Origin of the sequence: Pectobacterium aroidearum, assembly GCF_015689195.1 — a bacterium.
GTDB lineage: Bacteria > Pseudomonadota > Gammaproteobacteria > Enterobacterales > Enterobacteriaceae > Pectobacterium > Pectobacterium aroidearum.
The window spans coordinates 3,110,616-3,341,301 of sequence record NZ_CP065044.1; the positions used below are offsets into that span (position 1 = coordinate 3,110,616).

Here is a 230,686-nt window from a genome sequence, read left to right on the forward strand (position 1 = left end):
TGTTCGGCTGCTGTATTTGTCACCCAGTCATAGGTTGTCGTATTGGAAAAGTAGGTTGTAATTTTATGCTTGCTTGCCATGTTCGATGGACCTTTAACCGCTGGATACATCGTCATAGTAAGTCACTTTATTATATCAATCAAACAAAAAGTAGGTCACTAAAAAGTGACCTACTTTAAAACAAAACAAATTTATACAATGAGTTGTAAGTTATCATGCTGTGGATGGCTGATGATAAAAGATACCCAAGGAAATCAAGTATCCATCTTTACGATACTCACTCAATAGGCGATTCTGTGAAAAATTACGCCAGATACTATCAGGTGTAATCGCAGTAATACCGTTCTCACTGATGTATCAGACAAGGGAGCTGCGATACGATCGGTCAAGAAACCCAATTATTCGCAACGTCGGGAAACCATGCACGGAAAGGTGATGTGTTCGTTCTGCGCCTCCTTAAGCATTTGATGACTGGTCCAGAAGAGATAACTCCAGAGTAAAAATCAGTCTTAAAATGGCAAAATTCGGGTACAAAGGCCAGGTAGCACCACACTTCTTCGATTTTGAGAATCAGGAACATCTATCGGATTGGATAATATCTATTAAAGAAGGGATTAATATACATAACGCTATGATGATAAGCATTAGATCCTATTTTAATCATTATCAATGACAAGTAGACATCGTATATGCATATCTTATGCTGGAAGGTATAGGTACTTGAGTCATATGGGGTGGGATAACCTTGGAGGCATGGTGTACAGCACTCATTGATAGTAACAGAACGATGAGTGCTGACCATTACCACTAACCACGAGATTTTATTTTTCAAAGGAATGTGGATTGTCTGAAACCAACATTCATTGAGATAATGCCATGAAGAAAATCCCCCCTGAAAAATATAATAATTATTACCTTTATAAAATTAAAAAGACGCTGGAGTTAGCGGTGCTAGCTCACCATAGAACGTTTGTTGTTCGCGTTGATTTGCATTTCCCTGATAATGTTCATGTTGAAAATAATAAGGCCGTTAGCGCCTTTACACCGGCCCTAGAATCTCGACTCATAGCCAAATACAAACGACAGGTAAAGAAAAACCCCGGTAAACAGATTCACCAGTCAGACCTGCACTACGTCTGGGTCAGGGAGCAAAATCAATGTGGTACGAAAATCCATTACCACGCACTGCTCATGTTCAATAAAGATGCGTTCTATACGCTCGGTGATTACACACAAAGAGGCAATTTGGCTGATATGATCATTCAGGCATGGTGCAGCGCATTGAGTCTGGATGCAGAGCAACACCGCACACTTGTCACATTCCCCACAAATCCTTGCTATTACCTGTATTGGGCAGACGCAAGCAAAGGTACCAACTTTGACGACATAAATAGCCGCATTGAGTATATGGCGAAACACCGAGACAAGCAGTACAGCAGGAAAGTACGCACAATGGGATGCTCAGCCTAATGCTAAGCAATTCATAGGAACAATTCGTACCTTACTGATCACACTGGCTATTATCGAAAACGTAGCTAGTGGATCATCACATTTGGTATTTAGTTTTTTACGCAGTCTTCCATCCACTGAGGAGGACTGTATTTTACATCAATCATCAGTCATTCCTCCTTTAACTTACTGACTTAAAGGAGATTTATCATGAGCAATACCACATCCTTATTGAACGATCAGCTTGTCGACATGGCGTTTATCACAGAGTTTACACAGCTTACCGATAAGTGGTTTTACAAACTGATTCAGGAAGGCGCATTCCCAAAACCGATCAAACTCGGACGTAGCTCACGCTGGCTGAAAAGCGAAGTAGAAGCCTGGGTACAGCAGCGTATTGATGTTTCCCGCCAACCGTAATGAGATGATAGTGACAAAATGGCTCTGGTAACCGCTCCGATATTCATGGTGAGATAATCCTAATGGAACTTAAGAAATCCATATCAATCGAATAGAACCATACGCTATACATCTTGAATCCCACTGATTTTGCGAGCATTATCGCAATATATTCCCTTTTTGTTTGTATTGCGCATGCCATCTGTTCAGGAACTTCAAACCGCAATTTCCAATATGTCTATATGGCGTAAAGGTGATCAACGTGCGCCTCATAAGCCATTGTTGCTGCTTTATGTCCTATCGGCCTATCAGCAAGGACACCCGCGCCTGTTTCACTATGGCGACGAAATCCGTCCGCAACTCTTGGCACTTTTAAACAGTTTTGGGCCACAGCGACGCGCTCATTACCCTGAAATGCCATTCTGGCGACTGAAGGGAGATGGTTTTTGGCAGTTGCAGAACGACGAGCATTGTTCACCGCAGAAAGGGAGTAAAGAGCCGCCAAACCGCGAGCTGATTCAGCACGATGTCATGGGGGGATTTAATGAAGCCAGCTATCAACTATTATGCAAACAACCTCAACTTATCGATAAACTGGCTCAGCAGATTTTAAGCGAGCATTTTCCTGAAAGTGTTCAGGACGTAATTGCCAACCGCCTGGAGCTGTCGCTAGATGATGTACGCAAGTCTCGCGATCCTCATTTCCGTCAAACGGTACTACGTGCGTATCAATACCGCTGTGCGGTCTGCGGTTATGATTTACGACATGATACAACGCCTGTCGGCCTCGAGGCGGCGCACATCAAATGGAAGCAATACGGTGGCCCTTGCACCGTGACCAACGGATTGGCCTTGTGCTCAGTACATCACTCTGCGTTTGATATTGGCGTTATCGGTATTGATGACAGTATGAAGTTGATGGTTTCTGAAGGCGTGAATGGCAGCAAGATCGTCGAAAGGCTATTCTGGGATTTTGAGGAAAAACCGCTGTTTCTGCCTAAAAAGCGGGAGTATTACCCGCTTGAGCAGTTTGTGGAATGGCATCGAGGGCAGGTTTTTAGGGGGTGAATATCACTTCAAAAGCTCATTTAGATTTAAGCGCATACTTTAGGTTATGTGAATTGTTCAATCCCCCCTTCACCTTAATTTATTCATATTTAAGTATAAATATTGAAGCTAATATTTAATTTTTCCAGATTACTGAATTATAATTAGACTAATTGTGTACACCATAGAGTCAGGCCATGATTCGTTGCCATCTCGCTCGCCTTATGGGAAAGCGAAAAATGTAGATCTCCGATGTTTTGCGTGAAACAGACCTTAGCCGAAATACTGTGACGCTAATGTATAAGGAGATGGCGCAGAAGATCGACATCGAGGCTTTGGATAAACTTTGTCGCCTATTTGAATGTGAAGTGGCTGATACGCTGGAGTTTACGGATGAGCAAGGATAAGCCCCATACGCTGGTCAGTTGGATTGGAGGGAACGACCTCAAAGCCACCGGCAGTTCTGAAGCCCATGGCCAAGCGCTTGGTCCGATTGCTGCGACGCTTATAGCGCAACCATTTGATACCGTAGAGCTGCTTTACAACTACCCGGAACATCAGGTGAAACCCTACTTGGCCTGGTTGCAGGGGCTAATTTCCACACCGATCCGTGCTCATTCTATTTCGCTCTCTTCGCCGGTAAACTTCGGTGAAATCTATCTCCAGGTCGATCTGCAACTATCCAGGCTTACCGCAGAGGGAGCCGAGTTATTCCTCCTGTTAAGCCCTGGTACGCCAGCCATGCAGGCAGTGTGGATCTTACTGGGTAAGACCCGTTATCCCTGCCAGTTTTACCAATCATCCATTGAGCAGGGTGTCCAGCAAGTCGATATCCCCTTTGAGCTTTCCGCAGAATATCTGCCCGCCGCTAAAAATATCGGTAGTGAAAAGATTAGCCAACTAGCAAAAACCAGTCCCCCTATCAATGCGGCCTTTGACAATATTGTCACCCGAAATCCCCATATGCAGTATCTAAAAATGCAGGCACAAATACTGGCAGAACGTGAGGTGCCAGTACTGATTTATGGGGAGACTGGTACAGGTAAAGAGCTCTTTGCCCGTGCTATTCATAATGCAAGTCATAGGGCCAGCAAGCCATTTGTGCCGGTTAACTGCGGCGCCATTCCAACCGAGCTGGTTGATTCAATCCTCTTCGGTCATAAGAAAGGTGCCTTCACTGGTGCCTTAGCCGACAAGGTTGGTTTATTCGAGCAAGCAAATGGCGGGACGCTTTTTCTGGATGAATTTGGCGAGTTGGAACCCAGTATACAAGTGCGTTTATTGCGCGTGTTGCAGGAAGGAACATTCATCCCTGTCGGCGGCATAAAAGAACAAAATGTCGACGTTCGCCTGATTACGGCGACTCACCGTAACCTGATGAGCGAAGTCGTCAATGGTAACTTTAGGGAAGATCTGTTCTACCGCGTCGCGGTTGGCGTGCTACATTTGCCGCCCCTGAGAGAACGTGCCGGGGATGTGTCACTACTAGCAGATAGTCTTGTTAACGCGATGAGTATCCATGATCCAATGCTTAGGCATAAAAAAATTTCTCCTGACGCAAAGAATCTTATCCTGCAATACGCTTGGCGAGGAAATGTGCGTGAATTGCAATCCACATTGTTACGCGCGGCTCTTTGGTGCCAAGGTGATAATATTACCGCCACGGATATCCGTCAGGCGATGTTTCATATGCCAGAGCGAGAAACAAGACTGATGGAAAAAGATGTTTCACAAGGTGTTGATATACAGGAAATTATTGGAAATATTGCTGCAAATTATATCCGTAAAGCGTTGGAGCATAGCGGCCAGAACAAGACTAGGGCAGCAAAGCTACTGGGGTTGAAAAACTACCAAACACTGAATAATTGGATGGAAAAGTACGGTATTTCTTAGTGTCTGAATAAACTTGGCACAACCTTTGCTAAACATCATACATGTAGAGCGTGGGCCAGCAGGGGCATAAAAATTATTATGAAATCAACTAATTTTGAATTCTTACGACCTGAGAACGATGTGCTTGCCAACCTCGGGGGTCTGGCCGAGGCGGTACTACATATTGATCCCGGCAGTACCCTCACCCGCCTACGTAGTTTTGCTGAAGAGCTGACCAAAGTCATTTATAAGGAAGAACGGCTGCCGCGCATGCCGCAATCCAGCTTCTATGAACTGACCAAAAGCCCGGTTTTCAAAAGCTGTGTCAGTAAATCGCTGATTAACCAAATCAATTTTTTGCGTATTCAAGGTAATGATACCGCTCATGGCGCAGAAGGCAATGTGCATAATGCTCAAATGGCACTGGGTACTGCGTACCAGTTGGCCATGTATATGGGCGTTAAGTACTACAGTAAGAAAAAAGATCAGATTCCCGCGTTAGTCGAGGTAACAGACCCTACGGTAAGGCTAAATCAGCTACAAAAATCCGTTTCAAGCTACGAAAAAGAACTGCAAAAACAGCAGGAAGCACTCGAACGCGTGATGGAGCAATTGGAGCATGAGCGCACCAAAAATATCGATAAACTTGAGCTTCCTGCAACGTTGGACCGACAAAAACGCCAGCAGCAGAGTCAGCAAGTGGCCGACAGTCTGCAATGGAACGAAGCCAAAACCCGTGCGCTATTGGTCGATACCATGCTGTTGCAAGCCGGTTGGGATATCCACAACCCTGAACAGGTTGGTCAGGAATTTGAAGTGATCTTTCCCAACAATCCCTCAGGCAAAGGTCGGGTGGATTACGTGCTATGGGGCGACAACGGTCACCCGCTTGCCGTTATCGAAGCGAAAAAATCGGGTAATACCAATCTGCAAGCCGGTCGAGAGCAGGCTCGTCTCTATGCTGATGCTTTTGAGCACATGGGCTACCAACGGCCAGTAATTTTCTATTCTAACGGCTATGAAACCTTCATTTGGGACGATCATCAGTACAATACCTATCGCCCGGTGTATGGCTTCTACAGTAAGGACAGCTTGGACTATCTGATCTACCAACGCCATTACCGCACCGCTGAATTGGAAAAATTCAACCCGGAGCTTAGCATTGCTGACCGCCCTTATCAGATCGAAGCCATTAAAACGGTCGCGGCCCACTTCCAGAACCAGCGCCGCAAGGCGTTGATTATTCAGGCGACCGGTACAGGAAAAACCCGTGTTGCCATTGCACTGGCTGAATTACTGCTTCGCACTGGCTGGGCCAAACGTGTTCTGTTTTTGTGTGACCGTAAAGAACTGCGAGTTCAGGCCGACGACGCTTTTAAGCAAAATCTGCCTTCAGAGCCACGCTGTGTGATTGGTGAAATCAACAAGATTGATAAAAGTGCTCGTATCTATATTGCCACTTACCCCGGCATGATGAACCGCTTCGCTCAACTAGATGTGGGCTTCTTTGATCTGATCATTGCGGATGAATCCCATCGCAGTATCTACAACAAATACCGCGATCTGTTCGATTACTTCGATGCGCTACAAGTAGGCCTAACCGCGACCCCGGTGAAATTTATCAGTCGCAATACGTTCGATATATTCGATTGTGAAACCACTGACCCAACGTTTGAATTCGGGCTGGATGCAGCGATTAACAACGAACCACCCTATTTGGTACCGTTCCGGGTTAAAGACCTCACCACCGACTTCCTGCGTGATGGTATCCACTACAATGACCTCACCGAAGAGCAGAAGCGCCAACTAGAAGAAGATTTGGGCGATGAAGAAGCCCGTAATACCACGGTTGCAGGCAAAGATATTGGCCGTAAGATCTTCAGTGAAGATACGGACCGCATTATTCTGGAAAATCTGATCAACAATGGCATCAAAGATGAAACCGGCTCGCTAGTCGGTAAAACCATTATCTTTGCCCAAAGTCAAGATCATGCCGAGCATCTGGAAAGACGGTTCTGCAAGCTGTACCCACAGTATGGTACTAAAGTGTGTAAGGTCATCCATAATAAGATTCCTCATGTAGGAAGCCTGATCAAAGAGTTCAAAAAAGCGGATAATGCGTTTCGTATTGCGATATCGGTCGACATGCTCGATACGGGCATTGACGTGCCCGAAGTGGTCAATTTGGTGTTTGCTAAGCCTGTAAAAAGCTGGGTGAAATTTTGGCAGATGATTGGCAGAGGTACGCGCCTACGGCCCCATCTTTTCGGGCCTGACAAACACAAAACCGAATTCCTGATTTTTGACCATTACGGCAACTTCGATTTCTTTGAAGAGGAATATCAGGAGCCAGAAAACACTGGCGGCAAATCCTTGCTGCAAACCACCTTCGAAGCCCGATTTGAGCTGGCTCAAGCTGCCTTACAACAAAACCATGCAGTAGCCTTCGATGCAGCGATTGAATTACTGCGTGCCGATATTAACGACCTGCCAGACACCAGTATTGCAGTAAAACGCGAATTACGGGTCGTACACCAGCTACAACAAACCGATTTACTGAAGCGCTTTGACGCTAAAACTCAGTATCTACTGGTCAGTAATATCGCACCATTAATGTCAGCCCGAGTGTTGCGTGACAAACATGCGATACAGTTGGACAAGCTTATCGCCAACTTAGAGCGTAATCTGGTAATGCAAGCCAGTGGCTTCGATGATGGTCGAGATCAGCTGTTGGCTGAACTTGATACGCTGGCTGTCAACATCCAGGCTGTGCGCCAGAAAGATGCTATCATCGCGGAAGTACGTAGTGCCGATTTCTGGCAAGATCCCACGATTGATAAGCTGGAAAAAGCCCGTAAAGAACTGCGCGGCATTATGAAATACCGCCGCAGCGGCAGCGGTGGTGTATATGCTATGCCAGCAACAAAAACAGGTGACTCAGGTCTGCAAGTAAAAGAGCGCGAGGCAATCTTCTCAGGTGCTAATGAGGCCATGATCTATCGCCGCAGACTCAAAGATATTCTGGATAAAATGATCGCAGTTAACCCCACGTTGCAGAAAATTCATAAAGGTGAACCCATTGCCGAGTCAGAGCTGATAACGCTTACCTCGACCATCCTTACTAGCCATCCGAGTGTGAGTTTGGAGGTACTGAATGAATTCTATGGCCGCACTGCTGATCAACTGCACCTGACGGTACGTGAGATTATAGGGCTGGATCCGCAAGCCATTGAAGACCACTTCAAAGGTTTTCTGCACACCCATCCAGCACTCACCGCTAAGCAGGTACGCTTTATGAACTTGCTGAAGAACCATATCGCCCAGCACGGTTCTATCGTGATCGACACACTATACGAAAAACCTTTTATTTCCGTTTCGCATGAGGGTGTTGATGGAGTCTTCCCTCCCGGTGACGTCGACGAATTGATAGCTGTCTTAGAGCCATTTTTGAAGCAGGAAGATGCCCGTTGATAAAAAATCAATGGCAATGATTGAAGTACAAGAGAGACGCAGTCTCTCACATTCAGTAATCGTAGAGTGGATAAGCGCCGCAATAGCGTATCCAGCACATTTAAATATCAGAGAAAAAAATGCTAACAGGTCAAATACGTAACGATATCGACAAACTCTGGGAAAAATTCTGGACTGGCGGTATCACCAACCCCTTAACGGTTATTGAGCAAATCAGCTACCTGATGTTTGCCCGTATGCTCGACATGCAGGAAGACCTGGCCGAGCGTAAAGCAAGCCGTACCAGTAAAGACTTTGATCGCCTGTTCCCTAATACACCCGCGGGGCAGTTGCTGCGTTGGAAAAACTTTAAAAACCTCAGCGGTAAAGAACTGCACAAGCATCTTAAGGAAAACGTTTTCCCTTATTTTGCTAAACTTGGCAAGAAATCTGATGAGCAAGATGGTTTAGGCCACAGCGGCAGTGCCATCAAAGCCCTGGGACATATTGGCGAATATATGCAAGATGCCGATCTTGAAATTAAAAACGAATCGGTACTGGTCAGCGCGGTGGAGATGGTGGATGCATTACCACTGACTCAAAACGATATAAAAGGCGATATTTACGAATACCTGCTCAGCAAACTGACCACCGCCGGTATCAATGGCCAATTCCGTACTCCACGTCATATTATCGATGCCATGATCGAACTGGCAGCTCCTCAGCCCACTGAAACGATCTGTGACCCGGCCTGCGGTACCGCCGGATTTCTCGCCCGCACCATGGAATACCTAAACCGTGTACATTCCAGTAAGGCCGGTGTTTTTGCAGACGAAGAAGGCAACAAGTACTATTCTGGTGACCTGTTAGAGCCTTACCGAAACCATATCAACAAACAGATGTTCTGGGGCTTCGATTTCGACACCACGATGCTGCGCGTCAGCAGTATGAATATGGCGTTGCACGGGGTAAATGGGGCCAATATTCTCTATCAGGACAGTTTGAGTAAATCAATTAAAGAAAACTTTCCTCAGCAGGAAGAAAACTTCTTCGATGTGATACTTGCCAACCCGCCCTTCAAAGGTAGCCTGGACGAAACCAACACCAACCCCGATGTGCTGGGCCTGGTAAAAACCAAAAAAACTGAACTGCTATTTGTTGCCCATATTCTGCGAGCACTTAAGCTCGGTGGTCGCGCCGCCGTTATCGTGCCCGATGGCGTGTTATTCGGCTCTAGCAATGCCCACCAACAACTGCGCAAAGAACTAATCGAAAATAACCAGCTTGAAGGTATTGTTAGCCTGCCTAGTGGAGTGTTTAAACCCTATGCTGGTGTCAGCACCGCCATTCTGATGTTTACCAAAGGGGGGGCTACTGACCGGGTCTGGTTCTATGACCTGCAGGCTGACGGTTATTCATTAGACGATAAGCGCACACCGCTGAAAGGCAAAGATGGCAACGACCTACCCGATGCTATCGCTAAGTGGAAGCAATATTGTGCTTTGGTGCAGAAGAATGCCTCTGCCCAAGAGATCCACAGCACCTTTGGTGATAAAACGCAAAAGGCCTTCGTGGTGGATGTCAAAGATATTGCCACCAACAAATTTGATCTCTCTATCAACCGCTACAAAGAAGTGGTGTATGCAGAAGAAGCGTTTGAGGACCCAAAGAAGATTCTGCAAAAGCTGAAAGCGCTGGAAAGCGAGATTATGGCGGATCTGGATGAGTTGGAGGAGATGCTATGAGTTGGCCTACAGTGAGTCTTAAAGATATTGCTGTCGCTCATTACGGCAAAGCGCTTAAAAAAGAACATAGGGATGATACGGGCAATTACATCGTTTACGGTAGCTCGGGTGAAGTGGGCAAGCACTGCGATTATGTGGCAGATTTTCCGACATTAATCATCGGGCGTAAGGGCTCTGTCGGCGAGGTGGTTTGGGCACCAAAGGGGGGGTGGATCATTGATACTGCGTTTTATTTGGAGTTATTTGATTGTGAGACAGTTGATCTTCGCTATTTGTTCTATTCTTTGAAACGAGCAAACTTAGTTTCGAAGACAATTACTACATCAATTCCTGGACTGAACAGAGATGATTTGTACTGTACACAAATCCCCCTCCCTCCCTTAAACGAACAAAAACGCATCGCTGCCATTCTCGATAAAGTAGATGCTATCCGACGTAAGCGCAAGCAAGCCATCCAGCTTGCCAATGACTTTCTGCGTGCTGTTTTTCTGAATATGTTTGGTGATCCAAACAGCAACAGTAAGAATGCTCATGTTATACCAATGACGGAAGTCTTTAGCATCAGAACAGGTAGTCTGAATTCTAATGCTGCGGTAGTGGGAGGTAAGTATCCTTTCTTCACTTGCGCAAAAGAGGTGTTTGCAATTGATGACTATGCCTTCAATCAAGAAGCTCTGCTACTAGCTGGAAATAATGCTCAAGCTGATTATGACGTGAAACATTACAAAGGAAAATTCAATGCCTACCAACGGACATATGTGCTTACTCTTCGAAACCTAAACTGGAGTTATCCTTTCTATAAATTCGCACTGGAATACCAACTGTCGAACTTAAAAAGGATATCCAAAGGATCGAATACAAAATACATCACAATGGAGATAATGAGCAGAACAATGCTTCCTGTACCAAATGAGTTGGAGCAACGATCATTTGTTCAATATTTTAATAACATCAAAAAATTCCTTGCTTTTTCAGAGAAATATGAGGATGAAAGTGAAAACTTATTTACATCCTCAAACCAAAAAGCCTTTCGAGGTGAACTGTGAATAGTCAGCATCCCTTTCCTGATGAACTATAGGAGTGAGTCCAAATGGACTTATTTGACCCGCTAACAATTCAGCTAACCTTACCCACAAAGGCTGCACCTACTAGCAAAGTGGGTGGAAATTTTGTGCACAAACTGCTTTTCAGAGCAACGAAAGTTGAATCTCAAGTCAGACATGCAGATTTTCCAGGATATCTTGAGCTTGTTACGGGTTTACCTGCTCCTTTGGATTGCATTTATCTGAAAGATCCCAATACCAGGGGTAAATGTCCGGATGGTTTGGCTTCTCTCAAAGCTAAAGAACCGTTTACCTTTGAAGATTGGCAGGAAGGTATCCAACTAAGTTGGGAGCAATTCCCGGAGCAGGCATTTAGCAAGGAGCCAGAGGAAATTAACCGACTTTGGCATAATCAATTTCAGTTTAAAGAAGAAGATACTGAACACGACTTTCCAGGACTCCGAAAACCTCAACTAGGCGCGCTTCATGCCATCGCAGGCTATTTTGCTACTGATTTACAAGTAGAACCGGCAACTGTTGTTTTGCCTACAGGAACGGGGAAAACGGAAACAATGCTGGCCACTATGGTTTATCAGCGGTGTGGGAAAATTCTGGTTATCGTTCCATCTGATTCCCTGCGGTCGCAAATATCCAAAAAATTTATTGAATTTGGGTATTTACCAGAGCTCACTGTCGTTCCCTTCAATATTGCACTCCCTAACGTCGCTATTATTAAAAAGGGAATTCAAACGGTTGAAGAGGCTGAACAGTTAGTCGGCACGTCCAATGTTTTAGTTGCAACGACCAGCGTATTATCTGCCTGCTCCGAAGATGCGTTAAATACACTTTGTGGCTCGTGTACCCATCTTTTTATTGATGAAGCTCATCATATATCAGCATCATCCTGGCTGGCTATTCGTGAGCGATTTAGAGATAAGCATGTAATACAGTTTACCGCAACCCCGTTCAGAAATGATAAGAAGTCCCTTGGTGGGAAAATTATCTATAACTACACTATGGGGGAAGCTCAGCGAGCAGGTTATTTTACAAATGTGAATTTGTTGCCTGTAGAAGAGTACTACTCCGATCTTGTAGACCACGCAATCGCAGAGATGGCTATAGGTCAACTGCGTGCGGATTTGAATAATGGTCTAGACCACTTACTCATGGCTCGCACAAGCAATAAGCATCGGGCAGAAGAGCTTGTTATTACATATCAGAGAATTGCATCGGAATTTAACCCAATTATTGTTCATTCTGATTATTCTAAAACTGAGGTAAGAAACCGCCTTGATGCATTGCTGGTGAGACAATCCAGAATCGTTATTTGCGTAGATATGCTGGGTGAAGGCTACGATCTACCCAACTTAAAAATTGCCGCCTTACATGATCATCATAAGTCTCTTGCAGTAACTCTCCAGTTCATTGGCCGCTTTACACGCGTAAACCGAGCTCAAAATCTCGGGCAAGCGAGTGTCGTAATGAATGTTGCAGATCCTAATGTCGAAGGTGAGCTACAACACCTTTATTCAACAGACGCCGATTGGGATAGCGTACTGAGGCGACTCTCAGAAGGAAGAATTGCAAGGGAGATTCGACTGCAAGAGGTCGTGGATGCCTTAAAAAGAGAAGGGGATTTGCATGACCAGATTTCCCTTTGGAACCTTGAGCCAAGCTGTTCAGTTATGTTATTCAAGACCTCTTGCGACCAGTGGGAACCGAAAAGGTACGAAGAAAAACTTCCCAAATTCGATGAATCCTGGCACGCAATAGCAGATGATGAGAATTTGCTTGTAGTGTTAGCTGTTCAGACATCCGCCGTCCGATGGGGAAGCTACAAAGATCTCAAAGATACGAACTACAAGATTTTAATTGCGCATTGGGACCCCGATAGATCTGCCTTATTTGTATTTTCAAATGACTACAAAGCATTTCGAGTGGAAAATTTAGTCAGCGCTATATGCGACGATAATGTTGAACTCGTCAGTGGCGACAAGGTATTCAACGTGTTTAACGGTATTGAATACCCCTTGGCAAGAAATCTTGGGGCATCCCAGATCGGAGCTATCAGTTTTACTCAATACTTTGGCCCAAATGTTACCGAAGGGCTTTCATTGATTGAAGCATCACAATCCAGCCTGAGTAATATTGCCGCCCTCGGTTATGAATCAGGGAATCGCGTAATCTGGGGATGCTCACAGCGTAGAGGCAAAGTCTGGTCACCACAAAAAGGTGGCAGCATTACTGATTGGTGCGACTGGGTTAAGAAAGCCTGGGATAAGATCTTCAGCTCCGAACCTGACCCAAATAACCTGACGCGTAATTTTTTGCGTCCTGTCCCATTGCTTGCCCCTTATGAGTCGTATCCGATATCAGCGCAATGGGGCGAGTATTTGCTTACTGCGTTTGAGGATAAAGTCGATTTTCACTTTGGTGCTGTAGTAGCTCATCTGTACCTGGTGGAAGTCAGGGCTGCTGGCAAGTTTGATGATGGCAGTGTGAGACTCATATTCTCTACAGATACGGTTGAATCCGAATACAAGCTTTGTCTTTCAAAAAATACGACATCCAAAGGTTATGATTATCAGCTGATATCAGGCCCTGAAGTCTTCGTACAACGAGGTACATCTGATCCGTTGTCACTCGCCGAATACATGAAAATTGATCCAGTGATGATTCATTACGCTGATGGTTCATTTTCATACAATGCGCATATAGTCCATGTAAGCCAAAATATTGGCCTTTATGATAGAAAAGAGATTGTCGCTTTCGACTGGCATGGGACAGATATTAGAATCGAGTCCATGGGATATGGACGTGATCAAGCTTCGATCCAATGGCGTTGGTTCAATGAAATCCAAGAAGATTACGATGTCATTGTTAACGATGATGGAAAAGGTGAGTCAGCTGATTTAGTTGGTTTAAAAATCCTTGATGACGGTATTGTGCTAACCTTAATTCATTGCAAATACTCAGGCTCAGATGAGCCAGGGGCCAGACTTAAAGACCTCTACGAAGTATGTGGTCAGGCACAGAGGTGTATTCGTTGGAAACACCTTAATCTTACCTATTTATATCACCATATTAAGCGTCGTGAGGAACAATGGCGTTCGCGTGGCTATTCTCGTTTCTTAAAGGGTACTATTAAGGAGCTGGCTGCTATGAAAGAACGTGCTAGGACAACCCCTATTAGATTCAATGTCATAATTGTTCAGCCAGGCCTTGATGCTAATCAAATTAATGAAGAAGGTCTGAAATTACTTGGTAGTACCGCTCTTTTTATCAAGAAAACAACCATGGCTAATTTAGCAGTTATTGGTTCAGAATAACTTAGAGGCTAGATTATGAGAATAACTAAAATATCACTGACAAATTTCCGTTCCTTTAAAGAAACACAAACAATCGATATTGCACCAGTGACACTTTTGTTTGGTCCAAATAGTGTTGGTAAGAGCTCTATATTAATGGCACTCGCTTATGTACAGCAGATTCTGAAGCAAGGGCATTGCAACCCGCAAAAGCTAGATGCCCTAGGTAACAAAACAATAGGTGGTTTTCGTGCACTTGTTCACGGGCAGGACCTAACGAAAACTATTCGAATTCGGCTGGATTATTCGCCGGATAAAACGCCGTTTGTATACTATGGTTCGGATGTCGATGCGATGACAAACCATATTCAATACGCCCACTATGTTTTGATGAATGACTTCGGCGGCAGCATCGAATCTGGAACGGTTGAGTTCGAGATTGCATGGTCAGAGCGTTTCAAGCGGGCTTATGTAAAAAATTACCGAGTTTGGGCTAATGATGTATACGTGGGCTGTGTCAATTCTTCTGAGGATCTGAAAAACACTCTGGTTCAGGAGCTTAATACTCAGCATCCTCTACTTATCCCCTATAACAATGAAGACTGGCTTGAGAGCGAGTATGGAGAAGCTGAGGGTAGAGAACCTCTGGAGCTGGACGAATATCATACGGAATTTGAGCAGGTTCTGAACCAGTTGAACCCAAACCCAGCTTCAACTGCTACTGTAGCAGATAAAGACAATTCGGGAACTGACTTCGTAAACCGCATTGCTCCTATTGCATTAGCCTGTCGAAGTGGTGCAATCCCTTTACTTGGAACCCCTGTTGTTACCAATTTGTCTGGACAGGATTTTGATGAATTTGATGAGCACTTTAATTTTCTTGTAGTTCAGGAGATATTGAGTCAGGTTTTCGTATTACCCCTTGATATGCTAATGAAATATCTAAGCAAAAGTGTTCAGATTGGCCCAATTCGCTTAGTGCCAGATAACGATTATGTGCCTAACCCCCATCCAGAACAAAGGGACTGGGTAGATGGTTCAGCAGCTTGGGATTTACTGTACAAAGATCCCAACAGTGATAGCACTATCCGAAAGCTGCTCGGAAGCACTAGTGACTGGTTTGCATCAAGCAACAAACTTGATGCAGGCTACGAAATCATCAACCGCTCTATTGCTGAGAGTACAAATATCGATAGTACTGATGAGCATATGGGGCTACTCAATAAGCGGCATGTTTTCTTTAGAGAACTTCGTAGTAATATTCTACTGTCAGCAAACCAATTGGGTACTGGTATTTCTCAGGTTCTTCCGATAGTTGTTGCGGCAAATTATGATGACATTGCACTTATAAGCGTTGAACAGCCTGAATTACATATTCATCCCCGCATTCAAGTAGAAATTGCAGAAGTTTTTCTTCATGCGAAGGATAAACACTCCTTTCTAATCGAAACACACAGTGAGCATTTGATTCTTCGACTTTTAAAAAGAATAAGACAGACAACAGATAATGAACTCCCTGATGGTTCTAAGCCTATACGAGGAGAAGATGTATCAATCATTTACTTGGAACCTACAGAGAACGGTGTTTTGACAAAGAGAATTTGCGTGGATGAGGATGGAGAATTTGTTGAACGTTGGCCTCAAGGCTTCTTTGTTGAGCGTCGAGAGGAGCTTATATAATGATTTACGAATACGCACTTGATCCTAACGTTTTATATTCATGGGCAACGAATGAACGTGATTATGCCGAGTTCCTCAGAGAATATGGATTAGGTACACCTCGTATTATCAGCAGCTTCCCAAAGGAAAAAAAATCCAAACTTCGCAGCTACTTGCTCCAGTATAGCCCTGATGATACCCAATCGTTAACGGCCCAGAGATACACTGAAATGGTTATCAATATCTTGAATTCGATTGTAGTTCGGGAAGTTCAGGATCATGAAGTTACCAATTGGCAGGAGGCCGCTGTTATTGAAAATAGGAGGATTCCTTTCGGTGTGATTTTGTCATCAATGGAGATTGAAGAAAACAACAATATCACAATAAGTTCCATGTACTCCCAAAGCAGTATATGGAATCATCCAGGTCAATTAGTTATTTCACGCACGAATGCAGAGTTGTTCTCTATCGTTTCAAATTTAGTATGCCTAGCGGAGAATAAAATTGTCATTATTGATCCCTATGGTTGGACAACTGAGGCAGTGAGATTTATCCGATTTATGCTTCAATCTATTCCTCGCAATCGAGTTGTCAGTAACTTCCCGATAATAATGCTATTTTACAAGGAAAAGAGAGGCAGTGAGAATGGTGGTAGAGGAAGTCCATCTGCTGGCCACGTTAGGCTTCAGATTATACAAGGTTTGATAGATGATTTGCCGAATCTACAGGTTCAAGTTTTTGAGCTAAGGGAGAGAGGTGATGCTGATGTCTTTCATAATCGATGCATTTTGACCGAACATGGCGGGATAATTACTGGCCACGGCATTAGTGTATCTGGCGAAGAGTCTCATACCGATGAGGCTATTTTGATGAGTTCAGATATCTATCAGAAAAAATGGCAACAATTTGTAGAGCAAAATTGCTACGAAGTGGCCTCAGAAGCGTAAATGGCTATCACAATTATGATAGCCATCTTGGCACTCAGGTGTCTTCAGTAGGGTCTGGCGCTTTTTCCCAAAATCATCAGTTAAGAACGCCTAATTGAAAATTTTACAGCGTGGAATTTTAATTAAGCTGACTGAAGAGGTAGTTCGGCTTTTAATGATGTAGACGGTCTACAAGAGACTTAATTGAGTTAACTGAGCTGATATTTATCCATATCAGTTGAGTCTCCCAAAGTTTGGGTGTATGAGCTTCAGGTACTATGAACAAGCATCCAACGATCAAGTCTGACGGCTATTTGCTGCAGTCACTCTTCCAAAAAATATTCTGAATCTAGGGCTTTGATAGTCAGAGTCTGTCGGGTAGTTACACCAACGCCATATTCGATCATTAAGGCAGCGAGTCGAGCGCCGTCGATCAGCACGATGCGTTTCTCAATTAGCCCAACGTATTCCTGCGCATCACGGCTAAAAGTGGAGGTTGTGATAAATACACCCTTGCGCGCACGATGCAGATCGAGCGCACCAGCGAAGGCCTGAATTTCGGGACGGCCTACGGTTTTGTCGGTGTGTAAGTATCCCTGCAATACGGACCATTCACTTTTAGAGATCTTCCGACATACTAACTATGTCCCCTGAGGAGATCGCTATGCGCAAGATCCGATTCACTGAACACCAGATCATCGCCGTTCTGAAGTCCGTCGAAGCCGGACGAACCGTCAAAGATGTCTGCCGCGAAGCCGCTATATCCGAAGCCAGCTATTACAACTGGAAAGCAAAATACGGCGGGATGGAAGCGGCTGATATTAAAAAGATCAAAGATCTGGAAGACGAGAACCGGCGGCTCAAACAGATGTTTGCCGACCTCAGTCTGGAATGCCGGGCGCTAAAAGATGTTATTGAAAAAAAGCTTTAAAACCAGCGATAAAACGTGAGCTCGTCAGTTATCTGACCTCGCAGTTTGCGATGAGCATACGTCAGGCATGCAGGACGTTATCGTTGAGCAGGACGGTGTTTTTATACCAGCCAGATACCCGGCGTGATGAATCGGTGATCCAGGGGCTGCTAGTGATGGCTGAACGCTATCCACGATACGGATTTAAGAAGCTTTTTCAGGTATTGCGCAGGCAGGGGAATACCTGGAATCACAAGCGTGTTCACCGAATTTACTGTCTTCTGAAACTGAATTTTCGTCGCAAAGGAAAGCAACGTCTGCCGGTGCGTAATCCGGCTCCACTGGCGACCCCAGAGGCGCTGAACCAGAGCTGGTCCATCGATTTTATGCACGACGCGCTGGTCTGCGGCAGACGCTTCAGAACCTTCAATGTGGTGGATGATTTTAACCGGGAAGCCCTGGCCATTGAAATTGACCTGAATATCCCGGCCCAGCGTGTTGTCCGGGTACTGGATAGGATCGTGGCAAACCGTGGATATCCGCTGAAGATGAGGATGGATAATGGGCCAGAACTTATATCGCTGGCGCTGGCTCAATGGGCCGAAGAGCATGGCGTGATGCTGGACTTTATCAAGCCGGGTAAACCGACGCAAAACGCATTTATCGAACGCTTTAACCGGACGTACCGGACCGAAATACTGGATTTTTATCTGTTCAGAACACTGAATGAAGCACGGGAAATTACAGAGCGCTGGCTGGCTGAATATAACGGTGAGCGGCCCCATGAATCCCTGAATAACCTGACGCCGGAAGAGTACCGTCTGATGGCTGAAAACCCGGAAATCTCAAAAAGTGCGTGGAACTAAAACGGGTGTGCTTACAGGTGTAGCGTTTAGCCTGAAGGTAGATCGAGTCGAGGCCCAACCGGTCCTCCTTGATGATACCGTCTATTCCTCCATCGCTCTGATAGCGAGTCGTCTGGGCAGCATCCTGCTGACTTCCACCATACCCCATAGCTACCATTAGATCGACCACTAGCAGTTCGAAAAAGCGGGGTGATGTGGAGAGTATTTCGGCCAGCAAATCATCGGAAAGCGATTGATTGATGGCTGCAAGCGCCTGTTCTATCTGCTCTTGCGGAGTATTAGCTTGCTCGGTGACTGATTGGTATGTTTCACCAGTCACGGCTTGTGGGGTGTTTCCTGTGCTTTCACTGGAAGCCAAGGTAAAGGCGACGAATTCCTGAAACTGGCCAAGATAGTGGTTGTCAATAGTGTGGCCTGATGCTAGCGCTGTCTTACCCCGTTCAGTTATAAGACAGATGCCTCGTTTGGGCTGCTCGATCAACCCCGCCTTAACAAGATAGGTTTTAGCCCAGCCAACTCGTGAGCGGATCGTAGTTTGACGCCCGCTTGGCAAAGTTTCAGCGAGTTGCTCTGGGGTAAAGGCATAATGCTGGCAAACAAGCCCGAATACCTCTCTCAGAGCACGCATGGCCCCATCAGCCAATACTTTAAGTACTACTGGCATCATAGATTCATAGCTGGGTAGATTTTCTTTCATCGAGCGACCAAAGCTTGAAAAAACAGAGAGATATTATATTGCCATACGGTTCTAGCTGGAACCAGTTGGTTTTACGGATTCTGATATCATCAGAAGCAGAACAAAGGGAAGATAACAAATGCTCTTCCCCACAACCTACCACTAACCAAGAAAATATATAATCAGGAAGTTATCGTAACCGAATGTGCTTCCACCTATGATATATTAACCACTCGTCAACTTCCCAAAATCAAACGGACTAACTCCCCTCTCCCGGTTCGCATCGAGAAAGTCCGCCCACCACTGCAACATCAACCGACGCTCATCCAAATGCTCCGCCTTATGGATATACGCTGCCCGAACACCATTACGTTCCTGGTGGCTCATCTGCCGCTCTACCGCATCCCTAGACCACAAGCCCGACTCAATCAGTGAACTACAGGCCATGGTACGAAAGCCGTGACCACACACTTCCGTTTTAGTGTCATAGCCCATGGTTTGCAGTGCTTTATTTACTGTGCCCTCACTAACGGGTTTTCGTGAGGAATGATCGCCAATGAAAACCAACTCGCAATGCCCACTCACCTCTCTGATCTTTTTAAGGATCTCCAGTGCCTGACGGCTCAGCGGAACAAGATGTGGTGTGTGCATTTTTGAACCACGTTCGGAGAATTTCACACCGGGGATCGGTTCACGTTCAGGGGGAATCGTCCACAACGCTCGTTCAAAGTCGATTTCCGGCCAGCGGGCAAAACGGAGTTCGCTGGAACGAATGAAAATCAGTAGGGAGAGATTAATAACCCACTTGGTAAACTCACGGCCTTTGTAACCGTCAATGCGGCCAAGAAGTTCAGGCAAACGTTCAAGCGCTAATGCCGGACGATGTTCAACTTTGCCAGGCATTATCGCCCCTGCCATATCCTGCGCCGGATTATAGTCAATCAGGCCGTTTTGTACGGCATAGGTCATGATGGCGGTCACACGCTGTTTTAGACGCTTAGCAACTTCCAAGCGTCCTGAACGTTCAACGCTTTTGATCGGTGCCAGTAAGTCGCGTGTTTTCAGATCGGCGATATGTGTGTTGCCAATAGCGGGGAAAATATTGTCGCTCAGGCTTTTCTGGATACGTTCGCCATGGGATTCCGACCACTTCTTGTTGTCGGCGTGCCAGGCGCGAGCCACGACTTCGAAGGTCTTTTCATCCTCTTCCTGTTTCGCTTTTATCGCTTTCTTATGTTCGCGGGGATCGATGCCCGCAGCGACCTGTTTCCGAGCTTCATCCCGTTTCTGACGCGCTTCAGAAAGAGAGACTTCAGGATAAACGCCTAATGCCATGAGATGTTGCTTGCCACCAAAACGAAAGCGCAGCCGCCAGTATTTGGAACCATTGGGATGAACCAGCAGAAACATCCCATCACCGTCAGTCAGTGAATACTCTTTTTCTTCTGGTTTTGCCGAACGCACTTTGATATCGGTCAGAGCCATTATCAATATCCTCATTGGTGCTTACGGTGAGTATACAGAGCAAGATAGAACCAACATATATACTCAGATGTATACTCACAAGCAAGTTGATGTAGGTTGAATTGCGTTGACGTTGGGAGAGTATGGAATGAAGGGAAAGCCAGTAAAACCGTGGGTTTTAGGCAAAAAAATAGACGTCGGTTGACGTCTATTGATTTATCAATGGTGCCCGGGGCGGGACTTGAACCCGCACAGCGCGAACGCCGAGGGATTTTAAATCCCTTGTGTCTACCGATTTCACCACCCGGGCTTAAATATTGGAGGCGCGTTCCGGAGTCGAACCGGACTAGACGGATTTGCAATCCGCTACATAACCGCTTTGTTAACGCGCCAGAATATTTAGGTCTTAAGACCAACATCCGCTATTGCCGATGCTTTAAATTGGAGCGGGAAACGAGTCTTAAACCCACCCGTTATCTCTTTGTTTTAGAAAGAGTTTCCCGACGTCCCTAGATAGGATGGACAGCATTATGGACTAGAACTTAGATCTTGGCAAGTCGGAACCTAAATTTTTTTCCATACAGCGTCATACACGTCCAACAACATCCACCAGACATGGTCCAGAAAGACCTCACCAAGCCCTTTCAACAAGGCAAACCAACCATCAAGTGCCCCCCTCTGTAGCCAACATCAAACAAGTGCTACACCCTACCAGCCCGCCCCGTCATCCATATCTATAGGCAAAAAACGCACAAGCTGTGAACAAACACCTATAAGAGACAGCCTTAGCATGAGCGATGCTTCACAGCCGAGTTGCTTTGACACCTATCCCCTCTGAGAAAGACTCGGCTTAGCAAGCTATGAGATGCCCTACATCCTCATCACCAACTGAGGCTGCATTTCAGCATGGGGTGCCCGCAAATGTAGATCAATATCGCGAATGCATACCATTCGCGCAGCGGAGCCTTCCTCCATAAAAAGGAACCAATACCCAATGGAAAGAAAGGAGTATGTAAATATGAGGATACGCCACCTGCGATATTTCTTGATCGTAGCCGAAGAACAAAGCTTCACCCGCGCGGCTGCCAGAGTCCATATCGAACCATCCCCTCTGTCCCGAGCCATCAAGGAACTGGAGAACTATCTAGGGGTTCAACTGCTTCATCGGTCCAAAGGCCGCATCAGGCTAACCTGGCCGGGTGAAGTGTTTCGTGAAGAGGCTCAACGCATCATTGCCTTTATAGAGAACGCCCAAACACGAGTTAGCTCGGCCTCGCAAGGCTACCGTGGCCGATTGCGTATTGGGCTTGCAGACAGCCTGGCCCCACCAAGGCTCACGACACTGCTCGCGCGCTGTCGAGAAGAAGAACCGAGTACAGAAATCAGGATTACTGAAATGACCGTCAGCGAGATGTTATTGGCTCTCAGCCACGATCAAATTGATGTAGGTTTTACCGTCGATAATTCAATCATACCGGGATACCTCAAAGAGGTTGTATGGACAGATCGCCCAGCCATCGCGATACCGACTCACCATCCCCTGCTCTCTCAAGAAAAAATCTCTGACTCAGAGATACTTCGCTATCCGCTAGTGCTTTGCCACCCCGAGCAGTGTACTGGTGGATATAACCTGACTCGACATTTTTTCAGCAACCCGTCATTTCCAACACCAAATATTGCCGAATATGTTTCAGGACATGAGCCCATGATCATGCTGGTTGCAGCAGGCTATGGGATCGGTATCGGACTTGAATCCCAAATTGCTCTCTATAACCATCCAAATGTCATTATCCGAGAAGCAGCAGACAATATTCCCAGCACAGCCACGTTTGCCGTAACCACAGAGAGGGAACGATCAGCGGAGTTGGAGCGGTTCATCAGCCGGGCGGTCACGATCGGAGAAATGCCAAGCTTTCCGCACCTCTCACATACCAGAACCCCGTGACACACAAATGAAACAAAAGGACTGTTTTTGTCATTTTTATGACAGAAACAGTCCTTCAAATACATCAAAAACACTTGTCACACAAGTATGTTGGACGAGTACGCATAGCTCTCAAGGCTTGAAGAATAAGCCAGCCACCAACATAAATTCATCTCAGACATTTTTTGTCCGCAAATAAATAGAAAACAAAGTATTCCAACTTCTCATTTTTATAAATCAGGAATGTTGATCGTCTGCACGCTTTATCAGTTGGAAGTGATAACCAATATTGTCACCTTTCCGGAGCGAGCGAACATTGGCTTAAATCAAATCTCGCACCTGTTGCGGCAAGAAAGCGGTGACCAGCTCGTTCCTATTGTTTGATGAGGCCTATTGATGCTGCCGATTTAATGGCAATCACCCTCAATAAGCGCTACCAAGCATTAAGGAGTGACTATCATGTTCCAACAAAACACTCATCCCGTTCCTGAGCGTCGTATCCTGCGCCGGGCTGAAGTTGAAGCCAAAACAGGCTTTAAAAGGGCCCATATTTATAATTTGATGAAGGAAGGTAAGTTTCCCAAGGCTCTGCGCCTCGGCGTCCGCGCCGTCGGATGGGACTCTGCCGAAATCGATCAGTGGATCACTGATCGTCTCAAAGAACGCGCCTGACTGCTCCCAGTCACTCATTACCAGGAGCAGACCATGCAGGTGATTTCTGTTATTTCGACAAAAGGTGGCGTGGGTAAAACAACCATTGCAGCCAACCTAGGAAGTTTCGTTGCCGATGCAGGATTGCGCGTACTCCTACTCGATCTCGATATGCAGCCTACGCTGTCCTCTTACTATGAGATGCTGAGCCCCGCCCCTGGCGGCATCTATGAGCTACTGGCATTCAACGAGCAGGACTTGGGAAAGATTGTCTCTCGTACCACCATTGATCGTCTGGACCTTGTGCTATCCAACGATGAACACCGGCATTTGCACACGCTGCTGCTTCACGCTCCGGACGGCAGGCTGAGGCTGCACAACTTATTGCCTGTATTCCAGCCACACTACGACCTCGTTGTTATTGATACGCAGGGAGCACGCACCGTCTTGCTGGAGATGGCATTACTGGCATCGCAACAAGCCATTTCACCTGTCACGCCAGAAATACTCGCCGCTCGGGAGCTACGTCGGGGAACCTTGCAACTGATCGCGGACATCGCGCCTTATCGTAATCTGGGCATTACCCCCCCACCACTACACCTGCTGATCAATCGCGTGCCTGCCGTGTCGTCCAATGCCCGTATGATCCAAAAAACCTTGCGCCTGATTTTTCAGGAGCAAGCGGGCATTCACATTCTGGACACCGAGATACCCGCAATTGAAGCGTTTCCCCGTGCGGCGACTCGCGGTCTGCCAGCACATCGCGTTGAGCGTACCAGGCCTTATGGCCGCCAGACCCGCTCTGCGCGAGAAATCATGTGCAGCCTGGCAACCGAATTGCTGCCCCAGTGGCGTGAGCAGTTCGCGCTGGTCACAGGAAAAACCAGCGGAGGGCATGCCCATGTCAAATGCCCGTGAACTGGCTAAAGGCCACAAGCAACTACTACCGCTGATCGAATACGCACTGCAAGAAGGCTGGGAGGTTGTGCGTACCTCTGGTGGGCATTTGAAGTTCACCAAGCCTGGTATGCCACCGATCTTCACCAGTTCGACAGCTAGCGACTATCGTGCTGGGCGTAATGCGCGCGCCTTACTACGGCGAACACAACACCAGTTTGCTACTGACGAATCCTCTCCTGACAAGGGAGGCCACCATGCCTGATATTTCCGTACAAGACCTTGCCGGCAAACTTCTGAGCGAAGGCTTCACGAGCAAAGCACCCATTGCAGAGGTGTTGAGCGCACCTATTGCAGAAACGGCAATGGTTATCACGCTTGATGAGCTATCACCGTATGAACTTGATCCACGACTAACGCGCAACCCGCTCTACGACGAGATCAAAGCCTCAATACGCGAGCGCGGACTCGACTCTCCTCCCTCCATCACTCAGCGCCCAGGGGCAAAGGGCTATATCATTCGCAACGGAGGCAATACCAGACTCTCGATCCTGCGCGAACTCTGGACTGAGACCAGAGACGAACGCTTTTTCTGCATTCCATGCCTGTTCCGCCCATGGCCGGAACGCGGTGAAATCATCGCATTAACGGGGCATCTGGCTGAGAACGAGCTGCACGGTGGCCTGTCATTTATTGAACGTGCCCTAGGCGTCAATAAAGCACGGGAGCTTTATGAAGAAGAGACCGGGAAATCACTGTCACAGTCAGAGCTGGCCCGCCGACTCAAGGCCGATGGCTACCCTGTACCCCAGCCCCATATCAGTCGCATGCAAGAGGCCATTCAATACTTACTTCCGGCCATCCCTACTGTGCTTTATGCCGGGCTGGGAAGGCATCAGGTAGAGCAGTTGACCAGCCTGCGGCGTGCTGCTGAACGGGCCTGGTCCGCTCGCAGCACCAACACACACCACCACATCGACTTCACCACCTTGTTTCAGGATGTGTTGGTGATGTTCGACAGCACACCGGGCAATTTCAGTGTCCAGCGCATACAGGATGAGTTGATTGGACAAATGGCCAATCTGCTGGAGATGGAATACGACACGCTGGCATTCGAGATCACCGACACCGATCGGCGTTGGCAGTTACTCAGCAATGAAGCACCATCGGCTGAGCCTGGGGCATCGACGCTGCAAGAGAAGACGCCATTACTCGTCACGCCTCCCGGCGTTACATCGGAATCCACGTCGCCCAGGAACATCGAGCCATCAACGACCAGCAAGGCGTCTACACAACCGGCACCGCCCCCGTCTGAACCTGTTGGCCGCGCCTCACAAGACAAATCTGCGGCAGGAAACGATGAGCATGCCACGCTACTGCAACAGCATGTTGTTTCTCCTGCTGGCACAACCGAACGGCTGCAGTCGATTCAGCGGCTGGTCGCTGACCATACTGGCGAGACCCTGCCGGACTTCGAACGCAATGTCTTGCAATCCATCCCTATCCAGGCCGATAGCCTGTATCCGATCACTGATATCTGGCACATTGAAGCATCACTGGATGAACCTTCTCGACTACGCACCCATATTGCGCAGTTTGCCGCAGAAATCGCCCATGAAGTCGGTGCGCAAGATGCTATTGAGCCCTACGAAAATGGCATCGGATTCAGTTGCAAATGCGCCGATGACCGTGCCAACACAGATACGTCAGCATCCATGGTGCTGGCGCTGCTGCACGCTCTGAGCGCCCCCTATCTGCCCGCCACACATCCGTTTTCAGATACCACGTCTTCGATCCGGTTTGGGCTACTCGGGCATTTGTTGCAGGGGATACTGGACGCGAGCAATGACGCCAACGATGCACCACAGCGGCTCAATGACAGCGCACTGGTGAAGCTGTTTCGATTGCTACGGCTGACCCGCAGGCTGATCGACATTGAGAACGGCACACAAGATGACGGCGACGTCATTCCCGGATCATGAGGAGCACAGCCATGACCGGTCCACACCCTCTCAATCAGGCTGTCATCGCACAGGCACTGCATGATCTGCGCAATGGCCAATTGCGCAGAGCCAAGTCCATGGGATTCGATGACACCGACCTTGACGCACTGAAACATCCTGCCATGGCGAGCGTGCTGGCCAACGCCAACGTGTCCTGGTGCTCCGTCGTGGTCAACCGAGATGTGCTGCGTCGCCTCCTGCATCAGGTCGACGATGTAACCGAGGAAGTCGCCAGAATCGACCGGCTTTTGCGCCTGGGTGCCAGTACCGAACTTATCAGCAAGTTCTTCGGGCTCACCCATCAGGAAATCGCGTTGCGCCGCAGTGTGATCGGATTGCCAAAAAGGAAAGGTCGCCATCCGGTTCTGACCGAAGAGCAGGATACCAATCTGTGGCACCGCTGGTCTGCTGCAGTCAAGTCACAAAAAGTGGCACTCAATGACGATATGGCTATGCTGGATATCGCAGCGGAACTTGCCGAAGCCACGGATCTGCCGCTGTCCGTTATCTGGAGTGCCATACGCAGATGGATTGATGAAGGGCAGACCAGATGACGGGTGGCCAGCCACGCACAAACGGCCCCATCCGGCTGAATGAGTTGTTCGACCAGGCTTTCTCCCGTCTGCAACCGCAATCTGCGAAACCGGTTCAATCCGCCTCATCGCCTGCGGCAACGGATGGTTTCCTCTTTAGCGGCAACCACCACGACAGTGTGCCACGGGCACTACTGATGGACGGGCGACTCACCCCGCTTGAACGCAACGGCTGGCAAGTTTTCCGGTTGATGCTCGCAGAAGATGGTATCACCGCGATGCCAACGTACGATCAGCTCGCCCCCTGGCTCGCTTCCATGCCGTGTGCGGCCAAAGCGTCTCACGAAACAGTCGCACGCACCCTGACGATGCTGCGCCTGACCCGATGGATCAGCCTGGTCAGACGCAGACGTGATCCACGAACAGGCCGCATTCTGGGCAACCTCTATGTCCTGCATGATGAGCCACTCACACCCTATGAGGCAATCCAGCTTGACGCCGACTACCTGGCGCTGGTCAGCCAGTCTCTGGTTCATGCCAGCAAATCTGTCCAGCGTGTCGGCATGTATACGCTACAGGAGATGTCCCAGGACTCGATGCTCAGCGGCCAGGTACTGCCAACCCGATTGCAGGTGCTGACGCAGCGTCTGGCCGCACAGGGCTGGCGCATGGATTCACGTTACCCACAGGATATGAACGATCACAATTCCGAAGAAGGGATAACGCCCCCTCTTCGGAATAATGGCGACCTGACTTCGGATTCCAAATCAGGCCTGAGCGCCAGCAAAATCAGCCCACTTCGGAATCCGAAAAACATAAGTACAGTACATATAAAAGAAAATAATAAAAAAATACTTACAGTACCGCGTGCGCAAGAACTTGGAATGCTGAGTTTCCCGGAGCGTTTTATGGCACTCAAGGCTGAGCAGCAATCGGGTGCGCTGGCCGCATTACAGTCGGTTGAACCCAATTTGCACCAATCCGTCCTTGACGAATGGGATGCCCGTTGCACGACAACCAGCATTCGAAATCCTGCGGGCTATCTGTTTGGCATCATCCAGAAAGCCCTGCGTGGTGATTTCCGAGCCTGGGCTGGGCAGAAGGACAACACACAAACAACGCCTGCCACCACACCACGTGAAGCGCCTCCTCCACCGCAGCCGCCTGCGGCAAACAGAGATGTCGCACTGGCCCATCTGGCACGGCTGCGCAAATTGCTGGATACCCCCTGAATTCGGCATGTCCACAATCATCCATAGTCGTCTATACCCTGGGTATAGCTGCATACATAGCCTTCCAGGCGAGATGCACACGACTCATGCAGAAATAGCCATGCATCGTCCACTGACGTCCACCGTCGCCTATACCCCGGGTATAGCTGCACACACACCCTTCCAGCACGAGGCATCTGTTGCTTCGCAAAACAGGCTGACCAGCAGTGCGGTTTCATGACTGACGGCCTTCCCGTTGCAGCCGAAGCTGACGACTCGTTTCACTACAGAGAGTCATCACCATGGCCAACGAAAACAATGCCACTGAATCCTTGCAATTGAACCTGGGGTCATTGCGCAGTGCGATGTCACTGACCCTGCATACTCACCACGCATCGCGCATCTGGCACGGACGCGCAGCCGCAGAAGGCAAACCCGGTATCGTCGGCTTGAACGGATTTGTCTCCATCATGAACAAGCTCAAACGCGGGGCCGAGCAGGACGATCCCTACTCTGACTGGTGGATGTTGCGCATCGAAGACAAGCTGTCGCTCACCAAAGAACAGCTCCAGAGCTTGCGCCAACAAGTGGATCAGGCACTGGCAGACGTACCGTCCGCGCTAAGCCTTGGAGAAAACATGAATGTGCAACCCGTCAAGCTGCCACTGTTCGTCTCCTCGCAACTGGGCTTTATGGCGGTCTATTTACTGGCCGACTACGACGATCTTGCTCGCCGCCTGATCCTGGCCCACCACACCGCATTGATCGACCGATCAACTCTCGAACGCTGGCTTAACGACGGTGCCCATGCCCTGCGCAGTCTCTTCAGTTTGGCACAGCAATACCGCTACTCCGGCACCCAGCGTGACGACTTTGCCGCCAACAATGCCGCAGCCCGTGCCGCAGTGGAAAAGTTCGGAGAACTGCCGCAAGACGTACTCGAAGGCGCGCGCCGTTCACGCTTCGCACCACCCTTGATCCGGCGTGGACAAACGCATATGGCGCACTCAGGCACCACGAATCAAACATCCTCACACGAGGACGAGCCTGCGGATGCCCCTGCCAGCGCCAGCGAAAAGCCAACCGAAGGTGCACAAAATAGCGAGGATGACCACGCATGAGCGCATCGACACGTTTCACCATGCTGGAACAGACCGCCTTCCAGCAGTTGGAACATGCAGGCTACCTAAAAGGCCTTTTAAAACCTTTTAAAGGTAAAGGGGCACTCGAAGTCTGGGCCAGCCAATGCGAGGCACTGCGCGACGACCTGATCGTGCTGGCGCAACGGCAGATTCTGGCTCAGGCACGCAGCCATCCCTTCAACCTGCTACCGACGCAACTGGCCCAGCAAACCACTGGCGCAGGCACCACTTTTCTGCGCTGGCGCAACCTCGACCGCAGCAGCATGGGCGTGGCCCTATGGCAAGAGGTGATGGTCAACCCGGCCACGCCACCCGGACTCATCAGCGATTTACATGCAATGGAAGTCCAGCGAGCTGTGCTGAACATGCAGATTAGCCTGTTGCACACACTCACACGCCAGGCCAGGGACTGCGCCAGCAAACTGGTTCATGCCGACGAGGTTTATCTGCGCCGGACAGGCCATCAGGCAGATCTGAGCCAGCCACATCCAGGTGAAGACCGCATGAAATATCCGGCATCGGCACAACGCCGTTGACGGTTTCCGCCTGCATTGTCTTTCCAGTGCGGGCCTTTCACATCAAGCAGGAGTCATCAATATGAGTACACATTTCAGCGGCGAGGGAAATATAGGCTCTGCGCCAGAGTTCCACGAATATCCCAACGGTAACGAAGAACCACGTCGGGTGCTGCGCCTGAACGTCTACTTCGACAACCCCGTCCCCGGCAAGAGCGGTGCATTTGAAGATCGCGGCGGCTTCTGGCGGCCGGTTGACTGGTGGCATCGTGACGCGGAACAATTCGTCGAGCTGTTCCAGAAAGGCATGCGGGTCGTGGTCAGCGGACGTGTAGAGCGAGATGACTGGACCGATGAGAACAATAATCCGCGTACGACTTATCGAGTCAATGCACGCAGTGTTGGTATCCTCCCTTACCGGATCGAGGCTATCATCCTGAGCCCCAAGCCGGGGGCCACAGATCCGGTGTCTCAGGCCGAGTAACACATTGCACTTCAGGACGATCACCGACAGCGGTCGTCCCCTATTCCACTGATGTCTATTGCGTTTCGCGCGCTCCAGCACAAGAAGTTGGCTGCGTAAACGAGCCGTGCCCAGTGTAGGCCTTTCTCGACACCGAAGCCGCCGCAGGCGCACTCTTGATACACCATTCAGCCTGGATGCGAATGGTGTGCCATTCACCGATGATTGGCATCAAACTCGAAAATCAAATACGTTAGCTCGCAATCCGCATTCTTTATCATTTTAAACTCTCCAGCCGGGAATACTCGACAGCATGATCCACGTGCCGAGAGAATTCTATGAGGCTATTTCTGTGCGAGAAGCCCTCTCAGGGCAAAGATATCGGACGTGTACTGGGGGCCACCCAAAGAGGCAATGGCTGCCTCGCAGGTTCAGGTATCACCGTAACCTGGTGCATTGGTCATCTCGTTGAGGCCGCCCCCCCAGAAACCTATGGCGAGCAGTACAAACGCTGGTCTATCGAGCAGTTGCCCATTATCCCTGAGCGCTGGCGTGTCGAAGTCAAATCAAAGACCGCTTCGCAATTCAACGTCGTCAAAGACCTTCTGAGCAAGGCCACTGAGCTAGTCATCGCGACGGATGCTGACCGGGAGGGCGAGTTGATCGCACGCGAGATCATCGAACTGTGCGGTTATCGCGGCCCTATCCAGAGGCTCTGGTTATCGGCACTCAATGACGCGTCGATCCGCAAAGCACTGGCAGCGCTCAGACCATCAGGCGAAACTCTGCCGATGTACTTCTCGGCCCTGGCCCGTTCCCGCGCAGACTGGCTGATCGGCATGAACCTCAGTCGCCTGTTCACCGTCATGGGGCGGCGGGCCGGTTACGACGGCGTACTCTCCGTTGGCCGGGTACAAACCCCAACGCTGAAACTGGTTGTCGATCGCGACCGCGAGATCGCTCGCTTTGTCTCAGTGCCGTTCTGGGCAGTCGAGACCGTGCTATCAAGCGCAGGTCAATCTTTCACTGCAGTCTGGCTGGCACCAGATACAGCAACAGACGATGCCGGCCGCTGCCTGCAGGAGCCCATAGCCCGGCAGGCTGTGGAGCGCATGCGTATTGCTGGCAGCGCACAGGTCACGTCTGTCGAGACTGAACGCCTGCGTGAAGGCGCACCGTTACCCTTCGATCTGGGTACACTGCAGGAAATCTGTTCCAAGCAACTGGGCCTGGATGTGCAGGAAACCCTGGAAATCGCCCAGGCACTGTACGAGACTCACAAAGCCACGACGTACCCGCGCTCAGACTCCGGCTACCTGCCTGAAAGCATGTTCGCCGAGGTGCCGGTGGTACTCGACAGTCTTCTCAAGACCGATCCAGGCCTGAGGCCGATCGTTGACCAGCTAGACCGCAATCAACGATCGCGTGCCTGGAACGACAGCAAAGTCACGGCGCACCACGGCATCATCCCCACACTCGAACCCGCTAATCTCACGGCGATGAGCGACAAAGAGCAGGCAGTCTATAAACTGATCCGTGCCCACTATCTGGCGCAGTTTCTGCCGCAACATGAATTCGACCGTACCACCGCGCGCCTGTCATGCACGGGCGAAACACTGCAAGCGGTCGGCAAGCAGATCGTCGTCATCGGGTGGCGACAGGTGCTCACTGAACCCAGGCCAGATGAGGATGGCGAGACCACACTACGCAGCCAGGTTCTGCCAGCGCTGCATGAAGGATTGTCCTGCCAGATAACTGGCATCGACTGTAAAGCACTCAAGACATCGCCGCCACGTCCTTATACCCAGGGCGAACTGGTCAAGGCGATGAAGGGGGTAGCCAAACTGGTCTCAGATCCGCGCCTCAAACAAAAGCTGAAGGACACCACGGGTATCGGCACTGAGGCAACTCGCGCCAATATCATCAAAGGGTTACTTGACCGTGGCTACCTGCTGAAGAAAAGCCGTTCAGTACGCGCCTCCGATGCGGCCTTTACACTCATCGACGCCGTTCCCGGTGCCATTGCCGACCCAGGCATGACTGCTATCTGGGAACAGGCGCTGGACATGATCGAAGCCGGTCAGCTCACACTCGATGTCTTTATCGACAAGCAGTCAGCCTGGATCACGCAATTGGTGCAGCAGTATCGAGGAGCATCGCTGTCTATCAAGGTGCCACAGGGACCCGCATGCCCCGAATGCGGCACCGCTATGCGTCAACGCACCGGCAAGAGCGGGCCATTCTGGTCTTGTCCTCGTTACCCCGACTGCAAAGGCTCTCAGCCTATCGACAGTGGTAAACACAAACGCGCCATGCCGCGCAAGCGTAGCCGCAGTTCCCGGGAGCCCTGAGTCGCTCTGAACCCAAAGAGCCATGTCACGTCTTCTGTGATGACATGGCCTCACCCCCCGCGCCCGTGCGGGAATCCCGGCGCGCCAGTCTTCTGCTAAACCGTGCGCACCTCGCCATGCTCCGGCAGCGAGGCAAGAAGGCAACTCATCCATGGACGCACCAGACGCGTTCCCCCTTATCCGGTTCTTCCGCCCTCCATGAAGGGTTTCCTGATGCTTTGTTTGATAGGCCAGACATCAGGAAACCCTTCGGGGATGACGGTATTCATTGCCGCGCCCAACGGCGAAAAACTGGGTTCCCTTTGTGTGTGGATACATGCCAGAGGATTCCGGCCACAACCACGATAACGGCCGGGTGCGATTGCTGCGACAGCGAACGGTTTTGACGACGACTGCATCCTGAAACAGCCCACAGGTGGTTTCTTCCTACCGAGTCGGAGGCCAGCAGGTCCCCGACACTTTTTCTCCTGATTTACGACATATCCGGTTGGGCCTGTGGCCTTGAACCAAACAAACAGGAGACACAATGAGCACACAACCCCTACCCCATGCACTGCAGTTCGGCAGTGTTTGCAGCGGAATTGAAGCCGTCAGCCTGGCCTGGGAACCACTCGGTATGAAAGCCGCCTGGTTCTCGGAAATCGATCCCTTTCCGTGTGCCCTACTCGCACACCGCTACCCCCATGTCCCCAATCTCGGCGACATGACGCGCATCGCCAACCAGGTACGCGTTGGTGAGGTCATCGCCCCGGACATTCTTGTTGGCGGAACGCCTTGCCAGGCATTCAGCATCGCCGGCGCGCGACGGGGGCTGAACGACCCTCGCGGTGCCTTAACCCTCAGCTACGTGGAGCTTGCCAATGCCATCGACCAAACCCGTATCAAAAACCATCAGCCCCCCGCCACGCTCGTCTGGGAAAACGTCCCCGGCGTGCTCAGTGATCGATCTAACGCCTTTGGTTGCCTGCTGGGCGCACTGGCCGGAGAAAGCCATGCGCTCAAACCACCAGGGTCCAAATGGGCGCACGCAGGTCACGTGTCTGGACCCCACCGGCGCATTGCGTGGCGGGTTCTCGATGCCCAATATTTCGGTGTCGCCCAGCGTCGCAAGCGCGTGTTTCTTGTGGCAAGTGGTCGAGACGACCTCGATCCCTGCGAAGTACTTTTTGAGCGCGACAGCGTGCGCGGGAATTCTTCAGCGGGCAGCTCGCCGTGGCAAGAAGCTGCCCGCGCTGCTGGAGCAGGCCCTGCGACAGCAAGCGACTATGCCGGACTGAGCCCCTATGGCAAGGTGGTCACGACATTCAGCTTCGGCGGTGGTACAGGGCCAGTCAACGTGGCTGCCTGTCTGATGGCCGCTGGAGCCAAACACGATATCTGCACCGAAAACTTCCTGGTTCAGTCGGTAGCTGGCCCCCTCAGCCATACACCGAACACGGCAAATTATGGCAAAGACTATCGGGAAAATGGCAACGACAAATCTATCCCGATGATTGCCTTTACTGCCCAGGACTACGGTGCGGATGCCGTAAAAGGCGTGACGCCCACTTTGCGGACCCGGGCCTGGCCTGCCATCGCCTTTGCACAGAACGGGCGCGGCGAACTGCGCCTGGAATCGGGTCATGGCCAGATCGCTGGCACGCTGCTCGCCAGCGGCGGAAAACCCGGTCAAGGCATGCCAACCGTGTTCAGCGCCACGCGATGCGGCAACGACAAGGACCCTGTACTGACGCAGAACCTGGAAACACATCTTCATTACACGCCACGCAAACCAGACGAACAATGTTGGCCGCAATGGCGGGTCAGGCGGTTGATGCCGATCGAATGCGAACGTCTGCAGGGCATGCCCGATGACTGGACACAGGTGCCGTACCGTGGCAAACCGGCGGCCGACACGCCTCGCTACAAAGCCATTGGCAACTCAATGGCCGTGACCTGTGTGGCATGGTTGGGGCAGCGTCTGCTCGGAGCCATGCAACAGTCCAGGTAACACCGTTTCTATAAGACAGGAGCGTGTTGTTTGTTGTTCATCGCGCTCCCTGTAAAGCGTCTTTCTACCATACGCGACACCAATACGGACGAATCCTGATGCGTTTTGTTCCACGCATACGGACCGTTATCGCGCCATGCTGCATACATGTTCGCTGGCGTAGCCGGCAGCATCCCAGGCGGTCCAGGCCATCAAGACCGCGGCACGCTGATAGCGTGTTGGCTTTCGCCATCACCAGAGCGCTTAGCGTCCATTTATTCCACCCACAGGGCTCTCCTCCCTTGTGGCTGGGGAGCTCCTTTTTTTTGGAGACTTTCCCATGGATCATCAAACCATTCGCAATCAGATGCAGTCATTGGTGCGTGACCACGTTCCTTCCAATGCCCGCAGCTTCAAGTTCAACATTTTTGACGGCCAGCCCAAGGTTTCGACACTGGGCTTTCACATTGATCCCAAGCCTTTTGAAGGAAAGATCATCGCCAGGACTGAGGATGCCATTGTCGTCAAGACGGGCCGAATCGAGTTCGCCGTGCTTGACCGGACGCTCGTGACCGAAGATCCAGACGAAGGAGCCAAGGTGCAGGTCGAACCCTATGCCCGGCATCGCTTCGACGGTCTTCGCGCAGATACACCCGAAGAGCGCACCGAATACACCTCTGATGGCAAGCCCTACAAGCTTCAGACGTATGTACTCGGCTCCGCACCCGCCAGGCTTCCGATCCCGCAACCCCGCAGCCCGGAGTTACAGGAACTGATCAGGCAACTGGAGGAACTGCCGGCACCGGATGGTTTTCGTCGGATTACGCACCTGCTGGTTGATGCGGGTGCACGGGATTTCACCTGGGTCGATCCGCTGCCCAAGGACATCATCGCTACACCACCGGCTATCAGCTTCAACACCAACACGGCGAAATTCAATGGCCGCGTCACTGTGCAATACGAACGCGCCGATGACCTCTATGCCGTAGTGCTGAGCCACGATGGAGAGTTGGTTGAACGGGTTGACGGTGTGTTCTTCGATACCCTCGGAGACGTACTGTTCAGGCTGATCGACGATGGCAGTTGGCGTCGCATACGTGTGCGCACCATTCAAAAGCCGCTGCGACGCAAGTCATGACGCTACAGACAACCCGTCTATACGGTGGGTTATCTGACCAGCATCGTTTACTTATCGCACCTCGACTGGATACGCACCAATCCCCCGCCCCGGACAACGGTTCTTTACTGTGTTGCCCGGCATACCATCCTCTCAGGAGTAACGTGTATGACTTTACGCTTCAAAGGAGCCGAATTGCGGCCCATCATCGCAGAGGCTGTTGCCAATCAGTGCCGCATTATCCTGGTCAAGGACCACGGTGTTTACTGGCTTGCCGAGCATGGTGAACGCCATCCTGATGGGCGTCAAAAGTTAATCGCCTATGCGGTTGGCTGCAACCCTGATGTTGCGCCCTTTGACGACTGGTGGGAGCGTTCACGCGCCGAGTTCGGTGGCGATGATTTTGGTGAGTTTTTCGAACCTGGCGACAGGGTGTTTACCGGCATCCTGGATGGTGCTGGTGATCTCGAAGTGTCCGCTACCGCAACACAGATTTTCCTGCAAGTTGTCGCGACAAGCCCCGATAGCAACTGAGCCTCGTCCTCCATAGCCCCCTCATGGGGGCTTCTTTCCTCTCGCGCCAACACCTCCACCGCTGACACGCATTCGTCTCAGCCCACTACAGGCCATTCCACCAGCGATACCCTGGAGACGCCCACATGCGCGACCCGTTCAAGATTGACTCCCCGACCTGCATCAGTTTTTCCGGTGGCCGCACCAGTGCCTATATGCTGTGGCGCGTTTTACAGGCCAACGGCGGCCTGCCTGCCGATACCGTAGTCTGCTTCGCCAACACGGGCAAAGAAGTAGAAGCTACCCTGCGCTTCGTGCGTGACTGCGCCACGCATTGGAAAACCCCTATCCACTGGCTCGAATATCAGGACGCTGCACCAGGGTTCAAGCGGGTCGATTTCACGACTGCCAGCCGTCAGGGTGAGCCTTTCGAGGCGTTGATCCGTAAACGCCAATACCTGCCCAACCCTGTTGCTCGCGGCTGCACCACCAGCCTGAAAATTCGGCCGATGCATAAATACCTGCGCAGTCTCGGTTGGACAGAATGGGATCAATTCATTGGCATCCGCGCCGACGAGCAACGGCGTGTCGCCAAAATTCGGGCGCGCGGTCACTCTACGGAATCAAGCCATGAAATGATGTGCATGCCATTGGCCGATGCAAACATCAGCGTATACGAGGTCAGTGCGTTCTGGCAGGCGCAGCCTTTCGATCTGGAACTGTTGACCGTGAAAGGCCGCACACTCGAAGGCAACTGTGATTTGTGCTTCCTCAAGCCACAAGGACAGCGCCTGGCCCTCATCAAGGCCAGACCGGAAGCAGCCATATGGTGGATTCGTATGGAATCACTGAACCTGGCCAACAAGCCCAGTGGCACACGGTTTCGTGTTGATGGCCCCAGCTATGCCGATCTGGCACGATTTGCCGCAAACCAGGGTGATCTGTTCGATTCAACCGAAGATGCGGTGGCCTGTTTTTGCGGTGATTAAATCGCGCCGCAGGGAAACCTGATTGTCTTGGGTCTGTACTGATCAGGTGCCACTTTGGATAACGACTAGGGCAGCAACAACTGCTCCTGAGTTTTGCCCGCTGCAAGCGCCTCCTTGAACCAATTCGGCTGCTTGCCTCGACCACTCCAGGTCAGACTTGGGTTGTCGGGATGTGCATATTTGGGAGCCACAGGATTTTTTACCCGAGGACTTGGCTTTGAGTTCGGGAAGACCTGCTCCAGCTCCAGATTTTCACCTTCCAGCAACTGCAGAATTTTCTCGCGAACGGCCTTGACTCGTTCACGTTCTCCCTTGACCAGTTGATCCTGTGCGGATGCGATCAGGTCCTTCAATTCGGCTGCGGACAGCGCCTGCAAATCAATCGACATTATTTCTCCCTCCGTGGGTGATGCAGAAACTCGTTAAGTACGCGTTTGTACCACGACAGCCATTTCCAGAGGAATGGCATCTCGAAAATAGGGAACGACTCCGGTTCATATTTCTCGTCGCGCCGTCATTGAAGCGCGGGCAGTCTGTCGGCATGTTTTGCTGACGTTGTCAGCGACATGCCACGCAACCACGGTCTCCAAGGTTGCGGTGCGGCAAAAACCGCATGACCGAGCCAGTTCGCCCAGCATCCTCACGCGAACGACTACCGGTTTATACCGGTAGTGGATGCATCCGCCTTATCAACCCATCGCGGGGTGACACACCCTCGCCATAGGGCCTGGTGTGTCTCCGCTTCATTTTCAATGGAGATTTCACCATGAGCCATTCTACCTCAGGCGAAAAAGCCTATTTCGATCTGCACACCGAAGGGTACGGTCGTCTGCAGCGTGTGCGGGAAGTTCCCGTACGCGGTGGCCGACGTGCTCAGCCCTTTCTGGCTTGCACCATCGCCGCGTTGGTCGGCTCTGTCAAAGAACCGGTCACCCGCTATTTTGACGTCAAGGTCTCAGGTGCCGAGGCTAAAAAACTGGTCGAACACTACGTCGGCATGGATGATCCAAAGCAGCGCCCGATGGTCAAGTTCCGGCTGGGGGATCTGTGGAGTGATGCATTCATCCGCCCCAGCGGTGAACGCAAGGGTGAGCCAGCAGCCAGCCTCAAGGGGCGACTCCTGAAGGCTGAACTGATCGACCCTGCCACACTGGCGGCTATCGAACAGTACGAACTGATCACTCGGGGCATTGGCTACCTCAATCGACCCAAAGACGTTACACCGAAGGAGGGTGACCCATTCCTCGCGTGCACCATTGGTGCTCTGGCCGGGCCTGTTGAAGAGCCGGAATACCGGTACATCAACACCATCGTGACCGCGCCGGAGGCTCAACATCTGGTACGCCGTTGCGTGCAGGCCATCGAGGCTGAGCGCAAGGTATTGGTGGCCTTTCGTCTCAACGACATGAAAGCCGATCCGTACCTTCGCACGAAGGGCGAGCATGCCGGCGAGCCGGCTGCGAGTCTGGAGTCCAGATTGATCCATATTGGTCTGATCAAGATCGATGGCCAATTGGTCTATCCCACTGCCAACCAGCCCCCCTCTTCTGGGCACGCTACGGTGGCATCCACTGTGTCAGAAAGCCCTGATAACAGCGCGGATATGCCTTCTACGACGTCCGGTACAGCCGGGCCTGAAGCGCAATCCTCGGTAGAAGAAGAGCCCGCTCTCGTCACTTCACTCTAAGCCGATCGGCAAGACCTCACATTGGGGTCTTGTCTCTTTTTCCAAGGTTATCGGTAGTACAACGCATCCCAGGAGATTATCCATGGCTACAGCAGCCGTTCAATCCGCTCCCCCCATCATCGTTAGCGGCCAACTCGCAATCCGCACAATATCCGGTCGTAACGGCCGGTTCACAGTCGGTCGTCTCACCACACACCTTGGGTTGTTCCATGTCAAAGATCCCGAACTGGAGCAGTATCCCGAGGGGAAGTATGAGGGTGAATTTGCGATTCGATATATTTATCCGAAAGCCTATCCTGTCGGCGACGGCATGCGATTCGAGATCCGGGCCAACCTGGATGGCATGACCTTGTCTGGTATCGACAAACTCAGCAAAGCAGAGGCTCGCGCCTTCGCCACGCAAGATGTCGATCCGCTTGATGAGGAATCGGGTACTCAACCCGTACCCACGCCAACCGCAACGTCCAAATCCAAGGCCAGGCTTGCCCCTGTACAAGCCACCCAGGACCCACTGGTCGACACCACGCCATTCAGCGTCGATGCACCCTCCGCGACTGTAGCGGCCTCGGACAATCCCGATAGCGATGATGCAGCATTGTTCGGCATCCTCTGGCCGCTGGGTGAATCAGTGAAGCTGGACGCAACCATTGACCGCCGCACGTTGCGCCTGCAAGTCGCGCGGTTGAGCCAGTTGAGCTATGTGTTCGACACCACGGCCCAGCAGTGGAACCGCCAGTCTGAATCTCTGGCGACCTGATTCATACAGCTACCGCTATTGCGTTTTTCCCACCCGCCGGGGTCTTCCCCGCAGGGGAGGTTCCCGGTCCTTTCATTTCAGGAGCCTCACCATGAGTCGGCACTATTTCACGACCTTCTACAAGGGTCTTCCCACCCCCCTCTACCTCGGCTGGGATCGCCCAATGCAGTACTTCTTTCTCGTCATTGAGAAACCGGAAGAACAGATCGAGGAAGACACGTGTGACGAACACGACATCTATCTGTACAGCAACCTGCAAGAACGTGATCCATTTGGCCATGGCCTGGATTACTACCGTGCCGTGTTGCAGCGTTTTCAGATCACTGTGCCTGAGAGCATGTTCACCGAAGTTCTGCGTGATGCCGAAAACAATGTCGGCAACCGTGTAGTCATTCATCAAGCTGACGGTTCGTTCGCTGAGCGTGAAGGCTGAACGGCTCACGCACTTTCATCCCCTTGGGGCAACATTGCCCTACAGGCAGCGTTGCCCCTCAGTGTTATTGAGGACACCACCATGCCCGAATCTTCATTACCGCAACCGTTGTTCCGTATCGACGAATGCACTGACCTGATGGTCGATGCCTGCGTCTGCCGCGAGAATGGCGATCTGGTCTTTGTCTCAATCTGGGCGCGGGATACTGCCGTCCAGCAATTTATCGCCCGTCTCACACTCGGTCGCGATGAGGATGGATTGAACCAGTTTCACCTCATCACAGAACACGGCGGCTCCGTGCCTGTGTTCATCCCCTCGGTCGAGCGCCTTGAAAAACGCCTGACCCGCAACTATCGCCGCACGCTGTTTGGATCGCTCACCAATCTGTGGCTGTTCGACCAACGCTGCATCTGCCCTGACAAGAGCACAGCCAGCGCACTGGCGCTACTACCGCGATCTGCCGCTGAACCCACTGTTCGCTTGTGGCAACTCGTCAAAGACACATGTCCGCTGCCACTGCTCGACCACTGGCAAATGCCGGTGCTGGAGTTGCTGCGCAGCCGCGACATGCTCCATGAGCTACCAGTCGCCCTCGGGCCGCTGCGGGGCTTTCGCCTTGGACTGGACGTGCCAGCACTCACCGACGCGCTGGGCGGGCTTATTCGTAACGGCGCTCTCACAGCCTATCCCTATCCATCACAGATCTGCACCTCGCAAGCGGCGGTCTGACCATTCCACAGCAGGCGTACCTTACCAGGCACCTGCACTTTCTTTCATCATCGCCAGACAGGAGATTCCTATGGCACTCATGTTTCCCCGGCTCGCCAGAAATTTTGCCAAAAATGGCTATTACCCTACCGATGAGTCCACGCTCGAACGGACACTCGCCGCACTGGCTCCCAGCGATGAGCCCATGTGCATTATTGATCCTTGTGCCGGCGAAGGCGTTGCGATTGCCGAAGCCGCCCATGCCCTCGGGCTTGCTCACACCCGGTCGTACGCTGTCGAATACGATCAGGAGCGCGCCAGCCATGCACGGTTGTTGGTCGAACACTGTATCCATGCCGATTTGATGGACACCATCATTTCGCGTCAGGCATTCGGCTTGCTCTGGCTCAATCCACCGTACGGCGACTTATCCAGAGATGCCAACGGCAATATCGGCTACGACGGTAAAGGCCGGCCCCGACTGGAAAAGTTGTTCTACCAGCGGACGCTGCCCCTGCTGCAGTACCACGGCATTCTCGTTTTCATCATTCCGTCCTATGTGCTCGACCAGGAAATGGTGGGCTGGCTTACGCGCCACTTCGCCGACCTGCGTGTCTTCCGTGCGGTAGATACACAGTTCAAACAAGTGGTGCTGTTTGGTCGTCGCGTTCGCCAGCGCGATCTGGCGAGTGAAGACGTGAAGTCCACCCACACCCGATTGTTGCAAATCGGGCAGGGAGAACAGGAAGCAGCGGAATTGCCGTCCAAGTGGACATCATTGCCGTATGTCGTTCCAAGCGCCCAGGCTGAACCCGAGCATTTTTATCGCATCAGCATGGAGCCGATGCAGTTCGCCGAAGAAGTACAACGCCTGCGAGGTTTGTGGCCAGCGTTCGAGACTCACCTCGGTGCCGCGCAGCAGTCGCTGCGTGCGCCTGCTCGTGCGTTATCTGAATGGCACCTGGCATTAGCCCTGGCGGCGGGTGCTATCTCCGGTGTCGTGCAGTCCCCAAGCGGTCGCACGCTTGCAGTCAAGGGGGATACCTACAAGCAAAAAGCGACGAGCACCGAGTATTGCGAACGCGATGACGGCTCCATCGCCGAAACGCGCATCCTCACCGATAAGTTCGTGCCCGTCATCAGAGCATGGGACCTGTCTCCTGACTCAGCCACGCTGGGACAGATCCTTACCATCCATTAATCCCCGCAAGGGGAAGCAGCATCACCCACACACCGCTGGCCACTGAACCGAGTTCAACGCCAGTCCGTTTCTCTTACCCATCGGGGCATACATCGCCTCTGGGGTGGTGCATGCCTCATTTTTTGGAGCATCTCCATGAGCATACAAATCGAAGCGGCACCTGCCGTAACGCAATCACCCCAGACTGGAGATCTGTTCGCCCCTGCGAACGACGAACTCTCCATCAGCATGCAGGATTTTGTCAGCGAGTTCGGGGATGAATTGCTCGACTCTCTCAATCGGGCTAATCCACCGGTCTACAACGGTATGCCACGTGCAAACCGACAACGTATCCTGGCCAATCTCAAGCGACAGTTGTTCCCCGCCCAGGCAGAGGTCGTGCATGCAGCGGCAGAGTTGCTCGTCAATCAAGGCGAGCGTGCGGCCATCGTCAATGGTGAGATGGGGACGGGAAAAACCACCGTCGGCATCGCGCTGGCGGCGGTGCTCAATGCGGAAGGCTATCGCCGCACACTCGTCCTCAGCCCGCCACACCTGGTCTACAAATGGCGCAGGGAAATTCTCGAAACCGTCACGGGGGCCAAAGTCTGGGTGCTCAACGGCCCGGACACGCTGCTCAAACTGATCAAGCTGCGCGAGCAACTGAATGTGCCAGCCGATGGACAGGAATTTTTCATCATTGGCCGTGTGCGCATGCGCATGGGATTCCACTGGAAGCCCGCGTTCTTTCGCAAGCGCACCCGTCACGGCACAGTTGGGCTTTGTCCACACTGCGGCACCATGGTTCGCAATCTTGATGGCGAACCGGTCAGCGCACTGGAACTCGACGCGGAGGAAGTACGTCGCAAGTGTAGTTTTTGCGAGAGTGCCCTCTGGACACTGATGCGACCACGTAGTTTGTCAGGCAGCGATCAATCCGCAGCGGTACTGCGGGCGCTGAAACGTATTCCAACCATAGGTGAAGCCACTGCGGCCAAGCTGATGAAGACCTTCGGCGATTCATTCCTGGCATCGATGCTGGGGGATAACTTCCACCAGTTCATCAACCTGATGGACAACCGAGGGGAATTGGTCTTTTCAGACAGGCAGGCTCAGCGCATGGAACGCGCCATGTCGAGTATGGAGTTCGGCTTCGGTGAAGGCGGTTATCAACCCAGCGAATTTGTGAAGCGGTATCTGCCGCAAAGCACGTTCGATTTGCTCATCGCCGACGAAGCCCACGAGTACAAGACAGGCAGTTCCGCGCAAGGTCAGGCCATGGGTGTTATTGCGGCCAAAACCCGCAAAACGCTGCTGCTCACCGGCACGCTGATGGGAGGCTACGCTTCCGATTTGTTCTATCTGCTGTTCCGGGCGCTGCCCAGACGTATGATCGAAGACGGCTACCGACCAAGTGCCAGCGGCAGTATGAACGCTGCAGCCATGGCATTCATGCGGGAGCACGGCGTCCTCAAGGATATCTATTCCGAGAGCGATGGTCCGTCCCACAAGACCGCCAAAGGCTCGAAGGTTACCGTCAGGACAGTCAAAGCGCCGGGATTCGGCCCCAAAGGTGTACTGCGCTGCGTTCTGCCCTTCACGATTTTCCTCAAGCTCCGGGATATTGGTGGCGTACTGCCCCCGTATGACGAAGAGTTCAGGGAAGTCGAGATGGACGCTGAGCAAAGTGATACCTACAGCAAGCTCGCTGCCAGCCTGACGACTCAGCTCAAGGAAGCCCTGCGAAAGCGGGACACCACCTTACTGGGCGTGGTGCTCAATGTGCTGCTGGCCTGGTCTGACTGCTGCTTTCGTGCTGAAACCGTGCGCCATCCACGTACGCGAGAAATACTGGCTTTCACCCCGGCCCAGTTCAATGAGCTGCAGGTGATGCCCAAGGAGCGGGAACTGATCGACATCTGCAAACAGGAGAAAGCAGAAGGTCGCAAGACTCTGATCTATTCCGTTTACACCGGTACGCGGGACACCACCAGCAGGCTGAAGATGTTGCTGGAGCAAGAGGGCTTCAAAGTAGCGGTACTGCGTGCGAGCGTAGATGCCAGCCGACGCGAAGACTGGATTGCCGAACAACTCGACAGAGGGATTGATGTCCTCATCACCAACCCCGAGCTGGTCAAGACTGGGCTGGATCTTCTGGAATTCCCAACGATTGTGTTCATGCAATCTGGGTACAACGTGTACACGCTGCAGCAGGCCGCACGTCGTTCCTGGCGTATAGGACAAAAGCAGCCTGTGAAGGTGATCTACCTGGGGTATACGGCCACGTCGCAGATGACCTGCCTGGCTCTGATGGCGAAGAAAATTCTGGTCTCTCAGAGCACGTCGGGAGACGTGCCTGAATCAGGACTGGATGTGCTTAATCAAGATGGCGACTCTATTGAAGTCGCTCTGGCCCGACAGCTTGTCGCGGCCTGATGTTCCTGTCTGCCGGCGTCCCGCAAGGACGTCGGCTTTTTCACATGACACGCCGCTCTGTGGCGGTGAATACAGCCCAGAGACAGCAAGCTTTTCGTCATAGCAGCTCATTCCTTCGCCCACCATCCAAAATAAAAAAGGCACAACCCCAGATGCAAGGGAAGATGCCTGCTTTCGACCCAAAACGGTCCTTTGGTCGGCCAGACAGCAGACATTCGGCGCACATTGTTGGACAATCCCTCCCCGTCAAATGTAGGACTTGAATGGCAGCATCGGCTCATTGCTTCACGGCGTGGCGACTAGGATATCGCCAATCTCATCAGCAAAGCGGATGGTCACGGGCAAGCGGTTTGAAAAAGCATGTGTTGCAGTTGATTTTCGACAGTGTGAGGACATCCCGCATGATTGTCGAAAGCTAGGCCTCACCGCGTCGGATGCTCACCTCGCGCCATTCTCGAGCGCGTGCTCTCTGATGTCACCGTGCATGCTCATGCAAACACGCTCATGGCCCTCGCTGAACCAATGACGTAGAGCAACGACTTCGCCCTCGTGGCCCCCACATAGAGGTATTCCCACAGCTCTTCCTCGACGACCTCATCACCAACCCAAAGGACGACAACGGACGCCTCCAACCCCTTGAAACGGCCTACGGTGTCGACAAGCACGGAGTGGCGTTGTCCCGATGCCTCGACCGCCCACGAAGTTCCTCCTGGAAGTCGCTGCGCTTGAAGCAAGCCATACAGCCGCGCCTTGGGACGCTTCGCCACCAAGACTGCAATGTCTTCCGGCGTCACTGCGCCTGCGAGAAGCTCTCTGACAATATTACTAATGGCAATAGCTTGCTGCCCTTCATCCTCAACTAATGTTCGTGTGATGTCATTGCCGGGAAGGTCTGGGTCGTCAATTGGCGCGCCCGTGTAGAACCTATAGCCAGCGCGATGGATGGGGACGGTGTTGCGGCAGTTCGCGAGAAGACGGTAGGGCTCATTTGCTACTGGCAGGTTGGCATGCTTGCGGTAGAGAGACTGGTTTTCGTCGATGAAGATATACAACACCCCTTGCTCAGGGTCGCTGAGCAATTCCTCTATCGAGAACCAGTAGTCGTCGCTGAAATCTTGTGCTTCATCAACAAGCAGCGCATCGTACTTCGTGTCCAGGATTTCGTTGGAGCGAGCCAAGGCGAAGGGCATCTGGACTTCGAAGATGTGCGTCTCGCCAGTGCCGGGGAATGCTGCCTGCGCTTCGGCGAGCAGGTCCACACCGGCTGCTTGGCGAGCCTCGGCGATGCGTCTATCGCAGAGTTGATGGAAGCTGAGTACGGTGATGCGGGGCTGGTCGGAGACACTCACGGCCAACGCATCCGCGAGTCGCCGGTTGTAGCAAAGCAGCAGGACCGACTGTGCCGTCTCCGCGAGTTGCCGAGCCTTCTCGACCGCTATCAGAGTCTTGCCGGTGCCAGCTCCGCCAGCGATGATCGCGCGCTTGTGATTCCCTAGAATGCGGAGGATCTTCGCTTGGTTTGTGGTCAGACGGATGCGTGCCTGCTCGGCTGCGTCCAGTACCCCCCGCAGCGCTGGCAGAACCTCAACGGAACTACACAAGATGTCTTCCACCAACCGAACCCCTTGAGCGCCCAAGGGGTCTTCGTTTGCCTGCGTCCAGAAGGCTTGCAATCGGGCAAGCCAAGGCACAAGTGCGACGATGTCGGTGTCGATACCGATGATTGGCCGCTGACGGTCTGGCGCAACGAGCCGTTGTGCGTCGTGAATGTCCGGCAGCATCACCGCATGGCCCAGAGTCACCCGGGTGCCTCGCCACTGACGCCAGAGGGCGTGGCCAAGGAGTTGGTCCTTCAGCGCGTAGCGCTCACCAGCAGCTTGTCGGAAAGGGTCCTTGATGTCATGCACAGTGCTATTTCGGTCGATGGACTGCCAGCGCCCGGTGACTGCGTCAAACGAAACGCCTCCGCCCTTGACCTCGACGGCGAATACACCACTTTGCGGCATGACGATGGTGAAATCCGCCTCCCCCTCGAGCAGCCATCCCCGGTCGTTGCGAAATATCCAGTTGATGGAGTAGAGGACAAGAACATCGGCAGGCAGTTGTCGTCGGCACTCCTCGTAGAAGCGCGCCTCAGCCTGCGACTTTAGACCTCGAAGCTGCTCTCGGGTTAGCTCAGGAAGCATGCGTGCCATGGGGCTACTCGTAACTCAGCGTCATCGTTGCGGGATTGAAGACCTTGCTGAAGGATTGCCTGCCGCCTTCGAACTCGATGTGCAGCTTGGCCAGTTGGCCACCTCCCTTGACCTTGGTGATGCGCCCCTTACCTTCATTCACAATAGTGACGAACATGCCAACCTCCGGGCGCTGGGGCCTTGCGGCGACGGTCTTGGCTATCGCCTTCCATCCCTTATCGAAGCGGAACTGCGTGGTCAGCCCAAAAGGATCCTGCACCAAGAACAGCTGACGACGGTTGTCGTCGGTGGCGTACTCGACCACACAGAGCCAATACCGGCCTCTGGCTGAGTTAGCCTTCGCGAGCTCAGTAGGAGTCAGGGCCACCCCTGCCTCGGTCCAAGCGCCCCCCAGTCCCTTGACCTCGATGTATTCCTCGCGCCCATCCACGGTCAAGGCCTTGATGTCAAAGCCCGGGTTTCCGGGCGGCATCACTTCCACAAACTTCCACTGCGACGCAGCCTTCTCGAGGAAGTACTTGACCGCAGCTTGTTCGACAGTGCGGTTTCGTTTCGCGGCCTCTGGGTCCGGTTCCGCATCTGGCGATACCGATGGCTTCGTTTGATCCGAGGTGTCTGCGTAGCTAAGTAACCGTCCTCTCTTCATTTGCGCTGGTCTTGACTTACGCCCCCTGCGTCCTGCGTGTGAGCCGCCACTAGGAGTTCCCGTGCCGAGACGTACTGGTGCTAGTTCTCCGTAGGGTGCGTGGCTCGCGCTGCCGTCTGGCTTATGCGCAACTCCTGACGCGCCGCCATTTCCCCCCACAGCGCCAGCGGGTGGCGTCGGACTCGGTGCGGGCGCTGGAGAGGCAGTGGAGTCACTCCATGGCAGGTTACCACCCGTTGCTTCTGGTGATGGACTGCCGTCCAATGGACCTGCGGGTAAGCCTGCCCCTCCAGTCGCCGCATTAGGGGGTGGCGCAGAGTTCTTGTCTTGACCGCTGCCGCTTGGCGGACGAAGCGCAGCACTGGGGGAGGCTGGTGGTGCCGTCGTCTTAGCCTCGGCGTCCCAGCCCTCAGAAGCAGGCAGAGTTGCTGGTGCTGGAGGTTCAAGACCGAGTGCTCGGGCCAGCGCGAGCTCTTCCTCGGGCGGAAGTGCGCTGACGTTACGCAGCCGAAGGTACACTTCGGCGTCCTGCACTGTCGGCGAAATTAAAACCCGGCTGATGATATCGGTGAACACCACAGGAAGACGCAAAAGCTTGCGGACTTCCAATGCCACTTGGTCCAAGTGCGAAGGAGCTTCAGCGTTGAGCAAGAGTTCGGCACCTCGTCGGGCCACCGGACCGGTGGTCCTACGCACAGACGCACCAAGAGTTACGTCAAGCGCTAGGTCCTGAACAATGACAACCTCGAGGCCATGGAGCGCTTCAAACAGCTTGTCCCTGATAGCGGTCTCAAAACGCTCATGGCTCTGCGTGTAGACCACCCGGGCGAGGCACATGAACATGCTCCGCAGCTTCTGAGTGAGTTGCTCATCGGTCGTCCCCCTGATGCCGGGTACGACCGCCACCTTCAGTGAGGCCGAAAGTGTCTCGACTCCCAACCTGGTAAGAAGTTGCGTGACCGCGGAAAGCTGTTCTGGCGCAATGGCCAACAAGGAAACGTGCAGCAAGTCCTTGAAGAGCGCCGCGTACTCAGGCGCATCGTTGAAGTAAAGCGACGCAGAATTCGCAACAAGCTTGCCGCGGTGATTGAGGAAGAGCGGTTGTGTCTTCATCCGCTCCATCCAAGTAGGCTGTGGGCTCAGCGGATTGGTAGATGACAGCGCGGTAAGTTCGCGGCTTAGTCGCCTGTAGATAACAATGGCGATGTCTGCACGTTCGCTCTCCGACTCCACTGTCTCAAGTTCCGCTAGAGCGGCGACCCACTTAGCCAGTTCCAGTTCGAGCGGAACATGCAGCAGGCGGGTGAAGAAGTTCGTGTAGTCGACGTAATGCGTATTCAGGGGGGGATGCCGTGCATCGAGGAAGCGCACACCAGTTGGGCGCCAGCAGGCGTCGCCGAGTAGAACCCACGTAAGGCTCCCACCGCGTCCGATGGCGATGAGCGTTTCGTTTGTGAACGCAGCTTGAATCGTAGCTCCGTCGATGTTCCATAGCTTCTCGAGTTGCCTGTAGATACGTCGTATCTGCTCCCTGGTACTGCCACCATCGGTGCGAATTTGCCGAAGCCGCTTGATACACGCTTTAGCATCTATCTTATAGGTGATGCCGCACGCTGCGAGGAAGCACTCATCCCAGACGTCAGCGTCCACGTACGTGAGATTTCCGCCCAGGAGGTCTCGCACCTCGGAGCAGTCGTGATAGGTTTGCTCCAGCGGCACGGTCACTCGGCGTCTGGTTGGAGCGGTGGTTTCGCGCAGTGCTGTCCCGAACTGCGTCTGGGTGGTCGCCTTTCCGTAACGGGCCTGATGAATCGTCAGTCCGTCGTAGCGGACCCAGTGCTTGTTCAGGCACTCGAGCGTAACCCGCCGCACCATCTGGTCCTCGGCCTGGAGCAACGCAGAGAGTTCGTCACTGCATACAGCATCACCAGTGGTCTGGGAGACGACCATCGGAGTCTCGTGTACCCCGATTCGAATGAAAAACTCGCGCCACCGTTGAAGGTCGGTCGCGGTCTCATCCTTGTCGAGCTTGCCCGTCGGCTTGAGGATGTACTTCTCCGAAAGCAACTTCCCCGTTGGAAGCTTGTCTCCGAGCAAGCCCTCAATGTTGAAGTCCGGGTGATACTCCTTGCTCAGGTAAATCGAGCTGGGCCGCTCGAAGAACCATACGCCATCCTCTTCACGCTTGCTGCCCAGGTATAGACCCGTGCGGAGCGCCTCCAAGGCGGTCGCTTCTGGCTGACCTTCGCGAGCTTTGGCCAGATAGGCGTCGAGTTTGTCGCGAAGGTACCGGATGTGTCCAAGAAGTGCCGCCGGGTCCGCCTTCTTGAACCCGTCTGGTGTGTGGTGCGGTAAGACGTGACGCTGGATGAGTTCGTACGGCTTGTCGTGTTGAACCCCAAGGCTGTCCAAGAGAGCCAGTACATCCGGAGCCGTATCAGTAGCCCGAGCATAGAACTCGCTATCAACGACGGTAAGCATGTGCTCGAAGCCGTACGTCTCCGTTGAGTTCAGGGGGTAGAAAACTGCGTCGCCTTCGGGCGTGGCCATGCTTCCGCCAGCGGCAGGAATGCAAGGAAGCTTCAGCATCCCTTCTACGTAGTCGGCCCGCCTTGGTGACTTCGCGATGTATTCGTAGAACTGAACCTTCCACTCCAGGTCCTTATCCTTCAGCCATTCGCTGTGCTTGCCGAAGATCTCCAGTACCTCCGCGATGAGAAGCTTTCGGCAGGACAACCGCTCAAGCCCGCCTTCGGGAGCCACGAAGTCAGGCGTCGGGTAATCGGCTCCGAACAGAGCCACCGCATCGGCCCAACTAAAGAGCCTGCGGATTGCATCTGACGCCAACAGTACTTCCGCAGGTTTACGCCAACCACCGCCTTCAACGGGAATGCAGGCAACTTCCTTGAGCGCGTCAACAGTCTGCGCCACCACTGGGGCGAAGAACGGGTCAACGACATCGTTTTTTCCAGGTAGAAACCGCAGATAGCTGAGCGACAGCGCCGGATACGCCTTGAACTCCTCGACAGCTGCCACGAACGCTGGAGCGATTGAATCGCGCAGGCGCCGGTTCCAAGGCAGTTCCTCGTGTATGCCTTCGCGGCTGGAGGTGAGGACGAAGTCGGCTTGGATGTAGAAGGAAAAACCGAACTCACGGATTGGGAGAAAGGCGTAAGTTGGGCATCCTTCGACGGGAGCCGCAGCGCCATCGGCGGACAGGGGAAAGGCAAGGACGACGTTGACATGTTCAACCTTCTCCCGCTTTGGCTCAACGATGTCTGACATGTCGAGTGAGAACTTCGAACGGAGGTACATCGACAGCTCTCGGGACTCAGCCTGACCTGGACGCTCACTGACAACAGTCAGTGCGCTGAGGGACTCATCATCCGCTCGTTCATAGCGTACGCTGAAATCGTTCGTGTGAACCTTGAGCAGGCGAAGCTTCTCCAGGAACAGGAGCAACGTCGCGTTGATGTCAGTCAAAAGCGCTGGCGAGAAGTCGTTCCCTGCCCTCGCAGGGAGAACGACGGTCGTCTCCTCATCGACATCATCCGCTCGGGTGTCAATCCAGTGAGGAACAACATAGCCCAGCGGGTCCTCAGGGGCGGTCAGGTCGAACCGGAAGTGATAGCCGTTGGAGTGAATCTCCGGGGTGTCCGTGACCTTGAACACCGACTTGAAGCCAATACCCTTCTCTCCGATGTAGCCGACCTTGTTCTTTTTGGAGCTCTCACCGGCGCTGCACAACGCACGAACGTTGGCGGGGGTGAAGCCGACTTCGTTGTTGGAGACGACGAGTTCTCCTGGGCCCAACTGGAAAGAGAGTGCTGGCTCTACATCAAGGGCGTAGTGGTTGTCGTCTGCGTTCTGAACCAGCTCGAGCAGGAAGTGCGATTCCTTGGAGTTGAGATCCTTCGCGACAGTCTCAAGAAGGTTGCGGTACTTGCGAACCAACCTATCAACGACCTCGCGGCCATCGCCCACGAGCTCGGCGCCGATACCGAACTCGTACCGCCTGATGTGCTCAATGACGTCTCTTGGTGAGATCGGACCTTCCGCGGTGCTCGCAATGCTCATCACTTCGCAGTCGGTTTGATGATGTTCCAATGGCACTCCCTTGACTATTATGACACCACGGATGCGATCGATAAGTGCGCCTATACCACCGGCAGCCACAGGGAGTGGCCTTGGATGACCCGGAAAGCTGGTCCCCCGGGAAATCGAATCAGCAACTCTTGGTCAAGCGGCACCTCTCGACGTAGGACAAGAGCGAAACTGCCAGCCTAGAGTTGCCGTGAGAAACCGATTATGGCCGACTACAGAGGTTGAACGACCGCTTCTGACCGATAACAGACATTATAGAATTTCGTTCAGATTTTTGTTACTTCTACTTGAATAACTTTGCATATTATCGATCCACTTTAGCTTTAGCCAGAACATGGTGATTGCCGAGGAACGCTGAGGCTACCGTCATAAAGTGTTTTACCTGTACCAGCAACTCCCACATATACCAGCGCCGATTGCAGGCGGATCGCCAACGAAATGACGTAGTTTTCCAGCCGCTCCGCATCTAGATGCTCCAGGTGACGAAAAATTCACACCAGTTCATCGTCCACGATAAGCTGGATGTCCTTGCCGGGCGGACACATCGGAACATAACGGCACGGATTCGTGCCGTCCGAGCACAGTCCTCATACTTCGGCCAGGTTGAACATCCTGCGCAGTACGCCAAAGGTTCGGTTCACCTCGGTCTGCTTGTAGGCCGCGTCTTCATCAAATCGGCCACACCCGGACACTTCACGTCTTGTACCTTGATACAGAAATAGGAAGGCACCCAATCCGCATTCTTTGCTGATCAAACCCACGCCTCAGACGAAGGTAACAGCTCATCGCTATAGAGAGCTGAACCATGTCACCAACACATTCAATCCGGCTGCTGTTTGTCAGCCACCTGCTGATCATTGCAGCCTTGAGCAGCGGATGCACACCAACCACTGCCCCGCCCCCCTCTCCGCCCATCAAAGCGGTCGCCTCGGTTCCCGACGCTACGCCGGACTTCATTCCCGTTGTACGTTACGGACGCTATACCCTGGTCGAACTGGCTCCCGATGCGGCACAGCGCGATCTGTTGCTGCAGGTGATCGATGTATCAATACCCGAGCATTCCCGCGCTACCGTGGGTGACGGCCTGCGGCACGCGCTCAAGCGAAGTGGCTACCAGCTCTGCGAAACAGCCCAGTCTGTTATTGAACTCTATTCACTGCCACTGCCCGTTGCGCATCTACACCTCGGCCCGATGACCTTGCGGGAGACATTGCTTACATTGGCCGGGCCGTACTGGGCGATGTACGTCGATAACCGTACGCGACAAGTGTGTTTCAAACGCACCGATATCGACGCTGGCGCTGGCACAGCAAATGGCGACACTCAGGTCGCCGATGCAGTTAAGCCCCTCCCTCATGCTGGAGGGCAACCATGAACAACACCGCCATCACGTTGAGGCACGCCTCAACCATGATCATCCGACTCCTGGTCTGGGTGTGGCTGGGTGTACTGACTGCTCTTGCCGTCCTGAACTATCGCGCAACAGCCAATTTGGTCAAACGCGAGCAGGTGGATGCCAGCCTGCAACAGATTCAGGTACTGGAAGGTCGGCTGACAGAGCTGGCCGACAACATACAGGCTCTTGAAGCACGCCCGGTCCCTGCCAGTGCAACAGCCTTACGAAGCATGCAACACAGTCTGGAAACGCGTATTGCTCAGATGGAGCAAAAGCAAGAAAACTACGCCTCCACACAAGTCGTGCAAACGCTTCGTGATGAGCTGACGCAACTCAAGTCTCAACAGAAAGCAGCCATTCAAAGCGCTCCAACCACCAGCCGCACCACCAATCCTGCTGCTACCGCGCCCAGGAAAATGCCATTCCCGTTTCGCATCCTGGGTCTGGAGCTGCGCGCAGGACAACGCATGGTATCGATTGCACCGGCCAGTGGAGAACCCGCACCTGAGCAAATCCAGCTTGTATTACCCGGTGAAACCGTGAGCCAGTGGCGACTGGAAACCATCGATGGCGACACCGCAATTTTCAGCCGTGCCGGGCAGACACGACGCCTGGCGATCCCCTGATGGAGAAGACCATGAAACGTCTGATGACGATCCTCCTCACTGCCACACTGGCCACTCTGACAATGTCCGCGATGGCACAGCCCTCCACCACGATGCAGTCCCGTATCGTACCGACCCAGGTCGAACAGCACCGGGACGAACGTCTGGCGCAGGACTGGGGCTTGAACACTGACGAATGGTTGCGCTATCGCGAACTCATGGAGGGGCCCCTCGGCACCTACTCACCCAACCTCGATCCACTATCCGTACTGGGCATTGAGGCCCGCAGTGACAACGAGCGACAACGCTATGCCGAACTACAAGTACAGGCAGAAGCACGTCGTGTTGAAAAACTGCTGGCCTATCAGCAAGCGTACGACGAAGCCTGGCAAAGACAGAATCCCGACCTGCTGCGGGTAAATTTGCCTGATGCCGGACTCAACAAAAACACGGTAACCGGAAACGGACGCACGGCGGTGTTCGTCAAGGAGAATTGCCAGCCATGCACCCAACTTGTGCAGCGCTTACAGATCTCCGGCACGCCCTTCGACCTGTATATGGTCGGTTCACGCCAGGACGATGTACGCATCCGGGATTGGGCCAGACGCGCACAGATTGACCCAGAGCAGGTACGCAATAGCACCATCACACTGAACCACGACGCAGGTCGCTGGTTGTCTCTTGGACTGTCCGGAGACCTGCCCGCCAGTGTCAGACAGGTAAATGGTCAATGGCAACGTCAGCCCTGACATCTATGCAACGAAGATCGACGTTGCTGGTAAGCATACTGATGGCTGGCCTGGCTCAGGCCCAGGAGATCCCCCCACCGGCCTACCAGTTGGCGGCTCAACGCGCGGGTGTTCCCTCTGTCGTCCTTTATGCGGTGGCGCTGCAGGAAAGTGGCGTGCGCCGTGCAGAACGTATCGTGCCGTGGCCGTGGTCGCTGAATGTGGCAGGCCAGTCTCGCCGATACACCAGCCAGGCGCAGGCCTGTGCAGGAGTACACCAGGCCCTGCAAGACGTACCACTTACCCGCATTGACGTAGGCCTGGGGCAGATCAATCTCGGTTGGCAAAAGCATCGCTACCGCCAGCCCTGCGACTTACTCGATCCGTACAACAACCTGACGATCGCTGCACAGATCCTCAAGGAGCAGCATATCCCCGGCGAGGACTGGCTGCTGGCAATGGGCCGCTACCATCGGCCTGCTGGCGGTGCGCCTGCGGCACGCTACCGGCGCAGTGTGTCGCAACACCTTCAACGCGTATTGGGGCCGCAGCAAACTGTCCCCACCACTCTCAGCAAGGAAACCACCCCATGACGATCCACATCAAGACGGCATACGGCCTGCTCCTGACACTGGCAACCGTATCGCCATTGATTCATGCAGCACAGCCGCCGATTGTGGTGGAAGACCACGGAGGGGCCTCTGCGCTGCCGTACTACGAGGCGCTCAACCTTCAGGTACGTTCACCCGATACTCCACGCCCTCCCATTGCCATGCCGCCGATACAGGTAAATCCAGTAACCGAAGCAGACATGCTGCCAGTACGCAGCACAAAGCTCTCCCCAGGCACCATAGCACGCCGGGTCATCGACGCACCGGGCCTGCAACCGTTCTTTCTGGTCGGCGACGATGAGGCATCCCATGCGTGGCTGCAGCGCCAAAGCGTATTACTTCACGAACGAGGTGCCATCGGCCTGGTCGTCAACGTCGAGACCGAAGACGGCCTGACACACCTGCGTGCTATCGCACCAGGTCTGCAGTTCGCGCCAGTGGCGGCCGATGACCTGGCTGAGCGACTTGGCCTGCGACATTACCCCGTGCTCATCACCAGCACGGGCATTGAGCAATAACACAATGGCACAGTCTCAGCCGGTCGAGGTACTGCTGCGTCCCCCCGTAGAACTCTATACCGTTGCGGTTTGTGCCGGAGCCGCATTGCTGTGCCTGACGGCTCCATGGTCTCTCGCGCTGAGTCCGGACATCGGCATCGGCAGCGCACTGGCCTTCGGAATTTTTGGCACACTGCGCTGGCTCGATGCACAGGTGATCCTGCGCTACCGACGCAATATCCGTCGCCTGCCGCGTTACGTGATGACCAGCCGCGACGTGCCGGTCAGCCAACAACGTTTGTTCATTGGCAAAGGATTCCGTTGGGAGCAAAAACACACTCACCGGTTGATGCAAACCTACCGGCCTGAGTTCAGGCGTTATGTCGAGCCGACATCCGCCTACCAGTTGGCCCGACGTCTGGATGAGCGGCTGGAGTTCGCACCATTCCCGTTGTCGCAACTACCCCGTCTTACGACCTGGGATATGCCGCTCAATCCGGTACGGCCATTACCGCCCGTTGGCGGCTTACCGCGTCTGCATGGCATTGAGCCTGACGAGGTGGACGTCAGCCTGCCCCTGGGGGAGCGTGTCGGCCACTCCCTGGTACTGGGCACCACGCGCGTAGGCAAAACGCGGCTGGCTGAATTATTCATCACCCAGGATATTCGTCGAAAGAATCACCTGGGCGAGCACGAAGTGGTCATTGTTTTCGACCCTAAAGGCGACGCGGATCTACTCAAGAGAATGTTCGTCGAGGCCAGACGTGCAGGCAGAGAGAATGCGTTCTACGTGTTTCATCTGGGGTGGCCGGAGATCAGCGCTCGTTACAACGCGGTGGGACGTTTTGGTCGCATCAGCGAAGTCGCGACCCGCATCGCAGGGCAGCTTTCCGGAGAGGGTAACTCTGCTGCATTCAGAGAATTTGCCTGGAGATTCGTCAATGTGATTGCACGCGCATTGATCGAGCTGGGGCAACGACCGGACTACCTGCTGATCCAGCGCCATGTCATCAATATCGACGCGTTGTTCATCGAGTACGCCCAACACTACTTCGCCCGCACAGAACCGAAAGCCTGGGAGGTCATCGTCCAGATTGAAGCCAAGCTCAACGAGAAGAACATTCCCAGGAACATGATCGGTCGCGAAAAGCGCGTGGTCGCCCTTGAACAATACCTCAGTCAGGCCCGTAACTACGATCCCGTACTGGACGGACTGAGATCAGCGGTTCGCTACGACAAAACCTATTTCGACAAGATCGTCGCCAGCCTGCTGCCTCTGCTTGAAAAACTCACCAGTGGCAAAATCGCCCAGTTGCTGGCACCGAACTATTCGGATCTGAGCGACCCCAGGCCGATTTTCGACTGGATGCAGATCATCAGGAAACGCGCGGTCGTCTACGTCGGACTCGATGCGCTCTCCGATGCCGAAGTCGCCGCTGCGGTGGGCAACTCGATGTTCAGCGATATGGTCTCGGTGGCCGGACACATCTATAAATTCGGCATCGACGATGGCCTGCCCGGTGCATCGGCTGACACCAAAGTACCAATCAATGTTCATGCCGATGAATTCAATGAACTGATGGGCGACGAATTCATCCCGATGATCAACAAAGGCGGCGGTACTGGCATCCAGGTCACCGCTTACACTCAAACACTGAGCGATATTGAAGCCCGCATCGGCAATCGCGCCAAAGCCGGTCAAGTCGTCGGCAATTTCAACAACCTGTTCATGCTGCGCGTGCGCGAGACAGCCACCGCCGAACTGCTCACAAAACAGTTGCCCAAGGTGGAGGTCTACACGACGACCGTGGTCAGCGGCGCGACAGACAGCTCCGACATCCACGCCAAAACCGACTTCACCAGCAACACGCAGGATCGCATCAGCATGTCGAGCGTGTCGATGATTGAACCGTCGCACGTTGTTCAACTTCCTAAAGGGCAATGCTTTGCACTGCTACAGGGTGGCAACCTGTGGAAAGTCCGCATGCCCCTGCCCGCCCCCGATCCAGATGAAATCATGCCGACGGATCTTCAGCAGTTGGCAGGCTACATGCGTCAAAGCTACACCGATACGGGTCAATGGTGGCAGAACCAGGGATCGCCCACGCTGCAGGAGCAAGCGCTACCGCCTGAACTGCTTGATGAAGATACCGACAGCCTTACCGACCAGGGTGAAGCGCCATGAGCGATCCAGCGGCTACGGCACAACATCAGCAAACACGCCGACAAAGCCTGCTGGCGAGTGTCATTACCTTGCCATTCAGGTTAGTGGGAGTGCTGATTGGTTCATTGCTGATTTCAATCATCGTGGAATGCGCAGGTATGCATCTTTTCTGGAAAGACCAGGGCTGGCAACACTCGCAAGCGATGCTGCAGTACGAATTGGGACACCTGTCGAATAACTTTACCCGCAGCGTCATCGTGCAGGAGCCAGGGCGTACGGCACACCAGATTGTCGATACCGGATATGAATGGATATTCATCAAAACCGGACTGCTTGAGCGCATGAAGCAGACCGCCGAGCGTGCGCGTGTTCCCAGCCAGACACCCACGCACGACTTCCGCTACTTCGTGAGTCAAGTCTATGTGTGGTCAGAAAATTATCTGATCGCTGCGGCCTTCACCACACTCACCTTCATGGTGCGCCTGCTCGTCCTGGTACTGACACTGCCACTCACCCTCATGACGGTATTCATCGGGCTGGTGGATGGCCTGGTCCGGCGCGATGTACGCAGGTTTGGCGCAGGTCGGGAATCAGGATTTGTTTACCACAGAGCCAAGGCAGCGCTATTGCCGCTGGCTGTGCTGCCCTGGGTAACCTATCTGGCGTTGCCGATTTCGGTTCATCCGCTGATGATTCTGCTGCCCGGCGCTGCATTGCTGGGACTAGCCGTGGGCCTGACTGCGGGAAGCTTCAAAAAGTACTTGTGATGGAAGAGAAATCAGGTCATCAGGTCACTTCAATATTGATGATTTATTGGATTTGCTGGCCAAGGATTTTTTCACGATACATATTGGCCAAATGGCGCGCTCTCATGCACCACTGCTCGGTAATTTTCGGGAAATCTGTTGCATTTCGCCCATCCATCCCTTGCAATGTAACGTAGCCCTGCCCATCCTGTCCGTATACAAAAATTATGTAGTTATATATTGAATCTCGAAAATCGCTGATAGCGGAGAAGAAGTCATCGCCAGCCGGAAGCGCCCGAGATAAATCAACACGACCTTGGGCATATAAAAAATCATGAATCCCCTTCATGCCCCATTTGGTCCGATCTAATTCAATGTATAGATGATCCACGGCATCATAGTGGACTGATGGAATGTAGCCACAAGAAAAATCCCATGTTTCGAGCCAGAGGAGAAAATCATGCCGAAAATATGTCGGAACAATAGCCTGAAGAGCGGCTATAGATTCCGACATCTGCTGAGGCGCCAATACGTTACCGGCAAATTGAAATGCTGACGGAAAAATTCTCTGGAGGACATCTTGTGGGATAAAATTAATATCAACAACCTCATCCCAATAGACCACATAAACCGGGAAAAATGATCCATCCGGCCTTTTGTGCTGAGGACTATATAGCTGCTGATGATTTATGCTGGCATGGCGACTTGCCGTAGTAAAAATCACATAACAACTAATATTACCAGGGAAAGCATCGGTCTTACTCAACTCAGAAGCAACATCTGTAGAGCTTAGGCGAGCAACAAATTTTGCTTGCCCAAACACTGGGTAGCCGTCAACGGCGGGGAAAATATCAATTCCATACTGCCTTTGCCCACTCCCACCATATCTTCTGAAATACAAGTCATATCCCATATTCCTTGCAACCCATTCCCTCATGAGGTAGCAGCAAATTTCCTCAAAATCCTGATCGTTTCTAAAAGTTATTCCTTGCATTTTCACCTCAGATTTTTTTAAGAAGCAATGATATTTTGCCATGCGAGTGGTGGAAATTCTTCTTAACTATTGGGAATGACGAACGCCCCCTGAGCGAACTGCAAATACGCAGCCAATCAAACCGATCAGCGCAGTTTCCTATTGTTTACTGCCTGAAGTCACCCTGAGCTCCACCATCACACCATTGTTGATCACACAGGAATGGCGCGATGGTGGCTTCAACTTGGCTGCGCGCCGCATATCGCGGCGTTCCCACCTTTCTCACGACAGTTCTTCTGACAGGACTGTCCCCTATGACCTTGGCCGAGCCTCCGGCACAGCGCCAAGAATTGGCTGCTGCACTACGCCAACTCGACGCATTGGAACGCCTCGTCGTGCAGAGCGCATCCAGAACCCCCGCAGAGCCAGGCGAACGCTATCACTTCGACTACCCTCAGTTGCTCGATGATTTGGCGCGTGTACGCGCAGGCATCCAGTTCCATCTGTCGCCATCCCGTGCCCAGCCACGCGACGCCACCGAGCTGAGCAGTAACTACCGTCAGGAATCGGTATCCGAGCGTAGCAACATCTCCCCAGAAGGCCAGCCATGACTGCCGCACAAATCAATGCCTTCCAGGCCAATAGCGGCATCACACCTGCAGCCATGTCCGCCGTTTTCATCGGTGTCGTATTCGCGGTGCTGCTGCTCTGGGGTGCATGGGCCATCCGTACCGCCTACGTCGGTTGGGCCGAAAACCAGCTCAACCAGCGTCAGTTCCTCGGTGTCATCGTGCGCTTTATCGCGATGTACCTGGTGCTGACGTTTTTCCTGCTCTCGTAACCAGAAAGGGGCAACCCCATATGAAACACCACTTATCTCCCGCTCGTCTCGCGCAACATGCAGCACTGGCCATGGGTCTTACCTTACCTGCACTGTCGTTCGCTCAAGGATTGCCGCAACTGGAAAACCCGTCTCGAGGCACAGGTGGCGGCGTGTATGGAAGCCATCCGCAGTGCAGCTACGACATCGCGTGCTGCTGGTGTGGCTCTTCTGGTGGTCGCCAGCATGTTCATCGGCGTGTGCTATCACGCCTACAACCTCGCCGAAATCACAACGGCAAAAAACCTGGGGTCAATTCGGCCTGACAGTCGCCGTTGGGGGCGGTACTGCTGGTGATCGGCATCTGGCTGCTCACCGAAGCCACCGGCATTTAGCCAGAGAGGGACTGGGCATGTCAGAGCATCCACATATCCGTACGGACGGCATCACGTTCCTGCCGCATCGGCTTAATCGACATCCGGTGGTGGTACGCGGCCTGGCACGGCTGATGAGCTGTGGATCTGCTGCGGCCTGTCCGGTAGCGCCGGGCTGATTATCGGCGTGCCGCTATCTGGTGCTTTCAACCATCGCTCTAGCACCGATACCGTGTGCTGGGCATCGCCTGCGGCGTGTTCATCCGGTGGCGGCTTCCTGCGACGGCAGAAACGCGGCCGGCCCCACGATGCCTGGCTGTTACCGTCAGTTGCAATGGTACATCACGACTCGCTACCCGCTGCTCACAGGCTGGGTTGGCGGACACCTGCTGATCACGCGTTCAGGCTCCTGGTCGAATAGAAGGACAACGCGATGAGCCGGTTCAGAACGAAGTCACACATCTACAAGCGCACATCAAGACCCTTCGCATCGGTGCCAGCGCACTGCTGGTGGCACCTGGTCATGAGTGCCGGTTGGTGGAGCGCACCGCGCGATCTGACGATCCATGTCCCCCTGATCTGCGTTCGGGAGTTCCCGGGCCTGGTGGGAAGTGCCCCCGAATCGGTCTACGCCTTCACCTTCTACGTGTTCCAGCAACTCAACCGCTGGCCGACTAACGGAGAAGAGGACTACACGCGCAACCTCCATGCGTTATCACCGTATTTCACCCCGGCATGCCGTGCCTTTCTGCAGGCAGATTACGACTATCGCCGCAGCACGGGCGAACTGCGGCAACGTGTACGCGGCGTCTACGAAATTCCCGGTCGCGGCTATGGCGATAACCCTACAGCACGGGTGCGCGTGGTCTCTGACCGCGATTGGGTCGTCACACTCGACCTCAGCGCCGACGAGTACCACGGCCCGGAACAGGTCAAACGCGCTCTGGTGCGCTATCCAGTGAAAGTCACGCGTGCAGATATCGATCCAGCCCGTAACCCGTTCGGCCTCATGCTCGACTGCTATGACGGTGCCCCGCAGCGCATCGCAGCTTCGACACAGGAAGCCCCCAGTCGCGGCGGCCTGGGCACACAAGGAGAAACCCCATGAAACATCGTCGTCTCTGTCTCATCTGGCTGGGGCTGATGGCCTTGGTGCAGACTCCTGCGCTCCATGCCGTGGAAATCCTGCGCTGGGAGCGGCTGCCACTTGCCGTGCCACTTTATGTTGGGCAGGAACGCATTGTGTTCGTAGATCGCAATGTCCGTGTCGGCGTCCCGGCCAGCATCGGCGACCGTCTGCGTGTACAGAGCGCAGGTGGAGCCATCTACCTGCGTGCCAGCGAGCCTATCGACCCCACCCGATTGCAGTTGCAGGACGCCGACAGCGGTGCGCTGATCCTGCTCGACATTGCGGCCACTCCTGCCAAAGACGGCGAGTCAGCACTTGAGCCGATACGCATCGTTGAGGGTAATGCTACACCACTCCGCTATGGTCAGCCGCCAGACAACGCAACCCCAGCCCCCACGGCAGATCAGGCCAGACTGGCGCAACGTGAAACACCTGTGGCCGTGGTACTCACACGTTACGCCGCACAAAGCCTGTACGTACCATTACGCACCCTAGAGCCTGTACCCGGCATAATGCGCATCAGCCTGCGCCACGACCTGCCACTGGATACGCTGCTACCGACACTGCCTGTACAGGCAAAAGCGCTGGCCTCATGGCGATTGGAAGATCAGTGGGTCACTGCCGTGCGACTGACACATACAGGCAATGGCTGGGTTGAACTCGATCCACGCGTACTGCAAGGTGATTTCCTCACCGCCACTTTCCAGCATACGGCGCTCGGCCCACGCGGCTCCCCCGAAGACACCACGGTGCTGTATCTGGTTACCCGCAAGCACGGACTGCCGCAGTCGCTACTGCCTGCCATCCAGCGCTTTGATCCTGCCATGCACTTGCCTGCCACCACGCCCCCGACAACGGAGGTACATCATGCGCAGTAACGGTCTGTTGAAATGGCTGATGATCCCCGTCGCACTGCTGGTCCTGTTCGTTGGCATCCGCCTGTTCTCTGGTGGCGGCACACAGTCCTCTGCCACGGCAGAGACGAGCAGCCAGCTCACCCCGGAGGAAATGAAGGCATTGGGCATCGAAGGAGACACGCCACGCGATACTGTCGCGACGCTGGTGGCCCAGGTTCGGCAACTGCGCACTGAGCTACAAACCGCCACCACCGACAACGGGGCACAACGAGAAGAAAACCAGCGTCTGCGTCAACGTGAAAGTGCCATTGACCAGCGTATCAGTACCACACTGGAATCCGAGCGGGCCAGCCTGCGCCGCGACCAGGAGCAACTTAACAACGAGCGCCAACAGACTGAGGGCCTGCTGGCAGATTTGCAACGGCGGCTGGACAGTATCGGCAACGCCGGTCACGGCGACCTGCCAGTCGGCCTCGGCCTGCGAGACGGGGATGCTGAAGGATTCAGCGACGAGGCCACGATCCGCTGGGTGGAGCCTGACGATGCCAGACAGACTGATGGCCGTCATGGCAACGCTGCGCTGAACTTTCCGACACGTTTCGGGCCCGCCCAGAAGACACTGGACACCACGGTCGAAAGCGTCACCAGTACCCGTACAAACGCGACCGGAGCCAACCCCGCCAGGGCCGTCTACACGGTACCCACCAATTCAACACTGATGGGTTCAGTCGCGATGACAGCCTTGATTGGCCGCGTACCGATCGATGGCACCGTCAATGACCCCTATCCCTTCAAAGTCCTGGTCGGCCCCGACAACCTGACGGCCAACGGCATCGATATCCCTGATGTAGCTGGCGCTGTGTTCAGTGGCACCGCGTCCGGCGACTGGACGCTCTCATGCGTCAGGGGACAGGTACGCTCAATCACCTTCGTTTTCCACGACGGCACCATCCGCACCATTCCGGAAGACAGCGAACGCAGTCATCAGCAAAGCAATGACCAGAACGGTCTCGGGTGGATCAGTGACCCCTACGGTATCCCGTGCGTGTCCGGCGAGCGCCGCAGCAATGCCCAGCAGTATCTCGGTACACAGGCTTTGATCACCGCAGCAGGCGCAGGCGCGGCATCCTTCATCGATTCGGACAGCGGTCAGATGTCCTACGCCGGTGCCGACGGCTCCATCGGCACCGTGGGCATCAGCAGCAACGAGGCTGTGGGCCGCATTCTCGCCGGCGGCGTACGCGACATGTCTGACTGGGTCAACAAACTCTATGGCCAGGCCTTCGCAGCAGTCTATGTGAAGCCCGGCGCACACGTCGCCGTTCACCTCGAAAAACCGCTCGCCATTGACTACGACACCGAAGGCCGCAAGGTCGACCATCGTACAGGAGAAAGCCATGCGCTCGAACTGGACTAAACCGCTGGCAATCATGCTATCCGTGAGCGTATTGACCAGCTGCGCCACGAGCAAGGAAGACTTGTTACCCCATGGGGGTCGAACCATGCAGGACATCTGGCAGCAAGAGAGCGGCAATGGAGGCCGAGTGGGACAGATGGCCTATCGCCAACTGCTCGATGCCCGTCAGAGCCTGCGCCGTCCACTCAGCCATGCGGATGGGCAAGCTGCTCCTGCAGAACAGGCATACTACACGCGTACCGCCGCCAATGAAGTACGCAGCCAGTTTCAGCGACTGCCCAACCCCGACCTGCTGATGTACGTGTTCCCGCATCTGGCGGGGACAGACCCGGTTCCTGTACCGGGTTACACCACCATCTTCCCCCTCTACCAGCGTGTGCAATACGCAATGCCGGGCGAACGTACGGAGGACTACTGATGGTCTGGTCGCTTCCCTGGCGCAAGCCCACTGTGCCGACCAAAGGTGAACAGCCGGACGGCTGGCAGCGCCACATCGATACACTACAGCAGGCAGGCATTCCCGAACCCGGTACCACCAGCGTAAGGGGGAGCCGTCCCGCCACCCAGGCCGATGAGAAGGCCTTGTACGAGGTGGCCCCATCGTTTGTCGCGTTGCTGCCCTGGGTCGAATATTTGCCCGAATCACAAAGTATGCTGCTGGAGGATGGTGTCTCAGTCGCCGCCTTCTTTGAACTGACCCCGCTGGGTACAGAAGGCCGTGAGCCGGTCTGGCTGGCCCAGGCACGGGATGCGCTGGAAAACGCGCTGCAGGACAGCTTCGACGAGCTCGACGACAATCCCTGGGTACTGCAACTCTACGCTCAGGACGAGACCAACTTTGATCAGTATCTGCAGACCCTCAAGGGCTACATCCAGCCACGTGCGCAGCACTCACGCTTCACCGAATTCTATCTGCATTCGATGGCCCATCACCTGCGCGCAGTAGCAAAGCCGGGAGGCCTGTTCGAGGATACGACAGTCACGCGTCTGCCCTGGCGAGGGCAAACACGACGGGTACGCATGATCGTCTATCGCCGCACCGCAGGCAGCACGACCCGACGCGGCCAGACGCCCGAGCAGGCATTGAGTGTGGTCTGTGATCGCCTGAGCGGTGGTCTGGCCAACGCAGGCATCCGCGCACAGCGTCTGGATGCATCGCACATCCACAACTGGCTACTGCGCTGGTTCAACCCACATCCCACGCTGCTGGGCCACAGCGCCGAAGACCGCGAACGCTTCTACCAGTTGACCGCCTACCCGGACACCCACGACCTCGACGAAATCGAGCTGGTCTCCGGGTGCGATTTCAGCCAGAGGCTGTTCTTCGGCCAGCCACGTTCAGATACGGCCCGGGGCGAGTGGCACTTTGACGGCATGCCGCATCGGGTGATGACGACCGACCGCCTGCGCACACCGCCCAGTGTAGGTCATATGACAGGCGAGAATCGCAAAGGCGACGCCATCAACACCTTGTTCGACCAGATGCCGGAAGACACGATGATGTGCCTGACACTGGTTGCCACACCACAGGACGTACTCGAAACACACCTGAATCATCTGGCAAAGAAAGCCGTTGGCGAAACCCTGGCCTCCGAACAAACCCTGGCGGATGTGCAAGAGGCGCGCTCACTGATCGGCAGCGCCCACAAACTATACCGTGCCAGCCTGGCCTTTTACCTTCGTGGCAAGGATGAAGAAGAACTCGACAGCCGGGGACTGCAACTGGCCAACGTGATGCTGGGCGCAGGCCTGCAGCCGGTACGCGAAGAGGACGAGGTCGCGCCGCTCAACACCTATCTGCGCTGGCTACCGTGTATGTACAACCCGGCCCAGGACCGCAAACAGTGGTACACACAACTGATGTTCGCCCAGCATGTGGCCAACCTCTCACCGACCTGGGGACGTAGCCGGGGTACAGGTCACCCGGGGATCACTGTCTTCAATCGCGGTGGAGGCCTGATCACGTTTGACCCCTTCAACCGCCTGGATCGGCAGATGAATGCGCACCTTTTCCTGTTCGGCCCTACCGGGTCGGGCAAGAGCGCCACCCTCAACAACCTGCTCAATCAGGTCACCGCCATCTATCGTCCACGGATCTTCATTGTGGAGGCTGGCAATTCCTTCGGGCTGTTCTGCGAGTTCGCCCGGCGTTTGGGGCTGACTGTCAACCGTGTCAAGCTTGCTCCAGGTGCTGGCGTCAGTCTCGCACCGTTCGCCGATGCCCGCAGACTCATCGAAACCCCCAGTGATGTACAAACACTCGATGCCGATGAACTCGATGACGAGCCACAGCGCAAGGAAGCCGAGGCCGACGAACAGCGTGATGTGCTGGGCGAGCTGGAGATCACCGCACGTTTAATGATCACGGGGGGTGAAGACAAGGAAGAAGCCCGCATGACACGGGCTGACCGCTCTCTAATCCGCCAATGCATTCTGGACGCCGCTCAGCGCTGCGTCGCTGCCAGCCGTACCGTGCTGACCCGTGACGTGCGCGATGCACTACGTGAACGGGGTCATGACACGACGCTGCCGGAAATCCGGCGCGCTCGCCTGCTGGAGATGGCCGACGCGATGGATATGTTCTGCCAGGGCAGTGACGGAGAAATGTTCGACCGTGACGGAACGCCCTGGCCCGAGGCCGACATCACCCTGGTCGATCTGGCAACCTATGCACGCGAAGGCTACAACGCACAACTGTCGATCGCCTACATCTCGCTGATCAACACCGTCAACAACATCGCCGAGCGCGACCAGTTCCTGGGCCGCCCCATCCTCAACGTGACGGACGAAGGCCATATCATCACCAAAAACCCCTTGCTCTCGCCCTACGTCGTGAAGGTCACGAAAATGTGGCGCAAGCTGGGTGCGTGGTTTTGGCTCGCGACACAGAACATCGACGATCTGCCGAAGGCCGCAGAACCCATGCTCAACATGATCGAATGGTGGATTTGCCTGTCGATGCCACCCGACGAGGTGGAAAAAATCGCAAAGTTCAGGGAACTGACACCCGCGCAGAAAGCGCTGATGCTGTCCGCACGCAAAGAATCCGGCAAATTCACCGAAGGCGTCATCCTCTCCAAGAGCCTGGAAGTGCTATTTCGTGCCGTACCGCCCAGCCTCTATCTCGCCCTGGCACAGACCGAACCCGAGGAAAAAGCCGAACGCTACCAACTGATGCAGCAGTTCGGGATTGGGGAGTTGGATGCGGCGTTCAAAGTGGCCGACATGATTGATTATGCGCGTGGTATCACGCCCATGGCGCAAAGGTAATCAGCGGGGCTGATTGATCTGCCGCTCCAGGCGGGTCAACCGTTCAACAATGTCATCAAACGACAGGATCTCACCATAGAACATCTGGGCGTTCAGCATCGCCTGATAATCCTGTCTCAACGCATCAAGCAGCTCCACATCTGGGATCAGCCTCAGTTCTCCTGTCAGACAGCGATCGTAATGGCTGAAACTGCTGCGAAAGAAGGTTTCTTTGATGTTCAGCACATCCTGCAACAGCGCGACATCACCCAAAGCCTGACGACCGATATCATGGTCAGCAAGCCGCGCCAGATCGTACCAATGCCGCGACAGCCGTTCAGCACTGCCACGCAGTTCCGGGCGGTTGCATTCAACATGAATGAGCGTGGCCTTCTCCCAAAAGGTACGCATCGGCGACAGTACGGCAACTTGCGCCGTTGGAAATACCAATTCCGGCACATAGGCGGCAATGTCCGGCACGATGGTCAGCACATCCTGGGGAAAGGTCGCATTTCTGCCGCCGAACTCGATCAACACACTGGGCCGCAAATAGGGATCGGTGTTTTCCACCGCACTGGGGTAATAGAGCCTGAGCTCTTCTGCATTATCACTGATTTCAATCGTGATTTCGTGATTTGGAAGGCTCTGTCGCAATGCCGCACGCAGTGCCGGCACCAGTTCCCCGTTGACATGCGCTGCCAGGGTATCCCTGAGCATGTCAGACAGTTTGCGACGCTTGTTTCCGGACAGTGTGGCCAGCTCGGGCACATCCGACACCAGACTTTGATAATCAATGGTGACATCAATATCTTCGGAGAAACGCTCGATAGCCTGATACACCTTCGACAGAGACGTCCCTCCTTTGAAGGCCATCGGCTTGCAGCAGGGTAACGCAAAGAGTACGCCCAGTATCTGGCACAACCAGATGTCTTTCTCCAGAATTTCGGCGCGACGCCCCAGTCCCGGAGCCAGACCATTCAATAGTTCGGCCTGCTCAACGGGCGTCAAATCAAAATAGGATACAACTGACGTATCAGACATACTTTTCCTCGCTGCGTTCATAGCCACTCAATGCGTCCAGCATCCATGCAGGCATCGACGCCTTGGCAGAACACAGAGCCTGAAATTCAGCAGGTGCCAACTTTTGTGCGATCCGTCGAAATGTACCGGACGTGACCTGATGACGCCCCAGATACCAGAGCGCCGACAGCGCCTGACCTGCGGGTCGGCCGGCCAATACCAGTTTGCGTGAGGCAACATGTTGCAATCGGACCGTCATTTTTCCTAGCCGGACTGCCCGGGACGAACCACTGGTATAGAACACCGCCTGCGCAGGCATCTGCGTAGAGAAGCCAAAACGCCGTGCGGCCTCGGCACCATGGATCTCAATCGTCGCCCCTTCCGCATCAGCCAGTGTATGTGCTATCTGCTCAGGTGCGGGCAACGTCTTGATGCCAAAGCGACCCACTTTGGGTACGACATACAAACCATGGCCGATGCGCTCAATACTGCCAGCCTTGTTAAGCCGCATCAGCGCCTGATCAATAGCCGCACGCGACCCCAACCCGGCAAAAAGAGCAGGCGTGAAAGGCTCGCCTGCCAACTGGGCAGCGATACGTTCTCGAATGGCTTGGGATGTACTCATGACAGCCTCCTTTTGTTAGATATTCTATAAAAAAATCTAACACGTCGCAATGCTGCAAAGCTCCCCTAAAAAGACACCATCATCCATGGCGGGAAAGCGTGTTCGCAGATACCGGATTGTTGCTCTACACCACCATCCAGTCATGTTCGACTCAGCTATCGGCCACCGTCCCTATCCATCCCGGAGCTACCGTAAAAATGACCACCATTTTTCAGATCGAAACACTTCGCCGTCTGGCATGGCCCACGACCATAGTGATACTCACCATCCTGATACTGCTGATCTGGCGTATCTATGCTCCATTGTCTCAGGGACCTTCGCATCCAATAAGTGGCCGTGTAAACTCGCCACCCGCCCCATCCGTTTCTCAATGGCATCAAGGCGCAGCGAATGCCCGTTTCACCCTGATCCTGTACGCGGATCTGGAGTGCCCCTACTGCAAGGATTACTACCCTGAGTTGACACACTGGATCGCGCAGCAACACGATATTCGTTTGCAATGGCATCACCTGATCCTGAGTTCGCATGAACCTGCAGCATCGCACCAGGCCAGCATGGCAGAGTGCGCCGGCAAAAGCGGTGGTCATGATGCCTACTGGCAGATGATTACCTGGATCTACCAGCACACCCGAGGCAACGGCGAGGGACTGCCACCGAATACCACACCTCCCGGATTGAATCAGGCGATGCGGTCCTGCATGGATAGCGAATGGCCCCACAGCTTGATCCGCCGTCAGGTCGAACAGGCACACCAGGAAGGCGTACAGGCTACCCCATCACTGCGGCTGATCGACCAGCAGACCAACCGCGCCATGTTACTGACAGGTCCTGTACAGGGGGATGCTTTGCTATCGGCGCTGGATCTGCTCTCCGCCCCACAAACCTCGGATAAGGAGCCCAAATTGCCTGCTGACATCATTGACCACACGCCCAGGTAGTCTGTGGCCTTCAGAGCAGAGGGATTCGATACTTTTTTACGCTCTCTAAAACAGGGGATCACCATGTCCTGATTGTTTGTCGCTTCCTGAGGCCAGTTGGAGTGGACTACCACCATGATCAATTTCATGGTGCTCCACTATGCTGGCTCCCGCTTCAATCTCTTCATTCTGGTGGCATACGCTTGCCATCGTCATGCTGACTGCCCTGTTGAGCCCACTGGCACAGGCCGCAGATGTAGTTGTCGTCAGCGACACACGACACCCGGTTCAGAACCTGGGCAATACCCGGCTCATCGAACTGGATAGCCCCTCACGCATTGAGGCCGAACTGGCAGCCAACCTCCCCCAAGACCCGGCACGCGCCGCAGTCATCGTGCAACAACGCCTGAGAGAAGGCGGCACAGCGCTGCAGCAACGCATCAACGAGGCCTATCAGGATGTTGTCGATGCCTGGAGCCTGGGCATTACCACCCTTCCGGCCGTCATCGTCGATCAACGCTATGTGGTTTATGGTGAACCTGACGTCGCCAAAGCAGTGGCGCGTATCAACACATACAGGAGGACTCAGCCATGAGACTCCCCCGCCGTCTGCGCGTCAGTCTTGCCACCGTTTTGCTCACGGCAGCCAGTTCCTCGTTTGCCCTCAACACCGCTGCCATCATCTCCTCATCATTATCCCCTGATTGCCTGGAATACCGGGTCACCGGGATCTGCTACTGGCTGCTTTGCACCAAATTCGGATGTACGGTTCGTACCTCCGTCAAAGTCAGACACTACGTCCCCGACGCCGTAGTGTCGAGCTACGCTAACACCGGGGAGAACCCATGGCTTGAAGTACGCGCCATGAGCCAAACCAACACCACGGCCCGGAGCGGTGGTGACGGCACCAGCAACCATGGCAGCGAGAACAACCTATCCAGGTTCCGTAACGCAGACGTGATCGGCCACCCCGGCGGCCAGGTATTCAGTCAGTTTGCATCATCATCAGGCACCATCTGCGATGGTGCTGGCACCGCCTTCATGCCGTACCTGTTGAGCACACTCGATACCATCGCGTGGCGCTACAACATCCCTGAATCGGTGTACCCCGAGGCGCTGATCCCCGGTATGCGCGAGATCGGCGCACGCACCGCACTGAACCTGTGGGGCAACGTCTATCCACGCGGCGGTTTCCTGCATCAGGTGGACAGCTACAAGGCCAGCGCCGTGGTCGCCCAGCGGGCGGGCGATATCGTGACCCGCAGAGGGCAACTGCACGTATACCAACCCCTGCTCGCCAACGCACGCGACGGTTACTGGCCGGCAGGCGCACTGATGGAAAGCGATGCTGCAACCGGAAAATGGCAAGAATTGGCCCCTCGTTCCTCCTCTTCCTGCACGGTCTTCCCACACAACGGAACACACACTCAGGCACAGCAAGACAACTACGCCTGGGCACTCTGGCGACCTTATAGCTGCTGCCAGCGACGCGGCCAGACCTTTCTTGGCAGCGTAGATTTCAACTGAGGACATAATGATGAAACGTCTCGACCCGAAAGCGTTTTCAATTCTTGTGCCGCGCCTGTGGCAACCCACGCTATGGGTTGCTGCACTGACGCTAAGCAGTGGTCTGGCTCTGGCACAGGACGGAGGCTTCCAGAACAGCGGAGCCGTCATTGGTGATGAAGTGATGTACTCCATCGGCGGCGGTAACGCCGTATCAATGAGCGGTGCGGTCGGCATGCGCTCGATTGGTGTCGGTGTAGGCTGGAACAGCAACCTGATCTGCGGTGACATGAACATCAGTACCACCATCCAGAATCAGCTCAATGGGCTGACCAACGGCTTTCAGAACATCATGGGTAACGTGATCCAGAGCGCCACCAGCGCCGTCGCCTCGTTGCCCGCACTGATCATCCAGCGGGCCGATCCGGGCCTCTATAACCTGCTGACCAATGGCGTTCTGCAAGCCCGACTCGACTTTGATCGCTCCAAACTCACCTGCCGAGCGATGGCTGAAAAAATGGCAGACACCGCAGGCGGCCAGCTCGGCTGGAGCCAGATCGCCGAAGGCATGGCGCTGCGTCAGGCCGTCGGCAGCAGCGACGCTGTTTCAGCCATTGAACAGGCCGAAAAAAACCGGGGTAACGACGGCGTACCGTGGGTGGGTGGCAGCAATGCCGGTGGTGCAGGTCAGCGCTCAATCAAGGTCGTCGGTGACGTGACCCGAGCAGGCTACAATCTGGTCAATGGCCGTGGGGTAACCGACACCGCCCCCATCGACCCGGCAAATTGCCAAAGCCTGTCCTGCCAGACGTGGGCATCCCCTCAACAAGCCATCGACTTTGCCACGCGTGTGCTGGGCGAACAGGAACAACGCACCTGCGAAGGCTGCACCAAGACTGAGACCTTGCCTGGCGTCGGATTGACCCCGGTCATTCAGGACGAATACGACACCAAACTGGAAGCGCTGCAAGAACTGGTCAGTGGAGCACGCAACACCACGTTCGAGAACCTTCGCAAGGCTGGCAGTACCTCACTGCCCATCACCCGTGGCGTGATCGAGGCACTGCGTGACGAACCTGATCAAGACATCCTTGCCCGACGTCTGGCCTCCGAAGTCGCACTGGCATCGGTACTGGAAAAAGCCCTGCTGCTGCAACGTACGCTACTGACCGGCAGGAAAGAGCCAAACGTCGCCGCCAACCAATTGGCAGTCGCCGCCGTCGATCAGGAAAGCAACACGCTTGACCGCGAGATCCTCAATCTCAAAACCGAGCTTGAACTACGCCGCGAACTCGCCAACAACTCGCCGATGGCCATCATCCAGCGCCACAGCGCACGCGCGGCAGGCTCACGCGGCATTTATGAAGGTGATCCCGTACCTAACCGTCTTGACCAGTTGCAACGCCCCAACCCCGGAGGCACGCCATGAGTCTTGCCTGGTTGCGATCACACCGTCTGTTCCGTTGGCATACCGTCAGAGTCCTCCTGTGGACAGTGGCGTTGCTGATCATCACCGTCACAGCCAACGTCCTGGGCATCTACTTCGCTGGCAGCATCGCTGGCTGGGAACACTGGCTGGCCGATGCGGCCAGCTATTTCCTGTTGTGGCGCGTGTGCCTGTACGGTGCCACCGTTTATGGCTGGCTGTGGATGCGCCGCCGCCTGCTCCTGCGCGATACCCGCTCCGACGCCCGGCGCAGGCTCATTCGCGCCGAGATTTCCGGTATCGCCGCACTGCTGGTACTGGAATTCAGCCTGTTGGTACAGGACGTATAGGGAAGTATGACCATGACGCTTTTCACTACCGATTATCTGGAGTATTACCTGACCCTGGTGAGCTGGGTCGTCCACAACGGTATTTGGGCTGTACTGGTTGCCAGCGGCGTGTTCGTCCTCCCCTTCGTGGCCATCATCATCGACGAGTGGCTGAGATCCCGTACTGAAGGTGCCGACGAAGGCAACAAGGGCGTACTGTCTTCAATGCGCATTGAAAATCGGGTATGGGTGGCGATCGTGGTGGTGATGTTCGCCGGTATTCCGTTCATTGATGTTGACCTCAACACGATCAGGTACGATCAGGCGCGTTCGGCACAGTGCCAGATCAGCGTGCCCCAGCCCGAAGACACGGGCTGGTCGCAATCATTCAGCACCCTCAACAACCAGAGTGCAAAAGTGCCAGTCTGGTGGGCCTTCATGCATACGCTCTCACGCGCGATCACGGGTGCCTCGGTGGCGGCTATCCCATGCGGCACCGACCTGCGACAAATGCGGATGGAGATCAATGCCACCCGGATTGACAATCCCCTACTGGCTCAGGAAGTCGCAGACTTTACCCACGACTGCTACGGCCCTGCACGCGCCAAACTGTTCATGAGCCGTCCTGATCTTGATGAAGCACAAATGCACGACGTGACCTGGATCGGCTCGACCTATTTTGTCAGCACCGGCGGCTTCTATGACACCTACCGCGCCAAGACACCACGTGAGGGCTGGGCTTACGACAGCAATCGTGACGCTGGACTGGCTCAGGTGCCAAGCGGTGCGGGCTACCCAAGTTGCCGACAGTGGTGGAACGATGGTGGCAACGGCTTGCGCGCACGCCTGCTGGCACAGGTCGACCCCAGCCTACTCAGCCGCATCGACAACTGGGCGGGATTCATCAGCCGTGCAGAGGTGGATGACTCCGTCATCAGGGCGCTTGCATCTCCCCGCCAGCAAAAACTCAACCAAGGCAGCGTCTACACCGATTATGGCGGTCAAATCGACAAAACCTTACCGAATATCGTCACACGTGCTGCAGGCGACATCGGCATGACCATTGGAGGGATCGCCGCATTCCCGGCATTGGACGTCGTACGCCAGGCACTGCCGATGGTGCTTGCACTACTGAAGATGGCACTGGTGATCTGTATCCCTCTGGTGCTCCTGGTCGGCACATACGACCTGAAGACCGTTGTCACGCTCAGCATCGTGCAATTTGCGCTGTTCTTTGTGGATTTCTGGTTCCAGCTCGCACGCTGGCTCGACAGTACGATCCTCGATGCGCTTTACGGATGGGGATGGGGCTGGAATCGGCCACACAACAATGTTGATCCGCTTGTAGGCATGCACAATACCTTCGGCGACATGTTGCTGAACTTCGTTATGGGCTCGATGTTCATTGTGCTCCCAGCATTCTGGGTCGGTGCGCTGGCCTGGGCGGGCATTCGGGCGGGGACAATCGCAAATAGTTTTTCAGCGGGCACAAAGGATGCTGGTAATGCTGGCGGAAAGGGGGCTGGTACAGTCTCCAAAAAACTCAGGTAGGATTTAAGCCGGATCAATCACCATCGCGATACATCTCGTGAGATGTATCGTTGTGCAGATTAGGATCGTACCCTGGCATTTCTCGAAGCTCATCCAACGTAGCAGGGAAGCCTAATTCGAAATCATCTTCTGACGTACTTTGTCCAACAGCCCAACCAGTAACAACAGCAAACACAATCAACAATGCCAACCAAAAGACGAAATACGCCAGTACGCCAAGCACAATCAGTTTGATTGCCCACAAAAACACAAAGGCAACAAACTGTGGCACATCCTTGGATACCAACCAGTTCGATACTTTGCGTTCACAACGCACGTAACCACGCCAGCCTCTGCCGAGCCAACGGCCAAAGCGTTCCGCAATACTGTTATGGCTCGTGCTATTCATGGTCATCATTTATCTGCGTTACCCGTTTGTGCCGAAAGTTCACCTTACTGCAATTGATACGCGATGTTGTTACGGAAATCATCTTGTCTACTTAGCTTAGAGCAGAAATACCATACATCAAATATCTAGCTTTTGGGGGAGGAGAACACTCGGCAGCAGGCTGTTTCAAGAATTATTTTTGAATGGGGCTACTCTGTCCACGGAAGACGCCAGGTACTGCCATCTCGATCGTTTGTGTAGAGCTTCCCACCACGCCCACGCTCATCAGTCCGGAAACATTTTTTGTCGCCGTCGCACGTGGTCCACGTTAGACGGGAATTTTTGATCTGCTCATTAAGAGATGATAGTTCTGCCCGACGTTGCTGAATCTCGTCCACCGAAGGCATCAGAAATAAAATAGATGCGATAAAAACCAGCATCATTACAATCTGTGGCCCAATAATATATAACCAGCTCCTAATATTGAGCTTTTTGGCCGCTTCCTTGTACTGCTCTGTTGCTATTTTAGCTGCATCATTTGCCTGCTGAAACTTGACACTCAACAAGTCCGCCGCCCGGTTGGCAGTTGTTTCCGCTGAATCAGCTATCTTGTGGGAAACACCTTTTTCCAAAGTTTGAAGACGGATGCTCATACTTTTAACCAAAGATTCCAAAGCCGCCGTTGCTTCTCTAGCTTTCTCACCATCGCACTCCGCTGCCTCCCGCAACTTTTCAGCCGCGTCAAAGAACAACTGGACATCATGATCTGTCAGGCACCTATTCATGTTATCTCCCATAGCCCCTTCCTAGCTCTTTCTGCCGCTCTTCTTTCTTAAGCTCCATTTCCAGTGCTTTTTCCATCTTCAATTCCTGTTTTTGCCTATACGCCATCCACTTTTGATAAGACATGTTCAGCGCCACCAAATCCTCCAGCGCGACAAATTCTATGCCACCGCCAGAACCCACAATCACAATCAGCGCACCCGCACCTGTTTCCCCCGCGCCCTGACACCAGCGCACAAGCTTCAGATAGTTCTTCTCCTGTGTATCCCGCTCATCGTTCCTTGACGAAATCACGTCATCCGCCACAGATTCAATAAACCTCTCCAGAGCAAATGGCTGTTTCGCAGGTTTTTCTGTCTCGAATACATCAAGATAAGGAGAAAAAAATGCTTCAACACCTTTCAGATCAGAGGGTGCCGTTTCCACGTACCAGTGAACTCTGCGAGAGATATTCAGCATTTCCGGCGAATCTTCTATAGCCGGTAATAGTTTCCTGTACCGAGAGAGTTCCTTTTTAGAACGGTTCGCTTGTGCCTTGAACTCGATAAGACGTAATGTGCCAGGGAAATCGAGCAGAACATCACCTAGCGCCTTATCTTCCGGAGTTTGCTGTAACAAACTGACAGCACTCGGAAGGTATCCGGATTTAAGCCGTCCTCCGATGGAAATTCCCAATCCATAAAGAAAATTACCAATCACCACGTTTTCATAAAGTTTCACGTTCGTCCTTCCGCTGTTAAATAACCATGTAATATCTATTTTCCATGCATCTTATCTGAAAATATCTTTTACCATGAAGCATTCTGCCTCATGGCCCCATACATTATTTATTTTTATCAGAAGCATGATCGTTAGAGCCACACGCAGCCCCAGTGACACCTCTGAGACACAAGACCTCATACGGACATCCATTTCCCAGCACAAAAAGGATTCCCCCCTGCCGCATTGATACTCGATGGCACAGACAAACAGCGCTATATCAAAAGGCTCCAACAAGGGTAAAACCGATAAAAGGCAATGGAATGGGGTCAAAGGGAAAGGCTCTACCCAGAAAAGGAAAAGGCTCGTTTACCCCGCACTTGAGGCATCACCATGTTTACTCTGTTCCAGCGAAAAAAGCCCACGCCACCCCAGCCTGCTCCTGTCGTGCCAGAAAAGGGGCTGCTCCAGCCAGAACCCGCAACGTCTTTGCTAGCCACACCTCGTCGGCAAAAGCTGCTGGAACACATCTGGCAGCGCACCTCACTCTCTCGCAAGCAATTCATCACACTTTACCGCAGGCCTCTGGAGCGCTACACAGAGCTGGTACAGTTGTTTCCCGCCTCGGAAACACATCATCATGCTTACCATGGCGGCATGCTCGATCACGGACTTGAGATCGTCGCCTTTGCACTGAAACTGCGGCAGTCCCACCTGCTGCCTGCTGGCGCGCCTCCGGAAGATCAAGCCGCGCAATCAGAAGCCTGGACAGCGGCCATCGCTTATGCCGCACTGCTCCACGACATCGGCAAGATTGCCGTTGATCTGCACATCGAGCACGAAGACGGTAGCCTCTGGCACCCCTGGTACGGGCCGCTGACACAACCCTACCGCTTTCGCTACCGGGATGACCGTGAATATCGCCTTCATGGCGCTGCCACTGGCTTGCTCTACCGGCAAATACTCGATAACCACGTCCTCGACTGGCTCAGCAGCTACCCGATTCTCTGGACTTCGCTGCTGTATGTGCTCGCGGGCCAATACGAACACGCCGGCATGCTGGGCGAACTCGTCATTCAGGCCGATCGCGCTTCGGTAGCTCAGGAACTGGGTGGAAATCCCAACCGAGTCATTCTGGCGGCGCCCAAGCAGGCGCTACAGCGCAAGTTACTCGAGGGGTTGCGTTACCTGCTCAAGGAAGAATTGAAAATCAACCAGCCCCAGGCTTCGGATGGCTGGCTGACAGAGGACACGCTTTGGCTGGTCAGCAAGACCGTCTCTGACAAATTGCGCGCTCATCTGCTGGCACAGGGGATCGAAGGCATTCCATCCAATAACACGGCTGTGTTCAACGTGTTGCAGGAGCATGGCGTACTGCAGCCAACCCAGGATGGCAAGGCCATCTGGAAAGCCACCATCAGCAGCGCATCCGGCTGGTCACACAGTTTCACGCTGTTGAAACTCTCTCCGGCATTGATCTGGGAAGCGTCCGAGCGTCCAGATCCTTTCACAGGAACGGTGACGATCGATACCAGTTCCCCCGATAGCAGCGACGCGATGCCTCCCACATCCGAACCCGCCGTCTCTGCCTCTCCCGCACATCCCACACCCGCTCTTACAACAGCACCGTCCACCGCTGCGCCACACGATGTCATGGAAGACATGCTCGCTATGCTGATGCCAGCCGAAAACCCCAGCACAGCAGCATCCTCCAGTGCGTCGAACACGGCACAACCCACCACCTCACCACCTGATGACACGGATGAGCCCATACCGCCACAGGCCTCGGATACGCCATCCCAACCTGAGCCTGCCAAACTGCTTTCGAGCGAACACTTCATCGCCTGGTTGAGGGAAGGAGTTCAATCACGCAAACTCATCATCAACGACGCCAAAGCGATGGTGCATACCGTGAACGATACGGTCTATCTTGTCAGTCCTGGGATTTTCCAGCGCTATGCGCAGGAGCACCCGACACTTGCCACCCTGGCGAAACAAAAGGGATTACAGGATTGGCAGTGGATTCAAAAGCGCTTCGAAAAGCACCAGGCGCATCGAAAGCAGCCCAGCGGCCTGAACATCTGGACATGCCAGGTGACCGGGCCAAGAAAGAACCGACGGTTGCACGGTTACTTACTCACAGAGCCGTCGAACGTCTTCTCGGAGCAACCACCCAATAATCCATACTTAACGCTTCTGGAGAACGAGCCAACTTAATCATGCAATCCGGCGCAACGCTGCACATATCGTTCTCAAACTGCATTGACACAATACCGTCAATAACTGATCCCCTGCCTGAGACATTTACGATTGAACGTACGCTTAGGTATATTCAGACTGTCTGCGGCAGCCTGACGATCGCCACCGAACTGCAGTAGCCTCGCTTGAAGGATAGCGGCCTCCCGTACACGTACTGCGAGGCGCAAATCCGATATGTGCTGAAAATCCTCTCCCTGAGCCAGTTCACTTGTCAGCCGTTTCTGCGCTTCGGGCGGCAATGACTGCATGGTGATTTGCTGGCCGGATGAGGTGTGAGCACAAGCAACCTCCAGAAGGTTGCGCAGTTCCCGCACATTGCCAGGAAAGGCATACTGCATTAACTGACGCAGGAATGACTGCTCCAGCGTCACGGGTGCTTTCTGCTCCCGTCTGCAACAGAGTGTGATGAAGTGACGGCACAGCAGCGGAATATCCTCTACACGTTCGCGCAGTGGCGCTACATGCAATACACACTGGCATAGTCGGTGGTACAGATCCTGGCGAAACGCACCGTCTGATATGCGCTTTTTCAACGAATGATACGTGGCGGCAATTAGCCGGAAATCCGAATGTGCTTCCTGCTCTGCGCCGAGAGGGCGAAAACACTTGGTCTCCAGCACACGCAATAACTTGGCCTGCATGGCAAGCGGCATATCTCCGATCTCGTCCAGAAACAGCGTGCCACCATGGGCCTGCGCCACCAGACCAACCTTGTCGCTCAGAGCATCAGAAAACGCCCCTTTCTGGTAGCCAAACAACTCACTTTCGATCAGATTCTCGGGGATCGCGGCACAGTTAATCGCCACAAAGGGCGCATCTCCCCTAGCGGAACACTGATGCAACAGGCGGGCCACCACATCCTTGCCTGTACCCGTTTCACCCAGGATCAATACTGACAAAGTATGCTCAGCCGCTTGTCCGATTTTCTGTTGCAGCACCCTCATGCATGGCGACTGACCGATCAGCACATCCTGCATGCGTTTTATCAACGCCTGATGGCGCGCCTCATCCCGAGCGCGTTTGACAGAAGCGCTAAGCATTGACTGCTGATGCAGCCCTCCCGATCGCTGGCGCAAAAGCACCAGTTGGTTGCAGAATATCTGAACCAGCTTTCTGGCTTCTCCACTGTCGTGCCATTGTTGTAAACGCTCTGGTGTATCCAGCAGCGCCAGTGTTCCCTGCACAGGGCCGCTATCCGATAACATCGGTATGGCATACAGCCCACACGCAGCTCCCAGCTCCGACAGCATCTGTTGAAAGGCCAAGTGCTCAATACTCGCACCACCATTCAACGATGACCAGACGTGTGCCTTCTTCTCATGCAGGGCATAGGCCAATGGGTGACTGAAATCATCCACATCAAGTTCCATCACAACGGGTTCATCTGCCGCCTGACCTTGACACAAGAGTTGCCTGCCACTGCCATTAACCAGCCCAAGTATCGCTCCCAGGGGCCGCCAGTAGGATGCCACCGTGGACAAAAGCCAGTCACACAACTCAGCCTCAGTATTCTGGGCAGTCAGCGTTAATGCCAGATCAAGCAGGGATATTTGCCCCGACTCGTTACCGCTTTTGCACCTCAGATCCCCCTTCAGCAATCCTTTGCATTCAAACATCACACCTCCCTGCCAAATTAATTATTCCTTTACGCTTACACGAAAAAATAATTTATCAGCCCTGAGCGAATTGATTATATTTTATTTACAATCCATCAAGAATGGCCGTAAGTGGAACACACATCGCACCGAGCACGCCCATAATTTTTAGTAGATCGCGTCAAACTGCCGCGAGGCGATACGTCACCAGATAATTCAGAGGCAATTTAATGGAAGGTATACCATCTTTGGTTAATACGGTTATTGCGATTGGCGGTGCGCTAGGGACAATAGTTACCGCTGTCGCGACTTTTTTTCTATGGCGCGTAACCAAAACTCTAGCGCATGAAACAACAAGGATGGTCGAAGCCTCATCTCAACCGCATGTTGTCGTTACACTCACCCCCAATCGGTGGTCAATGCAGCATTTTGACATTCACATCGACAACACTGGTAATGCGACAGCGTACGACATCTCTATCGCTTTTGATCCTCCGCTGAAAAATAAGGAAGCACACGGAGAGCAGATCGAGATCCCTTTTCAGAAAATCAGTGTCCTCAAACCCGGTCAAGGCATTATGAGTTACTTGTCTGAATTCGAGCTACTGAAGGGAAATTCCTACCAAGTTGACATTATCTGGAAACGCGATGCGTCTAGCCAACAACGTCAGAAAAATTCATATACATTGAATATGGCCGACCATGAAGGAATAAGCCGTCTCGGAGATGACCCATTAATTGAGATCGTAAAATCCATCAAGAAAATTGAGGAAAACTGGAGTCCAGTTGCCAAAGGCCAAAAACGCACAAAAGTAGATGTGTTTAGTGGTTTTGATAGGTTGCGTGAGCGTCGCCAAGCGAATCGGATACGTCGTCAGTGGCAACGAGAAAAAGAGGCAAATTCTTTAACGAATGTACAGCCTGACACTTTGAACTCTCAGCAATAGTTTGCGTTAACATCGGACATGGTCACTGCCGTACCCAATTTTGCTTCCCACCGAACCTATGACCGACGGCCTATGCGCGGGTTTCGGTTTGGGTAACGGCGTTCATGGTGATAACTCCTAGCGATTCAGGGATGCAGCAGCAAAAGAAGTGGCAAAGGCTGCTGACTGCCCCTGTCGCGTTGAGATTCAGGCTTTCAACTGGTGCAGACCATCGCTGCATATCTGCTGGCAGACCACAATGTGAAGACCAGTATCTATTCCTGCGCATTCGCTCCGTCTATGCAGTGAGGGACATAAACGGAACATTCCGGCCAGCATCTGATGACTGTTGGGGCCATCGTATGAGTTCAACTGCACGATTTCGTTAGCCCCCACACCGTTGATCTGACTGGCGTAGTGCAGGCGAATCATGTGTTTTGTTTTTCCGCGCTTGCCGTCATCGTGCACGCGGATTTGCGTCACCATGAAAGCCTGGAATCCTTCTTTGCAAAGAAAGCTCAGCCAGCACGACGGCGGTAGAAATATAAGCGCACCGCTGCGAACGGCTTTCATGCGGCGCATCCGCAAAGGTGGACAGAATTACGCTGCACATCTGGTTATCGGTCAGCGGATAATCACAGCGCAGCTATGGAGAACGGGAAGCGAATTGAGTAACCTTTCTCCTGACGAAAAGGGTGTGCTGTTCAAGCTGAATACAGGATTCCTAGATTTTGAAACACAGCCTTTCGGCTATTCTGTGCGATTGGCATTGTTGTCACCATCTTTCCTGAGTTCATCGCCCGGTAGCCAAGAAGCGTACGGACGGGACCGTCAAGGAGACAAACTCAGGGGGCGGCCCATAGCGGAGCGAGAGAACGATGGAAACCCACTAGGGACGGAACTCGCGGAGAGGTTCGATACGTAGCATGACGGACATATTTTTTTGCCAGGCACGTTCAAATCTTCGTTCATTCGTGATATGAAGGTAAAATAAAAAGAAACTTTTATGAGCTAATATGCCTACAATCTCGTCGTCCAAAGTACCTACGCCAAAGTCGTGGGAAGAATTTGAAGAAATTACCCTATCCGCAGCAAAATTGCGTTGGAACTCAACAGATTTCTACCGTAATGGAAGACAGGGGCAGAAGCAGAATGGTGTTGATATTTGGGGACATGACGATGATGAACGTCACATCGGACTTCAATGCAAAAACACAACAGGCGAATTGGATTTAGATGTTGTCAAGATTGAGATAGAAAATGCTGAAAAATTCACACCGAAGCTGGATCGGCTCTACATTGTCACGACAGCCCCAAGAGATGCGAAGCTTCAAAAATCAGTAAGGGACATTTCGCAGAAACGCAGCAAGGCCTATGATTTTAAGGTCGATGTGCTTTTCTGGGATGACATTTGCAATGACTTAGCAAAGGATGAAAAAGTCTTCTTCGGGCACTACCCTCAATTCAAGTCGGCCGATGATCCGGCAAAAAGGCATGACAGCGCCCTATGGAGTGAACTCACGACTCTGCTTCGCTCTGATGGCGTTATTGGTTTCTTAAATCGAACAAACATGGCTGGATTTTCGTTCCGAGAATTGGAACTTGAGCCGATTCGTGAGTTTTACTTCAAGTGGAACATACCGGAGCGCGAGTTCATTACTCCTGAACTAGAGAGAATTAAAAAGGAACTTTGGTCAGAGGTAGATATATATTACGGCCTTATTGCTGATGAAACCTTCCCGACACATAATCCACAATTAAGTACGGTGCCTCCTGAATGGGAGTTTGAGCAGCCAGATAGATTTTGGCGGGTTGTGAACGCACTACATGCTCACGCAGGGAAGATCGTCGAACTGCACGCGGAAATTGTACGTGTGGGGCGAGAAAAATTGTTGGCCAGTGGCGGGAAATAGCTATTTGATGAAGTGATTTTATGATGAATCGGGCAATATTTGGTGCTACAGCGTATTTTATTAGAGCACACTAACACCGCGAGACGATGAGGTATGCGCATTTCGTTCCTAAGCATTTTGAAGAGTGCAGCATCTTTAAATCTACTATCTTCATTAGAGAGCTTATCTTGAAAAATACATATTATCATATAAATATTCTATCTCCCGATGTTACCCAATGGAGCGTTGGCGAAATTATTACATTTGAAGGATATAATAATTATTATAATAAAATAATAGAACTCATTGATTACGCACACGGCCCAAACAAAACAAACATCCACATCGACACAGTTCTTAACAATAGTGGTTATTCAATAGATGACAAACTGACCGTAACAAAACAAAGGGAAAAATATAAATACTTTAAACGAAGAGAGATAGCGTTCGAATCCATAAGAAAGAAATTTTTCTCCAAAAGGCCGTCAAGAATAAGCTGTATCTATTTAGCCCAATCAGAACATGATATTAAAGAGTGGGCCAACCTTATTTTGAATGATGCTCCTGATTACCGAATTTTAATAGTCGAGCCGATAAACACATCAAATATTTTTATTACAGGAGACCAACCTTTGTGGGAGTGTTCTCAAAGCATGAGTGATATTGAACTATCTCTTAAAGCTAGACAGTATTGGTCAGAAGACTCGATGAATGGGAATATTGAAGTATTGGTCAGTGGAGGCGTCAAAGTTCTTAGCGTATCATCTTAGATAACATGTCAACAATCTGTCCGCGATAGCATGTTTCAGGTTACCCCCTACTGCGCCAGAAATATCTAATTATATTTAATAAAATATATACACATCAAAAATTAATCATAAAATCGGATATCGTTATAGGTCTGGTTGCGGCTGTCTTCGCGGTAGTGCCACACATGCGGCGGTAGCCCGCTACACTACCTACTTGCGTATCAACAGCCAGCCAAATCAATCCGACAACATGAAAATCCACCTAATACATTTCAAATGTACATGCAGAAATTTCATAACTTCGCCCATCGGAAAGAACTATTTTATCTCCGACTATTTCGCCAATAAACAGCCCCATCTGAATGGCACCTTGCTCTATCTGCTTTCGCCAGCCCTCAATATCTCCCTTATATGATAAGGCATGAAAAAGCTCACCTGAAGGTAGCCATAGCTTACAATTTTCTACCATTGCCCCACCACTTTTTGGTATTAGAGGTTCTACTTTACCGGTCACCTTGTCGAATAAGCCATTCCCAACAAATTTATCCCTACCATCATCAGAAACATAGCGATATTCTCTCCACGCAACAGGTGTCAAACCCGGAATCTCTCTTCTAAAATCACTCATCACGGAAATATCCTAAATATTACATTGTTGAGACCCGCATCCTGAAATAACGAACCATAGTAATTAGCCAGCTCACGACTATTTGTGTGATAAATAACATCATCAAATGCAGCCGAGTATTTCTGCGCTTGAGCAAGCATTTTTTCTTGCTCCTTAATGGCAAAAGACTTACCACCTATCGCACTTTCAGGATTTCTAATTGAACGCCCCCAATCCTCAACATATTTAGCCTCAATCGCGGTATTTCTACCATTGATGCTAACAACATGATCTGCAATCCCATTAACCTTGTTACCATTAACTACAGAGCTATATTCCCTTGCTGACTGAGGAAGTTTCCCTCCATACATATCCTGTATTTTTTCTTCATATTTCCTCGCCTTTTCCCCACACCCAGCCAATCCAAACGGGTCGATCCAGCGAATAGGATTAGGCACATAGGCATAGTTACCCTCCCCCCCCAAAATACTGATCGGGTCAGGCGAGATATAACAGCCACCACTCGGATCATAATAGCGGAACCTGTTATAGCATAAGCTACTTTCCGCGTCACGGTACTGCCCGGCAAACGCCAGCCCTGGATCAAGGTTTTCAGTATTATCTGTATAGCGCTGCCCCCATAAATTGGTGCGCGGAGCCTGCCAGCGAATTTCACCTTGTGGATTAAAGATAGCCTGCGGTTCACCATTATGGCCGCTAGTCACAAAATCAGTTTCCCAGCTCCCCTCCACAGTTTGGCGCTGCTGCACCAACAATTCCCAGCCGTTATGCACCCAGTGACGGCGCGACACCAGTTCTCCGTCGCGATAATGGCGCACCTCGGCTACCTGGTCGCCGTCCCACAGATAGCAGATGTCTTCATGGGTCTGGTCGCAGCGTTTGCCAATGCGCCGTCCGAACGGGTCGTAGCGGTAGAACCAGCGCTCACCCGCTGGCGTATCCACAACCCGGAGCTGGTTGCGGCTGTCCCAACGGTAGTGCCACACCTGCGGCCGATAGCCCGGTTGTACCACCTGCTTGCGTATCAGCCGCCCAGCCTTGTCATACTGGTAGTGAGTGTTGTCCTGCTGGGTCAGGCGTCCGGCCTGCCATTCGGTCAGGCGGGTGGCGTCCTGTGGTAAGCCGCTACGGGTGTAGCGGTATTGTTCTTCGGTGTTTACGCTGCGCCCCGCGCCGCCGCTCAGTACCGACAGCACCCGTCCGCTGGCATCGAGTTGATAGCCCGCTGCTTCACGGTTGCGCCGGGTGCCGGTCAGGTTGCCTGCGCCGTCATACAGGTATTCCCGCGTCTGGGTCGGTTGCAGGCGACCGTCCACCGCCTGGCCGCTCATCTCCCGCGTCAGCCAGCCCATAGCACCGTATTCACGGTGCTGCATAAAGCCAGCCTGACTCTGCCGGGAAGACTCCCGACCCGCACTGTCGTGCGCCAGCGTCAGCTCCGCGCCATCCGGTAACTGCACCTGACGCAGTCCACCCGTCGCACTGTAACGGAAGGTGCTGGTGAGTGCCGCACTGTCTTCTTCGCCCTCCCAGTGCAGGCTGCGGGTAACGGTGTGCGACTCTCCCTGATAGTGGCGTCGGATTGCCGTGCCGCTGTTCTTCTCTTGCACCACCCGGTCACGCTCGTCATATTCAAGCTGGATATGACTGGTGGAGGATGTCACTTCGGTCAGCCGGCCTGCCGCATCGTAGCGGTAGTGCAGGGTGTCGTCCGGCGCGGTTTCTTTAATCAGCAGGCCACGCCCGTCGTACAGAAAGTGGCGGGTTTCTCCTTCACCGTTGCGGATACTGATGCAGTGACCGTCTTCATCGTAACCATAGTGAGTTTCCGTACCGGCCATATCCCGTTCACGTATCACCCGTGCATCGGCGTCCAGCCACCACTGCCAGCGGTTGCCATCCGGTGCGGTGACGCCAACCAGTTGCTGGCTTTCTTTATCGTAGTCGTACCGCCAGGTGCGTCCCTCTGCGTCGGTACGCGACATCAGCAGGTCGAACGGGCCGTAGGTTTGCCGCCATACCGCGCCGTTACCGTCGGTGTAGTTCAGCAGGTTGTTGTGCTTGTCGTACTGGCGCTGCTCTTGCTTGTCGTCCGGGCGCAGCAGTTGTTCCGGCAGTTTCCAGCTGGCACGGCGGTAGCCGAGGCGATACGTTGCCCCATCCGGGCGTGTCCAGCTCGTGAGGCGGTCTTGCTGGTCGTAGCGCCGTTGCTGCGTCCGGGATTCTGCATCGGTGGCACTCATCAGGCGGTGCCGGTGGTCATAAAACAGGCTGGCCTGCGTCCGGCCTTGTTCGTCGCTCACTTCAGTCAGCAGACCGTAGCGGTTCCATGCAAACCGGACTTCGCTGGCGTCCGGCCCGGTCAGGCTCAGCGGATTGCCCTTGCTGTCATACTGCCAGGTCCAACTTCGGCCCAATGGGTCGGTGATGCCGGTCAGCCGCTCATAATGGTCATAGTCGTAGTGCCACTGGTAGCCGCTGCCGTCGGTAAAGGTGCTGACCAGCCCGCTGTTGTCCAGATAGGCAAATTCCACAACCCGCCCTGCCGGAGAGGTTTCCCTCAGCAGATTGCCGACGTCGTCGTATTCATAATGGGTGACATGGCCAAGCGGGGATTTTTCCCACGCCATCAGGTACAGGTCATTGAAGCCGTATTCATGGCGTTGCCCCAGCCCGTCAATCATCACCACGCGGTCGGCCAGGTACTCGAAATTGGCCGTCAGGTAGCCATCGGCACAGGTGGTATAAACGCAGCGCCCCTGATGGTCGTATTCATACCGTGCCCAGGTCTGGTCGTTGTCGTGCCAACGAATCAGACGGTGATGGCTGTCATAGTCGTAGAACAGATGATAAGCGTGCGCGGCATCCGCCTCGACCAGCCGTCCCTGTTCATCCTGCCGGTATTCAGCCAGCACCGTTTTCTGGCCACCGTCAATGCGCTGCACCTGGCGCAGGAGCTCGCCCTGCCACACCAGCAGCAGTTCGATGCCGTCGCTGTGTCTGATCTTGCGCAGGTAACCTTTCGGATCGCGCAGAAAGTCGATGCGGTTGCGGTGGTTGTCGGTGATAGCCGACAGCAGTAGCTGGTCTCCCTGTTTGACGGTAAACGCCCGCCAGGTCTGGCTGTCGCGGTGCCACAGGTGAAAGCCGTTATGGCGTTTCACCAGTTTGAATTCGGGGTATTCGGCGCAGTACACCACCGTTGCACCGATCCCGAAGGTGAAATCGATGTCGTAGCCCTGCGCCAGGGTGAGGGTCACATGTATGTCACCCTGCTCGGTGCGACCCACTGTAGCCACCTCACTCCAGCTATCGTGCCAGCCATGCCCCAGCAAGCCGGTATGAGGGCTACCAGAACGGTAAGTACGCTCGAACAGCAGCGGAACGGTCTGGCCCAGTTCCAGATCGAGACGTTTTTCAATGACTTCGCCACTGGCGATGTAGACGGGATCTTTCAGGAAGCCGCGAATGGATTCGCTGACACGCGCCAGACCTTTGTTTTCCCTGAAGCCCTTTTTGGCGCACTCCACGGCGCTACGCAGTCCTTCCATAGCATGTGCGGCGCCCGCTTTCATGCCCCGCAGCACCGCCATCGGCCCTTTGGTAAACAGCTTGCCCAGTCCCCGGAACAGACCGCGACTGGGGGGCACCAGGAATTCCACCGCGAGTATCAGCGCTTTTTCCCAGCCGCTGAACTCGTCCGCTACCGTGAGAGGCGATTCCTGGCCTGAACCAAAGAACACCGTCGAAGCGCCTTCCTTGATCGTGGCTCCACAGACGGTTTTGTCCCCCACCCGCGCCGCATAGTAGCCATCAACGAATACCGTGGCACTGCCCTGGGCAATCAGTTGCGGGCCGTTGTGTTTGTCGCAGAGCACCGCATCAATTTCAGCGCGCGAGACCGGATTGCCTTCGACAAAGACGGTCTTTGAGCCATCCTTGACCGCCCCCGATGAAGGCGAGGCGCTGTCCACCATGGCCGAGACCCGGTTAGTGACGCCGCCTATCAGGTCCCCCAGCGCAAACACGGCACCAAATCCGACTGCCAGCTTGACGACCCCCACCACCAGAGCCAGACCGGCCCCGCCGGTGATGCCGGTCAGGGCCACGGCACCCGCGACGGCTGCCGCCGCCACGGTAAACGCGGCAGCCGCAATTAACGCCCCGACAGCCGCGCCGGCCAGTGCGCCCCAGAAGCTGCTGTGCTTGATGGCCTTGCCCGGCGAGGTAGGCGGTTTACCCTGACCCGGTTCAGGTAAATCCGGCGGCGGTTTAGGACGGTTACCCGCGTGCATCGCCCCGACCCGCGCAATGCGGGAGAGAATTTCCTCACGCATGACGGCCTGCCTTATCCTCCGGTGAAACAGGCGGCTCAGCAGCTTTAAAGGTCTCAATCACCGCCAGCAGACTGGCTTTGTGCGCATCACTGAGCGCCTCGGCGGCAGTAATGGTGAACGTCAGCAGCAGGTTGTCGCGTACCTGCATCACCACCACCTGATGCATCTGCCCTTCCGGTGATTGCCAGGTGTACTCGACCCCCTGGGCGGGTTGTTCATCCAAGCTCAGCGTCCACGCCTGCCGCTCTTCGTAGCCTTTAAGCTGCGTCGACAACTGCGTCAGCGTGTCCTGGTACGCTGCCTCGGCGGTTTTACCGCCCTCCACCGGGGTGCGGTTGACCACCAGATTGGTGGTGTCGTCAGGCAGAACAAAAACGTGCAGGGATTCATCGCGCCATTGTGCAGGAATGTTCAACGTGCCTTCGTTCATCTGGTACATGTTTCAGCGTCCTTGTTGTTGTTCTTGTGACTCAGTTCAGGTCGATACGATTGCCGTTGATGGTGACGGTTTTGCCCTTGATGGTGATGTCACCTTCGTCGCTGATACTGATAAAACCGATGCTGGCGGCAATCAGAATGCTGCCCTGCATCGATTGGATAAGGATGTTGTTTTTCACCTGCAGGCTGTCGTGAAGTTCTTCTGTTGCCGTGACATCACCCACCACCGTGCTGCGGCTACCGGAGATGGCTACGGTTTGATGCCCCTGGATTTCGGTGGACTGGTCTTTCACTACCGACACTGTCTGATTGCCGCCAACGCTTTCGGTATGGTCAGCGGTCACGGTGGTACTGCGGTTGTTCAGCACCACGGTGTTCATGTCTTTCTGAGCGTGGATAAACACTTCTTCCTGCCCGGCCTGGTCTTCAAAACGCAGTTCGTTGAAACCCGCGCCCTTGTGCGTTGAAGTACGCAGCGAAGTGCGGGTCTTGTTCGCCGGCAGCGGGTACGGCGACGGGTTGGTGGCATGGAAGGTACGGCCAGTCACAATCGGCTGGTCCGGGTCACCTTCGAGAAAGCTGACGATGACCTCATGGCCGATACGCGGAATGGCGATCAGGCCGTACTGACCACCGGCCCAGCCCTGGCTGACGCGCACCCAGCAGGAGCTCTGGTCGTCACTGGCCCCGTATCTGTCCCACGGGAATTGCAGCTTGATGCGGCCGTATTCATCGCAGTAGATTTCCTCCCCCGCCGGGCCGACGACAGTGGCAATTTGCGGACCATCGACCATCGGCTTGTAGGGCTGGCCGGCACGCCAGGTGCTTTTCGCACTGATGACTTCGAAACTGTTGCTGTAGGTGGTCGGTTCGCCGCCGCTTTCTTCTTCCAGTGCCTGCGGTTGCTGGCCGCTGTGGGTGATCGCCACCAGTTGCCAGGCCGCGTTGAGCGTTGGATTGGGGTGTTCGGTGAGGGTAAAACTGCTCCCCGGCATCAGCATCGCGGCATTAGATTCACCCGATCCCGTCATGGCACCGGCGCGCAATGCATCCAGCCGATAGCCGGTAAAGGCCTTGCCGCTCGGATCTTGTTTGAAGCGGCCCGGATAGTCGAAATGCTGGTAGGTCTCGCGCTGGTGCTCCAGCTCACCACTCATCTTGCTGTGCAGCAGGCCGTAGGCGGGGGTTTTGAAGCTGTAGTCCTTGAGGGCGACCTCGGCAGTACTAACCGCTTCGGCATAGCGAAAACGGCGGACGTATTCGCCTTCGCTCAGACCCTGCGTGGCAAGGTTGAAGAACAGTTCCGGGCCTTTACTGAGCGCCCCGGCATCATCCGCAAAGACCACCCGGTGCTTGCCAGCCTCAAACTCGTGGAAGAAGTACAGACCTTCCTCCGCTGCCAGACGGGTGACAAACGCCAAATCGCTTTCCCGGTACTGCACACAGTATTCACGGGGCGCGTGGTCGTGCCGCAGCGCAAAGGCGTAATCGGTGATGCCGGACTCTTCCAGCAACGTACCAATAATGTCCTCGGGCTTTTGTGCCTGAAAGATGCGGGCATTGGTGCGCAGACCCAGCCGCCACAGCGCCGGGCGAACTTCTGCCTGATAGCGGGTACGACGAAAGCCCGTATCACCCTGGGCAAAGGCGCTGATGATGCCACTGACCCGGCGTTTGAGTTCCCCCTCGTACCACACCCGCAGTTCACAGGGCTGATCGAGTACCGCGCCAAAGTCGACGCCCGGTAACGGGCTGGCCAGATTCAGCGACAGGGCAAACGGCTGGTTCAGGGCCTCGCTGAGCTGAAAATCCACCACCGCAAAGGTGCTTTCGGGCAAGGCACCGACCTTTACCGTGAACTGTAATCCTGTACTGTTTGCCACACGTCCTCCTGATGCTGTCATCCACACTCAGGCATGGCAGGGGCCATGACTCAGTGCAGAAAACCCGGACGTGGCGTCCGGGTTTGAGCCGCATCAGGCTTCGACAGGCGTGCGCCAGTCGTCAGAGCCGGACGTACCGGCAACCGTGTGCTCCCAGTCAACCTTGCGGTAGGCCAGAGAGACTTCGAGCAGTTGGGTGTAATCGAGCTTGGACGGGTCCTGGCAGTGTGGCATCTGGCAGTTGATGTCGACGATGGTGGCGTCAGTCAGCACGGTAGAGAAGAAGTGCTCCTGCTTGCCTTCCACCGAGGTGCGATACCACTTCAGGGTGACGGTCGGCAGCATTTCACCGGAGGCCAGGGCGTTGTACATCAGCGGCACGGCTTTGTTCAGTGCCACGGTGAACTTGAATGGTTTGTGGACACGCTGACCGGATGGCTGACCGGACTGTGGGTCGGTCGGTACGGTGACGACGTGTTTGAATTCCTGTACCAGCATTTCGTCTTCGTGGCCTTCCACGTAGATGTTGCCGACAGAATCAGAGGTGAAAGCCCCTGCGGTGATGTTGCCCTGCGTTTTTCCTTCGATGCTGATATAGCATGGAGTTGGCATAGTCTTGCTCCTTTCCTTGTTGTTGATATAGGTAACGCTTCGCCGTTACTCACATCAATAACCATGCCAACTTTTATCTATCTGTTTTTATTGCTTATTTTCTTAAATCAAATTTTCACTAAGCCAAATTTGAGCAAGAAGTTGCTCAGCCCCCCCCGAAACAATGATGATTCTTTGTAAAACTGGCCCAGGCGGTTGGATTATTCCGTGATCTGCGCAAGAAATGGCCTGAGCTTCTCAGTTGTTCTGACAATTTTGATTAATTTTTGAGACCACCATCTCCTTGAGAGGACATGGCTATCAATCTTTCAAATAATAGTGTGTAAACATTAGCTTCTCGATCGACCAGTAATTAGAACCAATAACATGATGTGCTTAAAAGTTTTTGAGTGCGGCGCATTTTTCACTTATCTTGTTTAGGCCTTTGGCAAAATCCATCGGCGGGGATTTGCACCCCCTATACATGTGTCCCATCAGCGTTTAGGCGCTGGTGTGCCTGAGTACGCCCCTGTTATGGCGGTTCAGGCAGGGGAGGATTTATCCTCGCCGGTTTTGGTCACATGTACGGTAGTGCAAACCCTGTCTGAATCGCCACCCACAACATGGAGCTATTTATGGTTATGGCGCAGCAGCAACAGGACTGGCACCGAGCGGATATCGTCGCCGCACTTCACAAGAAACGCATCAGCTTGGCCGCACTCTCACGGCAAGCAGGCTTAAGTGATTCCACTCTCGCCAATACGTTTTACCGCCCCTGGCCGAAAGGTGAGAGACTGATCGCCGAGGCGTTGGACATGGACCCAGCCGAGATCTGGCCGAGCCGGTACTACGATGAAGCGGGCAACAAAGTCGCCCGAAAGTTTAAAAAAGCAAGAACATCCGTTTCTGGCTAAACAATCACTCGCTGGCAAAATCATCTGCCAGCACTAAAACTCGTCCTCATTACTTTTTTCTTCACCCTTTTCCCAACATGCTGCCATAACAGCCCAACGTCGCCAGTCCCCAGCACAACAACTTTTTAATTTGAGAAAGCTGCAAATTTCACTTATCTTAACTATGCCTTTGGCAAAATCCATTGGCGGGGATTTGCAGCCCCTTAGCGAGTTACCCATCAGCGTTCGCGCGCTGATGTGCCTGAGTACGCCCCTGTTATGGCGGTTCAGGCAGGGGAGGACATTGTCCTCGCCGGTTTAGGTAACTTGCCCGGTACTGCAAACCCTGTCTGAATCGCCACCAGCAGTAAGACTCAGGGTTACTTCATATGACAATGAACAAGCAGGACTGGCACAACGCCGATATCATCGCAGGCCTTCGCAAAAAGCACACCACGCTGGCTGCGTTGTCCCGGCAAGCAGGACTAAGCTCCTCTACTCTCGCCAACGCACTCACACGCTCCTGGCCGAAAGGCGAACAACTGATTGCCGATGCACTCGGCGTGGAACCCGCCGAAATCTGGCCTAGTCGGTATTTTGATGATGATGGCAATAAACTGGAAAGGAAAACTAGGAATAGTTGATTGACTTGCGTTCCACACCAGGGAAATAAGCACTGCAGAATTTTAATTATTATGAAAAGAAAATAAGAGGTGATGCCCTCACCTCATAAAAGCAGCGATATAATTCATTTCTATACGTTTTAAAATACAGCAGAACTCTTTCAGTCATAAATTGGATATGAATTCAAATTTCATCTGAATGTGTCTTGCATTAGAACACGGGAAAACTTGATATTTTTCGACGAGCGACTGGCTGACGTTAACGTCCTCAGCAGCGGAAAATACCCCCAACCAATTGTAATTGTTAGGCCATATTATTCCTTTGGATGAAACACAAATTTCTCACCCGGAATCAAATTGAAATTACAGTCTTCTGGCTTGAGACCATCAATCTTAAGGAGGTTAATGATCTTAGCTTTATCTTCTAAGTCTCGGATTATCTTTTGCTCAAGATCCTCAACATGAGAAAGCATATGTAGAAACCCGTTAAGTATATCGTCCCCCTCTTTCAGCAGTTGCGCTCTAGAAACGTCTGACGTTCTGACATTCAACTCTTGAACTCCCGAGTGAGCCACCTGGGAATTTCTCAACTTGTTAACGAGGTCCATATGATCCATGGCGCAATGTTCGAACTCTAGACACAAATGATATGGATGTGCCAAAGTTCCAACCAATGAAACGAAATGAGGCTCTTTATCATTTGCTCGTTTACAGATTGGGCATGGTGCTTCTAGTAGTTGGCCCAGCGCCATTCTTTCGTATCTTGATTCAGGTATATTTGTGCAGTAGAGAAGCTGTTTGATTGCAACTTCGCAGAGTCTTGCAGAATATAAAATCATTTCATTGTAAATTCGCAGCCGTTCAATTTCTGAATCTACTTCATCATGGCTAGGCTCAGCTCCATGCGCATAATTATGAAAATAGCTAATAACCCTCCCCATAAGAAGTGACAAAGTAACTCCATTTTTTGTATACGGATTTGTGAATCCACTTCTTTCCGGTGCCTCTTGAGCAGGCATAAGAGACAAATATCCTCGCTGCTGCATCCAAGCACGCATATCTGTTGCGATCGGCAGCAAGTTTATTCCGCCAATCATCTCGCCCCACCAGCGAAACGCTCTAGGATCATAGCTCCAAGAGTGATGGGTACCATGCCACTCACGCTTTTTAGTTTTCATTTCGATTGATTACCTCACCATGCCTAACACCTCAATAACCGGTGCTAATTTTTTGCGGACGACGCAAAAAAATACATAATTGATTGAGTTTTTATATTTCAAAACACCCAACTGAAAAAACCACCCGAATGTTTTTTGCTAATTTCCTTTGCAAACAACTCATGAAGCTTTTGAAAAAAATCATACTCTTTTTGAAATATTAACTGTTCAGATTCCGCCATAATTAAACCGTATTGTTTTGCCGGTTCAAATATCTTTTTCATTTCACTGAGAAGCATAGATCTATTCATATCGTCAGACATATCAATAGAAACAAACCTTCGCATTAATGGCATCAGCTGATTAGGGTCTATATCTTTTATAATTTCTTCGGCCTTTTTCTTTCTTTCTGAATAGATAGCATTAATCTCGTTTGTGCGTTTTTCTGCCAACCTCATGAGTTCTGGGTATGAGCCAGTAGCCAAGGCAAGCTCCTCATATTTTAGAAACAAATCAGATCTACATTTTTTTACCACCACATCAAGCTCTTCTACCCTCTTTTTTAGCTCAGAATTTGCTTTGACGACTGAAATTGGGATAGCTTCATAATCTCGACCCAACTTGGATTCAGGAGTCTCAAACATATGTACCATTTCATCAAACATAAGTTGATAAGAGCCAGCCAAATCTCCATATTTTAGAAAAAGCTCATTATGTGAAGATGAACAAAAACCTTGCAATTCTCTCATGGGCCTGTAGTAATCTTTTATAAGCTCCTTTTGAAGGCCTTGATCTTTTTTGTAACTTTCCAGCACTCCTGCAAAAAGGAAAGATCCCAAGAATATTGGAATTACAGCAATTAGCAATTGACTAGAAAATGATGATGCTCCGTTGCTCACGGAATCTCCTTAAAATATAACGCGGAAACAATCAGCTATCCGTCAGGATTAAGCGATCAACAGGCTATGAGAGAACTTGATTTACTGGCTAGCTATAACCCAGAACCTTGGTTAAAACATTGACTATGGTTCCCGCTGCAACTTGAAGTGAGGTTTCTGACGACTTTTCAAATACCGCCTTCAAAACAGAGATGTTCTTGTCCTGCTCATCAGCTATCTCTCCACCTTTGAATGATTTATTCAGATGAGAAAACCCCTTCGCCGTGAGCTGATACCCATTATCACAGTCACGTATGAGGCCTTCCCAGCACAGAAAGTCTAAGGTGCCATTGAAAATTCGTTCTTGCAGGTCTACGCCACTACGCTGGTCACGCTCTAGTTCAGCAAGTCGTGCCTCAATAGCGGGACGCATTTCCTTGACCTTCGCCTTCAGGTCTTCGTCATCTACGAAATCAACTATGTCAGCTACATCACGCCTGACCCTCAACTGTTTTAACTCTTCATAATTATCAAAACTCAAATAATCTGCAATCACTTCCCGCTGCTTGATAGCGATCGGAACAGGAAAGCTATCATACAAAATATCAAATACCTTAGCGGCATAAATTGAAAATTGGTCGATATTATCTGACATAAAAATCCTGATTGGCTAAAGTCTTATTGTTTCACATTCTTAATTTTTCATCTTTGACAGAGAAAACCTCCATCAAAACAGCATTGAAAATGCAATAAACCTCATCAGGATATAATAATTTTTATTAACCCAAAACATTTACATCACTGAAAAATGAGAGCTTCACAGATCGACGCCCAATTCAAGACTATAAAGTCTACAGCTTGGCCGAACACCCCACAAACTTCTTCACAATTTTCTGTCAGACTCGAATGCTTGTAGAGACAGCAAAGCCTGCACAACATTGCCCATATTGCTCGGCGCAATAATATCAATAGCTGCACGACCATCCAGTTCAGGATGAAGGCGGGTTAATAATCGATACACATCCCATCCTTCAGCATGAGGAAGCTGTTTCATCATCATCTGCGTCAGTTTGAGTTTCATCGGCACCAGTTGCCACTCAGGCACTCTCTGCCCACGGTTCCCAAGACTGATTGTCAACAACTTGCCAGCTTGGATTTCTCGATTGATCTGGTCCTTGGATTTACCGGCCAGCCTGGAAAACTGAACGACAGGCAAGTTGTGCGGTGCTTCATAAGCTGCGAGCATTTCCATCCGCTCACGCTGCAGGTCAGAAACAGGGATTTCAACGGCAGGTTCAGGCACAGGGCGTGCCGGCACAGCAGACAAGCGGTGAGGCGTAATACCACCGATAATGGGTGACACATCTTTCGACATTGCATCTGCCCCATTGCTTTCATCCAGAACAGGCACACCATCAATGCGAATGGTCAGATGCTGACTGGCCGCTTCTAGTTCTCCCTGCTCCAGCAAGTCCAACCGGTCCGCCCAATCCTGCATCATCTTGCGCCGAGGCTCGACATAGAGTGCATGGTTGTAAGCTGCGCTCACCTGGTTGGGATCGCAATGCGAAAGCTGGGCATCCACCCAAACTTTGGGGTAGCCCACTTCGTTGAGTGCCGTGGAAATCGTGCCACGGATGCCGTGACCAGTGAGCAAATCCTGATAACCCATACGCTTGAGGGCACCGTTCAATGTGTTCTCGCTGATACGCTTTTTCAGATCACTGCGATGCGAGAAAAGATACCGTTGCGCTGGCCTCACCTCTTCGAGCAGGTAGCGAACGATCTCTATCGCCTGAATAGACAGCGGTACGATGTAGGAGGGAATGTCCTGAGGCCGCTTGCCCTTCTTGCGCATATCGGTTTGCAACTGCTTGACCACTTCCGGAGGAATAATCCACAGCCCTTGTTCCAAATCGAACTGCTCCAGAGTCGCCAACCGTAGCTCGCCTGTACGCACTCCCGTCAGCAACAACAAGCGGATTCCGAGTTGCGTCGTGATCGCCCCACGATAGCCTCGCACTTTCTGCAGAAGTTCGGGTAGCTCAGGTAAACGCAGGAACGGATTGTGAACAACAGGCGGAGCAGGAACAGCTACCACATCCAAGTCAGATGCCGGATTGCTCTCCAGTCTTTCGACTTTCACTTGCGCAAAGCGGAACAGTTGATTGAGCCAGGAACGTACTTTTTCGGCAGTAGTAAACGCCTCGCGTTGCTCAATTTTGGAGAGTATATTCAGCAAGTCGGCACGACGAACGTCGTAAATAGATAGCTTACTCAGGCTTGGCAGCACATCGCGCTCAAAGATACGCTGAATCTGCGACAAGGTACTGTTGCGCCCTTCTTTGAGCTCTAGCCTACGATGCTCAACCCATTGAAGAAACACAGCCTTGAATGTGTGCTCGTCGGCAAGCCGTACGAACTGCCGTTTATGCTTACGATCGAGCTTGGGATTGATGCCCTTGGCAAGCAAGGCTCGGGCCTGATCGCGCAGCGTTCGCGCCTCACGCAAACCGACCTCAGGGTAAGTCCCCAAGGACATACGTTTTTGCTTACCAGCCCAAGAATAGCGGAAGTGCCAAGACCGACCGCCCATGTCGGTCACAGCCAATGAGAGACCATCGATGTCGCCAAGTGTATAGGCCTTGCCTGTTGCCTTGGCTTGGCGAACCGCCATGTCTGATAGTGCCATAGTTCCAGCTCCTAACTTGAAGAGTTAGGCTAGATCCTCGACTCATGGCTCGCTCCGACCCAGCAACAATACGGAACCCCACACACCCGTTTTTTATGGACTAAAAAATGGACTAAAAAGTCCCGGATGTGGGTGGATTCCAGTGGACTGCGCTGGAACGAAAAAAGGACCCGAAGGTCCTATTTTCAACGACTTGCAGACTTCAGTAGCAGTCTACAGATCATAAATTGGAGCGGGAAACGAGACTCGAACTCGCGACCCCGACCTTGGCAAGGTCGTGCTCTACCAACTGAGCTATTCCCGCAACACAGAACTTACTGATTCTTCTAACTTCTTACAAACCAGCGTTGCTGTTGATGCGGTGCATTCTACTGACCTGACACGATGAGTCAACAGAATTATCAAGCAACCACGTTCGTTTGCTGGTTTTTACGGCGCTTCGATCAAGGTTCAAGCAAATCGTGACGTGCGGCATTCAAATATTGGAACATGGACCAAAAAGTCAGCACAGCCGCGATATAGAGCGCCACAACACCAACACCTTCAACAATGCGCTCTGGGCGCCATAGCAAAGCAAAAAGCGCCATCATCTGAGCCGTAGTCTTTACCTTTCCTATCCACGACACAGCAACGCTGCTTCTTTTGCCAATTTCAGCCATCCACTCGCGCAAGGCTGAAATAATGATTTCTCGCGCGATCATCGTTGCTGCCGGCAGCGTAATCCACCAGGAATGATAGTATTCCGCAACCAGCACCAACGCGACAGCCACCATCACTTTATCCGCAACGGGATCGAGGAAGGCACCAAAACGCGTGGTCTGTTTCCAGCGGCGGGCAAGGAAACCATCAAACCAATCCGTCACGGCGGCAAACACGAAAATCAGCGCACAAAGCAGCGGTGCCCAGACGAACGGAAGATAAAACGCCAGCACAAAAAACGGAATAAGAGCAACACGAAACAGGGTAAGCAACGTCGGTATATTAAATTGCATAGCGCTTAGGTAACTATCTGGCTGGAGTGGATACTAAGAGTATGTTGCTACATTGTCCCTAGTGTTTCAATGCATGGAAGATCTTTTCTGCCAATGCATGCGAAATTCCCGGAACATTTGCAATCTCCTCAATACTGGCATTCATCAACGGCTGTAGCCCTCCCATGTATTTCAGCAGGGTTTGACGACGTTTAGGGCCGACACCTTCGATAAGCTCCAGCGTACTGGTATTCTTTACTTTTGCTCTCTTTTTACGATGCCCGCCAATCGCATGGTCATGAGAATCATCGCGAATATGCTGGATAACATGCAACGCAGGAGAATCGGGTGGCAGAGCCACGCCCTCGCCTGTTGCTTCAAAAAACAGCGTTTCCAACCCAGCTTTACGATCGCTCCCCTTCGCAACACCAAGCAACAGAGGCTTATTTTTATCCCACGATACTTGTAGCGAGTCAAACACGGCCTGAGCCTGACCGAGCTGCCCTTTCCCGCCATCAATCACAATAACATCAGGTATTTTACTCTCATCCAGCGCTTTACCGTACCGGCGTCGGAGGACCTGTGCCATGGCAGCATAATCATCACCGGGCGTAATGCCACTGATATTATAGCGGCGATATTCCGAACGTAACGGGCCATTGGCATCAAATACCACGCAGGATGCCACAGTCTGCTCACCCATCGTATGACTGATGTCAAAACACTCCATTCGATGAATTTCTGGCAGTTGCAAAACGCTTGCCAATGCAACCAAACGCTGATGAATTGTAGATTGTTGAGACAGTTTTGTGACCAGCGCAGTCGCAGCATTCGTCCGCGCCAGTTTTAAATAGCGAGCGCGATCGCCACGGGGCTTCGTCTGAATCTGCACTTTTCTCCCCGCAACCTCCGTCAGGGACTCCGTCAGCACGTCTTTATCGGGCAAGGTGAAGTCAAGCAGGATTTCTGCAGGAAGCGTTCGGCTTAGGCTTCCTTGTAAATAGAACTGCCCAACAAACGTTTGCACCACTTCACCTAATTCCGTACCGCCAGGCACTTTGGGGAAATAGCTGCGGCTACCAAGCACTTTTCCCTGTCGGATAAACAGGACATAGACGCAAGCCATACCCGCATCAAAAGCCACACTGATCACATCCAGATCTTCACCGTCGCCAGAAACAAATTGTTTTTCCGTCACCCGCCGAACGGCCTGGATCTGATCGCGTATCCGGGCTGCGTCTTCAAAATTCAGATCGCGACTGGCCGCTTCCATCCGGGAAATAAGTTGATTCAGTACCTGCTGATCTTTGCCAGACAAAAACAGGCGAACATAATCAACCTGCTGTTGATAATCCTCTTCGCTAACCAAACCGCTAACGCAAGGCCCGAGGCAACGACCAATTTGATATTGCAGGCAAGGACGGGAGCGGTTGCGATAGACGCTATTTTCACACTGGCGCACTGGGAACAGTTTTTGCAGCAATATCAGCGTTTCACGCACGGCATTGCCATTGGGAAACGGGCCGAAGTATTCGCCCTTCGCATGCTTGGCGCCACGGTGAACAGCCAGACGTGGGTGAGCATCACCGCTCAGGAAAATCATGGGGTAGGATTTATCGTCGCGCAGCAAAACGTTATAGCGCGGCTGATAAAGCTTAATGTAGTTGTGTTCCAGTAGTAAGGCTTCAGTTTCTGTATGCGTGATCGTGACATCAATATGCTTGATGCTTTTGACCAACGCCTCGGTTTTGCGGCTAGCGACATGACTGCGGAAATAGCTGGCAAGCCGTTTTTTTAAGTCTTTTGCCTTACCGACATAGATGACCGTATCGCCCGCATCATACATACGGTAGACACCAGGCTGGCTCGTTACCGTTTTTAAAAATGCCGAAGCATCGAAACTCTCACTCACTACTTAACAATGTCTCCGCGGTAAAAAGCCCATGCTTGATAGCCAGATGAGTCAACTCTACGTCACCGTTGATATTCAGCTTGCTAAACATACGGTAACGATAGCTGTTCACTGTTTTAGGGCTGAGATTAAGCTGATCTGAGATTTCAGTCACTTTCTGCCCTTTCGTTATCATTAGCATAATCTGTAATTCGCGTTCAGACAAACACTCCAGCGGCGCGTCCGTCTGCGGCTCCAACTGGCTTAATGCCATCTGTTGGGCAATATCAGAAGCAATATACCGCTTACCGGCATGCACTGCTCGAATGGCTGAGATCACTTCCTGAGGGGCTGCAGCTTTACTCACATATCCTGCAGCTCCGGCTTGCATCACTTTTGCGGGCAGAGGATTCTCCGTATAAATAGTGAGCATGATGACTTTTATATCTGGAGTAAAACGCAGGATCTTACGCGTTGCTTCAAGCCCGCCGATGCCCGGCATGCTCATGTCCATCAGGACAACATCCACATCATTGCTTCGGCACCATTTCACGGCATCTTCACCACAGCATGCCTCACCAACCACTTTCAGACCTTTGATATCGTCAAGAATGCGTCGTATCCCTGCCCGCACCAGTTCATGGTCATCAACAAGAAAAACGCTAATCAAAGAATAATTCTCCAAAAAAGGGAGTAACACTTACATAAAAAGTTGCTTGCAGGTGATACTACGTTGGTTTCAAAAAATAATGAACACTGATTTATATGAATATGTATTTTAAAATATGCCGAGAAGGAATAAAGCGCATTCTCGATCATAACAATATATCGTCGACCTGAGGGTGTATGTTGATCACATTCTTAACATTTCAAATACGCCACACAGTATAAACAGTTCGATGGCACAAAATGTATAAAAAACAATGCAAATCAAATGGCATGCAATTGGCTTTACATCTTAAATGTCAATAAAAAGTCACTATTGTAAGCGGAATATCATTAGAAATTTTACCATCGCTTACCGCTTTATTATACAAATAATATATTCAGTGAAGAACGTCCATAGTGAACATCATATGTATTAAACGAAACACATCTATAGCCTTTTCCACGAAAAAACGCCCAGAATATAGTCGCTCTTTTAATAAGTTAAATGCATAAAAAACAGTCACTAAAATGATGTTATCCGCGAATAATATCAACCCACAATATGCTTTATGTTATACTCCCGTCCATCTGGACCTGCCTGTCGCATCAGCGGTAACGCCCGCAGCAGGCGAAGGAAAACATCTTTTTCTTGTTGAGGAGAAAACATGAGCAACGTAGATTTTTCTACTGCCGCATCCGCTGAAACACTGGCCCACGAGGTCACCTGCCTGAAGGCGATGGTGACGCTGTTATTAAAAGCAATTGGCCAGGCGGATGCTGGTAAAGTGATCATCAATATGGAAAGATATATTGCTCAATTGGAAGATGCTGAGCAAGCCGCTGTTTTTGATAACACGATTAAACAAATCAAAACCAGTTACCGTAAATAGCACTATTTGCTACACCGCCATCTTAATAATTTGCAACGGCGGTGTAGTGATATTTAGCCTTGCTTCCCTGATTAGAAAATAGAGACTCTCGTCTATTTATTCCCGATACTGATGAGTTTCAAAAGTAGCGCCTCTTCTTTCTTTTTATATTGCGTTAATTCCGTCACCAACGCTTTATCCAGGAGCTGTTTCCTCGAGAGCGCTTTTCTTTCATCAACCAGTTCTCTCAGCTCAGTGAAGCATTCATTTATTTTGTACTCTTTCGAACTTTCGGTACAAATTATCTCGTGGATTGCCTGGCTCAATTCAGACAATGAGATAACTGATTTTGGATCCTGGTGACTTTTTTCTATGACAGCCAGTAATTTTTCGAATCCCATATGAACCTCCGAAATCAAGCAGAAATTTGCTTATGGCTAACCAGGAAATTCCAGCTACCTCTAAACGCCGCCCCAGTGGATGTGAACACAGCCCTGTGAAATTTCGTCATACCAAGCTACATACGCACTGGCTAACACCATTACGCGCTGTTGACTATTCCATCTGTTAAGCATAGCACTTTATCGCGACTCTTCAGGGAGTCTGAGTCACATCCTCATCAGACCGGGCGATAACCTTTCAGCAAGATCATCAACCGCGTTATATTTTTACCGATGTTAACGCGCCATATGAATAAAAGCACGCCAGAGAAAACCCCATTTATTAAGGATAAAATAGAGTAGAAGAGGTGAAATTAAATAAAAAATCGGAGGTGTTATTCAACGCAGAAAATACGAATAAATTTAATAAAGGATATAATTAAAAATATGTTAACACAAAAGAAAAAAATAATAACAAATTGAGAGAGCAGTCTTAACTCATTGATATTGTTGGTGGGTCGTGCAGGGTTCGAACCTGCGACCAATTGATTAAGAGTCAACTGCTCTACCAACTGAGCTAACGACCCAACGGGGGAGATTATTCTCCTCCCAGACTCGTCTGTCAAACACTTCATATTAATTTTTTATACACGATAATAGCATTGTTAGCGATTGGTAAATTTGTTAACCTGCTCGACCTATTTATCTATGCCTCTCATCGTTTTATATCCTCTTCATTTTAGGGCGAAAAATATACAACATCACTTTGCATCATTATCTGCCCTCTTTATGCCTGGCTATTTCAGACATCCGCTGTAATAAGTACCGCGGTTGAGCTATCTTATTTGTTTCGATTTTCGCAAACGAGAGCCGCCAAAGAGCTCAAAAAAACATCACAGACAGAAACAGGAACGTGTACTTAAATGGTAGAACAATCAAAAGAAACCGCAGATCTCGCCCCTGAACAAGGCGAAGGACTGCAACGGAATCTGACTAATCGTCATATTCAGCTCATCGCCATCGGCGGAGCGATCGGTACTGGGCTATTCATGGGCTCGGGCAAAACAATCAGCATGGCTGGCCCTTCGATCATCTTCGTTTATATGATCATTGGCTTTATGCTGTTTTTCGTCATGCGCGCAATGGGAGAGCTATTACTTTCCAATCTCAACTATAAATCATTTAGTGACTTCGCGGCCGACCTGCTTGGGCCATGGGCAGGCTTCTTTACCGGCTGGACTTACTGGTTCTGCTGGGTTGTCACCGGGATAGCCGATGTCGTAGCCATCAGCGCCTACTCTCAGTTCTGGTTCCCTGATTTATCGCAGTGGGTCTCTTCTCTGCTTTGCGTTCTGCTTCTACTTACGCTAAATCTGGCAACCGTGAAGCTGTTTGGCGAAATGGAATTCTGGTTCGCCATGATAAAAATTGTCGCTATCGTTGCGTTAATCGCAGTCGGCGCCGTGTTGGTGATGATGCAATTCTCTTCCCCATCAGGCAATGTCGCCTCTTTTACCAACCTCTGGAATGATGGCGGCATGTTCCCTAAAGGAATCAGTGGGTTCTTCGCCGGGTTCCAGATCGCCGTATTCGCCTTTGTCGGCATCGAACTGGTGGGTACAACTGCTGCTGAAACGAAAAACCCGAAAGTCGTACTGCCTCGCGCGATTAACGCCATCCCGATTCGCATCATCATGTTTTATGTTTTTGCGCTAATCATGATTATGTCCGTCACGCCTTGGGGTGCGATCACTGCGGATCGGAGTCCTTTTGTGGAAATGTTCGTACTTGTCGGCTTACCTGCGGCTGCCAGTATGATCAACTTCGTCGTCCTGACGTCTGCGGCATCCTCAGCAAATAGCGGCGTCTTCTCCACCAGCCGTATGCTCTTTGGTCTGGCTAAACAAGGCGATGCCCCGAAAAGCTTCGGCATGCTTTCTAAGCGCGCCGTTCCTTCGACTGGACTGATGTTTTCCTGTATTTGTTTGCTTTCCGGCGTAGTATTGATCTACCTGATTCCGAACGTGATGACCGTCTTTACGTTAGTGACCACCGTCTCGGCTATTTTATTCATGTTCATCTGGAGCATCATCCTGTGCTCTTACCTGACCTATCGTAAAAAGCGCCCTCAGCTACATACCGAGTCATCCTATAAAATGCCATTGGGTATTTTCATGTGCTGGGTATGTCTGGCCTTTTTCGCTTTTGTTATTGTACTGTTAACATTACAACCAGACACACGGCAGGCGCTGATTGTCACGCCGCTGTGGTTTATTGTTCTGGCTATTGCTTATCAGTTTATTCGTCGGAAAAAGCAGACTATTGATGTGAAGTAAAAAGCATATAAATGCAAGAAAGGCGCGGACAACGTCGGCGCCTTCAGTTTTTTTCAGCAAAATCACACATAGCACAAGTATTCTCTATTATTGGATATAAACAATTCTCAATTGGATATGCAAAATTAATATGCGATCAATTAATGTCGTTACCATTGATATATAAGAAAGTTATTCCCGTAATGAAACGGTTGTGATTCGATTGATATTTTTTGCCAATAGTTCGAAAGCTAAGGAATTATGGTCATCCTTTCGCTGAGAAGCATCAGCAACAGCACCTTCTATCTTTCTATTTAACTCATTGATTTTACTGTCATCAAATGTTGAAACAATGGCAGAAATCAGCATCTCTAACGATTCAATCTTCGCGTTAAGCGCTTTTTCTCCAACTTCTTTTTCTGCCAACTTTATTAAAAGATGAGAGAGGATATTATTCATTTGAACTCCTTAATCAAAAAAATAACCGTCATACACCCATAAGGCAAGACCTGTCATGACGTACAGGATTAGAGAAAACATAACGAAGATTAATGTAACACTGTGAATGGCCTGATCGCTAGTGTCTATTATCATTTTACGGAAATCATATTCACACTGCGGCAATAAAATGAAGTTGAAGATAAATAAACCAAATAAATAAAAAAACTAAAAACCCATTTTATTTTTAAGAGCAAAAGTCGCTTTTCTGAAGAAGATCGATAAAACTGTGAATTGTGATGAAGTTCACGAAAAAAAACAGAAAGACATCGACTTCTGGCAGAAGGCCAGAAAAGAGAATCAGATTAAGTAGCCAGCCATCGGGAAATGGCTGGCTCTAATCGTTAACGCTTACGCACTCATTGATTGTCGTGCGCCACTCACCGCATCCTTTGCCTGTTCACACTGTGACAATATCGTCTGTGCATGAGAATAAAGAATTTTCCCCGCCTCGGTAGGCGTTACACCACGCCGACTCCGCACCAGCAGCTGTTTTTCGAGTTCACTCTCCAGCGTCGCGACCTGCTGGCTCAGCGCCGGTTGTGCAATATGCAACAACTCAGCAGCCTGCGTCAGGCTACCGATATCAACGATTTTCACAAAATATTTGAGCCGTCTAAGATTCATGTCTGCCTCCTGAGTAGTTACCCTAAAGAGGTAGCAAAAAGCGCGCCATATTATGTTCCTATGCCTAAGAAAAAGTGATACCTCATTGATAAGCCACAGGTAAAATAAGGAAAAGCAATGATTCTGCTAACCAACCCCTCTGATTTAACATGCAGAACCTGTCACAGAACCACTCCCCATCTGCACCATCCTAAAGCAAACCCTGCTATTTTAGAGTGCAGCCCTGCCCGCTAACCGGCACGTTTCACTGCTTTCCCGTGCTCAACTTGAGCAATAATTTCAATATGTTGGTTATTAGTTCGGCAATCAAACGCACCGAACGATAACAGCCTTTGACAACCCGAAATGCTACCGCTATTATCCATCGCACTTAACCGATTCCTCTGTAGTTCAGTCGGTAGAACGGCGGACTGTTAATCCGTATGTCACTGGTTCGAGTCCAGTCAGAGGAGCCAAATTCTTGTTTTCATGCCGCTTTGCGAATCCTTATGTGATTCGGATTCAATGAGTTAGCGTGAAAAGTCTTCCCGATGCATTTTCAGTTTTCCCTCCGCATCGGGAGAATTTGGTGGTCAGATTTGGGGTCAAGTTGGTTCGATGACGGAGTGACCCCCAAATGTCTCTTAACGACTCAAAAATCCGCAACTTAAAACCATCAGCAAAACCCTTCAAAATTTCCGATTCTCACGGTCTGTACCTTTTAGTTAATCCAGGCGGTTCACGTCTCTGGTATCTCAAATATCGCATCAATAGAAAAGAATCACGCCTCAGCTTAGGTGCCTACCCTGATGTATCTCTGGCCGACGCTCGTCAGCAGCGTGATGGTATCCGCAAATTGCTGGCGCAGAATATCAACCCCGCACAGCAGCGCTCTGCTGAAAGAACCACTTCCTCACCAGAAAAAACCTTCAAGCATGTGGCATTGGAGTGGCATAAAAGCAACCGCTCATGGTCAGAGAACCATGCCACCCGTCTGCTTGCTAGCATGAACAACCATATCTTCCCGATAATTGGACACTTGCCAGTCACAGAACTGAAAACTCGCCACTTCATCGACCTGCTGAAAGGGATTGAGAAAAAAGGTTTGCTGGAAGTGGCGGCACGAACCCGACAGCATATGTGCAACATCATGCGTCATGCCGTGCATCAGGAGTTGATAGAGCACAACCCGGCGGCCAATCTGGACGGGATAATCGCCCCTCCCGTTAAACGCCACTACCCTGCCCTTCCATTGGAACGACTGCCAGAGCTGTTGACTAGCATTGAGGACTACAAGCAAGGGAGAGAATTAACCCGTTTGGCAGTCTCACTCACCCTGCACCTGTTCATCCGTTCCAGCGAATTGCGCTTTGCCCGTTGGTCTGAGATCGATTTCAGAAACAAAATCTGGACCATTCCAGCCACCCGCGAAGCCATCCCCGGTGTCCGCTACTCTGGGCGTGGGGCGAAAATGCGCACGCCGCATATCGTTCCCCTCTCCCATCAGTCCATCGCTATTCTGAAACAGATACGGGAAATATGCGGGCATCAGGAGCTGATATTCCCCGGTGACCATAATCCGTATAAACCAATGTGCGAAAACACGGTCAACAAGGCGCTGCGCTTGATGGGTTATGACACAAAAGATGAAATCTGCGGCCACGGATTCAGAGCTATGGCCTGTAGTGCGCTAATGGAGTCTGGCCTATGGTCGCAGGATGCGGTTGAACGTCAAATGAGTCATCAGGAACGCAATAGCGTTCGAGCAGCCTACATTCATAAGGCTGAGCATCTGGAAGCCCGCAAGGAAATGATGCAATGGTGGTCGGATTATCTGGACACATGTCGGCTCGCATACGTACCACCTTTTAGTACAAGGCGGGGCAAAAAGAACGAAGCGGCATGATCCATAACAAAAAGCTGTATCAGCATACACTGGTACGGCTTTATTCATTTCTAATAGCTTGTTAGCCCCTTCATCTCGACCCATCGCTGCCTGTAGAAAGCTGTTACACGATAACAACACACTTACGTCGTCAGTCCAAGCGTGCCATTTCATTTGAGAGCGAGGATCATCCCTGCTGCCCGGGCGACGAGAACTGCATCAATGAGAAGCTCGAACGTGTGCGTCTGGAGTTTCTGGACGAGACGTTTCGCAATCATCGAACCGACGAGCAATGCGATGCCAATGGCAAGTCCACGTGTGAGGACGGGCAGCATGATTAGCGACGAGCCAGTACCGACAACGCCGCTGAGCACGCCAGCACCGAAGGCGAGGAAGAAGAGAAGTAATAGCGCGATCATCGGCTCCAGGGTCAACCGGGGCCGTCGCTCGCAGCCGCAAGAAGAGGCACCAAGATGTCGCTGACAGGCGTCGGAATGCCGTGAACCTGGCCGAGACGCGCAATTACGCCGTTGCGAATATCCCATTCGAGCGGTCGGGCAGCTTCTCGATCCGTGAGGATGGAAGTGCTCATGTCTGCGGGAGCCGCCCGGAACTTATCGAGGATCTCCTGCGGCACTTCGTCACCGAGTTCTGCGCCTTCTGCTCGTGCCACGGACAGGCACTCCTGTAAATAAGCCAGAGTAAGCCTGGCGATATCAGCACGCCCGAACATGCCCGAGCGGCGGTGCGTGAGCGCCATGAGTCCAGCCACTGCGTTCTGCAATAGTTTGCGCCAGGCCAGTGAGCTGAAATTCGCTGCCAGGTCTACGGAGCACCGCGTGCCTTGTAGCGCTTTGGCCACTGAGCAGGAAGCTGGCGTGTCTGGCAGGCTGAGGCGTACCTCGCCGCGCAAGCGTACTGAGCCATCTGACTGCGCCTGTGCGGGAAACCACACGACAGCAGGAACGATCTGTCCGGGCAGAGAGTACGTCGCGAGCCTATCCAACTGTTCAACCCCGTTCTGGAGCACGCATACAACCGTCTCCGGGCCGGTCAACACCTTGAGCCATTCTGCTGCCGCGTCGATTTGTGTGGACTTGACTGCCAGAAAGACAAGATCAGCCGTGCGAGTGATTTGCGCCGGATTCGTCTGTACCGGACCGGGCACGGTGACATAGTGGTCGCCGTCTTGCAGGGTCAGGTGATCGCGGGGTGTACGTCCACACAGCAGCGGTGTGCGGCCGACTTCGTGTAACGCCGCCGCGACTGTGGTGCCGATGGCACCTGGACCCACAACAGCGACAATCGTATTGATTTCAGCGTTCATGAATGCGGACTCCTTGCAACAAAATCTACTTACGTGGTGGTTGTGCCCTTCACAAAGGGTATGTAATATATTACACATGAATAAAGAAATTGGTAACGGAATTTCAGAAGGCGAGCAGCGGTTACAGCAATGGCTTGGCAGCATTCACGCCCGAAGCGGCGGACTTGCTGCAAGTGAGGCTAAAGTTGTCGATCTCCTGCTTGTCGATCCTTTGTTTGTCGGTACCAGCACGACAGCACAGGTTGCCACCCGTGCTGGTGTATCACCGCCGACAGTAATACGCGCTGCACGAGCAATCGGGTTCACCGGGTTCACTGAACTTAAGATAGAGATTGCCCGGGCTCGTGGTACTGCCCGGTTCTTTGCCCCGCCTGAAGTCCTCACAGCGGATGCGACGCTGGCATCGGTGCTGGAAACATCAATTCGTGCTGGTGTAGACGCGCTGACTGCGCTCAGCGGTGCTATCGAAATCTCCGCCCTTGATGAGGCGGTCGATTTAATCCAGGGTGCACGCCAGGTATTTGCATTTGGTGCTGGCCCCTCTGCAACGGTTGCCGCTGATGCGGTCTTTCGGTTGCGGACGGCGGGTGTGATAACCATCAGTATCCAGGATTATTTATCAGCCATGATTGCTGCCCGCCTCCTCAGTCCAGGAGACGTAATCATCGTCGTCAGTTCAACTGGTCGCACATCATCCACACTCGCCGTCGCTGATGCTGCATCCTCGGCTGGAGCATCGCTTATCGCAATAACTAACCAGTACGATACTCCACTGGCGACACTCGCCAATGTTTCACTCGTTGTTGGCGGAGTGCCACTACCGGCACAGATGGCCGCTGCGGGGAGTAGGCTTGCTCAGCTCGTCGTTATTGATACGCTGGTCGCAGCCCTCACTCTGCGAGATAAAGAACAAAATCGCCGGGCTGAACGGGCGGGCATTGATTTACCGGATATAACTTGATGCAGTTAAGCGCGGTTGCGATGATTCTTACTGCTGCGGTAGCTCATGCAGTTTGGAATATAGCCTCAAAATATAAGAAGGAAGACACACTTGTGTTCGTCTGGACCTACAGCTGTGCCTCAGCATTGCTATGGGTTCCTATCAGCCTCATTCTGATAGTTGATGGACAACAGGCGTTCGACTGGCGACTCGCTGTCGCGGCAGTTATTTCGTCTGTACTTCATATCGCTTATTCTCTAATCTTGCAGGCTGGCTACGAGCGAGCCGAACTTGGTATTGTTTATCCGATTGCCCGGGGGAGCGGGCCGGTTCTGACAATACTGTTTGCAACCCAGCTCATGGGTGAACGGCTTTCAGCAAACGCTTTACTTGGCGCGCTTCTCATTATCGCAGGTATTTTTGTCGTTACTGGTAATCCGTTCAGGAGCGGAAGCCGACCTCTACAGGGAATGCTATGGGGGGCAGCAACGGGGACCACCATCGCTGGCTATACCCTCTGGGACGGTTATTCGATAATCTCTCTGCGCCTGGATCCAGTGAGCTATTACGCCAGCACACTCCTGCTACAGAGTCTTATTCTTACCCCTGGGGCGATGCGACGACGATATCGAATTTCAACTACTTTACGTGTGGATATCATCCCAATCCTTATCATTGCTGTATGCTCTCCACTTGCCTACATCCTTGTACTGACAGCCATGCAGAGCATGCCACTGGCACTCGTCGCTCCTCTCAGGGAAACATCCATTATTATCGGCTCTCTTCTTTCGTACTGGCTGTTTCGTGAAAATCATCTGGCACGCCGGATTGCCGGTGCATTAGTGGTGCTGTCCGGCATAGCAATGATTAGCCTTTGATCGCTCCGTTGGATGCCAATACTATGAGTGACAAAGGCTCAGGGTTGCTATGTTCCTTAAAGGCAACAGCGCAGGGAAATATACCTTCGCAGGAAACACGCAAAGCCATCGAAAATGTTGCCAGGAAGATGTGTTGCAAGCGACGGATATGGAACCAGATATCGCGATGGCGGCATCGGAATCCCCCACAGTGCTTGCAATAATGATGCATGCGCCAGTCTTCGCCTCATTGTCAGCACGGATCATTCGTCAATATGCCCCGATTATGGTAATGGTATCGAGTCCGCTTCCGCTGTTTGTGGCTGTTAGCGCCAATGAGATAAGACTGTAAAAACGGCCATCAGTCCTGGCATTGGCATCCCGTACCACCATTATTTAAATGTTCTGTGGACACACGCTGCTATTGGAAGGTTAATCCCTGGTCGAATGATTATCCATGCAGGTGCTTTTCCAGCCAGGCCTGATGGCAATAACCAGCTTGATCGCAAAGCTATGCCACATAGCACTATTGGCTTTATAATCATTAACGGTAAAAGTGGTATTGAATAGTTATACGCCGATGCAGCACATTCAACATGTAGCCTGATTCTGATGACCACTTTCGTTAGAAATGGCTTACTCCATACCGAGAGTTCGTGATGCTCAAAACAGAAGATCTCAACACCATGATATCAATTGATGAGATTCACTTTGCTGACTGGCAAATCTGGCCACAGCTAAGGATTCTGTTACATCGGGGTAAGCCAGTAAGAATTTCTGCCAGAGCTTTTGACGTTCTGGTTGTTCTGGTGAGTGCTGGAGGTAAAGCGGTAAGTAAAGAATCTTTACTTACTCAAGTGTGGGGAAATGAAATCGTCGAAGAAAATAATCTTCAGGCACAAATTTCAGCTATACGCCGCATACTGGGTCATGACCGCCATCTACTGATTACTGAATTTGGTTGTGGTTATCGCTTTAATATCAATAAACTGCCAACTGAACCGCTCTCTAAATCAGAAATACCTGAACCCGCTGTTACCCCTTTTCTAGCGTCGATTCTGGGGCGTGATAAAGCTGTGCAGGAATTATGCGCCTTATTGGATCAATACCGTCTGGTGACGATTACAGGCTCAGGGGGCGTGGGTAAGACTCGTTTGGCATGGGAAGTCGTCAGCCTTACACACTCGCATTTTCCTGATGGAATATGTGTGGCTGAACTGGCGCATATCACCGAAGCATCCAGCTTGCTATCTGTTATTTCACAAGCGCTCCATCTTCCATTAGCTGCCATTCATAATGATGCCGATTTACGGCAACAGCTTGCACGGCGTCGATGTTTACTGCTGATTGATAACTGTGAACATGTAATTAGTGAACTGGAACCAGTTATTACGTTTCTCCTGCACCTGGCTCCCCATATAAAACTGTTGTTGACCAGCCAGGTAGCGTTACAGGTTGCCGGCGAGCAACAATATCTACTACCGCCATTACAAGTTCCTGAGAGCGAAGAGGCTGATACCCACGAGTTACTGACTTTTGACAGTGTCCGCCTCTTTATCGAACGCGGGCAGGCCAACCGACATAATTTCCATCCATCAGCCAGCGAACTGTCGTTGATTGGCGAGTTATGCCGTCATCTTGACGGTCTGCCGTTGGCGATTGAACTTGCGGCCTCCCGTCTGCCAGTCATGAGTGTCAAAGAGATCTATAGCCGACTGGAAGACCGTTTCCAGCTATTGAGCAATACGCACAGCTCTCTGGTGCCCAGACATCAGAAAATACTGACCACGCTGGAGTGGACTTATCAGTTACTCAACACACGTGAACAAAGATTATTTTGCTCTCTGGGGATCTATACCGATATGTTCAGTGTGAAATCAGTAAGCGACTTTCTGCTTATTAAAGACAAGCATCGCTGGCAGGTTGTTGACGATCTGCAAAGATTGCTGTCTTTATCCCTGATTCAGGTCAGTACTCAGGTACCAGAGACCCGTTTCCGCCTGCTGGAAACCATGCGCCAGTTCGCATGCGATAAACTCAGGCAACAGGGTGAATATACTGGTCTTGAGGCCCGTTTTGCCGGTTATTATAAAGATCTGGTAGAAGAGGCCCGAGGTGATTGGTTTATGCTGCCAACGGGACAGTGGCGTGAACGTTATAGCCATATGCTTAATGATTTGCGGAGTGTATTACAGCAAACGTTGACTGAGGGGGCAGATCCCTCTAAGGGGCTTGAGATCTTACAAGAGATGACCCCTTTTTGGATCGAATATTCACTCTACGATGAATGTCAGCGCTATATCTATCCTCTGCTTTATGAAAATACTTCTCGGGTAGTATTAACGCTACACCAGAGAATGAATCTCAGCGCTGTAGCAGGTAAGGCGTCAACCTGGGCAAAAGGCCCTACGCCTGAAACACATTCAGCCTGGAAAACCGCGCTGGCACTTGCAGAAAAGCTCGACGACAAAGAGATACGTTTACAGGCTCATTACGGATTATGGTTGTATTATCTCCGTACTGGCGAGCTGGATAAAGCGCTTGAGCATGCGCAATCTATGTGCGAGCTAGCACGGTCCATTAGTGACGAGGAGGCGATGGCAACCGGGCTGCGTATTCTCGGTGTATCCCTGCATTTTTTGGGACGTCATTATGTCGGGCGTGATTATCTCCAGCAATCTCTTGACTGGTATGAACATGGCGAATTAAGTCACTCTTTCCGTTTTGGTCTTGATCAAGAGACCGCCGGTCAGGCCTTTCTGTCTCGTTTACTATGGTTACAGGGTGAGTATAAGGCCGCGAAACAGATGGCATGGCGCGGTGTTAAAAAAGCCGCTCGTTTGCAGCATGTCTGTTCTCTTTGCTGTGCACTGGCTGAAGGCGCTTGTATGACAGCGGCACTGGATCGTAATCCACGTTGGGTTATAAGGGCCGCAAACTGGCTTATTCATCTGGCAGAAAGGCATGATTTGTATTTCTGGAAGACATACGGCGAGCTGTTTCTTGTTTGGGCCAAACAGTTCAGTCATACCGATGTTAGTCAGACCACACTGTTTAGCTCGTTGCGGGCGATGGGATTAGATTGGCAATATTCCCCCTTGTTGTCAGAAATTGATACCGGGTTATCGCTGAGAACCGCCCGCCAGGATCATGAAAACTGGTGCACGCCTGAGCTGATGCGTCTTTCTGCCACTCAATTACCTCCTCAGGAGCAACGCCTGCTGTTGGAGCAGGCCCTAGACAAAGCGCACCAGCAACAGGCTCATGGCTGGGCCCTCCGTATTGCTTATTCATTGGCGACATTGCAGGCTGAAGCCGGGGAAAAATGGGCTGCTAAACAATTGATACAGGACGCTTTACATGATGTTGATGTCTCAGATAGGGCGACGGATGTAAGAAATGCTATGGCACTATGCGCCCGAATGGAGACCTGAATATTTACATCTCACGGTTATTAACATCCCCAGGATCACGAGCCCTGCCCCCGCTGTAGAAATCAGCGCCCAGTTATGAGTTGTCTCCCATATCCAGGTGGCAGTCAGTGAGCCACATGCTCCGCCAATAAACATAACGCACATAAATAGTGTATTAAGGCGGTTTCTGGCATCCGGACGCAAAGAGTAAATCGTGTGCTGATTAGCTATTAGTACACATTGTTCACCCGCATCCAGTAGTAGAATGCCCACCACCATACCCGCCATACTGTTCCATCTCCAAAAAACAGCCCAAGCCAGCAGCATGAGTATCACACCAAAAACAACCATTCGGAATGGTCCCTGACGATCGCTGAAACTTCCCGCCAGAGGCGCGCACAGAATACCGATTAACCCCAAAGCAGCCAGGGTTCCGGTTACCCCTGCACCGTAATCGTAGCGATGAGCTAACCAGAAAGGGAGCACTGTCCACAGCACGCTGAAGGAGGCAAACAGCATTGCTTGTGTAAGAGTTGCACCACGCACCTGCGGCTCGCTTTTCCACAGCTGTCCTAATGAACGTAATACCGCCAGATAGTTAAACTTTGGCGTTGGCAACGACTGAGCAGGCAAAATGCGCAAGATGAAAAATATAGCCAGCAATGTCATGATCGCTCCGGACAAAAAGACACCGCGCCAGCCGAAATACTGACCAATAAGGCCTCCGATAGCCCGGCCAGCAAGGATACCTGCCAGGACACCGCTCATCACCGTACCCACGGTTTTACCTCGTGCAGAAGATCTGGAGAGCGAGGCGGCAAGCGGCACTATCTGTTGGGCTACTGTTGCAGCCATCCCGGTAAGGAAGGAGAAGAACACCAACACTGTCGCCGTTGGCGATAACATCATGCCGATCAGTGCCAGGAAAAGCACCTGCGCTTGACGCAGGATAAGCCGCTGACGTTCAATATAATCGCCCAGTGGGATCAGAAAGAATAAGCCCACCGCATAGCCTAACTGGGTGCCCATGGGGATCAAAGAAACAGCCCCCCATTCATTGGGAAAGGATCCGGCAATTAAATTCAGGACAGATTGATTAAAATAAATATTAGCTACAACAATACAGCAAATAATCGCCAGCATAAGAATCCTGGCAGAAGAAAGCTCATGATTGTCCGTTCGCATTGACCACTCCTGGCTCTAAACTCAATATCGTCTGGAGTATAAGCAGACGGAAATCCCAACTCTTTGACCGCTTTTTTCAGACGTCTGAATTCTGATGCACAAGCTCCTGAAAAAGAGATTTGTTACTAATACTGCTCATGTTATTAACTGTGCTTAACTTGAGGAGCAGCAAATGGATTTAAAACTGACTGGAAAAGTGGCTCTGGTAACCGGAGCCCGAACCGGAATTGGTTTCAGCATTTGTGAAGAACTGGCCGTGAATGGTGTGCATTTAGTCATGGTGGCCAGACGAGAACCTGAGCTGATTCTGGCTGCGAAAAAAATATCAGACAAATACGGTGTTTCGGTGCTGCCTGTTGCCGGGGATGTGACTGATCCCAAACTCCCTTCCCTGGTGGTTGAACAAGTGGAAAAGGTTTTTCAGCGTATTGATTTACTGGTAAATAATGCCGGAAGAGCACATACGGGAACGCTGTTAACCACTTCGGAAGAAGACTGGCAGCTAATGACTGAGACCAAACTCTCCGCCATGAGACGTTTTTGTAAGGCCGTCATCCCCGGGATGCAGAAACGAAACTGGGGGCGTATTGTTAATATCTCATCCATTGGCGGTATCTATCCTAACCCGCAACTTACCATCTCACACGCACTGAGCGCCGCTATCAACAACCTGACCCGTAGTTTAGCACTTAGCGTGGCTCAGGATGGCATTCTGGTCAATGCGATCGGAGTGGGTGCTGTCGCGACGGATAACTGGGCGCAGAATATGCTACCGAATGTCCGCAATCGTCGTCCTGAACTGAATGACAGAACAGACGAAGAGGTAATTGCATTACTGGGTAAAGAGAAAACGCCTGTGGGCCGCTTTGGACTTCCTGAAGATATTGCTGCGATTACTGCGTTCCTGCTTTCTGGAAGGAATCAGTTTGTTACTGGACAGACAATCGAAGCATCAGGCGGAGCAGACAGATTTATGTAATTTCTTCCATTCAACTCAAATAATTTTGGAGGATTGAATTAGTTTAACTTGGTATTTGTTCTTCTTTTCAACCACTGCGAAATATGAGGCCGGACATGGGGGTCTGAAACGCTAAGAAGCCCCCGAGCCAATATAACCCAAACTTCATAACGCAATAGATACCGCGCCATGAAATTAATTTCACTGGAAAATCCATGGTATTTTTTAAAAAACAATAGATATAGAAGGAAACCACTATGTCAAAAAAACAAACCCTATCAAATACAAACTATAGTTCGCCTGACTGGCTGACTGTCCGTGAAGCAGTCGACGTGATAAATAAAAAAGGACTGAAAATTAAAAAAAAGTGACATTTACAGATATGCATTACATGGCAGCATTCATCTCTCTATTTACTTTCAATCGCCAATTACATTACGTAAAGTACAAAGATCGGGCTACAAATTAAGGCTTAGATCATCTGAGATGTCATCAATAAATCGTTTGTGCCTTCTTGACAAGAAAACTTTTATTAAGGGGCATAATTTTATTATTAGCACTACTGGCAAATATATCATTCCCACAGAGAGAGTCATTGACACTCTATTGATTGGATATGAATATGTTCTAGTACAAAAATTACTTGCCCAATCTCTTAAAATACCATTGCCTGTAACAGGAGCTATTGATTTTAATCATGGCATAACAGTTAGCTTACAAGGAGAAGTATTTCAACTATTCGACAGAATGACATGGCAAGAAAGAATAACACAAAAAATTATGCAACTCCCTAAAATTTTTGTTTTGAGTTTATCGTTCATGACTCGATCCAGATCCCTCATGCTGAACACGCCATTACAGAATGGTTGCCCTGATGGACGTTAATTCGTCCGGGCCGGGTATTGCTCTTTAATAATACGGAACGGGCTGTCACAAAACCACAATTCAGGGTGCCGCTGAATGTTCTCGCTGACCCGTTAAAACCGGAATGCAGAATCGGGATGTGACCCGTTTATTTCATTCGTTGTAGTTCTGATGAGAGGATAATTCATGAGAAAACCCATCTACCACGTATTTGTCACCCAGGAAAGCACGCCTGATATGCAGGGCGAAAAAAACACCTACTGGACCAGGGTTGGCGTGGCATTTGCCCATAACGGCAAGCCCGGCCTGAATATTGTCCTGACACCCGGTATTGCGGTTTCCGGCAAACTGGTCCTGCTTGAGCCACGGGAGGATAGCAATCTTCCACAGAGTGCGGAGCCCGGCTAAACGGCGCTTTAACCCTTCTTTATTACTCCTTACTCCGCAGCGTGCCGGGTCAACTGACTGTGCACGTTGCCTTCAATTCCGAGGCCATCATGCTTTCCACCACTGCCTTTCTGGCGGCGGCCATGCAGTGTGCCGCCAGCATTCATCCGTCCACTGCACTCGACGTGGCACGGGTGGAATCCGGTTTTAACCCTTATGCCATCGCCGAAATTATCCCGAAGGCCACTCGCGCCCTCGGAGATAACAATGTTATCTCCCATCAGCCCGCCAGCCGGGACAAAGCTGAGCATATTATTCGCCGCCTTATGGCACAGGGACGCCGTTACTCTGTGGGACTGATGCAAATCACCAGCACCAATTTCCATCATTACGGCGTGACGGCCTCTGATCTGCTTGATCCCTGCACCAATTTGTTGGTTTTTGAACGCATTCTCAGCGACTGCTACCAACGTGGCGGCACCCTGAAAAGAGCGTTGAGCTGCTATTACTCCGGCAATTTCCGTACAGGACTACAACCTGAAGCGGCTTTTTCAGGGACCAGCTATGTGCAGCGGATGGGTTATGTTTCGGCATCTCCCCGTTATGCCGTACCGGGCACCCGCGAGGATAAATCCACAACTCTGACTCCCCTCGAAGCCATTCCTGCTGATAAGCCATCCCCTCCCCGTGTGCTCTGGCCGGGGACCGTTGTCCGGGGCGTCCCCGCAAAACTCCGTCGGGGGAAAATCGCCATCGCACAGACCTCCGCGCCGTCAGTACGTCGCAGCCTCAATCAGTCACCCCGTGGGGAAGAATAATGACACTTTTTCGCAAGCTAAAGACCGCTGTCAGTGCTGTTTACGTAGGTGTGCTCATGGTTTTTTCTACAACCCCGGCCTTTGCCGATGGTTTCACTCGCGCAAATACCGTGATGGAAAAGGTCTCCACCGGTCTTCATGGTCTGGCGGCCATCACCATCACAGTGGCCGTGATCTGGGTGGGTTACAAGACCCTCTGGAAAGGCGAAAGCCTGTCCCAGTGCGCCTACATCATTATTGGCGGGATCCTGATTGGTGGGGGCAGTGAGATTGGCGCGCTGCTGATGAGCTGAGGGGTCATCTATGGCAAAGCTGCTCAAAGCAATGAAACGCCCGGCGGCGCTGTGGGGGGTGCCGATGGTGCCCCTGCTGGGTGTCACCGGTATCACCATCATCGTCGCAGTCTGGACTTCCGTCGCTTTCCTTGCCCTGCTCCCGGTTGAATTTCTGGTAATGAAGTCTGTCACCCGGAATGAACCCATGCGGTTCAGTCTGATTGCCGTCTGGCTCAGGGCAAGAGGAAAACCGGCAGCAAACCGGCTGTTTGGCGCAACAGTATTTATGCCCGTTGAGCATGATGCTGTTGATATCAAGGAGTTTCTCAACGCCATGAAACTGAATCAATGTGCCACGCTCAGGAAGTACATTCCGTATTCATCGCATATTCATCAGAATGTTGTCCGCTCTCCCAATAGTGACCTCTACTGCACCTGGGAACTGACGGGGACCCCGTTTGACTGCGAATCAGAAGAAACCCTCAGTATTGACCGCAACCAGTTGCACGGACTCATCCGCTCATTCGAGGGGATGCCGGTCACCTTTTATATCCATAACGTGCGGGAGCCATTTACCGATTCTCTGCACAAACCCTCCGGCAACCCTTACGCCGATGAAATCAGCCGTCTGTATTATGCCTCGCTGGCGGCGGACCCATTTCGCCGTAACCGCCTGTTCCTGACCGTCTGTTACCGTCCGTTTGTCAGCCTGGAAAAAGCCGGGCGCAGACGCATGAATGACGGCAAGAAACTGAAAGAGCTTGACGCTGCACTGCAGGAAATGCTGGAAATCAAAGGCTCGCTCGATACCGCACTGTCACGCTACGCCGCACGTCCTCTTGGCACGTTTACCGAAGATCACGCAGTATTCTCCTCCCAGTTATCCTTTTATGAGTACCTGTTGACGCACCAGTGGCGCAGGGTGCGCGTCACCCGCGCTCCGGCGTATTCGATGATGGGGTCGGCGGCGCTGTTCTTTTCTGGCGAGTCCGGGCAGATAAACCACGCCAGCGGTACGCAATATTTCCGGGGGCTGGAGGTGAAGGAGTTCCCGGAGGAGACCGCGACAGGGATGATGGACTCGCTGCTGTACGCCCCCTGCGATTATATAATCACCCAGTCGTACACCTGCATGTCACGTGAAGAAGCCCGCAAGGCCATCAAACGTACCCGACGTCTGTTAATGAGTTCGGATGATGATGCGGTGTCACAGCGACTGGATCTGGATGTGGCGCTTGACCTGCTGACATCGGGGAAAATCGCCTATGGAAAACACCATTTCTCCATCATGGTGTTTTCCCGCTCGCTGGACAGCCTGGTGGCTGATACCAGTGAAATCAGCAATGCCCTGAACAACCTCGGCATTACACCGGTTCCCGCCGCGCTTTCTCTTTCAGCCGCGTATATGGCACAACTGCCCGGCAATTATCACCTGCGCCCCCGTAAGGGAGAGCTGAGCAGTCAGAACTTTGTTGAGCTGGCCGCACTGCACAATTTCTATCCCGGAAAGCGCGATAACGCGCCCTGGGGGGATGCGATGGCCTTGCTGCGCACCCCGTCAGGGGATGGCTACTATCTGAACCTGCATAACACGCTGGCGGACAAGGACGAGTTCAACGAGAAGAACCCGGCCAGTACCTGCATTCTCGGCACCAACGGTTCGGGTAAAACCATGCTGATGACGTTCCTTGAAAACATGCAGCAGAAATACGGCCGTCCGGACAGTTTTTCTCCGGATGCGAAAACCAAACGACTGACCACCGTTTATCTGGACAAAGATCGGGGCGCGGAAATGAATATCCGGGCGCTGGGAGGTCGTTACTATCGCATCACGCATGGCGACCCCACGGGTTGGAACCCGTTTTCGCTGTTGCCCACGAAACGCAATATCAGTTTCATCAGTCAGTTGATGAAACTGCTGTGTACACGTAACGGTGCGACCATCACGCCCCGTGATGAACGCCGCCTGAATGACGCCGTACTGGCGGTGATGAGTAATGAACCACAATATCGCATCCATGGGATCACCCGTTTACTGGAGAATTTGCCGGAGCCTGCCACCCGGGAGGCACAAGAGAACGGCCTGAGTATTCGCCTGTCGCAGTGGGCGCAGGGTGGCGAGTTTGGCTGGGTGTTTGATAACGCATCGGATACCTTCGATATCATCCACTGCGATAACTTTGGCATTGACGGCACAGAGTTTCTGGATGAGGCCAATGTCTGTGCGCCGATCTCCTTTTACCTGCTGTACCGCATCACCACGCTGCTCGACGGACGGCGACTGGTTATCTTCATGGATGAGTTCTGGAAATGGCTCCGGGATCCGATCTTTAAGGATTTCGCCTATAATCGACTGAAAACCATTCGTAAACTCAACGGGATGCTGGTTGTGGGCACCCAGTCTCCGGCGGAGATCATCAGGGATGAGATTGCGCCCGCCATCATTGAGCAGTGCGGCACGCAGATCCTAGCAGCCAACCCCAGTGCCGACCGGGCCCACTATGTTGACGGGATGAAGTTTGAACCGGAAGTGTTCGATGTGGTGAAAAATCTGGATCCGCAGGCCCGCCAGTATGTGGTCGTCAAAAATCAGTTCAGGCGTGGCGACACAAAACGTTTTGCTGCCCGCGTGACGCTCGACCTCTCCGGTATCGGCAGATACACCCGAGTGATGAGCGGCAGCGCCGACAACCTCGAAATCTTTGATTCCCTGTACCGCGAAGGGATGCAGCCCCATGAATGGCTGGAATCCTACCTGGCTCAGGCACTCTGATAACCCAAAGGAGATCCATGATGAAAAGGCGTTTTCATGCCCTGATTTTCGCGTGCGTCATTGCCAGCCCGCTGGCGCACGCTGGTATTCCTGTCCTTGTTGATGCTGACCCGCTGCGTGAGCTCGAATGGCTGAAAGAAGCGCAGCGCTGGATGCAGACCGCGCAACATTATCAGAGCCAGATCCTGGCGTATAAAAATCAGTTAGCGACGGCCACCGGCGTCCGGGATATTGCAGATTTTGTGGATCAGGCGAAGAGTCTGAAATCGGATCTGGAAAAACTGCGCAAGCCAGGCCAGACACTCAATGATCTGCTACTTTCCGGCGGCACCTCAGGACAGTTCGATACGCTGTACGCGAAGTACCGGGTTTTCGATACCTGCAATCCCGAACAGTCAGGACGCTATGCAGATACCTGCAAACAGCTGGTCATCAATAAGGCGATCCAGCTTGAGCAGACTGACGAGATCCAGGAACAGGTCAGCCAGACACTGGGCGAGATTAACGGCCTCTCGAACCGTATCGCACTATCCAAAGACTCAAAGGAGTCTCAGGACCTTGCCAACAGTATTCAGCTAAAATCAGTGATGCTGAACACGCTCACTGACCAATGGGAAATGAGCGTAAAGGCAGCAGAAAAGCGCGAAAAAGTACTGGAGGATGTGCGTATTAAACAGTGGAATCAGCAACAGTTAACTGCGCCAACCCCTGATTTAAACGGCTAAAGGAGTCTCACATGCGTTTATTAACCCTCTCTTTCCTGTCTTTATTATTTATCATCAGTGGCTGCAAAGAAGAAGCCAAAACTACTCAGTGGTACAAAGATCATCCCGATGAACTAAAAGCGGTGTATGAAAAATGCCAAAAAACCGGCGATGCCTCAGATAACTGTAAAAACGCCAATGAAGCCCATTATCAAATTCAGCAGTTAAATGCTCCCACTCCCGACCTGAACTCATAGTGAGGTTAATATGCCCGGTGGTGTATTTATCGGTGTTGAAAAACACCTGATAGGAGGAGTTACTGACGCCACAAAGGGACTGATGATGTCATACTCCTCCATGATGGTGGGGCTGGCGGCAACGTCAGCCACGCTCTATATCATGTGGCGTGGATACCAGACCCTGGCAGGTAAGTTGTCCACGCCAATGGAGGATGTCATGTGGGACATCATGAGGATGGCAATTATCCTGTCCTTTGTGGCAAATGTCAGCGGTTATCTCGATGGGGTTATTGATGCCATTAATGGCCTGAAGGAGGGATTTTCCGGCAGCGATAATATCTGGCAGTTACTGGATAGCTTATGGGGTAAAGCGAAGGTATTGGGTAAAACGTTACACGACATGGATAACTCAACATACATAAAAGATGAGGGTATGACGGCTCAATTTTATGTCTGGCTCGGGATATTCGTTTTAATGATTATCACCGCCTTTATTTCAATGATCGCGGAAGTCATGGTTTTACTGCTGAGTATTACCGCCCCCGTATTTATCTTTTGTCTGCTGTATGGTTTTTTACGCCCCATGTTTAACAACTGGCTGCAAAATGTGTTCGCCGCCATATTAACGGTTCTGTTTTCTGCATTGTCGCTACGCATTGTCGTTAATTATTTAAACTCGCGGTTAGATATTGCAACACAACTGTCTACACAATCCAACATTGTGGAGTTAGGTGCTCAGGTCTGTCTGGCCGGTATCTGCGCAGCAATACTGGTCTACCTCTCCGCAAAACTGGCTGGCGCGCTGGCCGGGGCCGGGGCAACCGTCTCCATGCAGGGGCTGGCGGCGGTGGGTATTGGTGCGGCGGCGTTTGGTGCCGGGAAACTGGCAGCAGGAGCCGGTAAGCAGACTACCCGCACCCTTCAGGACACTATCCAGGGCTGGAAAGATGCCAGTGCGGGTAAACCCGGCAGCGGTCCGGGATACAGCGCAGCTCAGGCACGTAAGAATGCGATTGAACAGATGATCGCCCGCAACGAAGCCCGGCGACTGGCGCAATCAAGAGAAACGGCCGTTCAGAAATTCCATCGTTAAACCTGTCATCCCTGCTGAAATACTCCGTTGATCCCTCCGGCTAAAACATAACCCTGTCTTCATCTCACTAAGGAAACACCCCATGAAACGCTTGATTGCGCTGGTTTTGCTGTGCGCGCTTTCCGGATGCGCGCAGTCCCCCCGTCCCCCGGCCTTTGGTGGTCAGGGCATCCCGGTGAACACCCCTCAGATAATGGCGGAGTTAAACAGTCATGAGTGAACAGACCCTCATTGCGGATTCGCGCACCTTTGAGCAGCAGATGATTGAGCGGGACAAACGTGCCACAAAAGCCGGGTTTATTATGGGCGGCGCGGGCCTGCTCATCGCCCTACTGGCGCTTACCGCCGTGGTGCTGATGCTGCCCCTGAAACAGACGGTCGTTGAACTGTACACCGTGGATAATCATACCGGACGAGTGGAGCACGTCACCCGTGCATCGAAAACCAGTCTGACGGCGGAGGCGGCTTATCAGAAGGCGATGACGTCCAGTTACGTCAGGCTGCGTGAACGGTACGTTTACCCTTCCCTGCAGGACGATTACGCCACGGTACAGGTTTATAACAGTCCTCAGGTCAACGATGACTATCTGGCGCTGTATGCCGGAAAAGACGCCCCGGACAAGGTGTACCAGAATGGGGCGCATACCGTGCGGATCGACATTTTGTCAAACCAGATCACTGATGGCACTGACCCCGATAACGTCGCCACCCTCCGTTACAAAAAGACCATCCGCCGCCTCGCGGACAACAGCACCCGCACCGAATACTGGGATGCCCGCCTGACATTTCACTCCGACCCCGGCAAAGAAATGAGCGATACGGAACGGGAGGTTAATCCGTTCGGTTTTATCGTGACCAACTGGCAGGCAGACCGTGAAATCCGGGGAGGTGAATAATGAAAAGCATCACTCTTATCCCGCTGGCGCTGATGATGTGTGGCACGGCATGGTGCGCGGCCATCCCGCAGGCCAGCCGCTATGATGCCCGCGTTCAGCAGGTTGTCTATAACCCGCTGAACGTTACCGTCGTCAATACCCGTCCCGGTTTCATGACCACACTGGTCTTTGACAGCGACGAGGCGGTTATCAGCGCCAGACCCGGTTTTGAGGAGGCGTGGGAAGCCACACCGGACGCCAACCGGGTCAACATCCGCCCGGTGGCGCTCGTTCAGGGCGCGCCCGGCGCGGACGGTAACACCACGCAGGTGGTGATCCCCCCTAACAGCCAGGACTGGCATACCAACCTGCTGATCGTCACCACCCGTCGGCTGTACAACGTCGAGCTGAACGTCATCGATGATAAGTCACCGCAGCAGCCCGCTTTCCAGGTGAGTTACCGTTATCCGGGTGAAGCACAGGAAAAGGCCAGTCGTGAGACAGCGGCCAGAATGCGGGAGCGGGAGCAAAAACAGCAGCAGGCTGATATTCAGCAGTCCCTGAATGCCGCGCAGACGCCACGCAACTGGGACTACCTCAAATATCCGGGGCGCGACAGCACCCGTATCGTTCCCGATTTTGCGTATGACGATGGCCGTTTTACGTTCGTGGGCTTCTCCCCGGCCAAATCTATTCCCTCCGTGACAAAAGAGCTGAACGGCCACGAGCATGTGGTTAACAGCAGTATCCGCAGAAAAGGCAACTTCACCGTATTGGTCATTCAGGAGGTCACGCCCCGTCTGGTCCTGCGTTCCGGTAACGCCGTGGTCGGCCTGGAAAATCGTGGTTTCGGTAAGGTCCAGGCCGCTGATGGTGCCACGGTTTCCCCGCTGGTTGAGCGGGTGGAAATGCCCACAACCCACTGACAACTGAGGAGTCATGCAGATGAACGATGAACACCCGCATCCGGTGCCTGATGGCGCAGAGCCTTCTCCTTCGCAACAGGATGACGATATTGCCGCGCTGGAACGCGAGGCCCGTGCAAAGCGGGAAGCGACGCTTCTCACCGCTCAGGACGATGAAGAGAACGACCCGCTACAACCCGCCGTCAACAAACTGAAAAAGCGCAGGCGCGGGAAAGCCACCGCTTTTCTGGCGATCGCCGCCGTTGCACTGATTGCGCTGGCATGGGCAGGCAACTGGGTATACCGCAATCTACTCTGGCAACCCGGTGAAGAGAAGCGGCAGGATGCTACGCCACAGACGAACCGGACAGATTACCGGCAGCGTATCGATCTGGGTACCCAAGATACCGAAGCCGAAGCATCGTTACCGGCAGAAAACAACCCGCGCATCACGACAGCCCCAGAGGCTGAGATGCCGCCTCAACTTGATAAAGCCCATTTTTTGGTTCGGCGTGATGGTTCAGCCGCTGCGGCTCAAAACCCGGCCCGGACCAGGCAGCAGGAGATGACGCAGGCAGCCTCTGCCGGACAGCAACCAGACACCACATCGCCACCGTCGGCCCCCTCCCCGGCGGCAGTCCGGCGTATTCCTTACAACCCGGACCTGTACGTCCCGGAAAATACCGCTATTCCCTGTTCACTGGATTACCGCTTTGTCTCGGATCGGGCGGGGAAAATCCGCTGCACGATCGCCAAAGATATCTGGAGTGCCAGCGGTAATACGAAGCTGATTGAAAAAGGGAGCACCGCCACGGGCATTTACCAGACTGGCGCAGAAACCGGGATGACGCACGGACAGGGGCGCGCCTTTCTCATTATCACAAAGCTGCGTACCCGCCAGCCCCCTTATCTTGATATTCCGCTGGTCGATACCCGCGCTGCCGGAGAGCTCGGCGAGGCTGGCGTTGACGGCTGGATCGACACGCATTTCAGAGAGCGGTTCGGCGGCGCATTACTGGTTGGTATGATCCCGGATATTGGGGCGTGGGCATCCAACAGCGCCGGTCAGAAAGATCGTAATACGGACTATACCGAAAACAGCCGTCAGGCCATGGCGGATATGGCGCGAACCACGCTGGAAAACAGCATCAATATCCCGCCGACCCTCTACAAAAATCAGGGTGAGATCATCAATTTGATCACCGGACAGGATATTGATTTTTCCGGCATCTATGCACTGAGGATGAAGAGTGAATAATCGAAAATTTCTGTTTGGCGTCACCGCGACAGACGTCATCGTAAGGGACGATTACAACAATGCCGTAGTCAACGACGTAATGTCACACCTTAGCGGGATCAGGAGAATAGTCATGACATGTTATCGTGCCGGGGGCGCATTGACAGAGCTCATGATTGACTCAGGAGAAGGACAAACTTTCTGCCTCACCATCTGTGAAGGTCCTCTGGATGCACCACCTGTTTCCTCAGACGATATCCGGCTGGCACATAAGCAGATATCGCTGCCTGATGTCACCGATATTATCATTCTTGTGACGACATTAGCCCGCTATGCCGGACTATCCCCCTCCTGCTCCGTTGATGGAGAATCATCTTCCTTGCTGGAGTTCAGCTCGTAATAAATCGCCAGTTGACGCAGCTTTGATATTTCTAGGTTGATAACGCTTTTTCCTGCGCTATTTTCCCGTTCAGAAACAACCGGGTTGAGCAGAAACACACGGAAATATCTGACGTTTTCTGTGTCCAGAATTTCATCGATATAATGACCAAACCGGCCTTTCGCCATCAGATCTTTACTGACGTACAGGCGAACAGGTTTACCCTCATGTTTATCAAAGAAATTAATAAGAAAACCCCGCCCATACCGATGCATCAGGGTCCCACCGCCATAGATGACGCCCGCGTACGGGTTAGTCAATCCTCGCTGAATATGCGTTATATATTCATGAAGATAGACCTGACTGTGGTGCATGATCCTGAGTCTCAACGCCCTGAACTCATCCTGAGGCAGCGTTTCTTTCGCTTCCTGCCATGTGTCGATAAGTCGCTGAAGCTGGTTAGTTCGCGTATAGCGACTCCAGCGGGGCTCTTCACCTGTACCCGGCTTATCATCACCCCCGTCAGGTTTTTTTACATGTGCAGGAGTAGCAAGCTTAACGGGAGCGGCTGGCTCGCCATCAGGATCATCAATTGAAGGATCAAAGCAGTTGATATAGTCCGTCAGCTTTTGCTTTGCTTTTCTTTCCGTGAAATTAGCTTCTGATTCGTCCGGACGTCTGTCCTGATCGGCATCTTCGGTGAACTCGACCCATTCACATCCGAACTTGTGAGGATGGGGTGAACGGAAGTGTGCAGCCTTGAATTTTTCACCATCTTCAGCTTTGACGTGATAGTTAACGCCACTGATGGTGACATTACAGTTGCGATCGCTACAGGAAAAAGTGAACCGCTTTCTTTCTTCCGGCTTTCTGGAGAAAAATTCCGTTCGCGCTTCATCAATGGACAAGCAGCGCCCCAGTTCATGGCAATAAGCGAACAGTACCTTCGTCTTCGACATGCTCCCTCCACACATTTATCCGATCCAAGGATATCACATGAAAAACCTCTCTCTCGACCGCTATAAGCAGCGATTTTTTGGCGATTTTCTGGATCGCCGAGGACTGACAGAGATCGCCGTCAACCGCCCGGGTGAGCTATTCACCAAAATTGATGGCATCTGGGAACAGCATACTGCCCCGCTGGATTATGAGGGCTGCTACAACTTTGCCAGATGCCTGGCGAAGCATCACGGCGACAATATCGAAGATATCAAGCCGGGGCTGTCAGCCACGCTGGAATCCGGCGAACGTTGTCAGGTTATTGTACCCCCGGCCTGCGAGCGTAACACGGTGTCCATCACCCTGCGTAAACCCTCACAGGTGCAAATCCCGCATCAGGACTATATCGCCGCCGGGTTTTATAACCGGGTGACGGGCACGGAAAAAACGCAGACGCACGATCAAGAATTACTGGCCTTATATGACGCAAAAGACATTCCGCGCTTTATGGAGAAATGTGTGGAATACGGTAAAACCATTGCGGTGGCCGGGGAAACCAGTACCGGGAAAACCACCTATATGAAGATGCTGATTGATTACATCCCTCCTCATCTGCGTATTACGACCATTGAAGATAACCCGGAAATCACCCTATTTATTCATAAAAACTACGTCCACCTTTTTTATCCGTCGGAATCGGCAGATGAAAAAGGGTCAATTGTGACGCCCGCCAGCCTGCTGCGCTGGAATTACCGCATGAATCCCGACCGCATACTATTAACCGAAGTGCGTGGCGGTGAGGCCTGGGATTTTCTCAAGATAACCGGCTCCGGCCATGAAGGCAGCATGACCTCTATCCATGCCGGTTCAGCAATGGAAGCGGTGGACGGGTTTATTACCCGTTGTTATGAAAACCCGCAATGCGCCCAACTCCCTTACACCTTTATGTTACGCAAGGTACTGGACAGTCTGGACGTTATCGTTAGTATCGACCTGGACGGTAATGTGCGCCGGATGAATGATATTTATTTCCGGCCACTGCACCGCAGCGCCTTTTTTGAGGAGATGAAAGCATGATGAAGGTTATCAATATGCTGCTATTTTCACTGGTACTTTCCGGCTGTGCTTCACCCCCGCCACCGGTTCCTGTTGAATGGGATAAACAGGGCCTGTCAGTCAATACCGGTTTACCGCAATGGCGGGACAACCCGGTTATTATTCTTTCCCCGGTGGTTAACGATAAATGGTTATTATCCATTCAAGCACGGAATTTTAATGAGACTAGCTGGACGCCAGCCGTATTTTACGCGGTCACCCACTCTGCGCGTATAGTTGTTGCTGCACCATCAGGCGCAGATTTCTTTACTGCAAAAAACTGGCTACGGCGATATGGTGCTAAAGGCGTTATTGAATATCAACCTGTCTCTGGATGCCTGACATGCAGCGACACTCGCATTTATTTTTCACATTAAATCCTCCCCTCACATCCTGAAATTAATCTTAGGGTAAGGTATCCATCATGAAATATTCCATTATTGCGGCGGCAGTGCTGTGCATTACTGCCGGGACGCCTGTTTATTCTTTCTCTGCCGACCCGTGCGAAGTTGTACTTTGTATGTACGGTAAAGCAACCGGAAACAATGGAGGAAGTGAATGTCGTTCTGCGGAGCGTGCTTTCTTTAATATCGTCAAAAAGAATAAACACGGTTTTTTACCCAATCACACGCTCAATGCCAGAAAAGCTTTCTTAGGAGAATGTGCCAGTGCTGACCCGGAGGCGGTGAATAAAATCCTGTCCAGGTTTGGCAGGGTCAGAGGCTAATACAATACTGCCGTTATCTTAATATATTTCCCTGCATGGAGACACAAAAGTGGATAAAGAAGATCTGTTTATTTCCAACATTCACTCAACACATCACGACAGAATATCTGTCACATGTATCTATGATTCTCTGTCAAAAAAAGCACATCAGGGATGCGGGGTTTATTACGAGATATATGAGAGCCGATTTATCTGTTTATTACGACATCATCTGTCACAGCTTAATGAATCGGACGCAGAAAAGCTCAGGCGGTATGCCGAAAGTCAGGGAACGAAGACCGATGACGAAACGTACCATGCGGCATTAAACGCCGAACGGGAATGCCGGGCTGAAATAGCCCGCGACCAGATGTGAATCACAGACACTGATACTGTATCGAACGACGCCACAGACTGACAGACGACGGGTTTCAGGCGTGCTTATTTTTGGCTTCAATTTCGGAGAAATTGTTAAGCCGTAAAATAAACACGTGGAGCGCGGACAGAAAATTCAATTTCGCAGAAATTGTTAATTTTCAGGCACCGCGCCCACCTGCGAACATTCGCCCAAAGCGAATTGAGCAGGCCGGGGGAGCCGAATAAATTTCGCCGCCCCAGCGAGCGAAAAGCTGTCGCCCACGACAGTAATGCCAGTCAGTTAAGCGACTGACTGGCATTTTATCTACGGGCCTTACTGTATTTTTGGGGCCTTTCTTTTACTATTCGTGGGAAGGCCCTTTCCCTTCTTATCGGTAATTTCACCAGTTGTCCCTGGCTTTCAAGATCACGCATTAGTTCCGGGATGCGGCCCGGTGAAGCACCCTGTAGTGTCATCAGCATTCGCATCACCATTCCGCACGATTCTGAGAAGCTCAGCTGATTTGGCCAGTATCCTTTCAGATGTCCTGCCATTTTAATCATCTGATATCTTACAAGATTATAGGCCAGTAATACTCCCCATAACTCCTGCTCCACGAGCTCAGGTTTCTTACTTCGCAGTGTCAGCCTGCTCAGTTGCATCGTCTGCTTTATCTCACGGTAGCCCAGCTCGATTTCCCACCGGTGGCTGTACAGGTCCGCCATCTCTCCACCAGGGAAGCGCAGCGCATCCGTCATCGACGTCAGCAGATGACAGACCTTTCCTTTGCGGGTCAGTGTCAGTAGCCGTGCTGTGATTTCCTCCCCCAGACCCGGCCACTTTTTACGGGCCTGTGGACTGGTTTTCAATTTTACCAGATGATCACCTTTACCCAGCTTCCTGACCTCTTCATACTGCGCCCCCTTTTTCAGCGGGATCAGCCAGTGCCGGTGTTTCCCCGCCTGATTCCAGGCATTCAGCAAACCCAGTGCGTAATAGCCTTTATCGAGTAAAGTCAGCGTGTTATCACCTGTCTGTGCTATCAACTGTTCTGCAAGCGCATTTTCACTCTCTTTCATCGTGCCAAAGGCTGCTGCCGTCAGCAGATGGCTGGTCAGCTCCATCTGGCAGACCATTTTTACCTGTGGATAGAGTCCCGGTTTTCCGCCATGTGTCTGGCGCGGGAAGGCGGCATCATTTTCTGGTGTATCCGGCGTTCGCCAGACCACGCCATCCACGGCCAGCAGAGTCAGGCCACACCAGTGTGGATGTGGCGTTTCACTATGCCAGAGCTGTGCAGTTTGTGTGAACACACGGCGAACGGCCTCACTTCCCAGGCGCTGGCGAGCCTGAATCACGGCACTCGGGGCGACAAAGGGACGGTTACCCGGCAGCATAATATCCAGACGGTTAACAATCTGGTGAAGGGGCTCTTTACGTTCAAGCGCCATGCCGACAATGCACCAGACCATCATTTCAAGCGGGAGACGCCGCTTGCGTAGCGTGACCGTGCCGGACTCGGCGAGACAACGTGAGACGAGTTCGGGGTCGAGATAATCCCCCAGAGAAGTCAGTGGGTTACGCAAAGAGTCGTAATGGGATACCAGATCAAGAGCCTGTCCAATGTGCATAAAAAAATCCGGAAACGGGTGAGCATTTCCGGATTTTTACACATCCACTGGATCGGTCAACCGATCCTTAACTGATCGGCATTAGTCGCCCACGACAGCGGTTTATTTGGGGGGCTTGCCCCGCACACCGTCAAGCCAGGTAATATTTCCCGCCCCAGCGGGGAATATTACCGATCAGGCGCGACCAACCCCTTTAAAGCAGCGTTCCCGTTTTTTGGAGCTTGCGAGAAAAAACAGGCGAAACGCGCGTCTTAAAGGGGTTGGTCGCGCGTAGCGGGCGACGGTGTGCCGCCTTTGACTCTGGGGGTTTTGGTGCGGCGTACAGCCACGACATTACCCCCATGCGGCAGGCAATAAGGGCGTCCAGCCCGCATGTACTGGCGCACGCCGTTTCGTACCGGGAAGCATGCTTTCCGGCACATGGCCGCACAACGGTCACTTTCTTCGTCCCTTACGTTCGCCCCGCCTTTTCGCCCGACACCGTGGGGCGAATTGATGGGGCGATGTCATGGGGCGAATAGCTGACGAAGGAGGCATCATGATTTTAAATAAGCTTGCCGCTTCACTGTCACCGATAGTGAACGGGATGCTGGCGCTGCTCGCTTTTGTGCAACAGCAACAACTGATACTGGCGTTATTAGCGGGGCTGACGATGCCGTTTTTTGCATCAATGAAAAGCGATGAACGGCAGAAAGCTCCGCTCTGGAAAAAGCTGATTATGGCTTTTTCCATGGTCTGTTTCCTCTCTGGCACACTGGCCCCGGTCGTTATCGGCTTTTTTCAGTGGCTGTATAAGACCAGACTCACCAGTGATAATACAGTACTGGCCTGGTCAGTACGGATTGCTTTCACTGTAACCGGGATTATTTTTCATATTATGCTTCGCCGGATATTCACGCCGGAACTGGACAAAATAAAGAAACGCCTTGTTAAAAAGACCACCCTTGAACGGGAATTGCGCACCGATGTCCGCACCGTAAAGTCCTTGTTGCCGGAAACATTGCACTATGATCCGCTGGATTATATCGACCTGAATAAAGGCATTTTTACTGGCATGGACAGGGAGAACGAACCAATGTATCTCCCGTTAAAAGACTGGCAGAAACAGCACGCGGATATTATTGGCACCACCGGAGCCGGTAAAGGGGTAGCTGCCGGGATATTACTTTATCAAAGTATTCTGGCCAGTGAAGGTGTCTTTGTTATGGACCCCAAGGATGATGAATGGGCACCCCACCTTTACCGCAAAGCCTGCGAGGATGCAGGAAAACCCTTTGCCTTAATTGACCTGCGAAAACCCCAATACCAGCTAAACCTGATTGAAGATATTACGTCCGATGAACTGGAAGAATTGTTCGTTGCAGGGTTCAGCCTGGCGGAAAAAGGACAGGAATCGGACTTTTATCGCATTGATGATCGGAAGGCGGCCCGGATAGCCGCACAATTTGTCACCCGTAATACTGTCTCAACCATTCGGGATGTTTATCATAGTGATTACGTTCAAAGTATAGCAGATAAGATAAAAGCCTTTTTCGGTAAGATTGAGGAACTGGCCTTACTCAATGCCATAAATTCACCGGAGGGTTTTTCACTCAAAAAAATATTTGATGAAGGTGGCTGCTGTTATGTTATCGGCTCCATGCGAAACAGCAAAATTATTACAGCCCAGCGCATGTTACTGGTTCGCCTTTACCAGCTGGCAGAAAAACGCGACCGTGTAACAGACGTACCGCGCCCCATTGCTGTTTATCTTTCCGAACTGAAATACCATTTGTCTAGGCCAGCACTGGAGGGGTTAGGCGCAGCACGGGATAAAGGCGTGCATATTATTATGGACCACCAGTCCATTGCCGATTTAAAAGACTGCCCGGCAGATTTGAAAGGTGACGCCGTTGTCGGTGCTGTCGTTGAAAATGCCAAATTCAAACTGGTTTACCGGGTTATGGATCCGGATACAGCGGAATGGGTGGCGAGAATGTCAGGCACGATTCTGGTGGATGATGAACTCCGCAAGGCTAAAACGGATAATATGCTGACGGAGACCATCGACAGTGAGCGCACAATCCGCCAGGCCGAACGTTTCTTTATTGACAGCAATATGATCCTGAACCTGCCCGATTTTGTCAGCTTCATCTTTACGACAAAAACGCTACCTTCTGCTTCACTGATTTCCCCGATAAAGGTCAGAAAGCGTCAGCTAAAAATCTTCTCGGTTTCCCCTGATATTGCCGCAGCGGTAGCTCCCGTGAAGATCATGCTGGATTTTTGCGAGGATGATAAACCAGCCATGTCGGATGTGATGACAACACACCCGGCTCTTTTCTTCGACGAAAACGAAGTAAAATCGGTAAAGCCGAAACCTGATGGTGAAGAACACCTGTCCCCGCTTGATTTTTAAGGAGCGCTTATGCTGATTTCGTCCTTTCACGAGCGCCAGACGCGTAACAACGAAAAAATAAAACAACTGCTGAACTTCCTGAAAGAAGAAACCTATAGTGATTTTAAAACGCTGATGCTGTTATTTGGTTTCCGGGATCATAAGTCGCTTTATTCGCTACTGGCAAAAACAGAGCGAATGGGGTTAATACAGAAGCATGTGCTTGAATCACGAACAATGAAGATTTCATTATGGGGGATCACCAGCGACGGGCTGGCAGTGGTGTTTACCCCGGATGATAAAATTTTTCCTGCTCGGTTTGAACCATCAAAAATCACCGGCTGGACGCTGGAGCACCATCTTGATAATCAGGCCGCCAGGCTTATTCTGGAGAAGAAAGGCGCTTCGGGATGGATTAACGGCGACCGGGCCACCTTTCTCAGCCAGTATCAGGTAAAACATCGTCCGGACGGGTTGATCATCTTGCCTGGTGGCACCGTGATCGCCATTGAAACCGAGCGTCGCCTGAAAACCAGGGCCCGCTACCAGTCGATTATTGCCAGCCACCTCCTTGCCCGTACCCGCAAACAGTGGATTTATGTTTTTTATGTCATGCCTGACCCACAGAAAAAAAGGGCACTTGAGCTGCTGTTTGACAGCATCAGACATGTCATCATCAACCATCAGCACGTCCCGCTGGAAGAACGCCACCGTCGGGTGTTCCGCATTTATACCTTTGATGAACTGAAACACCTGTCATTAGGCAGCTATACTTAAGCTTTTACTCAGGCCATCGAGATGGCCTCACCGGCCTGGCGGCGATATACCGCCAGGCCGGACGATTTTTTATTCCACTGCGAGGCGCAGACTGTTCGGTACTCGCTCTGCTGCGTTCCGCCTCAGTCTGCACCTTGCAGCGTTGCCGGTAAAAACCATGTAACCACATTCCCTTGCGGTTATCCGGCTCCGGCCTCAGAGTTTATTCATCAGATAACAATGCGCTTTAGAGGCTGCACTGGCCGCTTTGAAAATATAGCGCTTGTCGTTTTTCAGCGCTTTCAGCCAGGAAGCGATGTAGCTTTCATGTTGTACCTCGCCATCAATCCCCAAATCCGCCATCAGAAAGGCACTTCCCAGCTCCGCCACTAATTCCTCCTTCGCATAATCTGCACTGCCAAACTTCCCTTTCATTTCACGGTTCAGGCGTTTTTTACCACCACTCCAGTGAACCAGCTCATGCAAGCCAGTAGCGTAGAAATTAGCTGCATCTGAAAACAGATGGCGCTCCGGTAGCCAGACTTCATCAGTTGAGGGGCGGAAAAAGGCGTTTTGTCCTTTCTCAATGATGTTTGCGCCGCTCTTCTGGAACAGATTTTCAGCCTCCGGCAACGGGTCAAAGGTTGCTTCCGGGCTGACGGTTTCAGCTGTCAGAGGCAAGCCGTCAATTTGCTGAACGTTAAACACGTTGAAAGTTTTCAGCATCGGGATCTGGTCGATTTCACCGTCTTCGTTTTCCTTCTCTAAGGTGGTATAGAAAATGGCTGTCGTGCCGTGTTCACCTTTGCGAACCTGCCCGCCTACTGCCTGTGCTTGTTTGTAGGTCATCCAGCGTGAATCACCAAAACCCTGTTTTGACGCACTGCACCACAACAGCATGATATTCATTCCGCTATACGCGATACCGGTTGCGAAGTTGGAAGGCAACCCAGACATGCCCGGCACTCGTTGCCACGGACAAGACCATGGTTTTACACCGGCATCAAGCGCTGCAATGATGTTATCGGTGACAGTCTGATAAATATCTGTTCTGGTGGTTTGATAAAATTTCGTTTTTGAGGAGCCTGACTGCTCCAGCGGGGATACGCTGGTCGCCGCTGCGGTGTTAGGGGCGCTAGTCTGGGTATGCAGGGAAGTCGTCATGTTTTTTCTCCGTCAGTGGTGTGAATTTCGTCTTCGTATCGCCTGACGGTTCGCTTTCCCGGCAGCGTTCTGTACTGCAAGGGCGCAGCATGCGTGCCATTTACCCTTGCGGGACGGGTTGTGTTGGGAAACGATTAACCGGAAGCTGATACGGGAACGGAAGTCACGCGGGAGAAAAACTGACACTGCATAACCAGACGTAGCGCCCCTTAGGATGCAGTGGTGAAATGGGTTTGGGTTTGGGTTTGGGTTTGGGTTTGGGTTTGGGTTTGGGTTTGGGTTTGGGTTTGGGTTTAACGATATTAGTTCAAAGCTGAGTTGTCAGTATTATTTTTTATAAAACAATAAGATATAGCATCCTGCTTTATGAAAAAGCGGGAACGTTAGAGATTAATAGGCTAGGTCTCCAGCAGGATCGTGAACTCTGCTCAGTAAACAGGTAAGTTTTGCAGTCAGTGTAAAGTCTTGCCATGTCTACATCTATGTGGCTGTTGTTCACATGTTAACGCAATAACGCAACAGTACCCGGAGGCCTCGCATTAGTCCGTCTTAAGAATTAACTGCCGACTTTGCGCATTTAGCTGTTAGCCAATGGTTTTATCGGTTAAAACCAATGGACTAAATTTGGTCATGTTTTGATTTTAAACTTCGCAATACAGAAGTATTATTTTAGGATTAATCCACTTCCCCCTATTTTCCCTCGCCATTTTTTCGGCGTATGAGAAAAGTCATTCTTAAGGTTATTACCCATGGAGCTATGGATATTTATAGCGGCGATTTATGTAATTTATCTATTGTTTTTCAAAAAGAAAAAATATAAATCTGCAGATTCTTATCCTTCCAAAATCGTGAAAGCGCCACCTAAAGAATGGCTTGCTGACATCAAGAAAAAAGAGGCTGTTGTGAGAAACGATGACAGTGAAGATGATGATCTGGCAACTTTTACACTGGGCGGTCGTAATGTCGAATACAGAATAACAACGACTCAACGTCAGAATACCTCAAAAACTACTACTGGTACTTTGGCTCGATGGGTATTGCCGGGTGATGTGGCCACTGTGGGTGATGTGGAGATTACCGGTGGTTACTTTTATTTCGGTCAGCGGATGAAGCCCGCTAGGCAGAGCTTAAGCGGCTATTATGATGATGGCACTGAGGCATCATTAATTGACGACACGCTCAATATTCGCAACAAACCTTATCTTTATGAAGATAGTTCATTGGGATACTGGCCCAGCTATTCCTCGCTTTCAGCTGATGCGCGCGGCGCGTATCTAAACTGGCTTGCCAGTGATAGGTCCGACGCGTCATGCCCTGTAGGTTACGTATTTATCTATCTGTATGGGCTGGAAAGAAAGGCACTTGTTGATTGCCGAGATGGTAATACACCTGACGCAGAGTTCCGTACTCTATTTAATGAAATCTGCCGGTTAAGATCGGTATTCATTGAGAACCGCTCTTTCCGGAATTACTCGTCCCAGTTACTGGAAGCAATGTCTATTCTGCGCCCAGATGTTGATCTGGTTGCCGATCTTGGCCGTGATTCGAGTTTCAGCAATGGTATGCTGTTTAAGCTAGCGCTGGCAAAGGCTGTGGATGCTGGAGTTCCTGTGTCAGCCGATCTGGCGCTGACGTGGGTAACAAATCACACGGAGTATGCGTTACGAACTCCCGCCCGCCGCTGTGCGAAAGAATTCGCTGCGCTTTTCAAACGGCGCTATACCCTCAAGTACGGTGAGGGTATGGTTGTCAAACCGAATAAAACGCGACTGCGTCTGGATTACAACCCTGCAAGTCCCAGCTTGCGCGGCGTTCGCCTTCCTGTTCCAGACTTGCCTGACCCTAGTGCATTGAAGGGACCAGTCCAGAAAATCATGACGCTTGCAGAGATCTGTACAGATGAACTGGATGCTTACAGCCGCTATCTTGGCAGGAAAGGTACGTCAGAGAATGATACTGCGGCAATCATGTTGCTGCCTATGGAAATCATCAATGAAAGCGCAGGAAAAGTTTTAAATACATTCAAACGCTGGGCTGATGAAGTGATAGCGAGTCACAAGGGGTTAACCACCGTTGCTGACTTCTGGGCACATATGGGAGCCACTTGCCCGGCGAAAATCAATAAAAAAGAGGCCGACCTGATGCAGGCCTTTGCACTGAAAATGGGCTACTGCCTGGCACCTGATCCGCTTTACCACCATGTGAAAGCAGAAGCTGACGGCGCACTGATTTTATTTGCCGCTGGTGAGGGAGCGCGCTTACCGCCATCTCCGGCGTTTATCTCAGCGGTGATGGCACTAAGGCTGGGGTCAATGGTGGCCTTAACCGACAATAGCCTTGATCAGGCCGAGCGGAAAGTGCTGGAAAATGCTATCGACCATAATTCTGGCTTTAGCGAAGATGAAAAACGCTCCTTACATGCGTATTTGACGTGGCAACTTCATACCCCAGCCAACATGGCAGGCATGAAAAATAGAATAGCGCTGTTGAGTGCGATGGAAAAATCAGCAGTAGGTAAGGTTATCGTGGGAGTAGCCTGCTCAGATGGCAGAATTGAGCCTGCCGAAATCAAACAGCTAGAAAAAATTTATTCAGGCCTAGGACTGGATCCTTCCACTATCTCCGGCAACATCCATCAGCATTCTACGGCAGAGGTTACCCCGCTGTCGTCTGCATCAGCGAGTCTTGGGGCCGCTGAGTTCACGCTGGACGCCAGCGTGCTGGCTCACCATGAGTCAGCCACAGACGATGTCCGTAAATTACTTAGCGCAATTTTCACCGAGGACGAACCGGAATTGCGCGAGAGCACTCCCGCAGCCGGGGCGCATGATAGTGGCCTTGATAATGCACATAGCCAGCTTTACCACAGGCTTTTGGAAAAGGAACAGTGGCCCCGGAAAGAGGTGTCGGAACTATGCGAGAATTTTAATTTGATGCTCAGCGGTGCTCTTGAGGTTATTAATGACTGGTCCTATGCAGTGGTTGATGCACCAGTGCTGGATGATGACGATGATGATATCTGGGTAGACCTGGAAATTGCCAAAGAATTAGAGGGATAGTTAATGTCTGTGACACGCATAAGAGTTAAAGAACGGGATGCTATTATCCAATCACTGAAGTCTGGTGTAACGCCAAGAATAGGCATTCAGCACATCCAGGTGGGCCGGATGAATGAGATAACGGCTCTCCATCAGGATATTGAGCGGATCGCGGACGGCGGCGCGAGCTTCAGACTTATCATCGGTGAATACGGATCAGGCAAAACGTTCTTTCTGAGCGTTGTACGTTCTATTGCGCTGGAAAAAAAGCTGGTAACAGTCAGTGCCGATCTTTCCCCCGACAGGCGCATTCACTCATCGGGAGGTCAGGCGCGCAATCTCTACTCAGAGCTTATGAAGAACATGTCCACCCGCAACAAACCTGATGGTAATGCGTTACTCAGTGTTGTGGAGCGGTTCGTCACGGAGGCAAGGAAGGAGGCTGATGCGGATGGCACTACAGTCTCGTCGGTTATTCACCAACGCCTGGCTGCTCTGTCCGACATGGTGGGGGGATATGACTTTGCTAAAGTCATCGATGCATTCTGGCGCGGACATGAACAGGATAACGAGACGTTAAAATCCAATGCCATTCGCTGGCTGCGGGGCGAATACACCACAAAAACCGATGCCCGAAACGATCTCGACGTCCGGACTATTATTTCCGACGCCTCGTTTTACGATTCATTGAAGCTGGTAAGCCTGTTTGTTCGTCAGGCAGGCTATGCAGGGTTACTGGTCAGCCTCGACGAGATGGTAAACCTTTATAAGCTGAACAACACTCAGGCGAGGACTGCAAACTATGAACAGATCCTGCGGATCCTGAATGACTGTCTGCAGGGTTCTGCCGAGAATATTGGTTTTGTTCTTGGAGGCACGCCCGAGTTCCTGTTTGATCCGCGTAAAGGGCTCTACAGCTATGAGGCGTTGCAATCGCGTCTGGCGGAAAATCGGTTCGCTCAGAAAGCAGGAGTGATTGACTACTCGTCACCTACGCTACATCTTGCCAGCCTCACCCCAGAGGAATTGTATATTTTACTGAAAAATCTTCGCCATGTTTATGCAGGCGGAGAGCCAGAAAAGTATCTGGTATCAGATGATGCACTTACCGGTTTTCTGCACCACTGCAGTAAAACCATCGGAGATGCTTACTTCCGTACCCCCCGAAACACCATCAAAGGTTTCCTGGATATGCTGGCCGTGCTGGAACAAAACAGTACGATAAGCTGGCAGACGCTAATCTCGGGTGTGGCGATTGAAGATGACAGGCCCAGCGACATGGATGAGACCATTGCGCAGGAAGAAGAGGATGATAACGGCCTGGCAAACTTCAAATTATGAGCAGCGCATACGATAGTCTCGATCCCCGCGTCCGTAAGTGGGTTTATAAGCAGGGCTGGTCTGCATTAAGGCCCCTGCAAGAGAGCGCTATCCCGGTAGTTTTAGCCCGTGACCAAGACGTGCTAATCAGTGCAGGTACGGCAGCGGGTAAAACAGAGGCTTTCTTTCTGCCTGCCTGTTCAGCGATTGCAGATATCACAAGTGGATTTGGTATTATCTATATCAGCCCGCTTAAGGCGCTGATTAACGACCAGCATCGACGTCTTGAGAGCCTTGGCGAAGCGCTGGATATGCCGGTGACACCATGGCACGGTGATGTACCGCAAAGCAAAAAGAAGAAAATACGGACTGGCCCAGCAGGCATCCTTCTTATCACGCCAGAATCACTTGAGTCTTTACTCATAAATTCATCGGGTTGGATTAAACAGGCTTTTTCGCCAGTAGCCTACATTGTTATTGATGAGTTTCATGCCTTTATTGGTACTGAGCGCGGCATGCAGTTGCTCTCCCTTCTCAACAGAATTGATCATGTACTAGGCCGTCATGCGAATCCGGTTCCCCGCGTTGCGTTGAGCGCTACGTTAGGAGAACTGGATAAAGTGCCTGAACTGTTGCGTCCGGATCAGCGATTGCCCTGCGAAATTGTGACAGACAGCAATAGCACAGCCACACTGCAAGTGCAGGTTAAAGGCTATCTGATACAGGTGACCGAAAAAGGAGAAGAGCCACAAAGCTCAGCAGAAAAACACGTCTGCGCTGACATTTTCAGACTCTGCCGTGGAGACTCCCATTTAGTTTTTGCAAACAGTCGAAAGCGCACTGAAAGCATTGCGGCGACGCTGAGCGACATGTGTGAGGAAAATGTTGTTCCCAATGAATTCTTTCCCCATCACGGCTCCCTGTCTAGGGAATTACGCGAGACGCTCGAAGCCCGCCTACAGCAGGGTAATTTGCCTACAACAGCAGTCTGTACCATGACGCTTGAGCTGGGTATTGATATCGGTAAGGTGCAGTCGGTTATACAGGTTACTCCTCCACATTCCGTCTCCAGCCTACGTCAGCGTATGGGCCGGTCAGGACGGCGAGATTCGCCATCGGTTCTGAGAATGCTTATCTCTGAGCAAGAACTTACCGCAACCAGCGACATGGTAGACCGCTTGCGGCTACAACTGGTTCAGTCGATGGCGATGATTAGATTGATGATCACTAATCGATGGTTCGAACCGGCTGATGCCTGCCAGATGCATTACTCCACGTTGCTGCACCAAATCCTTGCGATCACAGCGCAATGGGGCGGGGTTCGAGCCGATCAACTTTGGTCACAACTGTGCCAGACTGGCCCCTTCCGGAACATCGACTTAACTGATTTCAAAACTCTGCTTCGGCATATGGGGGGATACGGTCTGCTGACACAACTTGCTAGCGGTGAAATGGTTATCGGGGCTGAGGGAGAGAAACTGACTAACCATTATACGTTTTACGCCGTGTTCAATACTCCGGAAGAGTTCCGCATTGTCACAGGAAGCCGAACCCTTGGCACAGTACCAGTGGACTCTCCCCTTCTGCCTGACCAGCACATAATCTTCGGTGGACGCCGCTGGAAAGTAACAGAGATCGAGGTGGAAAAAAAAGTTATCTATGTCGAGGCGACCAAAGGCGGCCAGCCGCCACAGTTTAGTGGTGGGGGTATGTCTGTTCATGATGTTGTTCGCCAAGAGATGCTCACCATATACAGGGAGAATGATTATCGCATCGCGATAGGAAGTAAGAGCGTCGATTATGCCGATGCCACCGCCAGAAGCCTCTTTGCAGAAGGCTGTGACAGCTTTAAGCGTTTCAATCTGCAAAACTCCCATTTTATTTCTGACGGCCAGCGTAGTTATGTTCTCCCCTGGATGGGGGATAAAGTCGTTAATACAATAACGGCCTTACTCATGCGTAGCAGCTTTAAAGCCAGTTCATTTGCAGGTGTTATAGAAATAGATGACGCAAGTGTACCCACTGTCCAACACGCGCTAAAAGAAATGCTATTGTCGGGCTTGCCTTCAGAATCAGAACTCGCTGCAGATGTTCCAGAAAAATATCTGGATAAATATGACGATTATCTGCCGGAGTCCCTGCTTGCGAAAGGATATGGAGCAAAGGCGTATGACATAGAAGGCGCGCAGATCTGGCTACAGAAAAGTATTCTATAACCTATTATCGTAATGAGGGTATAAAGAAATTATTTATACCTTTAATTATTTATACCCTAATCTTTTTACTTCCCTGTGGATTTACTAGGTTTTAGCTCCGAAGTATTACCGGAAGTATCCTTATTATCACGCCGACGTTTATCAGGTTTTCCTGTCGATTTAGCAATTGGTTTAGGATCTGGTTTAAGAGCCATGATAGTTATCCTTTAGCGGTTTGAGAGGAAAGCCCTCTACATCGATATATGGGATGTAATGAAATCTTTCAATTGAGGTTAACTGCCTTCCAACTGTAAGCACACCAGTTTTAGTTCCATGCACTTTTTGAGATATCTGGTTTTTGATCTCCTCCCAATATCGGTGCCAGGATAAATCAGAGATCTAGGAGAAGATCATTAATCTTGAATTATCTCAAATCCCGAATTTTTATTTTAGCGATTTACCTTAGTGCAAAAATAAAAACTATTTATGCTAAACGCTTTATTTAACCAGTAACTTGGGCATTGCAATGAATTTAATATTCATTTTTGGTCAAAAAAGACTTATATTTATAAACGGTATTTACATACATCGTTTTTGCAACTTGCCGTCAGGACTCGTCCTGCGCAATGTATCGACTTACCAACTAAAATCATGAGCGGTCAAATTAATCTAAAAATTAGGATAAAAAATGAGCTGGTTAGATGTGAAATGGTTTTTTGAGGACGCATATGATTCTATCACTGATGCTGTTAGCGATGGCGTCGATGCTGTAGCTGACTTTATTGATGAGAATCCTAAGACCTCGATAGCAATTGGTGTAATAGCAGGTATTGCCACAGCGGGTGTAGCTGCACCGGCTATAGCCGCTTCCATAGGCGCAACTGGCGCGCTAGGAGCCACTGCAGGAGGTACCGCAATAGCTAGCCTTGAAGGGGCTGCTTTATCAAGTGCATCTCTTGCTGCACTTGGTGGCGGCTCTATCGCAGCAGGCGGAGCTGGTATGGCAGGAGGAACTTGCGTGGTTGCAACAGGAGGAGGCATCGTTGCCGGTGGCGTATCAGCAGGCGGGGTTGCAACCACAAAGGCCCTTAAAAGCTGATTTGTAGTAATGTGGCAGCCCAAAATCTAATGTGATTTTGGGCTGCCACATTACACGTTCCATATACCATAACGTTCGAACATAACATTGACAAGAATATAAAAAGCCGACAAGCGCTGTTTCCGACATATCGGCGCATATAACATAATACTGCCTCCATTATCGCCTCAAACATCCTAAGTGAGATCACGTCCCGTAACTGTCAAAACCCGCTTTTTCGTCAATGGAAAAACAGCCCGATCTGGGTGATAATTTTTAATAACCAACATGACTATGCACAAAAATGGATAGTCGGTTATTTAGTTGCTCAGAAAACGCCTGAAGTCGGTTGCCGACATAAAACTCGCTAAATAATGGTAAACGAATGAGTAGTTTATAGTTCGACCACGAGGTGTTGTGATCGACCTCGGCCGATTAAAACAGGCTAATGTTAGTAACGTCTGCTTCGGGTAAGATCAGACTGTCATACTCTTTGGGAAAATTTCCACTAACAGAAGCAAGAGCAACTATTCTTCATTGGTGCCACTGTGCGGATCACCATATGCAGATAGGTCGCTCAAATCAGTTTTATGTAACCAGCTTCTATTGGTGGTCATTCTGGTGGTCTTGACAGGAAGGAAACTCTAGTTTAGCTTACTTATTAGCCAGTTACTGGCAAAGGCGATCCCAGTCAGAGGAGCCAAATTTAGAAAATCCCGCTTAAGGAAACTTAAGCGGGATTTTTGTTTTTAGCACTTAATTCAATACGTTCACGCGAAAAGCATTCAGGTGCGCGTTAACCCGGCCCTTCACTGCCGGCCGCCAGCAGGGGAACCAACACATCACTGATAGGAACGGGAATGCCGTGAGCGTGGCCGTAGCGCTGTATCACGCCGTTGCGGATATCCCATTCCATCGGGCGATTGGCCTGACGGTCAGCGAGAATAGATGTGCCTAAATCGGCAGGTGCACGCTGAAAATTATCCACGATTTCCTGCGCAACCCCATCGTCCAGCACAGCCCCCTCGGCACGGGCGACAGCAAGACACTCGCGCAGATACGCCAGAGCCAGCGCGTTGATATCCTCACGCAAAAACATTCCGGCGCGGCGATTCGCTAGCACCATCAGGCCTGCGACCGCATTTTGCAGCAGTTTGCGCCATGCGACGGATAAAAAATCCGCAGACAACTCAACCGCGCAGCGCGTACCGCTCAGTGCATCAGTCACCCGTTTTGCCTGTGGGACATCCGGCAGCGTCAGACGCGGTTTGTCGCGCAACCAGACTGAAGCATCCGACTCGCGCTGAGCCGGAAACCAGACCACTGAAGGCAACACCGTTGCTCCATTGACCCAGGGTTCAAGCTGGGCTTTCTGTTCGACGCCGTTTTGCAGAGCGCAGACCACCGTATTTTCATCGCATAACGCACTCAGCCACCCGGCACTGTCGACGTTTTGGGTAGTTTTCACCGCGACAAAAACCAGACTGAAAGGATGGTCGATCGCCGTCGGATCGCTTAACACCGGACCGGGTACAACAATTTCGCCCCCATCGTGACGCAAAAGTAACTTTGAATGTGCGGTTCGCCCGCAAAGTAGCAGCGTGCGACCCACTTCATGCAGTGCCGCAGCGATGGTCGTACCAATCGCACCGGGCCCAATCAGCGCAATAGTCGGATAGTCAGACATCGGTAGCTCTCCTGATTCGCTTAACCCATCATCAGTGCGCCGGCAACAGTCACCACGCACGCCAGTATTTTTCTTAACGTCAACGCTTCGCCGAAAAACCAATAATCAAGATAGATGCCAGAGCTATTTGACGATGAAACGATGATGTTTACCCAGCCAGAGCAGCATACCCGGTTCTGGGTTAATCATTGCCAGTTCATCAATCTCTTTATGCGTATTGATCCTCACTGCGCCCGAGCGAATCAGCCTCCGCAACTCAGAGCGGCTCATTTCAGCAAGAGCCTGACTACATAAATCAATCAGTGTCAGCTGCACATCCCCGTCAACGATAAGCGGAAGATGATCCTCTTCGGTGGGGTTGTGTTGCTGAAATACCCGCTCAAAATGTTTGCCAGCAGCGTCTGCTGCTTCGACATCATGGTAGATACCCACGATCTGATGAGCCAGATCCTTTTTAAGAAGAATGGGATTTTTTCCCCGTTCCATCTGTTCTCTGGCCTCGATGATATCTTCTTCTGACGCATTACTGGCCAGGGTCAGGTAACTGATAATAAGATGATCGGGTAACGACATGATTTTCCCATAAATATCCTCTGGGCTGTCCGTTAATGCAATATAGTTCCCTTTCGATTTACTCATCTTATCTTTGCCATCCAATCCCTCCAGCAGAGGCATAGTCATGACCGCCTGCCCTTCACTTCCGAAAGACTCCTGTAGCATTCGTCCTACCATGTTATTAAAGAGTTGATCCGTACCACCAAGCTCAATGTCCGCGTTGATCATCACGGAGTCATAGCCTTGTAAGATCGGATACAGAAGCTCATGCAGATGAATAGGCGAAGATGCGGCATACCGATTTTTGAAATCATCACGCTGCATCATTTGTGCTAACGTGACGCGGGACACAAGCCCAATAATTTCAGAAAAAGGCATTTTTCTAAACCATTCCGAGTTGCGACGTACCTGTATACGCGACGTATCAATAATTCGGCCGAGTTGATCGAGATAGGTCTGACTATTAAGAGTGATTTGTTTTTCACTTAATGGAGGACGCAGCTTGTTGCGGCCTGTCGGATCGCCAATAGCGGCAGTAAAGTCGCCGATGATAATGACGATATCGTGACCGGCATCCTGAAATTGCTTTAATTTACGTAATACAACAGCATGCCCGAGATGAAGATCGGGAGCCGTGGGGTCGAACCCAAGCTTAATGACAAGCTTGCGGTTCTCTTTTGCAGCTAACTCAAGCTTCTTTTCAAGCCCATTAGAGGGTTCCATGATGGCAATTTTTGAAGCCAAAACGTCAATATTATTATTAGTTTTCATTGATATTCTCAGTTAAGTTGACAAACATTTAACGACTATTTGAGTGTGTCTTTGCCAAACCAGAATGGTTGCCTATATCGATCGGCAATCTCTAATCTTACCCCCACGGCTAAGGCTGTTATATTGACAAAGACATGTAAAAAGTAAGGGGATCACTCAATTTTCGGCATGCAGAGGAGATCGTTATGCGGAAGGTACGACTCACTCAGCACGCCATCATCAGCAGTGAAGAACCTGTTGCGACCCGTTTTATTAACCCCTAATTTGCGTATTATTCTTCCCCTTTGGGTATCCCCTGTTTTTATTGACGAGGAAAAATGGAACGCTTGTTTGTCTACGGTACGCTGCGTCCGGGTCACGCTAATGCCTATATTTTGGAAAACATCGGCGGAGAATGGGTGCCGGGTTACGTAACAGGTACGTTTTATGAGAGTGGCTGGGGCGCTGCCACGGGCTTCCCAGGGCTTATATTGGATGAGCAAGGCGCGCACGTCGGCGGTTATCTGTTTTTGTCCAATAACCTTGAAGCGCACTGGAGCATGCTGGATGAATTTGAAGAGGGCTACGATCGCGTTGAAGTTGTGGTTACCACAGCGGAAGGCCAGCAGGTTACTGCGTGGGTTTATCAGCTACAGCCACAACAAGGTCAGTAGCGATAGAGAATACGTTCACTGCCCTGCCCCGGTAAGGAAGCGCAATATTGAAATCCCGCTTCAGGAAACGTAGCGGGATTTTTGTTTTTAGCTGTTTCTGACTGTAGGTTAAGAGCGGGACGCGAACATAACACTCTTGACCTTACATTTTTTGCAAACACCCAACAGAGGCTACTCATTACCCCATTGATTCAGAAACGTCGCTATCTCATCAATACGAAGCTCGTCGATACCGGCCTCACTGGCCATCTCTTTCTGCGCATCTTCGCTGATTTCTTCATTATTCATTAAGCGGGTGAGCAACAGTTGGAAGTAGTGCGCCAGAGCGTCGCGTTCCGACTCGCTCACAGGCTTTTCAGACTCCGTCGCATACTCATCCGTAATGTCATAAAATTTAAGTGGTACTTCATTATTCATCAGTCGTCCCCGAGGGTTAAGGTCTATGTTCGTTGATGCGTGCATCATCTGGCGTGGATCATACCATTCTTGTGTCGTTTTTCTGTCATCCACGTAGGGCAAAGGCGTCAGCGAGGATGGTTCAATCTCTTAAGAGCGAAAAACAAAGCGAGCGTTTCTGCTTTAGCCTTACCATAAGATGATGCAACCAACCTCACATAACCACATGAATTTAAACTATAAATACTGTTGAGCAAGGACTGAAACAACCGTACCGATACGCACCGTACACCAAATCATGAAGATGGCTCATGTCTATTGAAATTAAATCACTTTTACTCACTCGGTGAGTCTGGCATAAATTATGCTGTGTTACCTATAGACAATATGAAATCTGCGGAATTATAAGACCTGAAAACCTTTGAAAAGAAAGACATAAAATCAGGTTTTGTATCAAAAATTAGGATGTCAGATCGCGATGAATAAGAATTTTACATTTACGATTAAGAACACGTGTTTCGATGAGAACTATAACCCCTCCGAAAATACGCGTATCACCACCAACTTTGCGAATTTGGCGCGAGGAAAGAACCGCCAGGAGAACTTGCGCAACGCTTTAAAGATGATTGACAATCGCTTCAATTCTCTGGCGCATTGGGATAATGCCAAAAGCGATCGTTACTCTGTCGAACTTGATATCATTTCCGTTGAAGTTGATATTGAAGGCAATGGCAACACCTTCCCCGTCATTGAAATATTGAAAACGAATATTGTTGATAAAAAAACGAACGAGCGCATTGAAGGCATCGTAGGGAATAATTTCTCTTCCTACGTGCGAGATTACGATTTTAGCGTATTGCTGTCAGATCATAATAAGAACCACCCCGGATTTAGCACCCCAGATAACTTTGGCGATTTGCATGGAAATATCTTTAAATGCTTCGTGAACTCGGAGAGTTACAAAGAGAATTTTAGTAAGGCGCCTGTTATATGTTTAAGTGTTTCAAGTAAAAACACCTATCATCGGACTGGAAATCAGCACCCAATACTGGGCGTCGAATACCAGCAAGATGAATATTCATTGACCGATCAATATTTTCATAAAATGGGGCTACAAGCTCGCTATTTTATGCCGCAAAATAGTGTTGCGCCTTTGGCCTTCTATTTTTCTGGTGACTTACTGAGTGATTACACGAATCTTGAGCTGATCAGTACCATCTCCACGATGGAGACTTTTCAAAAGATTTACCGACCTGAGATTTACAATGCCAATTCTCCGGCAGGTCAATGCTATCAGCCAAGCCTGAACCATCAGGATCATTCATTCACTCAAATTGTTTACGATCGAGAAGAACGTAGCCTGTTGGCTATCGAGCAGGGAAAGTTTACTGAGGAAAACTTCATCAAACCATACCAAGCGATTCTTGAGCAATGGTCTGCTAATTACGTTCTTTGATTAACCAAACACACAAGGTCACCTATTACTATGAAAATATTATTACCTACTTCAACGGCTGGCAGTTTACCTAAACCCTCTTGGCTGGCGCAGCCTGAAACCCTTTGGTCCCCCTGGAAACTACAAGGTGAGGAATTGATCGAGGGCAAACAAGATGCGCTACGCTTGAGCCTGGCAGATCAACTACAGGCAGGGATTGACATTGTCAGCGACGGCGAGCAAACGCGCCAACATTTTGTCACGACGTTTATTGAGCACCTCAGCGGTGTTGATTTCGAGAAACGTGAGATCGTTAAAATCCGTAATCGCTATGACGCAAGTGTGCCGACAGTCATCGGTGCGGTGGTACGCCAAAAGCCCGTTTTTGTTGAAGACGCCAAATTTTTACGTCAGCACACTACGCAACCCATTAAATGGGCTCTGCCTGGTCCCATGACGATGATCGACACACTCTATGATAGCCACTATAAAAGTCGCGAAAAACTCGCCTGGGAATTCGCCACCATTCTTAATCAAGAAGCTAAAGAGTTGGAAGCGGCTGGCGTCGACATTATCCAATTTGATGAGCCTGCCTTTAATGTGTTTTTTGATGAGGTGAACGATTGGGGAATTGCCGCTTTAGAAAGAGCCGTTGAAGGGCTGAAATGTGAAACTGCGGTGCATATTTGCTATGGCTATGGCATCAAAGCCAATACCGATTGGAAAAAGACGCTGGGATCCGAGTGGCGTCAATATGAAGAAATTTTTCCTAAGCTGCAAAAATCGGCTATCGATATCATTTCACTGGAATGTCAGAACTCTCGCGTTCCAATGGACCTGATTGAACTCATTCGCGGTAAAAAAGTGATGGTAGGCGCCATTGACGTGGCGACCAATACCATTGAGACGCCAGAGGAAGTCGCCGATACGTTACGAAAAGCGCTTCAGTTTGTGGATGCTGACAAGCTCTATCCGTCAACCAACTGCGGTATGGCTCCGTTATCTCGTCGAGTTGCAAGGGGCAAGCTACACGCGTTAAGCGCAGGCGCAGAAATCGTCCGAAGAGAACTGTTGGCTAAATAACATCGCCAAAGCGTCGATCGCTTAAAGCGAGATCGGTCCAGATTGAGTGATATCTAAGCCTTAATGAAAAGCCCTTCGGGGCTTTTCATCTATATAGGCATAAGTAAAACGTGAATTACCACATCAAATCATCAGGCACTTTAAAATCAGCATACGGATCGTCTTCGTCTTGCTCTTCCTGACTCAGCGCACTATTTAATACAATACTACTCGCGTCCCGCTGCGCAATTTTATCCGCTACAACTGCGGGGATAATCGCGTATTCACTCTCACCGCTGCCATCAACCACCAGTCGAGCAATCGCGAGACGACCGTTAATCAGCTGGGCTTGAGTTAGCTTATCCACTTCTATTTTTTTAATGACGTTATTATCGGTGAAATTAAAACCAATATTACCTTTTGCAATGTTGATTCTGTTCATTTCAATGAGTTGCTTCACCTGAGCTTTATACTCTTTAGATAACACAGCCTGTTTTTGTTGTTCGCTTAGCTGTTTATCACGCTCAAGCTGTGCTTTTTTATTTTCTTCTACAGCCTCTCTTGCCTCACGAGCCTGAACGCGTGATTTTTTCGCCGTTCTTTGGACTTTAGCCATTTTTTTGCTGGTCACTAATCCAGCTTTTAGCATCTGCTCTTGTAAGGTGAGTTTTGTCATTGTCGTTTCTGAATCCGTTGAATAATTTACAGGATTATACCTGTAATTTTTGAAGCAGTGCCAGATTGCAGGGCGCGATTGCGGTATGGCTTGAGTCTGGAGGAGGTTGTCAGAAGCGATGCCGAAATTCTGCTGATGAATGATGCAGGATTCCGGCATAGGGTTAGTCTGAGTGATGTCAGAACTTGAGCAATTTCACCGTAGCATCGATGTCTATCTCATCTTCCGAGAAGATTAACGTCGTTCCCTGGAAGGTCGTGATCGCCAGTTTTTTTATCGAGCGCATTTCACCCGGCTTAGCGGCTGATTTCGGCCTGATACTATTCATCAGTATCCCCACAGACAGCACCGCATTTTCTTTATCAATACCGCTATCGACGGGCACTTCTTCACTGTAAACCAGATAAGACTTGATCGACGTGAGCTTAAGGCGCTCACCCGCGATATAGATGTATTTGCTTTCCGGTAAAACCTTCACCGCATAGGCCGACAGTCCCTTGTTATTCGTGGTGGGCTCGAAAGTCACCGCCGCATCTTTCTTAATCAGATCAGGGTTGGCGACCTTAATCACATGAAAATACCGGTTCTCACCGTTTTCATCTTTGATAAATCCAAAGCCTTTATCTTTAAACCAGGTTGTGATCGTTCCGTTCATCGCCATTGTCGCCTACTTAATCGTTTATCTGCTCAGTTTTTGCAGCGCGCAGTGTAAAGCACAATGCCTGCGCAGACTACGTCTTTGGGGTAAGTCTGGACGATAAATTTCTGGTCTGCGAAAAAACATTCCCGATGCCATTTCCCTCAGCATCGGGAAATATGCATTTAGCTGATATCACTGCCGTTAGTGGCAATGACTTTTTGATACCAGTGGAACGATTTCTTCTTATAGCGGTTGCCGCTGCCGGCGATCGTGTCATCCAGATCGACATAGATAAAGCCGTAGCGTTTGCTCATCTCGCCAGTAGACATGCTGACCAGATCGATACAGCCCCACGGGGTATATCCCATCAGTTCGACACCGTCGGCAATCGCATCTGCCATCGCTTCGATGTGCTGACGCAGGTAGTTGATGCGGTAGTCATCGGCGATGTAGCGCTCTTCATTCGGCTTATCCACCGCACCCAAGCCGTTTTCGACGATAAACAGCGGTTTCTCGTAGCGGTCATACAGTTGATTGAGCGCAATGCGCAGCCCCACCGGGTCAATTTCCCAACCCCACTCGCTGGCTTCCAGAAACGGATTACGCGCTCCGCCCAGCAGGTTGCCGTGTGCCGCCGCCGCATCCGGGTCAGTTTTATAGATGGTAGAAGACATGTAGTAGCTAAAGCCGATGTAATCGACGGTGTGCTGCTTAATCAGTTCCAGATCGCCCGGCTGAATATCCAGCGTGACGCCCAGCGACTGCCACAGGCTTTTCGCGTAGTAAGGATATTTCCCGCCCGCCTGCACGTCCGCACAGTAGAAATTAAAGGCCTGAGTCTCTTTCAGCGTCGCCAGTTGATTGACGGGGTTACAGTCATAGGCGTAATTCGTGGCAAACAGAATCATACAGCCAATCTGGATCTGCGGATTCGTCTCATGCGCAATCTTCACCGCCAGGCTGCTGGCAACAAACTGGTTATGCCACGCCTGAAACTTAGCCTGTGGCTCCAGTGCGCCGGTTTGCACCGTCAGTCCCTGACTCATAATCGGGAAATGGGCAGCACTGTTGATCTCGTTAAAGGTCATCCAGTATTTCACTTTGTGGCCAAAGCGCTCCAGCACCGTGCGGGCAAAGCGCTCAAAATGACCGATTAGCTCACGGTTTTTCCAACCGCCAAAGACGGTGGCAAGATGCAACGGCATTTCATAGTGAGAGATCGTAATCACGGGCTCGATACCATGAGCGATGCAGGTATCAATCACCTGTTCATAGTGGCTTAGCCCCGCTTCGTTGGGCTGTTGCTCAATGCCGTTCGGGTAAATACGCGTCCAGGCAATGGAGAAGCGATAGCATTTGAAACCCATCTCGGCGAACAGCGCGATATCCTCGCGGAAGCGATGATAGTGATCGATGCCTTTATGATTAGGATAGGTGTAGCGCTGTTCATCCAGCGTGAAATCAAACGCGTCGGAAGCCACGATGCTTAAACGCGCTTTACCACCGGGAATGGCATCCACAATCGAAAACCCTTTGCCGTCGATATTGTAGGCCCCTTCGACCTGATTCGCTGCGGTGGCGCCGCCCCACATAAAGCCGTGCGGAAATCTTTCGCTCATGGCACTTATCCTTTATCAATGCTGACTATTTATCGATGATCGCCGTGGCGCGCCTGATGTTGCTTTGCTTCCGCACGCCTCGAATGGCCGAAATTCTAGAGGAAAAAGGAGGGCATGAACAGAAATAAGAAACCGGTTGCATATCCGGTACGTGCGAGCCTGCCAGCACAGGAAAAGCCGGGCCAGACAGCGGATGACGCTTTATTTTTTCGTCTTCTGAGGCGCCTTTCGGGTAGCTGACTTGCTCGCTTTATCCCGCATCTGGCTCTTTCGATGCGTGGTCTCGACAAGTTTCCTGAACGTCGGGCATTCCATATGCGATGGTGCAGAACAATCGGCGACGTGCCGCAGCGTGTCGCGCAATATCTTTAACTCATGAATTTGCTGGTCGATTTCATCAGCCTTCTTATGCAGCACAGTGCGGGGCAAATCTGGCATCCCATTCTTGTTAAACATGCCAGCGATTTCCTGTAGTGAAAACCCCGCCGATTTCCCCAGCGTAATCAGCCTGAGTTGCAGCAGCACGTCTTCAGCAAACTGCCGCCGGAGCCCATGCCGGGACACCGAAGCAATCAGCCCGATTTCCTCGTAGTAACGCAGCGCCGAAGGCGTGATCCCACTCTTCTCCGCAATTTCGCCAATATCCAGAAATTTCATGCTTGACCTCAAGTCGACTTTAATTTGTAGCATGCTCTGGAACCCATATTCTGACAAGGATAAAAAATGATAATTAATCAACCAGACGAACCAGAGCAGGCCAAACCGGGCGTCACCCTCACACTGGCGGTCGCAATACTGTCAGCCTCGCTGGGAACGAGCATTGCCAACATCGCCCTTCCAACGCTGACGGAAACATTCTCTGCGCCATTTGCGCAGGTTCAGGCCGTCGTCATCGCCTATCTTGCCGCTATGGCGCTTTCCGTTGTGATCGCGGGTCGCCTTGGCGATCGCTATGGGCTGAAGCCGGTTTTCGTTGCAGGTCTTGGCCTCTTCGCCGTTGCATCGCTGCTGTGTGCCATCGCTCCCCACCTGTGGCAACTTATCGGTGCAAGAGCGCTTCAGGGGATCGGCGCCGCCTTCCTGATGACGCTCGGCATGGCACTGCTGAGGCAGACGGCTGGTGAAAATCATGTCGGACGAGCGATGGGGATACTGGGAACGGTATCCGCACTGGGAACCGCGCTTGGCCCTTCTGTCGGCGGCTTACTGCTTACGGCAGCAGGATGGCGTAGCCTATTCTGGGTACAGATCCCGCTGGTCACGATCGTCCTGTTTCTGGCTTTCACCCAACTGCCAGACACCCCAGTTAACAAGAAGGCGCAACGTTCAGACGCCCCATCAACTCGGAAAATTTCACTTTTGCCGCATCTCACGATCAATGCGGCCATCGCCTCTGTCATGATGACGACGTTAATCGTCGGTCCCTACTATCTTGGTCTGGGTCTGGGCTTACAGGAAACGCGGGTAGGCGTGGTGATGGCTATTGGCCCCGCTATTGCGATTTTCTGCGGCATTCCGTCAGGGCGACTGGTCGATACCTGGGGGTTTGGACGGGCTCTTACCGGCGGGATAACCCTCGTGGTTACCGGCACCTTTATGCTGGCGATCTTGCCTAATCTGTTCGGCGTCGCGGGATACATCCTTGCCATTATTGTCCTGACGCCGGGCTATCAGCTCTTTCTGGCGGCAAACAACACTGCCACCCTTGCCGAGGTTCCCGGGCACCAACACGGTACGGTCTCCGGCCTGCTTAACCTGTCGCGCAATCTTGGGTTGATCGCCGGAGCTTCGCTCATGGGACAGGTTTTCTCTCTGGGTGTCGGCACGGAAGATTTTATCCATGCCACGCCAGCTGCCCTCGCGAATGGCATGCAGCTCACCTTCTTTCTGTCTGGCGGCATCATCGTTGCCGCCATCGCATTCTTCCATCTGCCAATATGGAAACGGGCTCCCCAGTAATGTACTAAGTCAGTGCCGCTTTAATTTACGGGGGGCTTCCCCCCTTTTTCACGTAAATCACCGCGGATTCATGAGCGCTATTCATAACATCTATCCTGTTACACCCGATTATCCGCAGGCGTAATCCCGATAATATGGCCCGAAGAATATAAAACCAGATGGATAGATATGACTCAGATTCAGACCCGCCCGGAAAAAACGCCAGGGCTATTTTTTATTGCCATTCTCAGTGCGCTGATGGCATTTACGTCCTTATCGACAGACATTTATTTACCCGCCATGCCCGTCATGGCGAAAGATTTACAGGGTAATGCGGAGCTAACCATCACCGGCTTTTTAATCGGCTTTTGCATCGCGCAGCTGATTTGGGGGCCGTTAAGCGATCATCTGGGACGCCGGATGCCGCTGTTTATTGGTATGGTTCTGTTTATCATCGGCTCTGTCGGCTGCGCCCTGTCTACGGATATGTCGCAAATCGTTTTTTGGCGAGTCTTTCAGGCGTTGGGCGCGTGTACTGGCCCAATGCTGGCTCGCGCGATGATTCGCGACCTCTTTAGCCGCACACGCGCAGCGCAAATGCTCTCGACGCTCATTATCGTGATGGCGATTGCGCCCATTGCCGGACCGTTACTCGGCGGTCAGTTAATCAAAGTGACATCATGGCATGCCATTTTTTGGCTACTGGCAGTGATTGGTATCGCGATGCTGGTGTCATTACGCTGGCTGCCTGAAACGTTACCCGAAGACAGACGGGTGAAAGCATCATTGCCCAGCGCCTTTCGCAACTATTATGCGCTGCTGACGAACACCAGCTTCATGCGTTTCACCTTATGTCTGACGTTCTATTATGTCGCCGCCTACGCTTTTATTACCGGTTCGGCCTTTGTCTACATCACCTACTTCGGTATTGATCCGCAGCATTACGGCTGGCTATTTGCGCTGAATATCGTCGGCGTGATGGGAATGAGCGTGGTCAACCGTCGTCTGGTTCAGCGCTACTCGCTAGAAAAGCTGCTTAAATTTGCCGTACTGATCGCGACTGTCGCTTCGTTCATTTTGGCTGTCGGCGCAAAGCTGCATATCGGGGGAATAGTGCTGATTGTGGTTTCGGTGTTCATCTTCTTCTCGATGAACGGCATCATCGCTGCCACTTCTACCGCCGCCGCGCTTGACGCGGTGCCCAATATTGCCGGTTCAGCATCAGCACTGATCGGATCGCTACAGTACGGCAGCGGCATTATCTCTTCGCTATTGCTTGCGCTACTGAGCGATGTAACACCGTGGACGATGGCGTGGATCATCGCCCTGTTTTCCGCAGCCAGTGCGGTAATTGCGCTGACTACGCGGGAACGAGGAACTACAGCGTGAACACGTAATGAGAGCCGTCCGGCAGCTCAACATCAAGATGCAGCTTACTGCCGGTCGCCTGCTTTAATCCAAGCGTCTGCGCCCTTTCTACTTGCGTCAAATGGTCATTCAGGAATCGCGTTGTCTGGCCTGACGGCGGGAGCGGCAAATCTCGGCATGGTTTTTATCGGCCCACTGAATTAACAGTTGCATGGGCTGTAAAAAGGAGTGGCCTAATGGCGTCAGCGTGTATTCCACACGTGGGGGAACTTCCGCATAAATCGTCCGATGAATAAATCCATCCGCCTCTAGCCGTTTTAACGTGCGTGACAGCATCTGGCGCGAAATATCGTCAATATGGCGATGTAATTCGTTAAAACGCAGCGTCTTTTGCGCCAGTGTCTCCAGTATTAACAGGCTCCACCGGTCGCCAATGCGATCCAATACATCACGGATCGGACAAGGATGGTCAAACGCAGCATCGTCGAGGCTTTCCGCTGACGACGTTTCTGGGTTAACCGCGTCATTGATGGATGTGTCATTAGTCATTTCTGCGTGACCTGGTTGCATACTGGTGACTTCTTGTCGGGGAAAAGTCGGCAATGTACCATCCGGGTGGTCTATAGTCTATTTTTGTTACCTAGTCTCAAAACAAGAAAATAAGGAGTCCACATGTCACATATCGCACTCATTGGCGCCTCAGGCGGTGCCGGTTCACGCATTCTTAAAGAGTTATCTGACCGTGGACATACGGTCACCGCCATTGCACGTCATCCAGAAAAAATTGCCTCGCTGCCGAACGTCACCGCTAAGCAGGGGGACGCACTGGACAAGGATGCACTGGTCGCCTTATTCAAAGGACATGATGCCGTGGTCAGCGCCGTTAAATTTGGTTCGTCCGATCCAACAACGCTGATTGCCGCCGTTAAAACCGCAGGCGTAAAACGCTATCTGGTCGTCGGCGGCGCGGGGAGCCTGGAAATTGCACCGGGTCAACGTTTGATCGATCAGCCGGACTTCCCTGATGCTTATCGCCCTGAAGCATCCCGTGGCGCAGCTTTCCTCGACTTGTTAAAACAAGAGAAGGATCTTGATTGGTCATTCCTCTCTCCGTCCGCCGAATTTGTTCCCGGCCAGCGCACAGGTACCTTCCGCCTCGGCAAAGATGCGCTACTAAGTAATGATAAAGGCAGCAGCATCTCCTTCGAAGACTATGCTATCGCGCTGGTTGATGAAATTGAAAACCCGGCACATTCTCGTCAGCGCTTTACCGTGGGTTATTAACCCCTGACGACAATCCGCGCATTGCGCGTTTTTCCTCAGCAATGTGCGGATCTCGCGTTATATCAATAGGTCGTAGAGATAGAACAGAACGGTATCAGCAAGCGGCGTGAGTTTGTTATGGTGTTGCCTTAACTCGCTCTCTTTTTCATGCATTAAGGAGTTTTTGAATGGCTACGTCCCCAACCTATGTGCCGCCAAAAGTCTGGCAGCCCGCCTCTTCCGGTGGCGCCTTCGCCAATATTAACCGTCCTATAGCCGGTCCGACGCACGAAAAAGCGCTGCCCGTTGGCAAACATCCGCTTCAGCTTTACTCGCTGGCGACGCCAAACGGCGTGAAAGTGACGATCATGCTGGAAGAACTGCTGGCGCTGGGCCATTCGGGTGCAGAGTACGATGCCTGGCTGATTAAGATTGGCGATGGCGATCAGTTCTCCAGCGGATTTGTCGACGTCAATCCGAACTCCAAAATCCCGGCATTGCTTGATCAAAGTGGTGACAAACCGGTTCGCGTGTTTGAGTCCGGTTCCATTCTGGTGTATCTGGCCGAGAAATTTGGCGCGCTGCTGCCGAACGATCTCGCAACACGCACAGAAACCCTGAACTGGCTCTTCTGGCAGATGGGTTCTGCTCCTTACGTTGGCGGTGGATTCGGCCATTTCTACGCCTACGCGCCAGAAAAATTTGAATACCCGATCAACCGTTTCACGATGGAAACCAAGCGCCAGTTGGATGTACTCAACCGTCGACTGGCAGAAAGCCGCTATCTGGCTTGCGACAGCTATACCATTGCCGATATCGCGGTCTGGCCGTGGTACGGTGGGTTGGTGCAAAACGCGCTGTACTCTGCCGCAGAGTTCCTGTCCGCACATGAATACACGCATGTGATCCGTTGGGCCGACGAGATTGCCGCCCGTCCGGCAGTGATTCGCGGTCGTAAGGTCAACCGCACCTGGGGTGAAGAATCAGAACAGGTCGCTGAGCGCCATCAGGCATCCGATCTGGATTAATCTTCTGCCGCCTGCATCCATGCAGGCGGCATTGTTACTTCACAGTCCGAAACGCCACCTATTGAGACACATTTCTCCATCACCTATTTTTCCCTTCCTGGCATATACGCCATTTCGGAAAATACATCCTGACGCCAGCAATGATGGTTCGAAAAAACGCCAACGTGACACCATTCATCCAGTATCGCTAGTATCATAAACGGGAAAACAGCTTAGGCGACGTTTATGCTCCAGAGCTAATTGAGTCGCACTGGAGCATTCATCATTCCCGGTGCGTATTTGCCCAGCTAGTTGTGAATAGCACGTTTATCACAAGCTAAAGCGGCTTCGTGCATCACTTCAGATAACGAAGGGTGGGCATGGATAATACGCGCAATATCTTCACTACTTGCCTGAAACTCCATCGCGACGACGGCCTCTGCAATCAGTTCTGAAGCAAAGGGGCCTACAATATGAACACCGAGAATACGATCGGTGCTAGCATCCGCCAGCATTTTCACCATCCCAACGGTTTCCCCCAATCCCTGAGCCCGACCATTAGCACTGAAAGGAAACTGCCCTTTTTTATAACCAACACCTTCCGTTTTCAGTTGCTCTTCCGTTTTCCCTACCCAGGCAATTTCAGGCGAGGTGTAAATAACATTAGGGATGGTAGAGAAATTCAGGTGGGCATACTTGCCAGCGATACGCTCTGCTACCGCCGCACCTTCTTCACTCGCTTTATGCGCCAACATCGGCCCACGTACCACATCTCCCACGGCCCAGATACCAGGAGCTGACGTGCGGCATTGGTCGTCGACCTGAATAAAGCCTCGTTCATCCTTCTTTATCTGCACGTCGGGGTGCCAAAGATTGTCCGTGTGCGGCAAACGGCCAATTGCGACTAACAGTTTGTCGAATTGCTGTACCTGCTCTTTTTCGGCATTACTCCAACTGACTTCGACCTGCTGTTCAGTCAGGGCGATGTGGTTGATCTTGACTGCGATCTGAATATCTATTCCCTGACTGGCAAAGGCACTTTTCGCCTGCTTACTGACTGCGCGATCCGCTACCGGTAACAGTGCCGGCATGGCCTCCAGGATTGTCACCTCGGCCCCCAAACGCGACCATACTGAACCTAACTCCAGGCCAATGACCCCAGCACCAATCACCCCTAGCCGTTTGGGTACATCACGTATACCCAGTGCGCCTTGGTTATCTAAAATACGCTCATTATCAAAAGGCAATTCGGGTAAAGGACGCGGCGATGACCCACTGGCAATAATTACCGACGTTGCAGTAATCGTCTCCTTTCCATCAACGTCAATAACCCATTTATCGCCTTTACGAGGCAGGATTTGCGCATGCCCATGCACCTGGGTAACCTTATTTTTATGAAACAATAAACCGATACCTTGCGTCAAACGATCCACAATTTGCTGCTTATTGTTCTGCATCTGTTGAATATCGATGCTGGCATGGCTCACGGTAATACCCTGCGTTGGGAACCGGTGTGTTATCGCAGCGAAATTTTCTGATGATTGCAATAATGCTTTTGAAGGTATGCAACCCACATTCAGGCAAGTCCCCCCAAGAGAAGCCTTACCCTCGCTATTTTTATACTCATCGATACAGACTGTGCTTAGCCCCAATTGTGCTGCGCGGATTGCCGCAACATACCCTCCAGGACCTGCGCCAATCACAGCAACGTCATAATCGTGTGCCATAGCCTATTCTCCTTTATTCTCTGAGTCCTCGCGCTTTAACGGCACGGGTTACAAGCCTAATAACAAGCGAGAAGGATCTTCTATCGCTTCTTTAATAGCCACGAGTGACAGCACTGCTTCTCTACCATCGATGATGCGATGATCGTAAGACTGCGCTAGATACATCATGGGACGCAGCACAATTTGGTTGTTCTCTTCCACTGGGCGTTTTTTCGTCGCGTGCATCCCCAAGATTGCTGACTGAGGCGGGTTGATGATTGGCGTTGACATCATCGAACCAAACGTCCCACCATTGGAAATGGTATACGTTCCGCCTGTCAGCTCCGACATTTCGAGTTTTCCTTCCTGTGCACGGCGACCAAAATCAGCAATTTGCTTCTCAATATCCGCCAGTGACAGTTGATCGGCATCACGAATAATGGGGACAACCAAACCTCTCGGGCTACCTACCGCTACGCCGATATCGAAATAACCGTTATAGACAATATCGCTGCCTTCCACAGACGCGTTGAGTACCGGATATTTCTTCAACGCATGAACGACGGCTTTGACGAAAAAGCCCATAAAGCCCAGTTTGACGCCATATTCCTCCTGGAACTGCTCCTTATAGCGATTACGCAAATCCATTACGGGTTGCATATTCACCTCATTGAATGTGGTAAGGATGGCATTTTGACTTTGGGATTCGAGCAATCGCTGCGCGATCCGCTGACGCAGACGACTCATCGGCACGCGTTTTTGTAAGCGATCTTTATTCGTGAGTGCCATCGGTTGTGGTTCAACATTGGCTTTCTGGAATGGTGCAAGTGGCGCTTCCGACGGGAGATCCTGCTTCAGGATGCGTCCGCCGCGGCCACTACCCTCAACAGATGCCAGATCGATATTACGTTCGGCAGCCTGATGGCGCGCACTCGGCATCGCCAGCACTTCTGTTGCAGAGAGTGACGCACTTTCTGGCGCAGTAACCGTGGTCTGCGCCTGTGCCTGTGTATCAATCTTTGCCAGAAGCTGATTACCCGTCACGGTAGCGCCAGAGTCAAAAAGCACGTCTTTCAATACGCCGGATTCTGGCGCCGGAATTTCAAGAATGACTTTATCAGTTTCTATCTCAACTAATACATCGTCACGGTTAACATACTCGCCAGGGGCTTTACGCCATTCAAGAAGCGTCGCTTCAGTCACAGATTCAGGCAGTTGGGGAACATTTACTTCAATCATAATTTTGCTCTCTACTTAATCATTAGATGCTGGTTTTACAGGCCAATGGTCAGGGCATCTGTCAACAAGGTGGCTAGTTGTTGCTGGTGTAAGCTGGCATATCCCACAGCAGGTGATGCCGATGCGGGGCGAGCAGCGCAGCGCAATAGCTGCCCCGGCGTCATTACCGCTTCGAGATGATGGCGGATTTGATACCAGGCCCCTTGATTTCTTGGCTCCTCTTGCGCCCAAACAACATGTTTGGCATGAGGGTATTTCTCCAGCTCCGCACGTAACGCGTCTTCAGGGAAAGGGTAAAGTTGCTCAACGCGAATCAAAACAACCCGCTGCTCTGCTTTTTTATTGCGTTCTTCAAATAAGTCGTAATAGATTTGCCCCGCACAGATCACGATTTGCTCTATTTGCGCCGCATCGTTAGGTGTGTTGCGCTCACCAATAACCGGCAAGAATTGACCTTTAGTAAAAGCAGAAATCGGACTCATTGAGTCTTTATAGCGCAACAGACGTTTACTCATAATGACGACCAGCGGCTTACGTAATGCAGCGCGCATCTGACGGCGCAGAATATGAAACATTTGACTGCTTTCTGACATCATAACTACCGTCATATTGTCGTCAGCACACAGTTGCAGGTAACGTTCTATACGCGCGGAGGAGTGCTCTGGCCCCTGGCCGTCATAGCCGTGCGGTAAAAACATGACCAAGCCGCACAGGCGACCCCATTTACTTTCACCGGAAGCAATAAACTGATCGATAACGACTTGCCCGCCATTGGCAAAGTCGCCAAATTGCCCTTCCCATATCACCAGCGAATTAGGCGCTGAAGTAGCGTAGCCATACTCAAAGGCCAGCACGGCTTCTTCATTAAGAATCGAGTCAATAACCGTGAAACTGCCTTGCTTCTCTGAAAGATTTTGCAACGGGATATAACTACCCTGATCCCATTTCTCACGGTTTTGATCGTGTAGCACGGCATGGCGATGGCTAAAGGTTCCTCTGCCGCAATCTTCTCCCGATAAGCGAACATCAAACCCTTCACTCACCAGAGAAGCATAAGCGAGCGTTTCAGCCATCCCCCAATTCACATTGCGTTCACCAGACGCCATCAACGCCCGTTCGTTCATCTCTTTTTCTACCGTGGGACGTAGCTTGAAATCAGGTGGGATAGTCGTCAGTTTACACGCAAGCGCTTGCAGTTCGTCATGCGTCACGGCCGTCGCAACAAGACATTGCTCCGCACGGGTCGCTTGTTTATAGTTTGTGAAATCAACGGCGTGTTCATTCTGGTGATGGCTTAGCGTCGCCTGTTTAACATGTTCACCGCGGTCGAGGGCCGCGCGGTATTGCGTAATCAGCGCATCCGCCTCGGTGTTTTGCACAATCCGTTCGTTTACCAGTCTGTCGGCATATTTCTGACGCACACCGGGATGATGGGTGATTTTTTTGTACATCATCGGTTGTGTAACAAACGGATCATCGGCTTCGTTATGACCATGTTTGCGGAAGCAGACAATATCGATCACCACATCTTTATGAAAGGTGTTGCGGTACTCAAGTGCCGCCTGCGTGACCAGACATACTGCTTCGGGGTCATCACCATTAACGTGGAAGATTGGTGCCTCAACCATCTTGGCAATATCCGTGCAATAAATAGAAGAACGATTGTCCCGGGGATCTGAGGTCGTAAAACCAATCTGGTTGTTAATCACCAGATGCACAGTCCCTCCGGTTTTATAGCCGCGTGTTTGCGAAAGGTTGAAGGTACCTTGATTCGTGCCAAGACCAATGAATGCGGCATCTCCATGAATTAAAACCGGTAGGACCTGTTGCCCACTGGTGTCACCGCGTCGATGCTGACGCGCACGCACCGACCCTTCAACCACCGGATTGACGATTTCAAGGTGGGAAGGGTTAAAAGCCAGCGATAGATGTACTGAAGCCAGCTCTGTTTGCACGTCCGCAGAGAATCCCATGTGGTATTTCACATCGCCGGACATCAAGGTGACAGCTTGCTTACCTTCAAATTCGCTAAACAGGTCAGCAGGTTGTTTGCCAAGAACGTTGACCAACACATTTAATCGTCCACGGTGCGCCATCCCCAGTACGACTTCCTGGATCCCCACGTCACCACTGTACTGTACCAGATGGTCAAGCGCGGCAATCAGCGATTCCCCTCCTTCGAGTGAGAAACGTTTCTGCCCGACATAGCGGCGATGTAAATATTGTTCGAGTGTTTCAGCGGCGGTGATTTGACGTAAGATGCGCTGTTTTTTGCTGTCGGAATAATGTGGCGTTGAACGGCATGATTCAAACCAGTCCCGCACCCAGTGTTTCTGGGCCGAAGTGGTGATATGCATATATTCCACGCCAATTTTTTCACAGTATGTCTGACGCAAAAATGCGATAATTTCGGCTAATGACGCCTTTTCCATCCCGGCAATATTGGTGCTAAATGTTGAGGCGTAATCACTTTCGGAAAAGCCATGATGTGCAGGATCTAACTCAGGTACTAACGCCTGCGCCATTCTTTTTAACGGGTCAAGATCGGCAGACTTTACGCCCAACACGCGATGAGCAGAGATCAAACGTAATACATTAATCTGGCGGCGGGCATGTTCTTCATCAAATTCCCCTGCGGTTTGTCTCCGTACAGGTTGACGATTAAGCTCACGAAATGCTGCCTCTATAGGTAATCGAGGTATATCGCGAACTTCACCAGCAGATTGCCATTTTTCAAAATAGTGGCGCCAGTTTTCGCCCACAAGCGCTGGCTCTGACAGAAATTGCTCATAAAGCTGTTCCACAAAAGATGCATTTCCTCCTGACATCCAGGAGTCTATTCGTTCATCATCGATATTAGACATAAATATCCCTCTCTGAAATAATTAATCGTAGAGAAAACAAATCGGTTAAATTGATAAGCTCATTTTCATTAAAATACGCCCAGAAATGGCCAGTAAAATGCAGCAGACAGGGCATAAATAACACAGGCGACAAAACAAACTAATACGCCAACCATAGGGAAATCACCGCTATTAATACGCCCTGTACCATAGACAAGAATATTAGGCATCGTGTTATAAAACATTAATAATGGGTAACCGCCAATCAGCATCCCCGCCGGCAGAGCCAGAAATTCGGGCGATAACCCCGCAGTTTTACCCAGTGAAATAACGATGGGTAAGAATGCTGTTGCCATGGCGGTGGTGCCGACAAATAAAATATGCAGATACTGAATGATACACATCACAACAACCAACAGCATTAACGTACTCAGTGTTCCTAAATTCAAAGAGTGAAAAATACTGTTAGCGACCCAGGTTGCTGCTCCGGTTTCCATCAAAATATGGCCAAGACTGACCCCACCACCGCAAATAAACACAACCTGCCAGGAAATGCCTTTATTCGCATCAGACCAATTCAACACCCCAAATTTGGGAAAGAAAAGCAATGACGCGCCGATCAAACAGGCTGTAGTGGCATCAAGTTTAGTCCAGGTTCCTGTCGTCCAAAGTAAGACAACAAGAAAGAATATCGCCAGCGTGCGCCATTCATTATTGGACATATTGCCAAACTGCTGTAACTGTTTGCTGATATATCCTTCACCGCCAGCGATCTGTTTATGCTCGGGTCTAAAAAACAATTGGATTAAATACCAGGTAACGAGAGTCATTAACAGCGCAGGGGGGAACCCTACATTAAACCATTGCCCATAGGTGATATGACTTCCCCCGGCTTTACTAATAAAATCCAACGTTACTACATTAGGGACTGTTGCCGTAAGGATCCCTGCGCTGATAGTAGCATTGGTAAATGCCAGAACCAGCAAGATATTCACTGAAAAACGTGAACGTCCTTCTTGCTGAAACAAGCCAATAATACTAATACAGACAGGTAAAAGAATGGCTGTTCTGGCTGTACTCGACGGCACCAGAAAGGCTAAAAAAATATTTGCCAGCATCACGCCAAAAGTAATTCTTCTTGGGCTACACCCAATTTTATTCAAAATCATGTAAGTTATTCTTTCAGCGAGGCGCGTCTTCACCATCGCAGAAGAAAGAATAAAAGCACCAACAATTAAATAAACAGACGAAGAAGAAAATCCCGCCAGAGCAAATTTCAACGACGCGGTATCCATTAATACCGCAGCAGGAACAATGGCTAGACTGGTTACAGGAAGAGGTAATGCTTCAGTTAAATATAATATGAATACACCGGAGAAAAGTATTAATGCTCTCTTACCTTCCGGTGATAAATCTGCTGGAGTAGGTAATAGCCATACAATTATCATACCGGCTATCGCGATTAATAATCCCCAGCGTTTTCTAAAATCATCAAAGCGTCCATAAGATTTTTCAGAAGACATAGATCCTCCTCTCCCTGTAGGGAGTTTATAGGGTAATGTCAGACGCTCTACGTAAAATCAGCAGAGCGTTGATATTATGAGGTGCTAATATAAGGATTCGTATTTATAATCAATTATTTTTCTGTGGTTTAAATTCTCGGGGTGGGTGACCATCATAAGTTGGAATAAATTGACGGGGAATAGGACCTTTATTACGTCCCCCTTGTAACGTTTGTTCCCATGCATGAGCGAGAATACCAACAGAACGCGACAAACAGAAAATACCGCGAGCCAGTGGTGCAGGAAATCCCAATTCAGCATAAATAACAGCCGTCGCTCCATCAATATTCATGGGGATACGCTTGCCTTTTCGCCGCTGTAGTTCGTCTTCTATACCGCGCGCGATTGTGGCATAACGCCCATCGACAGTTCCTGCTGCTGTTGCCTCATCGACCAGTTCAAGCAAACGTGGGGCGCGCGGATCAATGGGGTGGAAGCGGTGGCCAAAACCAGAAATAAATTTGCCATTCTCCTCAATAAATTTATCAAGCTGGCTGCTTATTGCGGCCTCCAGTGGCACGCCTGCATTGTATTCAATATCGATCGACTGGTATAACTCAACGGCTTGCTCACCAGCCCCGCCATGAATATCACCGAGAACATTTACGGCCGAGGCCATGGCATTATTGAGACCAACGCCACAGGTGCTTGCCATACGTGAAATTGCGATAGAAGGTGCCTGTGGACCATGATCGATCCCCGACATGAGAGCAGCATCTAATAAATCAGCCTGCGCACGCCCAGGTAATTCCCCGCGCAGCATTAACCAGATCATTTGAGCAAAACTAATATGGCCAATAAGATCCTGAATTGCATAGCCACGATAGCGAATCACCCCTGGCTTCATATCAATAATTTCGGTACGCCACCAGTCGCAGCTTTGTTGTTCACCAACGGTTTTTTCCTGATTCATATTGCTTTCACCTGTTGTAATTTGGTTATTTCTTCCGCACTCATTCCCAAATCTTGCAGTATCTCAATACTATGCTCGCCTAACTGAGGAGGAGGAGAACTGACTTCTGGCGTTTTGCCATTGATTTTGAAGCCAGTACGTACGATATGAACGGGGCGATCAACGCCAGGAACTTGATTAAATGTGGCAACCATACCGTAATCAGCAATTTGCGGATGCGCTAATGCCTGAGGCACGCTATATACCGGTCCTGAAGGTACGCCAGCTTCAACAAGTTGCGCCCACCAGTACTCTGTCGTATTTTTTGCCAGTTGTTCTTCTATCAAACGTGTCAGATCCGCACGATTCTGAAGACGAGCCTGACGCTCCGAGAAACGTGAATCGCTTATCCATTCGGGTTGTCCAAGGACATGACAAGTCGCTTCAAATTGTTGTTGCTTGTTTGCCGCAATATTGATCAGTCCATCGCCCGTTCGGAAAGTGCCTGATGGGCTGGCAGTCACATTGTTGTTACCCATCGCTTGCGGCTTTTTATTCACATTGAGGTAATTCGAAACGGCCCACCCCATCGTGGCCAGTGTGGCTTCAAGCATCGATACATCAATAAAATAACCATCACGACGTTGGTTATCCGCCAATGCGCCAGCAATAGCGAAAGCGGCGGTAATACCACCAATTGTGTCAGAGATAGGGTATCCAACGCGGTATGGCGCCGTTTCCGGCGCACCGGTGATATCCATGACTCCGGCCATGCCCTGGATAATCTGGTCATAAGCGGGCAGGTGACGCAGTGGACCATTCTGACCAAATCCTGAAATTGCACAGTAAATAAGGCGAGGTTGATGCTCCAATAATTGCTGATAACCAACGCCGAGACGATCCATCACGCCAGGGCGGAAATTCTCAACCAACACATCAGACTGTGCGACCAGCCTGCGTAGCACCTCTTTTCCTTCATCACTCTTTAGATTGATAGTGATTGAACGTTTCCCTGCGTTTTGCGCTAAAAACGATACTCCCATATAGGCTTTATTAAGTTCCGGGTCTGCCCCTAACTGACGGGCCAAATCGCCAATTCCTGGCACTTCAACCTTAATCACTTCCGCGCCCATATGCGCCAATTGATGGCAGCAAAAAGGACCAGCCAGCACATTAGTCAGATCAAGTACCTTAAATTTTGCCAATGGCTTACAGCCATGATTTTCCATAGTTCACCCCATTAATCTTTCCTTGCCACACCGGCAACATCGTTCTATTTAGAAGAATACAGTTCCGCCTGATAGAATTTCGTGAAATGAACCGTTTCAGCTAAACTTTAACGATCAATAAGGTAAAAAATGTGAACCGGAGACGATGTAGTGTCAGTAACAGAGGGAGATAATGGACAAAGATAGTCAGATGACGGTGAAGATGGGTCGCGCGATTCGAAAAGATGATTCTGATTATGGCCTAATCCAATCGCGCATGAGGTACCAATAAGTTGTCAGTAAATGACGTTCTGGCTGGCAGTTGACAGTGAGTGGTGGTCACCACCAAGTTCTCGAGTGATACAAATCGCCCCTTGAAAAAGCACCCCTAACATTTCATGGATTTCTTTGCTGGTGAATCTGTCACGAGGTCCCGATAGAGTCAGCGCCCCTCGTATAAGGTTTCCCACACCAAACACTGGCACGGATACAGAAGACGTTTCAGCATCACGTTCGCCAAATGACTCAGCCCAGAACTGTTCACGGATACGCTCAAGCTGTGGGTTTTCCCCTTCCGAAAAGGCGCTAAGCACTTTCCCCGACGCCCCATAGTTAAGTGAAAACCGGTCCCCTTCACGAACAGAAACCCTTACCGCACGCTGGGGCTCTACTCTGTAAAGAATCACACGCCAGTCGTTATCTTTAATATAAAAAGAAGAAGTTTCACCACTCACCATGGACAAATGCTCCAGATGGGGCATGAGAATATCGCGAAGGTGGAATGAAGACTGATATAACGAAGATAACCTCAGCGCTTCAGGCCCTATACTGTATCGTCCATCAAGCGATTTTCGCACAAACCCCGCCTTCTCAAGTGAACTCAGCAAACGCAAAATAGTACTTTTGTAAAACCCAGTACGTCTGGCTATTTCAGCGAGCGTAAGAAACGGAGCATCGTTATCAAAAACAGACAGAATACCGAAAGCTCTGTCTACTGCCGCAGCACCGCCTTCAGCCGAAGCGTTCACCGCTGAAGATGCGTCATTTTTTCCCGCCATAAAAACTCCGTAGTCCAAAACCGCCCTACCAAGGACGAATTGTATATAACTTAATGAACATAATCAGGAACTGCAAGAATGAACAAGCCGGCGTGAAGCCATGTCGCTTAATTCTCTGTGTGGTCCAACACCCCGCACGAGTGCAACGAAAACCGCACGGGGAAGGATGTTCTACACCTTATCCACGGTGGGCATCTTTATTTTACGGAGCAAAATCAGGCCACATGTAAAACATGTCCCAAGCATGACACGCTTTCTATATACGCAATAAAACACATGCGCAATAAAACACGATTCAGCTCAAAAAATTTACATTCCATTCACATTTATTCTTGACGCCGAAACCATTCATTAGCAAAAGTTAAACAGAACACAGTTTCGCCAGACAGAACATCCATCAATCCGACAGCCAGGTGACTTCAGTGACAATTATTAGCTATCTTATGATCGCCGTGTTTATGCTACTCATTATGACTCGGCGACTTTCAGCATTATTGGCGTTGATCCTTGTACCGCTCATTTTTGCGATCATCGCAGGTTTCCATGCTGAACTCGGAAAAATGATGATGGACGGCATAAAACTCTTGGCGCCGACCGGCGTCATGCTTACATTTGCCATTCTCTATTTCAGTGTCATGACCGATGCAGGATTATTCGATCCATTTATCAAAATCATTATTCGGATTGTGAAAGGCGACCCGTTGAAAGTCATTCTGGGAACAGCAATTCTCGGCATTAGCGTGGCATTGGATGGCGATGGCGCGACTACATATTTGATTTGTACAACGGCCCTTCTTCCTCTCTATCGCCGTCTCGGCATCAAGATTCAGTACATGGCTACCGTGCTACTGCTTTCCGTTGGCGTCATGAATATGATTCCATGGGGAGGTCCAACTGCGCGCGCAGCCAGTGCAATGAAAGTTGATCTGGGCGAGCTCTTTATGTATCTCATGCCCATTATGCTTTTCGGCCTGGCGTGGGTGATCTCCGTCTCTATTATCTTCGGACTACGTGAACGGCGCCGCCTAGGCACTGTCACGCTTGAGATAAGTGAAAATACCGAACAACGCGCCACCATCAGAGAATGTCGCTATATCATCAATTCTCTTCTTACCATCGTATTGCTGGCCATGCTTATACTTGGTGTATTGCCGATGGCTGCACTTTTCATGATTGCCTTCGCACTAGCTATGCTCATTAACTTTCCTGATATCAAAAAACAGCAAGAGCTGATTGCCAAGCATGCAGACAATGTACTAGCTATCGTGTCTCTCATTTTTGCTGCGGGGATCTTTACGGGCATTCTATCCGGCACTGGGATGGTCGATGCTATATCAAATAGCCTTATCACGTCTCTGCCACCCCAAGCTGGGCCTTGGCTTGGAGTGATCACAGCGCTGTTAAGTATGCCGTTTACTTTCTTTATGACTAATGATGCCTTTTATTTCGGCGTACTCCCCATCCTGGCACAGACCGCCGTAAACTACGGTATCACTCCAATGCAGATGGCAATTGCCTCTCTTATCGGTCAGCCTGTCCACTTACTCAGCCCTCTCGTAGCATCAACATACCTGTTAGTGGGTATTCTTAATCTTGATTACGGTCTAAACCAACGCGCCAGTCTGAAATGGGCGATAGGAACCGTGTTATGCATGTTGGCTGGAGCCATCCTCCTGGGAATTCTTCCTCTGGAAGGTGGTGCCACACAATAGAAATAGCGTTACCCAACAGGTCGCCGAGCGTCATCAGGCATCCGATCTGGATTAATCTTCTGCCGCCTGCATCCATGCAGGCGGCATCCCAATTCATCTTCAGCGCCCTTCCTTTTCCGGCACGCGGCCATCGGCCAACGCCTCTTCTACACGATTGATATCCGCCTGCCGCGCGGCATACCACCAGCTCAGCAGTGCGCCTATTGCACAGGCCGTGAGTAATATCACCGGCGGAAGCAGCGTGCCATCATGCACGACACCCATGATCACGCCAGCGACCCCGCCAAAAACATACTGCAATACGCCGAGCAGCGAGGAAGCCGAACCAGTCTGCCCCGGTGCCGCATTCATCGCCACAGCCACCACGTTACCGAACACCAGACTCAGGAAGCTCATGGTCAAAAATAACAATGCCGTGACAACCCACAGCGATGCAATGCCAGCCAGCAGCACGCCGGACAGTACCAGCCCTCCCACGACATGCAGGGCGATCCCAACCGGCAAGATTTGATATTCACGCCAGCGGTTCAGCAGAAAGATATTCATTTGTCCCAGCGCCACCATGCCCAGCGCATTCGACGCAAAAATGTAGCTGTAAGTCGTGGGCGACAGGTGAAAATATTCAATAAAGATGAAGGCAGACGCGCCAATATAGGTAAACAGACCGCCCATCACGAAAGAACCAGACAGCGTATAACCCATGAATTTTCTCTGCCGCAGGAGTGTGGCAAAGCCGGTTAACGCTGACAACGTGCCGCCGGCGACGCGGTCACGCCTCGGCAGGCTTTCCGGCACCCAGCGCCAGGTGGCGAACAGCATCAGCATACCGACAACCGTCAGTACCCAAAAAATAGCTGACCACCCCAGCGTGCCGAGCAGCACGCTGCCCAATGGCGGCGCGACAATCGGCGCTATAGCCATCACCTGCATAAGCAGCGAGAACACTTTTGCAGCATCGCGTTCTGAATACAAATCTGCCACGATGGCACGCGGGATTACCAATCCAGCGGCCCCGCCGAGGCCCTGCATCAGACGGAAAAAGACAAACCACGATAGCGTGGAAGCATGGGCGATCAGCAAAGAAGACACAGAGAACAGCACAATGCCCAGCAGCAGCGGCCCTTTTCGACCATAGCGATCGGTCAACGGACCATAGACCAGTTGACCAAGCGCCAGCCCGATCAAAAAGACCGACAGCGAGGTCTGCATTCCCGCCGCGTCCGCCCCGATATCCTGCTGGATCGCAGGGAAAGCCGGGAGATACATATCAATCGACATGGCATCAAACGCGCACAGAATGCCTAAAATGCCGATGAGAATAAAACTGCGCGACGCCAGTAAAGACGAATCAGACATCGATAACACCTCAAAAATAGACCACTCAATCATGAATAACCGACAGCAAAGGGAGTGCGAATCGGCTAAGATGCATATTGCTGAGCGCAATATATGACTGACCAGTCGAAAACACAAGGCAATGTGATGGCGCGCAAAAAAACTATTGGAAACGATCAGATTCTGGACGCTGCGGAACAAGTGCTGCTGCGCGATGGCGTGCATCGTTTTACGCTAGATGCCGTTGCCGCCGAAGCTGGCATAAGTAAAGGCGGACTGGTTTACAGCTTCCCCAGCAAAGACCTGTTGATCATGACGATGCTATCGCGTGAGCTGGCGCGTTTTGAACAGGAAGCGCAGCAGCAAACCGCCCGTTACGCCAACCGACCTTACGCCGATGTATTGGGCCACATAGCGGCGATAGGTCAGGAAGAGGACGAGACAACATCGCGCGCGGTGGGTCTGCTCACCGCACTGGTTCACTCCCCCGCGATGCTGGAACCCGTGCGGGAATTTTACCGCATCCGGCTGGATCGACTACGTGACACCACGCCGACCATGCAGCGTATCCGCCTGGCGTTTCTTGCCACAGAAGGCGTTTTTCTGTTGCAGGGACTGGGCTTCGTGACGCTGGATCGCGAGGAACGGCAGACGATGATTGATGATGCCAAATCGTTGTTCCAGTCGGACGATAACGCCGATATGCTGACGGCATATACCACTGCGGATCACCGCGTCACATCCTCAGCGACCGCCACCGCTTATTCGCAAGAAACGCCTTCTATTCCCGCAGGAGAAACGATCTCCGAACAGGCGATCGTCTGGCTGGCAGAGAAAGGCGTCGCACCGAGTGGTACAGGGTTGGAAGCTGTACATTCCCGTGCCGCACATATTGTCGAGACGGCCACGAACATCATCAAACGTGACGGCATCAGTGCCTTAACGCATCGTGCTGTTGCGAATGAAGCCCACATACCTTTAGGGTCAACCACCTACCATTTTAACAGTCTGGACGACATGCTGAATGCGGTAATGCGCAGTGCGATTGCCCTATTTCGCGATGACATGTTTAGCTGGTTTCATCAGCGTCGCCACGACGACCCGCGTGATGTTCTGACCGATTTTGTCATGCGCGGCATTGAAGATATTGACGATCTGGCGCGTGAGTATGAACTCTTCACCGCCGCCATTTCACGCCCTTCCCTGCGCCCTATCGCGCTCGAATGGTCTAACACCGTTGTCGCCATCATCAAAGTGGTCACTCCCGACAGCGCCGCGCTGCCGCTGGGTACGCTGATGAACGGCTTTTTCATCCGCGCGCTGCTGGAAAAACACGAACGCACGCTACCGCGCGATCTGGTTTATCAGTCAGTTTCTGCGCTCTATAACGCCTTTCGCTAAGCCAGACGGTTTTCTCACGGGAAAACCGTTCCCCAATGATTACCGGTCTGCTTCTCCTCCTGTCTGCCCTTTACAATAAAAAATGTACATATGTACTATTTTTTATCAAACTATCAAACGCAAATAACTCTCGTTTGCATTCGTACATATGCGCGTTGTTAGGGATGAAAAATAAAAAATGCACAAACAGCAATTCCATACCATAAAACCACTGGCACTGATCGTTGCCGGACTACTCGGAGCACACTTAGGCACCGCACAGGCTGCCGATGAGGATGTGATGACCGTTAAGGCCACTGCCGAGCAGGAGTTAAAACAGCAGCCTGGGGTGTCGATCATCACGGCGGACGATATTAAAAAAGCGCCGCCCGTTAACGATCTCTCAGAAATCATTCGTAAGATGCCGGGCGTGAACCTCACAGGTAATAGCGCCACCGGCGCCAGAGGCAACAACCGCCAGATCGATCTGCGCGGCATGGGGCCTGAAAATACGCTGATTCTCATTGATGGCCGTCCGGTGACCTCACGTAACGCGATTCGCTACGCCTGGGACGGTGAACGGGATACCCGAGGCGATACGAACTGGGTGCCGGTAGAAGACGTGGAACGTATTGAAGTCATCCGTGGCCCGGCGGCAGCGCGCTACGGTTCCGGCGCGGCGGGCGGCGTGGTGAATATCATCACCAAACGTCCATCCAACGTCTGGACTGGTTCACTCTCGCTGTACGGCAATCAGCCGGAAAACAGCAAAGAAGGCGCCACACGCCGCACCAATATCAACCTAAGCGGCCCGCTGGCTGGTGATGCGCTCACCATGCGCCTGTACGGCAATATCAATAAAACCGATTCCGACAGTTGGGATATCAACCGTAACCAGAATGGTTCTGCCGCGGCCGGACGCGAAGGCGTGCGCAATAAAGACCTCAATACCCTGCTGTCCTGGAAACTCTCTCCGCAGCAGATTGTTGATATTGAAGCGGGCTATAGCCGTCAGGGTAATATCTATACTGGCGATACCCAGTTCAGCCTTGATCCCAGTTCACTGGGTAGCAACGTACCTGAATCATTGGCTCAGCGTGGAGCAGAAACCAACCGGCTTTATCGCCAGAATTATGCGATAACGCACAATGGCATTTGGGATTGGGGACAATCCAAGTTGGGTTTCTCTTATGATCAAACGAATAACACCCGTATGCAGGAAGGGTTCACTGGTCGAACAGAAGGGGCTATTGCTGCCGATGGGGATTATAAGACCAGTCGTCTGAAGAATTACCGTCTGAATGGCGAGTTGAATATTCCATTAGATTTCTGGGTAGAACAAACCCTAACGCTAGGCGCAGAGTGGAATCGTGAACAGCTAAACGATCCTGCCTCAACAGGCTATCGCCCCACAGATCGCTCAGGGAACATAACCGATCCCACTATCGGTGGTATTTCCGCAGAACCTAGCCAGCGTAGCAGCAAAAACAGCGCTGAACTCAGTGCGCTCTACTTTGAAGATAACATCGAAGTCGTACCCGGCACCAAAGTGATTCCCGGTCTGCGCTTTGATTATCATGACAAATTTGGCGGCAATTACAGCCCCAGCCTGAACATCCAGCAGGAACTGGGCGAGATGTTCAGCGTGAAAGCCGGTATTGCTCGCGCCTTTAAAGCACCAAACCTTTACCAATCCTCTACCGGTTATTTGCTTTATTCACGCGGTAACGGCTGCCCGTTCGGCGTGGATTATAATAACGGCGGCGGCTGCTATCTGGCAGGTAATGACAACCTGAATCCCGAAATCAGCGTCAACAAAGAAATCGGTCTGGAATTCAAACATGCCGGCTGGCAGGCCGGTGTGACGTATTTCCGCAATGACTATAAAAACAAGATTGTTTCCGGCACGGATATTCTTGGGCTGACGCAATCAAACGCAGCGATCTTGCGTTGGGAAAATGGCGGTAAAGCGCTAGTCGAGGGGCTGGAAGCCAACCTGCTGGTGCCGGTGGTGGAAGACACACTGGACTGGAGCACCAACGCCACCTATATGATTGAATCAAAAAATAAAGACACCGGTAATCCGCTGTCGATCATCCCGAAATACACCGTCAACACAATGCTGGATTGGCAGGCTACGGATAAACTGTCCGCCAACGTCAGTTGGACGATGTACGGCAAACAAAAGCCACGTCAATACGCGACGAACTGGACAGAGTACAACAGCGGACTTTCCTCACGTGAAATCGGCAGCTACTCCGTTGCGGGCGTCGGCGTGAACTACCAGTTCAACAAGAACCTGCGCGTCAATGCCGGTATCAGTAACCTGTTTGATAAGCAGATTTATCGCGAGGCGAAAGGTGCGTCTACCTATAACGAACCGGGACGCGCTTACTATGCAGGGGTAACCACCTCATTCTGATCGTCATCCTTTTCTGACAGTGACGCCTTTCTGGTTCGGCGTGTTTAAGAGCCGGAAAGTACGGTATTCAGAGAATTAGCAGCTAAAAAAATCGGCCTCTGTCTTCTTCCGCAAAGGAGGAGGCAAAGGCCGAATGTTGTGACTGCCAGAACGATTAACGACGTACTTTATTTAGCACCGTCTGAATCGCCGACGACAGTTCGTTGATCTCGAATTTCGCGACATAGGCATCTGCACCCACATTGCGTACGTGATCTTCGTTCGCGCTACCCGATAGTGAAGAGTGAATCACGACAGGAATATTCTTCAGGAATTCTTCACGCTTGATATTTCTGGTCAGCGTAAAGCCGTCCATTTCCGGCATTTCCAAATCGGTCAGGACGAGTGAAATCTTGTCCGAAATAGGTCGGCCTTCCGACTGCGCTTCTTGCGCAATCTGTCGAATCTTATTCCAGGCATCCTGTCCGGTGATGTGCATACTAAACGGAATGCCCATCTGGGTCAGTCCCTGCTCAAGCAAGGAACGAGCAACTTTGGAATCTTCCGCCACAATCGCAATTGCCCCAGGCGTATAGGGATAAATTTTCTCTTCTGAATTCTTGAGCTTAGTTTCGCGCTCGCCAGGAATGATATCAAACAGAATCTGTTCAACATCCAGCACCAGTGCCAGACGATTACTGTCTTTGTCGTTATCAAGACGCGCGATACTGGTGATATACGAGCTACTCACGCCCGCTTCAGCAGCCAGAACCTGGCTCCATTCCAGACGAACAATATCGTCTACCGATTCCACTGCGAATGCCTGCGTACTGCGAGCATACTCAGTGATAAGGAGAATGTTCAGGCCCGTATCCGGTGAACTGCCGACCACAGCAGGAAGATCAATAACGGGAATGATTTGCCCGCGAATGTTGACCATACCCAGCATCGGCGATTTCATGCCAGCCGCTTTGGTCAATGTAGGCATTGGCACAATTTCACGCAGTTTAAACACGTTGATGCCAAACAGCTCAGATTTGCCACCTTCAGGTGATTTGCCCAGCTGGAATAATAAGAGTTCGAATTTATTAGCAGAGGTGAGGTTTGTTCTCTCATCAATCTCTTTTTGAAAATTATCCATGCTTTCCTCAGTGCGAGTCATTATTTATAGGTATAGCGTAATCAGGCAACATTCGAGATGTGAGTAAACAGGAACTAACATCTGGCCGCTCCACTGTACGTGATAGTCGTGTTCTTCAATCTTATCCAGCGTCAAACGTAAAAAACTTGTTAATTGTGTCAACTTCATCGTCCAACGATGGAAATCATCGGACCAGTAGACGGATATCAGCCCTCTTCAGTGTAACAGTCGGCTAGCATCCTTTACGGTATAGATAACATTCCCTGAACCATTAATATCGGCAGAATTTGCCAACACCTTATCCCAAATCGTGACAGAAATGTTGCCTGAGAAGAAAACCTCGCGCCTCTCTTGACACAATAAGCAGAAAAAAATAAAACTATACCGTACGGTTTAGTTTTAAAAATACGTATGGCGACCATCATTGAACGCCGTGTCGCTAAGGCTGCGTGTTATCACGCTATTCGCGGTTCTCTTTACAGGATTCTCATATGTTCACATTATCCCGGGTTGCACGTCCTACCGTATTGGTTCTGGCTGTCGTACTCGCAGGCTGGCGGCATCGCATTTTCCACTCCCGATCTGGACAGCACGATTGCCCGACCGGAACCGCTGACGACCTACAAACTGGCGAGCGATCGGGAATCGGCCCTATCGCCGCCCGATGGTCCACCCATCCTCTTCAAACTCCGCTTTGATCGTTCACTACACGGTCTGGAGATCGGTGCACCCGTTGAATTCTCTAGCGTCAAAATCGGCCACGTAACCACGGCGCACTCAGTTCCCTTTTTCATCGATGTGCTGCCCGTTGGCGTGCCAGCGCAGCTTGATACGTCGCAGCTTGTGATTCGACAGGGTGACAGCGGCGCTGTCGTACTGGATAACGAACGCTGGCTCAGCCCTCTGGGTGAAGAGATCCGTACCGCACTGTCCGCCAATCTGGTGCAGCGTCTCCACACACAAGATGTTTCAGGACTGATGCGTCCGACAGGTATACCGGTGGTCAGAATCCACCTTCAGGTTCGGCGGTTTGATAGCTGGCCCGGTCAATCTGTGGCGTTTGACGCCGACTGGAGCCTGAGCACCGTCGGGAAAGGCAATGAGCGTGAACGGCTGCTCTGTCGTAGCCAGTTTACCGAACGGGCAGTTGGCGGTGATAGTGCGATGCTGCACGCTCAGCAGCAGATCATCACTCGGCTAGCGGAGCACATCGCGACGACGGCAGCCCGCTGGATGCCGGATCGCCAAGGAACCTGCCTTACGCCGCCGCTCCAGCCATAAACATACTGACCGCATTTCCTACGATCTCACGAATGCGTTCGAGGCTCATGGGCTGTAAATGGCGGTGGAAGATGCGGTCATCAATTTCTGCTGTCAGCAGCGCCAAAAATTGCAGCGCCCGCACGCGCGGATCCCCTGCTTTCAGCGCCTGCCGCGCTATCGCCGCCGCCATCAGTTCAGACAGTTTATCGACATTCTCTTTCGGGCCAGATTCATAAAACAGCGCACCAATATCGGAATGTCCAGCTTCCGCCACCACCATGCGATAAATCGCCATGGCGCTGCTATCGTTGGTCAGCACATACAGAATGCGTTCGCCAAAGCGCGTTAGCTGTACCTCCAACGTTTCGGATACCTGCATGTCTGTCACCAGCTCGGCGGTTGCCTCAGACAGATGCATCGTCGCATGTTCACGAACAACCGCCGTAAACAGCGCTTCTTTGGTTGAGAAATACCCATACAGCGTCGCTTTGGAACCGCCGACCCGCTTCGCAAGCTCATTCATGGTGGCCCGTTCATAGCCCATTTCCTGAAAAAGCTGCGCCGCCGTTTTAACGATAGCTTCTCGACGCGCCTTAGTTCGGACTTTCATCACCACTCCTGCCAACCGAGGCTGACGAGCAAAATAGGATTCGATATAGCAATATTATCAAAACATTAGCCTCATCGCCGCCTCTTTACACAAGACGGTACCACAGCCAGTAGGAACGGGAGAAAAGACAAGAAAAGCATGATGATGAACAGCGAAAGACGACGAGGGTTGATAAGCGAAAACGGATTATTTACTATCCAGCTCCGAATGGCGGGATACCCGTTTTTAGGGCGTGTGGTTTGATGCCACACGCCCTAAATTCAGTAGACAGAACAGAGACAAAATTATGGGTAATTCCCTGGGTTGGCAAATCAATTTGTAACAATTTTTTTTAAAATTTACTTTCTTAAATTTTTTATAAATTGCCCTGTTCATGAAAAAATTATAAGTGATATCATGGAGTAACAGTAGTTAGACTTAGGTATAGGTCAGCACTATACTTTTATGACGTCATCTATATCATGGGTACATTCTTGCTTTTTATTGAGGCCGTTACATGTCTGTATTTTGCTCTGATAATGAAATTATCAATAACACGATAAAAAGCTATCTCGGCCGAAAGTTAAAGCAGTATGGCGACCTGAAATATGCTTACATGATCATGAACAAGAAAAACCCGTCTCAGGTTGTGATCATCTCAAATTACCCGCAGGAATGGGTGAATACCTATAAAGAAAATAACTATCAGCATATCGACCCGGTTATTTTGACGGCGATAAATAAAGTCTCGCCTTTCTCCTGGGAAGACAACATCGTTATTAACTCTAAGCTGAAGTTCTCCAAGATTTTTAATCTGTCAAAAGAGTACGATATTGTTAATGGCTACACCTTTGTGTTGCATGACAACAATAATAATCTGGCAGCCCTATCGATTATGTTTGAAGAGCACTCACCAACGGATATTGAAAGTATTGTCGAGGAAAACAAAGACAAACTGCAAATGCTGCTCATCACCGTTCATGAGAAAATCACCACGCTTTACAAAGAGATGACGCAAAGCACCCAGAGCAGAAAACAAGGCGACAAAGAGATTTTCTCCCAGCGTGAAAACGAAATTCTGTACTGGGCCAGCATGGGAAAAACCTACCCGGAAATTGCGCTGATTCTGGATATCAAAATCAGCACCGTGAAATTCCATATTGGCAATGTGGTAAAAAAACTGGGTGTTCTCAATGCCAAGCATGCCATCAGGCTGGGCGTAGAATTACAGCTCATCAAACCTGAACCCTCATGAATCTCATCAAGTCTATTCCACCCTCCACATGCCCCTTAAACCTGAGCATTATGGGATAGACGTTTACTCTTCTGCGGTGCATTCCACAACGCGCGATAACGCCCTTCAGCAAGCCGTAATTCGTGGTGTGTTCCCTGCTGGGAAATAACGCCCTTCTCCACAAGCAGAATGCGATGTGCCCCCACGATCGTCGATAGCCGATGTGCGATAACAATGACCGTTTTGTCCTGTACCAGCCTGTCAATCGCCCGCTGTACGGCTAGCTCGCTTTCGGTATCTAACGCCGCTGTCGGTTCATCCAGAATCACAATTGGCGCCTCCTTCAATAAGGCTCGCGCGATTGAAATACGCTGCTGTTCACCGCCGGATAATCGGCCGCCAATGTCGCCCAACCGCGTTTGCCATCCCTGCGGTAGCCGTTGAATAAATTCCAGACACTGGGCGGCCTCCGCAGCCCGTTCAACCTCTGCGTCGCTGGCCTCCGGGCGTGCCATCCGAATATTTGCCAACACCGAATCATCAAATAGATAGACGTCCTGAAATACCACGGAAATCAGCCGATTTAATTCACGTGTTGGAATGTGGCGGATATCCACGCCGCCGATACAAACGCGCCCGCGTTGCGGATCCGCATGACGCATTAACAGTCGTGTTATCGTCGTTTTCCCCGAACCCGACGGCCCGACCAGCGCCGTCATTCCCTTCTCCGGTAGCATGATGTTTATCTCATCGAGTACCGGTTCAGCCTCATCCACGTAGTGAAAACTCACCTGTTCGAACGTAATCGCATATGTTGTCGGCACCGCGACGGGCTGATGCAGTGGCAGCGGTTCAATGGCCAGCAGATCGTCAATCCGACGCAGCGCCGTCTCAATCAACTCCAGCACGGCCGTATAGCTGACAAACGTCGCCAGCGGTTCAGAGAAGCGCACGACAATGACCATCATCGCGGCGACGATGGCCGCATCCCACGCCCCCACCACAACGCCGCTGATCCCCAGAATCAGCACACCCTGAAGGCCCAACTCCACGACGCTGGCGACCACCGCACCGGGTTTGGCACCGCGACGGTGAGATGACGTTTGTATCTGCTGTAGATGCTGAAAACGCTGACGCAGCGCCGATGTGCGCTCAGCCTGCTGACAGCTGGTTCTCAGGACGGCAAGCCCCTGCACATATTCCACAATATCGGCGCTGGTTTGCTGGTTAGCCTCCGCCAGCGCCTGCATCGTGTGCGCAAATGCGGGCCGCCTCCAGCGATAAAGCAGCGCGATGACGGGAAAAAGCAGCAACAGGCTGACGCCTAACCGCCACTCGACCACCAGCATGATGAGCGCAATCACGACAGGCGTCACAATAGCCAGCAGCAGTTGGTTTACTATCGCCAGCATATAGTTCAGGTTCTCATCCACACTGCCTAGCAGCAGCGCGTTGATATCCCCCGCCCGTGCGGACTGAAGCGTGCTCAGCGGCATACTCCGCAGTTGTTCTCCCAGACGCATACGCAGTTCATGGGTCACCGCCGCAAGCTGCCCGCGATATTCAAATCCTTGACCATACCAACGCAGTACCAGCGTCAACAGGCTCAGAAATGTCATGATCGTCAGCCATATCGCTATCTCGCGAACCGCCGCCGCGCGCGTGAACGCAGACAGCAGCGGAAACAGGCACGCCAGCGCTAACCCTTGCGCAACAGCCGCCGCCAGCAAGCTCAGGCAACACCGACGGAAGTGGAGAACCTGCGAACCCGTGACGCGTTCCAGTTGACGATACGTGTGCCACCACGCGGATAGCCGCGCCGTTATGGCGGCATTATTTATGGTGATATTGTTTATTGAGGCACGCTTTTCATTCATCACACCCGCTCTCCTGCCTGCCCATTAACTGATGATGCGCCGCCTAACGCCCAATTCTGCGCCTGCTCGTAATGCCGCCACAGTTCGCTATAGCGGCCTTGTGCAACCAACAGCGCATCATGGCGACCCGACTCGCTCAGCCGCCCGCGATCGAAAACCACAATCTGATCGGCATCGCGAATCGTCGACAGTCGATGCGCCACCATGATGACCGTTTTACCTTGCATAAGTACGCCGAGCGCCGCCAGCAGTGCTGCCTCGTTTTCCGGGTCGGCAAACGCCGTGGGTTCGTCTAGCACCAGAATCGGCCGGTTATGCAGTAGCGCCCGCGCAATGGCGATGCGCTGACGCTGACCGCCGGAAAGGAACTGGCCGCGCTCACCGGCTGGCGTGTCGTAGCCCTGCGGCAGAGCCATGATAAAATCGTGCGCCTGCGCTGCCGTTGCGGCGGCAATCACCTCGTCCATGCTTTTCTCCGGCACACCCAGCCGAATGTTATTGGCGATAGTGTCCGCAAACAGGAAAGACTCCTGAAAAACAAACGACACCTGCTGCATGAGCGTGGCGGTTTTCATCTGTCGGATATCAACACCACCAATCAAAATGCGCCCGGCGGTTACGTCCCAAAACCGAGGAATAAGCCGCGCCACGGTGGTTTTCCCCGCGCCAGATGCGCCTACCAGCGCCGTGACCGATCCTGCTGGCACCTGAAAACTGACATCCTCCAGCACCCAGTCGCTCACGTGCAGGTCGTAGCGAAAACTCACCTGCTCAAAGCTCACACTGGCATCAACGGGTAAGGCATCATTTTCCGCTTCCGGCAACGGCGACAATGCCAGCACGTCCTGAATCCGGCTGATGCTCAATCGGGTTTTCGCCACCATGTGATTCAGTGCCATCATCGGCATAATGGCTTCTGCCATGCCATTGCCGAGCAGCAGCACCGCTACCCACAGGCTGAAATCAAGATCGCCGGAATGATAGAAACCGTACGCCACCCAGCACAGCACCAGCAGCGTTGGAAGCGGATTAAGTATCGCGAAGGAGAAACGCGCCGAGAAACCCGCCTGCTGATACCAGCGCGTGAGCACGTCCAGATAATGTTCCAGCGCCTGCTGGTAGCGTCCAAACGTTGACGCGCCAGTATCGAAGGTACGCACTACCGGCATCGCCTGTACAAATTCAATCACTGCCGTACTAACCGCTTCCCGCGCCTGGTTATAGCGTTGGTTCATCTCACCGGCATCGCGCATCGCCAGCGTCAGCACGGCAGCGCCGACGAGCAGCACCAGCAAGGCTGCCAGTGCTAAGCGCCAGTCCAGCCAGAACAACAATGCTCCCGTACACAGCGGCGCCACAAAAGCACGCGCATAGAGCGGTGTGCTGTCCGCCACAAACAGGTGGAGCGCTTTGACATCGTCCTGCACGATCTTCGCCAGCGAGCCCGTACCCAGACGCCGCACCTCGCCCAGTGGGATCCGCGCCAGCTGTTCTGCCAGCGCGATGCGAATCTGGTTTTCCAGCCGGAATGCGGCATAGTGAGACTGGTCAAAAGCCAGCAAACGCAGCAGATAGCTGGCGCTCAAACACAGTACCGCCCCGACTATCGTCAACAACGGCCATGACGCGGGTTGTAAAATGAGCAGTCGGATACCCCATGCCAGAAAAAGCAGAAATGCGATACCAGCCAGAACCGACAGCCCTGACAGGCACATCGCCAAACGAATCTGCCCTCTTACAGGGTGCATAATGTGCCAGGCACGGCTCTGTGGCGTAGAAGGCGGCGTGGCAGCGGATGAACCGCCCTCAACAGCGGAATGTGGCATAGTTTTTCTCTTTTCTCCTTCCCGCACAGTCGCTTACTCGTAACGTAAGCAAATCAACTCGACGGCGGCAATAAAGTCAGGAATAATAACTATTCTCAATTGCGTATCTACCCGATTCGAGCCGATTTCTACCCGAATCGGTACGGAGTTACCGCCATCAGCCGCGTTGCCATGATCGTTCAACGATCGGATCGCCAAATGGCCGGGTCGTCCGATGACCGCAACCAGCATCTCCAGGAGTCTGCCCATTGAACGCCTCCCCACTGAAAGCCACCAGCGAACCTGAAGTCACTATTTCAAATTTGATTGCTGAACTGCACGTTGTGCGGCCGGACACCGGTGCGGACTGTAGCCTGCTGCGCGCCACGCTTCAGGAAGGGCTGGATATTCTGGTGTGGCGTGGACAGTTCCGACAGCCCACCACCATGCATTTGCATGACGACTGGGGACGCATCAATTTTTCCTGTTCATTGCAGGGAGATTCGCAATTTGCACTGAAAGGCGATCGGGGGCGTGAACATCTGCTGAAGCAAGGTTCGGGCTGCATTAGTTACACCCCAGACTGTCAGGGTACATCGTCTTACGCCGGGCAGTTTGAAAGTGTCACCGTATCGCTAAGCCCCGAGCTACTGGCTAACTGGGTGCCGGATCTCGCCGGTAACCTGCAACAGCAGTTGGATTCCGGCAGGCTCTGCACCCACTGTGACTGCAACGCCGAAATGCGGGCAACGGCTCAGGTATTAAGCCATGCGCTGTCTGGGTTGACGCATCCGCAGCAGGTCGGTGAAAGCCGCCATGCACCGCTGTGGCTGCTGGGACAAAGCATGATTATGGTGAGTCTCGCCGTCGCCGGACATGCCGACACCGCCCCCCAGCAGGACACGCTGAGTCTGGCCGATCGCCACAAGCTGCTGCGCGCCAAAGATCTGCTGTTAGCGGATCTGTCACAGGCACCCACTATCGCCATGCTATCCAGAGAAACCGGATTAAGCGTACTCAAGCTGAAACGTGGGTTTCGCCTGCTCTTCAATAACAGCATCTATGGGTTATTCCAGGCCGAACGTATGCACGAAGCGCGGCGTCGCCTGTTTGCCACAGGTGCCCCCGTTATGGTGGTTGCCACCGATCTGGGCTATGCCAACGCCAGCCACTTTAGCGCCGCTTTCCAAAAGCAGTTTGGCGTCACACCTTCCGCTTTCAAGCGCCTGAACATTTAGTGGAAAGCCAGCGCCACTGTTCATCCCGATACGGGTACAAATAGACTGGATTCGGGTAGCGCCACAATAGCGAATGATTATCATTTTCTCCATGATAAGCCGGAGAAACCGTCATGCCCGATTCCATTGCAACGCCACACACTTTCCTTGATACACACGCCTGGCCGATAGTTTTCTTACATATGCCGGAGCAGGTGCCCGACGAGGAATCCGCTAACTATATGGCGCAGATCAATCAGCTGTATGCCAGAAAAGAACGCTTTGTACTCTGTATGACCGGCGCCGACCTGCCCCATCGCTCACCCGTTTTTATGAATGCTTACCTCCAGTGGACGCGCGATAACCTGAGCCAGCAACAGCAATACTGCGCAGGTGCCATTCGTATCAAAAGCGACGACGTTCAAAGGCAAAAATACGTGGAATGGGCGGAGAACTGGGCGCAGTCCGGGCAGGCACCTTACGTCTATTATGTTGTAGCCACCTCACTGGAAGCACAGGCGCTGGCGCTAACGCTGCTGGATCGCGACAAACCATGACAGACAGCCCGATAACACGCTATCTGCCCTATTGGTGTTTCTATCTTCATCAGGGCATGATCACCGCACTCATTATGCAAGGCGTGGCGGGCTATTTTCGCCACGCGGGGTTGGATCTTGCGCAGTTAAGCTGGCTGTCGCTGACCTTTCTCCCGTGGATTGCCAAATGCCTCTGGGCACCGTGGGGCGAGCGTCACGCACTTCCTCTGCGTGGTAATCCCTATTTAGGCAGTCTGGTACTACTCCAGATCGCGATGGCGATAATGCTGGGCGGGATTGGCATGATTTCACCGGAGCAGTCTGTTCTGGCTATTGTCATCGCGCTGATGCTGTTAGCGCTGCTCTCCGCCAGCCACGATATCTATGCCGACGGCATCACGATTTGTACCACCAGCGCTGCCAGTCGCGCGCTGGCGAATACTGCACAGGTCGGCGGCAGCTATCTGGGGATTCTGTTCGGCTCTTATGCGTTCCTGAGTATTGCAGAACAGGCGGGATGGCGAGGTGGCTTCTTCGCACTGGCGGGTTTATCGCTGCTGATGCTCATCCTGCCGTTGCGCTATACCCGGCAACCTCAAATTCAGCATCATCAGATTCAGCAAACCATACGCCCAACGCTCAACCGTCTGACGTTTAAAGCACTCTGGCCGGTATTAGCCTTCACGGCCATCTTCTATCTGGCAATGCGCGGCATGATGGCGCTACAGACCGTCATGCTGATCGACCAAAAGCTTAGCCTGAGCCAATTGGGTATGATCATGACCGTGTACAGCACCGTCGTCAGCGGCGTAGGGATTGTGCTCGCCAACGTCCTGATTCGTCGCATGGGCGCACTGCGTTGCCTGCTGCCCGTGATGGTCACGCACGCGCTACTCGCCGTCGCGCTGGCCGTCGGCTATCCGCTGTTTACGCTGAATCTCTGGATCGCGCTCTTTGGCGTGGTCAATCTGGCCGCCGCCATTGGGTTTGTCACGTTATACAACGTCCTGATGGGACTGGTCAGACCCCATCAACCTGCGTCCGACTATGCGCTGTTTCAGTCCACCGATGCCGCCGTCGCCATGATCGTATCGATCGCCGCACTCCAATTAGCACATTACACAAACTATCAGACCACGCTGGGCGTACTGGCCTGCTTCGCCATCGCCAGCCTGTGGCCTGCCAAACGGCTATCTCTACGGCTTTCTCGCGTGTTTTCTGACGGCGTTACACCCGCTACCGTCAGCCAGCGAGGACAAGATTGACCACAGAGAAAACGGGCAGGACGGCTGCTGTATTCGGGTTGAAATAGACCCGATACGGGTAGCCCAAAAAATGCAAACGATTATCATTTAACTTTCATCATTCTCTGTCTTACGCGCTTTTCGTACCGCAATAAAGCGTGACGTGATGAAAACCGTTGCCTTTGACATCGATTTTAGTCTTTTCAGGGATTTAATAATGAAAATAACGCGTCTTTATCCGCTTGCCTTAACCGGCATATTTCTCTCTTCCTGTGCTTTTGCCGCTCAGGAAGATACGCTTGTTGTCTCCGCCAGCAAACAGTCACCCTATTCTGCCTCGGCCAATAACGTCTCTTCCACCGTCGTCACGGCACCGGAACTGAAAGATGCGGGGGTCACCAGCACCGACAAACTGACCCGCGTGATGCCCGGCCTGAATCTCGGCAATAACGGTAGCCTGCTGTTCCCCTCCATCTCACTGCGCGGCGTGTCTTCCGCACAGGATTTCTACAGCCCGGCGGTGACGGTCTACGTGGACGGCGTACCACAGCTCGCCACTCACACCGTGCAGGCACTCTCCGATGTAGAAAGCATCGAAATGCTGCGAGGCCCGCAGGGAACGCTATACGGTAAAAGCGCACAGGGCGGTATTATCAATATCGTGACTCAGCAGCCGGACAGCACGCCGCGTGGCTATGTCGAGGGCGGCGTAGCCAGCCGCGATGGCTATCACGGCAAAATCAATCTCAGCGGTCCCATTCAGGATGGCCTGCTATACGGCAGTGTCACCCTGCTGCGTCAGGTCGATTCGGGGGCGATGACCAACCCCGCGACGGGCAGCGATAACCTCGGCGGGACAAAGTCCAGCGTCGGGAACCTTCGGCTACGTCTGGCTCCCGAGGGCCAACCGTGGGAAACCAGTCTGGCGCTAACGGAAGACTGCACCCGCGCCACGCAGGATACCTATCTGCCGTTTGGCGATGTGAAAAGCCGGACGCTGGAGATCGCCGCCGGATCGCCGGATCCCAAACTACGCCGCTGCACCCATAGCCAGTCGCTGAGCGGGAAATACACTACCGACAACTGGATCTTCAGCCTGATCGGCGCATGGCAGCAGCAAAATTACGAGCGCACCTTCCCGAACAGTACGCTGATTGCCGACATGCCGGAGCGCTGGAATCAGGACGTGCAGGAATTGCGTGCAGCGACACACGGCGCAGGCCGCACGGTGGATATAGTGTTCGGCCTTTACCGACAGAACACGCGTGAAAAACTTGATTTAACCTATAGCATGGCAGGCTCTCCGTTCATGAAGAGCAATGCCAACACGTCAACGGAGACGGTAGCCGCCTACAGCGATCTGACCTGGCACCTGACCGACCGTATCGATCTGGGCGGCGGACTGCGTGTGTCGCACGATAAAGCTAAAACCCGTTACCACCAGCAGTTCTCCGGCATGAGCGCGAGCGACAGCAATAGCGTTGATGACGATCAGGTACTGGGACAGCTCTCCGCCAGCTACCTGCTGAACAATGATTGGCGTGTCTATACCCGCGTCGCGCAAGGCTACAAGCCAACTGGCTTTAACTACTCGCCCGCCGCTGGCACTCAGGCCATTCCTTATAATGCGGAGAAATCGATTAACTATGAAATCGGCTCGCGCTATCAGAACGGCGATGTGCAACTTCAGGGTGCCGTGTTTCATACCCACACGCGTGATATGCAGCTGTATTCCGGCCCGGTCGGTATGCAAACACTCAGCAATGCAGGCAGCGCCGACGCCAGCGGCGTAGAGATGATGCTGAAGTGGCAATTCGTTCCCAACTGGTCATGGGATATCAACGGCACTTATGTCCGTTCTGAATTTACCGGTGACAGTGAGAGCTATCAGGATAAACGCGTGCCTTTCGTACCGCGCTACGGTGCCGGTACCAGCCTGAACGGGTTGATTGATACCTCATTCGGCCCATTAATGCCGCGCCTGGCCTTCAACGTAGTAGGTCCGCACTACTTCGACGGCGACAACGCGTTGCGTCAGGGCACCTATACCACGACCGACCTGCGCCTCAGTTGGCAGGCCACTGACCGGGTGAATATCGCTGGCTATGTGGATAACGTCTTCGACCGCCGCTACCGCACCTTTGGCTTCATGAGCGGCACCTCGGGCTACGCACAGGTCAATGAAGGCCGAACCGTTGGCGTGGACGTGCGGGTCGATTTGTTCTGATTTCTGTCGTTTTCCCGCTGCCTTTTAATCATATTGCTATACAGGTTAAAAGGCAGCGTCGTGTGCTATTTCACCACCGTTCTCTCTTACAATCCCTTACCGATTAGCCTTTCTCCTTTCACCAAAGTCATATTAATGACATCGCCGCTGTCCCATACTGGCTTGTCACTGACTTATCATGCCCCGTTTTTCCTTGCTACCTGGCGCTTTGTGCGCCTGCCGGAGACCCGTCATGAAACGCAACACGATCTTGATCTTCACTGTTTCTGCCATCATTTTACTCGCAGCGGCCGCGGCAATAGGGTGGAAGGTTAGCCGGGGAAACAGCAACGCGCTGTGGGAGATCGTCAGCGAACAGTGCGTGCCCAACCAGCAGCGTAATGGCAATTCCGCGCCCTGTCTGGAAGTCAATCTGGCGCAAGGCTACGTGCTCTTTGATGACAGAAACGGCCCCTATCACGACCTGCTGCTCCCGACGGATAAAATCAGCGGTATCGAAAGCCCTGAACTCTTGCAGCAAAACATACCCAATTTCTTTATGCAGGCATGGGACAGACGCGGCCATCTGTCGCACGAAGCGGGTAAACCGATCAAAGATGATTATCTTTCGCTGGCGATTAACTCACGCTACGGCCGTACGCAAAACCAGCTGCATATCCACATCGCCTGTCTGCGTCCGGAAATTTATCAGACGTTAAACCAGCAGTTTCCAACGCTCTCTGCCGACTGGAAAACGCTGCCTGTGAAAATTAACGGACACGTCTATCTGGCAAAAACGCTCACAGCGAACGAACTGACGCAAAGCGATCCGTTCAAAACACTCGATCGCTACGCCCAGCAGCGGAATGAATCTATCAGCAAATACGGCCTCGCGATGGTCTCCACGCCCGCAGGCGAAAAGGTGCTGCTCGCCAGTCGCCTTGATGTGTTCAATATGAATCTCGGATCGGTGGAAGAAATTCAGGACTTTTCCTGTGCGCTGGCGAAATAGCCGCTGGCCGCGTCAGACGGCGGACTGAAGACCGTTAGCAATCAATTCGCTATAACTTATGACTTTTTATTCATTGCGTTGCCAGCCAACCTCCGCCTAAAAAGTGGGGAAAATCGATATGTTAGGTAGCTGCAACATGCATCTGGATTTACGGCAATTACGCAATTTTCTTGCACTGGCCGAACATGGGAGTTTTGTACAGGCCGCAGAAGCCGTCTGTTTGTCACAGTCGGCATTCAGCCGCAGCATTCAGGCGCTGGAACAAGCGATGGGACATCCGCTTATCGATCGTCAGAGCCGTCGCTTTGCGCTGACGTGGCAAGGTAATACGCTGCTGCCGTTTGCCCGACGCATGCAGGAGCTGTCCTGGGAGCTGATGACCGACATGCGGCAGATCAGCGAGGCGCAGGAAGGTGAACTGACGTTTGGTTGTGGCCCCGCCCCCTCTACCACGCTGATCCCCAAGGCGGTCGCACATTTCCATGCCCTTCGCCCACGCGCCAGAGTCACCTACAGCGTGGATAACTGGCAGTCTCTCCGTGAGCGACTGTTGGCCGACGAATGGCCTTTTATCGTTGCCGATACCTGGCAGGCCGAAATGGAAACCCATCTCCACGTGCAGCCATTAAGCCAGCAGCGCTGCTTCTTTATCTGCCATTCTTCACACCCGCTGGCACAACAGGCAACCGTGACGCCGGACGATCTGCTGCGCTTTCCACTCGCGTCCCCTTTTATGCCCGTCGGTATGCGCAAGGTGCTGGCCGCCTTAACACGCCAGCCCGATTATCGGCCGCAAATTCAGTGTGACCATATCTATTCCGTGTTCAGTATCCTGCGGCATACGCAGGCCATCAGCTTCGCCAGCGAGGATGGCTTCGCACTGGGACGATTAAGCCACCAGCTGGTAGAAATTCCGCTGACGGGAACACCACCGGAATGGGGAAACATGCAAACCCGTTTCGGCATTGTCACCTGTTTGCAGAGAACGCTGCCTCCGCTGGCTGAACTGATGATTGAAGCCATATTGGCGCAGGACAAACTGCGCTCACCCGCTCCGGCACTGCCGACCCTGTGAGCGCCTACGTGATTATTTCGCGGGATTGCCGCTGGCGTCATACACCGGCCAATTTGACTCCAGTCCTTTGGACTTCAATGCCCGATCGGCAAACTCGCCAGCAAACCAGTCGCTGGCTGAAAACGAGTTACGAATGAGTCCGGCGGCTTTCGCCCGCTCTATGCTGTCCTGCAAGCTGCTAAGCAGGAACGGATCGAGACGCGGTGAGCTTTGAAACGGGAGATCTTCCGCTTTCAGCTCTTCCTGAAAGATCGCCTGCGGAATCTGGCTCTGCTCTGCCATTAGCGCGGTATAGTCCGGCAGGTGCTGCGCCTCGCCAATCCACCGCGCATTATCCACCAGCACATTTACCAGTTGCTGTGTCGTGCCTGGGTAGCGGTCGATAAAGTCCTGCGTCGCCAGCACCGCAGCCTGCGTGGTATTCGCCCAGCCCAGAGCCCGGCTGGTGGTCACAATATTAATTCCCTGCTTACGCAACGCCAGCAGGGAGACGCCGCCCCATACTGCATCCACGCGTCTGGCTGCGAGCGCCGCTTTGCCCGCCGTCCAGTCCAGATTGATGACCCGCACGTCGCGCTCATTTAGCCCAACGCTTTTAATCGCGCGCTCAAACGACAGCTGATCGGCCGTTCCCTTGTAGACTGCAATCCGCTTACCGCGTAAATCTTCAATTCGTTGAATACCCGATTCCGGCGTCACCGCCAGATAAGAATTAGAGCCGCGCGATCCCACCAGCACCCGCGTCGACAATCCTCCCGCCCGACCAATAATGGCCGCCAGATCGCCCAAATACACCACATCCAACTGCTTGTTCGCCAGCGCCTCATTTACCGCCGGGCCCGCGCCTTTAAAGAACGACCACTGAATCTTGATGCCCTGCGGTTCAAATTCTTTCTCCAGTTGCTTTTGAATATGCGCCAACCCCAACGGCCCGCGGATAAAGGGTTTGCTGCCCGCGCTTTGATCCGGCAAACCAATGCGAATCTCTGTCGGCTTCTGTGCATCCTGCGGGGTCGCGTCGTTTGCCTGAACGGTCGATGTCATTAGCGCAGCGCTCATCAACAGAGCACCGCCAATGAACTTATGCAGCCCCTGTCGCCAGCGAGAATGGAAAGTTACCGATAAAAGAGTTATCGATAAGATTGATGGTTGGTGCATACGGTTTTCCTCAATAATTTGTTTCATCTGCCATGAAAACTAACGAACCGTCTGCATCAGGCTTAAATAACATTTACAGGTTTGTTCAGCGGAAAAAAGCATAAATCAGTGCTGGCGGGCGCGGGCTACGCATATGCATTTCTTGCACGGTGACCATCGCTTTATTGCATTGGCGTTCAAGGCTGAAACCTGTTTTTTATTCCCTATTCATCCAGTCGTGATGCTTTCGTGGAATAAAATGAATAAGTCGATACTGCTGAAAAAAAACGCGAACATCTGGCCTGCTCTACCGACAGCACGGGCCTATTCTCTTGTCGTGCCAAGAATTGTGTCGCTTGTAGTACCACTAATCGTGCCGCTGGCACTGCTGGCGCTGTGGTATATCAGCACCCATTACGGCTGGATGCCCGCCCAGATTCTCCCTGCCCCCAACGTCGTCGCTAACACCGCCGTCGAACTCTGGCACAACGATCTCCTGCCACAGCTCTTTATCAGCCTACAACGGTTGGCCAGCGGTCTGCTGGCAGGCTTACTGGCGGGAACGCTGCTCGGTGCGCTCATGGGCGCTTCACGCCGTGCCGAACATTTGCTGCATCCGACGGTATACGCGCTGGCACAGATCCCGACGCTGGGCTGGATCCCGCTATTTATGGTGCTGTTTGGCATTGATGACGGCTTAAAACTTGCGGTCATCATCAAGGCGGTAATTATCCCGGTGACGCTGCATACGCAAACGGGCGTGCGCAACGTGCCGCATGCACTACAGGAAGTCGCCCGCACTCTGCGCCTGCCGTGGCATCAGCGCCTCATCAAATTGACATTGCCCGCCGCACTCCCCACCTGGCTAACCGGCTTACGACTGGCGCTTTCGCAGGCATGGGTATCGCTGATTGTGGTCGAACTGCTGGCGTCGTCTCAGGGCATTGGCTACCTGCTGGTATGGGGACGCCAGCTGTTTCAACTGGATATCGTGTTTGTCTGCATCGCCGTGATAGGTCTGGCAGGGCTGACGATGGAGTGGACAATCAATCAGCTGGAACGTCGTCTGGTCTTCTGGCCACACCCGCCGCTCAGTCGCTTAACCGTTGCGCCGTCTCGCCGCTTATCCGCGCTGGTTTTACCGTTCCTGCTTCTGCTGCTCTGGCAACAGTCCAGCCGTTTTGGCTGGATCGATCCGTTACTGCTACCACCACCCGCAGACGTGTGGCACATGTTGCTGCAAGGCGTCCACGACGGTTCACTCACTGAGGCAATGCAGGCCAGCCTGACTCGCGCGCTCGCCGGTGCGGTATGCGGCATTGTTGCTGGCCTCATAGGTGGCGTACTGCTGGGGCTAAACGCCACCAGCGACGCCCTTTTTGCGCCCACGGTCGCGACGCTGCGTCAGATCGCGCTGTTTGCCTGGCTACCGCTGCTGACCGCCTGGGTTGGCAACGATGAAGCCGGGAAAATCACCTTTGTCGCCCTGGCCTCCTTCTTCCCCATGCTGGTAGCCAGCCATCGCGGTATCCGCCAGCGTTCGCTGGCCTTACAGGAAGTCGCACAGGTGTTACAGCTCCGTCTCTCAACCCGTCTGAGGGTGCTGATTCTGCCGGGTGCCGCTCCCGCCATCTTTGCGGGTTTACGTCTGTCGCTGATTTACGCCTGGCTTGGCACCATCGGCGCGGAATATTTCATGTCATCCGGCACGGGAATCGGCAGCCTGATGATCAACGCCCAACAGTTACTGGATATGCCCCTCATTATCAGCGGCATGCTGTTGATTGGATTAACAGGCGCGGTACTCGACCGCGTTGGATTAGGTCTGGAACAGCGGATGACGCGCTGGCGTTCCGCAGGAGAAATCGCATGACGTCCACTCCCCTTGATGTGCCACCACCGGTGGTGCAGTTCGATCGCCTGCGTAAACAGTTTCGCGTGCAGGGCGAAGCGCTGACGGTGATTGATGATTTTTCCCTGTCGATTCACAGCGGTGAACTGGTCGCCATTGTCGGCAGCAGCGGCTGCGGCAAATCTACACTGTTACGTATGTTGGTCGGTCTGGACAACGACTATCAGGGACGCGTACTGGTTGAAGGGCAAACCGTGCGCGGTATCGGGCGCGAGCGCGGCATGGTGTTTCAGGAACCGCGCCTGTTTCCGTGGCTGACGGTACGGCAAAACATCGCGCTTGGGCTGGCGAATGAGGCGATCGATAGCAAAGAGCGGAAACGCCTGATCGACCACTTTATTCAGCTTGTGCACTTGCAGGACTTTGCCGACGCCCTACCCGCCCAGCTCTCCGGCGGCATGGCGCAGCGTGTCGCGATCGCGCGAGGTCTGGTCGCCAACCCACGCATCCTGATGCTGGATGAGCCTTTTGGTGCGCTGGATGCGCTAACGCGCCAGCAGATGCAGCAGGAGCTGCGCCGTATTCATCAGACGGAGGGCACCACCACGCTGCTGGTCACCCACGATGTCGAAGAAGCCGTCTATCTCGCCGATCGCGTCGTCGTACTGGCACCGCGACCGGGTCGTATCCGCCAGATTGCGACAATTTCGCTGCCGCATCCGCGCCAGCGTGATAGCCAAGATTTTCACCAGCAGTGCAGCCAGTTGCTCGCACTGCTGACGCAGCCCGCCGATACCGCGGCCGCTTTCTCTTCACTGAACTCATAAATACTGGAGCACCATTATGGGACACCCTTCCGTCTACCCGACCGGCACGACGATTTACAACCCGGAAAAAGCCTGGGGCGGCTACACCGTCTTTCAGGCGCTGGAGCGCGGCGCGGTGCTGGTGGATATGAACGGCACCGAACTACGCCTGTGGGAAGGCTTGCACGGTTTTCCCAACAAAATCCTGCCCGGCGGTTACATCCTCGGGCATAGCGGTGAACGTGATTCGCGCTACGGCATGCAGGACATGGTCGATCTGATTCAGGTGGACTGGGACGGCAACGTCGTCTGGAAATTCAACGGCTATGAACACATTACCGATCCTGATCTCCCGCCAGAATGGATGGCGCGCGTCCATCATGACTACCAGCGCAGCGGTAATCCGGTCGGCTATTACGCACCGGGACAAGAGCCGCAGTCGATTGGCGGCAACACGCTACTGCTGGCGCATACCAATCTGCATAACGAACGGATCAGCGACAAACTGCTGCTCGACGACACCATTATTGAGGTGGACTGGGAAGGCAACATCTTATGGGAATGGCGTTGCAGCGATCATTTTGACGAGTTGGGCTTTGACGACGATGCGAAAACCGCGCTGTACAACAATCCTAACCTGCGCAAAAGTGGCGGCGGCATGGGCGACTGGATGCACATCAACTCCATGTCGGCACTCGGCCCCAACCCGTGGTTCGATCAAGGCGATACCCGTTTCCACCCGGATAACATTATCTGGGACGCCCGCGAATCCAACATCATCGCCATCATCGACAAACAGAGTGGCAATATCGTCTGGCAGCTTGGTCCTCATTACAACACGCCTGAACTCAAACACATTGGCTGGATTATCGGCCAACATCACGCGCATATGATCCCCGCGGGCTTGCCGGGGGCGGGCAATATTCTGGTGTTTGATAACGGTGGTTGGGCAGGCTACGGCGCACCCAATCCGGCCTCGGCCGACGGCGTGAAAAACGCCTGGCGTGACTATTCGCGCGTGCTGGAAATCAACCCGGTGACGCTGGATATTGTCTGGCGCTATTCGCCCTACGAAGCTGGCATTCCACACCCGACCGACGCTTTCCGTTTTTACAGCCCGTACATCAGCAATATCCAGCGCCTGCCGAACGGCAATACGCTGATTAACGAAGGTGCCAACGGTCGACTCTTTGAAGTCACCGTCGATCACGAGATTGTCTGGGAGTTTATTTCCCCGTATTGGGGCAAGACGGTGAATACCAACATGCTGTATCGCGCTTACCGTGTGCCCTACGAGTGGGTGCCACAGTTGCCGCGCCCACAGGAAACGCCAGTGATCGCCCCCGACAACACTCGGCTACGTCAACCGGGAGCCGCCGCCCCCGGCTTCGCCAGCGTCATTCGTATTGAAGGCACGCGCCCCTACAAAAAGAGCGGCGATGCCCTGTGCGTCGCAACCGATAGCGAAGACCTCAAGCGCAGTCCGAAGCTCTTTGTCGTCAACCGAGAGCGCTTTGCTTCACTGACCGCTGACGACTGGCCTGAACTGGCAGCCCAACAAGGCCCACAACTGCTGCTGGTCGGCGCGGAGCGCTGCGTCCACTGCAAAAGCCTCTACCGCCAGTTGGAAACGATTCTGGATAACGAGGAATACCGCCACTTGCCGAGCCATTATCTGGACGCCGATCGTCACACTGCGCTGGCGGAGAAACTGGCGGTCAGAACGTTACCGACCCTGCTATGGATCGAAAATGGTGGAGTGCGGGATCGCTTGAGCGGCGCACAGCAACCCAAACGCCTACGCCAGTGGCTGGCCGCACAGCAACGCTAACCCCCCCCCTCTTCTAAATGCGATCTCGCTTCCAGTGAGATCGCTCTATCCATCCACCGCCTCTTACACAAATGCCTCAATTTGCGGTGATTTATATCCGGCTTAAAAAATTATGCAGCGGTGGACGTGGCCGCCGAGTGAGCGGCATCGATGCGCCAATTTATACGCGTTGGATCACATTTCCTTTGCATCACTTCGTCGTAATTTGTTATGTTATTACATATCGATTTACACCAACCGTATACGTTAGCCATGATTAACTGGAACAGACACACAGACGCCATTCTTCAGGTAGAGAACCTTCGCCTGTCTATGAGTGGCGAGACCAAAGTCAGCGAGGTCAGTTTTACGCTGTTCGCGGGTGAACGTGTCTGTTTACTCGGCGCATCCGGTTCCGGTAAATCCCTCACCGCCAGAGCAGTCATCGGCACGCCGCCAGCAGGTTGTCAGGTTAGTGGCAGCATTCGGGTCAATGGCGAAGAGGTGGGTCAGTTGAACGCGCTGGCTCGCCCGCAGACTGGCCGCGTCTCTGCCGTGTTCCAGGACTCGGCAACGGCGCTGAATCCCCTCATGCCGCTGGGAAAACAGCTGTCACTGGCGTTGAAAACGACCTCTTCCGCTGAGCTTTCTGCGCTGCTTAGCGCTATGCAGTTGGATGACATTCCCAACCTGTTGCAGCGCTATCCTGCCGAATTGTCCGGCGGTCAGCGTCAGCGCATTTGTATTACCCTTGCACTGCTCGGTAAGACGCGTCTGCTGGTGGCAGACGAGCCCACTACCGCGCTTGATGTCATGACTCAGCAGCAGGTATTGCAGGTCTTACAGGAACGTAGCGTCCAGCCGGACGCCCCCGCCCTGCTGTTTATTACGCATGATATCGCCGTTGCCGCCCAACTCTGCCAACGCGGTCTGGTGATGGAAAACGGGCAGATCGTGGAATCTGGCAGTATGCTGCAACTGCTGAATGCACCACAGCATCCTTATACCCGCAGTTTGGTTGCTACAGCACGTCGCGCTGACACACTTTTATCCGACAATGTGTTATTGACGACGAATATATCGCCTGCAACCGTTGCCGGAGCGCTCGCCGGATGAACCACCACCTGCATGCGGTTCCCACACCGTTTTTAAGCCTCGAACACGTCAGCCGCTATCGCCAAACGTCGCGTTTGCCGTGGCAAAAGATCGAACCTGCCGGTGCGATTTTTCACGACCTGTCGCTGACGATGCAACAGCATGAACGCGTCGGGCTGGTTGGCGCTTCCGGCTGTGGTAAATCCACGCTGCTAAAAACCCTGCTCGCGCTTGAAGCGCCGGAGCGTGGCGCCGTGTACTGCGACGGCAACCTGATTAAGCCGGGATCGGTGCGTTCGCTGATTTGGTATCGTCGCCGCGTCCAGTATATTCCTCAGGATCCGGCAGGCTCGCTCGCGCCACGCCAACGCGTCGCCGATCTTCTCACCGAGCCGCTGAAACGGCTCCGTCCTGATGAAAACCGGCATGTTAATGGAAAAAATTCGACCCGCCTGCGTGAGGTCATGGATCAGGTGGGGTTGAGCACCACGCTTCTGGACAGGGTCGCCGGGCAGCTTTCCGGCGGTCAGGCACAACGTGTCGCGCTGGCGCGAGCGCTGATGGTTCAACCCGAGTTTTTAGTGGCGGATGAGCCGGTCAGCGGTCTGGATTTGCCGTTGCGCGAACAGATTAAAACGCTGCTTCAACAGGTCACCAAACAAAACAAGATGGGTTTACTGATGGTATCGCACGATATTTCCATGCTCGCCGGTCTGTGCGACAGAATGCTGGTTATGGACGGCGGATGCATCATTGAAGATCGCCCCACCGCCGAGGTACTGGCTTCACCGCAGCAGCCGCACACTGCCCGCCTGTTGCAGGCCGTACCCGCGCTGTCGACGTCTGGCTATTAGCTCGCTGAACACACATTTTTTACAATAAAATACCGCGTCAATAACACATTTTCCCATCGCGGGCTTTTATCACGACTCTTTTTATAATGGATGATGACATGTCAGACCTTACCGCCAGCCGCACGCCGCGGCCTTACCCTCCGTTGCTTCTGGGTAGCCAGCTTGTTTTCAACATTGGCTTTTATGCCGTCGTGCCGTTTCTGGCGATTTTCCTGCGTGACGACATGCTGCTTTCCGGCTGGGCTATCGGACTGGTGATTGGCTTACGCACCTTTTCTCAACAGGGCATGTTTTTAGTCGGCGGTGCGCTGGCTGACCGCTTTGGCGCACGCGTAATTATCCTGTGCGGCTGCGTCGTACGCATCAGCGGTTATCTCCTGCTGGCGCTGGGCGATTCGCTGTGGCCGATTATTCTCGGTGCCTGCCTGACCGGCGTCGGCGGAGCCCTGTTCTCCCCCGCCATTGAGGCATTAATGGCGCAAGCCGGTACGCAAAGTGAAAAAGAGGGAAAACGCAGCCGCTCCGAGTGGTTCGCCCTGTTTGCGATTTGCGGTGAATTGGGCGCGGTGTTGGGCCCCCTGCTGGGCTCGGTACTGGCTGGATACGGATTCCAGCGCGTGGCGCTCGCCGGCGCTGGCGTCTTTGTCATTGCGCTCATCGTCCTGTTTTTCAGTCTGCCGCCGACGCAGCGTAATCAGGGCGAATTACACATCGCCCCGTGGTGGGAAACCTTCCGACAGCGGCGCTTTGTTGCGTTCATCATTGCCTACAGCGCTTACTTGTTCAGCTACAACCAGCTCTATCTGGCGCTGCCAGTTGAACTGCACCGCTCCGGCAGCAGTGAGAAAGACCTCGGCCCGCTGTTTGTTCTGGCTTCACTGCTCGTGATCGGATTACAGCTTCCGCTGGCGCGTTTTGCCCGCCGGGTTGGTGCAGCACGCATGCTGCCATTGGGCTTCGCACTGCTGTCTGCCTCGTTCCTTAGTGTCGCCCTGTTTGCTTCCAGCACGCCGCCAGAAGGATGGCAGCGCCTGCTTCCGGCTATCTCCTTGATTACCCTATTAACGCTGGGACAGATGTTAATCGTCCCCGTTGGCATGGATCTCATCCCGCGTTTTGCCAACAACCAGAATCTGGGGGCGCACTATGGCGCGCTGGCATCGATGGGCGGCATTGCTGTTCTGGTCGGCAACTTTGTACTCGGTAGCCAGCTCGACCGTGCGCTGACGCCGTCGCCACAGGCCGCTATTCCGTGGGTGCTGCTCGCCGCTGTGCCGCTGTGCAGTTCGCTGGCGATGATGGTCATCTGCCGCCCGTTTAAATCCGCTTCAACCTTGAATGAATAAGGACAGACTGATGAATATGCGTAATCTCCTGTGGCCCGTTTCCGGCCTGCTATCAGCCACGCTGCTGCTGTCAGGCTGCTTCAACGAGCCGGAGGAAAAGCACACCTCGCATCATGACGGCCGAATCAAACTGGCGATGCTTCAACCACCGCGCTCCGGCCTGACGCCACTGAGCGATGATGCCTTTAAGCTGTCGCGCTGGAGCACGGCAGAAACGCTGGTGGTGCTCGACAAGCTCGGCGAAGCTCAGCCTGCGTTAGCGACAACATGGCAGCAAATCGATGATAAATCCTGGCGTTTTGAGCTGCGTCCCAATGTTCATTTTCACGATAGCACCACGTTAAACGCCGCCACGGTGGTTAATGCGCTCACCGTAGCGTCCACCGCCGCCCCTAAGCCACGCATTCTGGACGGCGTGCAGTTAACGGTAAAAGCCGATGGCGATAACGCCGTGATTGTCTCCACGGCTAAGCCGGATCCGCTGCTGCCCCAGCGCTTATCCAGCCCACAGCTGGCGATCCTCTCCACCGCGGCATACGGTAAAAATGGCGTGGTCAATCCGATCAACACCGGAAGCGGTCCGTTTGTTCTGCGTAGCGTCACGGGCACCAGCAGCGCGGTATTGGACAGATTCGACGGCTACTGGGGTGAGAAATCACTGGCCAGCGGGATCGACGTCAGCTTTGTCTCTGACGGTGCAGCGCGCGCGGCTGCATTACGTACCGGCACGGCAGACATTGTCGAAGCCATTCCGGTTTCTCAGGCACCGCTGCTGGATCAATCGCTGGTGCATGAAGTCCCGATGCCGCGTACCAACACGCTGTATCTGAATACGCGCCACGGCGTGATGCAAGATCCTGCAATGCGTGCCGCCGTGCGTGATGCGATTAACCGCCAACAGCTGGTGGATAACGTCTATGAGAAGCGTGCCGACATCGCGCAGGGTCTGTTAGGTCCCGCATTGCCGTGGGCGGCGGAACTGCGCCAGCCGGTGGCGAATCCGGTCAAAGCCGGTACGCCTGCGGGTGCGACCATCACGCTGGCAACCTTCAGCGATCGCGCCGAGCTGCCTGAGGTGGCAGTCTATCTGGCACAGCAGCTTACCGCCGCCGGATTTACGGTGAAACAGGTAGTGCGTGAGTATGCGCAGATTGAGTCCGACGCGCTGGCAGGCAAGTTTGACGCCTTTATTTTATCCCGCGCTACCGTGCTGGATTCCGGCGATCCGGTGGCTTACCTGTACAGCGATTTTGCCTGCGAAGGGTCATTCAACATCGCCCAACTGTGCCGCCCGGAAATCGATCAAGCGTTACAAAGAGCGGCTGCGATTCCTGCGGGCGTTGCACGCCGTCAGGCCATCATGCAGGCAGAAAACCTGATCCTTGCCAGCGATGCTGCGATTCCAATGCTGCATGAGCGCGTCATTCAGGGTGAAAGCGCACAGGTAAAAAACGCACTGCGCGATCCGCGTGAACGCACGCTGATTAACGCCGCCACGCATATTGCTACCGACGCAAAATAACGGGTAACACGCCCAACAACCAGAAAGATGACGAGTTTATGAGCGAACCGCTATATTGCCGCACCTGTGCAACCATCAACCAGACGCAACGCCCACGATACGGCATGCTGATCCCGCTGTTTTCGCGGCTGCTGACGCTCGCGGGGATCGTCGTGCTGATTGGTATGCTGCCGTGGTTATCCGGTCAGGATCCTGCGCTGGCGCTGCTACGTGCTCGTTCTGGCGAGCAGGAAGCGACGGCGGAAACGCTAAATGCCATTCGTCACTCTCTCGGGCTGGATCAAGGCCCGCTGCAATTGCTGTTGAACTGGCTGACAGGTCTACTACACGGCGATGCAGGCAATTCCTGGGTGTCTGGCCGACCAGTCCTTCCGGGGATGTTACAGGCGGCGGGCGTCTCGCTCACGCTGATGGCGTCCTCAGCGCTGGTGGCCTTCACACTGGCTGCCGTGTTGTGCGCCCCAACCTTTCGCCAGGGGTTACGCGGTCAGGTTCATCGTTCAGGCGGTCTGTTTGCCGCTTTATTTACCGCACTGCCTGAATTTCTGCTGGCGTCGTTTCTGCTGATCGTCGGTGCCGTCTGGCTACAGTGGTTTCCGCCCTATGGCTGGCTGGGCTTACACTACGCGGTGCTGCCGTCGCTGGCGCTCGGTATTCCGGCAGGCGGCTACCTTGGTCGAATTATTGCCGACGCACTCTCCGCCACGTTCAGCGAAAACTGGCTCACCACCTGGAGCGTGGCGGGCGTGAGCCGTCGTCATGTCGCACTGGCGGTGCTGAAACGTACATTGCCCAGCGTGATGCCGCTGGTCGGGCTGGTGCTCGTCTCCTTAACCGGCGGTGCCATCGCTGTCGAAAAAATATTCGCGATTCCCGGTCTGGGACGTGCGACGCTGGGAGCCGCGGCCGCACAGGATCTGCCCGCCTTACAGATTGGCGTGTTGATTCTTTTACTCATCGCCTCACTGGCGGGTATCGCTGCCAGCGGCGTACGGCTGCTGATACTCGGACGCGCGCTGCGGAGCGGGGCGATGCCCGTGCCGGAAGAACGTGGTAGCCCGGTGTCTCGCTATGCAATCTGGCTGCCGGTTATCTGCGTGCTACTGCTGGCGCTGCTGTTGCTGGCTGGCTTACCGCGCGATCCCTATACGTCTGCCTTTCTACGCCTGCAACCGCCGTCGTTCCTGCTGCCTTTTGGCGCGGACGCGATGGGGCGTGATTTACTGGCGCGCGTCGCCCACGGCACGCTAAATACCTGTCTGCTGGCACTGGTGGTATCACTGGCCTGTCTGGCAATCGGCCTGCTGGTTGGGCTGTTTCCGCGTCTGCTTACGGGTCCCATCGAAGTGACCAACGCCCTGCCGCCAGTGATTGCCGGGCTGCTGGTTGCCGCCGTTAATGGCCCGACGGCAACGGGCGCGGCGATTGCCGTGATTGCGGTGAGTTGGGCTCCGCTGGCTGCACACACCGCGGCGCTGGTCGCCGAAATTAATGCGCGTCCTTATATTCGCATGCTGCCAATCCTTGGCGTGGGACCGATACGGCGCAGCCTGTTTTATGTTTTGCCTGCGCTGATTGGGCCACTCTTTCGTCACGCCATGCTGCGACTGCCCGGCATCGCGCTGGCGCTGGCATCGCTCGGCTTCTTAGGTCTGGGTGCCTCACCGCCGACACCAGAATGGGGACGCGTGCTGGCAGAAGGAATGCCGTATATCGAACGTGCCTTCTGGGGCGTGCTGGCACCGGCGGCTGCACTCGGCGTGTTGTCGATACTGGCCGTGAGCGCGGCAAATCTCTCTGGTCGCCACAAGCACTAATCGATGGTGGAACATCGCCTCAACGCTCTCTTCTCTTCACACTCACAGCTCCGCCAGATTTCACGATGGCGGGGCTGGGCATCTTCAGTTACGCTGTGAGCTAACCTCTGCCGAAGTACAAAATTAAATATGTGCAGAAAGTTATTAAAGGAGAGATTATGCATAACAGCGACGTCAGTCTTACCGTCACTCAGGCTCTGGATAAACTGGAAGCGCTGTATGATGACGCCGTCTCAGCGCTGCGCGACGCCATCGGGGACTTCATCAATGATGGCCCCCTGCCCGATGCCAACGCGCGCGCGGCGGGATTATTTTCCTACCCAGCTCTGCGCGTCAGCTGGAGCGGCAATTCGACCGGCCATCCCCGCCATCGCGCCTATGGACGTTTCACCCATCCCGGCAGCTACTCCACCACCGTGACCCGCCCGGCATTTCTACGCGCTTATCTGGCGGAACAGCTTGCGCTGCTGGAGGGGGATTATGATGTCACCATTGACGTCAGCCCGTCACAGCAGGAAATTCCGTTCCCCTACGTGCTCGACGGTTCCGACCTGATTCTTGACCGCTCCATGAGTGCGGGCATCGCCAAACATTTCCCCACTACGGAACTGTCACAGATTGGAGACGAGACGGCCGACGGGCTGTTTCATGCCACCACCACATCGCCGCTGTCGCACTTCGACGCCCTGCGCACTGATTTCTCGCTGGCGCGGCTTCGCCACTACACCGGCACACCGGTGGAACATATTCAGCCGTTCATCCTCTTCACCAACTACACCCGTTATGTCGATGAGTTTGTACGCTGGGCGTGTGCGCAGATTGCCGATCCCGATAGCCCCTATGAGGCACTATCCTGCGCGGGCGGTATCTACATCACCGCCGAGACGCCGAACCCAGAGCAGACGGTGTCCGATCTGGCTTGGAAGAACCATCAGATGCCCGCCTATCACCTGATCCCCCGTCAGGGTAAAGGGATTACGATGGTCAACATTGGCGTCGGGCCATCCAACGCGAAAACCATCTGCGATCACCTTGCGGTGATGCGTCCGCATGCCTGGCTGATGATCGGCCACTGCGGCGGCCTGCGCGAGAGTCAGTCCATAGGTGATTATGTGCTGGCACACGCTTACCTGCGTGACGATCACGTACTGGACGCCGTATTGCCGCCTGACATCCCGATTCCCAGCATCGCCGAAGTGCAGCGTGCGTTGTACGACGCCACCAAGATGGTCAGCGGCATGCCGGGAGAAGAAGTTAAGCAGCGCCTGCGTACCGGCACGGTGGTTACCACCGATGACCGCAACTGGGAGCTCCGCTACGCGGCCTCTGCTCTACGGTTTAACCTCAGTCGCGCCGTCGCGGTAGATATGGAAAGTGCGACAATTGCCGCGCAGGGGTATCGTTTCCGAGTGCCTTACGGCACGCTGCTGTGCGTCTCGGATAAGCCGTTACACGGTGAAATCAAGCTGCCGGGACAGGCAAACCGTTTCTATGAAGGGGCGATTTCGGAGCATTTGCAGATTGGCATCTGCGCCATCGATCTGTTGCGGGCTGAAAGCGATAAGCTGCACTCACGCAAACTGCGTACCTTTAACGAGCCGCCGTTCCGCTAGTCAAATGATGTTGTTCAGGCAGCCGACCCCTGCGTGCCGTCGGCTGCTCTGGCGCGGTTAAATTCGTTATGTTATAACAAATCAAATTTCATCGCGGATAAACCCAATGAAGAAAGGTCTGTCAGTTCTGTTGCTTTCCCTGGTGGCGGCGCAAGCATCTGCGTTTCAAGCCAAAATGGTTCAGTCTACGGAGAGCGGGCTACGCAATATTGATGACGCTAAGCGTGCCTTTTCCGGCTTTACGCCAATGGGGCTGAATACGATTCACCCCGGCCAGTGCGATGCCACCTCCGTTAACGGCTGTGGTTGCCCATTTTGCACCCAGCTGCGGCTCATTGGCCGCTAATCGCCACGTCGTGCTTATAGACGATTCGGGCATCCCTGCCCGTATGCTGCTTCACTCCTGAACCGGGTTTAGCGCTTACCCGCCAGCTCGGTAGGCGCGCCATCAATCTTAATATCCAGCCCCTGCTTCGCGCTGTTCAGATAAAACTCACGAATGCGCTGATTCACCGGATCGCTGACGTACACGCTGCCGCCGACGATGGCGAGCGACGGTGTCGGCGTTTTGGCACCGTAAGCGCAGTCAAACGCCTCGACCGCATCAAAGCTGGCGATTTGCTTCCAGTTTGGCGCCACGTCATATAGACGCAACTTGCCATCTGGCGTCAGGTTCGCCACTCGTTTGCCATCGGCAGAAATTTCAAATTTACACACAGCCTGTTCATCCGGGATGGAAAACACATCCTGTGCCGTAAGCTTTTTGGATTGCGGATCGATACGAATCAGTGCGTTAAATGGCTGCCCGCCCAGCCCACCGTAATTCCCAATGACGTAACGACCTTGCAGACCAGATTTCAGCGTACTGGTACGGCGATCGTCAGGATAAGCCAGCTTGTGCGACACCCATTTCCCACTCTGCTGTTTTACGATCAACACGCCGCCGTCACTTTTTGCGTCACCATCCGCCAGCTTTGCATTACAGCCAAAAACGTGAACATGATTCAGCGCGCCGTGGCCGTGAAATTCTTTACACGAACGCTGGGGATCCTGCGCCTGATTAAAGTCCGCAATGGCTTTCCAGCCCTTATCCTGCTGATAAACAACAAAGCCATTAGGCCGCGACGTCACCGTTTTATCATCACCTTTGGCATAGGCCGCTTTCGGCACGGAAATCAGCCACTGGTTGTTCCCCAACGGCGCAGTGATACCGTGCTGCGGCGCAGGGCTTTTACGTTTCTCAACGACAGGATTGGCGCTATCCAGTTCAGACAAGCGGATCATCACCGATTCAGGCTGGCTGGGGCCGTCCCACGGACGTAAGCCATCGTATGACCAAGCGATCCAGCCGTTTTCCGAGGTGATATGCGAGGGTTTGTCTCCCGTCACCCGCAGCGGCAAAAGCCGCGGCTCACCTTTATGCACGTCCAGATGGTCGTCATGCGATTCATAGGTCAGGCCAGTATCGAGGAAAGCAATCGTACCCGCGTCATCGTAAAGATTGACGATGGTGAATCGGCCATCTTCGGTAGGCACCAGCGATGCGTTCGCGTGACCCACGTCAAAAGTATGTGTGACTTTGAAGGTATCCAGATCCAGCACGCTGAGCGTCGGTTTCTGGTGATCGGAAAAGATTAATCGTCCGCGTAATACCTCATGGTCGTGCGCCTGAACGCCCGCACTCCCCACCCCCATCAGCAACCCCAGAGTCGCCGCGATTGTCGTTTTCTGCATCTTTCTCTCCGTGATGTCATTGTGATTTATGATATGTTATAACATAACAATAAAAGATACCAGAATCAGGCAGAAAGGACATAGCAAAAGCGCCACATCCGTGGCGCTTTTCTTGTACAGTGAGGCGAGGTTAATTAATCTCAGGATGCTGTTCGGTCAGCCGTTTTCTTTTCTTCTCCAGCTCGGCAATTTGCTCATCAATCTCTTCTATTTTCAGCTCAATATTGTCGTACTGTTCCTGCAACAGCTCTTTGGCTTCCGTCCGATCCGACGCCGCTGGCGTTGCGCCTTTCAGCGGCTGGTTTGCCGTTTCTCGCATCGACATCCCGGTAATCAAACCGATAAGCCCAATCACCATCAGGTAATACGCTGGCATATACAGGTTGCTGGTCGATTCCACCAGCCACGCCGCCGCCGTCGGCGTAAAGCCTGCAACCAGTACAGAAACGTTAAATGAGGTCGCCAGCGCGCTATAACGAATATGCGTCGGGAACAGTGCGGGAAGCGTCGAAGCCATCACCCCCGTGAACGAATTCAGCAGGACAGCCAGCATCAGTAATCCGCAAAAAATCAGCCCGATCACATCGCTGTTGATCAAGATGAAGCTGGGTACTGACAGCAGCAGCAGCCCAATACTGCCGCAAATAATAAATGGTTTACGCCCGTAGCGATCGCTCATCAGCCCCATCACCGGCTGCACAAACAGCATCCCGATCATGACGGCAATAATAATCATCACACCATGATCTTCCGAGTAATTCAGGCTGTGTGAAAGGTAGCTCGGCATATAGGTCAGCAGCATGTAATAGGTCACGTTGGTGGTAATTACCATCCCAATACAGATCAGCAGACCTTTCCATTGCTTGCTAACAATTTCACGCAGAGAAATCTTCGGCGGGGATTGAATGCTGTCTTTTGATTCTTTATCAATATTGTCCACGTGCTGCTGGAACGTCGGCGTTTCTTCCAGCGCATGGCGCAAATAAATCCCAATTAATCCGAGCGGTGCAGCAATAAAGAACGGAATACGCCATCCCCATTCCAGAAAGCTTTCTTCTCCGACAATGGAGGAAATAAGCACCACGACACCCGCCCCCATCACGAATCCGGCAATCGAGCCGAAATCCAGCCAGCTTCCTAAAAATCCGCGTCGTCTATCCGGGGAATATTCGGCAACGAAAATCGCCGCACCGGTATATTCGCCCCCAACGGAGAAGCCCTGCGCCAGTTTCGCCAACAGCAGTAGTACTGGCGCCCAAATACCGATCGATTCATAAGACGGAATCAAGCCAATACAGAATGTGCTCACCGACATGATAATAATGGTGATCGACAAGACTTTCTGGCGACCAAATTTATCGCCCATCGCACCAAAAAATATTCCGCCGAGCGGCCGAACTAAAAAGGGAACCGAGAATGTTGCCAGTGCGGCAATCATTTGTACGCCGGGGTCGGCACCGGGGAAAAAAACCTGTCCGAGCGCATACGCCACAAAACCATATACTCCAAAATCAAACCATTCCATCGCATTACCCAATGCGGCTGCGGTAATGGCTTTTTTGAGTCTGGCATTATCAATAATGGTAATGTCCTGAATTTTCATCGGCTCAATTTTTTTCTTTTTTAATCTCATCCTTTTTTCCTTTGCTTAAAAAGCGACCACTTATTAAAAATAAAATAGTCTTTTTCATGCACAGGGAACCACCCGACTGCGCGCTGAAAAATGAACAGCTGATTGGTCGCAATATTCATTACACATTGGTACTGCTGAATGGAGTATAGAAGAATTTGGACAAAAGCTCGGATTCAGGGTGTCGTATGCCTAAATAACGGACAGGAATATAATCAAAGGAAAATAATGGTAAAGAGTTATGACAGAATCATCACATTGCTATCGGTAGGGTATTTTTACTTACGCGGCGTAATCATTTTTGGGTTACGGCTAAAATAGCGCGTAAATGCCAAACTGAAATTAGCGGGATGCCGATAGCCAACTTGCCAGGCAGTCTGCGCCACCTGAAATCCCTGTTCCAGCAGTTGATGCGCCCGTTCCATCCGCATCCGCAATAACATCTGACCCGGCGTGGCCGCGAAGCAGCGGTGAAATCCGAGTTTGAGTCTGGATTCACTCATTCCTGCCTGAGTCGCGATACAAGCCAGCGTCAGCGGTTCAGCCAGATGTTCACGCATCCAGCGGCACACCTGCTCCAACTGCTGCCGTTCTTGTAGATGAATAGCGCCGCGCCTCTCTTCCGGCTGCAGGACGTGGCGATACTGCGCCAGCAGACTTAAAGCATGGATGTGACGGTTTAGCGGATCGGCGTCAGCGCACAGCGCATTGACATGAACCTGACTGGCCGCAGAGACGGGGGCAAACGCACGCTGTTGTACCCCATCGCCACTGAACAGCAGTTCCGCACATTCCACGCCAAAATAACGAGCCGCCGCCGTTTTCCCCACCAACAGCCGTAGCTGATCGACCTGCTGCTGAGCCTGATAATGACGTTCGCCTACGCTGGCGCCAAACGTCGTAATCGTGACATGCCGTTGGCGAAACCAGATCTGTGAGCCGCCGTTATCGTAATAAGCCGACTCCCCTGTCAGCGCAAATGTCATAACCAGCATCGGTTGCGCATGTGGATTCTGTGTTTCTTCCACCAACCCACGGTGCGGGCGGTATTGTGAATGCGCCAATGACAGATCCGCATCAATGCGGCTGAAATCCGACCAGCATTCACCGATATCGCCCGGCAGGATGCGACGTGAATCAGCGCGATTCACTTCACTCATCCGACACCGATCGCCGGACGATAACCCCTCTCGCACCCGTTGCTGTCTTTGTGCCATTTTTCCCCCAACGTTTCGCATATGAAAAACGCCGTCTCGCATAACAATGAACATAATAACGATTCTCATTTATAGATAGCATATTCCCTATCGACTGACCATCAATGAGAAAGGCCACTTATGAATCCATTAGAGACGTTATGGCAGCTTGCCGCCAGCAGCGTGAAGGCGGATGCCTTACATCTGGCGCTGGAACAGCAGATTTTCGATCGGCTGGAGGAAGCCTCCACGCCGGAACAGCTGGCGGCAACGCTAGGCTGGCAACCGGAGAAAACCGGGTTTCTGCTTGAACTGCTGTGGAGCATGCAGCTACTGACGCGCCATCACGACGGCTATCGTACCGACCCGACCTGTGCCACCGTACTCTGCCGCAGCAGTTCACGTTTTCTGGGCGACGCCTGGCGCTTTCGCCTCACCAGCCTGCGCCAGTTTGGTCAGGGGCTTGGCGACGGCATGCATCAGCCTCTGCCGACCCAACTGACCGAGTTACCACGCGATGCCGCGTGGGCCAACGCCGCGGAGCAGCAAATCGCTCAGGAACAGCGGGCGGTAACGGCTGACCGTGCCGAGCAGCTTCTCTCCAGCCTGCCGGATTTCCCGCAAATCAGGCACGTTCTCGATCTGGGCGGCGGCCCCGGCTGGGTGGCGATTACGCTGGCGCTGCGTCATGCTCAGATCTCCGGTACGGTTTATGACCTGCCGCAGACCGCCGCCGTGGCGCAGCGCAATATCGACGCAGCCGGGCTATCCGCACGGCTGTCGGCACAAAGCGGCGCCTTGCCCCGAGAAAAATACGATCTGATTTGGAGCTCTTCTTTCCTGCATTTTGTCGAGGACATTCCCGCGATGCTGACGACGCTCCGCGATACGCTGGCACCGGAGGGTACACTGGTTCTGGCACAGGCGGAGATTGCTGACGAGGCCGATGAGGCCGCGCCGGTTCTGCCGTTCTACCTGCCGATGCAAATGAGCGGACGCCACGTCACGCGGGAAGGTCAATTGGCGCAATGGTTACTGGCTGCGGGCTTTACCTCTGTCGAAACCCGACGTCATCAGGCATTTCCTATGGCACCGCTGAATGTGCTGATCGCCCGCAAACACGGGTAACCTTCGCACGATATGCTCGAACACTAATCGTGATAGAAAAGCAAAAAGCCAGTCAGCATGCGCTGACTGGCAAAAAAGCTTATACAATCTATTGAGGAAACGTCTTGTTGTTATGCTTGCTGACTTTCAATACATCCCTGAGATGTTGGCTATTATAATATTTTAAAAATTCGTCCAATCTGACGGACGTTGAGCGGCTGCACGAGTAGAGACCGGGAGCATCGCCACAAGCGAGAGAGCCTGAGTTGCAGGTTGCAACATTGAGGGTTTATGGCCCGCAATTCTAAACACGGAAACTTCTCTAACGAGCTGATCGGCTTGCTCCTTGAGACTTTGTGCGGCAGCAGCGGATTCTTCTACCAAAGCAGCATTCTGCTGTGTGGTCTGATCCATTTGGCTGACAGCGATCCCCACCTGTTCAACCCCCGTCGACTGTTCAGCACTTGCCGCGCTGATCTCGGATACCGTATCGCTCAACTGACGAATAGACATCACGACCTGCTGCATCGTGTCTCCCGCTTTGTTAACCAACACAGAGCCAAGCTCAACGCGTTCAACGCTGGCCGTAATCAGATTCTTAATTTCTTTAGCCGCTTCGGCACTGCGCTGTGCCAAGTTACGCACTTCTCCCGCCACAACAGCAAAACCACGACCTTGTTCACCAGCACGTGCCGCCTCAACAGCAGCGTTGAGTGCCAGAATATTCGTCTGAAAGGCAATGCTGTCGATGACATTGATGATATCCGCAATGCTACGCGAGCTTTCATTGATCGCTCTCATCGTGTCCACCACCTCATTGACAACATCGCCTCCCTGCTGCGCCACAGTGCTTGCGTTTTTCGCCAGCACGTTCGCCTGAAGCGCGTTATCAGCATTGTTTTTTACCGTCATCCCTAATTGCGTCATGGTCGAGGAGGTTTCTTCCAGCGCACTCGCCTGCTCTTCAGTTCGTGATGATAAATCAGCATTACCCTGAGCAATCTGCATGCTGGCCGTCGCGACACTCTCGGCATTGTTTCTGACGCCAACCACCATCCGTGTTAGCGCCGCTTGCATTTCCTGCATAGCCTCCAATAGCAACCCCGTTTCATCACGGTTATTGACGACAATCGAACCACTCAGATCGCCTTCGCTGATACGCTTCGCAGAAGAAAGTGCAATAGATAACGGTGCCGTGACACTGCGGGTCAATAGCCAGGCCGTAAGGCATCCTAATACCGTAGAAAAAACGGATAGTATTAACATCCATAACAGCGCATCGTAGATATATTCTTTTGTCACCTGCTTAGCATGATCAACGAATGAAACCTGTAATGCAGTCAACTCATTGAGTTTGGTAAAATAAAGCGATTGGATAGCGGCTATATCGCCAAACACCAATTCGGTAGCCAATGCATCTTGCTCATCCATCGCATAGTCAATGGCTTTGTTAATGCTCACACTATATTGTTTTCTGATATCGATAAGTTGATTAAACAGCTCACGTCCTTTCTGCGAAGTAATGCTGCCATCGAGGTTTTTATATATTTCACTTGCCGAGTTAGTCGTTTTTACGATGACCGCCCTCAGCGCCTGTTTTTCCTGATTTCTGTCGGCAGGGAGGAGGATAATATCGCGCAAAGTACGAACATTGGTATTCAAGATATCTTGAATATCACGCAACATATCAACCTTCACCATTCTATCTTCAGTGATCTCATCAACTTCGGTGCCAATATCCTTCATAAAATAATAGCCCACAGATGACAAAATCAGTGTCAATATGATTAGCAAACCAAAACCAAGAGCAAGCCTATTTCCAATTTTTATATTTTTTAAAAAATCCATATTAGCACCAGAATTTTACATTCTTACCATGTTTACCCAATTGCGATTGATAGACGAATTAGCTACTGTTTATCTGAAAAAATACGACAAACGGTAAAACAAACCGCTATTGCAACCGGTTCCCTGGCTTCTATAAACTTCTTATTTTTTTTGATGCATGTAGCAGAACACTGGCATAAGAAATTCATTTAGCCATAATATTTTTCATATATGTAAAAATACTTACTTACAGTAATTGTTTACTTGATAAAGTAACTCGAAAAAAATCTTACACCATTTCGCACTTCACATTATTTGTGCGTATAACTAAAATCGAGCCATGATTAAGAAAGCTAAGTTTTTGCCCTCACTCCCCTGTTTTAGCCGGTGTCATGCCTCAATTGAGGCAAACACATTCATAAACACAGTATCGAGATAAAGCCTCGCTACGGTCTATAAGCTTACACTATCATAAATGCAATATCGATCGGAAATAACGATCATTAGACCGTTCAATTCCTTGTATTCGATCGTTTTTTTCTATCAGAGAAAAAGCCCTGATCTTTATTCATTAAATCGAATTTATAAATTAGAAGACTAATAGTTTAGATAAACTACGATAGCGTCCAGATCATGGCGCAGTGAGTCGAACGGTATAGCGTAACGTTGCTGAATTAATTAGAGGGTAAAGATAAAAGCAGAGCGTTTAATACCTATCAACATAAAAAAAGCCAGTCAGTAAGGGCTGACTGGCTTTCGGGCTGAACCTAATAAGGTGCTGCGTGTTTCCGTCTCGTTTTTCACTCTACCGCATATTCCTTCATTTTATTTTCGTCAGGCATCGTGCCATTGAGCTTCTTTAGCACTTCCTTCGCTTCCTTCAGCACGCGGATACACTGCTCGCGCGTGATAGTAAGCGGTGGCTCAATCCTGACCGACTTGGCATTATTCAGAGTACCCGCCACCAGAACATTACGTTGAAACAGTTCCTTCGCGAAAGCATACCCGATTTCGTTTTTCCTGAACTCGATAGCCTGCAACAGCCCCATTCCTCGTGCTTCAATAATCAATTGAGGATAATCGGCCGCCAGTTGCTGTAAGCCCTGTAGCAAAAACGCCCCTTGTATCGCCGCCTGTTCAGGCAGGTTCTTCGTCAGCAACTCATTGACGGTTGCCAACGCCGCCGCACAGGCCAGCGGATTGCCGCCGAACGTGGTGGTGTGCAGAAACGGGTTTTCAAACAGCACGGAGAAGACTTCTTCCGTCGCCACCGTCGCCCCAATCGGCATCACTCCACCACCCAACGCCTTCGCCAGACACAGAATGTCAGGCTGCACGCCATAATGCTCACAGGCGAACATTTTGCCCGTGCGTCCCATGCCGGTTTGTACCTCATCCAGAATCAGCAATGCCCCAACCTCATCGCATAATGCTCTGACCGCAGGCAAGTAATTTTCCGGTGGCACAATCACGCCGCCTTCCCCCTGAATAGGCTCAAGGATAATGGCAGCAACATCATCGCCGGTCTTCTGGCATTGCTGAACCTGCTTACGCATGGCGCTGATATCGCCAAAAGGCACATGATGGAAGCCGGGTAACAGCGGCATAAAAGGACGACGAAACGCAGGCTTGGCGGTGGCTGAAAGCGCCCCCAGCGATTTACCGTGGAACGCGCCGGTCGCAGCGATAAAGGTATATTTGCCGCGCGGCGACTGGTAAGCCTTCGCCAGTTTCAGCGCCGCTTCAACCGATTCCGTTCCGCTATTGCAGAAGAAGCTGTATTTCAGATTGCCCGGCGTTAGCGCCGCCAGCGTTTTTGCCAACAGCCCACGCAGCGGGTCAAGCAGCTCCTGACTGTGCAGCGGTTGTCTGGCGAGCTGGCGTTCAACAGCGGCAATTACATTAGGGTTACGATGCCCGACGTTGAAAATACCGTAACCGCCGAGGCAGTCCAGATATTCATTCCCTTGGGTATCAATCAGCGTATTCGGGCCGCTGGCGCGCCATTCAACTGCGCCGTAATCGCCGCCGGTAGTGACAGATTTTCGGTATTCCAGAAAACCCGGGTTGACGTATTCACGAAAACAACTCAAAACTTCTCGATTCAGTGCCGCCATGTCATCGTGGGATAGCGTGTCACTATGAATCCAATGCAGTGCCTGCTGAGTACACTCTAGCGGGTTAAGGTGGGCGTTTGATCTGGACAAAATGCGCTCCTTGAAAACGGACATCACGCGATGCCAATTTAATTAATGCACATAACACGCCAGTCGCCCGCCCCAAACCAGAATAAAATACAAAAACGCGATCTAAACCAAAAATCCAGCAGATAATTTGAACCAAATATTAATATGAGAAATTAATAACCAATTGGCTCGGTGAATGCCAGGATGAAGAAAAATAAAGCCTCGTGTGATGCCCCGCTTTTGCCCAACGCGCCCTCTTTTGGGGCGCGCCAGATCAGGACAAATGCGCTATGCCATTATCGGCTTCCCGTTCAGGACTCACCATTCAAGATAAAGCCTCGTTCGGCAGACCGGCGATCCTCAGTGCCGGATCATGATATGGCGCACGATGGTGTAATCCTCCAGACCATACATCGACATATCTTTGCCGTAGCCTGACAGTTTCTGCCCGCCGTGCGGCATTTCGCTCACCAGCATGAAGTGGGTATTCACCCAGGTACAGCCGTATTGAAGACATGCGGCAAGACGGTGCGCCCGCCCGATATCGCGCGTCCAGACCGACGAGGCCAGCCCGTAATGCGAAGCGTTGGCCCAGCCAATCACCTGCGCTTCATCGTCGAACGGTGTAATGGAAATAACGGGACCAAATACCTCTTTCTGGACGATCTCATCTTCCTGCTTCGCGCCCGCCAGCACCGTGGGCTGGAAGTAGAATCCCTGCCCTTTCACTCGCTCGCCACCGGTCACCGCCGTAATATGCGGCAGCGCTTTAGCGCGTTCGACGAACCCCACCACGCGTTCCAGTTGCTGCTCAGTAATCAGCGGCCCCAGTTCGGTGGTTTCATCGTGCGGATCGCCCATTTTCAGCGTCGCCACCGCGTTACCTAATGCTTCCACGACCTTATCGTAGACGGCACGCTGCACATACAGCCGACAGGCGGCAGTACAGTCTTGCCCCGCATTATAGAAACCGAAGCTGCGAATCCCATCAACAACCTGATCGATATCGGCATCGTCGAAAACAATCACCGGCGCTTTGCCACCCAGCTCCATATGCGTCCGTTTTACGCTTGAGGCAGTATGCGACAGAATATGCGCGCCGGTCGCAATCGAACCGGTCAGCGACACCATGTTCACTTTCTCATGCCCCGTCAGCGCATCACCGATGTCAGCACCGCGTCCGAACACAATATTCACCACGCCTGCCGGCAGAATCTCCGCCAGCAAATGCGCCAGATAAAACGTGGTCAGCGGCGTTTGCTCCGCCGGTTTCAGCACCACACAGTTCCCCGCCGCCAGCGCCGGTGCCAGCTTCCACGACGCCATCATCAGCGGATAATTCCACGGTGCGATGGACGCCACCACGCCAACCGGGTCGCGCCGGATCATCGAGGTGTGCCCTTCGAGATATTCTCCGGCCGCCGAACCGCTCAGACAGCGCGCCGCGCCGGCAAAAAAACGAAACACATCAGCAACCGCAGGCACTTCATCATTCAGCGCCGCATGGTAGGGCTTACCGCAGTTCAGCGATTCAAGCCTGGCAAACGCCTCAGCGTTTTCTTCAATGGCATCGGCAATCTGTAGCAGTAGCGTCGCGCGCGTTTTCGGCGTGGTCTGTCCCCAGTGTGCAAAAGCGGACTCGGCAGCCAGAACGGCTGCATCAACCTGGTGCAGATCGGCCTGCGCAATGGCGGCAATTTGCTCTCCCGTGGCAGGGTTGAATACCGCCAACGCCTCGCCCTTACCCGCAACCAGCTTGCCTTCTATGAGTAATTTGTCGTGCATACATTTTCCTTACAGAGAGAAAACCGTCGTGTTTTTCACCACTATCTGCAAAATGTCTGTGCAAAAAACCTGCCACGTTGCACTGACTTATCAATCCGCTCTGCAACCGGCAGCCTTATGCTAAGGCGCGTTGCCCGATGCTTTCTTCGTCTGCGTAGCGGCCTGTCTGGCTTCCTCCGCCAGCGCCTCGATCTCTTCTTCCGTTAGTTGGTCTGACGCCTCGTGCACCTTTGCCAGCCCTTCGCTGACCGTCACCTCTTTAGGATCCTGCGCTGAGTCCTTCGTGGTCATTTCTGCTCCTCCCGATGAAAGAATAAACCAGCAAAGATAAGTGTAGTCGATGGCAAAAATCCGCCAATCTGAAGAAGATTTAACTCTGCTTTTCATATCGGCATATGTGATAATAATTATCAATTACATTAAATTTATTATTCAGGGCCTTACCCCGTCGACGGACAGTGCTGTGCATTGCTATGGATAGCGCCGTGGCAAGGGAAAGGGGTTCTGTTGCCGCAGAGTCGGCGGGAAGGTCACCTGACGGGACGTTGGCATGTCAGAGTCTGAACTCAGAATGCTGTTCAACCACTATGCAGAGCGGTTAGAACGCTATCTCAATCATAAACTGCGCGACCCTCAGGCAGCAGCAGATCTGGTGCAAGAGAGTTTTTTACGGTTAGCGCAACGGCTGGAACAGCAGAATGATGTAGACGACAAGAAGGCATATCTCTATAAGACAGCAAATAATTTGCTGCTTGACCATGTTCGCCACCAGCAGCGCTGGCAGATGGCGACGTCCGTTGACGATACGGAGGCGACGTTGGAATACCTGCCGGATGCCGCGCCCCAGCTCGATCAAACGGCCATCGCCCAACAGGAGCTGGAACGTCTGGCAAATGTGCTGTCGACGCTACCTGAACGCACGCAGTTGATATTTCATCTGCACCGGTTTGAACACATGACGCAGGCGCAAATTGCTCAGCAGTTGGAGATTTCCCTCAGCACCGTTGAGAAACATCTTGCCATGACGTTGCACGCGATGATGACGATCCGCACCTCGTGAAACGCGTCGCCCATCATGAAATAATCACAAATTATTTACGGGTTTATTGCCGTCAGACGTCTACATATTTAGAGACCCTACACACTCCAGGCCTACAACATGAATGATTATCCCCCTGAGATCCAGCAGCAGGCAGCACGATGGGCCATACGTTTGGCCGAAGCGCCGCTGGACGATGAACAGGAACTGGCATTCCAGCACTGGCTGGCACAGGATCCGCGCCATCGCCACGCGTTGGAACAGGCAGGGATGCTCTGGCATGGGCTCGGGTCGCTCAGCGCCGAGCAACGGCAAGTGCTGCAACCACAACCGCCAGCCACCTTTCTCATCAGGCGCGTCAATCGCGCGACGCAGTGGAAAATCGCGGCCTTACTGCTACTGGGTTTCAGTATCGGCACGACGTGGATTTCCGACGGTATCCTCATGCTGCGCTCGGATTATCATGCGGTACATCAGGTCAAACACGTTACGTTGCCGGACGGCAGTGAGGTCGATATGGATGCGGGCAGCGCCATTTCACTCGCTTATACGCCGCAAGAGCGGCGCGTCACGCTGTTACAAGGCTCAGCCTGGTTCACTGTCGCCCCAACAACCACTCAGGAAAAACGCCCTTTTCTGGTTGATGCGGCCTCAGGCACCACGCAGGCGCTGGGCACGCAGTTTATTGTGCAAAACGCCTCACAGACAACGACCGTCGGCGTGGTGGAGCACAGTGTTCAGGTCACGGCAAACGGGCAATCATTGCAGCTTGATGAGCAGCAGGCGGCACGCTATACCGAACAAGGAATGACGCGACTCCCCGGCTGGAATAGCCGCGAGCGTGGCGACTGGCGGCGTGGCCTGCTGATCTTTGATCAACAGCCGCTGGCCGTCGTCATCGCACGTATCAATCAGTATCGCGCTGGCACGATCGTCATCCCTACGTCAGCGCTGCGCCAGCGTCAGGTCAGCGGCATTTTTTCACTGAACGAACTGGATGGTGCATTGCAAACCATCGCCACCGAACTGGGTGCCAAAACCGTTTCACTCCCCGGCGTCACCGTTCTGTACTGATCTCTTTCTCCCCTGTCTTCCCCATCCCTGCCACGCCGCTCAGGCGTGGCGATCTCTCATAAATGCCCTTTACGTTCACAAGACCGCAACGTGCCATAGAAAAAAATTTAAATATTTTTTTACGGGTTCTGTCTTCTCAGCCGTCTTCATATTTAGGTAATGATTTTTATTATCATTTTCATTAAGAAAAGAAGGGGTAACTATCCCTTTGTTTATTAATGATTATTGATGATTTAACGAATGGCAGACCAGGCGAAAAATGTTTAAAAGAACACAACAGCAAAACAGCCGATTGTTACAACTTAATCCACTTTCTCTTGCCGTCGGCATCGCACTGTCGCTGCCTGCTTCATTCCACTATGCGCAAGCAGAAACACCGGCAGCCAACGTTCAGGAGGCGGCTCGCCACAGCGTCGCCTTCTCCATCAGCCCGCAGCCGTTAAGCAGCGCGCTGCTGCGTTTCGCTGAACAGGCGGGGTTACAGGTCTTTTTTGCCGACGTCAAACTGGAAAATATGCAGGCCACTTCCCTCCAGGGGCGTTTCACGCCAGAGCAGGGGCTACGCAGGATGATCGGCACTAACCCAGTCGATTTCCAGATCGGTAGCAACGGCGTCATTACCTTGCGGCCTCGTTCAACCAACGTCGATACGGCCAAAATAGACGATGTGATGACGGTGCGCGCCTTTACCGTCGCCAATCCCGGTGACTGGATCTACGAACAGCCGCGCGCAATCAGCGTTATTTCACGCGAGCAGATGGATAACCGCCCTTCCCGCCATGCCGCCGATCTGCTGGAACAATCCGCTGGCGTTTACTCCAGCGTCAGCCAGCAGGATCCTTCGCTGTCGGTGAACATTCGCGGCATACAGGATTATGGTCGCGTCAATATGAACATTGACGGTATGCGGCAAAACTTCCAAAAAAGCGGTCACGGACAGCGCAACGGCCAGATGTATATCGATTCAGAATTACTCTCTGGAGCCACGATTGTGAAAGGTGCCACAAGCGGCATGGGTGGTGCTGGCGCGTTTGGTGGCATCGCGACATTTAACACCGTCAGCGCCAGTGACTTTCTAGCCCCGGGCAAAGAATTAGGTGGGAAGCTGCACGCTAGTACCGGCGATAACGGAACGCATTTTATTGGCAGTGGCGTTCTCGCGCTGGGTAACGAAAGCGGCGACATTCTGGTCGGTGCCAGCGAGCGCCATCTGGGCGACTACTGGCCTGGAAACAAAGGCAAAATTGGCGATATTCGTACCGCATCGGGAAGCGACGAAAACACACTTCGCGCCAGCGAATCACTGAAACATGGCAAAGTCACTGACTCAGGCCACACGATGCGATCTCGTCTGGCTAAAATAGGTTGGAACCTTCCCGCTAATCAACGCATCCAGTTAAGTTACTTGCAAACCCAGACAGACTCGCCCAATCCCAGTATGTTGACGAATACCACGTTTCCCGAACTGGGTTGGAAAAAAAGTGGATTTAGCAACATCATGTCACGCAGCAGCGCACTGGATTATCACTTGAACCCAGACGATCTCGACTGGATCGATTTTAGCGCAAAACTCTACTACGTCGACACAACGGATGAATCAGATACCTACAGTACCAGCAGCAGCATCAATAATAGTTATTGGACGCGCAGCCGCATGCGAACTTACGGTATACAGGCACAGAATACCTCACGCTTTAGTTTACCCGCCCAGCATACGCTAAGCGCCAACTACGGTATTGACGTTTTCTACGACAAAGCCAACAGTGAATCCACGCGCGAATCGATGGCAGGCGTTACGCCTGATGGTAATCGCTCTCTGGCTAGTCTGTTTGCCAATCTGACCTACGGCTATGATGATTTCCTAACACTAGAAGGCGGCCTGCGTTATGACCGCTATCGTCTGCGTGGCACCACGGGAATGGAGATCACCGAGTTCCCATATACAGTGGACGCCCCCTGCACAGCAAATCGTCTAACGCTTTGCTCAACCGTCAAGAATACTCACCTCTGGAAGGTGGATAGCGAAACCGGAAAGTTTTCTCCTACCGCCGCGATAGCGATTAAGCCGGGAATAGGCTGGCTGGAATTGTTCAGTAATTATGGCAAATCATGGCGTCCCCCCGCCATCACGGAAACCTTGACTACTGGCAGCGCACACTCATCATCAACGCAATATCCCAATCCCTATCTGGAACCAGAACGATCCACTGCGTGGGAAACGGGATTCAATGTTACGGCCAGCGAGTTGTTCACGGAATCCGATCGTCTGGTTGGAAAGGTGTCATATTTTGATACCAAGATAAGCAATTATATCAATATGGAAATCGGGCGAATTAAACCCGGTGTCTATACTGGGGCAGGTTCTGGTAACGCTGCCTACGTCAATAATCTGGTAAAAACGCGTTTCCGCGGCATTGAATATCAATTGAATTACGACACGGGTCGATTTTATGCCGACCTGACCTACACCCGAATGATCGGTCAAAATGATTTTTGTTCAAACCCAGCTTGGCTTGGCGGCGTTGTCATCCGCGAGGGCGGACGAAATAATTACTACGCCACCCCCTATGATCAAGTTAACAACTACGTCCAATGCAACTACGGCACCGTTTTTAGCTCGTCATCCTATATGCCAAGCGATCGGGGAAGTCTCACGATTGGCACAAGAGCGTTCGATCGTAAATTAGATGCTGGAGCCGTAATCCGCTACAACCGCGGCTATCAGGATCGCTCGGCGGTCAATCAATCAGGGGGCACTGGCAATTTCTATGTCGCCGACTGGCCGAAATATACCCTATTCGATCTCTATGCCAGCTATCAGGTAACGAACAATTTAAAGGTTAGTGGAGCGATAGAAAACGTTACTAATCGCGCATACATCGTTAGTTATGGCGATTCAATTTCATACACGCTGGGGAGAGGAAGAACCATCCAGGGTGGAATTGAATATCGCTTCTAAGCATTCTTCGCAGGAATTGTCTGCGAGTGAATCAGCCGCGAGTTATTTTGATGCGCGGTTCGACAGAGGGGGTAAAACACCTCCGTTCATCAGATAGAGTATTAATGAGGAATAAAACATGAGTTTAAGTATTCAGTATGACACCGAGTTTTCCAGTTATTCTATCTCCCAGTATCTGACCGAATGGGCCTCTTTATTCGGCGATGCAAACCATACCAACAATAACGTCACCGACAGCAACTCTGGGGGCTTCTACGGTGGCACCTCCTGGAATAACGGGACACAATATGCTCTGGTCAGCCCGAATAACGACACCTCTGCCTTCGTTGCCGAAGGCAATCTGACATATCAATTCTCTAACCACGTTCTGTACGGTCAACTGGACACACTAACCTTTGGCGACGGCCTGAGCGGTGGCACCAGCACCGAATACGCGATTCAAGAACCCCAAGTCACCTTTAGTGGTCTGGATCTCTCTAGCATCGTGGATAGTGGCCGTGAGGGTGTGGTACACGAAGTGGTTTACGGCCTGATGAGCGGCCAGGTTCAGCCGCTGCTGGATGCGCTGACTAACGCGGGTATCGATATTAACGCCAGCCTGGATAGCCTGAGCTTCGCAACAGCGACCTCCGATGCTGCGCTTTCTGCCGATACCGTGGTTGACGTGGTTGGCGTCGCCGAAACGGCCGATCTGCTGGCGGCATAAGAAAACGGCTAAAAGATGACGCTTTTAGCCGTTTGAGTGAACACCGTCGCGGTACGGAGAGAGTCATACCCTAAATAATTCACGCGGCACGGATGCGGCGTGAAGTATGACGGGCACGGCACCGCGGCGGTCTACTGAGTGTAATAACCGTTGGCAAACCGCGTCAATAGCGGTACGGCTAACCGCTTTCCCCTCTTCCACCCTGTGGGTACACCACGGTGAGAATGATGGCGACTTTATTGAAGAAGGAACATCCCATGCCCGCATCCCATCCGACTTCATCAGGCCGGGAGATTATTGACGCGCTGGCCGCCTACCGTCAGGGGTTCTGGGGAATTGGCCTGTTCAGTGCTGTTATCAATCTGCTGATGCTGGCACCGGCGATTTATATGCTCCAGGTTTATGACCGCGTATTGCCTTCCAGCAGCACCATGACGCTGGCGATGCTGACGATCATTATGCTAGGGCTATTTTTATTGATGGGATTACTGGAATGGATACGCAGCGCCGTGGTGATTCGCCTCGGTACGCAGATGGATATGCGACTGAATCAGCGTATCTACAATGCGGCGTTTGAAAGCAATCTCAGGAACGGCACGGCAAGCGCCGGCCAAGCCTTAAACGATCTGACTGCCCTGCGCCAGTTCGCCACCGGGAATGCGCTATTTGCCTTCTTTGATGCGCCGTGGTTTCCGGTTTATCTGCTGGTGATTTTCTTACTTCATCCCTGGCTGGGTGTTATGGCGCTGGCGGGGGCAATCATACTGATTGTGCTGGCCTGGCTAAATCAAAAACTCACGCGCGAACCTTTGGCCTTAGCCGCACAAAACACCGTTCAGGCGACGCAGCAGGCCAACGCCAATCTGCGCAACGCCGATGCCATTGAAGCCATGGGGATGCTGCCCGCCATGCGCGAACGCTGGCTGACGCAGCACCAAGCGTTTCTCTATTATCAGAACGTTGCCAGCGAAAAAAGCGCCAACATTACCTCGCTGACGAAGAGCACCCGGCTGGCGCTCCAGTCGCTAATGCTGGGTTTAGGCGCGCTGCTGGCCGTCAACGGCGATATCACCCCCGGTATGATGATTGCCGGATCCATTCTGGTCAGCCGCGTCCTCAGTCCGATCGATCAGATCATTGGCGTCTGGAAACAGTGGATGCAGGCGCGCCTCGCCTGGCAGCGTATCAATCTCCTGCTCGATACTCATCCGGCACGCACCGCTGGCATGGCGCTGCCAGCTCCGGAAGGCAAACTTCAGGTGGAGCAGCTCAGCGCCAACGCACCTAATACCCGCACTCCCATACTCGCCAATATCACGTTTGACCTGGCTCCCGGCGATGTACTCGGCGTGTTAGGCCCTTCTGGCTCGGGTAAATCCACCCTCGCCCGCCTGCTGGTTGCCGCCATGCCCGCTCTCGGTGGCAAAGTCAGGCTGGACGGCGCAGACATGCACCAGTGGGACAAAGGCGACTTAGGCCGCTTTGTCGGTTATCTGCCACAGGATGTGCAGCTTTTCAGCGGGACGATTGCCGAAAACATTGCCCGCTTCACCCAGCCGGATGCAGAAAAGATCGTTGCCGCCGCCGTCACGGCAGGCGTTCACGAGATGATTCTTCGGCTGCCGCAGGGCTACGATACGCAGCTGGGTGAAGGCGGAGCCGGGCTGTCCGGCGGTCAGAAGCAGCGTGTCGCCCTTGCCAGAACCATCTACAACCAACCGCGCCTGATTGTGATGGATGAACCCAATGCCAGCCTCGATGACGACGGCGAGAAAGCCTTATTGGCCGCGATTGCCGCCCAACAGGAAGCCAAAAGCACGCAGGTACTGATCACACATAAACCCGCCCTGCTGTCCTGCGCCAATAAGCTGTTAGTCCTGCGCGCCGGACAGATTCAATATTTCGGTGCAACAGAGCAGGTGCTGAAAGAGCTACAGCGTGCCAAGCCCGCCACTGCTTCTACGGCCAAACCGATGACGAAACCCGCCAGCGCCAAACCTGTACCAGCTAAAACAGCCGACGCCGCCAATGCCTTTACCCCAAAAGAACCCGGTTCCGCCGGGCTGAGCATGGTGTACAGCGCGCCAACGCCACGCCGTGCCGCACCGGATAAATGAGGCTTAGCGCATTGATAACGAACGTCTGCCGTCAGAAAAGCATCATGGAAAGAAGAGGATAACCATGTCCGCGTTACGTGAAGTCACATCACAGCCAACAGCCCCACGTACTCAAGTAGAGGATAACGTTGCGGCAATGCCGTTACATACCGATGCCGGACGCTATTTAAAGCATGGCCTCTGGCTGGTGCTTATCGGCTTTGGTGGCTTGCTGCTGTGGGCTGGCATGGCACCGCTGGATAAAGGCGTCGCCGTATCCGGTCGGGTCATTGTCGCGGACAATCGTAAAGCCGTACAGCCTGTCAGTAGCGGACGTATCGCTTCACTCACCGTGCGGGATGGCGACCGCGTGCAGGCTGGGCAAGTTCTTGCCACGCTGGATCAAACACCCGCTCAGGCACAACGTGACAATCTCGTCACCCAGCTTCAGGAAGCACACGCGGGCGAAGCGCGTCTGCTGGCGGAACGCGACGATCTGAATACGATTGCTTTCCCCGCCCCCACAGAACAGCACAGCACCGTCACACAGCAAATTCAGATCGCCCAGCAGCAGCTTTTCATCAGCCGTCGCGCCGCGCTGCAACAGGAACGTACGGCAATGCAGGCTGCCATCATCGGGGCAAAAGCGCAGTCGCAGGGGTCACAGGCGCTGCTGGCCAGCAGCCAAACGCAATTCCAGATTATCAGCGAACAGCTGCGCGGGCTACGTCCGCTGGCGCAGGAAGGCTATATCGCCCGTAACCGCCTGCTGGATGTCGAGCGACAGGCCGCCCAACTGGCTGGCGCGATTGCGCAGGAACGAAATAATCAGGTACAGCTCCAGCAGCAGGTCGTCGAGCTGGAGCAAAAAATTCAGCAGCGTCAGAACGAATACCAGAAAGAGGTACGCGCCCAGCTCGCCGATACCCAGCGTTCCATTCAGGATCTCACCCAGCGCCTAAAAACAGCGGAATATGAACTCCAGCACACGCACATTCGCGCGCCCGCCAGCGGCACCGTCGTCGGGCTAGCGCTGCATACCGAAGGCGGCGTAGTCAATAGCGGACAGATGCTGATGGAAATTGTTCCCGATGGGCAACCGCTCTTGATTGACGCGCAGTTGCCTATCGAGCTGGTAGACAGAGTCAGCAACGGGCTACCGGTCGAGTTGCTGTTTTCTGCGTTCAACCAAAGCACTACCCCGCGCATTTCCGGTGTTGTCGCATTGATCGGTGCCGATCAACTCGTCGAACAACAGACCGGAAAACCCTATTACGCACTGCGTATTCACGTCGATGAACAGGGTAAACAGCAGCTCGCCGGACTGGACGTTCGTCCCGGTATGCCGGTGCAAGCCTTTATTCGCACCGGTGAGCGCTCCCTGCTCAACTACCTGTTTAAACCACTGTCCGATCGCCTGCATCTGGCGCTGACCGAGGAGTAATCATGCTGCGCCTTTCATCCGTTTATCGCGCGGCAATCCGCTCCCGTTATGCCATCCCCCTTGTTCTCACGCTGTTCTACAGCGCACCGACTCAGGCACTGGGATTAATGGAAGCCTGGCAGCATGCACTAACCCACGACCCGGCTTTTCAGGCTGCCGTGCATGCGCGTAATGCCGACAGCGAAGAAAAGAATATCGGGCGCGCCGGACTCTTACCGAAAGTCACCTATGACTACAGCCAGTCGCGTAACGACTCCACCGTTACAACGGGTGGCCAACAGTCGGAACGGGATTACACCAGCCGCGTCTCCAGCTTTTCCCTGCAACAGCCGCTTATCGACTACGCGGCATGGTCGCGTTATCAACAGGGTGAAGCCAGCGCCGTGCTGGCCGACGAACAGTTGCGCGATGCCAGCCAGCAGTTGCTGGTACGTCTGTTTCAGGCCTACACCAACGTGCTGTTTAGCCGTGAACAGATTACACTGGTTCAGGCTCAGCAGCGCGCCTATCGCGAGCAATATCAACTGAATCAACGCCTCTTTCAGCAAGGCGAAGGCACCCGCACGGATATGCTGGAAACCGAAGCACGGGTCAACCTGACGGAAGCGCAGCTCATCGAAGCGCGGGACAATCTGGATATCAGCATGCGTGAACTGGAGACTCTGCTGGGGATGCCCGTTGGTGTGGATCAGCTTGCGACGCTAACGCCACGCTTTATGCCGCAACCGCTTCAGCCTGCAGGCTACCAGCACTGGCAATCATTGGCGGTACGCCACAACGCTCAGCTATTAGCGCTAAACCAGTCGCTGGCCGTGGCGAAATACAGCATTGAGCGTAACCGGGCGGGTCACCTGCCGCAGGTCACACTGGTCGCCAGCACGCGCAATACGCAATCAGACACCGAAAACAGCTACAACCAGAAATACGATACGCGATCGATTGGCATCCGCGTCAGCGTACCGATTTTTGCCGGTGGTGGTGTCTCTGCCGCAACGCGTCAGGCGCAGGAGCGCTATCAGCAAACGGCGCGGGAAAAGGACGAACAGACGGCGACAATACAGACGGAACTGCGTCGCCAGTTTAATCTGGTCACCAGCAGTCAGGCGAAAATCCGTGCCTATGAGCTGGCGGAAAAATCAGCGCTGGCACTGGTTACCGCCACACAGAAGAGCGTTCAAGGTGGAGAGCGCGTGAATCTTGACGTACTGAATGCTGAACAGCAGCTCTACGGTGCACGGCGCGATCTGACCGAAGCACGCTATACCTGGCTGACGGCCTGGCTACAGCTGCGTTACTACGCCGGTACACTGGACGAGCAGACGTTGCGTCAGTTAGCGACCTATTTCGTGCATAGCTAGATAACGTTTATAGACACTTCCGAAATGTTGATAATACGGCTGTTCCTATCCATTTACCGGCGTCGGCTCAGTCGAAGTATGCCGATACCGCAGTGGGATTCTTCTCACGTTCCAGATCCCCTTTTCTTTATCTTCTCTCGCGTTAAAAGCGGGGAAAAACTTTCTGCAACTGCGTTGTCATGACCTTCTCCACGTCGACTCATACGGTCTTTCGAAGCAGGCCGTTAGCTCATATGGCGATACGCTTAACGCATACCGCCCCCTCTATATTGCTGTATGCGTTTGTGATTGCGATTTATCGACAGTGAGTAACATAATGCCTACATTATTATCCTGGCCAGTGTAGTTAGAGGTTGTATCGATGAGTGCAGACCCCCTCCCGAAAAATTTGCCGTTGAGTAAACAACAAGTACGAACCTTACTGGAATTGATTAGTGATGGTGTTTGGGACTGGGATGCTAATACAGGCTATGTCTATCGTAGCCCGGGGTGGTATACAATGTTTGGCTATCCTCTCAACTCACTTCCCAATACGGTTAAAACCTGGGAAGAACTTATCCATCCAGATGACTATGCCCGTGTGATGGCTCATTTTGAATCGTGTATTAATCAGCATGAGTCATACCGAATTGAATACCGGTGCCGTTCCAAGAATGGCCAATATATCTGGATAGAAGATCGTGCCCATATTATCGTGCGTAATGATGATAATTCAGTGGCACGGATGCTAGGGGTGCAAACCAATATTGATGCAGCTAAGCAGTTGATGTTCGCCCTGGAGTGGAAAAATCATTCTCTGGAAGAACTCATAGAAGAACACACTTTAGAGTTATCCAAAGTAAATCAGCTGTTGCAGAAACAATTGGATAAAAATAGAGAACTGGCAGAGCACGATGCGTTAACGCAAACCGCCAACCGCTACGCTCTGGACAGGATCCTTGAGCAACAAGTAGAGCGAGCCGCTCGCTTTCGCCATTCCTTATCCTTGATTTTCATTGATGTCGATGATTTCAAGTTGATAAATGATAAGCATGGGCATATCCGAGGCGATGCGGCATTGATTAACGTCGTTTCATGCATTCAGGATTGTTTGCGTGAACAGGACTGTCTGGCTCGTTGGGGAGGAGATGAATTCGTCATTGTACTGCCATCAACCTCAATAGAGGAAGCATGGCAAACATCGATAGCGATACAGCACGCGATGAGCCGTATGGCACCCATTGACGATCACCAACTGACACTTAGCTATGGGGTCGTCCAGTGGCGCAAAGATGAAAGGCCAATTGATTTTCTACATCGCGGTGATCTGGCGCTGTATCAGGCAAAATTAAATGGAAAAAACATGCTTTCTCGCTGAAAAACATAAGCAAGTATAACCATTTTACCATAGTGGTCACATGACAAACTCATGGCTGCCCCTGCGTTAAACTCAAGTAGCATGTTAATCTTCTGTTTATGCCAAGGCAGCCACTATGCAAGCAAGCGGTTCAGGAAAAACGCCAAATCGGTGACAAATCTTAGTTGATCACGACATGCTGATATGGTCGATATTCAGCCTTGGAAAGGAAATATTCGGCATTCAGATATTCTAAAAAATTTATAGAAATTTTCTATTAATAACCAATTACACTATAACGAGTCTTCTCCTCTTCACATCTAATGCAAACATATCAGAAAATAAGTTAGCTATATTCCTGAAGTGAATGGCGATGACATAGCTGCTATTTTTTATTTTTCGACAATTCCATTCTAGTCTGACATTGACTTCATTACCAAAAAGGGAGTCATTATTCCATTTTCAAACTAATCATTTAAAAACAACAGAATAGGGAAAAATACCTCATTAGAGGTAGCTGAAGTGACAGCAAGGTATGATTTCTTACAGCAATCGTTAACGAAAATAAGAAATAAAAGAAAACAAGACACAACAAAATAAGAACAATAATTTAATCACTTTTAAAAACACCCTTCCATCCATTAACAACTTCGCCAACTTGCGCATAAAGTGATTTTTAATAAATTAAAGTCACACTTAAATAACTAAAGAAAGTAATAAATATCCATTATTGCGAGCGAGATCTTTTATTTTCAGGAAAGCAGGCAAAGATAAAAATTAATAGATTTAGATCAAGAAAATAAATAACAACCCGTCCATATAGTACCCGCAGTAAAAACTCACTTATTTTAATTCTAACTAATTAGTTCATCTTAAAAGCAATGCAATGGGGCTACTATGGACTTCATCATTCAATTAGTCATTGTCCTGATCTGCCTTTTTTACGGGGCACGAAAAGGCGGAATCGCGCTGGGTTTATTAGGCGGGATTGGACTTGTTATTCTGGTCTTTATTTTTAAACTGCAACCGGGTAAACCTCCCGTCGATGTCATGCTGGTCATTATTGCCGTGGTGGCCGCATCGGCAACGCTTCAGGCATCGGGCGGGCTGGATGTCATGCTGCAAATCGCGGAACGTATGCTGCGGCGTAATCCGAAATACGTTTCGATTATTGCCCCCTTCGTCACCTGTGTTCTGACGATCCTGTGTGGTACAGGTCACGTGGTGTATACCATCCTGCCGATTATTTATGATGTTGCCATCAAGAATAATATCCGCCCTGAAAGGCCAATGGCTGCCAGTTCAATCGGCGCACAAATGGGGATTATCGCCAGCCCGGTTTCTGTTGCGGTTGTCTCGCTGGTTGCCATGCTGGCTAACTTCACCTTCCAGGGTAAGCATCTGGGATTCCTCGACCTGCTGTCTATTACCATCCCTTCTACCCTGCTGGGCATTCTGGCGATTGGGATTTTCAGCTGGTTCCGCGGTAAAGATCTGGATAAGGATGAGGATTTCCAGAAATTCATCGCCGATCCAGAAAACAAACAGTACGTGTATGGCGATACCGCTACGCTGTTAGATAGAAAATTGCCACGCAGCAACTGGATCGCCATGTGGATTTTTCTGGCAACCATCGCTGCGGTAGCAATTTTGGGGGCTGTTGAACAACTGCGTCCGGTCTTTGCCGGTAAGCCACTGTCGATGGTGCTGGTCATTCAGATGTTTATGCTGCTGTCTGGCGCCATCATCATTATTGCGACCAAAACCAATCCGTCATCCATCTCGAAGAATGAAGTGTTCCGTTCTGGGATGATAGCCATCGTCGCGGTATACGGTATCGCCTGGATGGCGGAAACCATGTTCGGCGCACATCTGGAAGAGATCAAAGGAACGCTCGGTTCATTGGTGAAAGTCTATCCCTGGGCTTACGCTATTATCCTGCTGATTGTATCGAAGTTTGTTAACTCGCAGGCAGCGGCACTGGCAGCCATTGTCCCCGTTGCGCTGGCTATTGGCGTGGATCCGGCGTATATCGTGGCCTCTGCACCAGCCTGCTATGGTTACTACATTCTGCCAACCTACCCAAGCGATCTGGCGGCTATCCAGTTTGACCGCTCCGGCACCACCAAAATTGGCCGCTTCGTTATTAACCACAGCTTTATTCTGCCGGGACTCATTGGCGTAACCACCTCCTGTATCTTTGGCTGGGTGTTTGCCGCGATGTACGGCTTCCTG

At 52.2% G+C, this 230,686-nt stretch carries 192 protein-coding genes, 5 tRNA genes and 5 pseudogenes (2 of these 202 only partly in view); 131 read left to right on the forward strand and 71 right to left on the reverse strand.

Features of this window, described 5'->3' with window-relative positions:
• Nucleotides 1-116 carry the 5' end (the start) of a hypothetical protein gene (locus I2D83_RS13975; RefSeq protein ID WP_205946721.1) on the reverse strand. 742 nt of this gene lie to the left of the window's left edge, so the window shows 116 of its 858 coding nt (coding positions 1-116); its start codon is at nucleotides 114-116; its stop codon lies beyond the left edge, outside the window.
• A 760-nt stretch (nucleotides 117-876) separates the two neighbouring features.
• Between I2D83_RS13975 and I2D83_RS13980 the strand changes: the two genes are divergently transcribed.
• The 11 genes from I2D83_RS13980 to I2D83_RS14030 all read left to right on the forward strand — a co-directional run bounded on the left by I2D83_RS13980 (nucleotide 877) and on the right by I2D83_RS14030 (nucleotide 16,919).
• Entirely contained in the window at nucleotides 877-1,470 is a 594-nt protein-coding gene (locus tag I2D83_RS13980; RefSeq protein WP_205946722.1) for an inovirus Gp2 family protein, read from the forward strand.
• 189 nt (nucleotides 1,471-1,659) lie between these two features.
• Entirely contained in the window at nucleotides 1,660-1,869 is a 210-nt protein-coding gene (locus I2D83_RS13985) for a helix-turn-helix transcriptional regulator (RefSeq protein ID WP_205946723.1), read from the forward strand.
• Nucleotides 1,870-2,043: 174 nt separating this feature from the next.
• Nucleotides 2,044-2,916, forward strand: coding sequence for a phosphorothioated DNA-binding restriction endonuclease (locus I2D83_RS13990; RefSeq protein WP_205946724.1), 873 nt, complete (start codon nucleotides 2,044-2,046; stop codon nucleotides 2,914-2,916).
• Between the two features lie 275 nt (nucleotides 2,917-3,191).
• Nucleotides 3,192-3,302 (forward strand): helix-turn-helix domain-containing protein, encoded by a 111-nt coding sequence (locus I2D83_RS13995; RefSeq protein WP_431891973.1) that lies wholly within the window; start codon nucleotides 3,192-3,194, stop codon nucleotides 3,300-3,302.
• Complete coding sequence (locus tag I2D83_RS14000; RefSeq protein WP_205946725.1) at nucleotides 3,289-4,788, forward strand: sigma-54 interaction domain-containing protein; 1,500 nt, start codon at nucleotides 3,289-3,291, stop codon at nucleotides 4,786-4,788. Before I2D83_RS13995 ends, I2D83_RS14000 begins: the two co-directional genes overlap by 14 nt.
• A 78-nt stretch (nucleotides 4,789-4,866) precedes the next feature.
• Nucleotides 4,867-8,238: a type I restriction endonuclease subunit R gene (locus I2D83_RS14005; RefSeq protein WP_205946726.1), complete on the forward strand. Its 3,372-nt coding sequence runs from the start codon at nucleotides 4,867-4,869 to the stop codon at nucleotides 8,236-8,238.
• A gap of 119 nt (nucleotides 8,239-8,357) precedes the next feature.
• Nucleotides 8,358-9,962, forward strand: a complete 1,605-nt coding sequence (locus tag I2D83_RS14010) for a type I restriction-modification system subunit M (protein WP_205946727.1) — start codon at nucleotides 8,358-8,360, stop codon at nucleotides 9,960-9,962.
• Nucleotides 9,959-11,008 (forward strand): restriction endonuclease subunit S, encoded by a 1,050-nt coding sequence (locus I2D83_RS22385; protein WP_241007223.1) that lies wholly within the window; start codon nucleotides 9,959-9,961, stop codon nucleotides 11,006-11,008. Before I2D83_RS14010 ends, I2D83_RS22385 begins: the two co-directional genes overlap by 4 nt.
• A 44-nt stretch (nucleotides 11,009-11,052) precedes the next feature.
• Nucleotides 11,053-14,334, forward strand: a complete 3,282-nt coding sequence (locus I2D83_RS14020) for a DEAD/DEAH box helicase (RefSeq protein ID WP_205946728.1) — start codon at nucleotides 11,053-11,055, stop codon at nucleotides 14,332-14,334.
• 15 nt (nucleotides 14,335-14,349) lie between these two features.
• Nucleotides 14,350-15,993 carry an AAA family ATPase gene (locus I2D83_RS14025; RefSeq protein WP_205946729.1) on the forward strand — a complete coding sequence of 548 codons (1,644 nt, stop codon included), beginning with the start codon at nucleotides 14,350-14,352 and terminating at the stop codon, nucleotides 15,991-15,993.
• Nucleotides 15,993-16,919 carry a hypothetical protein gene (locus I2D83_RS14030; protein ID WP_205946730.1) on the forward strand — a complete coding sequence of 309 codons (927 nt, stop codon included), beginning with the start codon at nucleotides 15,993-15,995 and terminating at the stop codon, nucleotides 16,917-16,919. The genes I2D83_RS14025 and I2D83_RS14030 overlap by 1 nt, the downstream gene beginning before the upstream one ends.
• A gap of 302 nt (nucleotides 16,920-17,221) precedes the next feature.
• Here I2D83_RS14030 and I2D83_RS14035 read toward each other — a convergent pair whose 3' ends face one another.
• On the reverse strand, nucleotides 17,222-17,500 hold the full coding sequence (locus I2D83_RS14035) for a restriction endonuclease (RefSeq protein WP_205946731.1): 279 nt from the start codon (nucleotides 17,498-17,500) through the stop codon (nucleotides 17,222-17,224).
• 62 nt (nucleotides 17,501-17,562) lie between these two features.
• Here I2D83_RS14035 and I2D83_RS22390 point away from each other — a divergent pair.
• Nucleotides 17,563-18,674, forward strand: a protein-coding gene (locus I2D83_RS22390) for an IS3 family transposase (protein WP_205946711.1) whose coding sequence is annotated in 2 segments (ribosomal slippage) — nucleotides 17,563-17,824 and nucleotides 17,824-18,674 — 1,113 coding nt in all. Because the reading frame shifts where the segments join, the coding sequence is not laid out codon by codon here.
• Between the two features lie 76 nt (nucleotides 18,675-18,750).
• Here I2D83_RS22390 and I2D83_RS14045 read toward each other — a convergent pair.
• The 4 genes and pseudogenes from I2D83_RS14045 to I2D83_RS14060 all read right to left on the reverse strand — a co-directional run.
• A pseudogene (locus I2D83_RS14045) lies at nucleotides 18,751-19,371 on the reverse strand (restriction endonuclease); the annotation flags it as partial.
• Between the two features lie 204 nt (nucleotides 19,372-19,575).
• Nucleotides 19,576-20,835 carry a tyrosine-type recombinase/integrase gene (locus I2D83_RS14050; RefSeq protein ID WP_205946733.1) on the reverse strand — a complete coding sequence of 420 codons (1,260 nt, stop codon included), beginning with the start codon at nucleotides 20,833-20,835 and terminating at the stop codon, nucleotides 19,576-19,578.
• Nucleotides 20,836-21,037: 202 nt separating this feature from the next.
• Nucleotides 21,038-21,124: transfer RNA gene (locus I2D83_RS14055), tRNA-Leu, on the reverse strand.
• 8 nt (nucleotides 21,125-21,132) lie between these two features.
• A tRNA-Cys gene (locus I2D83_RS14060) sits at nucleotides 21,133-21,206 on the reverse strand.
• Nucleotides 21,207-21,808: 602 nt separating this feature from the next.
• Between I2D83_RS14060 and I2D83_RS14065 the strand changes: the two genes are divergently transcribed.
• From I2D83_RS14065 to I2D83_RS14135, 15 genes are all read left to right on the forward strand, one after another.
• Nucleotides 21,809-22,759 (forward strand): LysR family transcriptional regulator, encoded by a 951-nt coding sequence (locus tag I2D83_RS14065; protein ID WP_232427863.1) that lies wholly within the window; start codon nucleotides 21,809-21,811, stop codon nucleotides 22,757-22,759.
• A gap of 438 nt (nucleotides 22,760-23,197) precedes the next feature.
• Complete coding sequence (locus I2D83_RS14070) at nucleotides 23,198-23,410, forward strand: AlpA family transcriptional regulator (protein ID WP_015730120.1); 213 nt, start codon at nucleotides 23,198-23,200, stop codon at nucleotides 23,408-23,410.
• A 33-nt stretch (nucleotides 23,411-23,443) separates the two neighbouring features.
• Nucleotides 23,444-24,307: a ParA family protein gene (locus I2D83_RS14075; protein ID WP_205946734.1), complete on the forward strand. Its 864-nt coding sequence runs from the start codon at nucleotides 23,444-23,446 to the stop codon at nucleotides 24,305-24,307.
• A complete protein-coding gene (locus I2D83_RS14080) occupies nucleotides 24,291-24,551 on the forward strand; it encodes a type II toxin-antitoxin system HicA family toxin (protein WP_015730118.1) in 261 nt (86 codons plus the stop codon). Before I2D83_RS14075 ends, I2D83_RS14080 begins: the two co-directional genes overlap by 17 nt.
• Nucleotides 24,544-26,268 (forward strand): ParB family protein, encoded by a 1,725-nt coding sequence (locus tag I2D83_RS14085; protein ID WP_205946735.1) that lies wholly within the window; start codon nucleotides 24,544-24,546, stop codon nucleotides 26,266-26,268. Before I2D83_RS14080 ends, I2D83_RS14085 begins: the two co-directional genes overlap by 8 nt.
• A gap of 11 nt (nucleotides 26,269-26,279) precedes the next feature.
• Nucleotides 26,280-26,843 (forward strand): DUF2857 domain-containing protein, encoded by a 564-nt coding sequence (locus I2D83_RS14090; RefSeq protein WP_205946736.1) that lies wholly within the window; start codon nucleotides 26,280-26,282, stop codon nucleotides 26,841-26,843.
• A complete protein-coding gene (locus I2D83_RS14095; protein WP_205946737.1) occupies nucleotides 26,840-28,054 on the forward strand; it encodes an STY4528 family pathogenicity island replication protein in 1,215 nt (404 codons plus the stop codon). Before I2D83_RS14090 ends, I2D83_RS14095 begins: the two co-directional genes overlap by 4 nt.
• Nucleotides 28,055-28,371: 317 nt before the next feature.
• Nucleotides 28,372-29,154 (forward strand): PFL_4669 family integrating conjugative element protein, encoded by a 783-nt coding sequence (locus I2D83_RS14100; RefSeq protein WP_476739470.1) that lies wholly within the window; start codon nucleotides 28,372-28,374, stop codon nucleotides 29,152-29,154.
• A complete protein-coding gene (locus I2D83_RS14105; RefSeq protein ID WP_039498867.1) occupies nucleotides 29,151-29,711 on the forward strand; it encodes a DUF3158 family protein in 561 nt (186 codons plus the stop codon). The genes I2D83_RS14100 and I2D83_RS14105 overlap by 4 nt, the downstream gene beginning before the upstream one ends.
• A 61-nt stretch (nucleotides 29,712-29,772) precedes the next feature.
• On the forward strand, nucleotides 29,773-30,174 hold the full coding sequence (locus I2D83_RS14110; RefSeq protein WP_039498868.1) for a single-stranded DNA-binding protein: 402 nt from the start codon (nucleotides 29,773-29,775) through the stop codon (nucleotides 30,172-30,174).
• 317 nt (nucleotides 30,175-30,491) lie between these two features.
• A complete protein-coding gene (locus I2D83_RS14115) occupies nucleotides 30,492-32,504 on the forward strand; it encodes a DNA topoisomerase III (protein ID WP_205946739.1) in 2,013 nt (670 codons plus the stop codon).
• Nucleotides 32,505-33,030: 526 nt separating this feature from the next.
• Nucleotides 33,031-34,494 carry a DNA cytosine methyltransferase gene (locus tag I2D83_RS14120; RefSeq protein ID WP_205946740.1) on the forward strand — a complete coding sequence of 488 codons (1,464 nt, stop codon included), beginning with the start codon at nucleotides 33,031-33,033 and terminating at the stop codon, nucleotides 34,492-34,494.
• A gap of 319 nt (nucleotides 34,495-34,813) precedes the next feature.
• Nucleotides 34,814-35,611 carry a GTPase gene (locus tag I2D83_RS14125; RefSeq protein ID WP_205946741.1) on the forward strand — a complete coding sequence of 266 codons (798 nt, stop codon included), beginning with the start codon at nucleotides 34,814-34,816 and terminating at the stop codon, nucleotides 35,609-35,611.
• Nucleotides 35,612-35,758: 147 nt separating this feature from the next.
• Nucleotides 35,759-36,124, forward strand: a complete 366-nt coding sequence (locus tag I2D83_RS14130; RefSeq protein WP_015730106.1) for a DUF3085 domain-containing protein — start codon at nucleotides 35,759-35,761, stop codon at nucleotides 36,122-36,124.
• A 125-nt stretch (nucleotides 36,125-36,249) separates the two neighbouring features.
• On the forward strand, nucleotides 36,250-37,092 hold the full coding sequence (locus I2D83_RS14135; protein ID WP_205946742.1) for a phosphoadenosine phosphosulfate reductase domain-containing protein: 843 nt from the start codon (nucleotides 36,250-36,252) through the stop codon (nucleotides 37,090-37,092).
• A gap of 65 nt (nucleotides 37,093-37,157) precedes the next feature.
• On the opposite strand, the gene I2D83_RS14140 is transcribed toward I2D83_RS14135, so the two are convergent.
• Nucleotides 37,158-37,481 (reverse strand): H-NS histone family protein, encoded by a 324-nt coding sequence (locus I2D83_RS14140; RefSeq protein WP_205946743.1) that lies wholly within the window; start codon nucleotides 37,479-37,481, stop codon nucleotides 37,158-37,160.
• 377 nt (nucleotides 37,482-37,858) lie between these two features.
• On the opposite strand from I2D83_RS14140, the gene I2D83_RS14145 reads away from it, so the two are divergent.
• From I2D83_RS14145 to I2D83_RS14170, 6 genes are all read left to right on the forward strand, one after another.
• The gene (locus I2D83_RS14145) at nucleotides 37,859-38,779 is read left to right on the forward strand and encodes a DUF3577 domain-containing protein (protein WP_205946744.1); all 921 of its coding nucleotides are present in this window, start codon (nucleotides 37,859-37,861) and stop codon (nucleotides 38,777-38,779) included.
• 82 nt (nucleotides 38,780-38,861) lie between these two features.
• Entirely contained in the window at nucleotides 38,862-39,536 is a 675-nt protein-coding gene (locus tag I2D83_RS14150) for a DUF3275 family protein (RefSeq protein WP_205946745.1), read from the forward strand.
• A gap of 91 nt (nucleotides 39,537-39,627) precedes the next feature.
• Nucleotides 39,628-39,969 carry a hypothetical protein gene (locus tag I2D83_RS14155; protein WP_039498878.1) on the forward strand — a complete coding sequence of 114 codons (342 nt, stop codon included), beginning with the start codon at nucleotides 39,628-39,630 and terminating at the stop codon, nucleotides 39,967-39,969.
• 81 nt (nucleotides 39,970-40,050) lie between these two features.
• Entirely contained in the window at nucleotides 40,051-40,698 is a 648-nt protein-coding gene (locus tag I2D83_RS14160) for a hypothetical protein (RefSeq protein ID WP_005966950.1), read from the forward strand.
• A gap of 70 nt (nucleotides 40,699-40,768) precedes the next feature.
• Complete coding sequence (locus I2D83_RS14165) at nucleotides 40,769-41,878, forward strand: DUF6094 domain-containing protein (RefSeq protein ID WP_039498879.1); 1,110 nt, start codon at nucleotides 40,769-40,771, stop codon at nucleotides 41,876-41,878.
• Nucleotides 41,879-42,013: 135 nt separating this feature from the next.
• Nucleotides 42,014-44,293, forward strand: coding sequence for a DEAD/DEAH box helicase family protein (locus tag I2D83_RS14170; RefSeq protein WP_205946746.1), 2,280 nt, complete (start codon nucleotides 42,014-42,016; stop codon nucleotides 44,291-44,293).
• A gap of 488 nt (nucleotides 44,294-44,781) precedes the next feature.
• On the opposite strand, the gene I2D83_RS14175 is transcribed toward I2D83_RS14170, so the two are convergent.
• Nucleotides 44,782-46,488, reverse strand: coding sequence for a nuclease-related domain-containing DEAD/DEAH box helicase (locus I2D83_RS14175; protein WP_205946747.1), 1,707 nt, complete (start codon nucleotides 46,486-46,488; stop codon nucleotides 44,782-44,784).
• 4 nt (nucleotides 46,489-46,492) lie between these two features.
• Nucleotides 46,493-51,241 (reverse strand): protein NO VEIN domain-containing protein, encoded by a 4,749-nt coding sequence (locus tag I2D83_RS14180; protein WP_205946748.1) that lies wholly within the window; start codon nucleotides 51,239-51,241, stop codon nucleotides 46,493-46,495.
• Nucleotides 51,242-52,043: 802 nt separating this feature from the next.
• On the opposite strand from I2D83_RS14180, the gene pilL2 reads away from it, so the two are divergent.
• From pilL2 to I2D83_RS14215, 7 genes are read left to right on the forward strand one after another with little or no spacing between them, the layout of a single operon-like run.
• Nucleotides 52,044-52,613, forward strand: a complete 570-nt coding sequence (gene pilL2 / locus I2D83_RS14185; protein ID WP_205946749.1) for a PFGI-1 class ICE element type IV pilus protein PilL2 — start codon at nucleotides 52,044-52,046, stop codon at nucleotides 52,611-52,613.
• Nucleotides 52,610-53,260 carry a hypothetical protein gene (locus I2D83_RS14190; protein WP_205946750.1) on the forward strand — a complete coding sequence of 217 codons (651 nt, stop codon included), beginning with the start codon at nucleotides 52,610-52,612 and terminating at the stop codon, nucleotides 53,258-53,260. Before pilL2 ends, I2D83_RS14190 begins: the two co-directional genes overlap by 4 nt.
• Complete coding sequence (locus I2D83_RS14195) at nucleotides 53,182-53,988, forward strand: TIGR03759 family integrating conjugative element protein (protein ID WP_476739471.1); 807 nt, start codon at nucleotides 53,182-53,184, stop codon at nucleotides 53,986-53,988. Before I2D83_RS14190 ends, I2D83_RS14195 begins: the two co-directional genes overlap by 79 nt.
• Nucleotides 53,970-54,560, forward strand: coding sequence for a transglycosylase SLT domain-containing protein (locus I2D83_RS14200; RefSeq protein WP_205946751.1), 591 nt, complete (start codon nucleotides 53,970-53,972; stop codon nucleotides 54,558-54,560). The genes I2D83_RS14195 and I2D83_RS14200 overlap by 19 nt, the downstream gene beginning before the upstream one ends.
• Nucleotides 54,557-55,096, forward strand: a complete 540-nt coding sequence (locus tag I2D83_RS14205; protein WP_205946752.1) for an integrating conjugative element protein — start codon at nucleotides 54,557-54,559, stop codon at nucleotides 55,094-55,096. The genes I2D83_RS14200 and I2D83_RS14205 overlap by 4 nt, the downstream gene beginning before the upstream one ends.
• 4 nt (nucleotides 55,097-55,100) lie before the next feature.
• Nucleotides 55,101-57,260 carry a type IV conjugative transfer system coupling protein TraD gene (gene traD / locus I2D83_RS14210; RefSeq protein WP_205946753.1) on the forward strand — a complete coding sequence of 720 codons (2,160 nt, stop codon included), beginning with the start codon at nucleotides 55,101-55,103 and terminating at the stop codon, nucleotides 57,258-57,260.
• On the forward strand, nucleotides 57,257-58,006 hold the full coding sequence (locus I2D83_RS14215; protein ID WP_205946754.1) for a TIGR03747 family integrating conjugative element membrane protein: 750 nt from the start codon (nucleotides 57,257-57,259) through the stop codon (nucleotides 58,004-58,006). Before traD ends, I2D83_RS14215 begins: the two co-directional genes overlap by 4 nt.
• 43 nt (nucleotides 58,007-58,049) lie before the next feature.
• On the opposite strand, the gene I2D83_RS14220 is transcribed toward I2D83_RS14215, so the two are convergent.
• Nucleotides 58,050-59,021, reverse strand: a complete 972-nt coding sequence (locus I2D83_RS14220) for a hypothetical protein (protein ID WP_241007224.1) — start codon at nucleotides 59,019-59,021, stop codon at nucleotides 58,050-58,052.
• Nucleotides 59,022-59,272: 251 nt separating this feature from the next.
• Between I2D83_RS14220 and I2D83_RS14225 the strand changes: the two genes are divergently transcribed.
• The 10 genes from I2D83_RS14225 to I2D83_RS14265 all read left to right on the forward strand — a co-directional run bounded on the left by I2D83_RS14225 (nucleotide 59,273) and on the right by I2D83_RS14265 (nucleotide 66,825).
• Complete coding sequence (locus I2D83_RS14225) at nucleotides 59,273-59,569, forward strand: integrative conjugative element protein, RAQPRD family (protein ID WP_462982584.1); 297 nt, start codon at nucleotides 59,273-59,275, stop codon at nucleotides 59,567-59,569.
• The gene (locus tag I2D83_RS14230; RefSeq protein WP_048257629.1) at nucleotides 59,566-59,799 is read left to right on the forward strand and encodes a TIGR03758 family integrating conjugative element protein; all 234 of its coding nucleotides are present in this window, start codon (nucleotides 59,566-59,568) and stop codon (nucleotides 59,797-59,799) included. The genes I2D83_RS14225 and I2D83_RS14230 overlap by 4 nt, the downstream gene beginning before the upstream one ends.
• 57 nt (nucleotides 59,800-59,856) lie before the next feature.
• Nucleotides 59,857-60,135: a hypothetical protein gene (locus tag I2D83_RS14235; RefSeq protein ID WP_476739472.1), complete on the forward strand. Its 279-nt coding sequence runs from the start codon at nucleotides 59,857-59,859 to the stop codon at nucleotides 60,133-60,135.
• Nucleotides 60,136-60,190: 55 nt separating this feature from the next.
• Nucleotides 60,191-60,331: a hypothetical protein gene (locus tag I2D83_RS22580; RefSeq protein ID WP_420851227.1), complete on the forward strand. Its 141-nt coding sequence runs from the start codon at nucleotides 60,191-60,193 to the stop codon at nucleotides 60,329-60,331.
• 8 nt (nucleotides 60,332-60,339) lie between these two features.
• On the forward strand, nucleotides 60,340-60,573 hold the full coding sequence (locus I2D83_RS22585; RefSeq protein ID WP_420851228.1) for a hypothetical protein: 234 nt from the start codon (nucleotides 60,340-60,342) through the stop codon (nucleotides 60,571-60,573).
• Nucleotides 60,574-60,675: 102 nt separating this feature from the next.
• Complete coding sequence (locus I2D83_RS14245) at nucleotides 60,676-61,260, forward strand: PFL_4703 family integrating conjugative element protein (RefSeq protein WP_205946756.1); 585 nt, start codon at nucleotides 60,676-60,678, stop codon at nucleotides 61,258-61,260.
• Nucleotides 61,257-62,159: a TIGR03749 family integrating conjugative element protein gene (locus tag I2D83_RS14250; protein WP_205946757.1), complete on the forward strand. Its 903-nt coding sequence runs from the start codon at nucleotides 61,257-61,259 to the stop codon at nucleotides 62,157-62,159. Before I2D83_RS14245 ends, I2D83_RS14250 begins: the two co-directional genes overlap by 4 nt.
• Nucleotides 62,149-63,555, forward strand: coding sequence for a TIGR03752 family integrating conjugative element protein (locus tag I2D83_RS14255; protein WP_205946758.1), 1,407 nt, complete (start codon nucleotides 62,149-62,151; stop codon nucleotides 63,553-63,555). Before I2D83_RS14250 ends, I2D83_RS14255 begins: the two co-directional genes overlap by 11 nt.
• Nucleotides 63,536-63,973, forward strand: a complete 438-nt coding sequence (locus I2D83_RS14260; protein WP_205946759.1) for a TIGR03751 family conjugal transfer lipoprotein — start codon at nucleotides 63,536-63,538, stop codon at nucleotides 63,971-63,973. The genes I2D83_RS14255 and I2D83_RS14260 overlap by 20 nt, the downstream gene beginning before the upstream one ends.
• A complete protein-coding gene (locus tag I2D83_RS14265; protein ID WP_205946760.1) occupies nucleotides 63,973-66,825 on the forward strand; it encodes a conjugative transfer ATPase in 2,853 nt (950 codons plus the stop codon). Before I2D83_RS14260 ends, I2D83_RS14265 begins: the two co-directional genes overlap by 1 nt.
• Here the strand turns inward: I2D83_RS14265 and I2D83_RS14270 are convergent, their stop codons facing one another.
• Together I2D83_RS14270 and I2D83_RS14275 are read right to left on the reverse strand one after the other, a co-directional pair.
• On the reverse strand, nucleotides 66,826-67,845 hold the full coding sequence (locus I2D83_RS14270) for a nucleotidyl transferase AbiEii/AbiGii toxin family protein (RefSeq protein ID WP_205946761.1): 1,020 nt from the start codon (nucleotides 67,843-67,845) through the stop codon (nucleotides 66,826-66,828).
• Nucleotides 67,838-68,449 (reverse strand): DUF6088 family protein, encoded by a 612-nt coding sequence (locus tag I2D83_RS14275; protein ID WP_121247311.1) that lies wholly within the window; start codon nucleotides 68,447-68,449, stop codon nucleotides 67,838-67,840. Before I2D83_RS14275 ends, I2D83_RS14270 begins: the two co-directional genes overlap by 8 nt.
• A 98-nt stretch (nucleotides 68,450-68,547) precedes the next feature.
• On the opposite strand from I2D83_RS14275, the gene I2D83_RS14280 reads away from it, so the two are divergent.
• From I2D83_RS14280 to I2D83_RS14305, 6 genes are all read left to right on the forward strand, one after another.
• On the forward strand, nucleotides 68,548-69,387 hold the full coding sequence (locus I2D83_RS14280) for a DsbA family protein (RefSeq protein WP_241007225.1): 840 nt from the start codon (nucleotides 68,548-68,550) through the stop codon (nucleotides 69,385-69,387).
• A gap of 139 nt (nucleotides 69,388-69,526) precedes the next feature.
• Nucleotides 69,527-69,961: a TIGR03757 family integrating conjugative element protein gene (locus I2D83_RS14285; RefSeq protein ID WP_205946762.1), complete on the forward strand. Its 435-nt coding sequence runs from the start codon at nucleotides 69,527-69,529 to the stop codon at nucleotides 69,959-69,961.
• Nucleotides 69,958-70,893 (forward strand): TIGR03756 family integrating conjugative element protein, encoded by a 936-nt coding sequence (locus tag I2D83_RS14290; RefSeq protein ID WP_205946763.1) that lies wholly within the window; start codon nucleotides 69,958-69,960, stop codon nucleotides 70,891-70,893. Before I2D83_RS14285 ends, I2D83_RS14290 begins: the two co-directional genes overlap by 4 nt.
• A gap of 7 nt (nucleotides 70,894-70,900) precedes the next feature.
• Nucleotides 70,901-72,301 carry an integrating conjugative element protein gene (locus tag I2D83_RS14295; RefSeq protein ID WP_433915097.1) on the forward strand — a complete coding sequence of 467 codons (1,401 nt, stop codon included), beginning with the start codon at nucleotides 70,901-70,903 and terminating at the stop codon, nucleotides 72,299-72,301.
• The gene (locus I2D83_RS14300; protein WP_205946764.1) at nucleotides 72,298-72,648 is read left to right on the forward strand and encodes a hypothetical protein; all 351 of its coding nucleotides are present in this window, start codon (nucleotides 72,298-72,300) and stop codon (nucleotides 72,646-72,648) included. Before I2D83_RS14295 ends, I2D83_RS14300 begins: the two co-directional genes overlap by 4 nt.
• A gap of 12 nt (nucleotides 72,649-72,660) precedes the next feature.
• On the forward strand, nucleotides 72,661-74,178 hold the full coding sequence (locus tag I2D83_RS14305; protein ID WP_205948194.1) for a conjugal transfer protein TraG N-terminal domain-containing protein: 1,518 nt from the start codon (nucleotides 72,661-72,663) through the stop codon (nucleotides 74,176-74,178).
• A gap of 13 nt (nucleotides 74,179-74,191) precedes the next feature.
• Here the strand turns inward: I2D83_RS14305 and I2D83_RS14310 are convergent, their stop codons facing one another.
• The 3 genes from I2D83_RS14310 to I2D83_RS14320 all read right to left on the reverse strand — a co-directional run bounded on the left by I2D83_RS14310 (nucleotide 74,192) and on the right by I2D83_RS14320 (nucleotide 76,048).
• Nucleotides 74,192-74,566, reverse strand: coding sequence for a DUF3742 family protein (locus tag I2D83_RS14310; protein ID WP_043988929.1), 375 nt, complete (start codon nucleotides 74,564-74,566; stop codon nucleotides 74,192-74,194).
• A 188-nt stretch (nucleotides 74,567-74,754) separates the two neighbouring features.
• On the reverse strand, nucleotides 74,755-75,342 hold the full coding sequence (locus I2D83_RS14315) for a hypothetical protein (protein WP_157681917.1): 588 nt from the start codon (nucleotides 75,340-75,342) through the stop codon (nucleotides 74,755-74,757).
• Entirely contained in the window at nucleotides 75,332-76,048 is a 717-nt protein-coding gene (locus tag I2D83_RS14320) for a hypothetical protein (RefSeq protein WP_205946765.1), read from the reverse strand. Before I2D83_RS14320 ends, I2D83_RS14315 begins: the two co-directional genes overlap by 11 nt.
• Before the next feature lie 372 nt (nucleotides 76,049-76,420).
• Between I2D83_RS14320 and mobH the strand changes: the two genes are divergently transcribed.
• Nucleotides 76,421-78,244: a MobH family relaxase gene (mobH, locus tag I2D83_RS14325; RefSeq protein ID WP_205946766.1), complete on the forward strand. Its 1,824-nt coding sequence runs from the start codon at nucleotides 76,421-76,423 to the stop codon at nucleotides 78,242-78,244.
• A gap of 59 nt (nucleotides 78,245-78,303) precedes the next feature.
• Here the strand turns inward: mobH and I2D83_RS14330 are convergent, their stop codons facing one another.
• Nucleotides 78,304-79,902 carry a sigma-54 interaction domain-containing protein gene (locus tag I2D83_RS14330; protein WP_205946767.1) on the reverse strand — a complete coding sequence of 533 codons (1,599 nt, stop codon included), beginning with the start codon at nucleotides 79,900-79,902 and terminating at the stop codon, nucleotides 78,304-78,306.
• A gap of 209 nt (nucleotides 79,903-80,111) precedes the next feature.
• Here I2D83_RS14330 and I2D83_RS14335 point away from each other — a divergent pair, with 209 nt between their 5' ends.
• Complete coding sequence (locus I2D83_RS14335; RefSeq protein ID WP_205946768.1) at nucleotides 80,112-80,828, forward strand: hypothetical protein; 717 nt, start codon at nucleotides 80,112-80,114, stop codon at nucleotides 80,826-80,828.
• 186 nt (nucleotides 80,829-81,014) lie between these two features.
• Here I2D83_RS14335 and I2D83_RS14340 read toward each other — a convergent pair whose 3' ends face one another.
• Nucleotides 81,015-81,380: a DUF932 domain-containing protein gene (locus I2D83_RS14340; protein ID WP_433915098.1), complete on the reverse strand. Its 366-nt coding sequence runs from the start codon at nucleotides 81,378-81,380 to the stop codon at nucleotides 81,015-81,017.
• A gap of 443 nt (nucleotides 81,381-81,823) precedes the next feature.
• On the opposite strand from I2D83_RS14340, the gene I2D83_RS14345 reads away from it, so the two are divergent.
• Both I2D83_RS14345 and I2D83_RS14350 read left to right on the forward strand, forming a co-directional pair.
• The gene (locus I2D83_RS14345; RefSeq protein WP_205946769.1) at nucleotides 81,824-82,720 is read left to right on the forward strand and encodes a hypothetical protein; all 897 of its coding nucleotides are present in this window, start codon (nucleotides 81,824-81,826) and stop codon (nucleotides 82,718-82,720) included.
• Between the two features lie 167 nt (nucleotides 82,721-82,887).
• A complete protein-coding gene (locus I2D83_RS14350; RefSeq protein ID WP_205946770.1) occupies nucleotides 82,888-83,469 on the forward strand; it encodes a DUF2441 domain-containing protein in 582 nt (193 codons plus the stop codon).
• 241 nt (nucleotides 83,470-83,710) lie between these two features.
• Here I2D83_RS14350 and I2D83_RS14355 read toward each other — a convergent pair whose 3' ends face one another.
• The 5 genes from I2D83_RS14355 to I2D83_RS14375 all read right to left on the reverse strand — a co-directional run bounded on the left by I2D83_RS14355 (nucleotide 83,711) and on the right by I2D83_RS14375 (nucleotide 91,346).
• Nucleotides 83,711-84,076 (reverse strand): hypothetical protein, encoded by a 366-nt coding sequence (locus tag I2D83_RS14355; RefSeq protein WP_205948195.1) that lies wholly within the window; start codon nucleotides 84,074-84,076, stop codon nucleotides 83,711-83,713.
• The gene (locus I2D83_RS14360) at nucleotides 84,076-88,413 is read right to left on the reverse strand and encodes an RHS repeat-associated core domain-containing protein (RefSeq protein ID WP_241007226.1); all 4,338 of its coding nucleotides are present in this window, start codon (nucleotides 88,411-88,413) and stop codon (nucleotides 84,076-84,078) included. Before I2D83_RS14360 ends, I2D83_RS14355 begins: the two co-directional genes overlap by 1 nt.
• Nucleotides 88,406-88,852, reverse strand: a complete 447-nt coding sequence (locus I2D83_RS14365; protein WP_205946771.1) for a DUF1795 domain-containing protein — start codon at nucleotides 88,850-88,852, stop codon at nucleotides 88,406-88,408. Before I2D83_RS14365 ends, I2D83_RS14360 begins: the two co-directional genes overlap by 8 nt.
• Before the next feature lie 31 nt (nucleotides 88,853-88,883).
• On the reverse strand, nucleotides 88,884-90,734 hold the full coding sequence (locus tag I2D83_RS14370; RefSeq protein ID WP_205946772.1) for a type VI secretion system Vgr family protein: 1,851 nt from the start codon (nucleotides 90,732-90,734) through the stop codon (nucleotides 88,884-88,886).
• A gap of 93 nt (nucleotides 90,735-90,827) precedes the next feature.
• The gene (locus I2D83_RS14375; protein WP_121296024.1) at nucleotides 90,828-91,346 is read right to left on the reverse strand and encodes an Hcp family type VI secretion system effector; all 519 of its coding nucleotides are present in this window, start codon (nucleotides 91,344-91,346) and stop codon (nucleotides 90,828-90,830) included.
• Nucleotides 91,347-91,966: 620 nt separating this feature from the next.
• On the opposite strand from I2D83_RS14375, the gene I2D83_RS14380 reads away from it, so the two are divergent.
• Together I2D83_RS14380 and I2D83_RS14385 are read left to right on the forward strand one after the other, a co-directional pair.
• The gene (locus I2D83_RS14380) at nucleotides 91,967-92,239 is read left to right on the forward strand and encodes a helix-turn-helix domain-containing protein (RefSeq protein WP_205946773.1); all 273 of its coding nucleotides are present in this window, start codon (nucleotides 91,967-91,969) and stop codon (nucleotides 92,237-92,239) included.
• 374 nt (nucleotides 92,240-92,613) lie between these two features.
• Entirely contained in the window at nucleotides 92,614-92,862 is a 249-nt protein-coding gene (locus tag I2D83_RS14385; RefSeq protein ID WP_241007314.1) for a helix-turn-helix domain-containing protein, read from the forward strand.
• 293 nt (nucleotides 92,863-93,155) lie between these two features.
• Here I2D83_RS14385 and I2D83_RS14390 read toward each other — a convergent pair whose 3' ends face one another.
• The 8 genes from I2D83_RS14390 to uvrY all read right to left on the reverse strand — a co-directional run bounded on the left by I2D83_RS14390 (nucleotide 93,156) and on the right by uvrY (nucleotide 101,100).
• Entirely contained in the window at nucleotides 93,156-94,019 is an 864-nt protein-coding gene (locus I2D83_RS14390) for a hypothetical protein (protein ID WP_205946775.1), read from the reverse strand.
• Between the two features lie 98 nt (nucleotides 94,020-94,117).
• The gene (locus I2D83_RS14395) at nucleotides 94,118-94,897 is read right to left on the reverse strand and encodes a hypothetical protein (protein WP_205946776.1); all 780 of its coding nucleotides are present in this window, start codon (nucleotides 94,895-94,897) and stop codon (nucleotides 94,118-94,120) included.
• A gap of 88 nt (nucleotides 94,898-94,985) precedes the next feature.
• Nucleotides 94,986-95,531, reverse strand: a complete 546-nt coding sequence (locus I2D83_RS14400; RefSeq protein ID WP_205946777.1) for a hypothetical protein — start codon at nucleotides 95,529-95,531, stop codon at nucleotides 94,986-94,988.
• A gap of 228 nt (nucleotides 95,532-95,759) precedes the next feature.
• Entirely contained in the window at nucleotides 95,760-97,568 is a 1,809-nt protein-coding gene (locus tag I2D83_RS14405) for a tyrosine-type recombinase/integrase (protein ID WP_205946778.1), read from the reverse strand.
• A 228-nt stretch (nucleotides 97,569-97,796) separates the two neighbouring features.
• A tRNA-Gly gene (locus I2D83_RS14410) sits at nucleotides 97,797-97,872 on the reverse strand.
• Nucleotides 97,873-98,011: 139 nt separating this feature from the next.
• Nucleotides 98,012-98,560, reverse strand: a complete 549-nt coding sequence (gene pgsA / locus I2D83_RS14415; protein ID WP_010279374.1) for a CDP-diacylglycerol--glycerol-3-phosphate 3-phosphatidyltransferase — start codon at nucleotides 98,558-98,560, stop codon at nucleotides 98,012-98,014.
• A 58-nt stretch (nucleotides 98,561-98,618) separates the two neighbouring features.
• A complete protein-coding gene (gene uvrC / locus I2D83_RS14420) occupies nucleotides 98,619-100,451 on the reverse strand; it encodes an excinuclease ABC subunit UvrC (protein ID WP_194430427.1) in 1,833 nt (610 codons plus the stop codon).
• Nucleotides 100,444-101,100, reverse strand: coding sequence for a UvrY/SirA/GacA family response regulator transcription factor (gene uvrY / locus I2D83_RS14425; RefSeq protein ID WP_010279369.1), 657 nt, complete (start codon nucleotides 101,098-101,100; stop codon nucleotides 100,444-100,446). Before uvrY ends, uvrC begins: the two co-directional genes overlap by 8 nt.
• 643 nt (nucleotides 101,101-101,743) lie before the next feature.
• On the opposite strand from uvrY, the gene I2D83_RS14430 reads away from it, so the two are divergent.
• On the forward strand, nucleotides 101,744-101,968 hold the full coding sequence (locus I2D83_RS14430) for a DUF2594 family protein (protein WP_015840869.1): 225 nt from the start codon (nucleotides 101,744-101,746) through the stop codon (nucleotides 101,966-101,968).
• 92 nt (nucleotides 101,969-102,060) lie between these two features.
• On the opposite strand, the gene I2D83_RS14435 is transcribed toward I2D83_RS14430, so the two are convergent.
• Both I2D83_RS14435 and I2D83_RS14440 read right to left on the reverse strand, forming a co-directional pair.
• Nucleotides 102,061-102,348, reverse strand: coding sequence for a hypothetical protein (locus tag I2D83_RS14435; RefSeq protein WP_015840870.1), 288 nt, complete (start codon nucleotides 102,346-102,348; stop codon nucleotides 102,061-102,063).
• A gap of 490 nt (nucleotides 102,349-102,838) precedes the next feature.
• Nucleotides 102,839-102,914, reverse strand: a tRNA-Lys gene (locus tag I2D83_RS14440).
• Between the two features lie 336 nt (nucleotides 102,915-103,250).
• Here I2D83_RS14440 and cycA point away from each other — a divergent pair.
• Nucleotides 103,251-104,663 (forward strand): D-serine/D-alanine/glycine transporter, encoded by a 1,413-nt coding sequence (cycA, locus tag I2D83_RS14445; protein ID WP_181828957.1) that lies wholly within the window; start codon nucleotides 103,251-103,253, stop codon nucleotides 104,661-104,663.
• A 171-nt stretch (nucleotides 104,664-104,834) separates the two neighbouring features.
• On the opposite strand, the gene iraP is transcribed toward cycA, so the two are convergent.
• A complete protein-coding gene (gene iraP, locus I2D83_RS14450) occupies nucleotides 104,835-105,101 on the reverse strand; it encodes an anti-adapter protein IraP (RefSeq protein WP_015840872.1) in 267 nt (88 codons plus the stop codon).
• Between the two features lie 396 nt (nucleotides 105,102-105,497).
• Nucleotides 105,498-105,767, reverse strand: a pseudogene (locus I2D83_RS14455) (LysR family transcriptional regulator); the annotation flags it as partial.
• Nucleotides 105,768-106,146: 379 nt separating this feature from the next.
• On the opposite strand from I2D83_RS14455, the gene I2D83_RS14460 reads away from it, so the two are divergent.
• Both I2D83_RS14460 and I2D83_RS14465 read left to right on the forward strand, forming a co-directional pair.
• Nucleotides 106,147-106,222 (forward strand) — tRNA-Asn (locus tag I2D83_RS14460).
• Nucleotides 106,223-106,383: 161 nt separating this feature from the next.
• On the forward strand, nucleotides 106,384-107,652 hold the full coding sequence (locus tag I2D83_RS14465; RefSeq protein WP_205946779.1) for a tyrosine-type recombinase/integrase: 1,269 nt from the start codon (nucleotides 106,384-106,386) through the stop codon (nucleotides 107,650-107,652).
• A gap of 149 nt (nucleotides 107,653-107,801) precedes the next feature.
• Here the strand turns inward: I2D83_RS14465 and I2D83_RS14470 are convergent, their stop codons facing one another.
• Together I2D83_RS14470 and I2D83_RS14475 are read right to left on the reverse strand one after the other, a co-directional pair.
• Complete coding sequence (locus tag I2D83_RS14470; protein WP_241007227.1) at nucleotides 107,802-108,050, reverse strand: hypothetical protein; 249 nt, start codon at nucleotides 108,048-108,050, stop codon at nucleotides 107,802-107,804.
• An 11-nt stretch (nucleotides 108,051-108,061) separates the two neighbouring features.
• Nucleotides 108,062-108,958 carry an oxidoreductase gene (locus tag I2D83_RS14475; protein WP_200111853.1) on the reverse strand — a complete coding sequence of 299 codons (897 nt, stop codon included), beginning with the start codon at nucleotides 108,956-108,958 and terminating at the stop codon, nucleotides 108,062-108,064.
• Between the two features lie 76 nt (nucleotides 108,959-109,034).
• Between I2D83_RS14475 and I2D83_RS14480 the strand changes: the two genes are divergently transcribed.
• The 4 genes from I2D83_RS14480 to I2D83_RS14495 all read left to right on the forward strand — a co-directional run bounded on the left by I2D83_RS14480 (nucleotide 109,035) and on the right by I2D83_RS14495 (nucleotide 114,189).
• Nucleotides 109,035-109,919, forward strand: a complete 885-nt coding sequence (locus I2D83_RS14480; RefSeq protein WP_200111852.1) for a MurR/RpiR family transcriptional regulator — start codon at nucleotides 109,035-109,037, stop codon at nucleotides 109,917-109,919.
• Entirely contained in the window at nucleotides 109,919-110,776 is an 858-nt protein-coding gene (locus tag I2D83_RS14485) for a DMT family transporter (protein WP_200111927.1), read from the forward strand. Before I2D83_RS14480 ends, I2D83_RS14485 begins: the two co-directional genes overlap by 1 nt.
• 49 nt (nucleotides 110,777-110,825) lie before the next feature.
• The gene (locus I2D83_RS14490) at nucleotides 110,826-111,107 is read left to right on the forward strand and encodes a hypothetical protein (RefSeq protein WP_181829478.1); all 282 of its coding nucleotides are present in this window, start codon (nucleotides 110,826-110,828) and stop codon (nucleotides 111,105-111,107) included.
• A gap of 307 nt (nucleotides 111,108-111,414) precedes the next feature.
• Nucleotides 111,415-114,189, forward strand: a complete 2,775-nt coding sequence (locus tag I2D83_RS14495) for an ATP-binding protein (RefSeq protein WP_181829477.1) — start codon at nucleotides 111,415-111,417, stop codon at nucleotides 114,187-114,189.
• Here the strand turns inward: I2D83_RS14495 and I2D83_RS14500 are convergent.
• On the reverse strand, nucleotides 114,166-115,353 hold the full coding sequence (locus I2D83_RS14500; protein ID WP_205946780.1) for an MFS transporter: 1,188 nt from the start codon (nucleotides 115,351-115,353) through the stop codon (nucleotides 114,166-114,168). The genes I2D83_RS14495 and I2D83_RS14500 overlap by 24 nt on opposite strands.
• 172 nt (nucleotides 115,354-115,525) lie before the next feature.
• On the opposite strand from I2D83_RS14500, the gene I2D83_RS14505 reads away from it, so the two are divergent.
• The 12 genes from I2D83_RS14505 to virB10 all read left to right on the forward strand — a co-directional run bounded on the left by I2D83_RS14505 (nucleotide 115,526) and on the right by virB10 (nucleotide 126,502).
• Entirely contained in the window at nucleotides 115,526-116,332 is an 807-nt protein-coding gene (locus I2D83_RS14505) for an SDR family NAD(P)-dependent oxidoreductase (RefSeq protein WP_205946781.1), read from the forward strand.
• 465 nt (nucleotides 116,333-116,797) lie between these two features.
• Nucleotides 116,798-117,196 (forward strand): hypothetical protein, encoded by a 399-nt coding sequence (locus I2D83_RS14510; protein ID WP_205946782.1) that lies wholly within the window; start codon nucleotides 116,798-116,800, stop codon nucleotides 117,194-117,196.
• Nucleotides 117,197-117,361: 165 nt separating this feature from the next.
• Entirely contained in the window at nucleotides 117,362-117,583 is a 222-nt protein-coding gene (locus I2D83_RS14515) for a hypothetical protein (protein ID WP_205946783.1), read from the forward strand.
• Nucleotides 117,584-117,672: 89 nt separating this feature from the next.
• Nucleotides 117,673-118,380, forward strand: coding sequence for a lytic transglycosylase domain-containing protein (locus tag I2D83_RS14520; RefSeq protein WP_205946784.1), 708 nt, complete (start codon nucleotides 117,673-117,675; stop codon nucleotides 118,378-118,380).
• Nucleotides 118,380-118,673: a TrbC/VirB2 family protein gene (locus I2D83_RS14525; RefSeq protein WP_200111846.1), complete on the forward strand. Its 294-nt coding sequence runs from the start codon at nucleotides 118,380-118,382 to the stop codon at nucleotides 118,671-118,673. Before I2D83_RS14520 ends, I2D83_RS14525 begins: the two co-directional genes overlap by 1 nt.
• 10 nt (nucleotides 118,674-118,683) lie before the next feature.
• Nucleotides 118,684-121,428: a VirB4 family type IV secretion/conjugal transfer ATPase gene (locus I2D83_RS14530; RefSeq protein ID WP_205946785.1), complete on the forward strand. Its 2,745-nt coding sequence runs from the start codon at nucleotides 118,684-118,686 to the stop codon at nucleotides 121,426-121,428.
• Nucleotides 121,429-121,448: 20 nt separating this feature from the next.
• Nucleotides 121,449-122,153 (forward strand): TrbJ/VirB5 family protein, encoded by a 705-nt coding sequence (locus I2D83_RS14535; protein ID WP_164268132.1) that lies wholly within the window; start codon nucleotides 121,449-121,451, stop codon nucleotides 122,151-122,153.
• Between the two features lie 11 nt (nucleotides 122,154-122,164).
• On the forward strand, nucleotides 122,165-122,389 hold the full coding sequence (locus I2D83_RS14540; RefSeq protein WP_039356896.1) for an EexN family lipoprotein: 225 nt from the start codon (nucleotides 122,165-122,167) through the stop codon (nucleotides 122,387-122,389).
• Between the two features lie 10 nt (nucleotides 122,390-122,399).
• Nucleotides 122,400-123,464, forward strand: coding sequence for a TrbL/VirB6 family protein (locus tag I2D83_RS14545; protein WP_200111844.1), 1,065 nt, complete (start codon nucleotides 122,400-122,402; stop codon nucleotides 123,462-123,464).
• 212 nt (nucleotides 123,465-123,676) lie between these two features.
• On the forward strand, nucleotides 123,677-124,360 hold the full coding sequence (locus tag I2D83_RS14550; RefSeq protein WP_200111843.1) for a VirB8 family type IV secretion system protein: 684 nt from the start codon (nucleotides 123,677-123,679) through the stop codon (nucleotides 124,358-124,360).
• Nucleotides 124,360-125,265: a P-type conjugative transfer protein VirB9 gene (virB9, locus tag I2D83_RS14555; RefSeq protein ID WP_233628423.1), complete on the forward strand. Its 906-nt coding sequence runs from the start codon at nucleotides 124,360-124,362 to the stop codon at nucleotides 125,263-125,265. The genes I2D83_RS14550 and virB9 overlap by 1 nt, the downstream gene beginning before the upstream one ends.
• Nucleotides 125,266-125,284: 19 nt before the next feature.
• The gene (virB10, locus tag I2D83_RS14560; RefSeq protein WP_200111842.1) at nucleotides 125,285-126,502 is read left to right on the forward strand and encodes a VirB10/TraB/TrbI family type IV secretion system protein; all 1,218 of its coding nucleotides are present in this window, start codon (nucleotides 125,285-125,287) and stop codon (nucleotides 126,500-126,502) included.
• A 309-nt stretch (nucleotides 126,503-126,811) separates the two neighbouring features.
• On the opposite strand, the gene I2D83_RS14565 is transcribed toward virB10, so the two are convergent.
• On the reverse strand, nucleotides 126,812-127,819 hold the full coding sequence (locus tag I2D83_RS14565; protein WP_205946786.1) for a hypothetical protein: 1,008 nt from the start codon (nucleotides 127,817-127,819) through the stop codon (nucleotides 126,812-126,814).
• A gap of 37 nt (nucleotides 127,820-127,856) precedes the next feature.
• Between I2D83_RS14565 and virB11 the strand changes: the two genes are divergently transcribed.
• Genes virB11 through I2D83_RS14585 form a run of 4 tightly spaced genes read left to right on the forward strand, consistent with a single transcriptional unit; the run spans nucleotide 127,857 to nucleotide 129,976 of the window.
• The gene (gene virB11, locus I2D83_RS14570) at nucleotides 127,857-128,876 is read left to right on the forward strand and encodes a P-type DNA transfer ATPase VirB11 (RefSeq protein ID WP_200111840.1); all 1,020 of its coding nucleotides are present in this window, start codon (nucleotides 127,857-127,859) and stop codon (nucleotides 128,874-128,876) included.
• Nucleotides 128,873-129,271: a cag pathogenicity island Cag12 family protein gene (locus I2D83_RS14575; RefSeq protein WP_200111839.1), complete on the forward strand. Its 399-nt coding sequence runs from the start codon at nucleotides 128,873-128,875 to the stop codon at nucleotides 129,269-129,271. The genes virB11 and I2D83_RS14575 overlap by 4 nt, the downstream gene beginning before the upstream one ends.
• Nucleotides 129,272-129,318: 47 nt before the next feature.
• On the forward strand, nucleotides 129,319-129,621 hold the full coding sequence (locus I2D83_RS14580; protein WP_200111838.1) for a TrbM/KikA/MpfK family conjugal transfer protein: 303 nt from the start codon (nucleotides 129,319-129,321) through the stop codon (nucleotides 129,619-129,621).
• A gap of 49 nt (nucleotides 129,622-129,670) precedes the next feature.
• The gene (locus I2D83_RS14585) at nucleotides 129,671-129,976 is read left to right on the forward strand and encodes a dpoa decarboxylase (RefSeq protein ID WP_205946787.1); all 306 of its coding nucleotides are present in this window, start codon (nucleotides 129,671-129,673) and stop codon (nucleotides 129,974-129,976) included.
• A gap of 282 nt (nucleotides 129,977-130,258) precedes the next feature.
• Here the strand turns inward: I2D83_RS14585 and I2D83_RS14590 are convergent.
• Nucleotides 130,259-131,589: pseudogene (locus tag I2D83_RS14590) on the reverse strand (IS4 family transposase).
• Between the two features lie 538 nt (nucleotides 131,590-132,127).
• Between I2D83_RS14590 and I2D83_RS14595 the strand changes: the two are divergent.
• The gene (locus tag I2D83_RS14595; protein WP_205946788.1) at nucleotides 132,128-133,987 is read left to right on the forward strand and encodes a type IV secretory system conjugative DNA transfer family protein; all 1,860 of its coding nucleotides are present in this window, start codon (nucleotides 132,128-132,130) and stop codon (nucleotides 133,985-133,987) included.
• Nucleotides 133,988-133,996: 9 nt separating this feature from the next.
• Complete coding sequence (gene mobC / locus I2D83_RS14600; RefSeq protein ID WP_205946789.1) at nucleotides 133,997-134,743, forward strand: MobC family replication-relaxation protein; 747 nt, start codon at nucleotides 133,997-133,999, stop codon at nucleotides 134,741-134,743.
• A gap of 195 nt (nucleotides 134,744-134,938) precedes the next feature.
• Here the strand turns inward: mobC and I2D83_RS14605 are convergent, their stop codons facing one another.
• Entirely contained in the window at nucleotides 134,939-135,886 is a 948-nt protein-coding gene (locus I2D83_RS14605) for an ArdC family protein (protein ID WP_205946790.1), read from the reverse strand.
• Between the two features lie 749 nt (nucleotides 135,887-136,635).
• On the opposite strand from I2D83_RS14605, the gene I2D83_RS14610 reads away from it, so the two are divergent.
• From I2D83_RS14610 to I2D83_RS14620, 3 genes are read left to right on the forward strand one after another with little or no spacing between them, the layout of a single operon-like run.
• Nucleotides 136,636-138,945, forward strand: a complete 2,310-nt coding sequence (locus I2D83_RS14610; RefSeq protein ID WP_205946791.1) for a tellurite resistance TerB family protein — start codon at nucleotides 136,636-136,638, stop codon at nucleotides 138,943-138,945.
• A 3-nt stretch (nucleotides 138,946-138,948) separates the two neighbouring features.
• Nucleotides 138,949-140,265 (forward strand): ATP-binding protein, encoded by a 1,317-nt coding sequence (locus tag I2D83_RS14615; protein ID WP_043901839.1) that lies wholly within the window; start codon nucleotides 138,949-138,951, stop codon nucleotides 140,263-140,265.
• Nucleotides 140,262-142,460 (forward strand): DEAD/DEAH box helicase, encoded by a 2,199-nt coding sequence (locus I2D83_RS14620; RefSeq protein ID WP_129713334.1) that lies wholly within the window; start codon nucleotides 140,262-140,264, stop codon nucleotides 142,458-142,460. The genes I2D83_RS14615 and I2D83_RS14620 overlap by 4 nt, the downstream gene beginning before the upstream one ends.
• A 65-nt stretch (nucleotides 142,461-142,525) precedes the next feature.
• On the opposite strand, the gene I2D83_RS22515 is transcribed toward I2D83_RS14620, so the two are convergent.
• Nucleotides 142,526-142,654, reverse strand: coding sequence for a hypothetical protein (locus I2D83_RS22515; protein WP_263639618.1), 129 nt, complete (start codon nucleotides 142,652-142,654; stop codon nucleotides 142,526-142,528).
• A gap of 473 nt (nucleotides 142,655-143,127) precedes the next feature.
• Between I2D83_RS22515 and I2D83_RS22520 the strand changes: the two genes are divergently transcribed.
• Nucleotides 143,128-143,538, forward strand: a complete 411-nt coding sequence (locus I2D83_RS22520; RefSeq protein ID WP_129713335.1) for a hypothetical protein — start codon at nucleotides 143,128-143,130, stop codon at nucleotides 143,536-143,538.
• Nucleotides 143,539-144,313: 775 nt separating this feature from the next.
• Here I2D83_RS22520 and I2D83_RS14630 read toward each other — a convergent pair.
• Both I2D83_RS14630 and tyrS read right to left on the reverse strand, forming a co-directional pair.
• Nucleotides 144,314-145,204 carry an oxidoreductase gene (locus tag I2D83_RS14630; RefSeq protein WP_205946792.1) on the reverse strand — a complete coding sequence of 297 codons (891 nt, stop codon included), beginning with the start codon at nucleotides 145,202-145,204 and terminating at the stop codon, nucleotides 144,314-144,316.
• 123 nt (nucleotides 145,205-145,327) lie between these two features.
• The gene (gene tyrS / locus I2D83_RS14635) at nucleotides 145,328-146,530 is read right to left on the reverse strand and encodes a tyrosine--tRNA ligase (RefSeq protein ID WP_205946793.1); all 1,203 of its coding nucleotides are present in this window, start codon (nucleotides 146,528-146,530) and stop codon (nucleotides 145,328-145,330) included.
• A gap of 317 nt (nucleotides 146,531-146,847) precedes the next feature.
• Here tyrS and I2D83_RS14640 point away from each other — a divergent pair, with 317 nt between their 5' ends.
• Nucleotides 146,848-147,183, forward strand: coding sequence for a gamma-glutamylcyclotransferase family protein (locus I2D83_RS14640; protein WP_181829547.1), 336 nt, complete (start codon nucleotides 146,848-146,850; stop codon nucleotides 147,181-147,183).
• A 171-nt stretch (nucleotides 147,184-147,354) separates the two neighbouring features.
• Here I2D83_RS14640 and I2D83_RS14645 read toward each other — a convergent pair whose 3' ends face one another.
• A complete protein-coding gene (locus I2D83_RS14645; RefSeq protein WP_181844411.1) occupies nucleotides 147,355-147,600 on the reverse strand; it encodes a YmjA family protein in 246 nt (81 codons plus the stop codon).
• A gap of 457 nt (nucleotides 147,601-148,057) precedes the next feature.
• Between I2D83_RS14645 and I2D83_RS14650 the strand changes: the two genes are divergently transcribed.
• Together I2D83_RS14650 and I2D83_RS14655 are read left to right on the forward strand one after the other, a co-directional pair.
• Nucleotides 148,058-149,035 carry a DUF1852 domain-containing protein gene (locus tag I2D83_RS14650; protein WP_194429934.1) on the forward strand — a complete coding sequence of 326 codons (978 nt, stop codon included), beginning with the start codon at nucleotides 148,058-148,060 and terminating at the stop codon, nucleotides 149,033-149,035.
• Nucleotides 149,036-149,065: 30 nt separating this feature from the next.
• On the forward strand, nucleotides 149,066-150,097 hold the full coding sequence (locus tag I2D83_RS14655; protein ID WP_015839736.1) for a methionine synthase: 1,032 nt from the start codon (nucleotides 149,066-149,068) through the stop codon (nucleotides 150,095-150,097).
• Between the two features lie 115 nt (nucleotides 150,098-150,212).
• Here I2D83_RS14655 and I2D83_RS14660 read toward each other — a convergent pair whose 3' ends face one another.
• The 4 genes from I2D83_RS14660 to I2D83_RS14675 form a co-directional block, all read right to left on the reverse strand.
• Nucleotides 150,213-150,752: a DUF2058 domain-containing protein gene (locus I2D83_RS14660; RefSeq protein WP_181829601.1), complete on the reverse strand. Its 540-nt coding sequence runs from the start codon at nucleotides 150,750-150,752 to the stop codon at nucleotides 150,213-150,215.
• A gap of 178 nt (nucleotides 150,753-150,930) precedes the next feature.
• Nucleotides 150,931-151,413 carry a cold-shock protein gene (locus I2D83_RS14665; RefSeq protein ID WP_194429933.1) on the reverse strand — a complete coding sequence of 161 codons (483 nt, stop codon included), beginning with the start codon at nucleotides 151,411-151,413 and terminating at the stop codon, nucleotides 150,931-150,933.
• 161 nt (nucleotides 151,414-151,574) lie between these two features.
• Nucleotides 151,575-153,011 carry a glycoside hydrolase family 1 protein gene (locus I2D83_RS14670; RefSeq protein ID WP_205946794.1) on the reverse strand — a complete coding sequence of 479 codons (1,437 nt, stop codon included), beginning with the start codon at nucleotides 153,009-153,011 and terminating at the stop codon, nucleotides 151,575-151,577.
• Between the two features lie 201 nt (nucleotides 153,012-153,212).
• Nucleotides 153,213-153,668, reverse strand: coding sequence for a helix-turn-helix domain-containing protein (locus tag I2D83_RS14675; RefSeq protein ID WP_182099491.1), 456 nt, complete (start codon nucleotides 153,666-153,668; stop codon nucleotides 153,213-153,215).
• Between the two features lie 66 nt (nucleotides 153,669-153,734).
• Here I2D83_RS14675 and I2D83_RS14680 point away from each other — a divergent pair, with 66 nt between their 5' ends.
• A complete protein-coding gene (locus I2D83_RS14680) occupies nucleotides 153,735-154,970 on the forward strand; it encodes an MFS transporter (protein ID WP_205946795.1) in 1,236 nt (411 codons plus the stop codon).
• A gap of 168 nt (nucleotides 154,971-155,138) precedes the next feature.
• Entirely contained in the window at nucleotides 155,139-156,338 is a 1,200-nt protein-coding gene (locus tag I2D83_RS14685; protein ID WP_205946796.1) for a multidrug effflux MFS transporter, read from the forward strand.
• Here the strand turns inward: I2D83_RS14685 and I2D83_RS22590 are convergent.
• Together I2D83_RS22590 and I2D83_RS14690 are read right to left on the reverse strand one after the other, a co-directional pair.
• Nucleotides 156,328-156,435 (reverse strand): annotated as a pseudogene (locus I2D83_RS22590) (transcriptional regulator); the annotation flags it as partial. The gene I2D83_RS14685 and the pseudogene I2D83_RS22590 sit on opposite strands and share 11 nt — an antisense overlap.
• Nucleotides 156,436-156,446: 11 nt before the next feature.
• Nucleotides 156,447-156,887, reverse strand: coding sequence for a winged helix-turn-helix transcriptional regulator (locus I2D83_RS14690; protein ID WP_205946797.1), 441 nt, complete (start codon nucleotides 156,885-156,887; stop codon nucleotides 156,447-156,449).
• A 102-nt stretch (nucleotides 156,888-156,989) separates the two neighbouring features.
• Between I2D83_RS14690 and I2D83_RS14695 the strand changes: the two genes are divergently transcribed.
• Entirely contained in the window at nucleotides 156,990-157,601 is a 612-nt protein-coding gene (locus tag I2D83_RS14695) for an NAD(P)-dependent oxidoreductase (RefSeq protein ID WP_205946798.1), read from the forward strand.
• 167 nt (nucleotides 157,602-157,768) lie between these two features.
• Nucleotides 157,769-158,608, forward strand: a complete 840-nt coding sequence (gene yghU / locus I2D83_RS14700) for a glutathione-dependent disulfide-bond oxidoreductase (RefSeq protein WP_205946799.1) — start codon at nucleotides 157,769-157,771, stop codon at nucleotides 158,606-158,608.
• A 287-nt stretch (nucleotides 158,609-158,895) separates the two neighbouring features.
• Here the strand turns inward: yghU and lpdA are convergent, their stop codons facing one another.
• The 7 genes from lpdA to I2D83_RS14735 form a co-directional block, all read right to left on the reverse strand.
• Nucleotides 158,896-160,314 carry a dihydrolipoyl dehydrogenase gene (lpdA, locus tag I2D83_RS14705; protein WP_181829536.1) on the reverse strand — a complete coding sequence of 473 codons (1,419 nt, stop codon included), beginning with the start codon at nucleotides 160,312-160,314 and terminating at the stop codon, nucleotides 158,896-158,898.
• A 48-nt stretch (nucleotides 160,315-160,362) separates the two neighbouring features.
• Nucleotides 160,363-161,532, reverse strand: a complete 1,170-nt coding sequence (gene odhB, locus I2D83_RS14710) for a 2-oxoglutarate dehydrogenase complex dihydrolipoyllysine-residue succinyltransferase (protein ID WP_205946800.1) — start codon at nucleotides 161,530-161,532, stop codon at nucleotides 160,363-160,365.
• A 35-nt stretch (nucleotides 161,533-161,567) separates the two neighbouring features.
• Complete coding sequence (locus tag I2D83_RS14715) at nucleotides 161,568-164,396, reverse strand: 2-oxoglutarate dehydrogenase E1 component (RefSeq protein ID WP_181829535.1); 2,829 nt, start codon at nucleotides 164,394-164,396, stop codon at nucleotides 161,568-161,570.
• Nucleotides 164,397-164,464: 68 nt separating this feature from the next.
• Nucleotides 164,465-165,898 (reverse strand): SLC13 family permease, encoded by a 1,434-nt coding sequence (locus I2D83_RS14720; protein ID WP_181847562.1) that lies wholly within the window; start codon nucleotides 165,896-165,898, stop codon nucleotides 164,465-164,467.
• A gap of 109 nt (nucleotides 165,899-166,007) precedes the next feature.
• Nucleotides 166,008-166,850, reverse strand: a complete 843-nt coding sequence (locus I2D83_RS14725) for a citryl-CoA lyase (RefSeq protein ID WP_181829533.1) — start codon at nucleotides 166,848-166,850, stop codon at nucleotides 166,008-166,010.
• Nucleotides 166,847-168,058: a CaiB/BaiF CoA transferase family protein gene (locus I2D83_RS14730; RefSeq protein WP_181829532.1), complete on the reverse strand. Its 1,212-nt coding sequence runs from the start codon at nucleotides 168,056-168,058 to the stop codon at nucleotides 166,847-166,849. The genes I2D83_RS14725 and I2D83_RS14730 overlap by 4 nt, the downstream gene beginning before the upstream one ends.
• A 275-nt stretch (nucleotides 168,059-168,333) precedes the next feature.
• Nucleotides 168,334-169,095: an IclR family transcriptional regulator gene (locus I2D83_RS14735; RefSeq protein ID WP_181829531.1), complete on the reverse strand. Its 762-nt coding sequence runs from the start codon at nucleotides 169,093-169,095 to the stop codon at nucleotides 168,334-168,336.
• A 443-nt stretch (nucleotides 169,096-169,538) separates the two neighbouring features.
• Between I2D83_RS14735 and I2D83_RS14740 the strand changes: the two genes are divergently transcribed.
• Entirely contained in the window at nucleotides 169,539-170,807 is a 1,269-nt protein-coding gene (locus tag I2D83_RS14740; protein WP_181829599.1) for a CitMHS family transporter, read from the forward strand.
• Nucleotides 170,808-170,906: 99 nt separating this feature from the next.
• On the opposite strand, the gene I2D83_RS14745 is transcribed toward I2D83_RS14740, so the two are convergent.
• On the reverse strand, nucleotides 170,907-172,163 hold the full coding sequence (locus I2D83_RS14745) for a multidrug effflux MFS transporter (protein WP_205946801.1): 1,257 nt from the start codon (nucleotides 172,161-172,163) through the stop codon (nucleotides 170,907-170,909).
• Between the two features lie 93 nt (nucleotides 172,164-172,256).
• On the opposite strand from I2D83_RS14745, the gene I2D83_RS14750 reads away from it, so the two are divergent.
• The gene (locus I2D83_RS14750) at nucleotides 172,257-173,543 is read left to right on the forward strand and encodes a TetR family transcriptional regulator (protein WP_205946802.1); all 1,287 of its coding nucleotides are present in this window, start codon (nucleotides 172,257-172,259) and stop codon (nucleotides 173,541-173,543) included.
• Nucleotides 173,544-173,721: 178 nt separating this feature from the next.
• Nucleotides 173,722-175,944: a TonB-dependent siderophore receptor gene (locus I2D83_RS14755; protein ID WP_205946803.1), complete on the forward strand. Its 2,223-nt coding sequence runs from the start codon at nucleotides 173,722-173,724 to the stop codon at nucleotides 175,942-175,944.
• A 154-nt stretch (nucleotides 175,945-176,098) separates the two neighbouring features.
• On the opposite strand, the gene I2D83_RS14760 is transcribed toward I2D83_RS14755, so the two are convergent.
• On the reverse strand, nucleotides 176,099-177,064 hold the full coding sequence (locus I2D83_RS14760) for a chemotaxis protein (RefSeq protein WP_015839721.1): 966 nt from the start codon (nucleotides 177,062-177,064) through the stop codon (nucleotides 176,099-176,101).
• A 537-nt stretch (nucleotides 177,065-177,601) separates the two neighbouring features.
• On the opposite strand from I2D83_RS14760, the pseudogene I2D83_RS22410 reads away from it, so the two are divergent.
• Nucleotides 177,602-177,835 (forward strand): annotated as a pseudogene (locus I2D83_RS22410) (mammalian cell entry protein); the annotation flags it as partial.
• Entirely contained in the window at nucleotides 177,818-178,345 is a 528-nt protein-coding gene (locus tag I2D83_RS14765; protein ID WP_241007316.1) for a PqiC family protein, read from the forward strand. The pseudogene I2D83_RS22410 and the gene I2D83_RS14765, both read left to right, overlap by 18 nt.
• Here I2D83_RS14765 and I2D83_RS14770 read toward each other — a convergent pair.
• The gene (locus I2D83_RS14770) at nucleotides 178,323-178,937 is read right to left on the reverse strand and encodes a TetR/AcrR family transcriptional regulator (protein ID WP_015839715.1); all 615 of its coding nucleotides are present in this window, start codon (nucleotides 178,935-178,937) and stop codon (nucleotides 178,323-178,325) included. The two genes, I2D83_RS14765 and I2D83_RS14770, sit on opposite strands and share 23 nt — an antisense overlap.
• A 496-nt stretch (nucleotides 178,938-179,433) precedes the next feature.
• Between I2D83_RS14770 and I2D83_RS14775 the strand changes: the two genes are divergently transcribed.
• Nucleotides 179,434-180,171, forward strand: a complete 738-nt coding sequence (locus tag I2D83_RS14775; protein WP_015839714.1) for a LuxR family transcriptional regulator — start codon at nucleotides 179,434-179,436, stop codon at nucleotides 180,169-180,171.
• 35 nt (nucleotides 180,172-180,206) lie between these two features.
• Here I2D83_RS14775 and I2D83_RS14780 read toward each other — a convergent pair whose 3' ends face one another.
• From I2D83_RS14780 to I2D83_RS14790, 3 genes are read right to left on the reverse strand one after another with little or no spacing between them, the layout of a single operon-like run.
• Nucleotides 180,207-182,027 carry an ABC transporter ATP-binding protein gene (locus I2D83_RS14780; protein ID WP_205948197.1) on the reverse strand — a complete coding sequence of 607 codons (1,821 nt, stop codon included), beginning with the start codon at nucleotides 182,025-182,027 and terminating at the stop codon, nucleotides 180,207-180,209.
• Entirely contained in the window at nucleotides 182,027-183,853 is a 1,827-nt protein-coding gene (locus I2D83_RS14785; RefSeq protein WP_277395606.1) for an ABC transporter ATP-binding protein, read from the reverse strand. Before I2D83_RS14785 ends, I2D83_RS14780 begins: the two co-directional genes overlap by 1 nt.
• A 33-nt stretch (nucleotides 183,854-183,886) precedes the next feature.
• On the reverse strand, nucleotides 183,887-184,102 hold the full coding sequence (locus I2D83_RS14790) for a hypothetical protein (protein ID WP_205946804.1): 216 nt from the start codon (nucleotides 184,100-184,102) through the stop codon (nucleotides 183,887-183,889).
• Here I2D83_RS14790 and I2D83_RS14795 point away from each other — a divergent pair.
• From I2D83_RS14795 to I2D83_RS14820, 6 genes are all read left to right on the forward strand, one after another.
• The gene (locus I2D83_RS14795) at nucleotides 184,102-185,070 is read left to right on the forward strand and encodes a helix-turn-helix transcriptional regulator (protein WP_015839711.1); all 969 of its coding nucleotides are present in this window, start codon (nucleotides 184,102-184,104) and stop codon (nucleotides 185,068-185,070) included. The two genes, I2D83_RS14790 and I2D83_RS14795, sit on opposite strands and share 1 nt — an antisense overlap.
• 113 nt (nucleotides 185,071-185,183) lie before the next feature.
• Nucleotides 185,184-185,606 (forward strand): hypothetical protein, encoded by a 423-nt coding sequence (locus I2D83_RS14800; protein ID WP_205946805.1) that lies wholly within the window; start codon nucleotides 185,184-185,186, stop codon nucleotides 185,604-185,606.
• Nucleotides 185,603-186,850, forward strand: coding sequence for an MFS transporter (locus I2D83_RS14805; protein WP_205946806.1), 1,248 nt, complete (start codon nucleotides 185,603-185,605; stop codon nucleotides 186,848-186,850). The genes I2D83_RS14800 and I2D83_RS14805 overlap by 4 nt, the downstream gene beginning before the upstream one ends.
• Nucleotides 186,851-187,046: 196 nt before the next feature.
• Complete coding sequence (locus I2D83_RS14810; protein WP_205946807.1) at nucleotides 187,047-189,056, forward strand: TonB-dependent siderophore receptor; 2,010 nt, start codon at nucleotides 187,047-187,049, stop codon at nucleotides 189,054-189,056.
• A gap of 232 nt (nucleotides 189,057-189,288) precedes the next feature.
• Complete coding sequence (locus I2D83_RS14815; protein ID WP_205946808.1) at nucleotides 189,289-190,047, forward strand: CDP-diacylglycerol diphosphatase; 759 nt, start codon at nucleotides 189,289-189,291, stop codon at nucleotides 190,045-190,047.
• 136 nt (nucleotides 190,048-190,183) lie between these two features.
• Nucleotides 190,184-191,122: a LysR family transcriptional regulator gene (locus I2D83_RS14820; RefSeq protein WP_180777375.1), complete on the forward strand. Its 939-nt coding sequence runs from the start codon at nucleotides 190,184-190,186 to the stop codon at nucleotides 191,120-191,122.
• Nucleotides 191,123-191,134: 12 nt separating this feature from the next.
• On the opposite strand, the gene I2D83_RS14825 is transcribed toward I2D83_RS14820, so the two are convergent.
• Complete coding sequence (locus tag I2D83_RS14825) at nucleotides 191,135-192,280, reverse strand: ABC transporter substrate-binding protein (RefSeq protein ID WP_205946809.1); 1,146 nt, start codon at nucleotides 192,278-192,280, stop codon at nucleotides 191,135-191,137.
• 238 nt (nucleotides 192,281-192,518) lie between these two features.
• On the opposite strand from I2D83_RS14825, the gene I2D83_RS14830 reads away from it, so the two are divergent.
• The 10 genes from I2D83_RS14830 (at nucleotide 192,519) to I2D83_RS14875 (ending at nucleotide 205,320) form a co-directional block, all read left to right on the forward strand.
• On the forward strand, nucleotides 192,519-194,132 hold the full coding sequence (locus tag I2D83_RS14830; protein ID WP_205946810.1) for an ABC transporter permease: 1,614 nt from the start codon (nucleotides 192,519-192,521) through the stop codon (nucleotides 194,130-194,132).
• Nucleotides 194,129-194,938, forward strand: coding sequence for an ABC transporter ATP-binding protein (locus I2D83_RS14835; protein ID WP_205946811.1), 810 nt, complete (start codon nucleotides 194,129-194,131; stop codon nucleotides 194,936-194,938). The genes I2D83_RS14830 and I2D83_RS14835 overlap by 4 nt, the downstream gene beginning before the upstream one ends.
• Nucleotides 194,939-194,954: 16 nt before the next feature.
• Nucleotides 194,955-196,748 (forward strand): aryl-sulfate sulfotransferase, encoded by a 1,794-nt coding sequence (locus I2D83_RS14840; protein ID WP_205946812.1) that lies wholly within the window; start codon nucleotides 194,955-194,957, stop codon nucleotides 196,746-196,748.
• Between the two features lie 252 nt (nucleotides 196,749-197,000).
• A complete protein-coding gene (locus tag I2D83_RS14845; protein WP_205948199.1) occupies nucleotides 197,001-197,843 on the forward strand; it encodes an ATP-binding cassette domain-containing protein in 843 nt (280 codons plus the stop codon).
• A complete protein-coding gene (locus tag I2D83_RS14850) occupies nucleotides 197,840-198,676 on the forward strand; it encodes an ABC transporter ATP-binding protein (protein ID WP_205946813.1) in 837 nt (278 codons plus the stop codon). The genes I2D83_RS14845 and I2D83_RS14850 overlap by 4 nt, the downstream gene beginning before the upstream one ends.
• A gap of 98 nt (nucleotides 198,677-198,774) precedes the next feature.
• Nucleotides 198,775-200,022 carry an MDR family MFS transporter gene (locus tag I2D83_RS14855; protein WP_015839698.1) on the forward strand — a complete coding sequence of 416 codons (1,248 nt, stop codon included), beginning with the start codon at nucleotides 198,775-198,777 and terminating at the stop codon, nucleotides 200,020-200,022.
• Nucleotides 200,023-200,032: 10 nt separating this feature from the next.
• Nucleotides 200,033-201,544 (forward strand): ABC transporter substrate-binding protein, encoded by a 1,512-nt coding sequence (locus I2D83_RS14860; protein WP_205946814.1) that lies wholly within the window; start codon nucleotides 200,033-200,035, stop codon nucleotides 201,542-201,544.
• A 38-nt stretch (nucleotides 201,545-201,582) separates the two neighbouring features.
• Nucleotides 201,583-203,361, forward strand: a complete 1,779-nt coding sequence (locus tag I2D83_RS14865) for an ABC transporter permease subunit (protein ID WP_205946815.1) — start codon at nucleotides 201,583-201,585, stop codon at nucleotides 203,359-203,361.
• A gap of 158 nt (nucleotides 203,362-203,519) precedes the next feature.
• Nucleotides 203,520-204,974 (forward strand): AMP nucleosidase, encoded by a 1,455-nt coding sequence (locus I2D83_RS14870; protein ID WP_205946816.1) that lies wholly within the window; start codon nucleotides 203,520-203,522, stop codon nucleotides 204,972-204,974.
• Between the two features lie 106 nt (nucleotides 204,975-205,080).
• Nucleotides 205,081-205,320, forward strand: a complete 240-nt coding sequence (locus I2D83_RS14875; RefSeq protein ID WP_180777162.1) for a hypothetical protein — start codon at nucleotides 205,081-205,083, stop codon at nucleotides 205,318-205,320.
• Nucleotides 205,321-205,388: 68 nt separating this feature from the next.
• Here I2D83_RS14875 and I2D83_RS14880 read toward each other — a convergent pair whose 3' ends face one another.
• The 3 genes from I2D83_RS14880 to I2D83_RS14890 form a co-directional block, all read right to left on the reverse strand.
• Nucleotides 205,389-206,708 carry an SMP-30/gluconolactonase/LRE family protein gene (locus tag I2D83_RS14880; RefSeq protein WP_205946817.1) on the reverse strand — a complete coding sequence of 440 codons (1,320 nt, stop codon included), beginning with the start codon at nucleotides 206,706-206,708 and terminating at the stop codon, nucleotides 205,389-205,391.
• Nucleotides 206,709-206,838: 130 nt separating this feature from the next.
• Nucleotides 206,839-208,341: a glycine betaine/L-proline transporter ProP gene (proP, locus tag I2D83_RS14885; RefSeq protein ID WP_180777164.1), complete on the reverse strand. Its 1,503-nt coding sequence runs from the start codon at nucleotides 208,339-208,341 to the stop codon at nucleotides 206,839-206,841.
• Nucleotides 208,342-208,616: 275 nt separating this feature from the next.
• Complete coding sequence (locus I2D83_RS14890) at nucleotides 208,617-209,609, reverse strand: AraC family transcriptional regulator (RefSeq protein WP_205946818.1); 993 nt, start codon at nucleotides 209,607-209,609, stop codon at nucleotides 208,617-208,619.
• 66 nt (nucleotides 209,610-209,675) lie between these two features.
• Between I2D83_RS14890 and I2D83_RS14895 the strand changes: the two genes are divergently transcribed.
• On the forward strand, nucleotides 209,676-210,662 hold the full coding sequence (locus I2D83_RS14895; protein ID WP_205946819.1) for a methyltransferase domain-containing protein: 987 nt from the start codon (nucleotides 209,676-209,678) through the stop codon (nucleotides 210,660-210,662).
• 162 nt (nucleotides 210,663-210,824) lie between these two features.
• On the opposite strand, the gene I2D83_RS14900 is transcribed toward I2D83_RS14895, so the two are convergent.
• From I2D83_RS14900 to I2D83_RS14915, 4 genes are all read right to left on the reverse strand, one after another.
• On the reverse strand, nucleotides 210,825-212,489 hold the full coding sequence (locus I2D83_RS14900) for a methyl-accepting chemotaxis protein (RefSeq protein ID WP_205946820.1): 1,665 nt from the start codon (nucleotides 212,487-212,489) through the stop codon (nucleotides 210,825-210,827).
• 779 nt (nucleotides 212,490-213,268) lie between these two features.
• Entirely contained in the window at nucleotides 213,269-214,624 is a 1,356-nt protein-coding gene (gene ygjG, locus I2D83_RS14905; protein ID WP_476739476.1) for a putrescine aminotransferase, read from the reverse strand.
• Between the two features lie 390 nt (nucleotides 214,625-215,014).
• Nucleotides 215,015-216,439: an aminobutyraldehyde dehydrogenase gene (gene patD, locus I2D83_RS14910; protein ID WP_205946821.1), complete on the reverse strand. Its 1,425-nt coding sequence runs from the start codon at nucleotides 216,437-216,439 to the stop codon at nucleotides 215,015-215,017.
• Nucleotides 216,440-216,559: 120 nt separating this feature from the next.
• Nucleotides 216,560-216,730, reverse strand: coding sequence for a hypothetical protein (locus I2D83_RS14915; protein ID WP_180777169.1), 171 nt, complete (start codon nucleotides 216,728-216,730; stop codon nucleotides 216,560-216,562).
• 259 nt (nucleotides 216,731-216,989) lie between these two features.
• Between I2D83_RS14915 and I2D83_RS14920 the strand changes: the two genes are divergently transcribed.
• The 9 genes from I2D83_RS14920 to I2D83_RS14960 all read left to right on the forward strand — a co-directional run.
• Nucleotides 216,990-217,499 carry an RNA polymerase sigma factor gene (locus I2D83_RS14920; RefSeq protein ID WP_015839685.1) on the forward strand — a complete coding sequence of 170 codons (510 nt, stop codon included), beginning with the start codon at nucleotides 216,990-216,992 and terminating at the stop codon, nucleotides 217,497-217,499.
• Between the two features lie 99 nt (nucleotides 217,500-217,598).
• Nucleotides 217,599-218,552: a FecR family protein gene (locus tag I2D83_RS14925; RefSeq protein WP_181844447.1), complete on the forward strand. Its 954-nt coding sequence runs from the start codon at nucleotides 217,599-217,601 to the stop codon at nucleotides 218,550-218,552.
• Nucleotides 218,553-218,811: 259 nt separating this feature from the next.
• Entirely contained in the window at nucleotides 218,812-221,511 is a 2,700-nt protein-coding gene (locus I2D83_RS14930) for a TonB-dependent receptor (protein WP_205946822.1), read from the forward strand.
• 118 nt (nucleotides 221,512-221,629) lie between these two features.
• Nucleotides 221,630-222,217 (forward strand): heme acquisition protein HasA, encoded by a 588-nt coding sequence (locus I2D83_RS14935; RefSeq protein WP_181844449.1) that lies wholly within the window; start codon nucleotides 221,630-221,632, stop codon nucleotides 222,215-222,217.
• A gap of 257 nt (nucleotides 222,218-222,474) precedes the next feature.
• A complete protein-coding gene (locus I2D83_RS14940; RefSeq protein ID WP_205946823.1) occupies nucleotides 222,475-224,334 on the forward strand; it encodes a type I secretion system permease/ATPase in 1,860 nt (619 codons plus the stop codon).
• A gap of 64 nt (nucleotides 224,335-224,398) precedes the next feature.
• Nucleotides 224,399-225,757 (forward strand): HlyD family type I secretion periplasmic adaptor subunit, encoded by a 1,359-nt coding sequence (locus tag I2D83_RS14945; protein ID WP_181829504.1) that lies wholly within the window; start codon nucleotides 224,399-224,401, stop codon nucleotides 225,755-225,757.
• Between the two features lie 2 nt (nucleotides 225,758-225,759).
• Nucleotides 225,760-227,115, forward strand: coding sequence for a TolC family outer membrane protein (locus I2D83_RS14950; RefSeq protein ID WP_205946824.1), 1,356 nt, complete (start codon nucleotides 225,760-225,762; stop codon nucleotides 227,113-227,115).
• 361 nt (nucleotides 227,116-227,476) lie between these two features.
• Nucleotides 227,477-228,472: a sensor domain-containing diguanylate cyclase gene (locus tag I2D83_RS14955; protein ID WP_205946825.1), complete on the forward strand. Its 996-nt coding sequence runs from the start codon at nucleotides 227,477-227,479 to the stop codon at nucleotides 228,470-228,472.
• Nucleotides 228,473-229,348: 876 nt separating this feature from the next.
• Nucleotides 229,349-230,686 carry the 5' portion of an anaerobic C4-dicarboxylate transporter gene (locus I2D83_RS14960; RefSeq protein ID WP_015839678.1) on the forward strand. Its footprint extends 3 nt past the window's final position, so 1,338 of the gene's 1,341 nt are visible here — the first part of the coding sequence; the start codon lies at nucleotides 229,349-229,351; its stop codon lies off the right edge, out of view.

Coding starts and splice junctions, on each gene's coding strand:
- I2D83_RS14850 (WP_205946813.1), top strand. CDS start 197,840: ATGAACCACCACCTGCATGCGGTTCCCACACCGTTTTTAAGCCTCGAA.
- I2D83_RS14225 (WP_462982584.1), top strand. CDS start 59,273: ATGACCTTGGCCGAGCCTCCGGCACAGCGCCAAGAATTGGCTGCTGCA.
- I2D83_RS14475 (WP_200111853.1), bottom strand. CDS start 108,958: ATGAACGCTGAAATCAATACGATTGTCGCTGTTGTGGGTCCAGGTGCC.
- pgsA (WP_010279374.1), bottom strand. CDS start 98,560: ATGCAATTTAATATACCGACGTTGCTTACCCTGTTTCGTGTTGCTCTT.
- I2D83_RS14730 (WP_181829532.1), bottom strand. CDS start 168,058: ATGGAAAATCATGGCTGTAAGCCATTGGCAAAATTTAAGGTACTTGAT.
- I2D83_RS14125 (WP_205946741.1), top strand. CDS start 34,814: ATGGATCATCAAACCATTCGCAATCAGATGCAGTCATTGGTGCGTGAC.
- I2D83_RS14375 (WP_121296024.1), bottom strand. CDS start 91,346: ATGCCAACTCCATGCTATATCAGCATCGAAGGAAAAACGCAGGGCAAC.
- mobH (WP_205946766.1), top strand. CDS start 76,421: ATGTTTACTCTGTTCCAGCGAAAAAAGCCCACGCCACCCCAGCCTGCT.
- I2D83_RS14220 (WP_241007224.1), bottom strand. CDS start 59,021: ATGGCAAAATATCATTGCTTCTTAAAAAAATCTGAGGTGAAAATGCAA.
- I2D83_RS14435 (WP_015840870.1), bottom strand. CDS start 102,348: ATGGGATTCGAAAAATTACTGGCTGTCATAGAAAAAAGTCACCAGGAT.
- I2D83_RS14815 (WP_205946808.1), top strand. CDS start 189,289: ATGAAACGCAACACGATCTTGATCTTCACTGTTTCTGCCATCATTTTA.
- I2D83_RS14890 (WP_205946818.1), bottom strand. CDS start 209,609: ATGTTCATTGTTATGCGAGACGGCGTTTTTCATATGCGAAACGTTGGG.
- I2D83_RS14840 (WP_205946812.1), top strand. CDS start 194,955: ATGGGACACCCTTCCGTCTACCCGACCGGCACGACGATTTACAACCCG.
- I2D83_RS14065 (WP_232427863.1), top strand. CDS start 21,809: ATGGAAAGAAAGGAGTATGTAAATATGAGGATACGCCACCTGCGATAT.
- I2D83_RS14080 (WP_015730118.1), top strand. CDS start 24,291: ATGTCAAATGCCCGTGAACTGGCTAAAGGCCACAAGCAACTACTACCG.
- I2D83_RS14250 (WP_205946757.1), top strand. CDS start 61,257: ATGAAACATCGTCGTCTCTGTCTCATCTGGCTGGGGCTGATGGCCTTG.
- I2D83_RS14675 (WP_182099491.1), bottom strand. CDS start 153,668: ATGAAATTTCTGGATATTGGCGAAATTGCGGAGAAGAGTGGGATCACG.
- virB10 (WP_200111842.1), top strand. CDS start 125,285: ATGAACGATGAACACCCGCATCCGGTGCCTGATGGCGCAGAGCCTTCT.
- I2D83_RS14725 (WP_181829533.1), bottom strand. CDS start 166,850: ATGAATCAGGAAAAAACCGTTGGTGAACAACAAAGCTGCGACTGGTGG.
- I2D83_RS14540 (WP_039356896.1), top strand. CDS start 122,165: ATGCGTTTATTAACCCTCTCTTTCCTGTCTTTATTATTTATCATCAGT.
- I2D83_RS14130 (WP_015730106.1), top strand. CDS start 35,759: ATGACTTTACGCTTCAAAGGAGCCGAATTGCGGCCCATCATCGCAGAG.
- I2D83_RS14745 (WP_205946801.1), bottom strand. CDS start 172,163: ATGTCTGATTCGTCTTTACTGGCGTCGCGCAGTTTTATTCTCATCGGC.
- I2D83_RS14685 (WP_205946796.1), top strand. CDS start 155,139: ATGACTCAGATTCAGACCCGCCCGGAAAAAACGCCAGGGCTATTTTTT.
- I2D83_RS14930 (WP_205946822.1), top strand. CDS start 218,812: ATGTTTAAAAGAACACAACAGCAAAACAGCCGATTGTTACAACTTAAT.
- I2D83_RS14665 (WP_194429933.1), bottom strand. CDS start 151,413: ATGGCGATGAACGGAACGATCACAACCTGGTTTAAAGATAAAGGCTTT.
- I2D83_RS14695 (WP_205946798.1), top strand. CDS start 156,990: ATGTCACATATCGCACTCATTGGCGCCTCAGGCGGTGCCGGTTCACGC.
- I2D83_RS14155 (WP_039498878.1), top strand. CDS start 39,628: ATGAGTCGGCACTATTTCACGACCTTCTACAAGGGTCTTCCCACCCCC.
- I2D83_RS14175 (WP_205946747.1), bottom strand. CDS start 46,488: ATGGCACGCATGCTTCCTGAGCTAACCCGAGAGCAGCTTCGAGGTCTA.
- I2D83_RS14830 (WP_205946810.1), top strand. CDS start 192,519: ATGAATAAGTCGATACTGCTGAAAAAAAACGCGAACATCTGGCCTGCT.
- I2D83_RS14845 (WP_205948199.1), top strand. CDS start 197,001: ATGATTAACTGGAACAGACACACAGACGCCATTCTTCAGGTAGAGAAC.
- I2D83_RS14775 (WP_015839714.1), top strand. CDS start 179,434: ATGTCTGTATTTTGCTCTGATAATGAAATTATCAATAACACGATAAAA.
- I2D83_RS13995 (WP_431891973.1), top strand. CDS start 3,192: ATGTATAAGGAGATGGCGCAGAAGATCGACATCGAGGCTTTGGATAAA.
- I2D83_RS22580 (WP_420851227.1), top strand. CDS start 60,191: ATGTCAGAGCATCCACATATCCGTACGGACGGCATCACGTTCCTGCCG.
- I2D83_RS14630 (WP_205946792.1), bottom strand. CDS start 145,204: ATGTCTGACTATCCGACTATTGCGCTGATTGGGCCCGGTGCGATTGGT.
- I2D83_RS14075 (WP_205946734.1), top strand. CDS start 23,444: ATGCAGGTGATTTCTGTTATTTCGACAAAAGGTGGCGTGGGTAAAACA.
- I2D83_RS14870 (WP_205946816.1), top strand. CDS start 203,520: ATGCATAACAGCGACGTCAGTCTTACCGTCACTCAGGCTCTGGATAAA.
- I2D83_RS14940 (WP_205946823.1), top strand. CDS start 222,475: ATGCCCGCATCCCATCCGACTTCATCAGGCCGGGAGATTATTGACGCG.
- I2D83_RS14095 (WP_205946737.1), top strand. CDS start 26,840: ATGACGGGTGGCCAGCCACGCACAAACGGCCCCATCCGGCTGAATGAG.
- I2D83_RS14530 (WP_205946785.1), top strand. CDS start 118,684: ATGGCAAAGCTGCTCAAAGCAATGAAACGCCCGGCGGCGCTGTGGGGG.
- I2D83_RS14835 (WP_205946811.1), top strand. CDS start 194,129: ATGACGTCCACTCCCCTTGATGTGCCACCACCGGTGGTGCAGTTCGAT.
- I2D83_RS14160 (WP_005966950.1), top strand. CDS start 40,051: ATGCCCGAATCTTCATTACCGCAACCGTTGTTCCGTATCGACGAATGC.
- I2D83_RS14550 (WP_200111843.1), top strand. CDS start 123,677: ATGAGTGAACAGACCCTCATTGCGGATTCGCGCACCTTTGAGCAGCAG.
- I2D83_RS14105 (WP_039498867.1), top strand. CDS start 29,151: ATGAGCGCATCGACACGTTTCACCATGCTGGAACAGACCGCCTTCCAG.
- I2D83_RS14285 (WP_205946762.1), top strand. CDS start 69,527: ATGCTGGCTCCCGCTTCAATCTCTTCATTCTGGTGGCATACGCTTGCC.
- I2D83_RS14480 (WP_200111852.1), top strand. CDS start 109,035: ATGAATAAAGAAATTGGTAACGGAATTTCAGAAGGCGAGCAGCGGTTA.
- I2D83_RS14520 (WP_205946784.1), top strand. CDS start 117,673: ATGCTTTCCACCACTGCCTTTCTGGCGGCGGCCATGCAGTGTGCCGCC.
- I2D83_RS14020 (WP_205946728.1), top strand. CDS start 11,053: ATGGACTTATTTGACCCGCTAACAATTCAGCTAACCTTACCCACAAAG.
- I2D83_RS14010 (WP_205946727.1), top strand. CDS start 8,358: ATGCTAACAGGTCAAATACGTAACGATATCGACAAACTCTGGGAAAAA.
- I2D83_RS14385 (WP_241007314.1), top strand. CDS start 92,614: ATGAACAAGCAGGACTGGCACAACGCCGATATCATCGCAGGCCTTCGC.
- I2D83_RS14810 (WP_205946807.1), top strand. CDS start 187,047: ATGAAAATAACGCGTCTTTATCCGCTTGCCTTAACCGGCATATTTCTC.
- iraP (WP_015840872.1), bottom strand. CDS start 105,101: ATGAATAATATCCTCTCTCATCTTTTAATAAAGTTGGCAGAAAAAGAA.
- I2D83_RS14255 (WP_205946758.1), top strand. CDS start 62,149: ATGCGCAGTAACGGTCTGTTGAAATGGCTGATGATCCCCGTCGCACTG.
- I2D83_RS14115 (WP_205946739.1), top strand. CDS start 30,492: ATGAGGCTATTTCTGTGCGAGAAGCCCTCTCAGGGCAAAGATATCGGA.
- I2D83_RS14720 (WP_181847562.1), bottom strand. CDS start 165,898: ATGTCTTCTGAAAAATCTTATGGACGCTTTGATGATTTTAGAAAACGC.
- I2D83_RS13985 (WP_205946723.1), top strand. CDS start 1,660: ATGAGCAATACCACATCCTTATTGAACGATCAGCTTGTCGACATGGCG.
- I2D83_RS14640 (WP_181829547.1), top strand. CDS start 146,848: ATGGAACGCTTGTTTGTCTACGGTACGCTGCGTCCGGGTCACGCTAAT.
- I2D83_RS14145 (WP_205946744.1), top strand. CDS start 37,859: ATGAGCCATTCTACCTCAGGCGAAAAAGCCTATTTCGATCTGCACACC.
- I2D83_RS14715 (WP_181829535.1), bottom strand. CDS start 164,396: ATGTCTAATATCGATGATGAACGAATAGACTCCTGGATGTCAGGAGGA.
- I2D83_RS14265 (WP_205946760.1), top strand. CDS start 63,973: ATGGTCTGGTCGCTTCCCTGGCGCAAGCCCACTGTGCCGACCAAAGGT.
- I2D83_RS14920 (WP_015839685.1), top strand. CDS start 216,990: ATGTCAGAGTCTGAACTCAGAATGCTGTTCAACCACTATGCAGAGCGG.
- I2D83_RS14750 (WP_205946802.1), top strand. CDS start 172,257: ATGACTGACCAGTCGAAAACACAAGGCAATGTGATGGCGCGCAAAAAA.
- I2D83_RS14525 (WP_200111846.1), top strand. CDS start 118,380: ATGACACTTTTTCGCAAGCTAAAGACCGCTGTCAGTGCTGTTTACGTA.
- I2D83_RS14365 (WP_205946771.1), bottom strand. CDS start 88,852: ATGTACCAGATGAACGAAGGCACGTTGAACATTCCTGCACAATGGCGC.
- I2D83_RS14465 (WP_205946779.1), top strand. CDS start 106,384: ATGTCTCTTAACGACTCAAAAATCCGCAACTTAAAACCATCAGCAAAA.
- I2D83_RS14505 (WP_205946781.1), top strand. CDS start 115,526: ATGGATTTAAAACTGACTGGAAAAGTGGCTCTGGTAACCGGAGCCCGA.
- I2D83_RS14270 (WP_205946761.1), bottom strand. CDS start 67,845: ATGTCTGATACGTCAGTTGTATCCTATTTTGATTTGACGCCCGTTGAG.
- I2D83_RS14895 (WP_205946819.1), top strand. CDS start 209,676: ATGAATCCATTAGAGACGTTATGGCAGCTTGCCGCCAGCAGCGTGAAG.
- I2D83_RS14150 (WP_205946745.1), top strand. CDS start 38,862: ATGGCTACAGCAGCCGTTCAATCCGCTCCCCCCATCATCGTTAGCGGC.
- I2D83_RS14025 (WP_205946729.1), top strand. CDS start 14,350: ATGAGAATAACTAAAATATCACTGACAAATTTCCGTTCCTTTAAAGAA.
- I2D83_RS14205 (WP_205946752.1), top strand. CDS start 54,557: ATGACGATCCACATCAAGACGGCATACGGCCTGCTCCTGACACTGGCA.
- I2D83_RS14430 (WP_015840869.1), top strand. CDS start 101,744: ATGAGCAACGTAGATTTTTCTACTGCCGCATCCGCTGAAACACTGGCC.
- I2D83_RS14595 (WP_205946788.1), top strand. CDS start 132,128: ATGATTTTAAATAAGCTTGCCGCTTCACTGTCACCGATAGTGAACGGG.
- I2D83_RS14470 (WP_241007227.1), bottom strand. CDS start 108,050: ATGATCGCGCTATTACTTCTCTTCTTCCTCGCCTTCGGTGCTGGCGTG.
- I2D83_RS14660 (WP_181829601.1), bottom strand. CDS start 150,752: ATGACAAAACTCACCTTACAAGAGCAGATGCTAAAAGCTGGATTAGTG.
- I2D83_RS14110 (WP_039498868.1), top strand. CDS start 29,773: ATGAGTACACATTTCAGCGGCGAGGGAAATATAGGCTCTGCGCCAGAG.
- I2D83_RS14360 (WP_241007226.1), bottom strand. CDS start 88,413: ATGCGTGAGGAAATTCTCTCCCGCATTGCGCGGGTCGGGGCGATGCAC.
- I2D83_RS14740 (WP_181829599.1), top strand. CDS start 169,539: ATGATCGCCGTGTTTATGCTACTCATTATGACTCGGCGACTTTCAGCA.
- I2D83_RS14050 (WP_205946733.1), bottom strand. CDS start 20,835: ATGGCTCTGACCGATATCAAAGTGCGTTCGGCAAAACCAGAAGAAAAA.
- I2D83_RS14005 (WP_205946726.1), top strand. CDS start 4,867: ATGAAATCAACTAATTTTGAATTCTTACGACCTGAGAACGATGTGCTT.
- cycA (WP_181828957.1), top strand. CDS start 103,251: ATGGTAGAACAATCAAAAGAAACCGCAGATCTCGCCCCTGAACAAGGC.
- I2D83_RS14120 (WP_205946740.1), top strand. CDS start 33,031: ATGAGCACACAACCCCTACCCCATGCACTGCAGTTCGGCAGTGTTTGC.
- I2D83_RS14820 (WP_180777375.1), top strand. CDS start 190,184: ATGCATCTGGATTTACGGCAATTACGCAATTTTCTTGCACTGGCCGAA.
- I2D83_RS14170 (WP_205946746.1), top strand. CDS start 42,014: ATGAGCATACAAATCGAAGCGGCACCTGCCGTAACGCAATCACCCCAG.
- I2D83_RS14755 (WP_205946803.1), top strand. CDS start 173,722: ATGCACAAACAGCAATTCCATACCATAAAACCACTGGCACTGATCGTT.
- I2D83_RS14950 (WP_205946824.1), top strand. CDS start 225,760: ATGCTGCGCCTTTCATCCGTTTATCGCGCGGCAATCCGCTCCCGTTAT.
- I2D83_RS14575 (WP_200111839.1), top strand. CDS start 128,873: ATGATGAAGGTTATCAATATGCTGCTATTTTCACTGGTACTTTCCGGC.
- I2D83_RS14855 (WP_015839698.1), top strand. CDS start 198,775: ATGTCAGACCTTACCGCCAGCCGCACGCCGCGGCCTTACCCTCCGTTG.
- I2D83_RS14690 (WP_205946797.1), bottom strand. CDS start 156,887: ATGCAACCAGGTCACGCAGAAATGACTAATGACACATCCATCAATGAC.
- I2D83_RS14935 (WP_181844449.1), top strand. CDS start 221,630: ATGAGTTTAAGTATTCAGTATGACACCGAGTTTTCCAGTTATTCTATC.
- I2D83_RS13980 (WP_205946722.1), top strand. CDS start 877: ATGAAGAAAATCCCCCCTGAAAAATATAATAATTATTACCTTTATAAA.
- I2D83_RS14605 (WP_205946790.1), bottom strand. CDS start 135,886: ATGACGACTTCCCTGCATACCCAGACTAGCGCCCCTAACACCGCAGCG.
- I2D83_RS14400 (WP_205946777.1), bottom strand. CDS start 95,531: ATGTCAGATAATATCGACCAATTTTCAATTTATGCCGCTAAGGTATTT.
- I2D83_RS14865 (WP_205946815.1), top strand. CDS start 201,583: ATGAGCGAACCGCTATATTGCCGCACCTGTGCAACCATCAACCAGACG.
- I2D83_RS14510 (WP_205946782.1), top strand. CDS start 116,798: ATGTCATCAATAAATCGTTTGTGCCTTCTTGACAAGAAAACTTTTATT.
- odhB (WP_205946800.1), bottom strand. CDS start 161,532: ATGATTGAAGTAAATGTTCCCCAACTGCCTGAATCTGTGACTGAAGCG.
- I2D83_RS14135 (WP_205946742.1), top strand. CDS start 36,250: ATGCGCGACCCGTTCAAGATTGACTCCCCGACCTGCATCAGTTTTTCC.
- I2D83_RS14140 (WP_205946743.1), bottom strand. CDS start 37,481: ATGTCGATTGATTTGCAGGCGCTGTCCGCAGCCGAATTGAAGGACCTG.
- I2D83_RS22385 (WP_241007223.1), top strand. CDS start 9,959: ATGAGTTGGCCTACAGTGAGTCTTAAAGATATTGCTGTCGCTCATTAC.
- I2D83_RS14300 (WP_205946764.1), top strand. CDS start 72,298: ATGAGTCTTGCCTGGTTGCGATCACACCGTCTGTTCCGTTGGCATACC.
- I2D83_RS14805 (WP_205946806.1), top strand. CDS start 185,603: ATGACAGACAGCCCGATAACACGCTATCTGCCCTATTGGTGTTTCTAT.
- I2D83_RS14545 (WP_200111844.1), top strand. CDS start 122,400: ATGCCCGGTGGTGTATTTATCGGTGTTGAAAAACACCTGATAGGAGGA.
- I2D83_RS14760 (WP_015839721.1), bottom strand. CDS start 177,064: ATGGATAATTTTCAAAAAGAGATTGATGAGAGAACAAACCTCACCTCT.
- I2D83_RS14800 (WP_205946805.1), top strand. CDS start 185,184: ATGCCCGATTCCATTGCAACGCCACACACTTTCCTTGATACACACGCC.
- I2D83_RS14580 (WP_200111838.1), top strand. CDS start 129,319: ATGAAATATTCCATTATTGCGGCGGCAGTGCTGTGCATTACTGCCGGG.
- traD (WP_205946753.1), top strand. CDS start 55,101: ATGGCACAGTCTCAGCCGGTCGAGGTACTGCTGCGTCCCCCCGTAGAA.
- I2D83_RS14495 (WP_181829477.1), top strand. CDS start 111,415: ATGCTCAAAACAGAAGATCTCAACACCATGATATCAATTGATGAGATT.
- I2D83_RS14565 (WP_205946786.1), bottom strand. CDS start 127,819: ATGTCGAAGACGAAGGTACTGTTCGCTTATTGCCATGAACTGGGGCGC.
- I2D83_RS14860 (WP_205946814.1), top strand. CDS start 200,033: ATGAATATGCGTAATCTCCTGTGGCCCGTTTCCGGCCTGCTATCAGCC.
- I2D83_RS14200 (WP_205946751.1), top strand. CDS start 53,970: ATGGCAACGTCAGCCCTGACATCTATGCAACGAAGATCGACGTTGCTG.
- I2D83_RS14345 (WP_205946769.1), top strand. CDS start 81,824: ATGCCTACAATCTCGTCGTCCAAAGTACCTACGCCAAAGTCGTGGGAA.
- I2D83_RS14780 (WP_205948197.1), bottom strand. CDS start 182,027: ATGAATGAAAAGCGTGCCTCAATAAACAATATCACCATAAATAATGCC.
- I2D83_RS14785 (WP_277395606.1), bottom strand. CDS start 183,853: ATGCCACATTCCGCTGTTGAGGGCGGTTCATCCGCTGCCACGCCGCCT.
- I2D83_RS14770 (WP_015839715.1), bottom strand. CDS start 178,937: ATGAAAGTCCGAACTAAGGCGCGTCGAGAAGCTATCGTTAAAACGGCG.
- I2D83_RS14310 (WP_043988929.1), bottom strand. CDS start 74,566: ATGAATAGCACGAGCCATAACAGTATTGCGGAACGCTTTGGCCGTTGG.
- I2D83_RS14615 (WP_043901839.1), top strand. CDS start 138,949: ATGTCTGTGACACGCATAAGAGTTAAAGAACGGGATGCTATTATCCAA.
- I2D83_RS13990 (WP_205946724.1), top strand. CDS start 2,044: ATGCCATCTGTTCAGGAACTTCAAACCGCAATTTCCAATATGTCTATA.
- I2D83_RS14405 (WP_205946778.1), bottom strand. CDS start 97,568: ATGGCACTATCAGACATGGCGGTTCGCCAAGCCAAGGCAACAGGCAAG.
- I2D83_RS14380 (WP_205946773.1), top strand. CDS start 91,967: ATGGCGCAGCAGCAACAGGACTGGCACCGAGCGGATATCGTCGCCGCA.
- I2D83_RS14535 (WP_164268132.1), top strand. CDS start 121,449: ATGAAAAGGCGTTTTCATGCCCTGATTTTCGCGTGCGTCATTGCCAGC.
- I2D83_RS14260 (WP_205946759.1), top strand. CDS start 63,536: ATGCGCTCGAACTGGACTAAACCGCTGGCAATCATGCTATCCGTGAGC.
- I2D83_RS14900 (WP_205946820.1), bottom strand. CDS start 212,489: ATGGATTTTTTAAAAAATATAAAAATTGGAAATAGGCTTGCTCTTGGT.
- I2D83_RS14305 (WP_205948194.1), top strand. CDS start 72,661: ATGACGCTTTTCACTACCGATTATCTGGAGTATTACCTGACCCTGGTG.
- I2D83_RS14315 (WP_157681917.1), bottom strand. CDS start 75,342: ATGGGAGATAACATGAATAGGTGCCTGACAGATCATGATGTCCAGTTG.
- yghU (WP_205946799.1), top strand. CDS start 157,769: ATGGCTACGTCCCCAACCTATGTGCCGCCAAAAGTCTGGCAGCCCGCC.
- I2D83_RS14215 (WP_205946754.1), top strand. CDS start 57,257: ATGAGCGATCCAGCGGCTACGGCACAACATCAGCAAACACGCCGACAA.
- virB11 (WP_200111840.1), top strand. CDS start 127,857: ATGAAAAACCTCTCTCTCGACCGCTATAAGCAGCGATTTTTTGGCGAT.
- I2D83_RS14230 (WP_048257629.1), top strand. CDS start 59,566: ATGACTGCCGCACAAATCAATGCCTTCCAGGCCAATAGCGGCATCACA.
- lpdA (WP_181829536.1), bottom strand. CDS start 160,314: ATGGCACACGATTATGACGTTGCTGTGATTGGCGCAGGTCCTGGAGGG.
- proP (WP_180777164.1), bottom strand. CDS start 208,341: ATGAGATTAAAAAAGAAAAAAATTGAGCCGATGAAAATTCAGGACATT.
- I2D83_RS14340 (WP_433915098.1), bottom strand. CDS start 81,380: ATGAAAGCCGTTCGCAGCGGTGCGCTTATATTTCTACCGCCGTCGTGC.
- I2D83_RS14490 (WP_181829478.1), top strand. CDS start 110,826: ATGTTCCTTAAAGGCAACAGCGCAGGGAAATATACCTTCGCAGGAAAC.
- I2D83_RS14825 (WP_205946809.1), bottom strand. CDS start 192,280: ATGCACCAACCATCAATCTTATCGATAACTCTTTTATCGGTAACTTTC.
- I2D83_RS14070 (WP_015730120.1), top strand. CDS start 23,198: ATGTTCCAACAAAACACTCATCCCGTTCCTGAGCGTCGTATCCTGCGC.
- I2D83_RS14390 (WP_205946775.1), bottom strand. CDS start 94,019: ATGAAAACTAAAAAGCGTGAGTGGCATGGTACCCATCACTCTTGGAGC.
- I2D83_RS14650 (WP_194429934.1), top strand. CDS start 148,058: ATGAATAAGAATTTTACATTTACGATTAAGAACACGTGTTTCGATGAG.
- I2D83_RS14515 (WP_205946783.1), top strand. CDS start 117,362: ATGAGAAAACCCATCTACCACGTATTTGTCACCCAGGAAAGCACGCCT.
- pilL2 (WP_205946749.1), top strand. CDS start 52,044: ATGTCACCAACACATTCAATCCGGCTGCTGTTTGTCAGCCACCTGCTG.
- I2D83_RS14085 (WP_205946735.1), top strand. CDS start 24,544: ATGCCTGATATTTCCGTACAAGACCTTGCCGGCAAACTTCTGAGCGAA.
- I2D83_RS22515 (WP_263639618.1), bottom strand. CDS start 142,654: ATGGCTCTTAAACCAGATCCTAAACCAATTGCTAAATCGACAGGAAAA.
- I2D83_RS14655 (WP_015839736.1), top strand. CDS start 149,066: ATGAAAATATTATTACCTACTTCAACGGCTGGCAGTTTACCTAAACCC.
- I2D83_RS14295 (WP_433915097.1), top strand. CDS start 70,901: ATGATGAAACGTCTCGACCCGAAAGCGTTTTCAATTCTTGTGCCGCGC.
- I2D83_RS14165 (WP_039498879.1), top strand. CDS start 40,769: ATGGCACTCATGTTTCCCCGGCTCGCCAGAAATTTTGCCAAAAATGGC.
- mobC (WP_205946789.1), top strand. CDS start 133,997: ATGCTGATTTCGTCCTTTCACGAGCGCCAGACGCGTAACAACGAAAAA.
- I2D83_RS14620 (WP_129713334.1), top strand. CDS start 140,262: ATGAGCAGCGCATACGATAGTCTCGATCCCCGCGTCCGTAAGTGGGTT.
- I2D83_RS14790 (WP_205946804.1), bottom strand. CDS start 184,102: ATGGGCAGACTCCTGGAGATGCTGGTTGCGGTCATCGGACGACCCGGC.
- I2D83_RS14610 (WP_205946791.1), top strand. CDS start 136,636: ATGGAGCTATGGATATTTATAGCGGCGATTTATGTAATTTATCTATTG.
- I2D83_RS14235 (WP_476739472.1), top strand. CDS start 59,857: ATGCAGCACTGGCCATGGGTCTTACCTTACCTGCACTGTCGTTCGCTC.
- I2D83_RS14485 (WP_200111927.1), top strand. CDS start 109,919: ATGCAGTTAAGCGCGGTTGCGATGATTCTTACTGCTGCGGTAGCTCAT.
- I2D83_RS14735 (WP_181829531.1), bottom strand. CDS start 169,095: ATGGCGGGAAAAAATGACGCATCTTCAGCGGTGAACGCTTCGGCTGAA.
- virB9 (WP_233628423.1), top strand. CDS start 124,360: ATGAAAAGCATCACTCTTATCCCGCTGGCGCTGATGATGTGTGGCACG.
- I2D83_RS14245 (WP_205946756.1), top strand. CDS start 60,676: ATGAGTGCCGGTTGGTGGAGCGCACCGCGCGATCTGACGATCCATGTC.
- I2D83_RS14925 (WP_181844447.1), top strand. CDS start 217,599: ATGAATGATTATCCCCCTGAGATCCAGCAGCAGGCAGCACGATGGGCC.
- I2D83_RS14880 (WP_205946817.1), bottom strand. CDS start 206,708: ATGCAGAAAACGACAATCGCGGCGACTCTGGGGTTGCTGATGGGGGTG.
- patD (WP_205946821.1), bottom strand. CDS start 216,439: ATGCACGACAAATTACTCATAGAAGGCAAGCTGGTTGCGGGTAAGGGC.
- I2D83_RS14190 (WP_205946750.1), top strand. CDS start 52,610: ATGAACAACACCGCCATCACGTTGAGGCACGCCTCAACCATGATCATC.
- I2D83_RS14915 (WP_180777169.1), bottom strand. CDS start 216,730: ATGACCACGAAGGACTCAGCGCAGGATCCTAAAGAGGTGACGGTCAGC.
- I2D83_RS14330 (WP_205946767.1), bottom strand. CDS start 79,902: ATGTTTGAATGCAAAGGATTGCTGAAGGGGGATCTGAGGTGCAAAAGC.
- I2D83_RS14955 (WP_205946825.1), top strand. CDS start 227,477: ATGAGTGCAGACCCCCTCCCGAAAAATTTGCCGTTGAGTAAACAACAA.
- I2D83_RS14670 (WP_205946794.1), bottom strand. CDS start 153,011: ATGAGCGAAAGATTTCCGCACGGCTTTATGTGGGGCGGCGCCACCGCA.
- I2D83_RS14030 (WP_205946730.1), top strand. CDS start 15,993: ATGATTTACGAATACGCACTTGATCCTAACGTTTTATATTCATGGGCA.
- I2D83_RS22520 (WP_129713335.1), top strand. CDS start 143,128: ATGAGCTGGTTAGATGTGAAATGGTTTTTTGAGGACGCATATGATTCT.
- I2D83_RS14645 (WP_181844411.1), bottom strand. CDS start 147,600: ATGAATAATGAAGTACCACTTAAATTTTATGACATTACGGATGAGTAT.
- I2D83_RS14355 (WP_205948195.1), bottom strand. CDS start 84,076: ATGAGTGATTTTAGAAGAGAGATTCCGGGTTTGACACCTGTTGCGTGG.
- I2D83_RS14275 (WP_121247311.1), bottom strand. CDS start 68,449: ATGAGTACATCCCAAGCCATTCGAGAACGTATCGCTGCCCAGTTGGCA.
- I2D83_RS14945 (WP_181829504.1), top strand. CDS start 224,399: ATGTCCGCGTTACGTGAAGTCACATCACAGCCAACAGCCCCACGTACT.
- I2D83_RS14090 (WP_205946736.1), top strand. CDS start 26,280: ATGACCGGTCCACACCCTCTCAATCAGGCTGTCATCGCACAGGCACTG.
- I2D83_RS14680 (WP_205946795.1), top strand. CDS start 153,735: ATGATAATTAATCAACCAGACGAACCAGAGCAGGCCAAACCGGGCGTC.
- I2D83_RS14335 (WP_205946768.1), top strand. CDS start 80,112: ATGGAAGGTATACCATCTTTGGTTAATACGGTTATTGCGATTGGCGGT.
- tyrS (WP_205946793.1), bottom strand. CDS start 146,530: ATGAAAACTAATAATAATATTGACGTTTTGGCTTCAAAAATTGCCATC.
- I2D83_RS14875 (WP_180777162.1), top strand. CDS start 205,081: ATGAAGAAAGGTCTGTCAGTTCTGTTGCTTTCCCTGGTGGCGGCGCAA.
- I2D83_RS14000 (WP_205946725.1), top strand. CDS start 3,289: ATGAGCAAGGATAAGCCCCATACGCTGGTCAGTTGGATTGGAGGGAAC.
- I2D83_RS14500 (WP_205946780.1), bottom strand. CDS start 115,353: ATGCGAACGGACAATCATGAGCTTTCTTCTGCCAGGATTCTTATGCTG.
- I2D83_RS14290 (WP_205946763.1), top strand. CDS start 69,958: ATGAGACTCCCCCGCCGTCTGCGCGTCAGTCTTGCCACCGTTTTGCTC.